Origin of the sequence: Brevibacillus choshinensis (assembly GCF_001420695.1) — a bacterium.
In the GTDB taxonomy this organism is placed as follows: domain Bacteria; phylum Bacillota; class Bacilli; order Brevibacillales; family Brevibacillaceae; genus Brevibacillus; species Brevibacillus choshinensis.
In genome coordinates this window covers 1,909,376-2,140,061 of record NZ_LJJB01000007.1, presented here as the reverse complement: position 1 = coordinate 2,140,061, position 230,686 = coordinate 1,909,376, and the positions used below count along the sequence as shown (strand labels likewise).

Genomic DNA, 230,686 nt, shown 5'->3' with positions numbered 1-230,686 from the left:
ATTAATATCATCAGACAGTAGCCTAAATTTTACACGAATGATGACACTCGTTGAAGAGAGTCTTTATTTTTGTAATCAAATGTGAGGATTACCTTCTGATCCAATATTGTCACCTAGTTTTTTAAAGGGGCGCTAATGAAGCGAGTGTTTGTGACCGAGGTTGTAGCAGAGAATGTTGAATTCCTGGGTGGCAAAAGGGACTAAAGCAGTGATGCTGATTTGGGCAGCTACGCTGGTCAAGGAAGCCCGAGTCGGCCCCATGATGCAATCGATGATCCATTCGGTGGTGCGGGTAAGCCAATCAATATCTCGGACGATGATCTACCATTCTGAGGAGTTTCTTAATGTGCATTCTATAACCACTTAAAAACTCCTTATTTTATAAGGGTTTTTTGTTTTTTTGGAGTGTGCAATCTACAACTTCTTTTTTCGGTTAGTAGTAGTGATTATTGCTACCGTTAAAAGGAAATGTGCAATCTATAGTCTAATCCTTGTTATATAGATAATTTCACATACTTAAGGATGTGAAATCTTTGAGTGGTCTGGAACTAGGGGAAGGAGAAGCCGTATAACAAGGAGGGGTTTCCTTGAAAATCAAAAGAACTTTAGCATCCTTTGTGTTGGTTGATTCCAACATGAGGATTATTCCAGAGGTTTTAGATTTCACGAATACCTTGCTTCAAAGAGGTCTTTCCATTAATACGGTTGCTAGTTATCTAAGGGATTTAAGAATTTTCTATGAGTGGTTAGAGTCTGTAGGAATAAACTTTTATGAAGTTAAACCTAGAGATTTAAAAAACTTCGTTCTCTTCATTGATAATAGGCATGTTGCAGGTAGGGCAGGCTCTTCAACTATAAACCGGTATTTAGCTACATTAAGCTCCTTTTATCGTCACCATGAATCATTAGGTGGATGGGTAACTGAGAATCCTGTAGTCAAGGTTAATGGAAATGTGAGTTCAGAAGCAAATAATGGTTACTTACGACATACAGTTAAGTCCATAAAAGCAGGGCTGGTTCACTACTTTAAGCGTAAGAAGAAAAAGAGCAGTATTGATAGGAAACGCTTATTTGAAGATCAAGCACTCACTTTTTACGATGTCGTTGGTGATCATTGGAGCCACAATGAAGATTTAAAGATGAGAAACCAGTTGGTTTTCAAAATCCTTTATGAAACAGGAATGCGAATTGGTGAACTTCTTCACTTACAAGTAGAGGATTTTGATTATCCTGACCCAACAAGAAAAACGGGTAACATCTACTTGATTAGCAGAGAGGAATCAGATGGAGACAGACAGCTAAAAACAGGAGAAAGAACCATCCCAGTTACAACAGATCTCCTTACAATGAATGGTTTGCATGTACGCAAAAAGGGAGAGGGCTTATCCGTATTAGACTTTGGAGGTAGCTATCTCATGTTGGAGGATAACGGGGTTGCTTCACTAAGCGGAGAACCCGATAGTCACTCGTTTTAACGTCAATAACTTTGGCGAGGCTATCTCAGAGTTAGAGCTGCGTGGAGTCTTTGTTGATGTCAAGAAATTTGATTGGGGAACGATTGGAGTTATTATTGACCCCGAAGGAAATCGGATTAATTGAAGGATTAGATTTAAAGTGACATAAAGTAGCATGTTGCACTAACGGGATCAATAGTTCAATGAGGCAGTCTTAATTTTTATTATTCAGTTTAGATCAGTGGATTGGTTCATTACGACGTAAAGTCTAAAACAAATTTTTAAATACCTGGTGATTTTGAAGACCGGGACTCCTTGTACCATAAGGGGTTCCGGTCTAAGACTCAATCCATGTAAGAAGCGACCCCACGCATATTGCGGATGATTGAGAAAACGGTAAATGACATCTTTACCAGGCAACGATGATCCCTGTTCGCTCTGTAACAAGCGAAACCAGTTCCGTTGCTGAAAAACAAGCAAAAAAATCGTTTGGAAGACAGCCAAGCAAGAGAATCCAAGACTTTTGGTAATGCCCGCTTGGCGCAAAAAAGTCCCGATTCGAAGGGCAGAAAATGCTTGAGACAATCTGGTTTGTGCTTTTTCAGACAGGGAGATGTGCTGTACCATGGGAGTACGCACCTTTCTGTTTGTAGTTGGGGAGTCGTTCGCTTCCACTCTACTAAACGGAAAGGTGTTTTTGCGTCAATTTAGCAATTATTTTGTCAGAGAACCCAGTAATGGCAACGCAAGCTTTTTCAAGCTGCGAAAGTTGAGTTAATCATTCAAGATTTATGGAGTTTTTCAAACTTTGTTGGATTCTTCAAACGATCTAATTTATAAGCCATTATTGCTAGCTGCAGCTTCATCTGATCGTCCGGTGATTTTAGGTCAAGGCTGGTAAGCTTTTCGATTTGCGTCAATCTGTATCTCAAGGTTTGACGATGGACAAAAATTTCATCTGCGGCGATCTGCATGTTCTTGTGATGCAGATAGACTTCCAACGTACGAAGTAGAGCGTCCCCTTGAAGACTGAATAACGGACCAAGAAGATTTTCATAGAAATCACGAAGGTCCATGCCTGCTTCTACCATCTGTATCAATATGTGATAATGCCCTAAATCGTCGTAGTGAACCATTGTTTTGGATTCAAGGAGCAAGTCCGAAAAATGAATGGAATATTCCGCCTCTCGGGCACTTTTGGGCAATTCCTGCAAATCGGAATAGACTCGGCCAATCCCAATCTTTATCACATCTTGAGGGAATAAACGTTCCCATTTATCATGTATCGCTTGGGCCAATTGTAAACTGTCCTGTTTGTTGGAATTGAATTTGTCATTCTTTACTTCTGCTAACACAATCAATGTATCTTGTTTTTTCTTTATTACAGTTTGCCTATTTTTTAGTTTCATCAATTGATCGAATAATTGGACAGCAATGGTTGCCCTCTGGATTGAAGCAAATTGAAAACGAATAACCGCATGTTTTAAAGTCAGGTCTAAACCGAGTGTTTTCCCCCGTTTAAACGCTTGCGATTGATTAATAAAGCTTTCGTTTAAGAGCTCTTCTAGATAATCCCCTTGCAGTCGGATTCGAGTTTCTTGTACCGCCTTTAGCTTTAAGATTTCAATTGCATAGACGGTAGCAGCATGCTCAATTGCAATGCTGTCAAGCTTTTCCCACTTTTCACTTTCTTTCATTGAAACGATAAATCCATAGTGATCCTGACTCGCGACAATCGGTTGGATGTGAATGACATAATCTTGTTTATGCGATACAAAACTCTCATTGGATCTAAGCGTGCACCTGCTCAAAAGCTCTTGCAAACGAATGACGTCTTCTCTGATTGTTATGCACTCCGCCCCTGATACGCTCAACGTGTGATGAATGAGGCAATGCTGCGCAATCTCGGATAAATCATTGATGACGATAACACTACCTTGGATCAATCTGGACAGAGTTTGCGTGATGGGGAGCAGCCCCTGACTACATAGGACGAGCCGGGTAAACTTTTCGTGGATGCTATGGGAATACTCGAGCAGTTTCATCTGACTGTTTACAATTTGCTCCAATATTTCTTTTGTGATCATCGAGAAATTAATCTCAGGAGAAATTTCTAAAAGTGGCATGTCATGTTTATTGGCGATTTCAATAAACGATTCAGGAACCTCTGGCAGACGGAACCCAGTATATAATGCGATGCCCGACAGTTTTTTCATCGATAATAACAAGTGAAAGACCTCGCGTTTCTCGTCCGATTCCATAACACCAAAGCCAGTCGTAATGAGTAATTCTCCTTCCTGGAGACGGTCGATGTCGTCCGGAACAAGAACTTCAACAATGGTTACCCATTTGATTGTATTTCGTATGCCTTCCTTTCCAGCCACGAGTTTTGCTTTTTTCATGATCGGCAACTGTAGCGCTTCCTGGATGGTGATCCCCATAAATTACCCCTCACTTATTGATTGGTTTTTATCCAAGATGAATAAAAACAATGGACTACTTTTATCAATCCCGACAATTGTTGTTGCTACTGTTCCTCCTCTATGATTAGGCTAACAAGGGCTGGGGCTAAGGAACATTTTTTCGTTAAAGCCTATTATAGTGCCAGTTTATCAAAGTCAACAACCGTAGGCGTGAAATGTAAACTTTGGAAAACCAATCTTAGAACGAAGGTAGGGGAAAGTTAATATGATTCGGGAAGTTATCAATGCTGAACGAGAATTTTCTATTCGAACCCCAAAGTCAATGGAGAAATACCAGGCTGCTCGACGAGTCATGCCTGGTGGTGACACACGCTCTACTGTTTATTTTAGTCCATATCCAATCACCGTAAGTAATGGGAGTGGACCGGAATTTCAGGACATCGACGGGAATCATTACTTGGATTTTTTGAATAATTACACGGCAACGATTCACGGACATGCACATTCGAAGGTTGTAGAGAAAGTGAATCAGGCTTTGAGCTCAGGGACTTCCTATGCCAGTGTCATTGAGGAACAGATCTCTCTCGCCGAAATATTGTGCGCAAGGGTACCAGGAATCGAGCAGATTCGTTTTTGTAACTCCGGTACTGAAGCGACGATGTTTGCAATACGCGTGGCCCGTGCTTTTACGAATCGGGCTGGGATCATCAAAATGGAGGGGGGCTATCACGGAACTCATGAAACCGCGCAAATAGAGCTATTCAATACGCAGCAGGCTCCCGTCTCGATGGGGATTCCCGTGCGAGTGGCACAGGATGTTTATGCCGTACCATTCAATGATCTCGAGGCGATGGAACAGCTTCTGATTCAACGGGCTAAAGAAATCGCGGCTATTCTGGTGGAACCTGTGATGGGGGCAGCCGGTGTAATTCCTCCACTATCAGGATATTTAGCAGGCCTACGGGAACTGGCTAATAGGTATGACGTCCTCCTGATATTTGACGAAGTGCAGACTTTGCGCTTGAGCACAGGTGGGGCTCAAAGCAAGTATCACGTTACTCCAGATTTGACCGCATTGGGGAAGATTATCGGTGGAGGCTTTCCCGTAGGGGCGTTTGGGGGAAGAGCAGACATTATGTCTCTATTTGATCCAGCGAATTTGAACCATCTTTCACACGGTGGCACATTCAACGGGAACAGGATTACGATGGCCGCAGGGATTACTTCGATGGAGCTACTGGATCAGCAAGCGATTGACCATTTGGAAACATTGGCGAAGAAATTGCAGATGCAGATGCAAGAGGCAATCCATCGACTTTTTGTCCCTGCGTCTGTTACACGCTCCGGCTCACTGCTAAATGTGCATTTTACAGAACAACCGCCAATCAACTACGCGTCTACTCATCGTTCGCGTAAAGACTTCACGCAGTTATTTCATATAGAGTTGCTGAATCGCGGTATCTATACTGCACCAAGAGGGATGTGGAATCTGTCAACAGTTATGACTGATTTCCATATCGACCAGGCTGTGAAGGCATTTTCCGACTCCATGCAAGTAATTGCAAAATGTATTGAATAAAATTCTCTTCAAATTCTTTATCCTACTCTTCGAAAAATGAGCAAGGTTAAGATTTTAGTTTATCTTCCGTATGGTAGTTCTTAAATAAGTGGCTCACTTGATACATGAACCATAGATAAGGGGAAATGAACGGTGAAGAAAATGGAAAAATCCGTAGGTATACTAGTGACTTTACTGCTTTCTACGTTACTTTTGGCGACAGGTTGTGGCCAACCCGGTTCCAATTCCAACGAAGGACCGCAGACAACAAACGGTAATGCAAGCGGACAAGATTCCGCTTCTAGCATTACAAAGGAGGAGGGCGTGCTTACATTCGCTTCTTCCGGTGAGTATCAACCGTTCAGTTATTTTAAAGATGGTCAATTGACTGGGTTTGATATCGAGATTGGAGAAGAGATAGCCAAACGGCTGGGACTGAAAGCAAATGCTGTAACCTCACCGTTCTCTGGCATCATCGCTGGGGTGCAACAAGGTCGGTATGATGCCGCTATCGCCAGCCACGTCATCACCGAAGATCGAAAACAAAAAATCGACTTCTCTGATTCCTACTATCTTTCAGGCGGACAACTGTTCATCCGTCCTGACAGCAATATTACGAAACTGGAAGAGCTAAAAGGGAAAGAGGTGGCGGTTGCTCTCGGAACCACACACGAAAAAATAGCACGTCAATACACCGAGAACATAAAAACCTACGACAGTGACGTTACTGCTCTACGCGCACTGGAGCAAGGGAAACATGACGTGGTCATCACTGACAACATTGTTGGGGAACTTGCCATTAGTCAAAGGGGCCTGAAAATTAGGAAGAGCGGTGCTGCTCTGACAGAGGAACAGCATGGTATTGCAGTTCGAAAGGGTAACACAGAACTATTGAACAAGATTAACGACGCTCTGAAAAGAATGCATGAAGATGGAACTTATGAGAAATTGAGCGAGAAATACTTCAAACGCGACATTAGCAAAAAAGAGTAGGTTATACAATTAGCCATCAGGTTGAATTCTGGAAATCGATACTATCTGCATTCTGATAAAGTTCCGATTCATTGAACAGGAGTGAAGGGTGTCGGATTAGAAAGCCCTATATGGAGCACGTTGAGTTTCGTCTATTTAATGAAAGAGCAACCAGTAATATGTATTGCGATCCTTGGCGTGAGCGAAGGTTTGCTTGGAGAAATGGAGAGTGAAATTTAATAAGTTTTAAACTTGCCAGTCAATGCGAATGCTTGTGTCATTACGTTCATTTGATCGTAAAGGAGAATATTGATGCAAAAAGAGTTCGTTACATCCCAGTTTTCTTTCCATGTAGAGAGCGTTGAATTGCATGGCAAATCCGCCGTTGATGTGGAAAGAGATTGCTGATTTTCTGGCATCTGTAGCAAACTAGGTTCAATTTGCAGCGAATAAAAACGCTTTGATGACGAACGTAAAGTAAATTTACAGACTACAGACGGAGGTAGAGTGAAACCGAATGAAAAACGTAGGATTTCGTATTCATAGACAAATTGAACGTGCCTACTGCTTCCCCGAATCGCTACTGGCCAAAAGTGGTGTGTCAGTGGACGAGTTTACAAGTATGCTGGTGCAGTTCAAGCAGTTGTTGTCACGTATCCATCAAACCAATGAGGAGGCAAAAGCATGACAACCATCCAAAACCGGCAAATCTTGCTGGCAAAGCGTCCGGCAGGAATGCCAACGGAAGAGAATTTTTCGTTCGTGGAAACGGCTGTGCCCAAGCTGCAAGCAGGTCAGCTTTTGGTCAACACGCTCTATCTGTCTGTCGATCCCTATATGCGTGGCCGAATGAACGACCGCAAAACGTACGTCCCTCCTTATGCGCTCAACGAGATGATTACGGGGGGCGTCGTAGGCCAGGTTGAAGAGTCGCTGGCAGAAGGTTTTGTACCAGGTGATATCGTGCTAGGCAACTTTGGCTGGGCACTCTACAATGTGGCAGCCGCTGCCTCCGTGAAAAAAGTAAATCCTGATCTGGCACCGATCAGTACGGCTCTCGGCGTATTGGGTATGCCAGGCTTGACCGCCTATTACGGATTGCTGGATATCGGCCAGCCCAAAGAAGGCGAAACGGTGGTTGTCTCTGGTGCGGCAGGGGCTGTCGGAATGCTTGTCGGTCAAATCGCCAAAATTAAAGGCGCCCGTGCCGTCGGTATCGCAGGCTCGGATGAGAAAATCAATTATCTGGTCGAAGAGCTTGGCTTTGATGCTGCGGTGAACTACAAAAAAGGGGATCTGCGGCAACAGTTGAAAGAGGCGTGCCCGAGTGGAGTGGATATCTATTTCGACAATGTCGGCGGAACGGTTTCCGATGCTGTGCTCAGCCTGATCAACAAAGGCACGCGCATCCCGCTTTGCGGTCGGATCTCCCTGTACAATCTGGAACAGGCTGACATCGGCCCGCGCATCCAAACCCAACTGCTTATCAACAGCGCTCTGATGCAAGGCTTCATCGTCAGCAACTATGCAGAGCAAGCAGAAGAAGGCTTAAACCAGATGGCACAGTGGCTAAAAGAAGGAAAAATCAACTACACCGAAACTATCACCGAGGGCTTTGACAACATCCCCAAAGCATTCCTCGGACTCTTCTGTGGCGAAAACACCGGAAAGCAACTGATCAAAATCGCAGATCCTGCCCGTTAACGGCGGGATTTGCGATTTTCAATTCATTCTCTATCTTTTAACTTTTAACTTTTATCTTTCATTCCCCTCCCCAGAATTAACAGAAAAAAATCAAATACTGATTATGTAATTACCAGGAACTATTTAGTAATTTTGCATCTCTATAGTAACAATAGTGAGGGAAGACTCAGTAAACAAAGGACGCTTATAAAAAAGAAATCGCGGGTTCCATATTTAACTACCTATCCATACTAGTAGGGCTACGCTCAATAGACCTGCCCACCCAGGATGCCTTCCCTTCGTACCGATTAAGACCAACACGGAGCCCTCGAGCATAGAGGCAGCAACCGTATTTTCAAGTACCGTGTATGTCCCACCGAGAGATGAATGTCGCGCAAGCCATAGCAGGAGGAAAGTCATTTCCCACCCAAACACAGTAAGTGCATGCCAGGTGGCCCACAGAATACGCACGTTAGATTCTCTTAAAATACTTCCACCATCAGTCGGTATGAAGCCGTTACGCCTCTACTTGCGGAATAGTAAGACCTCACCCAGTACAGTATGGATAAGCCCAACTACAAAGGCAATGATTGAAGCACTAAAGAAGTACCAGTTCTTCTTTAAGTCCCCGCATTAGCAAACAGATCGTGGGGTACACACCCGTCATCACGATTCAAACGCAGGGTGTCCAATCTCTTAAACTGAAGTATATCGATTTCCTCGTACCGGGCATCGTCGCCATGATGAAAATGAATAACAATTTGAACGGCGTTGCTGGCCAAATCGCATCTTGGCGTGAGCGGGGTATCCTTCGACGTCTTCAGAGTACGCCTCTCCACTCTAGGACCTTCATTGCAGCGCAAATCACGGCCACACTACTGTTAAACGGCGTGCAGGCGATTATCGCGCTTTTAATCGCCAGCTTGATTTTCGGAACGCAGGTGAACGGTTCGTGGACGCTTCTGTTAATGTTCGTCGTACTCGGAACACTGACGTTCATGTCGATCGGCTTTATCATTGCCGCGCTCACAAAAACACCGGAAAGCGCAGGCCCGATCGCAGGCTTCGTCTCCTTCCCAATGCTTTTTCTTGGCGGTGTCTTCTTTCCAATCAAGAACATGCCTGACTGGCTACAGCCCGTCGTCAATTTGCTACCGATTTCGCATTTGTCCACAGTACTGCGCCAAATCATGAATGTCGGAGACTCGCTTGCCGACGTTTGGCGTGAAGCTGCATTGCTCGGTGGCTGGATGCTTGTAGCCTTCCTTATCGCGAGCCTAACATTCAAATGGGAGTAACGAAAAATTTTGTTTTTCCCAAAATACTGTACGGAGTATTCGTGTAGTAGATCTGAATTAGACTAACGGGGATCGATAGCTTAGTAAAAACATCAGAGGCTGCCGGAGATGATCCGGCAGCCTCGCCTCGTTAAGCTATTCGGCAGGATAATTCAATAAGACATTGTTAGTTACTGGCACTATAAGTTGGAATTTTCTCTCGAAATAGGAGAGTTTTTTTGCTGTGCCTATTTCCGGATATTCATTTTCGTATAAATACTTAGTTAGTAAAATTTTTCAAGTCCAAGACATTATTTTCATTTAACACAAAGAGTAAAGTGCGTTTTAATTTTTCTTAATTTAAGAAAATTCGAAATTATCCTTGATAGGCGGAAATGCTTTATGATTTAATAGGCGTAAGCAAAAAACTAAAATGAAAATGTGTTTCCATCTAGTGAAAACAACTTTGGCTAATCGGACAAAACTGATCTAGCGATGGACAACGGTTCTGTGTTTCATCCAAAAACTTGAGGAAAGGGGGAAATGGAACAACATTACATAAAACCAGAAAGAATGAAGCGTTATTTCTGACAGAATTTGTAGGAAAGATCGAGAAGGGGGCTCTAATGAAAAAAACGGTAGGGTTTTACAAGAGGTTTTTTCTTTTAACAAGCGTCACTCTCATGCTTGTTATGGCAGGATGTGGACAGTCGACTCAACCTGTTGGCGACCAGTCCGGTACTCAAACCGGAACACAAACCAGTAATCAGACAGCATCTCAGGAGAATTCCCAACCAAAGCAAGGGGGGAGACTCATAGTCGGTACGGGCGCTGATTTGACAAAACTGGATTTACATACTTCCACAGTTTTGTCGGATCGCATTCCACTTTTGCATGTACAGGAAATGCTGGTGACGATTGATGAAAATATGAAAGTGATTCCGATGCTGGCCAAAGAGTGGAAAGAGGCTCAGGATGGAAAAACAGTAACCTTTAGCCTGCGTAGAGGTGTAATGTTCCACAACGGAAAAGAGCTGAAGGCGGGAGACGTGAAATATTCGCTTGAGAGGTTCATGAAAGAAGCTCCTCGTAAGGGTGAATTTTCCATGGTTCAATCGATTGAGACTCCCGACGATTATACGGTTGTGTTTCATCTAAACGGCTCATCCAATGTATTTATAGGATCGCTAGTGAATCCGTTTAACCCGGCTGTCATCATTCCAATAGGTTTGGCGGATGATCAAGGGGGCAAAATCACCAATCCGATCGGGACCGGTCCGTTTCAATTCGTCAAATGGGAGCAGGGAAAACAGTTGGTGTTAAAGCGCTTTGATGGATACAAGGCTGCGGAAGGAACCGCTTCCGGTTTTGGAGGCGAAAAGAAGGCTTATGTGGACGAAGTCGTCTTCAAAACTATCTCCGATCCGACCGTTCGCATGACGGCACTGGAAACAGGCGAAATTGATCTGGCTCTCGATGTTCTTCCGAAGGATGTGAAGTATCTAGAAGGCAAAAACAATCTTGTCGTTGCCAAAAAGCCTTCCTTGAGCTGGGGAATGCTGCAGTTCGGGATGAAAAAGCCTCCGTTTGATAATCCGAAAATACGTGAAGCGGTTGCATATGCGATCAACAAGCAGGAAATCGTCGATGTAGCGACCTGGGGGTTGGGTGAAGTGGCGCCGTCACCGGTATTCCCCAATACCGAGTGGTTTTCTGAGACGCACGCCAACGATTACAAGCAGGATATCGAAAAGGCCAAGATGCTTGTAAAGGAAGCGGGCTACAAGGGTGAACCAATCAAAATTGCGACAAGCAAAGCTTACGATCATCATGAAAAAACGGCGATGGTACTCCAAAAACAATTAAAAGAGATCGGATTGAATGTTGAAGTTGAATCATTTGAATGGGCATCGTTCATCTCCGGACCGTGGACCACAGGGGATTATCACTTGTTGAACGGGCATATTAGTCCACGCCCCGATCCAAATCAAATCTACTATTCCTATTTGCATAGCAGCTCGAGCTACAATGGTTACAAGAATCCTGAAATGGATCGATTGCTCGATCAGGGAATTTCGACCATAGATACACCAAAACGAAAAGAGGTATATAACCAAGTACAAGAACTTCTCCACAAAGATTTATCTTTCATGTCCCTCTACTATTATCCCGTCATCGAAGGGTATCAATCACGTGTCAAAGGGTACACAGCATGGAGTGCAGGGTACCCCAGACTATGGAATGTATGGCTAGAACGATAGAAAGGTTTGGGGGCATAGCTCCAGTAGTGCCACAGGTTATACACCATAGATGGAAGGAGGAGCTGACAGCTTTCTGTTAGCAAAAGCGTAATGGCCGCATATGTGTTGAGAAGATTGTTAGCGCTGATTCCTGTTTTATTCGTAGTTTCTGTAACTGTATTTATTCTGATTCATCTCATTCCAGGGGACCCTGCTGCAGTTATGCTGGGTTCCCAGGCAACTCCCGAGCAACTGTTGCAACTGCAGCAGAAGTTGGGCCTGAACGAACCGCTTCCCTCTCAGTTTTATCATTGGATCACCAATGTGCTACAGGGGAATATGGGACAGTCGCTTGTTTCCGACAAAGACGTAAACACACTGATTGCCGAAAGGATGCCAGCTACGTTGGCGTTGACGCTGTATTCACTGGTTGTTTCATTGCTGCTAGCAATTCCGCTGGGTATCATCGCCGCTGTGAAACACAGTAGTTCATGGGACTATTCAGCCATGATCATCGCACTGATCGGCATTTCCATTCCGAATTTTTGGGCGGCGCTAATCCTGATCATCGTTTTTGCCCTGCATCTCGGTTGGTTTCCAGCTACGGGGTACGTGGAGTTTACCGAAAATGTGTGGTTACATCTCAAACATCTGACACTGCCAGCGATTTCGCTTGGATTTATTCAGGCAGGGGTCGTAACGCGAATGACGCGTTCTAGCATGTTGGAGGTGCTCCGGCAGGATTATATCCGTACCATCCGGGCTAAAGGCGGTTCGGAACCTGTTATCATCCTTAAGCATGCTCTGAAAAATGCTATGATCCCGATCCTTACGATCGTCGGGCTAAATTTTGGATTGTTGCTTGGTGGGACAGTTGTGGTAGAGACGATATTCAGCATCCCCGGTATAGGCAGTCTTGTGGTTAATTCCGTGTTCAACCGGGACTATCCGGTGATCCAGGGAGTTATTCTCTACATCGCCTTCATCTATGTCATCATTAATTTGGCGGTTGATTTGTTGTATGCCTATTTCGACCCGAAAATTGATTACAGCAAAGGGTGAATCGAGTGAGTTTTCAGAAGTCAATACGAAAATTTTCGCGGCGAAAAACTGCTGCTGCCGGATTGGTCATTGTTTTTGCGGTTGTCCTCCTCTCGCTAGCGGCGCCGATTCTTGCTCCATATGACCCGATTAACGATACCGATTATTCAAGCAGAGTCGCCTCGCCAAGCAGCGATCACTTCTTCGGAACGGACGAATATGGCCGGGATATTTTCAGCCGAATCCTGTACGGCGCTAGAGTATCGATTGTGATCGCAACAGGGGCTATCCTGGTGTCGTCTGCCATCGGTACAATGCTGGGACTGATCGCTGGATTCTATGGAGGTATAACAGACGGTGTTCTGATGCGCATTGTTGACGGAATAATGTCGTTTCCGCCGATTCTCTTCGCGATTGGATTGATGTCCGCTTTGGGCTCTAACCCCACCAATATCATTATTGCGTTAGCTGTAATATATACGCCTCTGTTTGCTCGTTTGATCCGGGGCTGTGTTTTATCGATCAAGGAAAAAGATTATATCGATGCGGTGAAGGTAATGGGCGGTTCCGATTTGAGGCTGATGATCAAGCACATCCTTCCTAACTGCCTGTCACCGTTATTGATCCAATTTACGACCTACTTTGCCTACGCCATTTTGGCGGAAGCAGCGTTAAGTTTCATCGGGCTTGGAGTACCACAGCCTGAACCTAGTTTGGGCAATATTTTGTATGATGGCAGGCAATATATGAGAGAGGCTCCATGGATTTCAATTTTTCCTGGGATGGCCATAGCCTTTACCGTACTCGGGCTAAACCTGCTAGGAGACGGACTGAGAGATTATTTAGACCCACGCATGAAATAGCAGACGAAGAAAGGATGAGACGAAAATGATCGTAGAAAAATATCTCTTTGCCGAAATGACATGGCCGGAAGTAAAACAGGTTGTCAAGGAAAAACGGGTAGCGGTAGTCCCAGTCGCCATGATTGAAGAACATGGTTATCACCTGCCGGTTGATACGGATTTGGTTCTCGCCAATGAAGTGTGCGTAAGAGCGGGCGCCAAAATTCCTACGGAGATGGTGGTGATCCCACCAATCAATCATGGTTATGCTCCACATCAGATGGATTTCCCCGGAGTGATCTCCATTAGCAGCGAAACATTTATCAACTATGTAGTCGATGTGTGCAAAAGTCTCGCTCATCAGGGATTCGAACGTATTTTATTATTGAATGGACATGGCAGTAATGTATCGCTTCTGCAAGTCGCCGCCCGTCTGACCAACCTGGCCTATCCCAACGGGCTCTGTGCATCAGTATCCCATTGGGATTTTCAGCAGGTGATCGAATGTGCCGAACAGGTGAGGGAGTCGGAAAATCCCGGTGGTATGAATCACGCATGCGAACTAGAGACATCGATGTACCTGGCTATTCGTGAAGACTTGGTTCAGATGGATAAAGCGGTTCGGGACATGGATAAATATGATCACGCAAAATATTTCTGGCTCGATATAGTGGGACGGGGAGAAGGGCGGCCAGTTGTCACTATGCCATACTGGAGCTCCATTTCCGAGACAGGCACCCTAGGCGATCCGACTAAATCAACAAAGGATAAAGGGGAAGCGCTTTTTGACGCCGCAGTGGACGGTCTGGTTGAGTTCGTAAAAATTTTCAAACAACGTAAGGTCCATCCGAGAGTGAACCATCATCTGTAAAGGGAGACGGACAGATGTCAGAAAAACTGTTGCAGATAAACCAATTGCGGGTTTCGTTTGATACGGAAGAGGGTACCGTTGATGTCGTGAACGGAATCAATTTGACTGTTTATAAGGGGGAGACTTTGGGAATCGTTGGGGAGAGCGGCTGTGGAAAAAGCGTTACATCGCTTGCGATCATGGGGTTGATTCCATCTCCTCCCGGTCAAGTAACCGGCGGCGAGATTTGGTTCAATGGAAAAAACCTGGTGCAAGAGAAGCAACACAACCTGCGTGCCATCAGAGGGAAGGATATCTCGATGATATTTCAAGAACCGATGAGTTCATTGGACCCTGCATTTACAATAGGCAGTCAAATTGATGAAGTGATTACCTTTCATGAAAAGAAATCCCCTGCCGAAGTAAAGCGGTACTCGATAGAGCTTCTGAAGATGGTAGGCATTCCGAACCCAGAACAGCGGTATTACGAATATCCACATCAGTTATCGGGTGGGATGAGGCAACGGGTGGTGATAGCGATGGCGGTTGCCTGTAATCCACAGCTCTTGATTGCGGATGAACCGACGACTGCACTGGATGTAACGGTACAAGCCCAAATTCTCGATTTGATGAACGAATTACGAAAAAGGTTGAACACTTCCATTATCATGATAACTCACGATCTAGGTGTAGTTGCCGAAATGTGCGACCGTGTTGGGGTTATGTATGCGGGGGAAATTGTGGAAGAAGCAGTGACGGAGGCGATCTTTGATAAGCCGGCACATCCATATACAGAAGGATTGCTGAACTCCATTCCCAAACTGCTTGGCCCGAAAACAAGGCTACAATCCATCGAGGGCAATGTGCCTTCTCCTGGTGAGATGCCAAACGGTTGCCAGTTTCATCCCCGCTGTTCGTATGCAACCGAAAAGTGTCGTGAAATGAAGCCCATTTTGGAAGAGATCGTCCCGGGACATAAGGTGAGATGTTGGCATAGCCAAAACGTCTTTGAAAAGAAGAGAGGTGATGAACAGTGACTCAAAGCCCATTACTTGAAGTTCGAAGTATCAAAAAGCATTTTCCCATCAAAAAGGGGCTGTTGATGAAACAAGCGGGAAGCATCAAAGCAGTAGATGGGGTCGATCTCGACGTAATGCAGCAAGAAACGTTAGGGTTAGTCGGGGAGAGTGGCTGTGGAAAAAGCACCCTTGGCAAAATGATCGTTCAACTGCTTGCTCCCACTGAAGGAGAAATACGCTTTGAAGGAACCAATCTTGCAACGCTCTCCCATCAAACCACTGTAAGAAAAAACATTCAAATGATTTTTCAGGACCCCTATTCGTCGCTTAATCCGCGGCAGAAAATCGGAGATATCTTGACGGAGCCGTTTCGCATCCATCAGATGGATTCGCACGAAAGCAAGGAACGGATGCTTTATCTGCTGGATAAGGTAGGTCTGAATCCTGGGCACGCTAATCGTTATCCGCATGAGTTCAGTGGCGGACAGCGTCAGCGGATTGGTATCGCTCGAGCGCTAGCGTTGAAACCGAAGATGGTGGTGTGTGATGAACCGGTTGCAGCACTGGATGTGTCTATCCAATCTCAAATTGTCAATCTGCTGGAAGACCTTCAGGCGGAGTTCCAGATGTCTTATCTGTTCATTGCCCATGATCTGGCTGTCGTTAGACATATCAGCCACCGAATTGGGGTCATGTATCTAGGCAGTATCGTTGAATTGGCGGAAGCGGAAGAGCTTTTTTCCAATCCACAGCATCCTTATACCAAAGTTCTGCTATCCTCCATTCCCGTACAGCATCCCAGAATGAAACGAACACCGTTGATTTTAAAAGGGGACCTGCCTAATCCGACCAATCCACCGAGTGGGTGTAAGTTCCATACCCGCTGCCCTTATGCGGAAGCGAAATGCGGCAAAGAAACACCAGCGTTGAAAGGATCTGCGTTTCATCAAGTCGCATGCCATTTAGTCTCTTCTTGACTCATTTCACAAGGTGGATATGTCCTTTGCCTGTCTTTGAAAAGGAAGAGGCTGCCTCTTCTTTTTCTTGTAAATCAGTGCAATATCATTCATCATTATTAAGTAAGAAATCATTTTCAAACGATTGAAAACGGATAAGGGAGTCAGTTATGTATGGAAGAATCGCAGAAAGTTAGAGCAGTGGACAGGGCATTGGATATTATCGAAGTATTCACCTTTAAAGAACCCGAATTGTTGCTTGTCGAGATTGCAGAAAGGACGGGGTTGGCGTTGGCAACCGTCCATCGCTCCATTCAAACGATGATCAAACGCGGGTACATTGAGCAGGACCCCATTTCTGGTAAGTTTAGACTGGGGATGCAGTTCGTCAAAATCGGGGGTATTGTGATCCAACGAATTGATCTGACACGAATTGCAACTCCTTTTTTACAGGAACTGTCGAAGAGAACGGAACAGAACGTCAATATGAGTATTTACGACAAAGGTGAAGCCTTGTGCCTGGTGAATATCGAATCCTTTCACAATTTCCAGTATGGGATTAAAGTGGGCCAGAGGTTGCCCATCTATGCTGGTGCCTTGTCCAAATTAATCATGGCGAACCTGCCTCCGCAGGAACTGACGACGGTATTATCCAGAAAGCTAGAGCAGTTTACCCCGTATACCATCTCGCAGGAAGTAAAACTAAGAGCAGAGTTGGAGGAGATTCGGGCCAGAGGATATGCGAGATCTGAAGGAGAGCTGGCAATGGGGGCAGCAGCTTTGGCAGCACCTGTCTACAACTATGAAAATAGAATGGTTGCCGGTATCTCCATTTCAGGGCCAGAGCATTTTTACGGTAGGGAGAATGTAAACGAATATTTACGTGAATTGCTGAAGATGGCCGAAATTATCTCTATCGAACTTGGCTTTAATAAAGTGAATAATGCGTCTGAGCCGAACACTCCGTAAGTACTGTATGTACATTGCGGAGTACTTTTTTGTATTGAAAAGGGAAGGGAATATGAGAAAAGGCCTAACCTGAGAGAGGAGAGCTCCCAGGAAAGGCCGTTCCATCCGTTCTGCGTTTTGCGCTCGAACAACCAACAATCACATTACAACCAAAAGGAGTATCAATTTGGAGAGAATTGATCTCCTTACATTCAATATAATAGAGCTGCTTACAACCGCCAAATTAAAACAGAGTATGTTGGTATAAACCGGGAAAAAGGAATCGTCTTGTACGACATTGCGCGGAAAATGAAGCCAGGGAAAACTCCCTGGCTATTTATTTTTGAAAAACTGGATTTAGGTCATAAAACCACTCTCTCACCTAAGAGACAGCCCTCTCTGCTGCCGAGCAAGAGAAACTTTGAGAAATCAAGGGTTTTTTGTGTTTTCGGGACATGTAGCTGAGATAGAAGGTTTGAATAACCAATTGAAGACGCCAAAAGTTTGAGGCGGTGAGGTTTCTTTTGTACATAAAAAAAGCTGCCAGTGTTTTCCTTTTTGATGGAGATGCGTGAAAAGAAAACTAGTGGGAATTAAGGGAAATAGCCGTAGAGCGGTTCATATCTAAGACGTCACCGTGTTCATTGGTGATTGCCATGCTTTCAAAACAGGTATTCCAGACCTGTCTCAGACTAAAAAAATCTAATTTAGGAACAAGTAGCCATTCAATGATGGAAAACAATTTTCGTTAGTAAGAAGATGAAAAGTGTAATTGAAATATAATTCCGATTATTTCCTTTGTTTTATCGAAAAGGGTATGAAAATTCAAGGGATGCTCGAATGAATTAGGAATGTTCAGCAAAATAATATTCGAAATTTTTTTTGCTTTGATGAAAATTTTTCGCTATTTTTGAGAGAAAACCCTTGATATAAAGCGCTTTCACGGTTGGTATCATTGTTGCAATGGTAGGTATGCATAACTCGATAAAGGAGGAGAAACAAGTAACTCTGGATTTTCGAAACATTAAGGTAATCGAAGTCCATGCACATCCGTATCTGGCATAGGCAAACCAACATGTACAAGCAAATTACGGTACAGCGTCTCGCCAAGTATTTCTCCAGTGCTCCGATCATGGAAGAAGTGGTTGCCCATCGCAACAGTTTCGTGCAATACGCCAAACAGTATAAGTAGGGATTGTTCCACGATGCCAATGATGGTGATCAAGGTAGGATAAATCTGGCTGTCCCTGGCATGATCTTTATTTTCATCTGCATGAAGTGTATAAAGAAAAATCGGTATAGATGGATTTGGAGTAGGGTATCGATAAACGTTCGGGAGAATTTGACCAATCGTTTCCCAATTCGACAATCATTTAGATCAGAGACACGTTTTTTCTGTTAAATTGTTGGCGGAAATGCAACAAATACTGAATGGAAGGGAATTGATGGGATGGAACAAAAAGACTGGAAAGTGATAGTTGAAAATTGGGTCAATCGGAATCAACAGCATATCGTAGAACTTCTTCAGGAGATGATTCGCTATAAAAGCGTCAACCCACAGTTCATCGACAATCCGAGTGAGAGTGAGAGTCACAAGCTTCAAGATTTTCTGGAAGATTATCTGCTTTCAATGGGCTTGAATGTGGACAAATGGGATGTCTACGAAGGTCAGCCCAATGTAGTCGCGACTGTAAAAGGCAAATCGAGGGATAACACGCTAATCTTAAATGGTCATGTGGACGTTGTGCCGGCAGGTGGTTTGGACAGATGGTCTTTCAATCCGTGGGGTGGAGTGATACAGGACGGCAAGCTATACGGAAGAGGCTCTATGGATATGAAGGCTGGAGTTGCCAGCAATATAATAGTGGCCAAATTTATACGAGACTTCGGCATCGAATTGGATTCCGATCTCGATCTTCATATCGTAATTGATGAGGAAAGTGGCGGAACAGGTACACGTGCAGTACTCGAGCGTGGCTACAAAGGTTCGGGTGTTATTGTTACGGAACCAACGAATGGCATAATTAACCCCGTAGAGGGAGGGCTTCACTGGGCAAGGGTAACACTAAAAGGTAACTCAGCGCATTCCGCTTGGCGATATAGCCACATCAATCCCGGTTATGAGAGAACGGGTGTCAATGTAATTGAGAAAGCAATGAAAATCATTCATGCAACAGCAGAATTGGAAAAGGATTGGGGGCTAAACAGGCGCCATCCGCTATTGCCACCGGGAGCAAACGCGATCAATCCCGGTGTAATGCTTGCTGGTGCCGGAATGAAGAATGGGATTCCTGAAATCATTACGAATCCCGCAATCATCCCAGATCACTGTGTTATTGAATATGACATCAAGTACTTGCCTAATGAAAACTCAGAAGAGATAAAAAAAGAGTTTGAGGATGCCATCACCTCCTTGTCTCTTACCGATAGCTGGTTAAGGGAAAATCCGCCGCAGGTGGAGTGGGGGTTAAGAGGAGTCAATTTTCCGCCCGTCAACACCCCTCTTGATCACGAGATTGTCAGATCGATTGCGAAAAGCCAAGAAATATTTAGAATTTCACCGTCGTACCAAGGGTTTGTTGCTGTGTGTGATGTTGCCTGGTATGTAGGCTTGAATATTCCGGGCGTAATTTACGGACCGAAGGGAGCACAACTGCACGGACCGGACGAATATGTCGAACTTGATTCTCTGTTTGAAGTCATTAAAGTGCTGATTATGACAGTGCTGAGATGGAATGGGATTTTGGACGTGGACCAAGCTTGACAGGCGTTTCGTATAATCACATTGGGGAGCGATGCGAGACATGGATCGAAATGTAAGGAAATCTCACGATCTCGAGGACTTATCCAAAAAATATCGACAGCCCAAAAACGTGGAACAATACGGAATTGAGCAAGTTCCTGAAGCAGAGAGAACAGTGAAATGGTACGATATCTTTTTTATGGTAGTCAATTTTTTGATGAACCCAGGTATGATCTTAATCGGAGGAATGGCAGTTGCTTCCGGGTTATCGTTTTGGGCGGCCATTGCATCTGTAGTGTTGGGGATTGCAGTCGCTTTTGTCGCATACTTAATCATGGCGACTATTGGTGTCGATTATGGAGTCTCAGGTGCAGTGGCTACACGGATGGTTTACGGAGTGAGAGGTTCTAAATATACAGTATCGCTATTCCGGGCGATCACTGCCATTTACTGGTTTTCGATCCAAACCATTGTTGGTGCCGCTGCTATTGCTGTTGTGATTAACAAGCTGTTCCAAGCGGAGGTAAGCGTTGTTGCCGTCAGTCTGATTTTTGCGATATTCCAAATCGTCATTGCGACATTTGGGTACAATTGGTTGAAGTTCTTGTCTCGAATTGCCCTGCCGATCAAATTGATTGGGCTGATCTTTATCTGTTACATGTTCATGACACATGACGATCCAAATTACGCAATCCCGAAAGTATTCGGGTACGAAGGCACCGTTGGTTGGGGCTGGGGAGTCTTCATCGTCTCATTAAACTCTTTGACAGCCATTTGGCTCTCGATGACCACGGATGCTGCTGACTTTTGTCGATATTCACGCACGCGAGTCGATATGTGGATCGGAACGATGGCTGCCGCATGCATCGGAACCTTTACTTCCGCCTTTGTCGGTGCATACTCTGCTGCAGCAACACTGGGGCAGGTTCCCAATGGGCTGGAGGGAGCGGCCACAATTGCAAGCAGTGGCTTCGCACTCTTTATGATCTTGCTAGTTGTTGTTCTGGACAACTGGACAATAAATGTACTGAACATTTACACCGGTTCACTTTCAGTCGTGAACATGGTGCCTAAACTGGGGCGATTTTGGGCAACCTTGCTGGTTTCTGTAATTGGTGTAGGCCTGTCGATCTTTCCGGGTATGTTGAATAAATTGCAAGATACGATGACGGTATCCGGTATTTTTTATGCACCGTTGGCGGCCATACTCATCACGGATTATGTATTCGTGAAAAAAGGACTTCTGCTTGTAGATCAGTTGTTTAAAGAGAATGGGATATACCGTTATTCAAATGGTTGGAATATACCAGCCCTCATTTGGACGATCATCGGATTTGTGATCTACCAATTTACGCCGCCTGAGTACTTCCAATCGGTCGTGTGTCTTGTCCTGACTGGTTTCGGTTATTACTTCCATCAAAAACTTAATGGCCAGGTTCAAAAGCAGAGGGAAATGCTTGCGAAAATAAGTGCTTAATTCATTTTTCCATTCATGTGCGATTGGCGCAGCTTGGTATTTACCTCATGAAACAACAGCGGCAGTCTAAGACTTTATTTTTCAAGTCCTAGTCTGCCGCTGTTTGATTTTTTGTCCAGTCTAATACTTATTTTTAGAAGGGTGGCGATATTCAATCTCATAAACCGCGTTATATCAAGGACCCCAGTCTAAAACTTTATTTTCACTGGATAGCCCATTCAGCCCCCAAAAAAATCGAGAGATGTAAAGCCTCTTGAATAGAGTTCCGGAGATTTGAAAGGGAGCTAGATTGCACACGCAGTTTAGTTATTCGAGCAAAAGCCCAGTTAGAATGGTAGATGGGACTAAATTGCACACTTACAACCCGTCATAACTCCCTTTTTAATCAGACAACGATTTTGAGTAAGAATTAGTCTTTTCTAACCCTTGAGAGCGGGGTAACAGATCACTCCCCGCTCTCGAAGGGGAAGTGGAAAGGATGAATGTAATGGTACAGTTTTCAGCAAAGCAAAAATGCAATGCGTGCGGTTCAGAATTCTATTTGACGTATCATGTTTTCAAGGATGGCGACCGCAATCAAATGACTTCTTGTTGGGTGAAGTTAGAGAATAAAAAACCATGCACGTGTATAGGTTCATTTTCACCTTGTGAAGGTGTTCCGACTCTCGATCAATGGTTTGTTGAAACCGTAAAAGGCGTAAATCGTTTGCCTCATCATGTCGAAGGATTGAAATAATGACCGATTTCAGTGGATTTTCGGTAGATAAATATCTGTAAAAGGTTAGATTATCAAGAACTGAGCCGAGCACTGAGTATGGCGGGTCGGGGATATCCTCCATGGCATATGCGAATGTATTCGAGGAATTTTCGGCAGTGTGGATGACTTCTGCTGGAGTAATCGGCACACACTCCCTCTAATTACATCTGCTTTTTCAGCCATTTTCTTAAATGTACCATTATGCGCTAACTCAAATTTTAAGCACACGAAAGCGAATCAATGGGCCCTGCAGGCGGCAACATCGGAGGTGGCTTGCTCCCTGCTTAGTGACGCGATGGACAGGAAAGAGACTGGCAACAAACGTCGGAAGCAATTGCGTGATGGGTGACTCCAGAAGATGCAGATTTAGAGAGAACTGCAGTCTATATGTTTCATTCTACGATCACGGAGGGGGTGGAGAAACAACCGACTCTTTTCGGCTGGAAATGCCGCCCATCAAATGCCGCCATTTCTCGCACAAAGAATGTGCGCAGGAATCAGAGACGTGGCTAAGCTTTCCAGGAAATTGGTTATAGTGCTAAATGACGAGGCGGAGGACTCTCTGCTTGCCACCTACGCGGTCGAGCGAGTCAACCATGCTCGCGACTTCGTTCAGTTGGCAAAATGCGTTATGAAAAGAAGCTTATTGGAATGGGAAAAAGAGAGTTTTAGAGTCGGTCCCATAATTATTGGTGCCTCCGGGGGAGTTATGGGTTGTCCTAAATAGTTATGTAAGACAACATGGTGGAATTTTATTTATGCAATGTTCCACGGACGATAGACTGAACCGAATAGAAAAGTGGGTACAATCCAGAGAATACAGGATAAAATTTATCCATTTCCGTCCGAGCCGTATCCATAATCAATCGGAATCATGAGAAGATCTGGGCCATTTTCCTAGGTCTTTTGTATTCATCGAAACCCCGTTCGTATGCGTAATTCCCTCCAGTAGTCACTAAGTAGGAAGATGCAGGAAAAAGGTTGAACGAGGGCGTGCTTTCCGATTAATTGCCTAGGAATAAGGATACTGTACAAGATTGCCATGCTCTTATATAAGTAGTAATAGATTGGAAAAACATTTCCAATATCGCTAAGAATGGAGTGTGGAAAACATGAGAACAAGGGAAAAGAATCATTTCAGTTGCCGGCGGTTCTTGATCCGGATGGTTGCTTTCTCGTTGGCGGCATCGCTTTGTCTGATCGGACAAGCTTCCGCTGCCGATGATGAAATCCAACTGAAGTGGGAACAGCGTTATACCAAAGAGGAGACGCGGGAATTGGTCCAAAAGGTCGTCCCGACGAAAGATGGCGGCGGGCTGGTCTGGGCAAACGGGACGAACAGTGCTTATCGCATACTCCCCCCTTTGCTGGTGAAAGCAGATGGAACGGGACGGGAAGAATGGTCAAAGCGTATGCCGGAAGAGTTCTTTATCGCCGACGTGGAGCAGGCGAAAGAAGGCGGATATCTAGTGATGGGAGCACTGCGCTCGGAGCCGGACAAGCTGCAGCTGATCAAATTGAGTGAAACCGGAGATGAGGAGTGGACGAAAGCAATTGAGGTAGAGGGGGGGGCGATGATACCGGACAGATACCTCCTGCTGTACAGTGATTTCGCCGAAACATCCGACGGTGGTGTGGTCGCAGTTGGACGCAAGTACCTCGAAGCGAGCGGAAAGTACCTGTACAATATCGTGAAGATCACAGCATCAGGTGAAATCGAATGGGATAAGCCGTTGAGCAACTCGGCTCATCGCGTTTATGTTACCAAAAGCGGGGAAATGTTTGTCCAAGGCAGTGTGTTCTCCGGCGATGCTCACCTGTACGTGGCAAAGCTGTCCGAAGAAGCGGACAAGCTTTGGGAACATACCTACGAACAGAAGGGTTCGATCACAATCAAATCAGTCCTCCCTGCGACCGATGGCGGGCTTCTCGTCACCGGATACACCAACCGCTTCAACTCTGACCCGGCTTTCGATGACATCGTTGCGTGGCATATCGATTCGGAGGGGAAAGTTGTTTGGCAAAAGCTTTACGATACCGAAGTGGGAAGCGGAGAAGTGTCGGACGGAGAAAGAGGCTTATCGTTGTCCGAGACAGCGGATGATGGATATATGCTGATCGGGGTGATGGATTCGATAAACGGTGACCCTTCCAAATGGAATTTCAAGAAGTTGGATCAATCTGGCGACCCTTTGTGGGAGAAAACGATCTCGTTCCCGCAAATACGCGTTGCTAATGCGGTTCCCCAGGGAAATGACCAGTATTTGTTATTGGGGGAATATTGGGAAAAAAGCACAACCAGTGCGGACAAGCGAGACATCTATCTGATCAAATACGGCAAAACAAAAACCATCGTCTCCCTTGAGCCGCAAATGCAAATGCACAAACTGAAACTGGATAAAGGCGATACGGAAGAACTTAAGGTTACGGCCGTTTATGATGACGATACCAAAGAAGCTCTGACGAACGGGATTCGATGGACCTCTTCCAACGAAGAAGTGGCCGTGGTTGACGAGAATGGACGAGTTACGGCCAAAGAGAAGGGAAAAGTGCAAATCATCGCAACCTTTCAAGGAAAAAAAGCAGTATTCCCGGTCCAGGTGAAAGGGTAGATACTCAAATTGCGTCAATGGATAACGTACGTAACCTCCTGTCAAAGAGATAGGAGGTTCTTCTCGTTAACATCGTCGAAAGATGAAATAGAGTTGATCACACTTGAATAGGGTATTCACAAACGAATATACCAATAAAAAAGCAGACGCGGCATTTTGGAGTATTTGGGTATTCATTGGTGAATAGGTCGTTAAGCGGTCCCCATAACAAAAATAGCAAAATATTGTGAATCTTCGTTCGGCATGGAATTTGCCTAGTTATTGGCATACGAATCATAAGGAGGTTTCATCATGGCTTACTATCAACCGAGAGATTCATTTGAAGGAACACAATAATTCAGTTATAGTTGGTTTTTAATAAGGAAGACTGAAAGCGCTGAGTTAAGCTGACGGGCAGGTTAGTTTAGATAGACAAGATGAAGATTGGTGATGAATTAATTTGACACGCATACGGGGCATGTGGAGAGCGTGCATTCTTTCATTTTTTATGAAATGCTATGGATCAAACAATACTTGAGCTTTTTTCTGTACATATTGAATAAGATGCTGTATATTTCAACATGCTTGCTTAAATAAATAAGCAAGCAATAGTGAAGAACTAACCAACAACGCCAAGTAACACAACATCTAAATGGTAATGGAGTGAACATATGAGTAAAGCTAAGGGTAAAGGCGGAACAGGTAGAGGAACAGACAAAAAGGGATGGAACCGATGGCAAGCTAGTTCTAAGAAAGCAAAGAACGCCCCAAAACCATATGTAAGTAAAGGTGAAAAAAAAGCGGGTGGCGCAAAGACCACTAGCAGTAGTAAAGGTGATTGAAAACAGAAATGGATGAGATCGACTACGGCAATATATAATAGTCGTGGCTTCAATACCCCGTGAGCTTGGGAAGACGGGGGTAGTTATGCGAACCGACTGGTACTCTTCGAAAGGCACGAAGCCAACAGCTCGTGTCTTTTTCACGTTGAGGGAATTTAGCGTGCTTCACCGTACGAAGGAATCAGTGCTCAATAGAACATTTTTTTCGAATATTAAGGTCACTCGCGAATACTGTTTAAAGATTATAAATCATTCGTAAAATTTTAGTTACATTACTGTAAAGGAGTGCATATGGTTGTACACGGTATCCCTACAATCGGCAGGTCAGGAAGAAATCCTTCGAGTCGGTACAAAAGCATTCCATTTAGCTCAATTGGTTCAAGAAAACTTCCGAGTACCACAAGGATTTATCGTTACTTCCAATGCACTCGCTCGCTTCATGATAGAGAATCATTTAGAGGAAAAAGTATGGGAGGCGACTGTACCGTCAGAGATTGAGCGCGACATTGCAGCCGCCTATGAGAGACTGAAAGTGGAGACGAACGAATCCGATCTTTCTGTTGCTGTTCGTTCTTCTTCTGCAGCAGAGGATTTGCAGGGTGCTTCTTTTGCAGGCCAATATGAGAGCATTCTCAACGTGAAAGATTTCCCTCATCTCATGGAGAGCGTGAAAATGTGTTGGAGTTCCTTGTTTTCAGACAGGGTGAAGCAATATGCCCTGCAAAAAAAGATTGCTGCTGAGAAATTTCCGATGGCGGTCTTGATTCAACGGTGCATCGAAGCGGATGTCTCAGGTGTCGTTTTCAGTATGAATCCGGTAACCCAAAACAAGGAAGAGATCGTGATTAACGCGAGCTATGGCCTGGGAGAAGCAATTGTTTCCGGCATGGTTACGCCAGATAGCTTTCTTGTCAGCAAACAGCTTGCTTATATTCACAGAGATCTGGGCGGCAAAGAAATGAAAATGGTTTATGGGCAAAAGGGCATAAAAGAAGTAGAGACAACTAGTGAAGAGCAAGCGTGCTTTTGTCTCACAGATGAGCAACTATTGTCGCTGGTAAGAGAAACGAAAAAAATGGAAGCATTCTACCAGCATCCCGTCGATATCGAATTTGCGATTAAGGCTGACCACATCTACATCCTGCAAGTGAGACCTGTTACCACCCAAGGAGGCCAGGATTGATGACGCAACTGACGGAATTTCAAAGAGAGATCGTTCTGAATGATGAAGACAAACAGAACTATTTTTGGGTACAGGATGATGTTCATTTGGCGCATGCCGTAAGCCCTTTGTTTGCGTCGTTTCAAATTCCCGCGATGACAAAAGGAACGAAAACGGCCTTTGAAAATCTCAAAATGCCACTCCGTCAATTCATGATGAAATTGGCGGATGGTCGCCTTTATCAAGCAACACTTCCTCATGAGGGAGATATGCCCTCACGGATTCGAGAGCATCAAGAGCTGGTAGGTCCCTTGCTTCCGATTCAAAAGCAAAGGCTGATGGATTCCGTGGAGCATATATTCTCCCCTTTTTATCGTCAATTGGATGTATATCGAAGCCAAACGGCTACATTAGATGAAGCCAAACAAAGAGTTGAGGAACTATTTACGTTCTACGAGAAAGCATGGCAGCTTCATTTTGAAATTGTGATGCCAAGAGGCGGACATTCGATGGCGTTGGAGGAGCTGTACGCTCGACTAACCAACGAGTCGGATGCAACTGCCGTTTATGAATGTCTGTCAGGTGTGATGAACAAGACGCTGGAAACAGATCGGGAGCTATGGAAACTGGCTGTGCAGGTGAAACAGTCTGCGGTACTGGAAGGGATATTCACCGGATTTCCCACTGAAGAAATCGTATCACAGCTCGATCAACAGGAAGAAGGTAGAGCTTTTTTGACAGGCCTGCGGGCATTTCTCGAGGTATACGGGTACCGTTCCCCAAACTCCCATGAATTCCTTGATGAAACCTGGATCGAAAATCCCAATCAGGTTCTATACATGATCAGCACCTACTTGCAGAAAGAGTATGATTTTGAAAAGGAATATGCGCAAATCGTTCAAAAGCGCGAGGAGAAGGTACTTGAAACGTTAGCCAAAATGCCGGAGGGAGAAGGAAAGCAGGCGTTTATCCAATTGCATCAATGGGCGTTGGAGGCCTGGGGGCTGGATGAGGACCACCATTTCTATATTGATGCGATGCTCCCCGCGAAATCTCGTCTCTTCTTGTTACGTGTAGGGGAGATGCTTGTGGAAGCGAATGTGGTGGAAGCTCCTAATGATATCTTTTTTCTGTACTATGATGAGTTGCTCGACGTATTGTCAGAACCCACTTTGGTATCTCAAACAATAGAGCGTCGAAAACAGGAGCATGAGCAGAACAAACAAAAAAACGTGCCGCCGGTTTATGGAACACCACCAGAAGAAGTGCCTGACGATCCCATTTTGGAGCGCGTGTTTGGATTAAAGGCACCAGAAGTGAATGAGCAGGAGAAGCATTTTTCCGGATATGCGGCTTCACAGGGGCAGTATACGGGAGTTGTGAAGGTAGTGCGAGGACCTGAGGATTTTTCCAAAATCCAGACAGGCGATGTACTGGTTTGCAAAACAACGACCCCGCCATGGACGGTTCTGTTTTCAGTCGTGGGAGCCGTCGTGACCGATGCGGGCGGGATCTTATCTCACGCGGGAACCGTAGCCAGAGAGTACCGTGTGCCTTCTGTAGTTGGCACGAAAGTAGCGACGAGCGTTCTACGGGATGGAGATATCGTCACGGTAGATGGCACCAACGGAGTGGTTCACTTTGGAAAACAATAGTCACGGACTCGTGCTTCTCTCTATATTGACAGGGACTTTTTTGGTCCCTGTCAATTCAACCATGATTGCTGTTGGTTTGCCTAGCATTGTTGAATCTTTGCATAGCAACCTGACCCATGCCTCTTGGATCATTACCGTCTATTTGATCGTAATGACCGTGCTTCAGCCGATTGCTGGAAAACTGGGGGATATTTATGGCAATCGGGAGATGTTTCTTTTAGGCATGCTGCTTTTTCTACTTTCCTCTATCGCATGTCTGTTTACGATGAATTTGCTGTGGCTGATCATTTTTCGAGCCGTCCAAGCTGTCGGTGGCGCATTGGCTGCTCCGAATGCCAGCGCCATCATCAGGTATACGACACCCAAAGAGAAAATGGGCAAGACCTTTGGATTGTTTGGTTTCTCCATGGGCATTGGGGCTGCGCTTGGCCCATTAATGGGCTCGATCTTAATCAGCTTATGGGGCTGGACGTCCATCTTTTGGATCAATATCCCCTTTGCTTTGGTGTCGTTATGTGCATCGTTTTTTCTTTTACCTGTCATCAAAAAGGAAAAGGATGCATCGCTGGATATCTATGGATCGATCCTTCTAGGTGTTAGTCTCATAACGCTCATTTTGTTAGTGACGCATAACGAATATAGGACGATTTGGACATTGGGACTCCTGTGTATGCTAATCCTTCTGTTCATCCGGCAGGAAAAGAAATGTGAGGAACCGCTCATTCAATTTCAATTATTCAAAAACCGCATGTTTACAAGTGCCAATTTTTCTATTCTGTTTAGCAATGCCATCATGTATAGTACCATTCTGGTGATGCCCATTCTTTTGCAAAATGAATTCCACTTTTCCGTGGAAACGATTGGCGTTCTGCTCTTTGTATTTTCGCTGTCGATGTCTCTGTTTTCATGGCTTGGCGGGTACCTAACAGATCAAGTTGGAAAGAAAATGACGGTTCTGCTTTCCTTTCTTCTCTCAGCCGTAGCAGTGGGCATATATGTAGGATTCTATTCCAACCATTCACTCGTTGCGATCGCAATTGGCCTGGTCATCGGAGGACTAGGGGCCGGAATAGGTTCAGCATCTATGCAAACGGCTTCGCTGCAAGCTGTTTCAAAGGAGATGTCTGGGGTAGCCTCTGGTATCTTTTCCACATTCCGCTATGTGGGCGGCATGATCGCTTCCGTTTTAGTCAGTTTGCTAATGGATTACCATCTCCTGTTCTATACCCTGTTTTTTTTCGCATTAACGGGCATTCCCGTAGCATTGGGATTACATGAGCCATCCAGAAAAGAGAGCAGCGGATGATCTTGTTATAGATCTCCGTTGCTCTGTATCTTGTTTATCTGCGTGAGGCCGCCTCTGAGATTCCTACATTGAGTACCCTTACTGTCTGCAGTTATGACCGTAATGGTGAACCGTATCACAAGTAACGGAAAAGTTGTTGAACTAACGGGTTCGATAGTTGCATAGTTGAAGATAAACAGGCTTTGTGAATTCGGATTACTATCATGATAAAAGACTAGTGTGAGAATGATGCCTCTATTCCTAATAGATAGGGGCATCATTCTTGTGAAAAACGTGGTTAACGCAGCCGTTCAGGGTTCAAGTCAAGCAGAGCCTCGTGTACAAACAGACCATCTTTGCGAATCAATACGTCGTCGAACCAAATTTCGCCCCCGCCATATTCAGGGCGTTGAATGCTGACGATGTCCCAATGGATCGTACTACGATTGCCGTTATCGGCATTTTTGTATGCCTGGCCCAAAGCAAAGTGAAAGCTGCCGTCAATTTTTTCGTCAAAATAGATGTCATTCATCGGGTGCTGGATATATGGATTGACGCTGATCGCGAACTCTCCGATGTATCGCGCACCCGCGTCACTGTCTATAATTTCGTTAATCCGCTTCGTATCGTTGGATTGCGCTAAGACCACCTTCCCTTTCTCGAAAGTCAGCTGGATATCGCTGAACTTGGTGCCCTGGTAAGGAGTAGAGGCATTGAAAGTGATAGTACCGTTTACGGAATCGCGGACAGGGGAGGTGTAAATTTCTCCGTCTGGCACATTGATTTTTCCGGCGCAGATGATGCTGGATATCCCCTTGATAGAGAAGCTTAGGTCTGTGCCGGGTCCGGTGATCCGCACCTTGTCCGTCTCGTCCATCAACTGCTTGAGTGGAACAAATGCATCGTGCATCTGCTGGTAATTGAGCAGACAGACATGGAAGTAGTAGTCGAAAAACGTGTCGGTTGGCATATTGGCAGCCTGGGCCATGGCAGGTGTCGGATAGCTGATGACGGTCCATCTCGTATTGCTTACCATGTAATCGTAGGAGGGCTTGATGCCAGCCTGATGGATACGCCTCTTTTCTACGGGAACATCGGCCATTTCACTGTCGTTGATGTGACCGTTGATCGTGACCACCTTCTGGATATCCCGCCAAATCGGCTCCTGCCATTTGTTCAAAATCGCGCTACGTTCAGTGGTGGTACCTTTCAACAATTCGCGCTGGATGCCATGATCGACGTATTTGACAAACGGGCGCGCCCCCTTTGCGTAGGCGGCCTTGATCAATTCCTTCACCAGGGGATGTCCCTCGCCGCGCAGCTCGATCATCAGATTTTCGTTTTCCTGCAACTCGAGGGAGTAGGTAAGCAGATGCTCGGCTAGTTTGGTCAAGCGTTGATCCAGCATATACATTCTCTCCTTTATCCGGTGTATTCGCTACTTTGTAAGGGTTGTCCATTTCCAGTCCACTCTGCCTGTATCACTGACAAACAGACCGTTGACATACTGCTGCTTCACGTAGTTGTTGGTGTAGTAGTAGATAGGCGCGATCGGCAACTCGTTCATCAGGATTTGCTCAGCTTGGGCAAGCAGCTCTTTGCGCTTCGTCGGGTTGGTCTCCAACGTTGATTTGCTTAGAAGTTCCTTATATTGGGGATTTTCCCAGCCCGTATCATTGTTAGCTCCGCTTTTTTCCTTGAATAGCTCCAGGATGTTGACCGGATCGTTGTACTGCGCTGCCCAGCCCAGTCTGCCAACCTGATAGTTGCCTTGATGTATCGTCTCCAGATATACCTTCCATTCTTGGTTATTCAGCTGTACATCAACGCCTAGCGCTTTTCTCCATTGATCCTGGATTGCTTCGGCAATTTTTTTGTGTCCCTCCGACGTATTGAACGAAAGTGTAATAGCTGGTAACTTGGTCATTCCCATTTCCTTCATGCCCTCTGCCAGCAACTGCTTCGCCGTTTGAATGTCACCATCGTGGAAGAACGGTTCCTGCTTAAAAGTCATAGACGGAGGTAGGGCGCTTGTAGCAGGAAGCTGGTTTCCTTGTGTTACATTGTCAATAATTTGTTGGCGATTTATGGCGTACGTAAACGCTTTTCGAATCTTGACGTTGTTGAACGGTGGTTTTTCTGTATTGAATTTGTACCAGTATGTAGCAGCGTACGGCTGAATCTCCAATTTGCCGGATTCCTTCAGCGTCGGCATCGCATCAAACGGCAGTGCACCCAGCGGCGTACCTGCTAGATCAAGCTCGCCATTTTCAAACATGGACAGCTCGGTGTTGGGGTCCTCAATCATGGACAGCTCGATCTTGTCCAGCTTTACTGTATTGGCATCCCAATAGTTCTCATTTTTTGCCAATACCATTTTGCTCTTGTGATCCCAGGTTTCAAGCTTGAATGGTCCGTTACTGACATATTCGTTCGGATCAACCGCCCATTTCGTGTTGGATTCGACCAGTTTTTTATTGACGGGATAGTAGGTGGGGTAAGCAGTCAACTCCAGGAAAAAGGGAGCGGGACTTTCCAGGGTAACAACCAGTGTCTTGTCGTTCGTAGCTTTCACGCCAATCTCGTCTGGCTTCGCCTGGCCCATGTGAGCTTTTTTTCCGTTTTTCAAATAATAGAGCTTGTCGGGGGATTTGGAGCCGGTACTTGGATCTAGTACTCGTTTCCATGCGAATTCGAAATCATAGGCGGTAACCGGATCACCGTTACTCCATTTGGCATCGCGAATAGTAAATATGTAGGTAAGCCCATCTGGTGATACTTCAATTTTTTCGGCAGCTGCTTCATGCGGCTTGTTGTCCTGTCCAATCCGGGTAAGCCCGTCAAACAGTGCACGGGTGACGGTTTCAGATGCAATGTCATCCAGAATGCCGGGATCAGCTGTTGGCGGTTCGACAAACGTATTGGTCCGGAAGATATGCTCCCTTATTTTCTCCGTCCCGGTCGCAGGCGTGGGAGAGGTTTGCTGCTCAGATGTTGGCTGTGTAGAAGTTGTGCCTGTTGCATCTTGCCCACTGCATCCCGATATCGCGAATGTCAGCATCAAGGCTGAAATGACTTGCTTCTTCAATAACGTCCCCTCCAATGATCTTCAATTTTATGAATAATAATTGCAACTCACATGCCAGCGTGAAGAATAATGGAACCGCTTGCATAGAAGTATAGCGAAATTGTTATTCATTTCTAAAGTGTTTAAATATTTGTACATATAATCAAACGATAGTTTAAAATATTGGACATTGATTGGTTCACTAGGATTCACAATAAATCGGTTTGTCATTAGTCGAAGTATTCACGAAGGTATTTGATGAGAAGAGCTTACCTCCGCAAAATATGCATGAAAACAACCATGCTGGATTTGAGACGTGTTATGTACAAGAACGGGATAACCGCGACTATGACTACCCCGATTAGATCTGACCGAATGGTTACCCTTAAGCCTTTGGACGAAATGCCAATTCATTTTTTCTGTACATCTATTGTTCTTTACGATTCTTGACAAGAGGCAGCAGCAGGAGAGCAACCTGGAACTGAAGACGATTGCTTTGGATCTGCAGGTCCCTCCCTGTTTGTCTTTCAATCAACTGAACACGGTATCGTACTGTATTGTGGTGAACAAATAACTCTTTGGCCGTGTCCCGATAATTCCCTTCCTGATCGAGAAACACTTTGAGAGTATTAACAAGATTGGCCTGATTTGCACGGTCGTAATTTAGCAAGGGATCAAGAATTTCACGTACATAGTGAAGGGCTTCCTCCATAAGGGCGGGGTGAGTAAGCAAACGGTAGATCCCCATTTCTTGATAAAGCTGAACGCTCTTATACCCGGATACCCGAATGCCATGGTATAAGGCTTTTAACGACTCACGATATCCATCTGGAAGAGAGTACAAATCGGTTTTTTGACTTATGCCGATTGCCCAGTTCAATCGCGTGTTAAATGATTCCAAGCCGCGCAGAAGCGAGATGAATGTTTCCGCGGTATTATCGTGAAATCCCTTATCAAGCATGTCGGATGGATAAAGACAGACAATGTGATTCTCCTTGTCAATCCCGAGCAGGTAGTGATGAGCCGGTTCAAGGCGAAGAGAAAGTACATCATACATTTCTTGCACTTCCTTGAGAGAGAGGGATTCTAGCTTGATTGACAGAACGATGTATTTGGGGGACAATTCAATTCCCAATTCCCAACCTTTACGATTAACCTCTGGAAGTGTCTCAGAAGTAAGAGGATGATACAGCAGATGGGTGACAAACTCGTTCAGATATCGTCTTCGGCTCTCTTGTTCTGCGTGCAATTGCATGATTTTTAATGCTACAGCATTTTTAGCGTGAAGACACAGGTTGATCTCCTGCGGCGCTAACTGCATGTTATTCCGGAAAATGACAATGTGGCCAACCAATTCTACAGCGTTATGGACAGGCAAAAGAACAGCATCCCGATCTGCCAATCTAATGCTGTATACTTCATGAACGGGATCTATCAAGGTTTTGGAATGGGTGCTCAGGTTGAACATCTGCTGCAAATCCGTCTGGGGGAGGGGAAAGTGAGCTGGTATAACGATGGCTTTTTTCTCGTCTAACATGAAAATACCAATTGGATCACGAGCGTAGAAGTGAATTAGCTCGGCCAACTCTTCCATATCTGAATTGGCGAGTAGAATGCGGGTAAAGCTTTGATGGATTTCCTCGGAATGCAACAGGTGCTTCGCACGGTGATTAAGGATTTCGGTGAGAATCGGATTGATAAACTCAATCCATGCCTTTTCGCTGGGGAGGGAGATAATGGGGAATCCCATTTCATTTGCTGTTTGAAGCATGGTTTCGGGTATTTTTTTGATATAACGGTTTAGTTTGACGCCGAGCCCGGCAACATTACGATTTACCAGTTCCTCCACAAGGTGGTCAAGCTGTTCGGGAGACTGCAATAGAGGGTATGTTGAAGTAAGGGCAAGTTCATTTCCTTTCAGCCACTTAATCGCGTCCGGTGCATCCAGAACAGTGGTAGACTGAACGATGCGGTCAATGCCTAACGATCCTGCCAGCAAAGTAGCATGCTCCATCTCTTTCATGAGCAAGATTTCCCGTATGGCTAAACCCATTTTTCTCCTCCTCCATTTACGAATTGAATGACAGCATTTTTAAGTGTAAGTCACAGGCTTGTAAAGAGTGTACAATTCACTCTTCTTTTTTTTGGAAAAATGGTCAATAGTCGGTGAAGAAAGCGGTTGCTATGATGTAGCTAGTTAAGTAAGAAGGGGAGAACACGCATGGATGAAAAAGAAGATATTGTTGAATGGCTGGAGAAGCAGAATCCGGTATCCCTTCTCCAGGATGCAATCCGTTGCAACACTGTGAATCCACCCGGAAATGAACTTGCTCTCGCGTTAAAAATACAAAAAATTCTGAATGATTACGGGATTCCAAACGAGCTTTATCCCGCATCGCCTGGGAGAGCCAATCTAATTGCTCGGATCAACAGTGGCAAGCATGGCAAACGATTGGTATTCAGCGGCCATCTTGACACCGTGGCAATAGGAGAATCCGAGTGGGATTATCCCCCTTTCGCGGGCGAATGTGTAGAAGGCCGTATGTATGGTCGCGGAACCAGCGATATGAAAGGAGGGCTTTACAGCATGTTGCTTGCGTTTTCGTATCTTCATGAAAGAAGAGAAGAGTGGCAAGGTGAATGCCTGTTGGCCGTTACTTTTGGTGAAGAGACAGGTGGTGAAGGGGCCAAACGGATGATGTGTGATCAACAGTTGCCTACATACGATTCGATGATTATCGCGGAGCCGACAGCACACAAACTGGTCATTGCTCACAAAGGAGTCCTGTGGGTCAAAATCAAATGTTACGGCAAAAATGCCCATGCCTCCATGCCGCAGCAAGGCATGAATGCGATCTGTATGGCGCATGATTATTTTGGATGCTTGCAGCAATCTAAAATGCAAGAAACGTGCCATCCACTCCTATCCCAAACGACTTTTACCGTAACGAAAATCCAGGGGGGAGAAAAAATCAATGTAGTCCCAGATTATTGTGAAATGACTGTTGATATCAGAACCAATCCGTCGGTAAATCATTCTACTATTCTAGTACTCTTGCAAGAGACAGCAACAAGAATTGCAGGGAGTCACCCCTGTTCACGAATTGAGGTAGAAACACTGCTGGACTTGCCGGCTGTCATGACATCAGTGGAGTCTTCCATTGTTCGGACGGCGCAGAACGTTCTTTTGGAAAATGGATATTCGGACATTACCCCGATAGGAGCCAATTACTTTACGGATGGCTCTGTGTTCAGTCAGTATCAGTCAGGCGACATCCTTATAATGGGCCCCGGCATACCAGAACTGGCTCATCAGACGAATGAGTATATCGAAATAGCGGATTACAAGAAGGGAGTGAAATTTTTCTACCAAATAGCCGCAGCGTATTTAAGTGAAACGGATAACGAACGCTCATACGTGTAGGAAAGGGGAGAATGAAATGAAAAAAGCATTTGGGCTCCTATTAATGGTGTTGATATTGGTCGTCGCGGCTTGTACGCCGGCAACCAATGTGGATGAGCCAGCCAAAGGTCAAGTTGAGGCGAATGCAGGAAGCACAACGCCGGAGAAAGTCGTAATTGCGCTGGAATCGGATGCAGTTACGATGCTGGCCAATACGGACCTGAATTACGTGAACGATGTCCAACTCAGAAACATTTACGATCCGCTGGTAAGCCGTGATATAGAGGGGAAAATCATCCCAAATCTCGCCACCGAATGGAGCAATCCGGACAGTAACACATGGGAATTCAAACTGAAGGATCAAGTAGTATTCCATAATGGTAAACCCTTCAACGCGGAAGCGGTAAAATTCAACATTGACTTCATTCTCGACGAGACGAACAAATCGTTCTACCGTTCCCGCTGGCTCAATGTAAAGGAAGCACAAGTGGTCGATGATCGTACCATACGTATAATCACAACGAAGCCCTTCGCTAACTTTTTAGATCGTTTAGCCGATGACTTATTGATCATGGAGCCAAGTCACGTCAAAGAATTGGGATTGGAGAAGGCTGCAAGCAATCCGATTGGAACAGGTCCCTACAAATTCTCTGAATGGAAACGAGACCAATACTTGGAACTGGTGGCAAACGATCAGTATTGGGCTGGAAAACCTGCTATTCCAATAGTGAGGTTCCGCTATATTCCTGAATTTAGCGCAAGGCTCTCTGCACTCATGAGCGGGGAGGTGAACTTGATCAAGAACCTGCCGGTTGATTCTGTTGAGAAAATTAAGGCGCAAGGAAACGTCAAAGTGGCAGTCCGCGAATCTGCAAGGCTTAACTACGTGGCACTCAATACGTTTTACGACGGGCCTCTAAAAGATAAAAAAGTACGTCAAGCGATTCGTCACGCTATTAATGTAGATGAACTTCTTGCGTCCGTACTAAATGGATATGGAACGAAAATGACAGGTCCCTTACCTAAGGTGAACAGCGGATTTTCGGAGACGCCTGATTATGCGTATGACCAAGAGAAAGCGAAACAACTGCTGAAGGAGGCGGGGATCGAGCCTGCTCAATTGAAACTGCAACTGGATACCCCAAATGGTCGCTATCCCATGGATTCCCAGGTCGCACAGGCTATTCAAGCACAACTGGCGAGAATTGGCATCAATGTGGATGTTCAGGTGAATGAATGGGGGAACCACCTTTCCAAGATTCGAAAAAAAGAAATGAAAGATATGTATATTAACGGCTGGGGTCCGTCACTTGAACCGCAGACCACAGTCGAGGGTTTGTTTACTAAAAACGCTCCATACAGTGGGTTTTACGATTCATCCGTAGAGGAGCAAATTCAAGCGACCATTCCTGTGTTTGGAAAAGAAGAGCGGAAAAAAGGGTTTGATGCTATTCAGAATAAATTGGTAGAAGAGGCTGCCTTTCAACCGCTATGGCAACAAGCCGACATCTACGCCATGGATAAGAAACTGAAGTTTGAACCGCGGGTAGATGAACGGTTTCAAGTGCACGATATGAGTTGGTAGCGTTTTCAGATGGAATGGAGGTGAATTCATGCTGGGCTTTTTGTGCAAGCGGGTTCTTCAAATGTTCGTAGTTGTCTTTCTCGCATTGACGGCTGTCTTTTTTCTTGTGAGATTGTCCGGCGACCCAACCGCTTTGTTTCTGCCGCCGGACGCTCCACGTGAACAGCTTGAGTATTACCGGAGCCAATTGGGGTTTGACCGTCCGTTGTATGTCCAATACGGGGAGTTTATCGTGAATGCGATACAGGGCGATTTCGGGAAATCCCTTGTCGCTCGAGAAGATGCGCTTGGTCTGGTGTTGGAGCGACTTCCTGCCACGTTTCAGCTTGCTCTTTTCGCGATGGGTGTAGCGCTTCTGATATCAATCCCTATCGGAATCCTGTCTGCATACAGACGAAATTCACTATTTGACCAACTAGGTGTGACGTTAACAGTTATCGGGCAAGCGGTTCCTAACTTCTGGCTTGGCCTAATTCTGATTTACTTCTTTGGCGTAATCATGCAATGGCTGCCTACTGGTGGAGGAGGATCTGTCACCCACATGATTTTGCCCACTCTCACACTGGCTGGATACAGTATCGCGCGTTTTACCCGCTTTACCCGTTCCACCATGATTGACGTCTACAACGAAGATTATATCCGTACAGCCAAAGCGTCAGGAGCTTCAATGTTGAAAATCCTTTCCTGGTATGGTTTGAAAAATGCATCGATTCCGCTCATTACCCTAGTAGCTTTGGACCTTGGAGTGCTTCTGGGAGGGTCGGTCATCACCGAAGTGGTTTTCTCATGGCCGGGGATTGGGAAACTTTTGATGCAATCATTGTTGAGCCGAGACTTTCCTGTGGTAATGGCAACAATCTTCCTCATCTCGGTCATCTACTCGGTCGTTAATTTTCTTGCCGATCTGCTATATGCTCTCGTCAATCCGCAGATCCGGTATCGATAGGAGGGGAGGGAGATGGAAGATTTGCAGACGGCACAACCGGCTCATCCAATTGTCCGCCAGAGAGCGAAGTCTGAATTGAATGCGCTTTCGTTTTTTAAACAGCTGCGAAGAAGCTATTCCGGTATGACGGGGTTCATCATTGTTGTCATTATGCTGGTAATTGGCCTATTCGGGACATGGCTTACCCCATATGATCCCAATGTAACCGACTTTGCCCAAAAGTTGCTGCCGCCACTATCAAAAGGACATCTGTTGGGAACGGATCAGCTTGGTCGAGACCTGTTTTCCAGAATCATCGAAGGAACCAAGGTGTCGCTTTTGATCGGCGTTTGTACGGTACTGTTTGCCGGAGTGATCGGTACATTAGTTGGATTGATAGCCGGTTATTTTCGCGGTTGGGTGGATCAGCTGCTGATGCGGCTGGTAGATGTACAGCTCAGCTTCCCGTTCATTCTGCTGGTGCTCGTGATTAATGCGGTAATTGGCTCCGGGTTGAGAAACATCATTATTTCTCTGGTGATTGCAGGCTGGGTCATCTATGCTCGTGTAATTCGCGGAGAAGTTCTGGCTATTCGGGAGAAGGAGTTTATTCAGGCGTGTGTGGCAACAGGTGTTCCGGGGTGGGAAATCATTATCAAGCATATCCTGCCGAATCTGCTTACCCCGATCATCGTGCTCTCCTCCTTTCAAATTGCCACTTTTATCATTGCAGAGGCATCAGTTAGTTTTTTAGGATTTGGTGTGCAACCGCCCCAACCAGCCTGGGGAAATATGCTGAATGAAGGGAAAAACTATATTTTCAGTTCCTGGTGGTTGATTACTTTTCCCGGTGTCGCGATCGCCATCACTGCACTAGGGATTAATCTGTTGGGAGATTGGCTGCGCGATTATCTTGATCCGAAACTAAATGGGAGGTAAGGGGGCTAGCGTCTTGGCGAATTCCAATCCGATACTGGAAATCAGCAAGCTACGAATCGAATTTGATACGCCTAGAGGTGTGTTGCAGGTAGTGAACGCTATCGACTTGACTGTGCGCGAAGGAGAGACGCTGGGACTAGTAGGGGAGTCAGGTTGCGGGAAGAGCGTCACCTCCATGTCGATCATGGGACTGCTGCCTGAAGCGGTTGCTACCATATCGGGAGGCTCCATTCGTTTTCGCGGCAAAGAATTGACAACGTTGAGCGATAAAGAAATGCGCAAGGTAAGAGGTAACGAAATCTCTATTATTTTCCAGGAGCCAATGACATCGCTTAATCCTGTGTTTACCATTGCACAGCAATTGGTGGAACCCTTACGCCAGCACAAACGGCTGAGTAAGCGGGAGCGAAGGGAGCGCATTATCGAGATGCTGCGTAAGGTTGGCATTCCGCGCGCTGAGCAAATTGTGGATGAATACCCCCATCAGCTGTCGGGCGGAATGAGGCAACGCGTCATGATTGCATTGGCTATGCTTGGTGAACCTCAACTGTTGATCGCAGATGAGCCAACTACTGCGCTGGATGTCACGATACAGGCGCAAATACTTGAACTCATGAGAGCGATGAAACAGGAAAATGGGATGGCCGTCATGTTAATAACGCATGACCTTGGCGTAGTGGCGGAAATGTGCGACAGGGTGGCAGTCATGTATGCTGGTCAAGTGGTAGAAGTAGCAGAGGTGCGAGATCTGTTCGATCGGCCCAAGCATCCGTATACGAAGGGCTTGCTTAGTTCCTTACCGACGGAAAATGGACGTAAACAGCAACTGCAATCCATCAAGGGAAGTGTTCCTCGACCGAACGAATTGCCTCCAGGGTGTGCATTCGCTCCGCGCTGCCCTAATGTCAAACCGGTATGTGAGATCAAGCTTCCAGACATGTATGTCACGGAAAACCAATATTGTCGCTGTTGGATTTATGACACGAATGTAGGAGGCGGAGCATATGGAGAGGCTACCGTTGCTGGAGGTTAGGGGACTCAAAAAATATTACGAGAGCAATCAGGGATGGGCAAAGCCGAAAGGAATCGTCAAGGCGGTAGACGATATTTCATTCGCGTTGTATCGGGGAGAAACGCTTTCGCTGGTTGGAGAAAGCGGCTGCGGCAAATCGACAACGGGAAAAACCATCTTGCGCCTATATGGGCATACGGCAGGAAGTATTCATTTTGAAGGACAAGATATCGGTCAACTCGCGTATGAAGAGATGCGGCAGCTTCGGCGGGAAATGCAGATGGTTTTTCAGGATCCGTTTGCTTCATTGAATCCAAAGAAAACGGTGCGACAGATCTTATTGGAACCACTTCGAGTCCATGGCATCGGTCAGGCTTCTGAGCGATTGGGGATGGTGAAGCGCTTTCTAGAAATCGTGGGATTGGCGGAATATCATCTAGACAAGTATCCTCATGAATTTTCCGGTGGTCAGCGACAACGAATTGCAATTGCCCGTGCAGTCATATTGAAACCTAAACTAATTGTTGCCGACGAACCCGTTTCCGCACTGGATATCTCTGTTCAGTCCCAGGTAATAAATCTGTTGCTTCAATTGCAAAAAGAGCTCAATCTCGCCTATTTGTTTATCTCGCATGATCTGGGCGTGGTGAAACACATTTCGGACCGGATCGCAGTCATGTATCTGGGCAGAATTGTGGAGTTGGCGGAAGCGGAAGAACTGTTTGCAGCACCCAAACATCCTTACACCCAGTCGCTTATATCGGCTATTCCCAAGCGTCATCCGGACGAAAAGAATGATCGGATTATTCTGAAAGGGGATGTGCCCAGCCCCTCCAATCCACCCACCGGCTGCGCGTTTCATCCCCGTTGCCCAATGGTCATGGCGATTTGCGAGCACACATCGCCACCTGTCATGCAATTAGAGAATGGACATACTGTTCGGTGCCATCTATACGTGGATCATCCAAAAAATGTCTGAAATGAGGGAACTTCATGCAATTATCCATTTCCAAAGAAGAAATCAAGGAACGCCAAAGACGTTTTGCTGAGAAGTTGATAGAAAAACATATCGATGCGGCTATCCTGTTTGGTGGAGCGGATATATTTTATTTGACCGGTTTCAACTTTTTTCCAACGGAGCGACCGATCGTTTTTCTGATGGACACCAAACAGCAGAGTCATCTGTTTTTGCCTGAGATGGAGAAGGACCATGCAGAAAATTTCGCCTATGTGGATCATGTCCGTGATTATTATGAGTATCCCTCCATTTCTCATCCAATGGAGCATTTCCGTCAACTGTTGTTGGAATTGGGACTTGCCAATAAGGTAATCGGCATGGATGCACCTGGATATAGCTCGACTATGGGCTATCGCGGTCCAAAGATAGAAGAGGTGTTTAATCAAGCGAGCTATGTGTCCATAAAAAGTCTGGTAGAAACGATGAGAATGATCAAATCGTCAACGGAAATCGAATTGATCCGTGAATCTTGCCGCTGGGCCAATTTGGCTCATCAATATCTGCAGAAGTATACGAAGGAAGGTCTGAGAGAAATTGAAATCTCTAGTCGTGCCACGTTTGATGCCACACTGGCGATGAGTAAAACGCTCGGCTCAAGATATACGCCGCACGGCAACCCAGCACATGCTTTTTACCGTGGGCAAATCGGTGAAGACAGTGCTCTGCCTCACTCGGTTACCTCTAATGCGGTGATCAAACGAGGAGATGTGTTAATCAGCCAGGCTTCGGCAGACGTTTGGGGATATAAGTCTGAACTAGAACGTACCATGTTCATGACCGAAGTGAACGATAAACAAGAAGAGTACTTTTCCCTTATGAAGGGAGCGCAGGAAGTCGCATTTCAGGTAATGAAGGCGGGGATTTCCTGCTCAGAAGTGGAAAGGGCGGTTCAACGATACTACCAAGATAATGGAATCGAGCACCTCACCCTTTGTCACGTGGGGCATTCCATCGGGATTCTTGGGCATGAAGCCCCGTTTTTAGATATGGGCGATTCCACGATCATGCAGTCGGGGATGGTGTTTACTGTTGAACCAGGAATTTATGTGAAAGGACTGGGAGGCTTTCGCCATTCGGATACGGTACTCGTTACAGATAATGGCATTGAGATTCTTACCTATTATCCACGCAATCTGGAATCTCTCATTTGTAAGTAAATCGAATGAAAAGGAGTGTATGACTCATGCTGTTATCCATATCCAAATCGGAAATTATGCAAAGACAAGCTGTTTTTCAGACAAGATTGCAGCAGTCTAAGCTAGATGGCGCGGTATTATTTCGTGTGGCAGATATCTTCTATTTGACGGGATTCCATTTTCTCCCAACGGAACGTCCAATTGCGTTTCTAGTTGACCCTGGCCAACAAACCCATTTGTTTGTACCTGAATTGGAACGTGAACATGCGGAGAGCACTGCATATGTAGATCACGTCCACAGCTATCCCGAATATCCATCTCTTCGTCATCCGATGGAGTACTTGAAGGACTTGTTGCAGGAAACCCATTTTGAGGGAAAGCGGCTTGGATTGGATACGGACGGATATGGTTCATCGATGGGCTATTGTGGACCGGCGTTTTCTTCCCTGATCCACCTCCAGGAGAAAGGCTCTCTTGAAGGCTGGGTAGAGGAGATGCGATTCGTGAAATCTGTAGCAGAGATCGAATTAATTCGGGAATCTTGCCGTTGGGCAAACCTCGCGCATCAATTGCTGCAAGATTACTCTGCAGTCGGTATGAGGGAAATTGAGGTTTCCGCTCGGGCGACTATGGAGGCGACTTTGATTATGGCGGATGCACTAGGACCTTCTTACAAGCCGCACGGAACGCCAGCCAATGCCTTTTTTCGTGGCCAGGTAGGTCCCATGTCAGCGTACCCCCATTCCTTTACCCAAAACATCGTTATGAAGAAGGGGAACAACTTGGTAACAGCGGCATTGGCTGATGTCTGGGGCTACAAAAGCGAACTAGAGCGAACTATGTTTGTGGAAGAAGTGAGTCCTGAACAAGAACATTTTTTTCATCTGATGAAGCAAGCACAGGAGGTTGCTTTCGGTGCGATCAAGCCCCATATTCCGGCATCAAAAGTAGATGATGAAGTGCAGCGTTTCATCCAAGAGAACAATCTGCGTGAGTACTGCCCACATCATTCAGGTCATGCAATCGGTTTGTTAGGCCATGAAGCGCCATTCTTTGATTTGGGTGATCATACCATATTGAAGCCGGGAATGGTTTTTTCCGTCGAGCCGGGGATTTTTGTCAAGGGATTAGGTGGTTTCCGCCACTCTGATACGGTAGTTGTGACGGAGACCGGAATGGAATTCCTTACTTTTTATCCGAGGGATTTGGAATCGTTGATATGTAGTTAACGGATTCTAAACGAAGAGGAAAATGGACCCAGCCAAAGGGTTTTAAAAAAAAGGCAGTGCCTATGCTATATATCAAATTAGTCAACTTTAAAATTGCGTTCCTTCAACATAAGAAATGGGCTGGGCTGGTGCAACAACCAAAAAGGATTAATCTCCTATACGTGCTACCCATAAAGCAAAAATCGCGGCATTCTAGGACTTTATTTTCTCTTCCTAGTCTGCCGCTGTTTTCTTTGCTCGGATCAGTCAAAAGCTTTATTTTCGCATAACACCCGGGTTAGTTCTTTGTTCTCCTCGTTCAAATAGACTTCCTTGACCAATAACTCCAGACTGGCCAGCCCGCCGCGCGAGATGTTCTGCTGTGTCAGCATCGGATGCAGCTCCTAAGGGATAGCGATGATATCAGCGGGAAAGAGGTTTCTAAGACATAGGAGAAACACAAGTCAGGACGTAAGACGGGTGCTGGATGAGTCAGCAGGCAAAAAAATCGTAAAACACGTGCCTTTTCCTTTTTCACTCTTTACATTTATTTTACCGTTGACCCCCTCGATAATTCGATAACTAATCATGGTGCCGAGTCCTGTTCCTTTCTCCTTGGTGGAGTAAAACGGCATTCCTAGTCGGTTAAGTTCTGCTTGCGTCATGCCGACACCCGTGTCAATGATCTCGATTACCAAATAGTCATCCATTTTTCTGGCGTTTACTTGTAGCAGCCCGCCGATCTTCATTGCCTCAATCCCGTTCTTCATCATATTTATCAAGCATTGTTTTATTTTACATGGATTGCTTGTGAAGGATAGGGAAGGCTCAATGGTGCTGCGAATTTCCACGTTGTTAGACTGGGCGTACGGAGTGGTGATATGTATGCTTTGATCGATCAGTTGTCCTATGTCAAATTGACAAGTCTCTTCCATTTGCGGCTTTGCCCATGACAAATACTCGGTAATCACAGCTTGAACTTGATTGCATTCATGCAGCATGATCTGCAAATATTCGTTCCTTCGTTCTTCCGGAATCTCATCTTTTAAAAGCAACTGGATAAAACCGTGGACCGCAGTGAGCGGATTGCGGACTTCATGTGCTAATGCGGCGGCAAGCTGGTTCATAGCGCTCATCTTTTCCCCTCTTTGCACTTCAATCGCCATTTTATGCTTCTCAATCATTCCCTCAATCCAATAAATTGTCATCCACATGGTTATTACGTTGATCAAAATAATAGAGGCCCAAAACGAAATAGTCAATTCGCTAGATCCAACAATTATCATATCCCGATACAGCTTTATAGCCATAACAAAGAGGTACCAAATAAAGACAAGTGCCATTCCACTCATCATTTTCTGCTTTCTCGTACGTTTCTTGTAGGATAAAGCGATGTTAACGGTGATCGGAAGCATCAGGATAAATATGAAGGTTGACGAGTAAAATCCGACTCCTCCTAAATAAAAGCGGTAGGCCAGATAGACTGCGGAGACAACGAGGAAACTTCGATATCCGCCGTAGAAAAAACTGATAAGTAGTGGAATGATGCGCAGGTCGTAAATGTAGCCTGACTGTGAACGGAAGGGAAAAGTCAGGCAAAGGACAAGCGTCACTGAAGCAAGGAAGGAGATCAATAGGTGGTTGGTTGCAGGTGTTCTTCTTTTATCCAACCAAAAAAATTGATAGAAGAAGGTAGAAACTAGAATGATTAGCGTGTTTAATAACAGGATCTGAATCATCGCATTCTCCCTTTCTGTGTTGTAATTGCACTACGCTTTCGAGAGTCCTAGACAAATAAAATGCGGTATGTACAGAAAGAATATGTTATACCAACCACGAATTCAATGGGAAAATCGTTAGAAAGAAAATTAGAAAGAAAAATATTATTTCTTTGTATTTTTCAGTAGTTTCGAGTATTTCGCCCAAGCGATACAAACATTGGTATATTCTTTAGACCCTATCCGGCCTGATCAATCTCCCAAAGATTTGGTGCTTTAAGCAGCGTAGCCAAGTTTTCGCATTTGCCTTGTGCTGATCTGCCACTTGTTAACATACCCTAACGTTTTACTTCCCCGCCGTTAATTAACGAAGCGGGACTGTATTTGGTTGGGGGACGTTGACAAGTGGTTTCTTATTTATACAGCCCTAAGGTTTTGTATAAACGTCTTGATGAACCTTCATTTTTCCCAAGTACACAATGCGGGCTGTCCACTTATATCTATCGTATAATTAAACACCAATTACGGTCGTTGACCGATAATAGGTACTAAACGTAAGATATAAATAAAATATTCAGCTAATTCTAAAAATTATAAAATATCTTCAATTGAACTCAACTATTAACACATATTCCCTGTGCACCAAAGATCGCACAAAAGAAAGCAGGTGACATGAAACATGGAAATTAAAGTAGCCTTTATCGGCCCACATGATTTGGTCGAGGATGTCCTCCAAGTTGCCCGATCCTTTCCGAATTTATCTTTAATCCCGTTTGGTTACAAAAATGTAAAAGAAACAGCGGAGCTTGCCCGTAAAAGCAGTGAAGAAGCGGATGTCTTGTTATTTGCTGGCCCGATGCCGTATCAGATTGCTCGGGAGCATGTAGAAGCACAGAAACCGATGATCTTTCTCCCACACAACGGAACCAGCCTGTACCGCGCGTTTTTTCAGTGGTTGCGCGATAAAAAATGTGCAGATGAGCGGTTGCGGTTTAGCATCGACATTTTACGCAAAGAGGAGGTCATGGAGCGGTTGGATGAATTGGAAATCTGTTTCGAGAAGATGCATGTGATGGATTATCACACTGATCTGGAAACGGAAGAGATCATGCAGTTCCATTACGGGTTGTGGCAAAATGGCGAGATTGATGCCATTTTCACCTGCGTGAATGCCGTACATAAACAATTAATTGAAAGAGGATTGCCTTGCTATCGGATCGTTCCATCCAAAATGCTGATCCATGATTGCTTGTCTCAAGCACTTCTGGAAGGAAAAAGCGTTCAGCTCAAAGATACGCAATTGGCCATCGTGATCATCAGCCTGGATAGCTTATCGCACAACCGGAATACATCCGAATACGATAATCAGCGCAAAAAATTGGCAGTCCAACAAATCCTGATTGACTACGGTGAAGAAATTCAAGCGCTCATGAATTGGTCAGAGCGGGATGAGATCACCTTTGTTACCACTCGTGGCGTTATTGAAAGGACGACCCATAACTACAGCCATTACCCGTTATTGGACCAGGTGGTCAATCAGCTTAATTTGACGGCCAGCATCGGCATCGGTCTTGGCCGTACGGCAAACGAGGCGGAAAGCAAGGCACGGGAAGCGCTGGCAAAAGCGAAAGCGAGCGGGGGACGGAGCTGTTTTATCGTGATTCATGACGGTAACGTAGTGGGTCTGTCCGGAAAAGAAGTCCAGTTTGAATATTCGGTCCGCAGCGACGATCCCGAGCGATTGCACCTTGCCCGACAGACGGGCTTGAGCGTAGGCACCATCAACAAGTTGATCTCGTATTGCCATAACTACGGCAGCTCCAAGGTGACGGCGGCAGAGTTGGCAAACGCATTTGGCATCACGATCCGTAGCGCGAGGCGTATCCTCAGCAAATTGGAGCAATGTCAAATCGCGGTGGTCGTCGGTGAAGAGCAGCCTGTGAGCAGAGGAAGGCCACGGCAATTGTTTGATCTCTTGCTCAGTGCTGCGCATTAAGTGCTATCGCATGACGATTGTGTCATCAGCCGGGAAGAAGCAAAGCTGAAGTTTCGATCCTGATTTGGAAGTTAGGCAACATGAATGCGGAGCAGTTCATCAATTCACAAAATATTTGAAAAAGAGGGTGGAGGACATGTTTGACGTTCTCATTCGGAACGGAATGGTTTGCGATGGAACAGGAAACCCGTGGACCAAGCTGGATATTGGGATTCGGAACGGAAAAATTGCAGTAATGGCAGATTTGAGTCAGTCCACAGGACAAGTCGAAATCGACGCGACGGATCTGGTTGTTTCCCCGGGATTTATCGATCCGCACGTTCATTCCGATCTGTTGTGCATCAAGCCGGACGTCCATAAAATCAAGGTTTTGCAAGGCGTTACGACAGAGTTGTTTGGGCAGGACGGCATTTCCGTTGCGCCTGTTTCCGAGGAGACCAAGCCGCTGTGGCAGCAGCAATTAAAGGGGTTGAATGGCGATGTTGGCGAATGGTCGTGGAACTCGATTGACGAGTACCTGCAGTTTTTGGAAGGAAACCAACTGGCGGGGAATGCGACCTATTTGGTGCCGCATGGGAACGTACGAACGCTTGTCTTGGGGTTTGAAGGGCGCGAAGCAACGAGCGAAGAAATCGAAAGGATGGCAGGACTCGTTGAGCTGGGGATGCAACAGGGAGCGTTCGGTGTTTCTACTGGGATACAGTATCCACCATGTGTGTTTGCCAATAAAGCCGAGCTGGTAGCGATTTGCAAAGCTGCGGCTAAATACGATGGCTGCTTTGTAGTCCACATTCGAAATGAAAGCAATCTTTCCTTAGAAGCACTCGCTGAGGTGATTGACGTCGCTCGCCAGTCAGGTGTACGACTGAATGTCTCCCATTTCAAAGTATGCGGCAGCATTAATCGCGATAAGCTTGCACCCGCACTGGCGCTGTTGGATGCAGGTCGTGCGGAAGGGATAGAAATTACGTTTGACCAGTATCCGTACACAGCGGCGTCAACCGTGTTCTCGGCGATTTTGCCACCGTGGATGCATGACGGCGGAACGGCAGTAATGCTGGAACGCCTCAAGGATGCAGAATCACGCGAAAAAGTGAAGCATGAAATGCTCAACAACAGCGAATACGATAACACGGTCAGAAACAACGGCTGGAAAAACATTGTTATCGCCTCAGTTGCATCTGAACAAAACCGTGATCTGGAAGGAAAGAGTGTAGCGGAAATCGGCGAGATGAGGGGAATCGACCCGTCTGATGCAGCACTTGATCTGTTGCTGGAAGAGAATGCAGCGGTGACGATGGTGATTCATTGGGGCGTTGACGCTGATGTCATGCAGGTGATGAGGCATCCGTTGCAAATGGTCGGATCGGATGGGGTGTTTGGCGGAAAACCGCATCCCCGTTTATATGGATCGTTTCCACGCGTTTTGGGGCGTTACTCCCGTGAAAAAGAAGCGTTCCCGATTTGGGAGGCCGTTCGCAAAATGACCAGCGCGCCTGCCCAATTGCTCCGCTTGCAAAAACGCGGTTTACTCTGTGAGGGCTATTGGGCTGACATCGCTATATTTGATCCAAAGATGGTACTGGATCGGGCAACCTATGAGGAGCCTGCCCAACTGCCGTTAGGAATTCACCATGTTCTGGTCAACGGACAAATCGCGGTGAGGGACGGTCACTATACAGGCGTTACAGCCGGACAAGTGATTCGTCGGGCAAACAAGCAACACGTTTTATCACGGTAATGGGAACGGAGGTGGGAACATCGTGTTTCGCAACTATTTTGCCAAACGAATCTTCACGCTCTTGCCTGTACTCCTGGTCGTGGCGGTGGTTGATTTTCTCATCATCCACCTGACACCGGGTGATCCGGCCTCGGTTATGTTAGGGCCACAGGCAACCCTGGAGGAACTGAGCCAACTGCGTGAACATCTTGGGTTGAACCTTCCAATTTACCTGCAATTTTGGAACTGGTTGCTTGGAGTCTTGCACGGGGATTTGGGCACTTCCATCTTCATGAACATGCCGGTGACTGAGGCGATTTGGGAGCACGTGGGACCAACCGTGTCGCTGACGTTGCTCGCCGAGATCATTACCATCCTGATCGCGCTTCCGCTGGGGATTATGGCAGCCAAGTCTCGTGGATCTTGGAAGGACCAAACGTTTATGGTCATTGCCTTGCTCGGAATCTCAGTGCCAAGCTTCTGGATTGGCTTGAATCTGATCATGCTGCTGGCGATTAAACTCGACTGGCTTCCTTCGTCCGGATATCAGCCGCTTTCCAAAGGCTTGTTCACGCACCTCAAGTACATGATCATGCCGGCAATATCCCTGGGAGTCATGCAAGCCGCTTTGATCGCGCGAATGACCCGTTCGTCGATGCTTGAAGTACTGAACGAGAACTACATCCGAACGGCTGAGGCAAAAGGTCTCAAGCAGCGGGTTGTCATTATGAAACACGCCTTGCGAAATGCCTTTATCCCGATTTTGACAGTCATCGGCCTGTCGTTTGCCACACTGATCGGCGGTGCCGTCGTTACGGAAACGGTCTTTAATATCCCTGGCATCGGCAAGCTGATCGTCAACTCGGTGATGCGCCGGGACTATGAGGTGATTCAGGGAACGATTCTCATTGTAGCGGCCTGTTATGTGCTCATAAATCTTGCGGTCGATATGCTCTATGCGATTATCGATCCGCGTGTAAAGTATGACAAGCGATAGGGGGATGAGCATGAGTGTAAATCTAGACATCGAGCACGAGCAGAAGCGGATGACCCCTTTACCCAGATCTCACCAAACGACACCGCCAAACCGTAAAAGAATCATCCTGCGACGCATCGTCAATAATCGATTGGCGCTGATTGGCATCATTCTCGTGTCCCTGGTCATTCTGGTGGCGATATTAGCCCCTGTGCTCGCCCCTTTCGATCCTCTGGAAATGAAAGTCCAGGATCGCTTGAAAGCACCGAGCGCCGAGCATTGGTTTGGGACCGATGATTTTGGCCGGGACGTTCTCTCACGTGTCATTTATGGCAGTCAAACGTCGATGCTGATCGGGGCCACCGTCGTTGTCATTACTTCGATTCTGGGTCTGGTGTTAGGGCTGTATTCAGCCTACTACCGCCATTTGGACAACCTGCTGATGAGAATCAGCGATGGCTTGATGGCCTTTCCGGCAATCTTGCTGGCCATTGCAATCATGGCAGCGATGGGGCCGCGAATTGAAAGCGTTATTACGGCGTTAAGCATTGTCTATACACCTACCGTGGCGCGAACTGTGCGTTCGGCAGCGCTCGTGTTGCGAGAGCTGACGTACATTGAAGCGATCCGTTCACTCGGGGGAAAGCCGTGGCGCATCATTTGGCTGCATATCGCACCCAACTGTCTCTCGCCGCTCATTGTTCAGGCGACGTTCATTTTTGCTTATGCCGTCATTATCGAGGCTTCCTTGAGCTTTTTGGGAGCGGGCACACCACCTCCGGCACCGAGCTGGGGCAATATCATCAATGATGGAAAAACGCTGTTACGAGAAGCGTGGTGGATGTCGATGTTTCCCGGTATCGCCATTATGATCACGGTTCTCGGGCTGAATCTGCTTGGAGATGGCCTGCGCGATTTGCTTGACCCACACACAAGTAAAAGCAAGAAGTAGCATCAAGGAGGGATGGAAATGGAGAAGCGCCCTTTGCTGCAAGTCGAAAATTTGCAGACACATTTTTCAACCGAACAGGGAAAAGTAACGGCAGTTGTGGGGGTTAGTTTCCATGTGCATGCCGGGGAAACCGTTGGCTTGGTTGGTGAGTCGGGATGCGGCAAAAGCGTAACCTCGCTGTCGATTCTTCGCCTGTTTGGCAGAAATGGCAGTACGACGACCGAGGGGAGCGTTTTATTTGAAGGAAACGATTTGCTGTCCCTTTCCATGGACGAGCTTGAGAAAATCAGAGGAAATGACATTTCCATCATTTTTCAGGATCCGATGACCTCGCTTAATCCGGTATATTCCATTGGCGATCAAATTGCGGAAGCGGTCATGCTGCACCAAAAAGTAAACAAAAAAGCAGCGTTGGCAAAGGCAATTGAAATGCTGAAGCTGGTCGGCATTCCTTCACCGGAAAAACGCGTGAACGAATACCCGCATCAACTGTCGGGAGGCATGCGGCAGCGGGTGATGATCGCCATGGGCTTGTCATGTCAGCCCAAACTCTTGATTGCAGATGAGCCAACTACGGCGTTGGATGTGACGATTCAAGCGCAAATCCTGGATCTGATGCTGAAGCTGCAGCAAGAGCGAAACATGGGGATTATTCTAATTACCCACGATCTGGGGGTTGTTGCCGAAGTCTGTTCGAGGGTGCTGGTGATGTATCTCGGGCAAATCGTGGAGGAAGCATCGGTAAGCGAATTGTTCAAAAACCCCAAACATCCGTATACGGTCGGGTTGATGCGTTCGATTCCCAATCTGGAGAGTAACCGGGGCGAACAACTGTCGGTAATCGAAGGGACGGTTCCTTCCTTGCACAACGTGCCCACAGGGTGCCGATTTGCTCCGCGCTGTGCTTATACCGACGTCACATGCCTGGAACAAGCGCCTGACCTGACCGCGTTGTCCGCTGACCACAAGGTTCGTTGCTGGCATCATGAATCCGTTTCAATGGGGGGAGATCAGCTTGCTGTCTACTGAACTGGAACACACAGAGCCGCTTATCAGGATTGAGAAATTGGTGAAAGAATTTAAAGCCCAATCGCCTGGTCCCGATGGTCAGCCAGGGGTGGTGAAAGCGGTCAACCAGATTTCGCTGCAGATTCAAAAAGGCGAGACATATGGGCTTGTCGGCGAGTCAGGCTGCGGCAAAAGCACCACCGGGCGAATGATCCTGCGGCTGATTGAACCGACCAGAGGCGATATTTTCTATAAAGGGAACAAGCTCAATGATCTGAGAGAAGAGGACATGCGAAAGATGCGTCAAGAGATGCAGATTGTCTTTCAGGATCCGTACTCTTCCTTAAATCCGCGCAAAAGAATCGGCAACGCCATCCAGGAGCCGATGAGTATTTTTAACGTTGGCCATAAAAAGGAACGAAAGGAACGTGTGCTTGAGCTGTTGAGCAAGGTGGGCCTGCATCCTGAGCAGTACGATCGCTACCCTCATGAATTCTCGGGGGGACAGCGGCAGCGCATCGTCCTGGCCAGAGCACTCGCGGTCAATCCGCAGTTTATCGTCTGTGACGAGCCTGTATCCGCATTGGATGTCTCGATACAATCGCAAATAATCAATCTCTTTTTGCAACTGAAAAAGGATTATGCATTAACCTATCTCTTTATTGCTCACGATTTAAGCGTGGTTCGGCACATATCAGATAGGATCGGTGTGATGTATCTGGGGAACCTGGTGGAGGAAGCAGAAACCGATGCACTCTTTGCAAATCCGCTTCATCCTTACACGAAAGCATTGCTCTCTGCCGTACCAGTACCTAATCCAGAGGCAAAGCGGGAGAGGATCATCTTGACGGGAGAGACGCCATCACCGCTTAATCCGCCACAAGGCTGCGTGTTTCATACGAGGTGCCCGGCGGCAAAACCTACCTGTTCGCATGCTATCCCACAGGCAGTAAGGATTGCTCACAATCAATGGGTATCCTGTCATCTGTATTCATAATTCATTGCGGGGAAGAAGGGGGAAGACGTGGAGCATTTGATTCATCAGAGAGTAAAGGATATGCAAATAACAGGCATTCGCAGGTTTTCCGACGTAGTTGCCCAACATCAGGATGTGGTCTCGCTGACGATTGGTGAACCTGATTTTCCTACGCCGGATTATATCAAGCAAGCGGGAGAATTGGCGATTCGCCAAAACAAAACAGGCTATACCCATATAGCGGGGCTGCTGGAATTACGGGAAGCGGCGGGGCACTTTTTGCAGCAGCAGTACGGACTAACCTATGACCCGATAAGTGAAATCATCATTACAAACGGGGCCACGGAGGCGATAGCGGCCGCGATGCGGACGATTCTCGATGAGGGATCAGAGGTCATCCTGCCAGGACCTGTCTACCCTGGGTACGAACCGGTCATTTCCTTGTGTGGAGCTGTTCCCGTCTACATCGATACGAGGGATACGGATTTTCTCGTCACTGCGGAAATGATTCAAGCCAAAATTACGGACAAAACGCGATGTATTGTTCTCGCCTATCCGTCTAATCCGACCGGATCGGTGTTGGACGAGCAGTGTGTTCGGGAAATTGCCGAGCTTCTCAGCGACAAGGATATTTTTGTCCTGTCAGACGAGATATACAGCGAGCTTACGTACGAGAAAAACCATTTTTCTATCGGCTCGATTCCCTGTATGCGCAACAAGACGATCACCATCAACGGTTTGTCGAAGTCGCATGCCATGACAGGCTGGCGAATCGGCTTGCTCTGTGGCCCCGCATATTTGGCGAAAGAGATGCTGAAGGTGCACCAGTACAATGTCATTTGCCCGAGTGCAGTCAGTCAATTTGCCGCCTTGGCAGCGCTACAAACCGATCATGACTGTACGGAATCGATGAAAGCAGCGTATCGGGAGCGAAGAGATTATGTCTATGACAGGCTGATCGCGATGGGCATGGACGTCGCCAAGCCAGCGGGAACCTTCTACATGTTTCCCTCCATTCGCAAATTCCAGTTACCATCCCAAGAATTTGCGCTGCAATTGCTGGAACAGGCCAAAGTGGCTGTCGTTCCGGGAGATGCCTTTTCGGAAATGGGAGAGGGGTACATCCGTATTTCCTATTCGTATTCCATGGAAAAGCTGGAGGCCGCACTCAACCGGATGGAGACGTTTCTACAATTGCTAGCTGAAAGACTAAAGGAGAGTAGCTAGAAATGGATGCGTGGGCGTTCATGAACAAAGCGTGGCAGTAGAAAAAAAGAAAGAGAGGCAAGACAAATTTTATCTAAGTGGAGGGCTTCAGCGATGAAAAGAAATCGTATAGCGATTTTCCTTATAGTGGCAATGCTTTTATCCCTGATCGGATGTTCCTCTTCGACGTCATCACCGTCGGACACTCCGTCTGGCGATGGCAAGACGGAAGGCAAGAAGGAATTGCGGGTCGCAACCTCAACAGCACCGCCGACACTGGATTTGCTGAAGACGACAACGGTTGCCGCTGTGCAGATTTCATGGAATATCTTCGAATCGCTCGTAACAATGGATGAAAACTATCAAGTTGCTCCGATGATGGCAAAATCTATCGATGTCAGCCAGGACGGCAAAACCATTACATTCCCGCTGCGAGAAGGGCTGAAATTCCACAATGGCAAAGAGGTAACAGCCGAAGACGTTGTGGCTTCCCTCACTAGATGGAAAGAGCTTTCCAACAACGGGCGAGCAGCGTTAACCAAGGCGAAGGTCACCGCGAAGGATGCGCAAACCGTGGAAATCGCATTGGGGAATGACAGTCCATCAAGCGCTTTTATATTGTCTTCGTTGGCGTTCCCACAGCAAGGGGCGATGATCATGCCAAAAGAAGTAATTGAAGCAGCTGATGAGAAAGGCGTAAAAGAGTATATCGGTTCTGGCCCGTTCAAATTCGTGGAATGGAAGCAAGACCAATACATCCATTTGCAGAAATTTTCCGACTACAAACCATCAGAGCAGGCAACGAGCGGTCGCGCGGGTAAGAAAGAAGTATCGGTGGACGACCTTTACTTTATTCCCGTTACAGATGCAGCAACACGGGTTGCTGGTTTGCAATCGGGCGAATATGATTTCGCCGACGATATTCCGATCGATAACTATAATAAGTTGAAAGAAGACCCCAACATTGAGACGATGATCTCCAAACCGCGTCGTTGGAATGGGATCGTATTTAATACGAAAAGCGATGTTTTCTCCAACATCAAAGCACGTCAGGCAGTTAATGCCGGGCTGGATCTGGACGAAATCATGATGGCAGCAACAGGAAACCCGGATTTTTACCGAGTGGATCACGGCTTGATGTATCAAGAACAGTCGCTGTATGTGGATGCGGGCAAAGAGAACTACAACCAGAAAAACCTCGATAAGGCGAAAAAGCTGTTAGCGGAAGCAGGCTATCAGGGACAGACCGTCACGATCCTTGGCACGCGTGATTACGAGTTCTTATACAAGACAGCCGTTGTGGTGAAAGCCCAAATGGAGAAGATGGGCATTAACGTGAACCTGGAGATTTACGACTTCCCGACTCTTCAGCGCAAAACCAAAGAAGAAAAGGGCTGGGAGATGTACTTCACGTACTTTCCTATCTATATGAATCCGACACAACCTATTTTTCTCGACTCCCGTAACAAGTTCGTCGGTCAGTTTAACGATCCCAAAATGGATCAATTGCTGGACAAATACCGCCTGTCAAATGAGGCTTCCGAGCAAAAGGAGATTTTTAAGGAGATTCAGGCGTTGTTCTGGGAGGATGTGCCCGTGATCAAGCTGGGTGACATGTTTGGATTGCTGGCATATCGTAACAATGTCAAAGGGTATAAGTACTTTTACGATATCTCTTTCTGGAATGTATCGGTGGAGTAAGACGGACATAAAAAAATGGGGAAGCCGCTCTTTGTGTGAAGGACACCCTTAAAGTAGACAAATCCTATGGAAATGAAGTGCACTCCTTAAAATGGACATTGGAAAAACACCCTAGTGTTTATGAGTACACCCTCTAGGGAAATTCGATGTGCTTTTAAGGGGTGCATTTTCTTATGAAAGTCACATTGGCGGACATTTGGGTAGGAGATCGCGCAAAAATAGAGTATTCTTCCGAGAACAGCAGTCCAATTGGTAAGCATTCAAATGGGGTTGACGCTTATACAATGAAGGTAGTAGATGCTATTCATTTTGAGGAAGAGCTGTATGAGTTCCTATGCAATGAAAGTTTTGACCGACTTGGGCATGTTACAGGCCCTCTCCTGGTCTTAGATCCTTACGGTGATCCCCAAATGCTGGATGCAAAAACACAGTGGCTGTTTTCTTACGCACGAGCTGCGCCAAGAACAGCCTCTATTTTTCTTACGTTTATCTTACGCTTATCTGCCTGTGTCAATCTCCTTCCTCTTGCATCATTGAATCCAAATTTCAACAGATACAGGCCTGGTCCGTCGCCTACCAGACATTTCGTGTGCGATTGATGATTGCTCATCTCTTGAAAGGATCGGTAATCAATGGGTGGGTTCTCCGCATGGACTGCTAGGTATATACTAAGTAAGAGTAATGTCGGATATTATGCGAAACGTAGTAAGCATCGAAGATTAGGCCATGTACCTTACAGCATAATACACGGCCTCAAGACAGATGGATGAAAGTAGATGACCATGGAGTAGCTGTAGAAAAAAATAAGTAATTGGTTTTATTTAACTCATGGGTTTAACCAGGAAGATTTGCAGTATTTATTTATAGACTCTTGGATAGATTGTCAGAAATGGAGTGGTGTTTTATGCAATTATGGATACTATCAAAAGCTATAGTCGTAACAATGACTGGATTCTTAATGAATGGTGAGATATTAGAGTCAGCATCAGAAATAAACCATCCTCCTGAGTTACGAGAAGAGATGCCAGATCCAGAGACGATAGTTCCATGGGCTGAGTATGAAATAGATGTTAGGGATGTCTTTTCAGATGTTGATGGAGATGAATTAGTTTTTTCTGCATTGTCGCAAAGTCAGTCGGTAGCAAAAGTTGAAGTTGAAGGCAGTATAATTAAAGTAATGGCTCAAAAGACGGGGAAAGTTACGATAATAGTCACAGCAAGTGATCAAAGAGGAGGAACTGCTTCAACAGCGTATCGTTTTATCGTGAAATAAAATAATATCTATGTTGTTAAAAGAGCAGTGAAAACAACTCCGCGATATGTTCAGAAGGTATTTGAACCTGTTAGCAACTTAAACGGAACACTCATCAGAGAAGTGGTTCAGGATATATGATCAAAAGCGCGGCGAAACATTTCTAGCGTAACTCACTACAGATCCCTATAAACGGAACGCATAATCCCGTATCGGGACAAAATCCAGGGTTATCAGCACATAAAGCGTCAGTAAAATCAGGATTCTGTTGACTAAGATATTTAAAATAGCAGACAATTTCATGATTGCGAACGGCTAAGCTGTTCAGCTGGAATGATAATGGATACTTCGTATTTACATGTCGATAATATATTCCATTCTTTGTAAATGGAGGAAGATACACTTGATCCGGTAACGTAGGAATTATGTCATGGACATTGAAAATACGAATACTATTCTTTACGGTTTGGTTGAACCGGGAAGTAAAGACAGGGTCTGCAACACGTGGGCTGCCATAAGTGTAAACGAAAGGATTTTTAAACTTGGTGTTCATTGCAAAATCCAAAGCAGCTAATACGGCTATACCTCCTCCTAAACTGTGTCCAGCTACGAAAAGCCTTTTTGAAGAGGAAAGTTTTTTTAGTTCTCTGATCAAAGTGTTTCTCGTCGATTGATAAATGCATGTAAACCCGCGATGGGTTTTTCCTGAATTTTTGACAAAAGGATAGGGCACTTGATATAAATCTTGGTCTGACTCATTGTCGTTAAATGTTCGGGTTCCTCGAAAAGCTACAATGATATTATGCTGTGACTCTGCGATAAAACCAAATACCTCCGATTCCGGTTCCTCTACACCAGCAAGCGCGCGAATCGTAAATCGAAGGCTATATCCTTTTGGCAAGTCAAGCGAACCCGACTCAAAAAGCTGGTAGGACTGATAAAGCGTGGCCGAAAGCAATATCGCATCGTCAGGATTATAAATAGTAGCTATTCCTGCCTTATCCATCGATGTATCTCCTTTCTTATCTTCAAGGCTTCGGAGGCTTACATGTGTCTTGAAACGGAAAACACATTTCGGCATCGGGACAAAAACCAGGATTTTCATTGCATAATGATTGGGCAAAATCCGGATTAAGTGGACGGATGTTTTTAAAATAACAGGCGATCCCATCGTTACGAGAAGTATTATTCAGTTGAAAAGAGATAGGAAACTTTGTTTTTACATGTTGATAGGTTAAACCTTCCTCTGTAAATGGAGGCGGATACTTTTGAGCTGGGAAAGTAGGATAAGGGTCATGGATATTTACGATTCGTATACTATTTTTTACTACTTGGTTGAAGCGGATAGCAAAGCCGGGGTCTCCAATACGAGGACTACCATAAGTATATATGATGGGATTCTCGAACTTAGTGTTTACCGCAATATCGAGGGAAGCTAACACTGCCAGTGCTCCTCCATAGTTGTGGCCCGTAACAAACAGCTTTTTTGATGCGGAAAAATTATTCAATTTTCTGATTAATTTTTTCCTCGTTGATTGATAAAGACATGTAAACCCGCGAGAGGTTTTGCCCCCGTTTTCAACGAAAGGATAGGGTACTTGAATGATGTCATAGGCTGCTAAAAGGTCCGCAGGATAAGCAGCGTAACCCCTAAACGCTAATACGATTAGATCTTTTGACTCTGCTATAAAACCAATTACATTTTCCGTAGGATTCTCTACATCAGCAAAAGCACGGATGGTATATTGAAGTTTAAATCCTTGAGGCAAGATAAGACTTCCCTCGAAATATAATGGATATGTCTGATAGCTCATCGCAGCAAGTAATATGGCAGTTTTACTATTAAAAATATTATTTTTATCGGAGAAAGACATGGATACAATTCCTTTCCGAACAAGAATAAATAGAGAATAAGGAGGAAGTACAGTCAAAATAAGTTCTATCTTGGCGAAAATAGGCGGATACACCCATTATGAGCCTATGCTTAAACACTTGAGCGGGTGCTTGTATGAAGGAAATATTACTGCACCTGATCAACATTTTGGAAACAAAAAAATCCATTACAACCCACAAAAAATGAACCTTCTTCATCCAGAGAGCCAATACAAGGTGTATACAATTACAATTTCAGGGGGCCCTCAGATGAAAGAACAAGACTTGTACCGTTCAAGTTCGATACGACTGGATTGGAAGTGCGTACGGATGGAAAGGTAGATGGAGAACAGGTAGAAAACTCAACGTACGACATAGCGGGACAAACCGGAAGGCGTCATTGCCTTTGTAGACAGTGGAGAAAAATTGCCGAAGATAATCAAGCTGTAAATGATAAATGCCATTCGAATTGACACGATCAAAGGGAATTGGAAAGGGCCATTCACTATCGACCAAAGGTAAGCAACACAGGCGACAAAAATGGCGAAGTAAACACTAGTGATCGATTGTACAAAAACCACCTCGTAGGTGGTTTTCTTTTGGTGTAAACCAATGGCTATTAGGACTGCTGTTCGTTCCCTTACAATCTCCCGTTCCTAGTCTTCCGGGGTGCGATCGAGAAATAGCTTGGTTACGGATGTGTATTCGCCGGTTTCTATCTCTTCCGACCTTGCTTCTTCTTCGAGCGGATCATGACCATTCATGCTAGGGGCTACAGTTGGCTCATGCTGGGATTCCCGTTTTTTAACGTCCATTTCTATCCACCTCCTTGATAGGTAGGTTGTGGAAAGATAGGCCTTCTTATGCCCTGTAAAATCCCCTTGAATAGGGCCCTTTCATTCATTGTGAAAATGGTAAAAATTCCTAATATTTGCTACAATGTGAGCGACTGAAATCGCGATGAAATCTGGTATCCAAAGGAGTGAACACGATATGAAAATGGCAGCGCTTTATGATATTCACGGAAATTTGCCTGCGTTACATGCGGTTCTGAATGAGCTGGAGGAAGTTGCACCAGATTTGATCGTAATCGGAGGAGATATCATCTCTGGACCGATGCCCGTGGAGACACTTGAGCGGCTCTTTCAGGTAAAGACGCCCATCCGATTCATTCGTGGCAATTGCGATCGTGAAGTCGTCACTGCGTACGAAGGTAGTCCTCTTCGTCCTGAAATGTCTGAGAAAGGACGTGAAACGACGGAGTGGGTAGCGAAGCAATTACAATCCTCGCATCGTGATTTTCTAAGCCAATTACCTGCACATAGCACTCATTCGGTAGAAGGGTTAGGGGAAGTGCTCTTTTGTCATGCGACTCCGGATAGTGATGAGGAAATTTTCACCCCGCTTACCTTACAGAATAGACTCGATGAGATCTTTCGTGACGTAAAGCAAAATACCGTCATCTGTGGGCATACGCATATCCAATTTGAGCTGGAAGTGGGTCATGTCCGTATTCTGAATGCAGGAAGTGTGGGCATGCCCTACGCTGACGAGCCAGGAGCCTACTGGTTGTTGATTGGACCAAATGGACATGAGTTTCGCAGGACGTCTTATGACGTTAAGGCAGCCGCTGACGAGATCCAAAAGAGCTCGCTTCCAATTGCCCAAGAATTCGCAGAATAGAATGTACGTACCGTTCCAACAGCTGAGCAGGCCATGAAAGTATTTGAAAAATTGCAGAATAGATAGACAAGTGGAGTGAATTGTACGACAATGATTGGAACTCAAGTAGAGGATTCAACGGTCATGAAAGAAGGTGTCTGTGATGGTTAGATGTTGGGGAGCATTCGCTCAATCACCCCCTGTCGCGTCCTGAAACAGGACAACAGAAAAGGGCTACGTCCCTTAGGGGGAACAAACAATGGGAAAAAAGTACACGCTACACCCGGTAGTCATTCAGTACAGCGTATTCATGCTGGGCTTAGCTGTAATGGGTTTTGGAATCGGAACGATGATTGAGGCCAATTTAGGTGTAGCACCATGGGATACCTTGCATATCGGGCTACAGAAAACATTTGGATTGACCATCGGTACATGGTCACAGATCGTCGGATTAATGATTATTGTCTCTTCCTATGTCATCGGCAAAATCAAGCCAAGCGTAGGAATGTTTCTAAACATGTTTTTCTTCGGATTGTTTATTGATTTGTTCATGTGGCTTGGGTGGATTCCAGTCGGCAGCACAGTGGTGGAGCGAATGGTTTTATTCGCAGCTGGTCTTCTGATCTATACGTTTGGTACGGGGATGTACATCTCTCCGCGCTTAGGGGCAGGACCACGCGACAGTTTTATGCTGGCTTTGCACGAACGTACAGGATGGGATATTAGCAAAGTCAGGATCGGAATTGAGTGTACGGTTACATTGTTAGGCTTTTTGCTCGGTGGCCCTGTTTCTGTAGGGACTCTTGTCACGGCTTTCTCGATTGGACCGTTGATCAAACGTTTTATCCCGTTTTGGGAGCGTGTGATGAAGAAGCTGTATGGTGGTGGTGTAACAGCACCAGAAAGAGAACTTGCGAAATAGATATGGCAAACCACCACGGTTTTTTCGTGGTGGTTTTGGTTTTTTTTCATAATTGTTTCGAATCGTTGGAAAAAGTTCCTGCCACCACCGTGCCTTTATGCATGACCGCTTGGCGTTTGCTTCCTCTGGCAATGACTTCTGTGGAGCAGCTTGCATCGAACCTCTGTAGTGGCAAGGACGGAAAGCAGAGGGACGAAGGGATACTTCAAAGAGATGCAAGTCGTTGTATGGTTCATGGCCGTTACTTCTTTGATCATGACAAAATCGGTTGCCTGTGAAGCTCCCACCACTGACGCACAATTACGAGGGTGCCACTTTCGTTGGAAGTTACACTTGTGTTGGAAGTTACACTTGTGTTGGAAGTTACACTTGTGTTGGAATTTCCAGTAGCTTGTTGACCAGAGGAGCATCCTGCCAGAATGCGGCTCTACAAAAGATGAGTTCCATTGCTCTGCGTTACGGGAATCTATCAGCGGATTGACATTCCCGCTTAAACTTAATAGAATGTAGCATGCTTGAAGAAGAGTTTTATTGGCGGTGAAATCTTGAAAATGAATTTTAAAATGATCGTGATTTGCATCTATATCATGCTAATTTATTGGCTTTCCTTGCAATTTCCTTACCTAGATACGTTATTTTTCCCTACGGTTGGGGCATTCAGTTTTCTCTTTGTCTCGCGAGCCCTGCGGTTTTCGGAAATTAGTAAAATTACATTGGGTGCGTTTATTTCCTCGGCGATGGGCACCCTGTTCTTTTTCATTTATCCGAGTCCCATTTCGTTATTCGTCAATGTACTCATTACGATGTGGCTGGTCACTACCTGTAAGTGGAATGCGCCACCTATTGTGGCTGTCTCGCTTATACCGTTCTTCTCACATTCTAGCAATCATTGGTTTATTCCCTTGTCGGTGTGTGGTGTCTTGCTTGGTTTAATGCTGGTTTTATTTATTGCTGAACGTGTGGAAAGAAAATGGGCAGATTATTTTGCGTTTCCTCTGAGAAACAAGGTTATGCGGGATTCTGAAAAAATAGCAGGCTAACCAGAACAAAAGTGCGTCCTTCCTGTCTTTTTTTGTGAATCTACCTTATAATAACGTCGGAAGTAAGGTATAATATAGACTTGTGAAAGAGTGCAGAGAAGGTTTGCGCTTTTTAGTCTGTGATCGTGGAGTAGTGGCTAGGAATCATTACTAATCTTTTGCAATTGAAAGAGAGTGGGAAAATATGGGTCGTAAGTGGAATAATATTAAAGAAAAAAAGGCGTCAAAAGACGCAAGCACTAGCCGTGTATATGCAAAGTTCGGTAAAGAGATTTATGTGGCTGCGAAGCAAGGCGAGCCAGATCCAGAATCTAACCGTGCACTGAAAGTCGTTCTCGAGCGTGCAAAAACATACAGTGTTCCGAAAGCAATTATTGACCGGGCGATTGAAAAAGCAAAAGGCGGTTCGGATGAGATCTTTGATGAGCTGCGTTATGAAGGCTTCGGACCAAATGGCTCCATGATCATCGTAGATGCGCTGACGAACAACGTAAACCGGACTGCACCTGAAGTCCGCGCTGCATTCAACAAAAATGGCGGAAACATGGGCGTAACGGGATCTGTAGCCTACATGTTCGATGCCACGGCAGTTATCGGGCTGGAAGGAAAAACAGCTGATGAGGTTCTGGAGATCCTGATGGAAGCGGACGTAGATGTGCGAGATATTATCGAAGAAGATAATTCCGTTATCGTATACGCTGAGCCAGAACAATTCCATGCAGTACAAGAAGCATTCAAAAGAGTGGGCATTACCGAGTTCACGGTAGCAGAATTGTCCATGCTGGCTCAAAACGAGATCACGTTGCCAGAAGATGCAGTAGCCCAATTTGAAAAGCTTATCGATGCCTTGGAAGATTTGGATGACGTTCAGCAAGTGTATCACAACGTCGATTTAGGCGAGTAATTCCTGGGAGCAGACTTTTGTGAAAAAGCAAAAGTCTGTTTTTTTGTTCCTGAGAGTTTGATAGAAGGCAAAGGCACCCGTAGCTAAATGAAGCACGGGTTATTTTCTTTTACATCCGCGCATGCTCATCTGAATTTACTTGGTTGGGTATCGATGGCGCTGTTTGGGTTGGCGTATCAAGTCTTTCCGAGACTTTATGTTTCTATGAATAGCTCTACCAAGAGCGTGGCGATTACGCCGGACAAGGCTGGCTCGTATGCCATTACGTGCAAATTCCCTGTGGGACTGGTCACTCCTCCATGAAGTCTACGCTGGTAGTCGAATAAACACGAAAAAGCGCAGTCCTTGTGACTCGCGCTTTTTTCGTTTCTCTATTATTAGTTGATGAAGCTGAGCGCAACCCCAATCCCATAAGGAATGAGCCAAATCGTCCAGACAATCAGACTGAAGCGGTGAAATTGCTTGATTTGGTTCTCTTTCTTTTTCATCAAGACCACACAAGCCCAGGCCGTGTGTAAAAACATGAGAATGAGCGCAGACAGTCCGGTAATTCCGTGAAGATTGAGCCCGGGACTCGTGGCCAGCAGTTTCATAAAGGAAGTGCCTACCATATCAAAGACCAGCCCGAAAGTGAAATATGCCAGGTGCGTTGCTTTCAGTTCACCAGCCCGTTTTTCCATCCAGACCCCGATTGTATAAGAAACAAGCGCTAGGTTGATAAAGATCACAGCCATCGCTAACATCAGACACCATCTCCATTTCGTTTCATTTGCTTACACAACATAGTGTAGGGGAGGAATATGAATGTCTGATGAACGAAAGGTGACAAGATTGTGCCACAGAAAAGAACAAAAAGAAGGCCCCCTGTTTCCGGAAGCCTTCCTATCTCGATTGCTGCTTATTCATAAGGAAATGCGTACATTTAGTGCTCATGATGATCACGGTGCAAGTCTACGGAGCGGAGTTCGTCCTTTGCTTTTTCCACCAGCACCTGATAATCCCTGACGACCTCCGTCAATGCTGCAACGGACTCTTTATATTCGGATTCATTACATATCCCATCTATTGCCCGGTGGAGATGAAACATTTTATCTTCGGTTTTTCGGATAAATTCTACCCAATCCATTCCGTTCATAAATATTCCTCCTTTCCAATCATAGCCTTTACATGGTCTGAAGAAACTATGCAACATTCAAAGGGATAAGGAAGTAATTCGGAAGCATATGTACGTCTGTCACACTTGTTGGATCCTCTTATTCATGGTAACATACCTCACATCGGTGAACTTCCTATGTTCGGAAATAAGATGGCTGCTGGGGTGAACACACTATGGATAAACTAGCAAAGCTAAACAAGGCACTGGAAAAAATCATGCCCATCCTCACGCCGAGCAGTGTAGCGATCGGAGTTATGGCAGGGAGTCATCTACAGCCATTTGCCTTTCTCTCCCCTTGGATATTTGCCTTCATTACTTTCGCAGGTAGTCTTGGCTCTGGATTCGGTGAGTTCGCCAGGGTGCTTGCGAGACCTCTACCACTCCTCGTTAATTTGCTCATTTTACACGCTTTCATGCCTCTAGTTGCTTGGGGGGCGGCTTTGTTGTTTTACCCGGATGACATCCATGTCGTGACTGGACTCATTTTGGCTGCCGTCATCCCGACAGGCATATCGAGTTTTTTGTGGACATCTATTTACATGGGAAATGTCGCATTGACTCTTTCCATTATCTTAATTGACACCATGCTTTCACCATTTGTCGTACCTTTTGGGATGGCGTTGTTTCTCGGGGCAAAGGTTGAGATGGACGCGGCAGCCATGATGCAAGGGATGTTCTTCATGATTGTACTTCCATCGTTGTTTGGAATGGCGCTGAATCAGTATTCGCGTGGAAATGTAAAAAAGACGCTCGCACCAAAACTCGCTCCCTTTTCCAAAATAGGAATGGGAGTTGTGGTTGCCATCAATAGTTCGATCGTAGCGCCTTATTTAACAAACATGGACAGAAAAATAGTTGGCTTGGCTGTCTTGGTATTGTTTTTAGCCATTATTGGTTATGTATTCGGGTGGTTCGTCTCCAGACTTTTTGGTTGGAAGCGCGATGTCATTGTGGCGCTGACCTTCAATAGTGGTATGCGAAACATTAGTGCAGGTGCAGTTATGGCGATTTCATACTTTCCAGCACCGGTAGCTCTTCCTGTTGTTCTGGGAATGCTCTTTCAACAAATCTTGGCGTCTACGTTTGGGAAGTTTTTGTCTATCGTAGAAAAGGAGCCAACGAAACAAGGGCAGATCGTCCCTAGTGAAAAAGTAGGGTAAGGAAAAAAGACGGAATTCGCTACTTCTATGTATAAAAACCTAACGCGGATGTGAGCAATCCAATTAAATGTAAGATAATCTAACATAAGATTCGAAAAATTCATTGACACTAGCTTTGATTATGTTAGTATATATTACATAGCATGCATTCTCTCCACTTCCTATTTTCGACCCAGAATTCTGGGTCACTTTTTTTTGCCCGAAAAAGAGTGTAATCGATTCGTTTGTAGAAAATGAATGGAGAAGGTAAAAACGGTTAGGTAGGGGATCGGGATGTGCGGAAGGTTTACGTTGGTGATTGCTCCAGAAACAATGGTTAGGCGATTTCAGGTGGACATGCAAAATCTAGAGTATCGAATGCGCTATAATATTGCGCCAGGACAACAGGTGCTCGCGATTATAGCGGAAAAGGGCAAGCGTAGAATCGGGGAACTACGGTGGGGGCTGATTCCATCGTGGGCGAAGGATGAGAAATCAGCTTTTCAACTGATTAATGCGAGAGCAGAGAGCCTACAGGAAAAGCCATCTTTTCAGAAGTTACTGGTGCGAAAACGCTGCATGATCCCCGCAGACAGTTTTTTTGAATGGAAGATGACAGAGCAGGGGAAACAACCGATGCGAATCATGCGAAGAGATGAGCAGCCTTTTGCTTTTGCTGGATTATTTGATACGTGGCTTCAGCCAGATGGACAAAAAGTACATACCTGTACCATCATTACGACGAGTCCCAATGAACTCGTTGCACCGATTCATCAAAGAATGCCTGTGATTCTGCGTGAAGAGGACGAGTCTCTATGGCTTGATCGAGAGTTCCAAGACCTTGAGCGACTGCAGTCTTTGCTCGTACCGTACGAGGCTGAATGGATGCGTGCCTATCCAGTCACGAAGGCAGTAGGTAATGTGAAGAATGATGACTCGGAGTGCATTCGTGAAGTCATGCTAGGTTGATCGTGGAGTGGGTTCTTATTGAGGATATGGTTTGGCATCCCCTTGAAACAGCTTGCTGACCATTGCATAAAGCTTGCCGGGCATGTTGGGGAAGACAAACGAGTATTGGTTCGCACCGTTGGCGAGCAGGGCGACAGGGGTTTCGATTACATAGGGTATTTTCATTAAATCGAGCATTTTCTTGTATTCGTCCACCATGGTTTGGTCGACCGTATAATAAAATGATTTGGAAGATTTCATGTGCGCACGCTCCTTTCTATATATTGTAACATAGAGCGGGTACGGAAGGAACGCAACATAATAAATGTTATGTTAACTTATTGGATTGCCATCTTTACATTTTATGTTGGCGGATTGGGTAGAGAATTCCTGTAACACAAGAGTAATAATCAAAGTTAGATAGGATGCAGACCATGACAACGGGCAGGCCTTTTGAGGCATTTGCCCGTTTTTGATCGTTCCCAAATGTTTGCTGCTGTGCTACCCTTGTTTTATTCAATTTTTCCTAAAATTGGGGATGGGGTGAATGCAGTGGATTTTCCATTCGTAAAAACAGCAAGACTTCACCTTGTGAAAATAGAAGAAAAGCATGCGCCTTCCCTTTTCGAGATTTTATCAAAAGAGGAAGTCACGAAGTATTACGGAATGGACCCTCTTACTGACGTGAACCATGCGATGAAACTCGTGGAATCTTTTCAGAACATCTATGAGAGCGAGCGTGGCATCAGATGGGGGATCGAATGCAAAGAGACGGGTGCATTTGTGGGGACAGTGGGTCTGAACAATCTAAGTATGAGGAGTAAAAGGGCAGAGATCGGCTACGAGATCCATCCTCATTTTTGGAATCAAGGGATCACGTCTGAAGCTGTAAGAGAGGTTCTTCGCTATGCCTTCGAGGATTTAGATCTGCTGCGAATGGGAGCAATAACGTTTCTTCAAAATGAAGCCTCCATTCATTTATTAAAAAAGGCAGGCTTCTCTCTAGAAGGTACACTCAGAAGTTATCTTTACCAAAATCAGCAGTCGCATGATGCACTCATCTTTTCTTTGCTGAAAACAGAATGGCTAGTGAAACGGAAATAAACAGGGAACGAACCGATAAAAGTCGTTCCCCGCAATGGAATGCAAGCTCTACTGCACAATGGACGGTTTTATTCAAAAAGCTAGTGATCATTTCATTGACTTCGTCAGGACTATCGATGCTTGGGAAGTGCGCAGAGTTTTTGCAGAACAACTGCTGAGCGTCAGAGACTTTACTCACGATGGATTCAGCTGCTTGTAGAAAATCAGGATAATCGAGCTCTCCCGATATGACAAGAGTAGGAACAGAGACGTCCTCGAGGCGACTTCTCGGATCCGGTTCGAGCCCTTTGGGTGTAGTCATTGTACGTGATTGCTGGAAGATATCTCGATATATGTCTTTGAGCCACTGGCGATTGAGTTGGACTCGACCTCTTTCCTGATCGGGACCATCTAGGTAGTGGTGCAGATTGATTTCCAGGGCTTCGTCTAGATTGCCTTTGTCCATTTGCTCCTGAAATTTCTGAAAACCTAACAGACGATCTTGGGATGGGGGAGCGAAACCACCTGGGCAAATGAGAACTAGGCTTTCGACCATTTCAGGGTGAGCCAGGGCGAATTCGATTCCTACATAGCTTCCAAACGAAGCGCCAACGAAAGAGGCACGGCTGATCTGTAATTGTTTTAGCAAGGCGTGGATGTCATCATACAGCGTAAAGGGTGTACCGGGATCATGGGATTGTCCCATTCCCCTCATATCACATCGTACGACTTGGTAGTTACTCGACAAAGTCTTCATCTGTGACTCCCACATCCGACTATCCAAGGGAGCACCATGCAAAAAGACGATTGTTTCTCCTGCTCCAGCGATTTCGTAATACAGATTTGCGCCGTTACAATTGATAAATCCTGTTTGTCCCATTGTATACACTCTCCCACAACAGTAGTGGTAACGCTTTCGCCCAAATTTTACCATGCAATGAGCCTTGAAAATGTGAAGATTACATGGCAAAAGAGTGCGCTGAAATGGAAAGTGGAGATAGGAGGAGTGACGTGCTTCCAGAGTTGAAACAGCGGTATCATGACGAAATCATTGGAAACGTTCATTTCTTGAAGAGTGGGGAAAAGTAACAGGTGACTTTCGTAGCTTTTCTGGATAAGAATTCAGGCAATTACGTCATACAAAAAAGTGGTTACGAATATGTAAACAATATTCAATGGGAATCCGTGTGTAACATCCTAGTAGAAGCATCAGGAAAATGGGGTATTCCTGAAGGCTTCGAGAGAGGACTGAGCGACTTCAAGATATCGAATGAAGTGATTGTAACAGCGGGCGTGTATGTCATGGTGAATGGCCGATTCCCGTTTCAAATTGGACCCAATCGAGCGGGGACGGCTCTGGGGATTGTCCGACTCGGTGGACATCGCGAAGGGGAAGAGACGGGGTGGCAATGTGCCTTGAGAGAAGCATTCGAGGAGGCAACGCTCCAAATCACAGCGGTCAAGCCACCAGCTACATACTGGTATGAAACGGCATCCTCGGACACGCCATCAGTGTTCACAGAGGAATGGCCAGAAGACGAGATCAAACCTATCCTCGTGGGGAGACATTTGAATCGGAATCACATGACGCCGATTTATTTGGCTGTTTCTCGAGATACCCCCGTACCTGCAAATGAGACGAAAGGTCTGTTACTGCTGTCTCCGTCGGAAATATCTAGAGTCATTACAAAAGGAATGACTCTGAAGCAATATGTGCAGGCAGGCGGAAAAGCAATTATTCACGAAGAGCTTCCGATGAATGGAAGACTGGAACCTTTTCCACACCTCAAGCTTCTCCATTGGGTGTTAAAGCAGCACCCAGATCTCGTAAAATAAGAACGGCAGTCCAGAACATGAATTCACATGATCTGAGCTGCCGCTTTTTTGATCTGGATTTAAACGTTCGTTTAACTGCTGAAGAAGCTTCGGCTGGAACGCTTTTTCTTATAGTGAGAACTGCCATAATAGGATTGTCCATGTCCGGAACCATGTCCGTTGGGATTGCCGTATCCTTTGCGATACTTGTGGTCGCTGCTGCTAAATTTTCGATAGCTGTGTGATTTTGAGTGATTCCCCATTAGACTTTGTAACAGTTTTTTCAGCATTCCCAATCACTCCTCGTGTGTCGATATAAGTTTATACGAATATGCGTGGAAATCGTTTCATTTTTTCACAGCAGGAAAGCAGTTCTCATTTTTTTGTATATGCTGCAGAGATGCGATCAATACGGTTGGTCCAAATGCCTCCGGAAAAACCATCAGGAATTCGCTTGAGATCCTCAAGTGTGTCAAACCCGCTGGAAACGTCGCCGCTGCCTGCTACCAGAATCACACGAGTATCTTGCTTGTCCATCCGCTCCATAAAACGGTTTGGCCATCCCCAGAGGAACGGAGCAATTTTGTCCGGAATATGCAGCTGGGTTTGACTGCATGCTTGTGGGACGTAGCCCGACCAGCCGACAGCTAGATATGGAATCAGACAGCTTTTCAGTGTCGCTTTGGACATCACCCGCATATCAGGGAGACGGTCGTGCAAAGTAGCGATGGGCTCGTCCCCTCCGTAGACAGTGAGAGTAGCACGGCGTTCAGTAGGTAGCTTTGACAAGTATTCAGCCAGCATGATACCCTCTGCTGGGTCGTTGCTCTTTACGTGGATCAACAAGGATTGCTTAGGGAAGTGCTCGAGGACATCATCGAGCGAAGGCATCATCCCGATTCCTTTCCCGCGAAAGGGGAAGGTCGCCCCGTGATCAGCCGTATAGTTGTACCCGATATCGAGCTTTTGCAGCTCGTTCAAGGGAAAATCACGAGTAACTCCCTCGCCGTTTGTGCGACATCCTAATGTCCAATCGTGAAAGACGGCAAACGTTCCATCCTTCGTCGGCTGCACGTCCAATTCTATTACGTCTGCCCCTGCATCAAAGGCTGCTTGCATAGATGGAATCGTGTTTTCCAGATAGGGGTGCTCAGGGGGATAAATTCTTTCAGCCGTACAAGTCTCGTCAGTGATGCCCTCCATATGAAAGGTTTGAGCCATACCGCGATGGGCGAGGAGAAAGGGTTCGCGAACAGATTCTTTCGCAAAGAAAGAACTATTGGTTACATACACAAAGGTGACCAGCACCAGAATCATCCATAAAGATTTGCGCTTCCACAATGGCTTATGTGGTTTGCGTTTCCAATTAAACATTATGTAGTCCTCCAGCATGTAGGATAAGGTTCGTCCATTGTAGCAAATCAGCGATAGCAGGTTAAGGACTTGGCATCGAATAAAAAGACTGGCACAATAAAAGAAAGCCAAGCTAGGAGCTAGGAGGATCCATGAAAATCGCACTGCATCACATTGCTTACCAAATCGGATATCACCCAAACGAGATGGCCAGGCTGGTGTATGAAGGGGAAGTTACCGGAGAGGTCCCCGACAACAATCCACAGTCAAAGGATGCCTGGGTCGATCTGCATTCCTTGAGGAACTTCATTCAGTGGAGACGAGATCAAGGTAGAATAGATGGGATGTTTTACGATAAAGCGATTCGCCACATCGACAAACACCTGCGTCGTTAAGAGAACGTCTATCGAGGCCTGCTCAAGGATGAGCGACCGCGTATCAGCGGAAAGTTTTCATGCGCTCCAGAATATATAAGCGTCCGCGCTTAAATATTCTTATACGTTAGAAAAGCATACGAGAAATGGGGAAACGATCATGAATACGATTTATTGCTTAGTGCCAAAAGGATACTGGGAACAATGGGAAGGACGGGAGCATTATCTCCCGCGAGACTATGAGCAGGAAGGATTCATCCATGCGACAAAAGGGGATGATCTGCTTGGGAAAGTCGCAGATCGCGTATACGCTGAATACGAGGGTGAGTTGTTTGTGCTCGTCGTAGATGAAGACAAATCGGCGTCTCCAATCAAATATGAGCAAGCCAAGGATGGGTTGCTGTACCCGCACATCTATGGACCACTGAACCATGACGCGATTGTTGACGTGAAAAGCATGCTACGCACAAACGGAAATTGGGGGATTGGAGAAAGTATCCGATAAGGCTGCTACCAGTTAAACCATTGCAATAGGTTCAGGACTTCCTGCCGTTTTTCTTCCGGCAGCTTGTCGAGCCTGCGTAGGAGTAGTCCGATTCGTAGCCGTTGCTCATCTTCTGTTTCTCGTTGTTTGTGATCCGTCATTCGCTGGCGCTTGAGTCGGACAGGATCTGTCTCGGAGATGATTTTGAGTAGCTTGCGTTCGAGTAAATCGAGAGATGCCATCTGTGAAACCCTCTTTGCTTCATGTTTTTTCGTCTTTGCATTATAGCACGGCCTTCCTTTTACATAAATCATCCATGATTGGCGCACAATGGTATAGGTGTATTCACCACGATATCATGTTGCGAGGAGTGCTTGTAGATGGCAAAGCCGGATGATCGTTCAGACAATGTAGAAAAACTGCAGGAAATGCTGCAAAACACCGAGGAGAGCATTCGCGAGTCAAGGGATTACTTGGCGGCCCATGCAGGTGAGATTTCAGCAGAAGAAAAGGCGAACATTGAAGCGAAAAACCAGCGTCGTGAAGAAAGTATTGATGGTTTTCGTTCGGAAATCAAGGACGAAAGCTCCCAAAGCTAATACGACAAAGAATGCGCCTGTTGCCACGTTGCGACAGGCGTTTTTTCTTCGAAGTGTAACAACACATGATTTGTTTTGCGAAACGTGGTAATCTGTTAGAGGAACAAATTGAAAAAAGAGGAGAAAGACCATGAAACGACCAGAGGATACACGCGTCGTTGTCGGTATGTCCGGCGGAGTCGACTCCTCCGTGACGGCTTACCTGCTCAAGCAACAGGGATATGACGTCATCGGCATCTTCATGAAAAACTGGGATGATACCGATGAATTCGGCCACTGCACGGCGGAAGATGACTTCCAGGACGTTCGGCGCGTCTGTGAACAAATCGGCATTCCATACTACACAGTCAATTTTGAAAAAGAATACATGGATAAAGTATTCCAGTATTTTTTGGATGAATATAAACGAGGGCGTACTCCAAATCCGGATGTCATGTGCAATCGAGAAATCAAGTTTGGAGAATTGCTCTCTAAAGTCAAGGATTTGGGCGCGGATTATATCGCTACCGGACACTACGCGCAGGTGAAGGAAGTAGACGGCGAGTACAAGCTGATCCGTGGAGTAGACTCCAACAAGGATCAGACTTATTTCCTCAATGTGCTGGGTCAGGACCAGCTGTCTCGAACCATGTTCCCGATCGGCCATATGCCAAAAGCACAAGTGCGAGAAATTGCCGAACAAGCAGGACTCGCCACTGCGAAGAAAAAGGACAGTACCGGTATATGCTTTATCGGTGAACGAAACTTCCGTGAGTTTTTACAAAACTACCTACCTGCCAAGCCAGGTAATATCGAGACCGTAGAGGGGACCGTGATTGGTCAACACGACGGCTTGATGTACTATACGCTGGGTCAACGCCAGGGACTGGGTATCGGCGGAGGGCATGGAACCAGTGGACAACCTTGGTTCGTGGTCGACAAAGACCTGAAACGCAACGCATTGATCGTGGGGGAAGGCTCGGATCATCCACGTCTGTACTCTACCAGCTTGATCGCGACTGATGTGAGCTGGGTAAGTAATCAACAACCTGCATCAGTCTTTACCTGTACCGCCAAATTCCGCTACCGTCAACCAGATCAAGGAGTCACTGTTCATCTGCGGGAAGGCAACACGGTCGAGGTCGTGTTTGAAAAACCTCAAAAAGCAGTAACGCCTGGTCAAGCTGTCGTCTTCTATGACGGAGAATTCTGCTTGGGCGGAGGAACGATTGATCAAGTCACCTTGATGGACAAATAGAACACAAGATTGACGGGGGTAACGCGGTGGATCCAGCGAAGAAGTCAAAAATCATCATTGTTTCTTTTTTAGTAGGAGCTCTCCTCCTGGGGTTTTTAGCATACAAGGGCATGTCAACGACTGGACAAGAGCATATGGCTATTATCAAGAAAGTGATTCAGGATAAAGGCGGTGTGATCGTTGCGGGTGGCGTGACTGCTGTTCCTGTAGACGAGAGTCCATTTGAACGAGGCGGGAAAGGCAATACCATCTATAAAATTGATTTTACGAAAGATGGGAAACCGCTCACCGCGTGGTATCGTTCTGAAAACCATTCCTCCATTCTCAAAGAACCGGAAGAGTGGATTCTTCCCTAAACCAGTGAAACAAAATGGGAGAGTGAGGGTTGACGATGACCGAACAACTTGCCGGGCTTCGCGAGCTTGCCAGACTCATACAGCGTATTGAACCAAATCTGGCGGGAGCTTCTTTGAGCATTTTAGCTCATGACAACAAGGATGAAATAGCAAATCTACTGGTAGAAGGTTTTGGCGTCCGCATCCCTGTTCAACACAGTTCAGGAGAGTACGCCAACCATCTGGCTGTCCTTCGTGTGGGCAGCACGAAATACACCTTTGCTCAAGATTGGCGCGAAGTGTATATTAGCGAAATCAATTACTGTGCGTGCCGCATTCCAGCAGGGGCACATGGGCTACTGGTACATCATGTGGATTATCCAGGGGTTATTTATGATGTCTCACGGAAATTGGCAGATTATGAAATCAACATTTCCAAGCTGAATGTATCTCGTGAGCAAAAGGGGAAAAACGCTTTACTCGTTTCTGTAACGGATGAAGAAATTACACCTTCTGTCGTTACCGCGATCGAGGAATTACCGCAGATTACCAAAGTCGTGTCCCTTCAATAATCCGTTTGCCGTATTTGAATTGCGCACCGTCCGCAAGCTCGCGGGCGGTTTTCTCTTTTTGTCTGATTCTACAAGATTTGACAAGATTGCAAACTATTGGAGTAGCACATTTCCGTCACAACTAATAGGCAGAAACTCTCTTCTCTCTCTTGACTGCTACGACATATTGATGTAAAGTAATTTCTACCAACTACATATTGATGCGGATAGGTGTCTAGCTACGAAATATTGGCAGACTTAATAGGGAAGTCGGTGCGATTCCGACGCGGTCCCGCCACTGTAACAGGGGAGCTCCATTTGACCAAATTTGCCACTGATCGACGTGATCGGGAAGGCAGGATGAAGCGGTGATCCTAGAGCCAGGAGACCTGCCTAACCGATGACACGAGGGAACCTACGGGAGATAGGAGAAGTGTTCGAGCGCTCGATTCGCGGTTGCGAGTCGGTAGATCTTTGGACTCTTTGCGCATTCGACTTTCTCTTACAGTCGAATGCGCTTTTCTATTGCAGGATCAGGAATGAAAGGATGAGGGGACATATGCTCATCGCGTACGATTCCAAGACAGGAAACGTTCGGAGATTTGTTAACAAGCTCAATCTGCCCAGTGTGGAGATTGATGAACAGATGGTGATCGAGGAACCGTTTGTCTTAATTACCTATACGACTGGTTTTGGACAGGTTCCAGAAAAAGTGACGTCGTTTCTCCAACGAAACCACTTGTATATGAAAGGTGTCTCAGCAAGTGGCAATCGCAACTGGGGGACGAGCTTTGCTAAGAGCGCCGATACAATCGCCCATCAATACGGCGTTCCGGTGATCTCCAAATTTGAATTATCCGGTACCGGCCGGGATGTAGAACATTTTACGAGCGGGGTGGCCACCATTGCGGCATATTGAATTGAACAATGAACTCATGCAACGAGGCGAAGACGGGTTTTACCAATTGGAAAAAGACAAGGAAGCTGTTGCGGACTTTCTGAGAGAAGTGGAAGCCAAGACGATGTCCTTTGGTAGCGTCAAGGAAAGAATGGATTACTTGATCCAGAACGACTACTACGAAAATGTGTACGAGCGTTATACTGAGGCACAGGTGGATGAAGTATTCCGATTGGCAAAGGAAGCTTCATTCCAATTCGCTTCTTACATGGCCATCTCCAAGTTTTATAAGGATTACGCACTCAAAACAGACGATAAATCTACGTATCTCGAGCAATACCCGGACCGCGTCGCTATCGTCGCCCTGTCACTGGCTCAAGGGGATTTTGACACGGCCAAGCGCTTGACGGTGTCGATGATGGATCAACGGCTGCAGCCTGCTACCCCGACGTTTTTAAATGCTGGGAAAAGTCGCCGCGGTGAAATGGTTTCGTGTTTTTTGCTCGAGATGGACGATTCTCTCAACTCGATCAATTACATATTAGGAACGTGCATGCAATTGTCCAAGATTGGTGGAGGTGTCGCGGTTAATTTATCCAAGCTGCGTGGCCGTGGAGAACCGATCAAAGGAGTAGAAGGGGCAGCAAAAGGTATCATGCCAGTACTCAAGCTTCTCGAAGACGCTTTTTCGTACGCCGATCAGATGGGTCAGCGCAAAGGCTCGGGAGCTGCCTACTACAACATTTTTGGCTGGGACATCAACGAGTTTCTCGATTGTAAGAAGATCAACGCCGATGAAAAATCGCGGATCAAAACGCTGTCGATTGGCTTGATTGTGCCTCATGTTTTTTACAAGCTGGCAGAAGAAAATAAACCATTGACTATCTTTGCCCCCTACTCCGTCTACAAAGAATACGGTAAGCATCTGGATGATTTGGACATGGATGAGATGTACGAAGAGCTGCTCGCCAATGACCGAGTCAAGAAAAAGACGATCATGAGCGCACGGGAAATGCTGACGAAGATCGCTATGATCCAGCTCGAGTCTGGCTATCCTTACATCATGAATAAGTCCAATGCTAACAAGAACCACGCGCTCAAGGATATCGGATCGGTCAAGATGTCTAATCTGTGCACGGAGATCTTCCAGCTGCAGGATACATCGACCATCACTAACTACGGTGAGATGGATATCATTCGTCGAGACATCAGTTGCAATCTGGCATCGCTCAACATTGTAAACGTCATGGAACAAAAGATGATTCGAGAGTCTGTACACGAAGGCATCGAGGCCATCACAGCCGTAAGTGACATGACAGCCGTGGAAAATGCCCCGGGAGTCCAAAAGGCAAATCGCGAGCTCCACTCGGTTGGTCTCGGTGCCATGAACCTGCACGGCTTCCTGGCAAAAAACAAAATCGCCTATGAAAGTGAAGAGGCTAAAGATTTTGCCCGCACGTTCTTCATGATGATGAACTATTATTCACTCGAAAAGAGCATGGAGATTGCCAAAGAAAGAGAGACGACCTTCCTCGGATTTGAGCAATCGGAGTATGCCAAAGGAACGTATTTTGCGAAATACGTTACGACGGATTATCAGCCGCGGACGGAAAAAGCCAAGCAGCTCTTCTCGGGTATGCATATTCCGACAACAGAGGATTGGGCAGCTCTGCAGCAAAACGTTCAAAAGTACGGGGTGTATCACGCTTATCGACTCGCGATTGCGCCAACCCAGAGCATTTCTTACATCCAAAATGCAACTTCGAGCGTTATGCCAATTGTAGAGCACATCGAAACAAGAACCTACGCCAACTCGACGACGTACTACCCGATGCCATACTTGTCGCAAGAGAATTACTTTTATTACAAGTCGGCATACGTGATCGACCAGTTCAAGGTCATCGATCTAATTGCTGAGATTCAAGAGCACGTAGACCAAGGGATTTCAACGGTCCTCCACGTGAACAGCAATGTGTCCACGAGAGATCTGGCACGTTACTATATTTACGCGGCGAAAAAAGGTCTGAAATCACTCTACTATACACGCACCAAGCATTTGACCGTAGAAGAGTGCATTAGCTGCGCCGTGTAAACATGCAGGAATGACATAGAGGTAGGAACAAGCATATAGAGAAGAGGAACGCCCAATGAAAGCTGTCAATTGGAACAGGCCAGATGATGATTTTACGATGACGTTTTGGAATCAAAACATTATGCAGTTTTGGACGGACGACGAAATTCCGCTCTCAGACGATAAAATGTCCTGGATGGAGTTGACGGCTGCTGAGCGCGACACCTATAAAAAAGTGTTGGGTGGTCTCACTTTGCTGGATACGGTCCAAGGTGGAGTCGGGATGCCCAAAATCATGGAGCATGTGGACGGTCTGCAGCGCAAAGCCGTTCTCGCGTTCATGGGAATGATGGAGCAGATCCACGCCAAATCGTACAGCAGCATTTTTACCACGCTGGCAGCGACAGAGGAGATCGATGAGATTTTCAGCTGGGTGGAGCAAAACCCTCGTCTCCAATTGAAGGCAAAATTGATTTCCAGTCGTTATCAAGAAATCGAGACGCAGAAGGACCTGTACATGGCGATGGTCGCTTCCGTCTTTTTGGAGAGCTATCTGTTCTACAGTGGCTTCTTTTATCCGCTCTATTTGGCAGGACAAGGCAAGATGACGAGCAGCGGTGAAATTATCGACTTAATTGTCCGCGATGAGAGCATTCACGGCTTGTACGTTGGGGTGCTGGCGCAGGAAGTATACCAGCGTTTGAGCGTAAATGAACAGCAGGCATGCAAAGAAGAGTTGTACGAACTGTTGCAAGAGCTTCAGCGAAATGAAGAGGCGTATACGACTGAGCTGTACGCATCCATTGGTCTCGCAGAGGAAGTACAAGCCTATGTCCGATACAACGCGAATAAAGCCCTGATGAATCTGGGGCTGGATCCGATCTTCCCGGAAGAAGACGTCAACCCGATTGTCCTGAATGGCATTCGCACGCAAACGAAGCAACACGATTTCTTCTCCAAAAAAGGGAACGGCTACGTACGCACCATTCATGTAGAGCAGCTCTCGGATGACGATTTCAAATTTGATCTGGAATAGATGATACACACAAAGAACTCCATCCCGAAACGGATCGAGTTCTTTGTCGTTTTCCGCTAGTTTTTTCCCTTTCCTTGTTTCGCTAGCCAATCCTCAAAGCGAGTGAGACCAGGGTGTAACGCTCGCAGAGCAGGAAGGTCAACGACATGGCCGCCACTGTTTAACCACTCATAGATGTTCGCCTGGGTTTCACTTTCAGCTCGTATCGTTTCGATGGAGATCGGTGTATACACGATGGATTGACCTGTAGCACGGCTGTACGCTGCTGCAAGTTCAGGAGGAGTAAGCGAATCGCTGGCCATTTCCATCGTCTTTCCGATGAAGGTTTCTGGTTCCTGAAAAGCGATTTTGACGAATGCCCCGATGTCGTCGACGGCAATGAGGTTGACGGGGATGTCATGTGCAATGGCTTCGGCATACGTTCTATTTTGAATGGGGGAGTATGCGCTGATGTAATTTTCCATGAAAAAGGTGAAGCGCAGAGGCCTTTTGCACGGTTGGGCAATGACGAAGTAAGACCATTTGCCCCCGATAACCTGGATCGCTGCACAGATGGGCACATAGCAGGAATACTCTACGGGCTGAGTCATGAGACGACACCTCCTTACGATTGGTTAGCTGCTCTACATTTATGAAGCTTATTAAAAGAAAGTGCGTTCTTTTGGACAAGAGAGTATGGAGACAATCTTTTGCAGATGCGGCAATGGGGAGAGAAGTGGCAGGCGATGCCGTTGGTGGAAGAGAGTGAAACTTTATAATCATAGACTCAATAGGAGTAGAGTCCTCTTCAAATAAATGAAGAGGGCTTTTTGCCTATTTGATTACTGGTAAAATGCTCCTGAATCATAATGAGAAAGCTGATAATGGTATTTTATCTACAGGGGGGTAGATTGAGTTCACAAGATGAGGTATTGCAAGAACTACAAAAGAAAACGCGGACCCTATGGTTATCGAATACGATGTAATCGTCGAAGATCAGCAAATTCAAATCCTGCGACTCAGTTAAAAATGTTCAGAGAAAATAAAGTTTTAGACTCGCATGATCACTACGCTAACGAGGCAGTATAGTTGAAAAAGGAACTTTAAATTTAAATCTCGAATATCTCATGTAATCGGATAGCTAAAAATTTGATGACAGACAGGAGTTAAATACGATGATAAAAGGTTTCGGAGGAATATTTTGGAGAACTAAGAATCTTGAAGTTATAAAAAAATGGTACAGTGAAGTGTTGAAGATGGAAATAGAAAATTGGAATGGGACTGTGATAAAACCCGAATTAGGAAATGAGACTATCTTTTCTTTCTTTACCGAGAATGACAGTTATTTTCCAACAGAACAACAAGTGATGTTAAATTTCCAAGTACATAATCTAAACGAGACTATTAAGCATCTTGAACATATTGGTGTACCTCTTGCAAAGAAAAAAGAGATTAGTGAATTTGGAAAGTTTATTTGGATTGAAGATCCTGAAGGTCGACTGGTCGAGCTTTGGGAGAAATAACGAGTTGTAATTCATTTGCTATTGAGCTAACGGGCATCGATAGCTGAAAAGACACAAGGCAGCCGACCAGTATGATCGGCTGCCTTAACATATTAACGGGCTTCATTGCAATCGTCTCTCTGCACTTCAGCCTCGATTGTATCTTTCATAACCTCTGCTCCCCGATTTATACGTGCTTGAATTTCTGGTGTTAGTTGTTCGGGAAGGAAATCGGTTATCCAAACAAGCTTACTGCCATTTTTGTCATTGGGGAACACCTGGAAGGAAGCATGGTGATGCAGGAGTGGCATTCGTGCTTCTTTTACCGCGTATGCCATTCGACGCTCCCCTTCATCAATGGAAACGATAAGCTCGCTGGCGTTGGTACCAGCAGCCTTTTTTGCATTTGCATTGCTAACCGGCAGCATAGTGGAAAGGATACCTTCGCTGTTATTAACATGACACAAGTTGACATATTTAAGGTCTATAATTGGCGGTAGATCAACGAAAGGAGTAACCGATCATGAAACCTCTAAATGGAAAAGTGGCTTTGGTGGCAGGTGCAACACGCGGCGCTGGTAGAGGAATAGCTATCGAATTAGGGGCGGCTGGAGCTACTGTTTATGTGACAGGACGAACGACACAAACTCAACGCTCTGAGTACAATCGTCCTGAAACTATCGAAGAAACCGCTGAACTTGTAAGTAATGCGGGTGGCCGTGGAATAGCGATTCAAGTGGATCATCTACATCCTGATCAGGTTCAGGCTCTAATTGCTCGCATTGAGAATGAACAGGGAAGACTGGATATTTTGGTCAACGATGTGTGGGGGGCTGAATATTTGGCACAGTGGAACGTACCTGTGTGGGAGCACTCCCTTGAACGGGGGTTTCGCATGCTTCGGCTTGCGATTGATACTCATATTATTACAAGCCACTTTGCACTCTCCCTGTTAATTCGAAACAAGAATGGACTGGTCATTGAGATAACGGACGGCACGGCAGAATACAACGATAAAAACTACCGTTTATCACTGTTTTACGATCTAGCCAAGACGTCTGTCATTCGTATGGCTCAGTCTTTAGCCCATGAACTTTCACCATATAAATGCACAGCAGTAGCAGTGTCTCCGGGGTGGATGCGTTCTGAAATCATGCTTGATCATTACGATGTTAAGGAAGAAAACTGGCGTGACGCCACTGTGAGGGAACCTCATTTCATCATCTCGGAATCGCCACGTTTTGTAGGACGTGCCGTTGCCGCACTAGCTGGAGATCCGGAAGTTGCCCGATGGAACGGTCAATCTGTTTCAAGTGGTAAGCTGGCACAAGAGTATGGTTTTTATGATCTTGACGGCTCTCAGCCAGACTGCTGGCGGTATCTCGTAGAAGTGCAAGATGCAGGCAAACCAGCGAATGCTTCTGGTTACCGCTAATATTCAATAAAGACCGAAATCAAACGTTCAGAAGAAAGATAATAAGTTGTTTTAACGATGCATGTAAACGATTCAACGAACTGGTTCGTTATTTCAATAACAACAGCGGCAGTCTAAGACTTTATTTTCAGGTCTTAGGTCGCCGCTGTTTCATTTATTGGGTTCAGTCTAATCACCCATGATCTGATCGATCACAACCATTGATTAAAATGAATTCAGGCAGCCGTAAACTAAGGATACGTAGGTCTTAGGTCGAAAGTTTTTTGGTGGTTTTCCAACCCCGAAGTCTAATCTGAACCTATTGCACTTCGAGCACCGCCGAATGTTGCCAATGAGCACGTGTATAAAACTACACCGCTTAAAGTGCATGACCTACGTATACTTTAGTAAAGAAGGGACTTACCATGGATGCCATTTTGGAACGTTGTGCCGGATTGGACGTACATCAGGAAACCATTGTAGCTTGTGTGATGTATGGACCGTTGGATAAAAGGGCCAAAAAGGAAATTCGGACATTCGGTACTACAACAAAGGAACTTCTTCAACTGCAAGACTGGCTGACAGAATACAACTGCTCGGATGTCGCTATGGAAAGTACAGGAGTCTACTGGAAGCCGATATGGAATATCCTCGAGGGTTCTTTTCATCTTTGGCTTGCCAATCCTCAGCGCATCAAAAACGTTCCCGGTCGTAAGACAGACATGAAGGATGCCGTTTGGATTGCCCAGTTACTTCGTTGTGGATTAATAGAAGCTAGCTTCGTTCCACCAGAAGACATTCGGGATCTACGAGATCTTACTCGGTATCGACGTAAATTGTTGGGCGACGCCACCGCAGAGAAAAATCGGGTTCATCGCATCCTTCAGGATGCGAATATTAAGCTAACTACGTACGTTTCCGATGTTTTTGGTATATCTAGACGAGCCCTGCTCGACTCCCTCGTCAACGGAGAAGTACTTGATCCTCAGCAAGTTGAACAAATGGTTAAGACTAGTTTAAAAAAGAAAGTCCCCCAATTGATCGAAGCACTGAATGGTCGTATACGGCTCCATCATCGCAAGATGATACAAAAACATCTCAATCACCTCGCATACTTGGAGAAAGAAATCGAAGTATTAGAGTCAGATATCGCACAACTTCTTTCACCCTACCAAGAGGCTGTCGATCTATTAGTAACCATTCCCGGCATTCAAAAAGATGCAGCGGCGGGCATCCTTGCTGAAATCGGTTGCGATATGTCAATGTTTCCTTCGGAAGGGCATTTAGCTTCATGGGCAGGAGTAAGTCCTGGAAATAACGAAAGTGCGGGCAAAAAGAAAAGCACCCGCACACGAAGTGGTAACAAAGGACTGAAGTCCATTCTTTGCCAAGCAGCGTGGGCCGCAGCAAAAGCAAAAGGCTCACGACTCTCCTCCTTTTACCATCGCTTAGTCAAACGACGAGGCCCTAAGAAAGCCAACATGGCTGTATCCCATTTACTTTTAAGGATCATTTATCAAATGCTACTCCGTAACGAACCTTACAATGAGTTGGGTTGGGATTACCTTCCGCAGAAAGAAAAGAGTGTGGACTACTGGGTTCAACGCATCAAAAATTTAGGTTATAGCGTGAATCTTCAAATCGAAACTGCTTAAAAAATACCTAGCGATTCGATTTTTCTCTCGAAATAGGAGAGCTTTTTTGCTGTGCCTATTTCCGGATATTCATTTTCGTATAAAAACTTTATTTTAAAAGAACAAAAAAAGATCGCTTTCCCCACGGCTACTGTCCATGCCGGGAAGGCGATCTTTTCAGTTTGTAACTCAGTGTGAGGCTTGAAGGTGTATTTCGATCCTCGAAGGATCATGAACAATCAACTTCTTTTCTTTGGTCTGACAAGGAACGTTTGCAGCAGAAAACCGCTCGCGTATGAATTGGACCTCTTGCTCGTTTGGCAGCACAATTGAGTAATGAGCCAATCCTGCTGCATGAGGAGGAGCCAATGGAGTACCGACGCCTGCCCATGTATTCATTCCGATAGGATGATGGTAACCGCCAGCTGAGCTCAGCTGCCGCTCTGCGGGGAAGAACGATTGCATCAGGAACTTCGACCAGCCTGACCAACGGCTGTACACCAACGGCAGTCAAATCGGCATAGCTCTGTTGCTCCAGAAGGATCTGTAATCCGACGACATCTCGATAAAAGGCGAGTGACTTTGTAAGTGAGCTTACTTTTAAGGTAACTAAACCAATATGTCTCGCTGTGATCTATGTACCTAAGCGAAATAGTGGGTGCAACTGGCATCAAAATGAAGTGAAAACTACATTTTTGTAGATATATTGTAGCGAATTATTGCAAGAGATATAATATTCACAAAATACCGAAGATACCAGTCTTGCAAAGGAGAGCCGCAGATGGATGAGCAAGTAAAAGAACGAATCCGAAAACAGTACGGAAATCTCACGGCCAGTCAAAAAATCATTTCAAAGTTTGTTATTGAGAAGCCCAGTCTGATCGCGATCCATACTGCCAAAAAAATCGCTGATCTGACTAACATGAGTGAGGCGACGGTCATTCGTTTTTGCTACGCCTTGGGATACACAGGCTACACGGAGTTGCAGGATGAGATCAAAAAGTCCTTGCTGATAGCTGAACCACGCAAAGGCCCTATTCAAAAATATCGAGATACGGAAGAAATCCTTACGCGCGACAACTACGCCCAGCAGGTCATCGAGACGGACATCGCCTACTTGCAACAAGGGCTCCAGCAGCTTGATTACCGACTGTTCGAGCAAGCCATCCAGAGCATCATTTCGGCAAATCGGATCGTTGTCGTCGGCTTCCGTTGGTGCCATATTCCTGCCAAATGGCTTTTCTCGACCCTCAATGCAATCAAGGGAAACACCTATCTGTATACAGGCGCCGTGGACAATGCGGACTACTTTATCACCGAACGTGACCAGGAGTGGCTGGTCATCGCGCTTTCATTTCCTCGTCACCCGACTGAAACGGTAGCGCTTGTCCAATCTGCCAAAGCATTGGGTGCCAAAGTGCTGGCGATGACGGAGGGAGAGCTGTCACCCATCAGTCAAATGGCCGATTTGCTTTTGAAAGTCACGACTCCACAGCCCGCAGCGACTAGTGGAATGCCAGTTTTGTTTTCCTTGTTAAATGTGCTGATCAAAGGGGTGATGGTGTACGACGCTGAGAACGTCCAAAAGCGATTGCAGCACTACGACGAAATCAGTTCGCAGCTTTACTCGTTCATTGGCGACGAGGATGAATTTACGATCTGAGATGGGCTTGTAAAAATCAATGGAGCAGGAGGGACTTTAACATTGACTAGACCCGTTACATTTGCGGCTACAGGAGACAGCTTTATTACTCGTCAACTCTATAAGGACGAGGCATTCCATGAGATGGCGGCATTGCTCCATCGAGCAGATGTTCGTTTAGCCAATTTGGAAACAACCGTCCATGACAACAAGGGATATCCGAGCGCACAGAGCGGGGGAACGTGGGCGATGTCGCCTCCATCCGTGCTGCAGACCATGAAGGAGTATGGCTTCAACATGATCGGCTGGGCAAATAACCATACACTCGATTACTTGTACGGAGGACTTGAGGCGACAGAACAGCACTTAAACGAGTACGGATTCGTCCATGCAGGGGCAGGCAAAAATCTAGCGGAGGCTGGTGCACCACGGTATTTAGAATGCGAGTCTGCCCGAGTCGCATTGATAGCAGCTACGTCCACCTTTCATCCATGGTGGGCAGCGGGAGATCAGCGACCGGATAGTATCGGCAGGCCGGGAGTCAATCCGATGCGTTACATCATGGCGCACACTCTCACGGAGGAGAAGTTGAGTCATTTACAGGCGATAGCTGACTCCACTGACATCAACGCATTCAGCAAGATATTGATCGAGGAAGGCTTTATGAACGCACCTGGTCAGGACGTTTTTCTGTTCGGGACATCGCTCTTTCGACAGGGGGAACAGGATGAAACGAAAACAGAACCACACCCGCGCGATCTAAAACGAATCATCAAAACTATCGAGGAAGCCAAACGGAGGGCCGATTACGTCATCATCAGCATTCATGCCCATGAGATGAAAGGGGAGAAGAAGGAAGCGCCCGCAGAGTTTCTGGAGGTGTTTGCTCGTGCTTGCATTGATGCGGGGGCTCACGCAGTCGTTGGTCATGGCCCGCATCTGCTGCGAGGTATCGAAATATACAAAAACCGCCCCATCTTTTACAGCCTGGGAGATTTTATCTTTCAGACAGAGGCCGTCACGAGTCAGCCAGCCGATTTCTATGAGCATTACGGGCTTACCCACAACCACAATGTGGCGGACGCCCTGGAAGCGATGAGCGCGAAGTACACGCGAGGCTTGTGTGTTCATCAGGAAGTGTGGGAGGCTGTCGTCCCTATTTGGAAAATGCATGAAGGTGAACTGTTAGAAATCGAGCTGCACCCGATTGAATTGGGTTTTGATTTGCCGATACATCGGATGGGTTGGCCAACGCTGAGTGCTTCTTCTGCGATTTTAGAGAGACTACAGACACTGAGCGAGCCGTACGGGACCAAGATCGAAGTGGAAGGAAACGTAGGTAGAATACGCTTCAAACAAGTGGTTGGCAGTGATGTCACGTAAGGAGGTCCGCACTGATCTGGTCGAATATCTCCAGCTACAGGTAGAAGAAAAACGGATGGCTTGGCAGGTACCAGGGTGTGCAGTAGCCGTCATCTGTGATGGGGAAGTGGTATTTTCCAACGGGTTTGGCCACGCATACCGTGATGGTCGCCAGCCGATTACACCACAGACTTTATTCCCGATCGCCTCTGCCACCAAATCATTTACCTCGCTCAGCCTTGCGCTGCTGGTTGCTGAAGAGGTACTTGACTGGGACACTCCCTTGCGCTCGTATTGGTCTGACTTTCAGCTGTTCGATCCTGTGGCTACCGCTACCATCACGGCGAGAGATTTACTCTGTCATCGCTCGGGACTGCCTCGTCATGATCTCGTCTGGTATAACACGTCGGATTCACGCGAGGGATTGATGGAACGACTTCGCTATTTGGAGCCGACCAAGGCGTTTCGCTCTACGTATCAATACCAGAATCTGATGGTAACCGCAGCCGGTAGTCTGGTAGAGAGATTGAGCGGAAAAAAGTGGGAAGCATTTGTGAAAAAGCGAATTCTCGATCCGCTTCACATGGAAAACACCTATTTTACTGTGGGTGAAGCAGGACGAACGGGGCGTCTCGCCCGTCCCTACAGAAAAAAAGCAGCAGGTGTCGTAGAAGTGCCTTTTCTCAACAATGAAGCGATCGGTCCCGCAGGTTCAATGATCTCTACCATTCAAGACATGTCAAAATGGCTGCATCTTCACCTGCAAAAAGGGGTTGTTAACGGTTGCCCACTACTTTCTCCAGCATTATTAGAGGAACTGTATTGTCCGCAGATCGTCGCTGGTAAGCCTCATGAGCATATGCCGGAATTGACCACTTCGTATTCTGCATTGGGGTGGTTTGTGCAGAGCTATCGTGGGCACAGAATGATTTTTCATGCGGGCAACCTACAAGGATTTACGTCATTCGTTAGTTTCTTGCCTGACGCTCAGATGGGGATCGTGGTCTTGAGTCAGATCGACAATTCCCGACTACCCACGGTGCTTTCCTATGAGATTTACGATCACGTACTGGGAATGGAGCGATGTGATTGGAATGGAAGAATGAGGGAGGAAGCGAGAAAGGAAGAAGCGGCGCAGCAAGAGCAAGTTACTAAATGGGAGAGCTTGCGACTATTGCCTTCAGAAAAGGATGAAGCGGTAGGTGGTCCATCTGTACAGGCGTTCATCTCCGTAACGGGTGTATACGAGAATCAGGGTTATGGTACGATCACCATTTCCTATATAGATGGGCAGTTGTCGATGAGATACAACGGCATTGTCTTCTTGCTTGAACCGATGGCGGACTCTCGTTTTTTGGCCACTTTTAATGAATCGTACACGCTTCAGTTCCCGATTTCATTTCAAACGAATCACGAGGGGATGATCGTAAGTCTTTCCGCTCCGTTCGAGCCAGTTGAGGGAGCAAAAGCGTTGGTATTTACCCGAAAAGGAAATTTATTCTCTACCCAAATGGAGTGATGGGCACGATGGCTAGAGTGACATTAGTGTTGCTGTTTGTTTTGTATATGATCAACTACGCAGACAAAACGATCGCGGGGTATTCCGCTGTTCCGATCATGGAAGAGTTTGGCCTTTCCCAGAAAGAATGGGGATTAGTCGGCAGCAGCTTCTTCTGGTTTTTCTCTATCGCAGGGATTCTGGGAGCGGCGCTCTCAGATCGGATCGGGACGAAAAAAATGCTGGCGATTATGGCGATTTCCTGGACGGTAGTACAGTTTGGAGCCTATGCGATTGCAAGTCTGCCCATGCTCGTCTTGGCACGTGTACTGCTCGGGATTGGGGAAGGTCCGTTTTGGGCGACGGTTGTCAGTCATTTGAATAAATGGTATCCGGAAGAAAAACGTGGTCTCGTCTATTCCACCGTCAATTTTGGCGCATTTGTTGGTGCTGTTGCATCCGCGCCGTTGCTGGTCTCGATGATTGATCAGAACGGTTGGCGTTTTGCCTGGGCTTTTATGGGGGCACTCAGTCTGATCTGGTTCCTCGTCTGGATCTGGATTGGAAAAGAAAAACCAAAGCTCAACGTCACACCGATCTTGCCAGCTGTGAGCGAAGCACCAAAAGCGAAGTGGTCCGAAATCTCTGGTGTTATGCTATCATCCACCTATATCTTTTGCTTTCTCATCTATTTCGGGCAAATATGGGGTACGACCTTTGCAGCCGTGTGGGAGCCGGTGTACTTGGTGAAAGCGATCCATTTGACGAATCAGCAGATGGCTTATTCGATTGCAGGAACGGGTCTGGTAGCAGGTCTCATGACGATTCTTATTTCATCCATGGGTGACCGTCTGTACAAGAAGCATCGTTCCTATCGCAAATCGTACGTGCTGATCGGTGGGGTGTCGATTATTTTGGGTGGACTGTTCTTTTACTCCGTTACATGGGTACAATCGACTGCATGGGTATTGATCGCCCTGTGTCTGGGGAAAGGCTTCGCTTTTTCTGTAGGAACAGCAGCATCTGTGATCGTCAGCAGTCTGATGCCCACGCGTACAGGGCTGCTCGTCGGGGTCATGTCCAGTCTCGTCACATTAGCCGGCATTATTTCTCCTCTCGTTACGGGTTCGATTGTTGAGGCTGCGGGAGATATCAGCACAGGTTTCAGTCATGCAATGACCGTCAACGCCTTGATTTATCTCGTATTTGGGGTCCTGTTCTTGATCTTTGCCAAACGAAATGAAGGAAAAACGGAAATCTCTACACAAATCTCGCACATAACGGAAAAGTAATGCTTTCACCTGATTATTCGGAATGTTAAAATTTTTTAAAAGGAGGTAGATGCGTGATGTATCATTTGAACGAGAACCTGAAGAGAAGTGCCCACAACTTCCCTGATCGTCCTGCCTACGTTTTTCAAGGTGAAAGTACGACGTATGCGGAGTTGGATCAGCAGGTAGAGTTTTTGGCAGCTAGTCTAGCAAAACGAGGGATTGGAAAAGGGGATGCGGTGGCGCTTCTCGTGGACAACCGCCCGCATTTTGTGAGCGCTTACTATGCGATCCTGAGGGTTGGAGCTGCCGTTGTCCCGATGAATCCCATCTACACTCCTAGAGAGATCGGTTATATTTTGTCCAACAGTAAAGCCAAGGCCGTGATCGCTTTATCTGCACTGGAGCCTGTTTTGTCCGAGTTGAAGGATCAGCTGAGTGACCTCGAGCTGTTGATCTACACGGAAGTAGCTGGGGATGCGCTTACAGTCGACCAGCTCATCCAAGAGCAAGAAACCGAGTATGATGAGCCAGAACGGGACGAAAACGACCTGGCCGTCATCTTGTACACGTCTGGTACCACCGGGCAACCAAAAGGAGCTATGCTTTCGCATAAAAACATGGATTCCAACGCTGAGGCGATGGGGACATTGTTTGAGCTGGAGCCTGATGACCGGATGGTCGCGGTCTTGCCGATGTTTCATGTATTCTGCATGACTGTCTGCTTGAATGGTCCCATCCGCTCCGGTGCTACCATCTTGATCGTCCAGAGGTTCCATCCGGTTGAAGTCGTCAATGTCTTACGCGACCAGAAAGCTTCTTGCTTTGCTGGAGTTCCGACGATGTACAACTACATGCTACAGCTACCTACAGCTACACGAGCCGATTTTGCGACGATCCGTGTATGTTGTTCAGGGGGGGCATCGATGCCCGTTGAATTGCTGCACAAGTTTGAGGAGAAATATGGCGTGAAGATCATGGAGGGTTACGGTCTGTCAGAGGCTGCTCCCGCCACAGCATTTAACCCCATTCGGGGTACGAGAAAACCAGGTTCTGTAGGGATTGATTTGCCAGGAGTGATCAACAAGGTAATCGATCCTGAAGGAAATGAAGTGCCTCGCGGGGAAGTCGGGGAACTAGTCGTCTTTGGACCGAATGTGATGCTCGGTTATCTCGGCTTGCCAGAAGAGACAAATGCTGCTTTGCGAAATGGCTGGCTGCACACCGGTGATCTGGCAAGAATGGACGAGGAAGGCTACGTCTATATCGTCGACAGGAAGAAGGATATGATTCTCGTAGACGGATACAATGTCTATCCGCGTGAGGTCGAGGAAGTACTCTATCAACATCCAGCGATCATCGAAGCAGCTGTGATCGGCATCCCAGACGAAGTGCACGGGGAAGCAGTCAAAGCGTTTGTCGCCCTGAAGGAAATCGCAGTGTCCCAAGAAGACATCGTGGCGTTTTGCACCGACAAACTCGCCAAGTATAAGATTCCTCGTCAGGTAGAGTTTGTGGCCGAACTTCCGAAAAACAGCACAGGCAAAATCCTGCGTCGTTCCTTGAGAAACTGATCGTAAAAACAAAGGGGATCTCATGCCACAAAAAATGAACCAGCTGCAAACGAAAGTTTGAGCTGGTTTTGTTGTCTTTTAGTTTTTTTCCTGATCACGCTGACTTTGTAAGTTTATGTAGAAGGCTCGTTTTTCAAGAGTAAAGCTTCTTACAGCCTCGAGCTGCCGCATCTGTAAATCCAATTGCTCGAGATGATCATCCAATATTTCGATTCGTTTACTCAGCGTCTCGTCTATTTGTGTCTCCGGGTAATCATCTGCTATCAGACAGCCTTCTTGTACGAATGAAGCAATGTCATCCAGCTTCATTCCGGTCTGCTTTAAGCCGTGGATAAACCGGATGAAACGCAAATCTTGATCATTGTACCGGCGCACACCGTGTTTCCGACCTTCTTGACGTTCGGGATTAGGCAATACACCGATTTTTTCATAATATCGCAGGGTGTAGGGGGAAATCCCCGAGAGTCTCGCGATTTCACTAATGGAGTACATAGGATTCAATCTCTCCCTTACGCAATCACGAATGGATGAGGACAATTTTACCTGCTGCTTTAGAGGTCTCTAGGAGTTCATGAGCCCGTGCAACTTCGTGAAAAGGGATACGATGTGAGATGAAAGGCTGAAGCTCCCCATATAGCAGCAACGAAAACAAATGCTTCACATCCTCGAAAAACCACTCCGGTCGTTCCTGCTTTAATGTCGTGATACTGTAGACGTGGACGGGATTTCCCTGTTCCGTTGTCTTCGCTTCGGTCAACGCTTTCCAACGAGCTGCCCAATCATTTTCCTCACCTTGTTCAAAAACAGAAGTATACCCATAACCGATGAAAGTGCCCTGTTTGTTTAAAGTTCGCATCGAACGATCCCAGTTCCTGCCTCCGATGGGATCAAATACGGCGTCCATGCCCTCTGGTGCTAGTTCTGAAAGGACTTCTACAAAATCCTCCGAATGGTAGTCGATAGCAACGGCTCCATAGCTGTCGACGATCGGATGCTTGTGGGCAGAGGCTGTCCCGAACATCTTCAGCTTGGCCAGCTTCCCCAGCTCCAAGAGGGCAGTTCCTACACCACCACTTGCGCCGTGAATCAGGACGCGGTCCCCTTCAGAAACATGGGCAAATCGATGAAGCATTTGATAAGCAGTCACATAATTCAACAAAATGGTCAGCGCAGTAGCTGGTTCTAACGATTCGGGAACGGGGATGACTTCAGCGACCGGTGAATATATGTGGGACGCATAACCACCAACCCCGTTAAAAAAGACAGCGACTCGATCTCCCACAGCATATTGTGTGACATTTTCTCCTTTTTCTTCGATGATTCCAATTGCATCATATCCAGGTGTAAAGGGTGGTTGTGGAGAGAGGGGGTAGAGACCTTCCCTGCGCATGAGATCTGCGAGGGCCACCCCTGAGCACTCCACTTTTATCCGAGCTTCGTCTTTTCCAGGTGTGCGCAAAGGTTCTTCTGTGACCTTGAGAACCTCCGTTCCTCCATATCGGGTTACAATTACTCGAGTACTTACCATTATGCATTCCCCTTTTCCAATGTGGAAGTTGGTTGTATTGTATGAGTTAGAGTAAACTCGAAGTCAAGGGGGAAATGCGATGCAAGATATGAAGGTCGAGCAGTTTCACCAGCTGATGGAGCAAAAGCAATCATTCGCCCTGTTCGTATATACGCCGATGTGCGGAACTTGTAAATTGGCAGAAAGAATGCTGACAATTACCTATGAAGCTTTGCCGAATGTGGCTGCCTACGAAATCAATATCAATACGGCTCCAAATCTTGCTCAGCAGTGGGAGATCAGCAGTGTGCCCGCGCTGCTATTGTTTCGCGATGGAGTATTGAACGAACGACATTTTGCCATGCAGTCGGTCGGTTTTCTATATGAGCGGTTAAAAGATCTGAACTAGACATACACCCATTTCCTTCGTGCGGAATAAAAAGAAAGAGAGACATCATGCGAAGGAGGAGGCGGCGTATGCAGATTCATGTAGTGGAAAGAGGACAAACGCTGTCTGGCATCGCCGAAACATACGGAACGACACCGGCAGAAATCACGAGAGCAAATGAGCTTCCTGATCCAGCCAATCTCGTCATCGGACAGGCGCTCGTCATTCCAATCGAGGGAAGCTATTATTGGGTAAGACAGGGCGATACATTATACACGATCGGTCAGCGTTATCACATCAGTGCGGCTGAATTGGCACGGGTGAATGGCATTTCGCAGTATCGACCCTTGCAGATTGGACAAAGGCTGTACATCCCGCCGCGCCCCAGACGTGCGGCCGATTTCAATGCCTATGCAGAACCAAGACGACAAGTGTCTCAAGCGTTGGAAGCAGATGTGCGCACAGCAGCGCCTCATCTGACGTATTTGGCACCATTCAGTTTTCGGATCAAGCGGGATGGAACATTGGCCCGGCCGCCACTCGATGATTTCCAAGCGATTGCTCGAGACAACCAGGTCGTCATGATGTTGGTCGTGACGAATCTGGAAGGTGGCCAGTTCAGTACAGAGCTAGGCGGTCTGGTTTTAAATGATATGGACCTCCAGAACAAATTACTCGATACGATTATTACGACGGCTCAAGAGCTCGGGATGGGTGACATCCACTTCGATATGGAAGCACTGCCAGCAACGGATCGTGAAGCGTACATCCGTTTTCTGAGAAGGGCAAAGCAACGGACGCAGGCAGCAGGAATGATGATGTCCGTAGCACTTGCTCCTAAGACAAGTGCGGAGCAACGAGGCAGGTGGTACTCTGCACATGATTACGGGGCGATCGGAGCAATCGCTGATTTCGTCGTGATCATGACGTATGAGTGGGGATACAGTGGTGGTCCGCCCATGGCAGTCTCACCAATCGGGCCGGTTCGCCGAGTCTTGCAATACGCCATAACCGAGATGCCTGCTGAAAAAATCTTGATGGGACAAAATTTGTATGGATACGATTGGACACTTCCGTACGAACGGGGCACGACTGCGAGAGCCCTTAGTCCTCAGGCAGCGATTGCTTTGGCAGCGGAACATAACGTCAACATCCAATACGATTACCGTGCGCAGGCCCCCTTCTTTGAGTACACAGACGATCAAGAAAAGCGTCATCAAGTCTGGTTTGAGGACGCACGTTCCATCCAGGCCAAGTTTGACCTCGTCAAGCAGCTAGGACTGCGTGGAGTGAGCTATTGGAAGCTCGGTCTGCCGTTCCCGCAAAACTGGTTGCTAATCGAAGGGAACTTCCGCGTTCGAAAACGTAGATGAATGTCCGGCGTGCAATCCAAGAGGTTGTGCGCCTTTTTGCATGGTCATTAACGCGAGTTTTCTAATCTGTTAGAATCATGGTATGATGGCAAAAAGTACTCTCGAGCGTATCGCTCCGAGATGTAGGAGGGGGAAGAAGATGGGAGAGTGTAAACTGGACCACACTGTAGAGGACGTGCAAAAAAAGCTGGCTGAACAAGCGTCTTTTTTGCCGCAAAAACGGGTGGAACAGCTGCAGGCATTGCTTGAAACGGAGCTGTCTCAAGAAAGGCTGAACGAACTGTTCCACCTATTGAAAAAATACGATTTGGCGACACCTGAAAAACGGGCACAACGAGAAGAAAAAATGGCGCTTCTCTTGGGGTAATTCAGTCATTCATGAATCAAGCGAAGAAGTCTTTAGTCGAGTTGCTTGCGACCGCTAAATCCATCATGAAGTCCGTGGTAGTGAGTAATGGAGGACTCGCCCTCTCTCCAGCATAGGAGAACTTCTTCGCCATTGATCAACGCCGGGAAATCAAACAGTCCGATATCGATATCCTTGACCTGAATCCCTTTAGTGATCAATTGGGTGATGTGCATTTGGGCTTCCATCTCCATGAATTCCAGGCGGCATTCAACGGCAAACAGTTCTTTGTCGTGGACAGGCTGTTGTTTTTTTATCTGTTCACGCTGCTGGTATAGCTTATAAAAAGAGCGTTTCGCCTCTTGTAAAAAGGAAAGCTCTTCACGTACATACGGCAATAACTCATTTGCTTCTTCTCGTGTAAAATACTTTTTAGACAAGAGTACCACCTCCTAATCCTATTATACTAGTAACCCCATGCGGGAGAAAATGGCTGAAGCATATCCGATGTGGTTTTTGCTTCGTGCGGCAAGGAGTCGAAATGAAAGATCGATTGTATTATCAGGATGCGTATACGCAACAATTCTCAGCGGAAGTGACGAAGCGAGGGACGGAAGGGGACGGTACTCCCTTTGTCGTGTTGAGCCAGACCGCCTTTTATCCAACGGGTGGGGGCCAACCATCCGACCAAGGGCTTCTAGGCGAAGTCCGCGTAATCGACGTGGAAGAAGTGGACGGTGAGATTCACCAAGTAAAAGGCAGAATTGATTGGGAACGTCGATTTGATCATATGCAACAACACGCGGGACAGCACATTTTGTCCGCGTCGTTCTTGGAAGTAGCCGATGCAGAGACAGTTGCCTTTCATTTAGGAAAAGAACGGGTCACCATTGATGTGAGATTGGATGAGCTGACAGCGGAGGTTTGGGAAGCCGTCGAACAGCGCGCTAACCAGATCGTCCTCGAGAACCGTCCCATCTCCGCTCGGTTCGTGGATGACGAAGAGCTGGCCACATTGCCTTTAAAAAAGCAGCCAACCGTGACGGAAAATATCCGAGTGGTGATCATTCCTGAATTCGATTACAATCCATGCGGCGGTACTCATCCGGCACGTACAGGTGAAGTCGGGATGATCAAAATATTGGGCTGGGAGCGTCACAGAGGGAATATTCGTTTGGAATTCATTTGTGGCTGGCGAGCCATGCGTGATTACACAAAAAAACAATCCATGGTGCGCGAAATGTCCAAGCTTTTGATGACCAGTGATGCTGAATTGGTCTCTCAAACCGAGCGATTAGTAGCTGAACGTGATTCCCTCAAGCAAAGCCTGGTGGAGAAGGAGCGACTCCTCTTAGAAGGTGAGGTTCGCCAGCAGCTTACACTAGCTAGTCAGGTAGGAAATGCGCGTATCTTGCAACTAACCTTCACCGACCGGACCATTCAACAGCTTCAGCAGTTCGCCCATCAGGCGGTCGCACAAGCTCCTGATGTCGTCTGCCTGTTGGCAGCAACCGGAGATAAATTACAGCTTGTATTTGCACGTGGACCGGAAGTCGATGTAGCTGTCAATCTATTGATGAAGGACACACTCCCCTTGATCGAAGGCAAAGGCGGTGGAAATCCAGCAATGGCACAAGGCGGCGGACAACCGAGTATGCCTGCAGAAGAAGTGCTGGCTCATGCTCGCAAGCAGCTAGAAGCATCCTTATCATAAATAGAAAGGTAAGGAACAGTTGATCGATGAATGTAGGCAAAGCAAAAGGAGGAAATGAGTAAAGATGTGGAACCCAGGAGATATCGTACGCGTGACGCAAAAAACAGGAGAGTACATTACAGAAGTCTTGGAAAACCACGATACCAAGCTACTCGTCAAGGTATTGGCTGTCACCAAATTTCCTACCCAAGGAGACTTGCATACTTCCTTTGAAGTAGACGTACCGCTTTTTCACCAACGTCCTGCCTTGTCCTATCAGGAAAAATTCATGACCTTTAGCAATTCTGCTACCCGGTATAACGGGACCATTCCGGACTACAAGGAATCCGTGCGAGTAGCCATGGAACGCGAGATGGAAAAAATGAGAAAAATGTCACACTGGGCGCAACGCTGTCTCGTGGAACTGGAAGCCTTGCACAAGGAAGCCTTTACAAATACAAAATAGAGTGATAGTGTAGAACTCGAACAAACGACAATTGGATAAGATGACTACCAAGCGGGAGCCGAGCGTCGTCGGCTGAGATTGTAACGAGAGTGTTACTGACCGTTGAACCTGATCTGGGTCATGCCAGCGGAGGAAGAGGTATAACGAAACGTTATGAACCAAACCATCCACGGCGGATGGTTTTTTTAGACTATCTGCGTGATGAATTGGGAAACGGCTTCTTCTGTTTTGACTGGATGAATTCCAGCAGCGGGAGGAGTCGTTTTTTTGATGGATGGGAGGAATACGATGGTTGTTGTGCTTAACGGAAAAAAGGTAGAGCTGGCAGAAGAGATTCAGACGATTCGTAGCCTGCTTGCTTCGTATCAATTACAGGAGAAGATCGTCGTAGTCGAGCAAAACGGGGATATCATTGACCGTTCTCGTTATGAGGAAGCTCCGATTGCAGATGGAGATCGTATTGAAATCGTTCACTTTGTTGGAGGAGGATGATCATGATGGATACATGGAAAATTGGACCTTATGAATTTCGTTCCCGCTTGCTGCTCGGTACTGGTAAATTCGCAGATTTAGATACACAAGGCAAAGCAGTAGATGTTTCTGAGGCTGAAATTCTGACGTTCGCCATACGTCGATTGAATTTGGAAAATCCACAGGAGCCGAACTTTTTGGAACAGCTCGATTTGAAAAAATATACACTGCTGCCAAATACAGCAGGAGCCTACACAGCTGAGGAAGCCGTACGCATCGCACGTTTGGCTAAAGCATCTGGTCTGTGTGACATGATCAAGGTCGAAGTCATCGGCGATCCAAAAACACTTTTGCCAGATCCGATTGGTACGTTGGAAGCCTCCAAAATCTTGGTGGAAGAAGGTTTTATCGTGTTGACGTACACCAATGATGATCCAATTCTTGCCCGTCGTTTGCAAGAAGTAGGTGTACATGCGGTGATGCCAGGCGCTTCTCCTATCGGTTCTGGCCAAGGAATCGTAAACGAGAACAACCTGCGCTTTATTCTCGAAGAAGCCAAAGTACCAATCATTGTCGATGCGGGAATCGGGGCTCCAGCCGATTGTGCGAAAGCGATGGAATTGGGAGCGGATGGTGTGCTCTTGAATACAGCGGTTGCGTTGGCAGACAATCCCGTCCTCATGGCAGAAGCGATGAAATTAGGTGTAGAAGCAGGGCGCAAAGGCTTCCTTGCAGGACGTATCGCGAAAAAGCGCTACGCCTCCGCGAGTAGTCCTATTGAAGGGATGATTGAGTAACGTGAAAAGGCTCACGGCAGCAGTCGAGGCAATTGCCAACCGAAAAGACGAATTGTTTGACTTGCTGGGCAAACTGGTGTCACATCCTACGGTGAGTCCACCCGCTCGTAACAGTGAGCATGCACAGAGCTTGATTGCTCAGGAATTACTGGAAATGGGCTTTGATGTAGATCGCTGGCCCGTTTTTCCTGGCGACGATAATGTTGTCGGGACATTGCTTGGTACCGCTTCCGACAAGGCAAGCAGTTTACTTATCAACGGACATATCGACGTCGCAGAAGTCGGGGATGACGCGGGTTGGACGTATCCCCCCTTCTCTTTGACGAATGGGAAAGACGGTCGATTGTATGGACGCGGCGTAGCCGATATGAAAGGTGGATTGGCTGCCAGCTTATTTGCGATCAAGATGCTTCGTGAGCACGGCGTTGAGCTGAAAGGGGACCTCCTGTTCCAGTCGGTGATCGGTGAAGAAGCTGGAGAAGCGGGGACCCTAGTGGCCATCGAACGAGGTTATCGAGCAGACTACGCGGTTGTCGTCGATACGAGCGATTTGCACCTGCAAGGACAAGGAGGAGTCATCACAGGCTGGATAACGATCGAGAGCCCCACGACCTTGCACGATGGGATGCGGGCTAGAACTATTCACGCAGGTGGGCGAGTCCATGGTGCCTCCGCTATCGAAAAAATGATGAAGATCCTCGCAGCGCTGCAGGAACTGGAGCGTCACTGGGCGGTCATGAAATCGTATCCAGGTTTTCCTCCGGGGAGCAATACGATCAATCCAGCCGTTATCGAAGGCGGGCGACTTGCTGCATTTATCGCAGATCAATGCGCGCTTTGGATCACAGTTCACTTTTATCCGAATGAATCGTACGAGGACATCATTCGTGAGATCGAGGATCATGTCTCAAAAGCTGCGGCAGCTGATGTGTGGTTACGTGAGAATCCCCCGTCCTTTCGTTGGGGAGGCCGCTCCATGATTGAAGAGCGCGGTGAAATTTTTCCGTCTCTCGAACTGGACAGGCATCATCGAGGTCTTGCCTCATTGCAAACTGCCTATGGAGCTCAAATGAAACAAGCACCTGTTATTGATATGTCGCCTACCGTGACAGATGCAGGGTGGTTCGCACACGCTGGAATCCCTGCTGTCTTGTTTGGGCCAGGCGAGCTCGCGCATGCACACACGGTGGATGAATCGATCGATCCGGAGCAGCTGGTTCAATTTGCCCAAGTGATGGCACGGTTTATCGCAGACTGGTGCAATACAGAAAAGGAACCAAAGGAGTGAGTCATCATGTCTACGTTTACAGATCGTCTGTGGAAAAGCGTAGCCCCCATCTGGGAAAAAACGCATCAGCATCCATTTGTTATGGGGCTAGGTGATGGTAGCTTGCCCGTAGAATCGTTCAAATTTTATATGAAGCAGGACTACGTGTATCTGATTGATTACGCCAAGATTTTTGAAATTGCAAGTACCAAGGCGTATGACTTAGAGACGAGTGCCAAATTTGCAGGCTTGCAAGAATCGACTCTGAACGGAGAAATGGCCTTGCATCGCCAGTACGCAGAACAATTTGGCATTTCTCGAGCAGACTTGGAGGCAACTGAGCCTTCCTTTGTCATGATTGCTTATACCAGCTACATGCTGAAGGTCGCTCACCAGGGCTCCCTGGCAGAACTGGTCAGCGCCGTTCTTCCTTGCATGTGGGGCTACTGGGAAATCGGCAAACAGCTGGCTCAAGTCGAAGGGGCACTAGATCACGAGCTTTACGGGGAATGGGTAAGTACGTACAGCTCTGAAGAATTCGGTGAACTGGCAGCTTGGTTGATCGACGTGATGAACCAACTGGCAGATGGGAAAAACGAACAAGAGCTTGCGAGACTGGAAGAGCATTTCTTGACCACATCCAAGATGGAATACTTGTTCTGGGATATGGCCTACAGAAAGGAAATGTGGCCGTGCTAGACAAACTGGCCTTTGCTGGTGTCCGATTTTCCTATGGGGATCAGCCCATTCTCCACGATTTTGACCTCCGCGTAGGAAAAGGCGAGTTCATCAGTCTGATCGGCCCTAGCGGAATTGGCAAGAGCACACTGTTTCAGCTGGTGGCAGGTCTTTTACAGCCGCAGGCAGGAAGCATTACGATCAATGGAACGCTGATGGAGAATCGCTTGGGGATGGTAGGATATATGCCTCAGCGGGATGCCTTGCTCCCATGGCGTACTGTCGTGGAAAATGCGGCGCTTCCATTAGAAATCAAGGGTGTTTCTAAAAAAGAAGCACAGGAGAGAGTGCGAGGGGAGCTTCCCCGTTATGGTTTGTCTGAATGGGCAGACGCTTACCCTACAGAGCTCTCCGGCGGCATGCGGCAGCGCGTCTCCTTTTTGCGAGCTCTGCTCTCTGGAACAGACATCATGCTTCTGGATGAACCGTTCAGCTCTCTCGATGGAATCACGCGAATGGAGATGCAGGAATGGCTCATGGAAATGTGGCAAGAGACCGGAAGCACGATGCTGATGATTACGCATGACATCGATGAAGCTATCTTGCTCGCTGATCGCGTCATTGTCTTGACGGGTAAGCCGATTGAGAAGCCTGTCGAGCTACAGGTGAACATGGAGCGTCCACGTACGACTGGTTACCGAAATAGAGCGGAATTCCTCTCCTTACGCGAAGAAATCTGGGAGCTGTTGCGACAAAATGTAGGGAAGCAGTCGATCGGGAGGGAAGTATGATGGGTCAATGGCCAAGAAGTGTCTGGTTCGGCATCTCCATTGCGCTCTTCTTGATCGTGTGGGAAGCAGGCTGCCGGCTGCTGCACGTACCACCGTTTATCCTGCCGCCACCGAGTGCGGTCGTCGTGTCTCTATGGGATCTGCGCGCAACTCTGTTTGGACTCCATCTGTGGGTGACGCTAAAGGAAGTGTTGCTCGGACTTAGCGTTTCGATCTTGTTCGGGATTCTGCTTGCCTTTGCGATGAATATGAGCCGAGTTGTCGAGCGCTTGGTCTATCCGTATATCGTGATTTCCCAGACCATTCCGATCATCGCGCTGTCCCCTGTCTTTATCTTGTGGTTCGGGTACGACCTTTCCGGAAAAATTGCGATTACGATTCTTTTTACCTTTTTCCCGATCGTCGTAAATACCTACGATGGATTGCACTCAACCGATAAAGAAATGCTGCAGCTGCTCAAAACCATGGGTGCTAACCGTGTGCAGATCTTTACCAAGCTACAGTTGCCGTCCAGTTTGCCGCATTTTTTCAGCGGATTAAAAGTAGCTGCGACTTACAGTGTGGCGGGGGCGACAATCGGGGAGTGGCTCGGAGCGAGTGAGGGACTTGGCTATTTCGGTCGTCGTGCATCAGGGAATTTTCAGGCACCGGCTCTCTTTGCCTCGGTCTTTCTACTATCTGTACTAGGCATGCTCTTGTTCTGGTTGGTCGGGAGACTCGAGAAGCATTTCACCCCGCATAAAAGACCAAGAAGAAAAACATCGAAGTGAAAGTAGGGGGATCTTACCCATGAAACCAATGCAAAAATGGAGCAAAACCGTGGCGGCGCTACTATTGACAGCAGGACTTGCCGCTTGCGGGAACCAATCGGGAGCGGAACCGACAGCACCAGATACGAATCAAGCGAATGCACCTACAGAATTGACAGTGGCTCTGGACTGGTATCCAAACGCCGTTCACTCCTTTTTGTACGCTGCAGAGGAGCAAGGCTACTTTCAAGCGGAAAATCTGAAGGTTAACCTGCAAATGCCTTCGGACAGTAACGATCCGTTGAAAATGGTAGCAGCAGGAAAAGTAGACTTGGCGATCAGCTATCAAACGCAGGTCGTACAAGCTCGTTCCGAAGGGATTCCTGTTGTATCGGTAGGGGCTTTGGTTCGCCATCCGCTCAACGTCATCATGACCAGACAGGATAGTGGCATTGATACACCACAAAAGCTTGCAGGCAAAAACGTAGGATACCCATCTGTGCCGTTGGATGAGTCTATCGTTCGAAATGTAGTTAAACATGCGGGCGGAGATGACTCAGGCATTTCTTTTACCGACATCGGCTTTGACATCGTTCCTGCTCTGACAGGCAAAAAGGTCGATGCGGTCGTAGGTGGTTACAAAAACCACGAGCAGTTGATTCTTGAGAAAAACGGTATTCCTGTCAACGTATTTGCAGCTACTGATTTTGGAGTACCGGATTACTACGAGTTGGTCATGACGACAAGTGACGATACGTTGGGTAAAAAACAGCAGGCCATCGAAGCATTCATGCGCGCAGCTACGAAAGGTCAGCAATACGTGAAAGACAATAAAGATAAAGCGCTGGAGTTGCTGTTGAGCAAACAGGCGAACGAATTCCCGCTGGAAAAAGACATCGAGACAAAGAGTCTGGACATCTTGATTCCACTGATGGACGCAGGGGATAAACCGTTTGGCAGCCAAACGACTGAATCCTGGCAGACGCTGATCGATTGGATGAAAAAAGAAAAGCTGATCACGCAGGATGTCAAAGCGGATGAAGTCATGCGGGGTTTGGTGAAGTAACCAGTTAAATAATACGAAAAAAGCAACGGCAGTCTGGGACGTACCATCATGTCCTGGGCTGTCGTTTTTCTTTTCAAGAGTAGTCGCACATATCAACGTTCATACATGGTCATCATACCCAGTGGAGGGATGAGATGATGGATAACGATCTACAATTAATGAAGGAACTAACCGAGACAGCCGGGCCCCCTGGATTCGAGATGAGGGTGCAACAACTCATGAAGAACAAGCTTACCGAATTAACTTCTACTACGCTTGAAGACAATTTGGGTGGTATTGTTGGACAACATGGAGAGGCAGGTCCGCGAATCCTCTTGGCTGCTCACATGGACGAAGTATCGTTTATGGTAACCCACATTACAAAAGATGGATTCCTCCGGATGCAACCACTCGGTGGATGGTGGGGACATGTCATGTTGTCCCAACGAGTGAAGGTGCTTTCGAGAAAAGGCGATCATACGGGAGTCATCGGATCAAAGGCTCCCCATGTCTTATCGATCGAGGAGAGAAAAAACGTATTGGAAATTAGCAATATGTTTGTGGACATCGGGGCATCTAGCAAAGAAGAAGCAGAGAGCTTCGGTGTAGAGGTGGGTGACCCGATTGTTCCGATCTGCCCGTTTGAAGTAATGCCTAACCCCAAAATGCTCATGGCAAAAGCATGGGACAATCGCGCAGGATGCTACGTAACGTTAAAGGTATTGGAACAGATCCAAAAAGAAACGCATGCCAATACGGTTTACTGCGGCGCTACCGTACAAGAGGAAGTAGGGCTTCGGGGGGCGGTTACTTTATCGCACAAGATCTCACCAGATATTGCGTTTGCTTTGGATGTCGGAGTAGCTGGTGATACACCTGGAATGAGTCACCAAGAAGGGCATTCCAAACTGGGAGGTGGGCCTCTTCTCGGATTTTATGACAGCAGTATGATCCCTCATCTAAACCTGCGTGATTTTGTCATTGATACAGCGAAGGAACATAACATTCCGTATCAGACAGATATCATGCCACGAGGAGGAACAGACGCGGGTAAGTTTCATCTCGCTCACAACGGGGTTCCTTCCATGGTAGTGAGTGTTGCTGCACGGTACATTCATAGTCATGTCTCCATGGTAAGTCGGGATGATTTAGATCTGACCGTAAAGCTGCTTGTTGAGTTAATCAAGAAATTGGACGAGAATACGGTGAATCACATCAAAGGCATGAATAGAAGATGACAAGTAAGCAGGATCGCCCACATAAAGAGGAAGAAGAGTCCATTGCTTGATTACAAGCATAGGGCTCTTCTTCGATTTTGTGGTGCTTCACGAAGCTACATTTATTATAGTTGTAATAGTTATAACTACTAAAAGAGGCGTTGCTATGGAGTACTAAATCGATCAGTTTGAAGAAATCGGTTTTTCGAAGAATGTGGCAAAGGTCAAGGCGACGACTTGTTGTCCTATATCGTTCATGACGGGAAGAGATAAGAACCTAGACAAAAGGGGAGGCTTATGAGATGAAAACGACAGTGAATGGCAAGGAACATACGATTGAATTCAAATCCATTACGGAGCAAGACAAAAATGAGCTGGAAGAAGTAAAGAAGCTGTTTTTAGAGTATGCGCAATCGCTTGATATTGATCTGTCTTTTCAAGATTTTGACGCAGAATTCAAGGCTTTACCAGGAAAGTACGGGCCACCGGATGGCGTTTTACTAGTCGCCGTCGTGGATGGACAAGCTGCTGGATGTATTGCTCTTCGAAAGATTGGGGAGGGCATCTGCGAAATGAAAAGATTGTATGTTCGTGATGCATATAGAGGATTTCGCATTGGGAAAAGTCTTATCACGATGATTATTGAAAAAGCCTCAGAACTGAAATACGAGTATATGAGGCTCGATACCCTTTCAACGATGACAAAAGCACAAGAATTATATCGTTCTGAAGGTTTTTACGAAATTGAGCCATATGTGTTTAATCCGATTGAAGGGGCAAGGTTTATGGAGTTAAAGATTGAAAGGATATAATATTATTCTTGAATGAAGGAAGTTGAATTCACAAAAGCCATTTTTCTCGGTGTTATAAGTGAGGAATTTGGCTTTTTTGTTATCTACCGCCAAGAAAATAATTTATCAGCAATATATATTTTATTTTTATTTATTAAATATATATTGATTTATTGAGTGTATTTCTAGTAAATACAATTGTCATCAACATAAAAACATATTACAATAAACAAGTGATTTCAATGCAACTAAAAAAGAAAGAAAGATGAATAATCTTACTAACTATTAGGAATGCTTAACAAAGAAGCTCAGAATGCTGTGAGAGCTTTCCTGAAATTATCGCTACTAGTAGCAGAGAGGAAAAGGAACCGGAGTGGAAAACAAAGAATTGAAGAGGGGCCTGGAAGCCCGTCATATCCAAATGATTGCTTTGGGCGGTACGATTGGTGTTGGGCTTTTTATGGGTTCAGCAAGCACTATTAAATGGACAGGTCCATCTGTCATGCTCGCGTATGCAATTGTAGGAATTTTTATATTTTTAATCATGCGTGCCATGGGGGAAATGTTGTACTTAGAACCAAGTACAGGTTCATTTGCGACCTTTGGTCATAAGTATATCCATCCCTTAGCAGGTTATATGACGGCGTGGAGTAACTGGTTTCAGTGGGTTGTCGTAGGGATGTCAGAAATTATTGCCGTTGGGACCTATATGAAGTACTGGTTTCCAGATTTGCCTGCATGGATACCGGGTATCATTGCCATGGTGATTCTAGGATCGGCAAACTTAATCTCTGTTAAATCATTTGGTGAATTTGAATTTTGGTTTGCCATGATAAAAATTGTGACGATCGTATTAATGATTATTGCCGGGGTTGGCCTTATTTTCTTTGGAATTGGTAACGGAGGAAACGCAATTGGATTATCTAACCTATGGGAGCATGGGGGCTTCTTTACGGGTGGTTGGTCAGGCTTTTTCTTTGCTCTATCATTAGTGATTGGGGCATATCAAGGTGTCGAGCTTATTGGGATAACTGCAGGTGAGGCAAAAGACCCTCGAAAAACGCTAACGAGTGCGATTCAAAGCATTATTTGGCGCATTTTGATCTTCTATATTGGTGCGATTTTTGTCATCGTAACCGTCTACCCTTGGGATCAACTACATGCGATCGGTAGCCCGTTCGTTGCAACTTTTGCGAAAATTGGTATTACAGCAGCTGCGGGGGTCATCAACTTTGTGATCATTACCGCTGCCATGTCTGGTTGTAACAGTGGTATTTATAGCGCAGGGCGTATGCTTTATACATTAGGGGTAAATGGACAAGCTCCAAAAATCTTCACGAAGCTGTCCCAGAATGGTGTGCCTCTACTGGGGACGATTGGCGTCCTTGTGGGTTTAGGTGTTGGCGTTATCCTGAGCTACATTGCACCAGAGAATCTATTTGTCTACGTATACAGTGCAAGTGTACTTCCTGGAATGGTTCCGTGGTTTGTGATCCTGATTAGCCAAATCAAATTCAGAAAAGCAAAAGGAGCACAGATGGCCAACCATCCATTTAAAATGCCTTTTGCACCCGTGACAAATTACGTGACGATCGCCTTTTTACTGATGGTTTTGGTTGGTATGTGGATCAATGATGAGACACGGATCTCCCTGATTGCTGGGATAGTTTTCTTAGGAATTGTTGTGGTTAGCTTTTACGCATTGGGAGTGAGTAAAGCTGTTCCACTGGATGATCAATCCCGAGCAGAATGATTAGCGAGTAAGAAAACGGAATCGACCCCCTATTAACGGTGGACACGCGTTGCGTCTGGATATCCCTAAATACGGGGATGCAAAGATTCCAGAAGGACTGTTTCAAGACAAAGAGTAACGAGATGTGAAAAGGCGATCACTTCCCAGTCTTCTATTGGGGAGAGGTCGCCTCATTTTATTTGAGTGCTTTCAACGTTATAGAAAGATACGTAACTCAATGAGCAGTCAATAAAAAACAGAACACTAAGCGTTGGTCTGTGAGTGAAGAACATTGTCCCAATGTCTGATTGATTTTTGTATCTGATTAATTTCGTTGGTTATTGCTCTTTGCACAATTTGGGGGTAATCCTTTTTTCGCTCTTTAAATAGCTCGTCTAAATCATGGATATAACCGTCGAGTCTCTGCAATGCAACTTCTTTTCTAGTCATGAGAGCACATCCTTTTTTGATTTTAACAATCATAACCATTTTTCCAATAACATACCACTTAGTCCCTTAGACTGTTGGATGGCATTCAGCTAGAAACCTCGATTTACAGCAACATATTAGAGATTCCCCACAGCAGAACAAAGCTGATGAGGATCGTCGTATTCGATACCATACCGACAAACTTGTAGTCGTATTTAAACTCTACCGAGTACGCCAATACGGAGACGCCCATCGGCAAGATAAATCCGACGAGTAACGTGTATTTGAACATGTCCTCGAAGGGCAGGATCAGGAAACAAGCGATACCGATGACCAGTCCTACGATATAACGCAGACCGAGCACCTTCCAGAAGTGAATCTGATAGCGCTTGTCGAAGGAAAAATTCAAGTAAATGCCCAGCAGCAACAAGGATAAAGGCATATTCGCTTTGGAAATCGTTCCGGTTATCCCGAGGAACATGTCAGGAAGCGGAATGTGGGCAAGATTAATGACGAAAATAATAAGATAGGTAAGCAACGGAATCGACTTGGATACCTTTCCGACCACTTGCTTGAAATCCAGCTTCACATCCTCACCGGAGTAGTAGCTGCCGATCAAATAACTTACACCAAAAACGACCAGAGCGTTTCCGATATCGAACATTCCGAAGTAAGCGAGGCCTTTCTCCCCCCAGATTCCCTGGACGAGCGGGTAGGCAAACAACCCAACATTAAAGCCTGGAACCATCATCCCGAGCATTCCTTTTGTCTTCCGGTTTTCTTTACGGAAGGCGAAATAGGCCAGGATGGCGGCGAGTATGCCGTAGAGAAAACCACTTACAACCAGTAACAAGAGAGAAGCGTCCAGGGTTATGCTATGGAACGTATGGATGATCAAACAGGGAAGGGTAATGTTGAAAATGATCCGAGCCAACCCTTCGCCATCCCTCTCCTTGATGATCTTGCAGCGTTTGAGGAAATAGCCTAGTGCGATGATCAAGATGGAAGATAAAAATTGACTATTAAAGCTGTCCATTACCTAATTCTCCTAACTATCTTGCTGTCCAAATGGATGCTACAAATAATTATTGACTTTACCACTCTTCGAAAGAGATGAAAAGACAAGGACTGTAAAAAAATTCAACGATGTCGAGAGAAAAATAATTATGGAAAAAGAAACCAACCTTTGTTGACGGCAAAAGCGTACGAAAACAGTTTTATAAGTGAATTTGGTTTATGATTGCATTCTTGTTGTTGGGCTTGGTCTCCTAAATCGAGCAAATGCCGCTGCTCGTGCTTCACACATCGCTATTTCACCACGCATCCAGGCACGGCCAGGTTCAATCGCATTTCGAGGTCGACTGTCATTCGGATACGTCTTTTCGAAGTACATGCTCGGCACAGTCCGTAGCCCAATGGACCAGTGTTTTCTGATCATACTGGCTGAATGTAGGAAATTCAAGGTGAAGAGATGCGCAAATGTATAAGCGTGAAAAGAAACGAGATTGAGCCATTTTGCATGAAAAAACTCAGGAACTGACCACGAAAGGGTATCCGTTCCTGAGTTATTTCATTCCATGCACAAAATGCATAAGAGAAGTGGGAGCCACTGATGATCCTCACCGATTATGTACGAGCAGTAAACGTTATCGGATAGTTCTTGACCCCAAAGACAAACGGACTTGGAATAGGCGTCAGCGGAGCTTTCGCAAACTGCATATCGCTAAACCTAGAAAGCATGATTTCGAGAGCGATTTGAGCTTCCAGTCGAGCGAGAGGAGCACCGAGACAGAAGTGAATACCAAAGCCAAAACCCATATGCGGATTCGGTTTGCGGTCTGGAAGAAAGGTATCCGGATTCTCAAACTTTTCTGGGTCGCGATTGGCTGATCCTACCCACGAGACGACCTGCTGTCCTTCACGGATGAGCTGTCCGCCGATTTCTACATCCTGTGTAGCGATACGGCCAATGGCAACGATGGGTGGATAATAGCGTAGCGTCTCTTCGACCGTCGTTTTCACGTACTCCGGATGCTGTCTGACCTGATCTTGGATCGCCGGCTGTTCGGTCATAAGTCGGATCGCATTGGTGATGAGATTCGTAGTGGTTTCGTTGCCCGCGACAAGCAGCAGAATACAGAAGCGCAAGATCTCCTGCTCCTGAAGCTTCTCTCCATCGATTTCTGCGACCAGCAGGGCAGAAACCAGATCATCCTCCGGTTTGTTCCGTCGCTCATTGAGAATGGTGAGGAAGTACTCAGCGAGTTCTTTCTCAGCTTTGTCTCTCTCTGCAACCATCTGTGCAAACGCTTCTTCTGAGTTACCTTCCACACCTTTAACCATCGTATCCGACCAGTCCTTGAACAGCATGCGGTCTTTGGAAGGGACGCCTAGCAATTCAGCAATGACGATCACAGGAAGGGGTGTAGCCAGGTCATGAACGACGTCCATTTTTCCATTCTGGATGACCTGGTCGAGTAATTCGTTTGTAATGGAAGTAATCCGAGGTGCTAGGTCATTGATCGCCTTGGGAGTAAACGCTTTGTTGACCAGATTGCGCATGTGCGTGTGCTTGGGCTGATCCATCGTCAAAAGCGTTTCGCCTCTGACTTCCAGACCACGACGCGAAGAAAAAGTGGCAGGATCTTTTAAAATACGGTGAACATCCTCATAACGGAAGACGTCCCAGGATCCCCGATCTTCATCAAAGCGCACAGGAGTCTTTTCTCTCAGTTCGCGATAGATAGGGAAAGGGAACAATTGCTCATCAATACGAGCCAGCTCTCTCATGAAAATGATATTCGCATAGCGAGTAGCTTGTTTATCTGCATTCAAGGTCTGCGTGCCCCCTCATTAGTGGTCTGGCATACAAGCTAAGATTTCGCTTCCTGCAAAAAAATATACGTGTGACGTTCTCACTTTATCGTTTCCCTTTCGGCTTAATCTTTTTTATAATGAGGAAGTGAATGCTAGTGCGAGGAGTAGTTTCGTATGAACGATAACAGAGAAAGCAACAATAAATTGGTCATGTGGGGCTTTATCGGCACGATTTTGGTATGTGCCCTGTCGATGTTCATTTTCATTTACGTCATGAGAAGTTGATGGGAAATAGAAAAAAGAAACCGTTGATACAAAGACGGTTTCTTTTTTTGTGTTTGTGCCGTTTCATCAAGGAGAGATACTTTTGATTTTTCTCGCTAGCTGTTCGACGGTCAGTTGATTGAGATCTGAGAATCCAGCTCCTTCCAAGGCAATGGTTTGACCCTGATACAGCGGATAGACTCCTTGCCATAGCCCAGCGGCGCTGTACAGATCCGTTGCTGAAACAGGGTGGAGAAACAAGACGTAGTTTCCTTCTGCCAATGGACCGGGATAAGTACGATTGAGAGGGCTGCTTGCGTCAGGTAATGGCTCCACTCCTGTGCTGACCAATTTGAGCATTCGGTGCGATGAACCTTTCAAGACTTGTTTGACGTGTGCGGTCTGTACGTAATTTACTAATTTTCCCTCACGAAGGGATCGTCCAGTCGGAACAGACTGACTAGCGCTGTCAATCCATGCGAAGACGATTAGCTCACTTCGCTTCACGAGATCCTGCCACGATGCCACAGGTGTTGGATTTATGCGTACACTCCCAATGTCGGTCGCAGCAGATGCTGGCAACGCCATGAATCCAATCAGGAACAGAACGAGACAAAGTCGGTAGAGCACTCTCGATACCCCCGTTTATGATGTACTGTCCCTTAGTATGATCACGCATAGAACGGGTATCCAGATTTTAACTTTTAGTATTATGGTAATATTCCGAAAATAACCATTCCATGCTATCATGGGTGGGTACTGCTAGATTGACTCGAGAAGACAGAGACTAGGACGAGGAGGATCTTATGAATCATCTGTTTGTCAGACGAATGTTACCTTGGCTTCTCTTGCTTTTGCTCGTGCTCCAGGTGGCCGCAGTACCTGCTTTTGCCCAAGGAGAAACGACACCAGTAAGCTCGCTGTCTGCGAATGTAGAAAAATACCTGAGTGATCTGCAAAAGAATCAAGAGAGTATGGGCTTATATGCAGGTATCGCGGTGTATGATTTGACGGACAAAAAGTACGTCTACACTCATAACGAAAAGAGGAATTACATACCGGCCTCGAACATCAAGCTATTTACGACGATTTCCGCTCTCGATCGGCTCGGTCCAGGGTATCAATGGAAGACAGAAGTATACATAGACGGAAAAGTGAATCCGGGTGGAATCTTGCAAGGGAATTTGTTGCTAAAAGGATATGGGGATCCAAGTTTGTCACCAGAGGATTTGCAGGAGTTGGCTACAGCGATCAAGGCCCAGGGGATCAAGCAAGTGAATGGCGATCTGCTACTGGACGAAAGTTACTTCGATGATACTCGGTTGGGGACGAGCTGGATGTGGGACGACGAGCCCTACGGATATAGTGCCCAGTTGAGCGCCCTCGCTGTACATAAAAACTTCGCTACCGTCACGACGAAGCCTGGACTAAAGACTGGGGATACCGCCAAACTCAAAATTGAGCCAGCCAATACCACGCTTACACTGACCAATAAGGTAAAGACAGTTGACGGCAGTGATACTGTCATAACGGTAGAACGCCCACGGGGAAAAAACGAAATCATCCTGTCGGGGACCATCGGGGTCAAATCATCTGACTATCAAGAGGATGTGACCATGGAAGATCCGGCACTGTTCGTCGGAGACGTATGGAAACAGAAGGTAACCGAGGCAGGGATCGAGCTCAAACCGAAGACCGAGGTAAAGAAGACAATAGTAAAAACAGGCGTACCCTTGCATACTCATCTATCGAAACCTTTGAGTGAGGTCATGGTGGAGCTGAACAAGGAAAGTGACAATTTCTATGCCGAAATGCTTCTCAAAACGTTGGGTGCGACACAAAAAGGGCAAGGTAGCTTTGAAGCAGGGACAGAGGTAGTCGCCGATGTGCTGAAGCGAGCAGGAATTGAATCGGGCTATGCGCAGGTGGATGGGTCTGGTCTTTCCCGATTTGATCTCATAACCGCAGAGCAAATGGTAAAACTACTCGTTTTTCTGCAAGATCAAGACTATCGTGAAGTGCTGGAAGCCACCCTTCCCATCGCCGGTGTGGACGGTACGTTGAAAAGTCGGTTGAAAGGTACAGCTGCCGAAAAAAACGTCATCGCCAAAACAGGTTCAATGGGAGGCGTAAACAGCTTGTCTGGTTTCGTGACAGCAAAAAACGGTCACAAGCTCGCTTTTTCCATCATCGTCAACGGAATCTACAAATCCAAATACGCCAGAGAATTGCAGGACTTTATCGCCATCCAATTAGCTACCTATCCAGAGAATCTTTTTCCAGCTGGTTATACTCCGGAACAACTCCAAACATACCAGCTCTCTGGGCTGATCGATCCCATCCTCGACAAGCCTGAAGCCGATGGCCTGACGACTGGTATCATTGTTAAAACGCTCGGGGGAGAGGTGCTGTATGAGCACGACGCTGATTCCTTACTAACTCCAGCTTCCAATCTCAAGCTGTTGACGACGGCAGCTGCGTTTAATCAGCTGGGAACAGAATACACGTTCAAAACAGAACTGTATGGCGATACCCCGATCGCACAAAACGGTGTCCAAAATGGCAACATGTACGTAAAAGGGTATGGAGACCCAACGCTTCATACGGAAGATGCCTTGCAAGTACAAGACGGTGTCTCGATCGAGCAGATCGCAGCATGGTTGAAAGAGCAGGGACTCAAGCGAGTGAATGGCAATCTGGTTCTGGACGAGAGCTATTTCGACCAACAACGTCTGGGTCTGGGCTGGGCTTGGGATGATGAGAGCTATTACTATAATCCTACATTAGGTGCATTGGCGCTTAATCGCGGGACGGTCATGGTGGAGTATGAACCGGCGAAAAAAGCAGGAGATCGTGTCAAATGGAATCTGCTGCCGAAAACATCTTATGTACAAATAATAAATGAAGCGCAAACAGTCGAAGCGGGTCAAGAGAATACGTTTGCCATTCAGAGGAACCGCGGTACCAATACGATTCGACTGACGGGAAACCTTCCAGTCGATCAAGAAGGTGATTATGAGCGTGTTCCGGTAGAAGAACCGGCCAAGTACGCAGGTGCGGTATTAAAAGAAGCCCTCGTAAAAGAAGGAGTAAGCTTCGCGCCGAAAAGCTCCATTACGATTGGCAATGTTCCTGTGTCTGCGGTGAAATGGAACGAATTCACGTCCTTGCCGCTTCGGGATATCGTGAACTATCTGAATAAGCGCAGTGACAATTTTTACGCAGAAATGCTGTTGAAGACACTGGGAGGTGTGAAAAAAGGCGAAGGAAGTGCTTCAGCGGGTGCAGAGGTAGTACAGGATGATATCGCGTCGATGGGAGGCAACACGAATTTCGACATGATCGATGGATCAGGGCTGACTCGTTACAACCTGATTTCTGCTCGTCATATCGCCTCCGCACTAGAGGGGATGACAAAGTCAGGAGCTTTTGCCGCTTTTGATGAATCTCTGCCCATCGCAGGTGTCGATGGTACGCTGAAAAATCGATTGAAGGAAACGCCAGCTGAGAATAATCTGCATGGAAAAACAGGTTCTATGACGGGAGTAAACAGTTTGTCAGGTTATATCACTACGAAAAGTGGAGAAAAACTAGTATTCTCCATCATCGTAAACGGTTATGCCATTGATAGCGAGGTAATGACCGATTTGCAGGATGAGATTGCTACGATTCTCGCTTCCATGGAATAGTCGAAGAAAATAGAAAACTGGACGATCAGCTACGAGCTGGATGTCCAGTTTTCTTTGTGTTAAAAAATACGCGTAGCCGCTCCCCAATCATTTCATCGTCTTCGCTAAGCACCTGCGCAAATATCTGAATAGATACGTGTTGGGCCAATGCCTGTGTCGGTGCATAAAAAGCCATCATATCTATATCCAGATGGTTTCTGGCACGAACATCTGCATGAAGACGGGGAGGGTAGACAAAATATTGAATCCATTACGATATGATTGTATGCGGTTGGAGGAAGTAGCCACTGAATTGTTTACACGTGTCGGGGTATCAGAGCATCATGCTCGTACAGTTGCCCAATCGCTTATTCACGCAGATTTGCGAGGGATCGAATCACACGGATTATCACGATTGCCTATCTATATGAAACGGATCGAGGCAAAAGTCATCGAGCTAGATCAAGAACCAGAAATGGTAAAGCAAGAAGGAGCGACAGCACTAATCGATGGCAAAAATCATCTGGGTGCAGTGGTTGGCAAGGTTGCACTAGAACAAGCCATTTCACTTGCAAAACAAGCGGGCATTGGATTTGTAGGAGTACGTCATTCCAATCATTTTGGGACTTGCTCATTTTATGCCGAGCGTGCTATCGAACAAGATCAAATTTTACTGGTCTTGTCCAACGCTCCAGAGTCGATGGCTCCTACAGGAGGCATCCGCCCTTTTTTGGGAACAAATCCCATGGCTATTGGCATTCCAGCTGGTAAAGAGTTGCCTTTTTTGCTTGATATGGCGACTAGCGTGGTTGCCCGTGGGAAAATTGCGCTAGCGGCCAAAAAAGGGGAACCGATACCTGCAGATTGGGCCATTGATCAGGATGGCATCCCTACCACTGATCCAGAGCGTGCCTTGCTTGGTTCATTACTACCCATTGGAGGAGCAAAAGGCTACGGACTCGCCATGTTCATCGATGTTCTTTGCGGACTGTTGACTGGCGCCGCTTGTGGTCCCGGAGTTCAAAGCCTGTATGAGAACTGGACACACCCTCAAAATATTGGTCACGTTTTTCTCACGATCGATGTCCAACGATTCTGGCCGCTCCCTGTTTTTCAAAGCAGGATGGACGAGTATATTCGTGAGATCAAATCGGTTCCGAAAAAAGCCGGAATCGATGAAATCATGATCCCAGGTGAGATCGAGAATAGGAAAATGAGTGAACAGCGAGTCCATGGAGTATCATTATCTCCTGGAATTGCACAGGAGCTTGAGCAGGCGTGTATCACCTACGGGGTAGATTGGGGAAAAGCGCGAATCGGAAGCTGAACAGAAACGATTCCTTCCTGGTTTCACGGACAGCCGTTCCCACATAGACTGGTGTCATCGGTTTGGAAAGGAAGGTTTGCTCATGCAACGACATATGTGCAAAGGTAAAATTCATCGTGCGACGGTGACCCAGGCAGAACTTGACTATGTGGGCAGTATCACGATCGATGCCCTTTTATTAAAAGCAGCGGATATTATGCCGTATGAAATTGTGCAAGTAACCAGCTTGCGTAATGCTACCCGTTGGAAGACCTACGCATTACCTGCTCCAGAAGGGACTGGTAAGATCTGCTTGAACGGGCCGCCAGCTCATTTGTTTCAGCCGGGTGATTTGGTCATCATCCTCAGCATGGGGATGTATGATGAAGAAGAAACGAACAAACTGGTTCCGCGAGTTGTTTTTGTTGACGAACATAACAGCATCACCAAAATAGAAGAGCATCATCTTATTACGAATGGGGAGACAACAACATAAAACCGCCAAATGTTGGGAAATGGAGTAAACATCAGCACATGGTAAAGCACGAGTACTTGCGTGATTACTTGCCAGCCACCAGGCCGTTTACTCCTGAAAAGTTGTGGGAATACGTGGAGGATTACGAAAAAGTCATGCTGAAGCCTTCAGGTGGCGGAGGAGGGGCAGGCATCATTCAGCTCACAGATAAAGGGGAGGACCGTTATCTCGTTCATGCTGGTAGTACCAAGCGAATCGTGCATGGCCGAGCAAAGACCGTCGCGTACGTCAAGTCGCTATTCCGACCAAAACCATACCTACTGCAGCCACTCATTCCTCTGGGGAGGATCGATGGAAGACCGTTTGACGTTCGAGTCATGGTTCAGCGAGCGGGCAAAAAATCACCCTGGATCGTTACGGGTTGGGTAGCCAAATTAGCGGGGCCGGGTTTTGTCGTGACAAATGTAGAGCGAAGCAGAGGAAAAATCCTACCGTTACAAACTGCTATTCGTTTGTCAACCGTAACAGCTCCTAGTAATTTGCAAGAAGAGATCAGTCAAGTCGCATTGGCGGCGGCGAATGCTTTGGGCAAGGCGTATCCCACCTTGAGAGGGATTGGCTTGGATCTAGGCATTGATGTAGAAGGGAAACCGTGGATCATTGAGGCAAACTTTCGCCCCTCTCTTTCACTGTTTCGGCAATTGAAGGATCAGACCTTTTACCGCCGAATTATCGCCATGCAAAAACGTTAACGGACATTGACCACTTGCCGTACACTACTCGTACGTGAACAGGTGGTTTTTTTGATTGGAAAAAAGAGAAATGTATACGGAAAAATGCTTTCCTTTTTCTGTTAGATTAGATAGAATAAGAAAAAAGAAAAAGAGAACAATTGTTCTCATTCGGAGGTGTTTGCATGTTTTGTGATCTAGGTAACGCTTCGGTCTATTATGAGACATATGGAGAAGGCTTCCCAGTTGTCATGATTCATGGATTTACTCCTGACCATCGCTTGATGTCAGGTTGTATGGAGCCTGTATTTGAGAATCAACCTGGGTGGCGCCGGATCTACTTGGATTTGCCGGGAATGGGACAGACCAAAGGGGAAGAATGGATTCAAGGCTCTGATCAGATGCTGGATGTAGTGGAGCGGTTCATTGAAAAAATGATTCCAGTAGGACCTTATTTGGTAGCGGGAGAATCGTACGGGGGATATTTGGCTAGAGCAATTGCTTCTAGACATAAAGAGAGAGTGGCAGGGATGCTGTTTATCTGTTCACTTGTGGAAGCGGCTGTATCCAAACGTGTATTGCCACAACCTGCCGTGATTGCTCAGAACAAGGAATTTCTATCTACGCTGACGCCTGAACAACAAAGCAGGTTTACACCTTTATCGGTCGTGCAGGATCAATACAATTGGGAGCGGTTTGAAAAAGAAATCTTACCAGGGTTGAATGCAGCCGATTCTGTCTTTTTACGGAAAATAAGTGAACGGTACGCTTTCTCCTTTGAATGGGATAAGGAACCAGTGCCGTTTGAAAAGCCTGTGCTGTTCCTGACGGGTAGGCAGGATCATGTTACCGGGTATCAAGATGTGTGGTCATTGTTAGAGCACTATCCGCGTGCCAGCTTTGCTGTTCTCGATCGGGCTGGACACAATCTACAGACAGAACAAAGTGGCTTATTTACAGCGCTCGTGGATGAATGGTTGAATCGTGTAGTTGAAAATGAAAACATACAATGATTTTGCAATTGCGAATATGACTGTTTGACTAGAATCCGTCATGGAAAACTGATAGAATGCCTCTCATTATGATGGGAGGATGTATGATCGTTAATGATACAGCTAGCAAAGCGAGAAGTAATCTGGATTAGTTTTATGTTATTTTCCATGTTTTTTGGTGCGGGCAATCTCATCTTCCCTCCATTTTTAGGACAATCTGCAGGGATAAGTGTATGGGTCTCTCTGACCGGTTTTATATTGTCTGCTGTCGGGCTACCGATTTTAGGGGTAGTGGCTATTGCAAAGGCAGGAACATTTCACGATTTGGCGAGCCGGGTGCATCCACTCTTTGCCCTGATTTTCCCGTTTCTGATCTATGTTTCAATCGGTCCTGGGCTAGCCATTCCCCGGGCGGGCAGTCTGGCATTTGAGATGGGGATGGCACCGTTTTTGCCCGAATCGTGGGTGACTTCACCACTCAGTCTTTTTCTTTATACGGTCTTGTTTTTTAGTATCGTTTTTTGGCTCAGCTTATCACCCTCGAAGCTGGTAGATCGCTTTGGAAAATGGTTGACGCCTACCTTGCTAACCTTAATCGCCCTGATCTTTCTTAAAAGCTTGATCACGCCTATGGGACCACTTACGGAACCGGTCGAAAAGTATGCCACACATCCTATACTTCAAGGATTTTTGGATGGGTATTTAACGATGGATGCACTGGCAGCGCTTGTGTTTGGCATCGTGATCGCCAATACGCTGCGAAGTAAAGGGGTTAGTGACAACAAGTCATTATCGACATATATGATTAAAGCTGGCTTGGGTGCCGGTATCTTGTTAACAGTCATTTACGTAATTTTGGGTATGCTCGGTTCCAAGAGCGCTTTTCTAGGGGAAGCTGATAATGGGGCCCAAATCTTGACGAGTCTGATGTATCATTTATTCGGTGAAAGCGGCACAGTCATTCTTGGCATTGTTTTTACTGTTGCTTGCTTGTGTGTATCGATCGGGCTGGTAACCTCTTGCAGTCAATATTTTCAAGGATTGTTTGGAAGTCTATCCTACCGAGTGTGGGTAACGATTCTTTGTCTGTTGAGTATGGGGATCGCCAATCTGGGTCTGACGCAGATATTGAGCGTTTCTGTCCCGATTCTGGGTGCCATCTATCCGATTGCAATTGTGCTGATTGGCCTGGCGTTACTGGGAAGGCTACTTCCTGCAACTTCAAGCGTATATGCCACGACCGTTTCGATCGTCGCTCTCTTTGGCGTAGTGGATATGATCAACAGCACCTTCGTTGGACAAGCATGGAATTCTTGGCTCCATTTCTTGCCTTTTCAGGCGGAGGGAGCAGGATGGATCATGCCTGCCTTGTTAGCTGGTTGCGCAGGGATGTTACTTGACTTCGGGAGAAAGACTGCTTCGATTTACAAAAAAGGGAGTTCATCTTGAATACTTGTTTATCTTTATAACAGCCAGTGGCCACATGAGCGTGAAGTGTGTGCCACTGGCTGTTTTTGATTATCTGACGTTTTTATATAGCGTATACTTTTCCGTATCTCATCCGGTTCCAGATGGCCGAAACGTCTGATCAAAACGTTTTCCATTCCCTATGTAAAGTCCTCCAACTGGTTCCCCTGAATTCAAGTTGAACTGGTTCTTTATCCGTACCAGCATATTTTCTATGATTGTAGCATGATTTTCCAGTAAGTGAGCGCTTGCGTTCATATGGAGGGATGTTTGGTGTTGGAACGATTCAAAGGAATGGTTTACCTATTTTGCGCTTTTTCGTTCGCGGGTTCTTCTGTGATTGCAGCGCGTTTTTTTCAAAGCAGTCTCGGGACATTTACGATTTCCGCAGTGAGCTTATTATTGGCGCTCCTATGCTTGTTGCCATTGAGTGGCAAAAAACTCATGCGAACCATCCGTTTGTTATCCGCAAAAGAATGGATCGTACTGACCTATCAGGCGTTATTTGGTGTCTTTTTGTTTCGGATGTTTTTGCTTTACGGTCTTGATAAAACAAGCGCAGCGGAGGCAGGCATTTTAACAGGTGCTACACCAGCCGTGACCGTTCTGCTCGCTACAGTTTTGCTGAAAGAAACGATGGATCGAACAAAGCTCATGGGGATTGTCAGTACAGTAGCAGGCATTCTTCTGATCCAAGACGTATTTTTATTTGGTGACCGCTTTTCACTGAGTCATACTGTGGGGAATGTTCTTGTCCTCTTGGCTGCGGTGAGTGAATCCTTGTTTAATGTTTTCTCTCGTAGTGGAGCAGTAGCTTCTGTAATCGCAGAGAAAGAGTCTACTCATCCGGTTGTGCAAACTACACTGGTATCTGCGATTGCTTTGATACTTTGCTTGATCCCTGCGATTTTCGAACAACCCATTTACTCGCTCTCCATCATTGGGTGGAAAGAATGGCTCACCCTGATTTGGTATGGACCGTTTGTCACAGCGCTAGCTTTCATTTTTTGGTATGCTGGAATAAAAAGGTGTCACGTATCAACGGCTGCAGCTTTGTCAGGCATGATGCCGTTCAGTGCGCTCCTATTATCCGTCTGGTTGTTGGGTGAACACGCTGGATGGCAGCAATGGTCAGGGGGGCTTTTGGTGATCCTAGGAATGGTGTTGATCGGTCGTGAGCAACCTTCAATCACAAGAAGAGAGCTAGCAGACAGAGAACTGCTGATCCAAAAATAGGAGATGACTAAAATGGTACTCATTCGAAATGACGTCACAATCTATAATAAACAATCGGATAACCTGTCATGTCTTGCTTCAACTCGAATCGATTCGATATTTTCCTTGCCGATCAAGAATCGGTTATCGCCAGTATGTTAAACGGTTCTGATTCTCGCACAAGCATTCGAGTACAAGCCCGTGATACCCTATTTACGGTTTACGCGCCACCAGGAATTCAACACGATAGACATCTATTGAGATTGAGAAGGAGAATAGAATGACAACTGTGAATGCAGCTCCTGTTTCAGAGGGAGATCGAATTCATCAACTGGACGCGATTCGCGGCTTCGCTTTATTCGGGATCTTTTTGGTCAATATGCCAACGTTCTTGCAGCCGGCCTTATTTCTTCCCGAAAATGGATTACCTGTTGAGCATTCGCTCTTGGATGAATGGATACGTCTTGTTTTCAACATGCTTGTTCAGACGAAGTTTTACACGATTTTCTCGATTTTGTTTGGGGCGGGCTTCTATTTGTTTATGAGCCGAGCTGAACTAAAGGGAAGCTCCATTCGACCTTTGTACGTACGCAGACTGATCGCGCTCTTGTTTTTTGGGTGCGCTCATCTTTTCTTTTTGTGGTATGGCGATATCTTGCATACCTACGCATTGACAGGATTTTTCCTGCTTTTCTATTATCGGGCGAGTGATCAAGCCGTACTCAGGTGGGCTTGGACCTTGTTGATCAGTCTGCAAACTCTCTATGCTTTGACGCTACTTATTCCAGAAGATCCTACAAACTCTGTGACCCATGCTTCACCCGAGCTTGTCCATCGGGCGAATGAGGTCTACAACTTCGGTAATTGGACGGAATGGATGTTTTTTCGGCTAACGAACGAGCTTCCATTGCTGATCTCGAATGAATGGTTTGCCATCTGGTCAGTCTTGCCTCTCTTTTTGTTCGGACTCTATCTGGCGAGACGTGGAGTATTCCATCAGACACATCGATATGTAACTTTTGCAAAACGTCTGTGGTGGTTCATGCTTGTCGTCAGTAGTGTTCTCGTCGTGATGGTGCCACTCTTGCAGTACGGGATCGTGCGTTTTCCTGCTCCTGCATCGATAGCGGTACAAGTTTTTGTGGGATGGAGCGGTTTGGTTTTATGTGCCTTTTACATTTGTTCGCTGCTGCTCTTGTACGAAACCAGACGCGGGCGCAACACCCTCAAGCATCTCGAACCTGTTGGGAGGATGGCATTGACCAACTACTTAGGGCAGACGCTGATTTCAGTCACGATCGCGCGCGTGTTTCATCTATACGGTGAGGCAAGTATGGGAGTTGGTTTGTTGATTTGTCTGATCGTCTTTCCTTTGCAAATCGTGGCCAGCAAATGGTGGCTGTCTCGCTATCGCTATGGACCAGCAGAATGGGTGTGGCGCTGTTTCACTTACGCCTCCTTTATGCCAATGAAACGAATGGAACGCACTAGAACATAAGAAAAGGAAGAAGGAGTAAAACGTCCGGCTCATCGGGCGTTTTTTTGTGTCCAGCTGTATCCCTCTCTTGTTAGTGGATAAAAGTGGTACTCGTTGGGCAAAATTTCCGTATCTTGGATAGGCAAGAAAAAGGGGGGGAGGCGCATGGCTGGAAACGCTCGAAAATGGTGGAGATCAAACAAGAGCAAAGTGAATCAACAACAGCAAGCACCTTCGCAAACCTTACTCGATAAAAACCTGGCGCATACGGAGGAGCTGCTCCGCTCGTTATATACGAATTGCTCGGATATCGTCTTTCGGTCGTTTCTTATTTTTGGATCGACACCAGCCCTCCTGATTTACATTGATGGATTAGCGAACATCGAGGAGGTGGATGCGAGAGTTTTGGCCCCGCTCATGGTTGGTAGAGGCAACAACGAAATGAGCACGAACGATTTTTTGCAAAAGGCCATTCCTGTGTCGAAATGGCAAGAGATCAACACCTTGGAAGCTTGTGTGGAGTCAATCTCTTGCGGTTTCCCTGTTTTATTAATTGATCAACAGGAGTCAGCGATCTCAATCGGTCTACCCAAGTGGGAAAAAAGGGCTGTGGAAGAACCGGTGGCAGAGGGAGTCGTTCGTGGACCGCGGGAAGGCTTTACGGAATCCATCAGCGTGAATACTTCCTTGTTGCGTCGTTTGATCAAGTCACCAGCTCTAAAAATGGAGCGCAAGCAGATTGGGGGTTTTACAAAGACATACATCATTGTAGCCTACATCGAAGGACTGGCCGAACCATCCTTAGTCACAGAAGTAAATTCCCGATTGGACCGCATTGTGATCGACGGGATCTTGGAAAGTGGCTATATCGAAGAAATGATTGAGGACCAACCCTCTTCTCCGTTTCCACAAATCTTGAGTACAGAGCGCCCGGATGTCGTCTGTGGGAATTTGCTCGAAGGTCGTATTGCAATCATTGTAGATGGCACGCCTTTCGTCCTCATTGCGCCCACGACCTTATTTTCTCTGCTCCAATCGAGTGAGGATTATTACCAACGCTCGATTGCCAGTACCGCGATTCGCTGGCTTCGCTATTTTTTTACCGTGATCTCGTTTGTCCTTCCCTCTTTGTACGTTGCGCTCATCACGTACCATCATGAAATGGTGCCTACGTCTCTTTTGATCAGTATGGCTTCTTCTCGTGAAGCGGTACCTTTCCCGGCTCTCGTGGAAGCGATGATTATGGAAGTTACGTTTGAGGCTTTACGAGAAGCGGGTGTCCGTTTGCCGAAGCAAGTAGGGGCAGCCGTCAGTATCGTGGGAGCGTTAGTCATCGGACAGGCAGCCGTACAGGCAGGACTTGTATCAGCTCCCATGGTCATCGTAGTTGCAATCACAGGCATTGCCTCTTTTATGATTCCTCATTACATCGCGGGAATATCGATACGATTGCTGCGTTTTCCGATGATGTTGCTCGCAGGCACGCTGGGATTATTAGGAATCATGCTTGGCATTATTGTTGCGGTTGTTCATTTGTGTGCCTTGCGATCTCTGGGCGTCCCTTACTTAAGTCCAGTAGGACCATTAAAAGTGCAAGAGCTGAAAGATACTCTCGTACGAGCACCTTGGTGGATGATGGATACGCGCCCGAATTTGACAGGTGAGCCGAATAAATACAGACAAGCGCCTGGGATGAAACCGGGTCCTTCAAATGGAGGTGAGTCGTCATGAAGTGGGGAGTCATCGTAACCATGACAGTGTTGGCTGTCCTTTTGATTTTGTACGAGTGGCCCAGAGTGAAGAAACTACCGAAAAAGGACAAGGTGGTCTTTCTCACGCTTGTCTTTATGGCATGGGTCCTCTCAATGTTTGACTTACCCAACGTCCCCGGTCCTACAACGTTGGTACAAGCTCTCTTTAAACCTTTTGGGATCGTCTTAGAGTAATCAACAGGGGGGGTGAAAAGATGCTGGAGAAGGGGAAAATATCTGCCTCTCAACTGGGCATGCTGCTGTTCCTGGCTGTCGTGGCTTCAGGTGTGATGTGGATCCCAGGGATAACGGGAAAGTATGCCAAGAATGACCTTTGGCTCTCTCCCATCTGGGCATCCTTGATGGGGGTCATTACCGTCTTCATCGCGTTTCAATTGCACAAAATGTACCCCAAACAAACAGTCGTCCAATATAGCGAAGAAATATTAGGGCGCTTGTCTGGAAAGCTGGTCAGTCTCGTCATTATCTTATTCTATCTTCACATTACAGGGTTCATTGTTCGCAGCTATGCAGAGTTTATTGTCGTGAATTTTCTCCATAAGACGCCGATCAGCGCGGTTGTAGCCAGCATGATCATTGTTTGCGCCTTCGCTGTTATTGGAGGCGTCGAAGTTGTTGGTAGGACAGCGCAGGTGTTTTTTCCGTTTTTTTTAATCCCGGTCTTTTTCATGCCGCTCTTACTAAGTGATATGAAGCTAGACTATTTATTTCCCGTGCTAGAGCATGGCGTGGTGCCTTCTTTAAAAGGGGCGTTAGTACCTGGTGGGTGGTTTAGTGAAATGTTTGTGATGTCTTTCTTTTTGCCTTATGTCGCCAACCATGAAAAAGGGATGCGTTCGGGTCTTTGGAGCGTATTCGGGGTCATGATGCTACTGACAATTATCAACTTGTTCATTCTGTTTGTCCTAGGAAGACAGGTGGGTGATTTTCTTTTTCCCGTCATGGTTGCGTTTCGGTATATTAGCGTCGCGGAATTTTTTGAGAACATGGAGTCCTTGGTCATGGCGATCTGGATTTTGGGCATGTTTGTGAAAATCACGGTTTTTTATTACGTGACTGTCATCGGTGCTAGTCAGTGGTTACGCGTAAGTGAATATCGCTCGCTGGTTTTACCCTTTGGATTTTTGATCGGACTGTTCAGCTTTTGGTCGTACCCCGATTTTAATGCAGGGCTTTATTTTGATACGTATGCTTTTCCTTTTTACGGTCCGTGCATTCAGACAGTACTACCTTTGCTTCTCTTAATTGTAGGTGCTTTGCGTAAAAGAAAACAAAGCGTCAAGCTGGATCGTTGATGTACACGAGGAGGGAGAGACATGCTCGAGCAGGGGAAAATATCAGCTACCCAGGCATCGATGATTTTGTATCCGCTCATCATGTCTACCGCCATGGTAGCAGGGCCAAGCATCATGGGAAAGCGTGCATTGAACGATCTCTGGCTGTCTCCGATCTGGGCATCGATCATGGGGATTGTAGCTGTTCTGATTGCTTATCAACTGCACAATCGCTTTCCCAATCAAAGTATTATCCAGCAAAGTGTCGAGATCATAGGGAACCTGCCAGGAAAAGTGGTCGGCTTTTTGTATCTCTTCATCCTCCTTCAGATCAATGGGTTTATTGTCAGAGAGTACGCGGAATTTATTTCGTTATTTTTAAAAGATACGCCAATTAGTATCTTGAGTATGATCCTGCTCATGGTGTGTGCCTATACAGTCAGGGGGGGTATAGAAGTGATCGCACGAGCGGCTCAGGTTTTTTTTCCTCTCTTTGTCATCCCGTTTTTTCTGATGATCTTGTTAGTAGTAAAGGATATGGAACCACAAAATATTTTTCCGATCTTGGAAAATGGTTTGATGCCAACTTTGAAGGGGGCGATTATTCCTCAAGGTTGGTTCTGTGAAGCGTTTCTTCTTTCCTTCTTACTTCCATTCCTGAATGATTCTCAAAAGGCTAAAAAAGCTGGGCTGATTACAGTCTTCGCTTGCATGCTGACTATGGTCGTCGCCAATTTGTCGACTTGGTTTTTAATGGGTGAAGTGACGACGACGCTTATTTTTCCCGTTATGGATACGGCTAGGTATATCAGCATCGCTGACTTTTTTGAAAATCTGGAGTCAGGTGTCATGGCGATTTGGGTGATTGGTGTGTTCGTTAAAGTTACGATTTTTTTGTACGTGACTTCGCTGGGTACTGCACAATGGTTAAAGCTCGCCAGTTATCAGCAGGCTGTACTTCCTATTGGATGGTTGACAGTCCTATTCAGCTTTTGGGGGATACCTGATTTCACTACCGTAGGCGAATGGAATACCCAATCGATTCCTTTCTACTTGACCTCCTTTTTCGTGGTGATACCGGGCATGCTTTTGCTCATATCCGTCTTGGCGAGAAAACGAAGCAGCACCAAAGGGGTTGATTCCGGTTGAGGATCAAATGGCTCATGATCGGAATCTGTTCCGTACTACTGACTGGTTGCTGGGATCGCACGGAAATTAATGATTTAGCGATTGTCACTGCTGCTTCTGTGGACAAATCTAGCAAGAATAGTGTCTTGCTCGGGGTGCAGGTATTCATTCCACGTGCATTGGGTGGAGGCGGTGCCGGAGGAGGTAGTGTAGGTGGTGGCCAAGGAAAACTGACGATGATGCGTAGCAGCGAAGGCGTTAATATTGCAGATGCGATGTCCAAGCTCCAAGCCAAGATTCCAAGGCAAATCTTTTGGGGACATTGTAAAGTGTATTTATTCGGAGAAGAGGCGGCCAGGCATGGTCTGGCTGATCACATCGACTTTCTCGTTCGCCATCCGGAACCACGCAATCGCTCGTTTTTGTACGTCTCGAAAGGAAAAGCACTTGATATGCTCTCGATCACTCCTGTATTGGAGCGGTCCACTGCGGAATCACTCCGCGAATATGCCAATCTGCATATCACGATGGCTGTGACATTGGTCGATTACCGAAACATGCTGAGAGGGGAAGCGGAAGCAGTTGCCATTCCGATGATTGAGGACGGAAAAAAAATAGAAAAGCCGGAAGATAATCAGAATAAAGCAGTCATGGTGGGTACGGCTATTCTGAAACGCGACAAAATGATCGGATCGATTCCCACAACAGCGACACGCGGACTATTATGGCTACGCGATGAAATGCAAAAAGCCGCAATCACAGTCAAAATAAAAAACGAAAAAGGAATCATATCCGTCAGTCCGTCTCGGACGAAAACGAAGCTGATCCCATCCATCGAGAATGGCAAATGGTCGATGGTGGTGAAAGTGGATACAGAAGGAGATGTAGTGGAAAACGGAACGAAGCTAAATTTGATGAACCCGGAATACCTGGCTATGCTGCAAAAAGCCGTGAGGGATGACATTGATGAGAGGATGCAAATGGCCATGCATATTTTGCAGCACAAAATGAAAGCAGACGTGGTCAATTTCGCTGCCGCTTTTCATCGCAAGTATCCCAAAGAATGGGAACAAGCAAAAGATCATTGGGATGAAATCTTTCCGCAAATCGAGGTGAAATCAGATATCAACGTAAATGTTCGACGTCCGGGGTTGATATCTGCTCCAGCCGGAATTCCACAAGCTGAAGTGAAAAACCATTAACACACAGGAATGGGGTTCACATTTCCAAATTTGGGCAGTCTAAAAAGGAAGGTAGATCCAAGAACGGATGCAAAGGGGGAGTAACACATGAATGGAAAATGGCTTCCCTTCCTGATTGGCTCTTTCGTAGGAACCATTCTTGCGAGTTTGTGTATCGGAGTTGTGATGTTTTTCTTATTCCGTCCAGCAACGCAATGGCTGTTGAGTCGATTCATGAAGCGTTTGATGGATGATCGTTATCCAGAGAATGTGTTTGAAATGATATCTGCTATGAAAAAAATCAATCCGCAGATCGTGCTAGAAAACAGCCTGAGGGCAGCGTCGGGACAAGTGATTGAACGTCCATTTGGCAGCTCGCGAAAATTTCTTACCTTCGATGGGCTCATTTTTTCACCTGCCCAACTCGCAGTATTTCCGGCACCCGAAGATGCAGAAGTGGACCTGAGCATAACGATTGGTCCTATGGCGAAGAAACCTTTGACATTGGATATGCCGATCATGTCAGGAGCAATGGGATATGGGATCGGCGTCAGCGAGAAAGTAAAGATCGCGATTGCGAAAGGGACCGCCGCCGCAGGAACAGTCACCAACACGGGGGAAGGTCCTTTATTGCCAGAAGAGAGACAATATGCCAAGCATCTGATCATCCAGTATAGCTCCGGGAAGTGGGCGAAAGAACCTGAGACGTTGAGGCAAGCAGATGCAATCGAGATTCATTTTGGACAAGGAGCTTCTGCAGGGGCGGCCAGTTTTATTCCTGCTGAGTACATCAAAGGCCGAGCCAGTCAGATTATGGGGGTGGAGGGGCAAGAATTTGTTGTCATTCCTTCTATTCATCCAGACGTCCAGCGTGCAGAGGATCTTCCAAAGCTAGTAGATAAACTGCGTACGATCACAGATGGAGTGCCGATTGGAGTCAAAATATGTGCGTCTGCCGTTTTAGAGGCAGATATGGAGATTGCGATTCAGGCAGGGGTAGACTTCATCAGTATTGATGGAGGACAGGCTGGTACTAAGGGGAGTCCGCCCATTTTGGAAGACGACTTTGGCTTACCTACTATCTACGCTCTATCACGTGCCGTACGCTATTTAAAAGAGCGAGGGGTAAAGGATCGAATTACGCTCTTGTCTGGTGGCGGGTATGCGACACCTGGAGAGTGCTTAAAAGCTTTGGCTCTAGGTGCAGATGGCATTTTCATGGGAACAGCCATTGTGTGGGCTATGACACATGATCAGGTCACAAAGGCGATTCCTTGGGAGCCACCCACCCAGCTTACCTGGTACCCAGGCAGTATGAAAGATCAGTTCGATCCAGAATTGGCCGCAACGTATTTGGCGAACTTTTTTTTCTCCTTCGCAGAGGAATTTGAGATCGCTATTCTCGCCTTAGGTAAAACGTCTTTGAAAGAGGTAACGATAGATGATTTGATAGCACTCGACGAAATAACGAGTAAGGTTACGCATGTTCCTCTTGCTTTTCAGCCAAAGGGAACGGATTGAGGAGAGGCTTGAATAGACGGACGCATGAAGGAGGGATTCCTATCAATCCGATAATCCATTCAATCAAGAATCGTGCAAACCATAGAGGATGGATCATGACGCAGACGTGGGAGCATCTGTTGTTTGCTCATTGGGCGATACCACCTGCTGTGATTCGTTCCATGGTTCCGGATGCACTCGAGATAGATACGTACGAGGGAAGTGGGTGGATAACGATCATCCCTTTCATGATGTCGGGTGTACGCCTTCGCTGTCTGCCACCAGTTCCTTTCACTACTACGTTTCCCGAAATAAATGTGCGGACCTACGTCAAAGTCGGAGGGAGATCGGGGATCTACTTTTTGTCGCTAGATGCTTCGAATCCCTGGATCACAGCGATTGCGAGGAAATGGTACCGGTTACCCTATTTCGAGGCGTCGATGAACTTTCAGAAGTGTAAAGGCGGAATCGAAATAGATTCGAGAAGGGTGAAAAGCACCGATCAGACGGAACGATTTTCGGCTGCTTACCAGTCCTGTTCGGATGTCTTTTACGCACAGCAGGGGACTTTGGAATATTGGCTGACAGAGCGATATACGCTTTTTTGTGAATGCACAAAAACGAAGAGGATTTACGGGGCGAATGTGTATCACATGCCGTGGCAATTGCAAAACGCTACTGTTCAAATTCGAGAAAATACATTGACGGAAAAACAGTTTTCCCTGGAAGCTCCCCCTTCCCTTACCTTGTATTCTCGTGGAGTGCAAAGTATCGTATGGCCGATCCAAGAGGTCAGAGAGGAAGGATGTGTGGTGTGGTAAAGCGCTATTTTCTGTTGGTTGCCACGTGTAGTCTTGTACTCAGCGGTTGCTGGGACCGGGTAGAGGTAAACGATGTAGCCATTGTGACGGCTGCTGCGATCGACAAGGCGGAAAACAAGGATATTGAGCTCTCCATTCAAGTCTTCATACCTCGGGCGCTGAGCGGTGGTGGTGCGATGCAGGGTGGTGGGTTAAAAAGCATGACACTCGTGCGAACGGCGAAGGGAGAAAATATTGCTGACGCCATGTCCAAAATCCAAATGAAAATTCCTCGGATGATTTTCTGGGGCCATTGTAAGGCGTACATCTACGGCGAAGATTTGGCAAAGGAAGGAATCAAGGAACTGGTGGATTATTTGGCGCGACACCCTGAGCCAAGAAATCGTGCTTTCATGTATGTAAGCAAAGGAAAAGCAGTGGAATTGCTGAAAGTAACCCCTGATCTAGAGCGATACTCGGCGGTCGTCGTCCATGAATTATCCGGTCTTCACGTGGGGATGGAAGTGACTCTCGTTCAGTTGTTAAAAATGCTCATGAGCTCTTCCAAGGCAGCAATTCTTCCCATCATAGACTTATTGCCACCTGAGGACTCCAAATCACCGCTTGAGGGCATTCCTTATCTGTTTGGAAGTGCCGTGTTTAAAGAGGGGAAGATGATCGGACAACTTACGGAACGTGCGACGCGAGGCGTGATGTGGGTGCGCAATGAAATCGCCTCTACTACAGTGACCGTAAAGGCAAAAAATGTGAAGGGATTCGTATCGTTGCATCCAATCCGTGAGACTACCAAGCTTTTCCCAGTCATTGAAAACGGAAAATGGAAAATGCTTGTCAAGGTAGAAACGGAAGGTGATTTAATCCAAAATGGCACCAATCTAAATCTTGTGAACCCCGCATTGATGCACATCATGCAAGTCGCTTTGGGGAAGGACATCGAAGCTCGCATAAAAGGAACGCTACACCAGGCACAGCATGAGTTAAAGGCAGACATATTCGGCTTTGCCACTCAATTTCATCGCAAATACCCGAAGGAATTTGCGCAAGTGAAAGACCGATGGGAAGAAGTGTTTCCAACCATCGAAGTCGACATGGAAGTGTCAGCGTTTATTAAACGGCCTGGGTTAGCCACAATCCCAGCGGGTATACCTGAATCCGAGGTGAAGGAAAAATGAAGTGGGGAGGCATTCTTGGAATTTCCTTTATAGTGGCGATGATGACCTGGTATGAATGGTCGTCTCTACGTGTGAGTCACTGGAAGACAAAAGTTGCCTATACTGCACTACTGGTAACGGGATGGGTAATTGCCATCCTTCTCGTTCATGATCCATATTTGCCAGGTGCAACGCAAGTCTTCTTGAAAATGTTTGACCCTTTATCTACTTTTCTGAAAACCAAATGACAGAACAGCAGGGTGATCAGGAATGAAAGAAAAACCGTACATATCTGCGGCTCAGATGGGGATCATGGTGTTTCCAGTCATAGTGGCGACAGCAGATTTGCTCGTCCCTGCTATAACCTCCAGACAAGCAGATCGAGACATGTGGATTTCCCCGATGATTGCCTCTCTGACGGGCTTTCTCACGGTCTATCTCGTATTTCAGCTGCACAAGCTGTTCCTTGGCGAAAGCATCGTGCAGTACAGTACACGAATCGTTGGAACATTTTTTGGTAAAGTATGCGGGTTCCTCGTCCTCTTTAACTTGCTTTACACCAATGGAAATATCATTCGACAATATGGAGAATTTATCGTTGGTTCTTTTCTTTTTGATACGCCTTTAGTGGCCGTCATCGGAAGTATCGTTCTCCTATGTGCAATTACAGTAAAATCAGGGGTAGAAGTATTAGCTCGCACAGCACAAGTCTTCGTCCCGATCGTGGTAATCCTCTACGCTACGCTCTTGATCCTCATGATTCCCTCGATGAAATTCGATCATATGCTTCCCATGCTCGAGCATGGCGTCATTCCGATTATTAAAGGGGCTTTTACCCCACAAGGCTGGTTTAGCGAAGTGATCTTGTTTTCGTTTCTGTTACCCTTTAACGTCGACCAAGAACAGGGAATGCGTACGGGCTTGATCACGGTTGTTTCTGCGATGCTAGCTTTAACAATGATTAACTTGTCGACGTTACTCGTCTTGGGAGGGGAAGTATCTTTAATGACCTATTCGTTTTACACAGCTATACAGATGATTAGCTACGCAGATTTCTTTGAAAATATCGATTCAGTTGTGATAGCGACCTGGGTGACAGGGGCATTCATCAAGATCTCTGTGTTTTTTTACGCTCTTGCTCTTGGCACTGCACAGTTTCTGCGTTTGGATGACTATCGGCCTGTTGTCCTCCCGCTCGGTTTTTTGCTGGTCGTCTTCAGTTTTTGGACCGCTCCGAATCTTTCTCAGCTCTCTACTAACATTCAGTCCATTGTAGGTTATCAGAGCACTACCATTTTCACGTTTGTACCTCTTTTCTTGTGGTTGATCGCTCGATGGAGATTTGGCAAAAAGTCATATTCCTCCAAGGCAATGAACACGCCCACGCCAAAATAAATAGACCATTTGAAAGGAGCCGGTGCCTCTCGCGCATCGGTTTTTCTTTTGTGGTAGACTTGTCGAGTAGTATGATGGAAGGTAATATGAGAAGGACACTAAAATCAAATAAATTTGGAAAGGTTTGGAATCTTTGAAATGACCCGAAAAGAACGAATCACCGAACTAGATCTGATTCGCTCCTTTGCTTTTCTAGCCGTTGTCTATCAACACGTCATTGGCGTTTATATGAGAAAACCAGGAGTAGACGAGCAGACTGCAATCATTTACGGCATGCTGTTTCATTTACTGAAATTTGCAGTCCCTGCTTTTATCTTTATGACAGGGCTTGTATTGTTTTACAACTACTATGAGCGCATTCACTATCCTTCATTTATTCGAAAAAGAGTAATGGAGATTCTGGTTCCATACGGTATATGGTCTGCCGTCTACCTGGCCTTACAGCCCAAGCCGTGGCGAGCAGAAGGAGAAACCGTGTGGGTCATTTTCAAAAGTATCATGACAGGTACAGCATCTTACCATCTCTGGTTCGTCGTGATGATCTTTCAGTTTTATCTTCTGTATCCGCTATGGCAACGGGTTTTTCGGGCAGTACGTGATTTTGCCAGCAATCAGACCCGCGTAGTCATTTCAATCGGTTTTATTGGACTCCTGTATGGCTGTCTCGTCTGGTTTTCCGCTCGTTATATTCCGACACACGGCTTTCGCTTTGATGTGGCTTGGCTGGATACGTACTGGATCAAGTATCGCGATCGCAACGCCTTCTATTACTTCTTTTACTTTCTGATGGGCGGATTGGCTGCTGTCACTTTGGCACAGTTTCGTCAGACGGTCAAACGCCAGTGGCTGTGGATTAGTGCAGGCTTTGTCCTCTTGTATGGGTATATCGGTTACGAGCTTTTCCGAGACTCTGGCCATGGAATGATCAATCTAAATGTGGCTACTTCCTTGAAGCCTTCCATGTTTCTCTATACAGTAGCGCAATTGCTGTTGGTGTACTTTCTGGCTCTTTGGATCGGGAAGTGGAAGGGGAGCAAATGGTTTGCGCTGCTTGGTAAGTACTCGTATGGGGCGTATTTGATTCATGCTCTGGTGCTTACCTATTTGATGAAAGGGCTAACTGCCTTACAGATCTTCCACACGAGTCTGCTAGGCAGCTTCGTTGCCTTTCTATTGTGTTCACTCCTGTCATTTGCTATCTCGTATGGACTTGGGAGATTGCCATTTGGCGCATGGCTGGTAGGTGCTGCTGAGAAAAAAAGAAAAGCGGATCTAGGGCAACAAAAAGAATTGCCACATGCCGGTTGAGCAAAAATGATTCGTACTATAGAAAAAAGCGTTCTGGCGGTGAAGTGCACCCCTTATAGTGGACATTGGAAAAAACACGAGTGTTTTAAACCGATGATTCCTATAGGGGGTGTTTTTCGTTATGGCAAAAATGGGGCAAAAGTTTACGAATTATAGTCATGAAATCAAGATGGAAGCAATTCGCTTGTACATGGAGGAAGGATGGTCTAATCGAAAGATAATGGAACATCTAGGGATCCCAGACAGAGGCCGAGTCACTACATGGACAAAGAAGTTCAAGCAGTTGGGTGAATTCGGCTTATTGGATCAGAGAGGTCGACGTGACGAATACATGGATCAAAATCGATATGTCCAAAAATTAGAGAGGGAGAATTCGATGCTAAAAAAGTGTTTACAAATTTGGATGCGGGAGGTGTCCAAGAGAAGTACAATGCCATCGTGAAATTGACTGAGTGGTACCATGTAACAGAGTTATGTAAGCTATTCGGGGTCTCTAGAAGTGGATTCTATGCTTACAGAAAGCGGAGTTCACAAGACAAAGACCTTGTAATTAAGGAGTTCATTCAAAAGATCTATAGCAAATATGATGGGAAATACGGATATCGTCAAACGCAGCTCTTTCTACTTCAAGACTACAAGATATGGGTTAACCACAAAAAGGTCCTACGCCTCATGCAAGAGATGGGACTACGCTCCCGAGTACGCCGTAAACATCGATGCAACTATGCTTCTTCTATAGGGACACGTGTAGTTGAAAACTTATTGCAACGGAAATTTCATGCCAACTTACCGAATCAAAAGTGGGTTACTGACGTAACCCAATATCGTATCGGAGATACATGGTTGTACCTGTCTGCCGTCAAGGATTTGTTTAATAACGAAATCGTGGCCTACCATCTAGCGCAGCGCAATGACAATGATCTTGTTTTGCAGACTTTCAAGAAAGCCTTTCAAAATAAAGAGGACATGTCTGGACTGATCGTTCACAGCGATCAGGGATTCCAGTACACGTCCTATGCGTATCACGACATGCTGCCAAAGGTTGGAGCCCAAATCAGCATGTCACGCCGAGGCAATTGTTACGACAATGCCTCTATGGAGAGCTTCTTCTCGCATCTCAAAACGGAAGCGCTCTACCCTTATGATATCCGAACAGTAGACGAGGCACAAAGGAGAATTGAGGAATATATCCATTTTTACAACTCTACGAGGCCACAAAGAAAATTAAACAAGCTGACGCCGATTGAGTACCGGCGCCAGCTTGCTGCTTAGCTCTTTTTTTAGTGTCCACTAAATGGGGTCTTGACCANGAAGTAATAATAGGAACTCCGTGGTATTCCCGCCAATTGGAGTAGCGCTTTAATGGGGAATTCAGTCCTTAGTTCAAACACTACTTGCGCTTTGTCTTGGTTTGTAATTTTTCCTTGCTTTGAACTAAGGCATTCAACTTTTTTAAATAAGCATTCTCCATACGTAAACGCTCTACTTCTTGCTGTAATGCCTCGACTGATCCTTCAACAGGTGTTACATTCTTGTTTCCCTTTTTCATCGTTGGACGCCCCTTTTTCTTTGGAATAAGGGCGTCTATTCCGCATGAATGAAATTGAATCCTCCATTTTCGGATTAAAGCGGGAGAGGGAATTTGAAAAATGGCGGCAGTTGCATTCGGAGACGTCCCGTGGGTATTCATATAATTGAGTACGTCCAGTTTAAACGGAGCTGTGTAGCTTGTATAGGACTTTCTAAACGCTTCCGCGCCATTTTGCTCGTATTGCATCACCCAAACTCCAATCATAGCTTTGGTTGCACCAATAGACGCAGCAATGGAAGCATGAGTTTCTTTGCCGTCTCTCCAACGAAAAACCGCGGATAATTTATCTTCTGGAGAAAATTTGGCCATATAAAATGCACCTCCAATTGTTAGGTGTGTCTAACAATTGGGGTGCATTTCAGTCAGAAACGAGTGTAAGACTGGTTTTGATTATTATCAAGAAATCTGTTACAAGCTTTTTTACTTGGTTACTTTCTCCAAGTCCTTCACACCGCTGTGAATCAGGTCGAACAGCTCGTCGATCCCGCTTTCCTCGATGCAAGAGAAGGCAATGCGAAGATCGGTCTCACCGAGAGCGATTGTACCTACTCCGTACTGATCGAGCAGATGGTTGCGCAGCGTCTCCGCATCTACGGTTTTGAGCTTTAGGCACATGAAATATCCGGAGTTGAATGGGTAGTAGCCCCATGCATCGTCGAACTTGCCGCTGTCCAGTAGCTGTTTGACGCGATTCGCGCGGCCTTTCATGATATCGAATTTCTCCTGTTTTTGCGCATGGAATTCTGGTGATTGGAGCGCATGCAGGACAAATGTTTGGGAAGGATGAGCACCGCTAGAAATAGTGGCACGAATGATTCCCAACGTTTTTTGCTCCAAAGCGCTGAGCAGGTCGCTGGATGGATCAGCATAGGTGATGAATCCTACGCGGAAGCCCCAAACGTATTCTTCTTTTGTTGCCCCGTCTACTTTTACTGGGAGCACACGTGGGTGAAGGTTGCAAAGGTTGGCAAACAAGGATTCTTGCATCGAGTCTTCAAAGAACAATCCAAAGTAGGCATCATCGGTGACAGCCACGATGTTGATGCCAGCATCGGCACCTGCTTTGAGGGCAGCGAGGATTTCTTTGCCTTCCTCAGGACCTGGTGTATAGCCAGTCGGGTTGTTGGGGAAATTCAGGACGACGATGGCTTTTCCCTTATCTTTTTGTGCCAGAATAGCTTCACGGAGTCCGGCAGCGTTAAATTTCATTTCATTATTGTACAACGGATAATAAACCATTTCCGCACCGCGGCGAATGGAGAAGGTCAATTCATAGTTCTCCCAGTTTTTATCCGGGATGATGACGCTATCACCAATGTCGGCAAACAAATCGGCAACGATGCTCAGCCCGTGAGTCAATGCGTTGGTCACAATCGGGTTGCTAAACGATTGAGAAGCGAGCGAAGGTTGTTCCTCGATCATTTTTTTACGCCAAGCCGCACGCAGCTCAGGCTTACCTGCTGGTGGAGCGTACTCGTAGATGTCTTTTGGTTGGAAAGCAGACAGATGATCCTGAATCACCTTGAGATGCATAGGTTGACCGTTTTCCAAAGCAATACCGATGGTTGCGTTGTATTTTTTCGCTTTTGCTTTTGCCTCGGCAGATTGGCTGAGAATCCCTTCTTTAGGGAAATAGATCAGCTTTGCCAGATTGGACAACATTTCGTATACATGTGGATTTTCCCGCTGAATCGTGTCATTCAGCTGTGCTGCTATAGCGTGCATGGTAGCCTCCCTCTTCTGGTGGAACATCTGTATCGTTTACCAATAAAGATAGCGCATATACATGCATTTGTCACCCTTGCTGGGGAGGATTTTTCAGATATTTGCATGGAATTCCTTTGACAGATTAAAATGGCTTTGCTACGGTGAAATCGTTGGAGAATATGTGCGGGAGGGATTTGAAATGGCGGAACGGATCATCGTTCGATTGGGTGACCCCATATTGCGTGAACGGTCAAAGGTGGTGTCATCCGTGACTTCGAACACAGAAAAAGTCTTGAATGACATGGCTCAGACCATTTACGCTGATAAAGGACGTGCTGGGCTGTCAGCCATTCAAATAGGCATTGCCAAACAATTAATTGTGATGGATTGTGGTGATGGGCTGGTCGAATTAATCAATCCAGTTCTATTGGAGAAGTCCGGAGAGCAAGAAGGGCCGGAAGCCTGTCTTTCCATTCCGGGGGTAGTGGGACTGGTAAAACGGGCGGAGTATGTAAAGGTGCAGACACTCAATCGTGCTGGGGGAACCGTTATCTTGGAAGCAGAAGATTTTCTGGCACGTTGCATCCAGCATGAAATGGATCATTTGGAAGGGATATTATTCATCGATTACGTAAATGAGCTGTATTCCGCAAAGACAGGGAAAAAACTAAAACCACAAGACGCCAATCCGATTCTCATGCAGCAAAAAAGAATCATTCGGTAAAGCGTACTGCCAACAGGATGGATGATAGATGAAACGATGGAATGTAGTGATCACTGGATTTGGTTCAGTGGGGAAGCAGGTAGCAAAATTACTTGAACAACGACAGGCACATTATCGGGAGCAATACGGTGTTGAAGTAAAGCTGGTCGGAGTAGCTCGCTCTTCGCAAGGGGTGTATGACGCAGAAGGGTTGACTCAATCCGCTTTAGAGGCATTTGGCCATGAGAAACGGTCGACAGACACACCATTTACGGGCACGGATTTTATCACCTCCTGTAAGGCAGACATTCTCATTGAAACGGGACCTTCCCAATTGGAAACCGGTGGGCCTGGACTCAGTTACATACGTCAAGCTTTGGATCAAGGGATGCACGCGATAGCGGTATCCAAGGGAGCACTCGTCGTGGACTATGCGGGTCTGTCTGCATTGGCGAAACATCGTGGTGTCATGCTAAAAATTAGTGGAGCAACTGCCGCTGCACTACCGACCATTGATCTCCTTCAGTATAATTTGGCGGGATGTCAGATCCTTGCGGTAGAAGGGATTTTCACCGGAACTACCAACTTCGTCTTGTCGAGTATGATGGAAGAAGGCATTTCCTGTGAAGAAGCGATTGCAAGGGCACAACAGATGGGGATTGCCGAGCCGGATCCGTCCTTTGATATCGACGGGTGGGATACCGCTTGCAAAGTGACCATTCTGGCCAATGCTGCTTTCGGGGCTCAGCTGAAGCACACGGATCTATCCAGAACGAGTGTACGGGATGTGACCAAGGAGCAAATAGAGGAATGGAAAAGTGCCGGTAAGTCACCCAAGCTGGTGGGCAGAATCCGTCGAACCACGGAAGGGCTCCATGCTTCTGTGGAGCTACAAGCTGTAGATCAATCGCACCCATTTTCAACGGTAAAAGGAACGACGAAAGCCATTCGCGTGGAAACGGATGTAATGGGGGAGTTGCTTGTTATCGGTGGAAAATCAGATCCAGTTGCGGCAGCGGCTGCAGCTCTGAAAGATCTGGAGCATATTATCAGACAGCCATAAAAGTCTCCCATTTCACTGGTTACCGATCCCTCGTAATGAGGCGAATGAGCAATACAAAAGAGTAAATACTAAGTGAGTAAGTGAAATTTGCCTGGCGAGGGGGAGTATCCGTGTCTCAGCAAAACGATGTAAGTGCTGAAATGCAACAAGTATCTGCCTATCCTACCAAGCAAAAAATGCATCAAAAAGATGTAGCGTTGATGGAAGAACAGGATTGCTGCTGTGCAACGAAGCAAACAAATGCCTCAGAAGCACAACAGGAATAGTAAAATGCCAAGAAAGCCGGGCCCACTCAAATGAGGGACTCGGCTTTCACTACCATTTTTTCATTATCCAATAAATTCTTGTACCCAGTAACCATTCACATAACCAACACCGATTTTCGTGAAGGATGGGTTCATGATGTTTTCACGGTGTCCTTCACTGTTCATCCATTGGTTCATCACTTCATCAGCTGTGCGTTGACCCATCGCAATGTTTTCACCTGCGGTCATGAAAGAAACGCCAAACTGTTTCATCATGTCAAATGGAGAACCATACGTAGGGCTCGTATGATCGAAGTAGTTGTTGTTGGACATGTCAGCAGCTTTCGCCTGAGCTACTTTGTTCAGGGAAGCATCCAACGTTACTGGTTTCAGACCAGCTTTTGCACGCTCTTGATTTACCAGATCAGCTACTTGTTTCACAACAGCGGAAGCCTCCACTTGTTGATCCGCTTGCTTTGCAGGTTGTGGAGCAGCTACAGGTTGTTGTTGAACAGGCTGTTGCTTAACTGGCTGTGGAGCTGCGTAAGGTGCTTGCATTTGCGGTTGGACAGGTTGCATAGATGGCTGATATCCAAATTGAGGTGTGAACTGCTTCATTTGAGCCATATATGGGAACCATTGGGTTTGTTGTTGCATTTGGCTAGGCGCTGCTTTTAGTGGGCAATTATAGTTTGCCGCTGCAGAAGCTGTGTTCGAAAAGCCGGATAGAGCAAATCCCAATCCCAAAGTCGCGATTGCAATAGTACCTAGGCGTTTCATATTCACATCGTCTCCTTTTTTTAGCCTACGAGGTTAGTTGACGGACTCGGATTGAGGAAACAACCCTACGCACTTTGGCGATTCACCCCATGCAGATGTCTCATCTGCAAGAAAAGAAGATCCCCCGCACTTCCATTCAAGAGGAAGTTTCGGCTGTTTTGTTTGGCATGACCCAGAATAACAGAGATTCAAACAAGAATGATAGGAGTAATATTTGGTAGGTTTAATTGGAAATTACTATTTTCAGCGACCATTCTATGAAGGAACACGAGCAAACAAAAAGCCCTCTCCTTAAAGAGAGGGCAGTAGAAGGACATCTATTTGATTTTTTCATTTGTCTCGTTCCACGCAGTCAATCCACCTTCGAGAGCAAGTGCACGGTATCCTTTTTCTCGCAAAAGAGCCGCTGCTTTTTGCGCTTTGTTCCCTGTCGTGCATACCGTAATGATCGTGGCATCCTGTAAGGATCGAGAAATATCCTCATCAAAAGGTTGTTCTTGCTCCTTCATATGTACATAAGGTTCATTCCAGGTCACTATGTCTGAGACAGTTAGACTGCCCTGGAGAAACTTCTCTTCGTCACGTACATCCAAAATAAGCAAATGGGTATCTTCCTTGATCAATTGTTTGAAAGTTGAGCAGCTAATCGTTTCTTTTTTCATGAAAATCACTCCTTATATTGATTGTAGCAGAAGCATAAGAAAATGGTATAAACATAGTGAATTGTTGCTTTTACTGGACAGGCATGGTAGAATAAACTTGCTACTTGAAAATCCGATACGTAGTTTCCACCGGCGTTGTGGACCCTTACGTTTTTTGTTTTTTGAATGCCCGATTCACACTGGCGCGGTCATCGGAGCCGCAAGGATGGAAGAGAGGCAGGGCTTTCGTTGTTTTAGGTTTTCAAAAGAATTACCAGTTTTGAGTTCCGTAATACGATCTTCGTATATTCTTGGAGTAGGTATCGATTCACATATCATGAAGGCATATCACTCTCGTACGAATGGGTATTCCTTCATGATATGTGAGCTTTATTTGCTTCGGTAAATATGACTAGCATATTCAAAATTGACATTTTTGGAGGTTTTTTTAGATGCAAACGAACGGAACAGTAAAATGGTTTAATGCAGAAAAAGGTTTCGGATTCATTCAAGTAGAAGGCGGAGACGATGTTTTCGTACACTTCAGCGCTATCCAAGGTGAAGGTTTCAAAACTTTGGACGAAGGTCAACGCGTTCAATTCAACATCGTTCAAGGCAACCGTGGTCCACAAGCTGAGAACGTAGTAAAACTGTAAGTCTCCTTCTAAAAAAACTGTCCGTTCGCGGGCAGTTTTTTTGTTTTCATAGAGCTGCAAGATTTCGTTCTCTTCCCTTTTCTACCATTTTTCTCAGGTTACGGGTATAATCATAGGTTACATAGAGAAATCGAGGGAGGGGGAAGAGTATGGAAGGCTGGCTACAACATTTGATGGATACCTCTCCTGGTTTGCAGAAAGCAAACAAGATTGAGCGAATCTTCAAAGGTTTCTCACCAGAGCTAAAATATCGCGTGTTTCTGACAGACGGTACGGAACGATTGTTGCGCGTAAGTGAAAAGTCAGCGTGGAAGCAAAAGAAAGCAGAATACGTCACTCTGCAAACTTTGCAATCCATGGCTGTAAAAACGTCTCGTCCCATCGAATTGGGTGTGTTGGATGAATCTAGTCAGTGCTACATGATCCTGACTTATCTGGCGGGTGAGGACGCAAAAGACGCTCTGATCCAGCTAACAGAAGGGGAACAGTATGAAATCGGTAGAGAAGCCGGTAAAGAACTGGCGAACATGCATACCATTTCCGCGCATCCTTCTGTGCCAGATTGGTATGAGCGCTGTATTCAAAAACATAATCGCTATGTCGCGGCATACAAAGACTGCGGTTATCAAATCCCATACGCAGAACGCATCCTGACGTTTATCGAAAAGCATTTGTTATGGCTGAAAGATGCTCCTAACCGCTTTTTGCACGATGATTTCCATGTTAGCAATCTGATTGTACATGAGGCTTTTTTAGTCGGGAAATAAGCATCCCTTATAGTATCGGTCAACTCGATGGTTATTATGAGCGAACAGATGGTCCTTCTGAATCGTTTTGGATTCGTTATTGTGTCTATACGGCGATGGCTATGTTCTCATCCGTCGTATGGACCATACAAAATGTACCTGATCAGATCAAAGGCATGTTAGAGCGCATCGAGCGAATCGCCCTCGACCATCACTATTTTGAGAGGCTTACCCCCTTTTGGTATCAAGCGTTTTAAAAGATAAGAAAAAAGGAAGTATGGTATCGACCATATTTCCTTTTTGGATTTAGGACGTTTCAATTAGAAGCAGTTTTCAATGCTAACCGTTTGGAATTGACTATCGAGAACAGACAGACCAACCACTTGACCAGCACCGACAGCAGTGCGGGCGTAGGTATTGAGAAGAACATTGTCACTGTCAGCTTTGTTGTTGCCGCCGTTGTTGTTGTTTCTGTTTCTGTTTTCGGTGTTGACAGAAAGGCGTACTTCATAGTGGAAGGAAGCTGGGATGGTTGCACTAAAAGCAATGCGAGTGTTTCCAGCGAGGGTTTGTGTTACGTCGAGCAAAGTGCTGACAGGGTTGGTTTGAGTAACAGCAGTCCCCCAGTTCAGTACTTGCACACGGACCTCCACATCACTTGTGTTAAGGTTGACCAGTTCGAGGTGTGCTGCGACAGCAACACCAAGGTTGTTCTGCAAAATGCCAGTCGTGCGAACATTTTGAGACTTGTTGTTTGACATTCATAATCACTCCATTCTTATTATTTTGATTAGTGGGACATAATACTATATTTCACCTTGTCTTCATTTGTAACGGCGAACGTAATAGGACGAGTAACCATTTTACTAGGTAAAGGTGGAAGACAATGAGGAAAATGGACTTTTTTGCGCAGTCAGACTTCACAGCGAAATTTGAATGGGGGTATGAGGGGGTAGAACAAGTAGGAAAGGACTCTGATATCGTGGTAATCGTGGATGTTCTCTCGTTTACAACTTGTGTAGATGTGGTAGTCGGGCGAGGCGGAGTCGTATTTCCCTACAGAGTTAAAGATGACTCAGCTCAAACTTATGCCTATGAAAAAAATGCGATATTGGCAGGCAGACGTGGAGATCCGATTTCCCTTTCTCCAGTTTCTTTATCTTCCATTCCACAGGGTACTCGTATTGTTTTGCCCTCACCGAATGGTTCTACTTGCACCATGCTGGCTAAACATTGCGGAGGGCGCGTAATCGCTGCCTGTCTTCGGAATGCAGGTGCAGTCGCGCGATATATTCGTCAACAAGGAGGCACGGTAACTGTCATCGCAAGTGGGGAAAGATGGCCAAACGGGACTCTTCGTCCCGCCATCGAGGACATGATTGCCGCTGGCGCGATACTGGAACAACTATCGGATCACAGCCTGTCTCCGGAAGCACAAATAGCCGTCGGTGCCTATCGTACGGCAAAAGATACCTTGTTGCCTATGCTTTTACAATCCGGCTCTGGTCAAGAATTGACGAGCAAAGGTTACTCGGAAGATGTGAGAATCGCTGCTGCTTTAAACGTTAGTGAAAATGTACCTGTATTGAACGAGGAATTCGCGTATGAGGACATGAAATGAACGTCTATTTTGCATAAAGGATTCCTTCTGAGGAAAACATTTACATGAACGTGTATGTTTCACGGAGGAGGACAAAGATGGACGTCAATAATGGAAGCAACGTGAACGGCGGCGACGAAGAAAATACGCTAACCAACCGCCAGGGTCATCCAATTACAGATAATCAAAGTATGCGAACGGTGGGAAATCGCGGACCGACCGTGTTGGAAAACTACGATTTTCTGGAGAAGATCACGCATTTTGACCGTGAAAGAACACCAGAACGTGTCGTACATGCACGGGGTGCTGGCGCGCATGGTTATTTTGAAGCGTACGGATCTGTGGGAGGTGAACCCGTCTCCACATACACCCGAGCGAAGCTTTTTCAGGAAAAAGGGAAGAAAACGCCGGTGTTCGTCCGTTTTTCTTCCGTTATTCACGGTACCCATTCACCCGAGACTTTGCGTGACCCACGTGGATTCGCCGTAAAGTTTTACACGGAGGACGGCAACTGGGACTTGGTCGGAAATAATCTCAAGGTGTTTTTTATTCGGGATGCGATGAAATTTCCCGATCTCGTACATGCTTTCAAGCCGGATCCAGTCACGAACATTCAAGACGTTGAGCGCATCTTCGACTTTATTTCCAATACGCCGGAAGCTATGCACATGATCACATTTCTCTTTTCACCGTGGGGCGTTCCTGCCAACTACAGACAGATGCAAGGCTCAGGTGTGAATACATACAAATGGGTCAATTATGAAGGAAAAGCAGTGTTGGTGAAATATCATTGGGAGCCGTTGGCGCAAGGTATCAAAAACTTGACGCAACAACAAGCAGAAGAGATTCAAGGGAAAAACTTTAACCACGCGACGCAGGATCTGTATGAAGCAATCGAGCGCGGTGAGTATCCGGAATGGGAAATGTGTGTGCAGATTATGTCGGACGATGACCATCCTGAATTGGACTTCGATCCTCTCGATCCAACGAAACTTTGGCCGGAAGATCATTTTCCGTTTCTTCCCGTGGGAAAAATGGTGCTCAACAAAAATCCCGAGAATTATTTTGCGGAGGTCGAGCAAGCCGCCTTTGGTACAGGGGTTCTCGTGGATGGACTTGATTTTTCTAACGACAAGCTGTTGCAAGGAAGAACGTTTTCGTATTCGGATACGCAACGATACCGGGTAGGAGCAAACTATTTACAACTCCCGATCAACTCACCGAAGACTCACGTTGCGACGAATCAGGAAGGCGGCCAGATGCTTTATCGTGTAGACCGCAGTCAACCTCACATCAACTATGAGCCGTCGACGATTGGAGGGCTGCACGAGGCCAAGCAGGAGGGGAAGGACCATCAGCCCTATGTGGAAGGGAATATCGTACGTCAAAAAATCGATCGCACGAATGATTTCAAGCAGCCGGGTGATCGGTATCGCATCATGGAAGACTGGGAGAAAGACGATTTGATCGCCAATCTTACCGATGCTATGTTGAGCTGCGATCCGCGAATCCAGGAAAAAATGATTAATTTCTTCACCAAATGCGACCCTGAGTACGGGAACCGTATCAAGCAAGGGGTACAGGCAGGCAAGAGCAATGGAGAAGGAATAGGCGGTCCGATGGGAGCGACCAATCCTGGCAAGGCAGTCCGCAAGGCTGAAAGCGAAGGACATTCGGCTGAGCCTTATTAATGCGGCAACAAGGTCATACAGTTATCCATACAAAACGCACCTGCCATTTTTTCAGGCACGTGCGTTTTTGTTATGAACAAGTCACTTTTATCGTTTGGCAAGTGAGGTGCGAGCCCAATCCGTCACCAAATAAATAATGGGGATGACCTCAGACAGGATAAAAAGGCTAACCATTCCGTGTACGGTCAGATGAGCCAGTTCCATTTTCGATTTAGCCATGAACAAGGATAACCCCACCATCATGGCTGTCATGGACAAGGAAAAGGGCTTGTGGTCTTTTAGCCAAAGGTATGAGTCAGTACGATAACCTCAATATACGGCAATGAGTATCGGATCCAGATTCTCGAGAAAAGAGCCTGCACGGATAAATCGGATCAGCTCTAATTCAGGATAAATCAGATCACCCGTTAAATGAGTACCGAAAACATAGAGGTTGGAATGAGGCTCGATAGAATAATAAAAAGCGAACTAATAACTGACCACCCTAAAGACTTGAAGGTCTTATGTGGTTGTGAAAAATAGAAAGATGGATTGCACACCCGAACGCACAGCGTAAGCTATGCAAATGCTAAAAAGGGTCGTACGACCATGCCTTGCAAATAAACAAGAGAGCATCTCTGGGTAGATCCCGAAACGAACAGATGGTATACGACATCGAATCGGTCTGAGAGTTGTTGCTTGAGCCACTCGACTTGCTCGTCTAATGATGTTGTGACCTTCTTCGAGGACACGTTTTTTTTGAATCCTTTTCTGTTCCGAGCGAATCTCGTCATAAAAGCTCCCTGTTTTCGGATAGATTGCGTTTGTCGTATTTTTACACAATCTTCCTGACATTATTCTTTGAAACGAACTTTGACCCGGTCGCCTTAGCCTTCCCTCGTTTTACCTAAGAACAATCACCCTTGAAAAACGGATTCGAATCAAGCATAATAAGAACATCAGTTCGTATTCGTGGAGGGTTTATCATGAATGAAAAATTTTCGTATCTATCCGAAAGAAGCTGTGATGAATGGCAAGGATTACTAGTACAACGTCCAACCATCGCCGATGATGACTTTGGAGAAATGTGCTTTCGAATTTATGACAGTACACAATACAGCTATCCCATTCAAGTGAAGTGGTTTGTCAGGGAAAGCGGATCCTTTGGCACCGTGAAATCAGCTTGGGGACTCGTTCGAGAAATTGACGCCGAACAATATCTGGTTAAACTCGTCAACCAAGATGATTCCCGCTGGATAAAAGTGGAGGACATCGTGAGTGTAACAAAATGAAGGCGGACAACTAAAAATCCGCATTGCTTATCCTCACCTGCGTTTTTACCGGCGCATACGATGAAGGATAAGGTGGTGATGATACATGGGCTATTCACTGGCTGACTGGATGATTTACACGATTTGGGCGATTTTTGGACTCATGATCATTGATTTTTTGATCGTTCTATTCCGATCGTTTTGGCAAGGTTCCTTTCATCCATCCTTCGTCCTGGGGTATTTGAAGGATATTCTCTATTTCATCCTACCTTTGAACGTACTCGTATCCATGACATCGATTGACCCGACTGGCTATACCTTGTTGGTTTTCTACTTCATCGGAGGACTCGCTGTCATCATCAAGTACGTATTGGACATCAAAAGTAGATTTGAATCATGATGTGTATGTATTGGCCTTCCTGTCAGGAGGGCTGTTTTTTTGATCCCTAACCAAATGGAGTGCGCTCATATTTTTTCTTCCCAGACATGAAATGCTTGTCACCTCGTATATATTTGTAAGGAAACACGAGCCCTTTACCATCGCCTCTCATGGTTTTTACCCAGTGAGGGACGAGGCACCACGGAGTTTATCTCCTCATACAATATTCTAAATATTTCGCAAAAGGGAGTGGTGCCATGAGGAGATATCAGTGGATCAAGTGGCGTAAAATCCTCCTCTGGCTCGGAATCATTGCCACGGTCCTGATTGTCCTCACCGTGGGAGGACCGACTTACTGGGCAGTAGCCTGGGGGATTGTCACACTACTATTTCAGTTGCTCTTTGCCATCCTGTTTGTCATCATTCAGTTCGTTGCTCTCTTTTGGTTTTTGGCTCGTGGACGTACGTATTGGATTTTGCCTGGCGAAACAGGCTCCACTTGGGATGATTACCGGGGAAACCCAGAGATTGTGGAGAATGCCAAGCGGATTGTTACCCTGCTCAAAGGGGTTAAAGAATTCAAGGAAATGGGTGGAGAGGCGATCCGCGGTTTGCTCCTCTGTGGCCCACCAGGAACCGGTAAATCTTACCTAGCTCAGGTAATTGCCAACGAAGCGCAGGTTCCCTTTGCTTATGCGTCGGCACCGAGCTTTCAAAACATGTTTTTCGGAGTCGGGAATCTGAAAGTAATGGGGCTGTACCGAAAAGCGAGGAAGCGTGCCAGCGAATACGGCGCGTGTATTATTTTTATCGATGAGATCGATGCCATCGGGATGAAACGTCAAGGTGGCGGGATGGGTGGAGGCATGCTCGGCATGGGTGGAGCAGGGCTATTAAATGAGCTGCTGCTGCAAATGGATCCACCCAATATCGATAATACGAAAATTGCCAAGCTCTTGAGAACACTCGGCCTACGACGCAAAAAGGCGGAACGGCCACCAGTAATGACCATTGCCGCGACAAATCTGCCCGACATCCTCGATTCCGCTCTGCTACGGCCAGGACGGTTTGACCGTCAGCTATGGGTAGATTCCCCGGACTATGACGGACGGATAGACGTCTTCCAGTACTATCTCAAGAAGGTAAAGCATGATGAGACCTTAACGCCTGAAAAAGCTGCGCTCGATACGATTGGGTACAGTCCGGCGCAGATCAAGCATATCGTGAACGAGTCAGTCGTCATCGCCCACCAACGTGGTGCACTCGTGGCCAACTATGATGACTTCCGTGCTGCTATGGAAACCTATGAATGGGGGATCAAGCAACCCCTTCGTTCGATGAGCGAGGATGAAAAACGAAATGTAGCTTATCATGAAGCTGGCCATGCAGTGGCTCAGTTTTTTCTAAAGCCGCACGAACGTGTCTGGAAGGTCACCATAATTCGACGAGGTGGAGCTCTAGGACTCGCAGCTACCAAGCCGACGCACGAAAGGTACAACCGCAGCGACAGTGAGATTTTGGCTGCGATTCAGGTGTGCCTGGCTGCCCGTGCAGTAGAAGAAGAGTTTCTGGGGAAAAAGCTAAATGGAGTCACCTCCGATCTTCATCAAGCGACGGAGCTCGCAGGGGCATATCTGGGTATCGTCGGGATGGGAGATGAATTGTTCAGCTGGTTGGCGACTGGTTCGCGGGTAGATGGACTCAAGACACTGCGTCCCAAGATTAACGAGTTGTTGAATGAGCAGATGCTCCAGGTGAAGAAGCTGGTTTTGGACTATGCCGACTTCGTCCACGCCATTGCAGAAGAACTGTTAAAACGCGGGGATCTAACGGGCGAGGAAATCGAGGAGCTGCATGTGCAATTGTACGGGCAAGGACGTCCTGAGCCGTCAGAGGATGATGACGTTCAAAAGGATTCGTAAACGGTGTGAAAGCATGGAGGATTTCCAATAAATGAGAGAAAAGGGCGATCATATCCCAGTGAGTATCTGGGGGAGGTTGCCTTTTTGTCATTATTACCTTTTTATGGGGGCAATCGTATTTACTTAAGGCTCGTGTGTTTGGGGAGGCTATGGTCATAAAAGGAGATGAAGTTAAAGTGAATCAGGATGCAACTTCCACTTTTCAGTCTCCCAAGAATATGGGAGAGGTAAAGAGACTGCCCATATTGATCTCGCTCATGATCGGGGCATTTTTCTCTATCTTAAATGAAACGTTGCTCAATATCGCGTTTCCACAACTGATGATCGAACTAAATGTTTCGGCCTCGACCCTTCAATGGTTAGCAACCGGGTATATGCTCGTCGTAGGTGTACTCGTGCCAGCGTCTGGGCTATTGGTTCAACTGTTTACAACAAGGCAAATGTTCTTAGGAGCCATGATTTTATTTACTGCGGGTACGTTGGTTTGTGGAATTGCCCCTCATTTTTCGATTTTGTTGGTGGGTCGATTGTTGCAGGCTGCGGGAACGGGCCTGATGCTACCCGTTTTGATGAATACCATTCTGGTTTTATATCCTCCCGACAAGAGGGGGGCAGCGATGGGAAGCATCGGACTCGTCATCATGTTCGCCCCGGCGATTGGTCCGACTCTGTCTGGCCTGATTCTGGAATCCTTGCAATGGCGATGGCTGTTTTATCTGGTGCTGCCGTTCGCAGCCTTTTCCATTGTGTTTGCCGCGATCTACTTAAAGAATGTCTCGGAAACCAAAAAAATAAAAGTGGATGTGCTATCCCTTATCTTATCCACGATAGGGTTTGGTGCTGTGGTATATGGATTCAGCAGTTCTGGCGAGGGTCATGGTGGTTGGTCAAATCCACTTGTATACGGAACTGTGTCAATCGGTATTATCGCACTCGTGTTGTTCGTATTTCGGCAACTGCGAGTCCCTGAGCCTTTAATGGATCTTCGAGCATTTCAATACCCGATGTTCACGCTGACAACAATCCTGCTGATTATTATGATGATGACGTTGTTCTCAGCGATGTCCCTTTTGCCTTTCCTGTTCCAAGGTGCTCTTGGGCTCACCGTTTTCGCATCTGGTCTTTTGATGTTGCCGGGTAGTTTGTTAAACGGGCTGATTTCACCTCTTACAGGAAAGCTGTTTGATAAATTCGGTCCGCGTGCTCTCGTCATACCCGGTGCCGCTTTTCTCGTTGTGATTATGTGGTTTTTTACACAGGTGACGGTAGAAACGAGTCGGATGACCTTCCTCCTCTTGCACATTTGCTTAATGGTGGCGATCTCCATGATCATGATGCCCACTCAGACAAATGGATTGAACCAATTGCCACCACGATTTTACCCGCACGGTACGGCTATCTTGAACACCTTGCAACAGGTTGCCGGAGCCATTGGCGTCGCCTTGTTCATTGGAGTCATGTCGACGGGTCAACGGGCTTTTCTGGCGAAGTCACCCAACCCTACTGCACAGGATCAAATGGCTGGAGCAATGGTTGCAGGTGTGCATAACGCCTTTTTGATCGGATTTGGCTTTTCTGTTGTTGCCTTGCTACTTGCGTTTTTCATTAAAAGGACGCAGGTAGCGAAGCTATAGTAGGTTTTTCAAAGGAGTGCCCTTTCTGTAAGGAGAGGGCGCTTTTTCTTTTGTGTGAGAAGGAAAGGTTCTTAGGGTGACCACTTTGGGTGAGTTAGGTTGTTTTTAACGCCGCTAGAACCATTCAGCTGGCAAGAAACAAGTCCGAAAACTTGATATTACAAGAGTTTATCTAAGAAAGCGGATTGGTGGTATGAAATATGCAGATTGTTCTGTATGTGACTGAATCTAGGTAATAAGAAAGGATGATTCATGTGCAGCAGAAGGATTACAAAGGATATCGAGCCTATCAGTATCTAGAGCCAGGAGTTGATTTTAAAGAATTTAAACTATCCAAAGAAACGGGATTATTTCCCGCATACACCATCCCGTTGACGGAGTCACAAGAAGAGCGTGCGAAGCGACTCTTTGAAGAAAACGTCGTGATCTCCTTGCATGATCACATGTTTGTGGCTCCTGAGAATTTGAATGAATTCTTCGAGTTTCGCCGCTGGGGAAGAGATAGTATGGGCTATGAGGGATTGAGTCAATCAGGGCTGGACTGCGTATTTGACAATCTCATGAATGGAACCGCCATGATTACTTCTCGTGCGGGCTGGAAATGGGATGATGTTCTGTTTGATTTGGGAATGCGATTGTGTGATATTGCCCATCAGGATATGGTCGTTCTCGGATTGACGACAGATGACATCCGGCTGGCAAAGAAAAACAAGAAGATCGCTTTCGTTCCTTCCTTGGAGGCATCTACGATGATCGAGAACGAGCTGGATCGGCTGGACATTTTATACGGATTTGGCGTTCGTAACATGGGTATTGCCTACAGTGAGGGGAATTCGCTCGGCTGCGGCTTGAAGGAGAAAAGCGACGGCGGCTTGACGGAATTCGGAAGACAGGCGGTTCGCCGCATGAATAAGCTGGGCATTGCCATCGATATTTCTCACTCTGGGGACAAAACCTCGCTGGATACGATCGAGACGAGTGATAAACCTATTTTCATTACTCATGCAGGGGCAAGGGCACTTTGGGAATCCAATCGCTTGAAGCCGGATCACATTATTCAAGCATGCGCGGAGCGCGGTGGCGTCATTGGCATCGAGGCGGCACCACATACGACGATGACCAAAAATCAGCCTAGGCACAATCTTGATTCTTTCATGGAGCACTTTGAATATTGTGCGAATCTCGTAGGAATCGACCATGTAGCTTTTGGGCCGGATGTGTTATTTGGAGACCATGTTGGCATCCATCGAGTCTTCGCGAGTGCATTGTCGATTGCAGCTGCACACGGCAAGAATAACTTTGAGGAAGTCGATTATGTGGAAGGGATCGAAAATCCGACGGAGGCATTCCCGAACATCGTGCGTTGGCTGATTACACGAGGGTATTCCGATGGAGATATAGCCAAAGTGATAGGTGGCAATATCATGCGTGTTCTCGATGAAGTATGGTATGATCCGAAATCGATGACCGTGGGCAAGAAAGACGAAAAAGCTACTGTCTGATTTCATTCAACCAAGATAGTTCCCGCTTAGCAAAACTTCGCTAATAGGAGAGCTATCTTTTTTGTTCTGGATAATAGCTTGATTTTTTTCAAGAAAATTCCAGTGTAATCAAAACTTTTTTGCCTCTATTAACCAAAGGAGCTTCCATACTATGATGGTAGAGAATATCAGTATGGCTATCTGGGGAGGGATACTATGGATAAGCGAACGCTTCTGGTTGTGGCAAAAGATCAAAGAACACACTCTGTCTTTGCAAAACAAATCCATGATTTTTTCCAAAATCGCATTACGATTCTCCATGAGTCAAAAGCCTCCAATACCGATGAGGTTGACTTCGTTCTCGCATCGTCTCCTAAAGTCATTGAGGAATGGAAGATTCCAAGCGAAAAGCTGATTATCGCAAGGAGAGCCATTAACATCGCCAAAATGGATGAGTTGGTCACCCTCCCCCCGGACACTCGTTGCCTTGTCGTCAATAACATGCTGGAAACGTCACACGAAACCATTGAACTGTTGCGTAACCTGGGCTTTCAATTCGAAATGGTCCCGTATTATCCGGGATGTAAACAGCCGATCGACGGTATTACTACCGCGATTTATGCAGAAGGGGCCGAGCTGGTCCCGAGAGGCATGCAAAAGGTCGTCAATATCGGAATTCGACCGCTCGATGTCTCGACCATTATCGAGCTTGCTGTCCGCCTCAATGCCAACGTGGATCGCGCCAATCTGTATTCCGCTCGGTATATCCAGGAAATTATTGAGCAAAGCAGACGTTTTTACCGAACATTGAATCACATTAAAGAGTTAAACAAGCATTTGGACACCATTTTGAATACGGTGCATGAGGGCATCATTACGACAGATCCGAATAAAACGATCATCCAGATTAATCAGGCCGCGAAGAACATTTTAGGAATCGGTGATTCGAATAAGGACCTGGTCGGGAAAACGCTCGACGAGGTACTTCCATGGTTGTCGCTCCCCGAAGGAAAGGAGCAAGTCGAAGTCAACAAGGTTCAATCCGTGAATCATTTGAATCTAGTAGTAAACAATACCCCGATTACGTTGGAGGACGAAAAAATCGGTGTAGTGACAGCCTTTCAAGACGTGTCCAACATCCAAAAGGTGGAGCAGGAAGTACGGAAAGAACTACAAGGAAAAGGATTGTCCTCGAAATACACGATCAAGGACATCATCGGCAAAAGTGATCGGCTTACCACTACACTAGACGTACTGCAAAAAATTTCGACAACGGACAAGACGGTGTTAATACTTGGTGAAAATGGCACAGGGAAAGAATTGTTTGCCCATTCCATACACAGCTTGTCTAAACGAAAAAATGGTCCATTTTTGCCAGTTAACTTCGCAGGATTACCAGAGTCACTGGCAGAGAGCGAGCTGTTTGGCTACGAAGGTGGTTCTTTTACTGGTGCAAAAAAGAATGGGAAGCCAGGCTTATTTGAGCTGGCACATAATGGGACGCTCTTTCTGGATGAGATTGGAGACGCTTCTCCCTCCTTGCAAGCACTGCTGCTGCGCGTTCTGCAAGAAAAGCAGGTCATGCGCATTGGGGGGCAACAAATTATCCCAATCGATGTTCGGATCATCGCAGCGACCAACCGCAGTCTGAAGGATCTCGTAGAAGAGGGGAAGTTTCGCCAGGATTTATACTACCGGCTCTTTGTACTTCCATTGAGAGTTCCCTCTTTGCGAGAAAGAAGAGAAGATATCTCGTTACTCGTCGAGCATTTTGTGAAAGAAAATTCCTTGGTCACGGTGGATATTGAGCCGGCGGTCATGCAGCGTCTTCTTAACTACGATTGGCCGGGGAATGTCCGTGAGTTAAATAGCGTGGTGCAGTACATGACGAGTGTGATGGATGGCAATACGATTACGGAGCTCGATCTACCCGAGCAATTTCGCGAGACAGAGCAGAAGCTGCAAGAAACAAAAAAAGGAGACATGGAGGAGCTGGAGACAAAAGGGGAGCTTTTTAGTTTCTATGTCATATTGGAATGTCTAGAACAAGCAAAAAGTAGATTGGAATGTGTAGGCAGAGGAAAAATCGTAGACTTTGCCATGCGGAGGGGGATTCCTATCACCGATCAACAAGTTCGACATCGGATGGATAGCCTAAGAGACCTTGGATACATATTTTCTGGACGCAGAGGTCAAGGCAGCCGGATCACAGATAAAGGGCTGCACATGCTGTCCATGATGAAGCAAACGATGGAGTTACGTGTGTGAAGCAAATTCAAAATATTAGAAATATTACTTCTGTTTATAGATCATACTCTCAGTCATATTTTTTTAGAAAGGAATGAATAGTTGTGTCTATTTCCAAGCAAGGAGAAATGCTCCCTATCATGAACATGATCATCAATGTGCGTGGCTACCAATCGACGCCGATCCCTGAGCCATTGATCGAAGAAGTGTTCTATGCTTTCACGCTGGGACCGTCATTGGCAAACACACAGCCTTGGGAGCTGATGCTTGTCAAAGGGATTAAGGAGCGCGAAAAGGTAATAGCCGCTACACTCGATCCATTTTTGTCACCCCACAGCTATGGTGGACAGGCCTGGCTGATGAGTGCACCTGTGATCGCGGTCGTGATGATCGAAAAGCGCAGAGCTTTGGTGCGATTAGGTGAGCGTGGTGAAATTTTCGCAATCCAGGACACCTTTGCTGCCATCCAAAATGCACGTTTGACAGCAGCCGCCCATGGTTTGAGCACGTCCGTCATTCGAGAATTTGATGCACATCTCCTACAAAAGAACCTAAACCTCCCGTGGTATGTTGAGCCGATCGCTATTTTTACCGTTGGCTATAGTGATGAGGAAAAGGAAATTCCGCCGCGGTTATCTGTGGCAGAAATATTAAAGTGAAAGGAGGTAACCAGGGTGACGACTGAATCCAATTATCCCATCCCCGCTATTTTTCAACGTGTCAGCAAGCGAAAGTTTACCAAACAGCCTATTGCCTCCGAAATGGTGGAACAGCTCCTGCTGGCAGGAACGAGAGCACCTTCGAGCGGGAATATGCAGCCGTGGGAGTTTATTGTTATTGACGATCCCGCTAAGAAACAAGAGATCGTGAAATCGACCTTTAGCGGCTACTTTTCCAAAGGTATGAATTATCAATATTGGATTGCCGATGCGGCGGTAGTCATCGTGGCTTGCTCCAATGTGAAACGAACCGTTGCCCGCTATGGACCAGCAGGGCGCGAGTGGGCTTTGATCGACACTGCAGCGGCCGTCCAAAACATCTTGTTGACCGCGACAGCATTGGGATTGTCAGGCTGCTGGGTAGGTGGAATCAATGAACAAGATATCAAAGAAAGCCTCCATATTCCCGATGACGTGCGGATCATCGGTTTGGTACCGATTGGCTATTCAGAGGAAAAGGCTTTACCAAAAAGCAGGTTACCCTTGAAATGGGTGACTCATCGCAATGAATATAACGTTCCTTATTATGATTAGGTTATCGCAAACACCCTAAGACACCACAATACCCCTCCAAGGGCTAGAAATCAGGCGCATTTTCCTGCGATTTGATTGGCATAGACTTTGCAATTACTCTTCACCGAGGAGGGGTAACTCATGAATGATACCAATACGCAGAAACAGCAGCTATTCCAGGCGGTCGAGGAGATGAGGCCAGAGATCATTGGATTTCTCCAACGCCTCATTCAAATCCCAAGTGAAAATCCGCCAGGTAACTACAGCGAAATAAGTACGTTCCTTCAGGAAGAATTAACAGACCTTGGTTTTGAGGTCCAGGTCATTTCTGTCCCTGACGAAATGACGAGCGCGGCAGGTTTGCCAACACCACGCAAGAATGTCATTGCGACGTTGCGAGGGTCTGGAGAGGGAAGAAACCTTATCTTCAATTCTCATCTGGATACGGTACCTGCAGGAGATCCGGAACAGTGGGACTATCCGCCTTTTTCAGGGATGATCGCCAATGGGCGAATCTATGGGAGAGGAGCAACCGATTCCAAAGGAAGGTTAAGCGCTTACATCATGGCAGCAGTGGCGTTGGCGCGTACTTCTCTTACGCGAAATGGCGATGTAATTATTGCTGCCACGTGTGATGAAGAAACAGGGGGAATTCTGGGTGCAGGCTACATAAACCAAAATGGGCATGTACATGGAGATATGGTAATTGTGGAGGGCTACAGCAATCACATCGTTCGAGCGATGGCAGGCGTCCTGCAGCTGAAAATCACCACGGATGGCATTCCGGCGCATGCGGGTTATAAATGGAAAGGCTTGAACGCCGTGGAGAAGATGGCGAAAGTCGTGCAGGGTCTAGAAAACCTCCAAAAAGATCTGGAGCAAGAGCCTTCCTCCATTCCTGGTATGAAGTACACCACCGTTAATATCGGCACCATCCAAGGTGGGACGAAAGTCAATGTCGTTCCGGCTACGTGTGAGATTGAAGTGGACTTTCGCGTCATCCCCGAGCACAGCCTCGATCAGATTTACAATCGTGTCGTATCGCTGCTGGAGGTTCTCGAAAAAAACGATCCCGCATTCAAAGTCAAGCTGACTCGAATTACTGACTTTCAGACAGACCCTACGATTACGCAAGAAGACTCTCCCCTTATTTCCGAGCTGCAGCAGGCCGTACAGGAAGTCACGGGCCACACCCTACCGGTCGTCGGGGTTTTGGCGCAAGCGGATACGAGGTGGTTCATCCAAAATGGAATTCCTGGTATCAATTACGGTCCTGGTACGAGCGAGAACAACATCCATGGGTTTAACGAGTACATGGAGATCGAAGACTTGATCCAAACGACGAAAATCTTGACTGTTCTCGCGAAAAACATAGTCTGTTAAGGTAGCATGCTATATCCAAAATACGAATAGGAAAGAGGAGCATGACATGAACCATCGACAGACGCTCATTACTGAAGAACACCTGTTACAGCAGGTTTCCAAAAGTAAACTAATGGAGTATACAGAAACGATATCCAAAGAGGTGCGCATGTCTGGGTCCGAAGAAGAGCTGCGCGCTTTCCACTATGTGAAGCAAACGTTGGAAGAGATGGGCGTGGAGTCTGAGCTTCTTCTGCATAAGGCCTACATCAGTTTACCTGTGAAGTCGCTCGTTTCTATAGCAGAGCAGCCGATTCCCTCCATCACCCATTCGATGGGGCAATCGGTTAATCATCTGCAAGCGGAGCTGGTGTATGCAGGTTCTGGTACGGAACACGATTACCGAGACATGCAGGTCGTAGGTAAGATTGTGCTACTGGATGGTTTGGCCACTCCGATTGCCGTAAAAATAGCAGAGGAACAAGGGGCGATCGGTGCCGTATTCATCAATGCCACCCATACCCATGAAATGATTGTTTCTACCGTTTGGGGAACGCCGACCCTTGAGAACAAAGGGCTGCTGCCTAGCATTCCGGTCGTTTCTGTCACGATTGAAACGGGTGAAGTGATCAAGAACTACCTGGAGGAAGGACAGAATCAGTGCTCCATTTCAACCGAGGTGGAAACGGGGATCCGCGCCATCCCCACGTTGATTGCTGAAATCAAAGGTCAAGTAGAACCAGATAAATTCGTACTGTTTAGTGGCCACATCGATTCGTGGCACTACGGAGCGATGGACAACGGTACAGCTAATGCTGTCATGCTAGAGGTTGCTCGGATACTCACACAACAGCGCACTCATTTAAAACGATCCCTGCGTCTCGCCTTTTGGTCGGGTCATTCGCACGGTCGCTATGCGGGCTCCGCTTGGTATTGCGATACGCATTGGGAAGATTTACGGGAGAATTGCTTGCTCCATTTGAATGTAGATTCCGTAGGTGCGAAGGATTCGACCGTTCTTACAGAAGCCAACACGATGAAGGAAACGAGAGAGCTCGCAAACGATGTCATCAGCCAGATCATCGATCAAGAATTTACAGGTTCGCGCTTTGGACGTTCAGGAGATCAATCGTTTTGGGGTACGGGAACGCCATCCCTCTTCATGGGATTGTCCGAACAAGAGCCTTCTCAGGATCCTGCAGCAAAAGCCTTTAGCCAGCTCTTCGGGTCCGGTAAATCGGGAGGGTTTGGCTGGTGGTGGCATACGACAGAAGATACCATCGATAAAATCGATCCGGAGCTTTTGGTAAGGGATTGCAAGATCTATTTATCGATCGTGTTGCGTTCGTTGACGAGCCCGATTTACCCGATTGATCAGCTGGAAGCCATTCTCGATATTGAACAAAGTGTCCTTCATTGGCGAGAAAAAGCGGGGAATCGTTTTGATTTGTCGTCGACGCTTGAGCGAATCGATAATGTTAAAACAAGCTTGGTCCATCTGCAGGACGTAATGGGGAACGTTACAGAGGATGCAAAGCTAGCCTCCCTAAATCGATGCCTGCTGGAGCTGTCGAGTTACTTGGTACCGTTGAACTACGTAAAAGGCAGCAATTTTGAACATGATTTAGCCTTGAAGCAGCCAGCCGTTCCAAAGTTCTCTGACATTGATCTATTGGTCCAGACCACTCCAGAGCAGCAGGAGTATTATTTTTTGCTTACCTCTCTCCAGAGAAAACGAAATGAGGTCAATTATGCGTTGAAGCAGGCAGATCGTCTTGTGCAAGAAACGTTACGATTATTGACCCCATGAAAAGAGGAAAGAGAAGCTGTTCCATTCAGCAGAGTATCTGCTGGGGGCAGCTTTTTTCTTTTGCTATAGAGTTCAACCTTTCGCGCACTTAGGGTCACTTTGGGTCAACAAAGCAGTCCCATAGGAACCTAATGCTACGAGAATAAATAGGCATCCCCTGTTACAAGGGGGATTTGCGGGATTTTTCTGGCTTTTTTGCAATGGCATAGTCCTTGCTACTTATTCCTTGCATCAAGACGATGATGACGAGGGGGGAAATCATGTCTCGAGATAAACCAACCGTGCTGGAAGTCACTCAAGTAAAAACGCGTATCAAGATGGAGAAGAGAGAGTACGCCATCATCGAAGGAATCGATTTTCACGTCGATAGCGGTGAGACGGTAGGGATTGTCGGAGAGTCCGGTTGCGGAAAAAGTATGACGGCTTTGTCCATCATGGGTCTCTTACCGGAGAACGCCAATGTCTGCGAGGGAGAGATACGCCTGCGGGGAACCAATCTGCTCTCGATTAGTCGAGATGCGTATCGAAAAAAACGAGGAAAAGAGATGTCGATGATTTTCCAGGAACCGATGTCTTCCTTGAACCCTGTGTATACGATTGGTTTTCAATTAATCGAATTGCTGAGAGAGCATACGTCCATGAGCAAGGCAGAAGCGAGAAACAAAGCGATCGACATGCTCAAAACAGTGGGTATTCCAAGACCACAAGGGGTCATTGATGAATATCCGCACCAGCTGTCTGGTGGGATGCGGCAGCGGGTGATGATCGCCATGGGACTTGCCTGCAATCCGGATATTTTGATTGCAGATGAACCAACGACCGCTTTGGATGTCACGATTCAAGCGCAAATTCTGGAATTGATGAAAAAGCTGCAGCAACAGTTTGACATGGCGATTTTGCTCATTACGCATGATTTAGGTGTCGTCGCAGAGGTTTGTGATCGGGTCATCGTCATGTACGCTGGGCAGATCGTGGAAGAAGCACCTGTTCACATGCTTTTTGAAGCACCCAACCACCCTTACACAAAGGGCTTGATCGCATCTACTCCTAAAATGGGGGAAACAAAGGATCGCTTACATACCATCGAAGGAACAGTTCCCCAATTGTCCGAAATGCCAACGGGATGCAGATTTGCTTCACGCTGTTCGGAAGCGACAGAGCTCTGTGTGAGAGAATTGCCACCCCTAATTGAACTGTCTGAGCATGTCAGATGCCGCTGCTGGTTATATCCAAACACAAGTGGGGTGTCTGTATGAGCGAGATATTGCTAGAAGCAAAAGGGTTAAAAAAGTACTTCCCTATGAAAAAAGGATTGCTGCGCCGTACGACTGCACATGTGAAGGCCGTAGATGATTTATCGTTCCAAGTCTTCAAAGGGGAAACCTTGGGAATCGTCGGAGAATCAGGTTGTGGGAAATCCACAACTGGCAGACTTTTAATCCGGTTATTGGAAGCGACGGAAGGCGAAGTGATCTACAAGGGAAAAAACATCCTGCAAACACAAAAAGAAGAAATGCGAGAGCTACGAAAGGAATTGCAGATGGTTTTCCAAGATCCTTACTCCTCACTAAATCCACGACTGACAGTAGGACAGATCCTGGAGGAGCCTTTGGCAAACTACCGCTTGTCTACCAGGAAAGAATGGCGCGAAAAAGTTCTTGAGCTTTTGCAGGTAGTCGGTCTGGGAGAGCAAGTGATTCACCGATTTCCGCACGAATTTAGTGGAGGGCAGCGACAACGCATTGGCATTGCACGTGCTTTGATGCTCAATCCCGAGTTGATTATCGCTGACGAGCCCGTCTCTGCTTTGGATGTATCGATTCAATCACAGGTACTAAATCTGCTCAAAGACCTACAACAGAAGTTCGCCTTAACCTATATTTTCATCTCTCATGATTTAAGCGTGGTCAATCACTTTTGTGATCGCATCCTGGTGATGTACTTGGGGCGTGTCGTAGAAATCAGCTCGAAAAAGAACTTGTTTGCACGACCGCTTCATCCGTATTCCCAGGCTCTACTATCTGCGGTTCCTAGTCCAGATCCTAAGCAAAAGAAAGACCGAATCATTTTGACTGGTGATGTTCCCAGCCCATCAAATCCACCGACAGGATGTGCATTTCATCCACGCTGTTTGGCATGTATGGACATCTGTAAGCAAGTACGACCCGCCCTGACACAGACAGCAGAAGGGGGAATGATTGCCTGTCATTTATACAGCGAATAGCGAGCATACATGCTACTTGTCGACCAATTCAAAACGAGTACAGGGGGAAATGAATGTGAAGGCCACGCAAAGAAAGAATGTTATGCTCTTACTCCTGCTGTCTGCCAGTATGTTGGCGGCTTGCTCATCACAGCCAGCGAGCAATGGTACCCAAAACGCAGCCAATCCGTCAACTTCCAACACACCGCCAGCGACCACTTCTCAGCCGGCTCCGGCAAATGGTCAGCCAGCTGTAGGTGGAACTCTCGTCGTAGGAACACTATCTGGTCCAGATACCTTGAATCCACTCGTCTCCAATACGACGCCGGGTAGCTGGGTAGTAAACAATCTCTATCCACATTTGATGCAGATGAATCCGAGCGGCAAAAAGGAGCCGTATCTGGCTGAATCCGTCACGACGTCTGAGGATGGACTTACGGTCACCATTAAGCTTCGTGATGGAGTGAACTGGCAGGACGGTCAGCCGATTACATCAGAAGACGTCGCTTTTACCGGTCAATTGCTGCACGACAAAAAGCTGCAATGGACGGCAGAGATTTTCGATCAGGTAGCCAAGGTCGAAACACCTGACAAACTGACCGTTGTGTACACGTTAAAAGGTCCTTATCCTGCATTCTCAGGAGCGATTGGTTACTGGGTACGGATCGTTCCAAAGCACATCTGGGAAAAAGTGGACGACCCCAAATCGTTTGAGAATAAGGAACCAGTCGGTGCTGGACCATTCAAACTGGTGGCGTATGAAAAAGGACAGTACCTCGAGCTCGCTGCGATCGACAAATGGTTTGCTGCGCCAGGCGGACGGCCTTATTTGGATAAAGTGATCTTCAAAATTTACCCGGATGCGAATACGATGACGCTGGCATTGCAAAAAGGAGAAGTGGATGTGACTTCGTCCGATTTGCCGACATCCGCTGCCAAGCTTTTGGCAACCAATCCATCTATCAAAGTAGAGCAAACAGCAAGCCTTGGCTTTGCGTACTACAGCTTTAATACAGATGCTGCCAAAGGTGTGTCTCCAACGCAAGACGTGAACTTCCGTCAGGCGATGGCGACGGCGACAGACCGCAATACGATTCTCAATGTTGCGCTGGAAGGGGCAGGCATGCAGATTGACACGCCGATTTCCCCGCTGTATGCCGATTGGATCAATCCGGAAGCGAAAGCACCCGCTTACGATTCTGCGAAAGCAAAAGAGATTTTGACGAATGCTGGATACAGCGACACGGATGGCGATGGCATTTTGAATGCGCCAAGCAGCATTGGGGGCAAAAACGTAGAGCCAGAAGTCATTTACGACGGCGCGAATGTGTTTCATCAAAAGGTTGCGAAAATTCTGGAGAAAAACGCTTCTGATATTGGCGTGAAGCTGGTCCTGAAACCGGTAGAGTACAACACACTGGTGGCAAAGGTCTTTAACGAACGAGATTTCCAAATGCACATTGGAAAATGGGGCGTTCTTGACGAGCCGAGTGAGACATTCTCCAATCTGTATCATTCGAAGGCAAAGAACAACATGGCCACGTACACGAATGCGGAAATGGATCGTTTGGCAGATGGTGCGAAATACGCGAAAACCGAACAAATCGCCATGGATGAAGTAAAAGCAGCTCAGGCGCTATTTATCAAGGAGTTCCCAGTCGTGCCGATCTACGTACAAAAATTCAACTTGGCTTATAACGCAGATAAATTCGGCGGCTTTACTCTCTTCCCGGGTGATCTGCAGGGCTTGGTCGATCCCAATTCTCTCGTAGGCGTGTATAAAAAGTAATCGAGACATCTTCCCAAGTGATTATTTTGTAAATGGATCGCTTGGGAAGAGTGATCTTCGCAAGGGAGTGCCGCTCATGACGAATTTTCTGATTGCCCGTTTGCTGCGCGGCGTCGTTACCGTGTTGGTTGCCGTGACTGCCACTTTTTTAATCCTGCGCGTAATGCCTGGCGATCCGACGACCATGATGCTGGATAATCGCGTCCCCGAGGAAATCAGGCAGCAATTATTAAAGGACTTTGGTTTGGACAAAGATTTGTTTACGCAGTACATCATTTTTCTGAAGCAGCTCTTTTTTCAATTCGACCTGGGCACTTCTTTTGTGCAAAGGGTTCCTGTGATGGATGTGATTCTGTCACGTCTGCCTTGGACTTTGATATTGATGTCGGTGTCCATGCTCATTACGACATTGATCGGAATCCCATTGGGTGTCATCGCGGCCTATCGCAAAGGTTCATTTTTGGATCAAGCGATTAATGCATTGTCGATCTTAGGTATTGCCTTGTTTATTCCGTGGCTGGGGATTATCCTGCTCTACTTCCTCGGCTTGAAAATCCCATGGTTTCCGATTGGCGGGGCTGTAACCGTCGGAGTAGAAGGCTGGGACTACATCTGGGACGCAACTCATCATCTGGTACTGCCTGTCGTGTCATTGACCATCGTTCATTTGGCTAGCTACGTGCTTTATATGCGAGCAAGCACGATAGACGTGTTGAATGAGGAGTACATTCGGACGGCACGTGCAAAAGGTTTGAAAGAACGAGTCGTGTTGTGGCGTCATGCAGTACGCAATTCCTTGCTTTCTACCGTCACGATGATGGGACTGCAGCTGGGGGCAATCGTCGGTGGTGCCATTTTGACAGAAACGGTGTTCGCGTATCCAGGGCTAGGCAGGCTGATCTATGAAGCAGTCAAGGAGCATGATTATCCGATCCTCCAAGGTACCTTCTTAATTTTGGCTGTAACAGTCGTCGTGGTGAACATCCTGACCGATATTGTCTATTCGTACTTGGATCCCAAAATTACTTACAACTAGGGGGTGAAGCAATTGGAGAATACCACATTGGTCAAAGGGAATGTCCCCAGTCCAGCGCCGCTCTCCATGCAGCCACGAACATCACCTCTGCGGGAGTTCATCAAGCACTTTCGGCGAAATCGATTAGGGGTCATGGGCTTGTACGGGATTTTGGCCCTATTGCTACTGGCCGTGCTCGCACCTATCATCAGCGATCGCCCCAGCGGGTATGGAGATGTCACAAACATGCTGCAACCACCGAGCGCGGAGTATTGGTTCGGTACTGATTCTGTCGGATTGAGTATTTTTGATCAGGTCATCTGGGGGACGCGTGTTTCTTTGTACGTGGGTCTGACCTCTGCCGTGATCTCCATCCTGATCGGTGTGCCGATTGGTTTGATCTCCGGTTATTACGGAGGCAGAGTCTCGAATATCGGGATGGCAATTACTGATATTTTTCTTACATTGCCTGTATTGCCTCTGATGATCATCATGGCTGCAGTGCTGGGGACAGGAATTAGCAATATCGCGATCATCATCGGTTTGTTCAGTTGGCCGCAGATTGCACGGGTGACGCGAGCAGAGACACTGGCGATTCGAGAAAAGCAATATATCGAAGCCGCAAGAGCCATCGGGACAAAAGAGTCCAAAATCATCTATCGTCATGTTCTCTTAAATGCGTTTCCTCCGATCCTCGTAAACATGACTATTCTCATGGGAACGTCGGTGCTTTCCGAAGCGGGCTTGAGCTTTCTCGGTTTGGGTGATCCCATGAGCTGGAGCTGGGGGACGATTTTGCAAAATGCACATGCGACAGGCGTCATTATCCATGCGTGGTGGCTGGCTCTGTTCCCGAGTGTAGCCATTGTTGTATTAGTCTTATCCTTCAACTTCTTGGGGATTGGCATCAACGAAGCCTTAAATCCACGCTTGAGAAAAAGGTAACTTTCAGGAGGGACGAAGATGTTAACCAAGATTCCGAAAGAAGCGTACGCAGAGAGGATTGCCCGGATTCAGGAATATTTGCAGGAGAGGGCGATCAGCGGATTACTTGTGACCAACACGTACAACATTTTTTACACGACGGGATTGTTTCACTTTCCAAACGAGAGGCCGGTCGCCTTGTTCGTTCCTGCTACTGGTGAATCCATTCTGTTCGTTCCCGTTATGGAGCTGGCCGAGGCCAAGCACGCAACCATCTTCCAAGACGTTCGTGACTATTTTGAATACCCGGGAGTCGTGCATCCAATCGACTGGATGATCAATAGCATCAAACAGACCTACCCGACTCTATCACAGGTGAGCATCGACGGCGGAAGTGGCGAGTTGTTTATCCGAGTGCGAGAATTATTTGCCCCCACATCCTTGTCTGTCAATCACATCGTTCATGAGATGCGTCTGACCAAAGATGCTTATGAAGTCGATCTGTTGCGTGCAGCAGGATACTATTCCGACTATATCGTCAAAAGGGGGACAGAGGTTGCTGCTCCCGGCATGTCGGAGCTCGAAATGCTGCAAACGATCTCGGGAGATACCTTGAACAAAATGATAGAAGATTTGGGCGAAGTCGTGTACGTTCCTGGTGGACCAGCAGGTGGACTTGTTCCCAGCGGACTTCGTACAGCCATGCCGCATGCACTGCCGAGTGCGAAACGAATGGAAAAAGGAGAAACCTTGATTCTGAGCTGCGGCGCAAATGTCGGAGGGTATCGCGCGGAATGTGAACGCACGTGCTTTATCGGTGATGTAAGCGATGAGCAAGCAAAAGTGCTCGAGGTGATGGCGACTGCTCAACAGATGGCGATCGAAGCCATGCGTCCTGGTAACAAGTGCTCAGACATTGACGCTATCGCACTGGACTATATCCGAAAAGCTGGGTACGGCCAATATTTGCTCCATCGCACCGGACATGGAAAGGGCTTGGAGGAACACGAAGCACCGTGGATTGAGGTAGGGGATCATACTGTACTGCGACCAGGGATGGTTTTATCCAGCGAGCCAGGCATTTACATCGAGGGATTCTCGGGTTTCCGCCACTCGGATACGATCATCGTCACGGATGACGAGCCACTAGTCGTCACTCAATTCCCCAAGCAGTTGGATCAATTAATTATCAAAGTCTAGGAGTGAGGGTATGTACACGACTATAAATGATTGCCAGATTTACTATGAGGTGCACGGAAAAGAAGATGGGGATGCGATCTTTTTTATCCATGGAGCTCCCGGATTGGGCGACTGTCGAGCTGACCGTAAAGCGTTTGCTCCCCTGGAAGAGACGAATAAGCTCGTGTTTTTGGATATGCGTGGTTCTGGCCGATCTGAGGAGAAGCCTCCCTACACGCATGAACAATGGGCAGCGGATATTGATGAATTACGCAAGCAGCTGAATTTGGACAAGATCGTGATTCATGGCGGTTCGTATGGCGGTTATATGGCTTTGGAATACGTGACGCGCTATCCAGCCCACGTGTCGCATGTCATGTTGCGCGATACAAAGCCAGGATCCGACCGTCAAGATGGTGCAACCAAACGTGCACTGGAAGCCAATCTCCCAGGATTGACAGAGGATGAGCTGGTGCGTATGTTTGCGGGCGAGATGCGATCAAATGAAGAATTGAAATCGGTATTTTTCGCCTTACAGCCCTTGTACACGGTAGAGTACGATCCAGCCGTGGCCAAAGAGAAAATCGATGGCATCTACTATCACTATGAAACGCACAACTTTGCTTTCCGTGTAAATCAACCGACATTTAACTTGCGTGACAAATTACCATCCATTGATGTGCCTGTTCTGGTCTCTGTTGGCCGTCACGACTGGATTACGCCTGTGGATGCCTCAGAGGAAATCGCGAGCCTGATTCCTCGATCCGAGCTGGTGATCTATGAAAATAGCGGGCATTCGCCACATGTAGAGGAGAATGAGAAATACTTGGGCCGCGTTAGACAGTTTCTCACAAAATAGTAGGTCATTTTGATTCCGTTCCATTGAACAAAGGAGGGTACCCTTATGAATTTGCAAAAAGTTCTCTTACATCTAGAGAAAAACTTTGACGAAGATTTGGACCGCGTTCGCGAATTTCTCCGCATGCCGAGCATCAGTTACACGGGAGAGGGAATTGAAGAGACCGCCCATACATTAAAAGAGATAATCGAAGAGCTAGGCGGAACAGCAGAAGTCGTGCCGACGAAGGGACATCCTATCGTGTTCGGTGAGTTCGATGAAGGACAGGAGCACACACTCCTGGTCTATGGGATGTACGATGTGATGCCGACTGATGAAGAGGGATGGACCGTGGATCCTTGGGGTGCAGAGATCAAGGACCTGCCCAAGTTTGGACCGTGCATCGTCAACCGTGGGGCTGTCAATACAAAAGGCCCATTAGGCGCATTCTTCAATACCTTACGCGCTATAAAAGAAGTGGATGGCAAGCTTCCCGTCAATCTGATTTTTGCAGTAGAAGGGGAAGAAGAAATGGGGAGCCGCAACTTCCCGGCATTCCTCGAACAGTACAAAGAGAAATTGTCCAAAGCAGAGGCAGTCTTGTTCCCCTTCTTTGAACAGGATGAAGTAGGAACGCCTGGACTTGTGCTTGGCACGAAAGGCTTACTCTATTTCGAACTCGTGTGCCAAGGGGGAGATTGGGGAGGCCCTACCTCTCGCGGAATTCATGGCTCCTTTAACGCGTGGGTGAAAAATCCTGCTTGGCGTCTCGTTCAAGCTTTATCAACGATGGTAGATGTGGATGAAAATATTTTGGTAGAAGGACTCCTGGATGACGTCTCCGAGATCGCTCCGAAAGAAAAGGAAATCCTGAAACAGCAAATTGAGGAAGGCATCTATGACGAAAAAGTGTTCCTCGAAAACTATGATGTGAAACGTTTGAAGTACGACGGGACCGGAATGGACGTATGGGAGAAGCTGTACAGCCGACCTCAGCTGAACATCGACGGGATCTACTCGGGATATACGGGTCCAGGTACGAAAACATTATTGCCTCATATTGCGACGGCGAAGGTCGATGTCCGTATGGTCCCTCACATGGAGCCGGATGAAGTGGTGCGCCTCATTCGGGCGCACTTGGATAAGCATGGATTTGCAGATATCGAAATGAATGTTGCCAATAAATACTACTGGTCCAAGGTGTCTGTGGAAGAAGATGTCGTTCAGGCGATGATCGAAACATATCGTACGATGGGTAAGGAGCCGCAAATCCAGCCGCTGAATCCTGGCAGCGCTCCCTATTATGTATTTGAGCGGTATTTGCAGATTCCCTACGTCACAGGAGGTATGGGCCACGGTGCTAGACAGCATTCGAGCGACGAGTATTGCACGGTAGAAGGCGTACTCGATTTTGAGAAATCGATGGCGATCTTCTTTGACCACTATTGTCAGCGAGTGTCCGGCAAACAGGATCAGCAGGAAACGATTACCAGGTAACGAGTCTGAGTTTGCATCAAACGTTTCACCCATCCTAGTTGGAAAGGGGCCATGTCCGTGATATCCGAAATTGACCAACTAGAAAAGACAATCCTGCAAGACATCTCCACTGATGTGCCATTGGAGGTGCTGGAGCGATTTCTCACTTTGGTACGCGAATCAGGAAGTGAAGACGAAAGGACGGCCGCTCGTTTTTTGGCACAATACTTGGAGAAATGGAACATTCCCCACCGCATTCATTTCCCAAATATTTATTTGAGTGTACCCAAAAAGGCTGCGGTCATTGTAACCCATCCCGGATCACGTGAAATTAAAGCAAAAACACCTTCATGCTCTGTTTCGACTGGTGATCAATGGGTAAGTGGTGCTGTCGTGTACATTCCGGCAGACGAAGCCGATCTGAGCGACGCTTTTGACCCGCTTGCGATCAATAAATACGGCGATGTCCGAGGGAAAATCGTATTGACGGATGGCTATCCAGTGTCAGGAAAAATGAAGGAATTAGGCAATGACGGGGCACTAGGCGTCATCTTCATCAGTCCTGGTCGTTACATACACGAAGGAACCGTCGGTGTTGTTTGGGGCTCTCCGGACTTGGACACGTTGGGCGAGGAACCGCAAATTCCTGCGCTGATGATCGGTAAGCAGGATGGACTTGATTTGATCAACGAATGTCAATCCGATACCGTCACTTTGCAATTTCAGACGCATCTGGATGAAGGGTGGTTTGAATGCCCGCTGATTGATATCTGGATCGAAGGGACCGAAGAACCGGATAAATACGTCCTTTTGCACGGACATTTGGATTCTTGGCATCAAGGGATCGGGGACAACGGTACGGGGAATGCTGCCTTGCTGGAAATGGCTCGTATCTTTTACAAGCACCGCGACAAGCTCAAGCGCAGCATTCGAATCGCAATATGGCCCGGGCACTCGACAGGTAGATATGCAGGCTCTACCTGGTTCGCCGATCAGTTTGGCCTGGATCTCGATGAGAATTGCATCGCCCAAGTCAATTGTGATTCGCCAGGCTGCCGCTGGGCTACTTCCTATGAAGAGATGTCGTGGATGAGTGAAGCGCAGGAGCTTTGCCAGTCCGCGATACAGGATGCCGTCGGTCAACCATCCAAAGGCTTCCGACCGCATCGGGCAGGCGATTACTCCTTTAACAACATTGGAATAACGTCATTTTACATGCTTTCTTCCAGCATCCCAGCAGAAGAGTTGGCAGAAAGGGGGTATTATGCAGTCGGCGGATGTGGCTCCAATATTGAGTGGCACAGCGAGGAAGACTTGATGCATGTAGCGGATATGGATATTTTGGTACGAGATCTCAAGGTCTACATGACGACGATCCTGCGTGTCGTGAATGCACCGATTCACCCGTTTCTCTTTACGAAGACGGTGGAAGATCTGATCGAGACGATCGAGGAATATCAGGCGTATGCAACCGATCACTATTCGTTTGACATGGTACGTAGAGAGGCACAAGAGCTCTATCTAGCTTTGGAAGATTTCAATCAGCAGGTGAAGGAACTACAGACTCCATCTATTTTGGACACAAGGGTTAAAAAAGCCAATGAAATCATTCGCAGTTTGGGTCGAGAGCTCGTCACCATCAGCTTTTCGCGGGCAGGTAAATTCCGTCACGATCTGGCCATCGATATGCCGCGAATACCGGATTTAGCTGCCGCACACCTCTTGTCCAGCTTGGAAGCTGACTCACATCCTTACCGGGTTGCTCTTACTCATCTCACCCGCGGTCAAAATCGTGTGGCTTGGAGCATGCAGCGTGCACGGAAGCTGCTGAAAACCTTTGAGCACGATGGAGTGAAAACAGGGAGCAAATGAGAAGGGAGATTGGAACATGACAAGTTACGTGAAAGAGCAAGAGAAGCTGCTGTTAGATGAAATCAATATGGAGACTCCCAAGCGGATTTTGGAAACATTCAGTGGTTTGATTCGGGAGTCTGGTAGTGAGGACGAACGAACGGCTGCACACTTTCTCGCCCAGATCCTGGAAGAGTGGGGAATACCGCATACCGTTCACTATCCTTCCATTTACTTGAGCGTTCCGAAAAATGCATCCGTTCAAGCGATTGCTCCTGTAAGCAAGACTTTTCGGGCCAAGACCCCTTCCTTTTCCGTCTCGACCAACGGAGCGACTGTTCAAGGTGAATTGGTATACGTACCCTCGGCGCAGGCTACGGACCGCTACGACATGTTCGATGCGAAGGTAAACGAAGAAGTGAATGACCTGTGTGGGAAAATCGTTATCAGTGAAGGCTTGGCGATGCCCGAAAAAGTAGCTACCTTCCACGACAAAGGCGTGCTGGGTGCTATTTTCATCAATCCGGGCAAGAATATCCACGATGGGATCTGCACCACGATCTGGGGTGCGCCGGATCTGGACACGATTGACAAGGAGCCCAAGATTCCCGTTGTCGCCGTAAACAAATCGGATGGGGAAGAGTTAAAAGCGATGTGCCAGACAGGGAGAGCCGTGATTGAACTGTCAACGAGCCTGGAGAAGGGCTGGTTTGCGTGCCCGCTGATCGATATGTTCATCGAAGGGACAGAAGAACCGGAAAAGTACATCCTCCTACACGGACATTTGGATTCGTGGCATGTGGGTATCGGCGATAATACGACCGGAGATGCGGCTTTGATGGAGATGGCACGAATCTTCTACAAGCATCGCGACAAGTTGAAGCGGAGTCTGCGGATTGCCATCTGGCCAGGCCATTCAACGGGACGCTACGCAGGCTCCACTTGGTTTGCCGATCAATTTGCTCTGGATTTGGATGCCAATTGCATTGCGCAGGTAAACTGTGACTCTCCCGGTTGCCGCTGGGCTACTTCCTATGAAAAGATGGACTGGACGAATGAAGTAGGGGATCATTGCAAACAAGCCATCTACGATGCCGTCCGAGAAGATGCAAAGGGAAAACGTCCAAATCGCGCAGGTGACTATTCGTTTCACAATATCGGGATAACTTCCTTTTACAAGCTCTCGTCCACCATTCCGCAAGAGCAGTTGAAAGAAAAAGGGTATTATCCGGTCGGCGGTTGCGGTTCTAATATTGAGTGGCATACCGAAGACGACTTAATGGATGTGGCGGATTACGAGATTCTACAAAGAGATCTGAAAGTCTACATGACATCTATTTATCGCGTCTTGCAAGCGACCGTTCTCCCTTATGACTTCCGGAAGACTGCCGATGAGTTCATCGAAACCTTACAGCAATATCAAGAAGCTGCTGGTGAGCATTTCAGCTTTGAACTCGCCGCAAGTGAAGCGAAGATTCTTCGACTGGCTTTAGAAGATTTTTATCAGGACCTAGAGCTGTTACAAGCGACGGAGGTATCATCCCCGGAAGTAAAGGCAGCGAATGAAAAGCTCTTGCAGCTTGGCAGGACGCTCATTCCCATCAACTTTACTCGCCGTGGCAAGTTTCATCATGATCCAGCAGTCCAAATTCCTGCCTTGCCCGATATCGCTCCTGCATTGCAGTTGGCGGCATTAGAGCCAGGTTCACACCGGTATCACGTTACCCGTAATCATCTGTTACGTGGACAAAATCGTGTCGTCTGGACAATGAATGAGGCAAAAAAAATTATCGGTCGATCGTAGAAAGCGCGATGTATACGAATTGAAGGGCTGCGATGAGCAGTCCTTTTTTCATTGCTAACTGAAAAACGTAAACGGGAAGGAAAAATAGCTAAGAAGACAGCGAATTAACATAATTATAATTATGTAAACATAATTGGATTAATTAATGCCGACTCATATCTCCTGTCGCAAAGTTAGCGCGAGGCTTCAGAGCAATTATACCTGTGAGTAACAACCGGAATATAAAAAAACGAAATCAATTACGAAAAATATTATCCCCCCGTTCAAAACCTATTGCGGTAGGAATTACTTATTCACAGTCGAAAAGGGAAGTGATACCTTGAAGGTGACATAGCTTGCCAGAAAGATGATGATATTTGTAATGGCCTGTGGTAAAAAATCAGCGCACGATTGAACGAACGGGTTCGATTTGATTCATGTGTTGAATTAAAAAAATGGGTATGATAAAATACGATTAACTTAATGACTGGAGTTGAAATGATAATGTAATTTTTTCTTGCTCATAAAATAAAACAAAAATGCGTTTTTTCGCATGTTTTATTTTTTATATGCAAGAAAGTTACGATATCTTTTCACTCAAACAATATTCTTATCTGACTCCATTTTGGGTTGGATTTGCTGTATTAAAATTGAGCTACAAGAGAGTAACTTTCTTGTAGCTTTTCTATTTTTATACAGGAGGATCATTTCATGTCATTAATCAATGTTACAAACCTGACGTTTGCCTATGAAGGCAGTTTCGATCACATATTTGAAAACGTAAGCTTCCAAATAGATACCGATTGGAAATTAGGATTTACGGGAAGAAACGGTAGGGGGAAGACAACCTTTCTCAACTTGTTGCTGGGTAAATATGAATACAGTGGAAATATCTCTGCGAATGTCCACTTTGAATATTTCCCTTTCCATGTCGAGAACAAGGAACAACATACCCTAGACGTTATTAACGACATCATTCCGGACTATCTTCACTGGGAATTAATGCGTGAGCTTTCTTTGCTACAGGTTTCTGAGGATGTTCTGTATCGTCCCTTCGATTCCTTATCCAACGGAGAGCAAACGAAAGTGTTGCTGGCTGCTTTATTTCTAAAGGAAAACCGCTTTCTGTTAATTGATGAACCGACCAATCATCTTGACATGCATGCAAGAAAGCTTGTCAGTGATTACCTCAAGGCGAAAAGTGGATATATTTTGGTTTCTCACGACAGATCGTTTCTTGATAACTGCGTCGATCACATCCTTTCGATCAATAAGACCAACATAGAAATCCAAAAAGGGAACTTCTCTGATTGGTGGGAAAATAAACAGAGACAAGATAACTTTGAGCTTGCTGAGAACGAAAAGCTCAAAAAAGACATGAAACGATTATCGGAAGCAGCAAAGCGAACGAGCAGCTGGTCGCACGAAGTGGAAAAAACGAAAAATGGTACAAGAAATTCCGGTTCCAAGGTAGATAAAGGGTATATTGGTCACAAGGCTGCTAAAATGATGAAACGCTCAAAATCCATTGAGCAAAGGCAGCAATCGGCTATGGATGAAAGATCGAAGCTCCTTAAGAATATTGAAAACCATGACAGCCTGAAGATTTCACAGCTTGCTTTTCACAAAAACCAACTCGCTGAACTGGACAATATTTCGATTTATTACGGTGAGAAGAAGGTTTGCACCGATGTAAGTTTTACGATTGAACAAGGGGAGCGAATTGCTCTTTCCGGTAAAAACGGCTCGGGAAAATCAAGCATTATCAAACTGATTTGCGGTGAGGATGTAAATTATACAGGCACTTTCAGAAAGGGAAGCCAGCTTAAAATATCGTATGTGTCTCAGGACACCTCGCACTTACAGGGCAAGTTGACGGATTACGCCAGAAGCCACGGGATTGATGAAAGTCTGTTTAAATCGATTTTACGGAAACTGGATTTTTCCAGGGATCAATTTGAAAAGGATATTTCCGCTTATAGCGGCGGCCAAAAGAAGAAAGTATTGATTGCGAAAAGTCTTTGTGAGAAAGTTCATTTGCATATTTGGGATGAACCCCTAAACTTTATTGATGTTATCTCTCGTATGCAAATTGAAGAGTTACTGCTTGAATACGCCCCAACGATTCTTTTTGTGGAGCATGACAGGGAATTTTGTAATAACATCGCGACCAAGATCATTGAACTTTAATGGATGTGACTGGCACTACAGGTCACCGGCATGAAGAAAAGAGCCGAAGCACATGCTTGGCTCTTTTTGTTACGTAGTGCTCTAATTGATTCGCAGGGCAGGGTACACGAAGGTTTTTAAAGTCACTCCAGTAAATGAACATCCTGACGACTTTGGATGTCCACCTCCTCCGTAATGATGTGCGATCACAGAAAGATCCACGTCCTCTCGAACCGTTCGAAAACTGATTCTCCCTTTCCCAGGATCAAGCATCGCTACGAAATCAATCGTCTCATCGTTTTTGCATAAGTAGTTTCCTGTCGTGGAGTGATATTGTTCCAGGAATACCACGCCGACTTGATAGGCTTTTGGCTCATGTAAATCGATTTCTACCGTAACATGCTTCATTTGCTTCCGCTTTTTTTGTTCAAACTCGTCCATTCGCTTTTCTTCGGTATAGATGAGAATCGATTCTAATTCCTCGAATACGAACTGATCCGTATGGACGCCTTCACCACGCAATCGTCCGATCACACTTTGAGCAAACGTATCTCTATCGACCAGATAGAATAAAATGTTCAATTGATTCGCTTGTATATTTCCGGTCGCATCCCAGTCCCACGTATCAAAGGAACGGACTAACTCAACATAGTCAGAAAGAACGCCTGTGGGAGTTAGGTATCCTTGGTTTATTAGGTAGTCAAAATAGAGGCTAGTTGCCGAGGTCTTTTTCCCTGCTTCATCTACGATAACGTTTGCCCATTCATATTTTGAAGTTAATGGCAAAGCGGTGGGGTGATGATCGATCAAGACAAACGAATGCCCTTGATCAACTTTTTTCTGAATGTTAGCAGCTACTTCTTCGTTGACGCTAACATCTGTAATCACGACATACATCTCACGGGTGAGCTCTTCTCCCATAAACCTTTGGACTTCTTGATTGACGGTGTACGGTGACACTCCACGGGTATCAACTTCTTGACCTGAAAAAGCAAGACGACTAAGAATCGCACAGGATTCTCCATCCAAGTCTTTATCACTAAAATGAACGATTTTTTGATGATTCATCAGGCAACTCCTTACCGTGTTATGATTATGACCATACAGACCACATTCTATAAGGTTTACCATCAGCCTACAAATCCTTCACCATAAAAGCGTTCACTGAGAAAACTTCTAACGCGTTCTCTCCACGTAAGGAAAGATAGCGTCGCGTAGCTCAAACTCATACGTCATTCCATCCACAATCCCTACAACCTTATCGCTATCATACAAATCAAGCAAGAAGCCCGCCATTTCCTGTGCGGTATGGAACTTTGGCACCGTGCCGTGGTATTCAAATTCCTTGAGATCGAAAGCGCGTTTTGCGAATTCGGTTTCTGTTGCGGCAGGTGCCAACACTTTTGCTTGCATGTGTGCACCTTGACTTTTCAGTTCGTGTGAAAGTCCTTCCGTAAAGGCACTGACATAAAACTTCGTCGCGCAGTACGTAATGGCATTTCCCACAATCGTATAACCTCCGCCGGATGAAACGTTGATCAGTTGTGTTCCTTCCACATTTGAGTAATCACGAACGAAAAGGGAGGAGAGTACCGTCAACGCTTCTATATTTACATGCAGCATGGTTTCTATCTTGTTCAAATCTTGAGTGCCAACGGAAGCAAAGTTGCCAAATCCCGCATTGTTGATCCACGTTTCGAGTGGGAACTCTTGCAGGTTTTCGTATAGCTTATAAACATTTTCAGAAACCGATAAGTCAGCCGCCCGAATAACCACATCTACATCAGGATGGATGCGTGCGATCTCAGATTTTAGTTCATCCAATTGATCCTTTCTACGGGCAACGAGGACTACGTTTTTTCCGCGAGCTGCAAAAGCGAGAGCGGCTTCATAACCAATACCTGAGCTAGCGCCAGTAATCACAGTATATTTCATGTGATCTCCTCCTCATTTTATCGAAGCGAATGGACGATCAAGCAACTACGATTTGAGTATATAGGTTAGAGTTTACTCTAAGTCAAATCATTTTTTATAATGATGGAGGACATGTAAATGGCTATAAAATATGGAGGTCGGTATGTACACAATCAGCGAGGTAGCCAAGCTATTGGGGGTATCTGCACACACACTGCGATACTATGAAAAGGAAGAGATCATTGTTCCGAAGCGCAATGCGCATGGAGAAAGATTATATGATGAATCCCATGTTGCTTGGCTGAGATTTGTTATGAGGTTGAAACAAACCCAAATGCCGCTAACCCAAATCAGAGAATACGCTCGGTTATATAAAGAAGGAGAGCATACAACTATAGCCCGTTTGAACCTGCTGGAAGATCATCGTAACGCTGTTCAGAATCAAATCATGAATTTAGAAGCCACGGAGAAGATGTTGGCAGACAAAATTGCGACGTACAAAGCTTTGATCAGTGAACATAGGGATTGAAAGTACAGAATATACTAATTTTGGTGTAAAACCTGAGAATCAAATGTGTTGCGGCTGTCTACGACGTTCATTTCGCGTCGTGGTCGGCCGCTTTTTACATTTTATCGATGAGGCTTCCGAAACCACATCTTAGGTCATCTTGGGTTTTTGAACTTCACGCATTCCGACCCTAAATCAGATCTCAGGGAAGTGAATCTCTAAAAATCGACAGCTTCGTAGCCTTTCTTTCGAGCTCTTGCCATTGGCACAGGTCTTGCGTATATCAGCAGACGAGACAAGTGAACGACAAAAAAGGGGGGCGATGAGGTTTGGTTGGAGTCGAAAAGAGGCTGTTGGAAGACATCTGTATGGACACGCCCAAGGTGATTTTGGAGCGATTTGGCAGCCTGGTGAGAGAGTCGGGAAGTGAAGACGAAAGGCAGGCTGCTCAGTTTCTGACCAGTTTGCTTGACGAGTGGGGAGTTCCTTACCAAGTGCACCGCCCAAATCTTTACTTGAGCGTCCCAAGACCCGCAAAGCTAAAGCTGGTTCACCCGGTGGAAAAAGAGATTCGCGCAAAGAATCCAGCTTTCTCCGTGATCACTGGAGATGATTGGAGGGACGGGGAGCTCGTCTACATTCCCACTGGGTTTAAGAAGAAGTGGGATAACCAAAAAGATTCGTCGTTTGATCTGGCGAGCGGAAGTCTTACAGGGAAAATCGTGTTGACCGAAGGGTTTCCGAGACCGGCTAGGATCAGGGAACTAAACGAGCTGGGAATCATCGGCGCGATCTTCATCCACCCCGGTAAAAACATTCATGAGAGCATCTGTACCCCCATCTGGGGAGCGCCTGACCTAGATACGTATGAAAACGTACCGAAATTACCCGTCCTGATGATCAATCGTGGGGATGGACAGGAGCTGATCGATCAGATCGCGAGAGACAAAGTAGAGGTCCAATTCCAGACTCACTTGGATCAGGGGTGGTTCTCTTGTCCACTGATTGATATTTTCATCGAGGGCACCGAGGACAAAGACAAATACGTCCTTCTCCACGGTCACATGGATTCGTGGCATCAAGGCTTGGGGGACAACGCCACTGGCAATGCTGCCATGATCGAGATGGCACGCGTCTTCCACCAAAACCGTGACTTATTGAAACGAAGTCTGCGCATAGCGATCTGGCCGGGACACTCTACAGGTCGATATGCGGGATCGACGTGGTTTGCGGATACATTCGGTTTAGATCTGGATGAAAATTGCATCGCCCAAGTAAACTGTGATTCTCCGGGCTGTCGGTGGGCGACCTCTTACCATGAAATGAGCTGGATGAGTGAAGTAAATGAGTTTTGCCAAACCACGATCAAGGAAGCGATCGGCGAAGAGTCCATCGGGCATCGACCACCACGTGCTGGCGACTATTCGTTCCACAATATTGGATTGACAGCCTTTTACATGCTATCCTCTAGCATTCCGGAAGAAGTTCTACAGGAAAAAGGTTACTATCCCGTGGGTGGCTGCGGCTCAAACATCGAATGGCATACCGAAGAAGATCTCATTCACATCATTGATTACGAAATCCTCCAGCGAGATTTGCAAGTGTATACAGCCTCCCTTTATCGCATCGTGAATGCCACCTTGCATCCTTTCCAGTTCATAAACACCGTAGATGAGTTTATCAAAACGCTACAAACATACCAAAATGCCGCAGGAAAGCACTTCTCGTTCGAGCTGGCATTCCGGGAAGCCTATGATCTTCGTTCGAGCTTGGTCGATTTTTATGATCGCATTGCGTCATTGCAAGATCGTGGTGTCCTCGACCCTGCGGTGCAGCAGGCCAATGATGTGCTACGAGAATTGAGCAGAACCTTGGTTCCCATCAACTTTACCCGGCGAGGCAAGTTCTGGCATGATCCAGCCGTCGATATTCCGCCGCTTCCCGATATTGCACCTGCAACAACGCTGCCACAGCTTGATGAGGGGTCCCATCGATACCAGGTGACCTTGACCCATTTGACGAGGGGACAGAACCGCCTCGCCTGGACACTGCACAAAGCAAAGCGCATAGTCCGTGCGTAATCAACCTTTGATAGGGGGAAACCGAATGAAAAGAGCACACAAGTGGAAGTTCGGGCTGATGGCCACCACCGTTCTTTTAGGGACTGTACTATCAGCTTGCACGAGCGAGACACAAACACAGCCCAAAACCAATGACACTCCGAAGACAGAGCCAGCTGACGCCAAAAGCAGAGAAATTCGCACACTGCAAATCTTAACCAGACCGCAAGCATCCGCACCGGATGAATACGAGCGGGCCAATCTGATTGCAGGCGCCATGAAGGAGCTCGGCATCAACGCTGAGTTAAAGCCAATGCCGTATGAACAGCAATCCGACATCGTCTGGTACAAACGTGACGAGTGGGATATGACCGGCTGGCAAATGGCTGCGCGTCCAGAGAGGCTAGACCCGGATGAATTTATTTACAACCTGTTTCATTCCAGCACGGCCAAAGACGGCTACAACTTCATCGGGTACAACAATCCCGAATACGACAAAATCGCGGAGCAGCAACGGATCACGGTAGATCGTGAAGAACGGAAAAACCTGATTTTCAAAGCGCAGGATATCATCGCGAATGATGTCGCTTACCTTTTCAACGTACACCCCAAATTGAAATACGTTTACAACCATCAAGTCTTTGATAAAAATTCCATCGTTGAGATGGCAGGTATGGGCATCCGTAACATTTGGACGTATCTGAATGCGACACCGATCGGCCAGCAGAAGAACATGGTCTTGAACAGCAATGACTCGGTTCAAGCTCTCAACCCATTCTACATTAGTGGCTCCTTCGATTCCTGGGTGACAGAGCTGATCTGGGATCGTCTGATGCGAATTGACAAAGAAGGTCTGCCAAAGCCGTGGGCTGCTGAATCCGTGACGTGGAAAACGGACACACAGATTGAAATTAAATTACGCGCAGGCATGAAATGGCACGATGGAAAACCAGTCACCGCCGAAGACGTGAAATTCTCCTACGAGGCTCCACTGACAGGCGAAGTGCCCATGTATAAGCCGTTTGTTGAAATCATCGATAAGATCGATATCAAAGATCCGCTTACCTTGGAATTCACGCTAAAAAGACCATGGGCAGCATTCGAAACGGCAAGCTTATCCAAATTGAATCTTGTGCCCAAGCATATATGGGGTCCGATCATTGAGGATCTGAAGACCAAGCCGGAGAATGCCGAGAGCTATCAGGAGAAAACGCCGATTGGCTCTGGACCATTCAAATACGAAAACTGGAAATTCAAAGAAGAAGTCGTTCTGAGTGCAAACAAAGAGCACTTTTCCCCTCCGAAAATCGAGAAGTGGATCATGAAAGAGATTCCGAATACAGAAGCCTCTCTAGGAATGATCGAGAATGGTGAAATCAATTTCCTGGCGGTGTTCCCGGGTGATGGACAATTGCTCCAGCAAAAAGTAGAAGCGAGCCAGAATCTCACGATGATTACAACGACCGACCTTGGCTTCCAATTCTTTGCGGTGAATCACCGGAGGCCACCATTTAATGATGTGGCGTTCCGCAGGGCTTTGGCAGCTTCCATCGATCGTGACATGATGGCGCAGGTCGTCTACAAAGGCTTTGCAGAACCAGGCGATTCCGTTATTTCTCCCGCATTGTCGATCTGGAAAAACCCGAATCTAAAATATCCTTCCGGTGGGGTGGAAGAGGCGAAGAAGATCCTTCAGGAAGCTGGCTATGAGTGGGATGCGGCAGGCAAGCTGCTTTATCCAGCTGGCAAAAAAGAAGAGCTCAGCAAATAAGGGCTGACTCTACTTACAACCTATCGTTCGTGTGGGATGTTGGCAGCAGCTGATCGCCAACATTCCCACGCCTTTGAATCCATTCGAGAAAGGAGAGAACATATTGGGGAACCGATCAAAATTCGTTTTGAGTCGCTTGGCTCAGATGATCCTCACCCTTTGGATTATTGCTACGATCCTGTTTTTTATCTTTCGATTGATGCCGGGAAATCCGCTGGTGGCGTATATCGACCCTACTTTTACCAAAGAGCAGCAAGACATCTTGATGGCGCAGTTTGGCTTAGATAAACCACTATGGATGCAATATGTCATTTATTTGGCCAATCTAGTACAGGGAGAGCTAGGGGATTCCTTTAAATTCCGAGCTCCGGTCATGGACGTGATCTGGGGCGTTTTGCCCAATACGCTGTACCTCATGCTCTTTTCCTTTGTGATCGCCTACCTCGTGGGGATATTGGGTGGCGTATTACTCGCCTGGAAACGCAAGACAAAATTCGAAACATTCGGTATTATCATCACCCTGTTTACAAGATCAGCGCCGCAAATGTGGGTAGGCATGATCGTGCTGGTCATCTTTTCGTTTCAATTGCACTGGTTTCCTTCAGGCGGAGCCTCTGCGACAGGGGTCGTCTATGCGTCCGAATGGGAAAAACTTACCTCTCTCTCGTTTCTCAAGCATTTGTTCCTGCCCGCTCTGACAGCTGCTATATATTTGATGGGGCTTCCGCTGTTGTTGATGCGGTCAAATATGCTAGACGTGATGGGTGAATCCTATGTGGAAGTCGCCAGAATGAGAGGATTGAGCGAGCGCAGAATCATGCTCAAATATGCCGCGAGAAATGCTGCTTTGCCAGTGGTCACCGCGATGGCAGTGGGAATTGGCTATGCCCTTGGAGGGAACGTCGTCATTGAAATGGTATTTAGCTGGCCTGGCCTGGGACGTTTGCTCGTCAATGCGGTATCTGCAAGCGATTATGCGTTGGCCCAAGGGGCATTTATCTTAAGTGCTGCGGTTATGGTCATCATGAATTTTATCGCAGACATTCTATACAGCTTCTTAGATCCTCGGGTCACATTCGGCAAAGGGAGGTGAGAGGGATGATCCCTGAGGTAAAAATGGAGCAAAGCACTGTGAATGCAGCGTATCGGAAAACGAACCTGCTCACGATCCTTATGCAAAATCTGACGGGAGTCTATCGTTTTTTGAAAAACGATCCATTTAGCATGACTGGCGCCGTCATTTATCTGTTTTTCATTTTGATTGCTCTGTTTGCGCCATTACTCGCACCCTATGATCCGCATGAAATGATCAAGCACAACGGGAAGCTTGCCTTCAACCAACCGCCGTCTGCTGAGCACTGGCTAGGAACGACGAACATGGGAAGAGATATCTTTTCACAGCTCATCTATGGGGCAAAGCCAGCGATGATGGTCGGACTTACCGCGGCATTTTTCGTAGTGGTTGTCGGGACTCTAGTGGGTCTATTCGCTGGTTACTACAAAGGTCGGGTCGACGGTGTCCTAATGCGTGTGACCGACGTAGCATTTGGTATCCCATTTGAACCTTTCGTCATCGTGCTGGTCGCCTTTTTAGGGCCGAGCGTCTGGAATATCGTGTTGGCCATGGGCCTGTTGCTTTGGAGGGACACCGCCCGTGTCATCCGCTCTCAGGTGCTCACTGTTCGTGAGCGAAGCTTCGTGGAAGCAGCGAAAATTTCAGGTGCTTCCGATTTGCGAATTTTGTTCGTGCAGGTGGCTCCCAATATCCTTCCGCTTTCTTTTCTGTACGGTTCACTGGCGATGGGATGGGCGATCTTGACAGAAGCTGCTGTTAGCTTTCTTGGGTTTGGAGACCCTGCGATGATGAGCTGGGGCTTCATGCTCAATGATGCGTATGCGTCCCAAGCATTGAGTCGCGAGGCGTATTGGTGGATCATTCCTCCTGGTATTTTTATCATGCTGACGGTCATGGCTGGCTTCTATATCGGGAGAGGCTCGGAAGAAATTTTATATCCTCGGTTGAAAAATCAATAACCAGGGGGGGAAAAGCATTGTCACTGTTGGAAGTAAACGACTTGAAAATCTACTACAAAACGTCACGTGGAATCAGCAAGGCTGTCGATGGTGTATCCTTCACGGTCGATCATGGACGAAGCATCGGACTTGTGGGTGAAAGCGGCTGTGGCAAGAGCACCTTGGTGAAAGGCATCATTCGCGTACTCGCTGGAAATGGGATCATCGCGGGCGGTTCGGTCCGGTTTGAGGGAAATGATCTGACGCAAATGACAGAGTCCAACATCCGGAATGTTCGCTGGAAGGATCTATCCCTCATCCCGCAGGCAGCGATGGACTCACTCAATCCCGTCTATCCGGTCATCGATTCCTTTTTGGAAATTTTGATGCTCAAGGGCAAGCTGAACCGCGCGGAGGCGACGAACAGGGCACACGAGCTGTTTACTATGGTTGGTTTGGACACCAAGCGTCTGCGCCATTACCCGCACGAATTTTCGGGAGGAATGAAACAGCGAGCGATGATTGCCCTCGCACTCGCCCTTAATCCCAAGCTCATTATTGCGGATGAGCCAGTGACCGCATTGGACGTGATTGTGCAAAATCAAGTCCTACGGGTTCTGAAAAATTTGAAAAAAGAATTAGGCCTCACGCTCGTGATGATCACGCACGATATTTCAGTGGTAGCAGAGACGTGTGACGATGTCGCTGTGATGTATGCAGGAAAGATTATTGAGATCGGCCCGGTTTCGCGAGTGTTGAAGAACTCCACTCACCCGTACACGATGGGGCTGGCAAATGCCTTTCCCAATCTAAAGAAAACGGAAGGTACACTCATTTCCATAGAAGGCTCGCCACCCGATTTAGTAGATCCGCCAAAGGGATGCCGATTTTCAGCCCGCTGTCCCTTTAAAATCGAAGCTTGTACACACGAAGAGCCATTGCTCGTCCCAGTGGGCGAGAATCATTTTGTGGCATGTCATCGTTTGGATGAAATCGCTGTCCTGCAGGAAAAAGCCAAGGAGGTGGACACATGGCGCAAAATCCCATCATAGAGGTGCGCGGTCTCTCCAAGCATTTTGAAGCTAGGCAGCATTTGTTTCGCAAAAGCGGGGAAGGGTCGGGCGTCTTAAAGGCAGTGGATGATGTCCATTTTCGCATCCCAAAAGGACATTCGCTCGGTATTGCTGGTGAGAGCGGGTGTGGGAAAACAACGACCGCCAAAATGTTATTGAAGCTCTATGAGCCCACCTCTGGAACCTTCTTATTCAATGGCAAAGATATCACCCACATGAAAGGGAAAGAAGAGCTCAAACAGTTTCGAAAGCAAGCGCAATTGATGTTCCAGAATCCGTTTGAGGCATTAAATCCTCGCTTCACCATTTTTCGTTCCTTACTGGAGCCGCTCATTGTTCACGACATCGGGACGAAAGAAGAGCGAATGTTCCTTATTAAACAAGCACTGGAGCAAGTGAATTTGATTCCCGCCGAAAACTTCTTTGAGAAGTATCCCCATCAAATGAGCGGTGGACAGCTGCAACGGGTTGTATTAGCACGGGCTTTGATCGTCGATCCGATCTTTTTGGTGGCGGATGAACCCGTGTCCATGCTGGATGTATCTGTACGCGCTGGCGTTCTCAATTTGATGAAAACATTGACGGAACGGCTACAGCTGACGACGGTCTACATTTCTCACGATTTATCCCTCATCTCCTACATGTGTGAACAGACGGCGATTATGTACTTGGGGAAAGTCGTGGAGATCGGGGATACCTTCCGTGTGTTACATGAACCCAAGCACCCGTATACGCAAGCCTTGCTAGCAGCAGTACCCTCTCCAGATCCTGACGAGGAACCGGAAGAGGTTCGCATAAAAAATCATGTGCCGAGTCCGATCAACATGCCCAAAGGTTGTCATTTTCAAGATCGGTGCCCGTATACCGAAGCAATCTGTCGGGAACAAACCCCCGAGCTGCGACGAGCGGCTAGCGGCCAGATCGTTGCTTGCCACATGGTTACGCCTCATATCGAAAGAAAGGTAAAAAGAGAGGAGCATGTGATATGAAGATCATGTATGTCGTACCAGGCCCCATGGATCAGACGGAGGCTACACGCAGAGGAGAACTGCTCAAGCTTTGGGCTGCACCAGGTACGAACGTGGAGATCGTCACGGTCCAGGAAGGTCCTGCGTCTATCGAATCGATGTACGAAGAGTACCTGTCCATCCCACCTGTCGCGAAAATCATGTACCAGCTGGAACAGGAAGGCTATGATGCCGCCATACTCGGTTGTGCAGGTGATCCTGGGCTGGATGCGTTTCGGGAGATCACAAGCAACATGCTGGTCGTAGGTCCAGCCGCCAGCAGCTTTCACGCTGCAGCCATGCTCGGACACCAATTCACCTTGCTCACGGTAGCAGACAGTATGATTGGCTCCAGCCATGAGTTGGTTGCAAAATCAGGCTTGACCGACAAGCTAGCTTCTGTGCGAGCCGTCAACATCCCTGTATTAGAGCTCGCAGTGAATCGAGAAGCAACGTTGGAAAAGCTCGTTCGCATAGGACGTGACGCGATCGAAAAGGATCGCGCAGATGTACTGGTGCTAGGTTGCATGTCCATGGGATTTTTGAATGTGGCGGAAGAGATGCAGGAGGCGCTAGGCATCCCGGTAGTTAACCCGGCCAAAATCGCCTTGAAAATGACGGAAGCTCTGGTCTCGATCGAACTGGTTCACTCCAAAAAGGCATACGCTCTTCCGCCAAAGCTAGCCAGCGGGAAAGTGAAATCATTAAATGAACTCCTGATAAGTCGTTCGTAACGGGTATGGGGGTGGAGCGCGGGTGAGAGTAGCCTATGTGGGAGCAGCCCCAAAGTCAGCCGAAGAGGTGGAGCGCAGACGCATTCTGCTACAGCAGTGGGCAGCTCCCGGCACGACCGTTGAGATGGCGTATGCGAATGAAGGTCCTGCTTCTATTGAGTCCATGTATGAAGAGTATCTAGCCATTCCTCAATACGCTAAAAGTATGGATCGATTGGAACGCGAAGGCTATCATGCGGCGATTGTTGGTTGTGCAGCCGATCCTGGTATCGATGCCTATCGAGAGTTATGTACCAACATGCTTGTGATAGGACCTGGAATGAGCAGTTTTCACGTAGCCGCTATGCTTGGCCAGAGATTTACGCTGTTAACGGTAGCCCAGAGTATGATTGCGAGCAGTTATGAATTGATTCAGAAAGCAGGATTGACGAGTAAGATCGCATCCGTCCGCGCTGTTGAGATTCCCGTGCTCGAACTATCCCATAATCGGGCGCAAACCTTGGAAAAACTCGTTCAAGTTGGTAGGGAAGCAATCGAGCACGATCGTGCGGATGTGCTGGTACTCGGCTGCATGTCCATGGCCTTTTTGCAGGTCGCGGAAGAAATGCAGAGTCTACTCGGCATCCCAGTGATCAATCCGGCTAAAGCGGCGTTAAACATGGCAGAATCCATAGTCAGTAGCGGATTAAAGCATTCTTGAAAGATAACGATGATGGGAGAGAATTCAATTGACCACAGCCTATAAAAATACGGAAAAAACCTTGTTGGATGAAATCAATCTGGATGCTTCAAAAGTCATTCTGGAGCAGTTCAGCACACTTGTCAGAGAGTCATCGAGTGAAGACGAGCGCACGGCGTTTCGTCACCTTGTCACCTTTTTGGAAAAATGGGGCGTGCCTCACAAGGTGCATCATCCCGAACTATATTTGAGCGTGCCCGTTCACGCGGGTGTCAAAGTAACCAGCCCCGCAAGCAAGGAAATCCGGGCAAAAACCTCAGCCTTCGCCGTTTCCACAGGTGATCAATGGGTGAGCGGTGAACTTGTGTACGTCCCTTCTGGTCATGCTGCAGATATGCAAGAAGTATTTCATTCTCAGGTGACTGTGGACTCTAGTGATTTGAAAGGAAAAGTAGTCATTACGGAAGGTTTGGCCATGCCAGGCAAGGTCGCTTCCTTTGACAAGCTAGGTGTACTGGGCGCAATCTTCGTCAATCCGGGCAAAAACATCCACGATGGAATATGTACGACAATCTGGGGAGCACCTGATCTGGATACCATTGATCAAGAGCCCAAAATTCCCGCGTTGGCGGTCAACCGGGCGGATGGTGACGAACTGATTGAGCTATGCAAGCAAGGACAAGTACAAGTCGAGTTTCAGACCGTTCATAAAAAAGGATGGTTTGCTTGCCCACTGATCGACATTTTCATCGAAGGAACTGAGGAACCGGAGAAATACGTACTGCTCCATGGTCACTTGGACTCGTGGCACGTGGGGATCGGTGATAATACGACTGGCGATGCAGCCATGCTGGAGATGGCACGTGTCTTTTACAAGCATCGAGACAAGCTGAAACGCAGTCTGCGGATCGCTATCTGGCCAGGTCATTCGACGGGACGTTATGCTGGATCTACTTGGTTTGCGGATACCTTTGGTCTGGATCTGGATGCGAACTGCGTGGCGCAAGTGAACTGCGACTCGCCTGGCTGCCGATGGGCGACATCCTACGACTACAGTGAATGGATGAGTGAGGTTGACGAGCTGTGCAAGGGCGCCATTCAGGATACGGTGAATCAAGGCTCTAAAGGCAGCAGACCTTCTCGAGCCGGCGACTATTCGTTCAACAACATCGGGATTACCTCCTTCTTTATGCTTTCCTCGAGCATGCCGGAAGAACTATTGCAGGAAAAAGGATACTATCCTGTAGGCGGATGCGGAGCAAACATTGAATGGCATACGGAAGATGACTTGCTGTATGTGGCCGATTTGGACATTTTGTTAAAGGACATCAAGATTTATACGGCTTCGATCTTACGTGTGGTAAATGCTTCTTTGCTGCCGTACAACTTTCGAAATACAGTGGATGAGTTCATGGAAACCATTCAAACCTATCAGGAAGCAGCAGGAAGTCATTTTAGCTTTGAAACTGCACTGACCGAGGCCAAGAATCTACGGGCGGAGCTGGAATCATATTATCAGGCGATTGAAAGCTTGCAAAATGGTGAAGTGAGCGATCCAGAAGTCAAGAAAGTGAATGAACAATTGCTGGAGCTGGGACGCACTTTGATTACCATCAACTTCTCGCGCCGTGGAAAATTCCGTCATGATCCGGCACTGGATGTTCCAAAACTCCCTGATATCGCACCTGCTACCACTTTGAAAAATCTCGTACCGGATTCTCATCTGTATAACGTCACCCTCAACCACTTGACGCGTGGACAAAATCGTGTGGCATGGGCTTTAAAAGAAGCAACGCGAATCATCGGCTAGTAATGAGGCCAAAAAATCAAAGAAGCCAACCCATTCGGTTGGCTCTTTCTTATACGTATGTCATGTACATACATCTGGGTCGGAGGCTATGTCTTTTCGGGCTGGGACTCAACGTCAAATCTTTTTAGGAAGAAATGATAGAGCAGCTCGACTACACCTACTACTACGGCCGTAAACAGCAGCTTCCCCCAAGTGAACGACCAATGCATGAAGGCTGAAACCACTCCAAGATAGAACACTGCCAAAATCAAATCGGCAACTGTCGCGACGAGGTTGTTGGAAGCCCGCAGGATCAGGAGGTCACCTATGAGGTAGGCGATGACTGAGAACACAATAGAAGTTACAATGATCGACAACACGGTTGCGTTGGTGTACCAATAGAGAAAGGGAACCAGAATGATACCATTCATAACCACTTTGATCAAAAAGCGAAGCAAAGGAACAACCCCCCATCAAAAGTAGCGTTCCCAGATAGTATGAATAAACAACGTGTCCTTCATTCGATTCTGAATGGCTAATTTGACGGATGAGAAAGAAGTCCACTGCCATTTTCTCGACTTGCATAGTTGAGAACTCCTCGATTCAAACTAGGACGTACTAAGAGCGAAAGAAAACGGAGGGACGGTATGGACATCCAAGAAGAGATTCATGAAGTTGAGAAAGAGCAGAATAAACAAGTCGTAACAGAAGACGGACGCAATCCCGAAAAACAGATTGAGAGCTGGGGATGGACGAATAACGTCGATGCGCCTGGTAAAGACGATCGCGAATAAATGAGGGATCAGACAGAAAAACCGCCCAATGGGACGGTTTTTTCTATGTCCGTAAAAATTGACCCAAGCTACACGTCCATAATGATGGGGAGAATCATAGGTCTGCGCTTTGTTTTTGTATATAAGAACTGCCCGATCGATTCCTTTACCCCATGTTTTAATCGGCCCCATTGGTTCACATTTTCTAGTTGTAGCTTTGTTAATGCCTCTAAGCCGATGCGACTCGCTTCCTCCATGAGTCCCTCTGCTTCGGGAGCAAAGACGAAAGCGCGAGAAATTAGTTCTGGCCCAGACAATATCTTTCCATCTGTTTTACTACGAGTAACGACAACGACGAGAATACCATCCTCTGAAAGGTGTTTCCGGTCGCGAAGAATGACCGTTCCCACATCGCCAATGCCAAAGCCATCTACGAGCGTATTGCCTGCAGGTATTTTCCGTTCTTGAATAGGTACCCCATCCTTAAAATCGATAACATCCCCTATATTCACAATAAAGACATCATCCCTATCAATGCCTACTGACTCGGCTAAGAGGCGATGTTGGTGGAGCATCCGGTACTCTCCGTGGATAGGTATAAAATACGTTGGTTTCATAAGCGTCAGCATCAACTTGAGCTCTTCCTGACTTCCGTGTCCGGACACATGCATGCCCGTTACAGAACCAGAGCCGTAAATAACATTTGCACCTAACATAAATAAATTGTCTACAATTCTCGAGACGTTTTTTTCGTTTCCGGGTATCGGAGTCGCGGATAGAATCACCGTGTCTCCGGCCTCCACCTTTACATGCCGATAAGTGGAAGTGGATAAACGAGACAATGCCGCGTTGGGCTCACCTTGGCTTCCTGTACATAAGATAGCGAGTTGATGACGGTTAAACTGATCTGCTTCTTCCGGTTCTACCAGCATTCCTTCAGGGACATGCAAATAGCCCAGCTCGGAAGCAATTCTTACGACATTCACCATGCTTCTTCCCAGCAACATGAGCTTCCGATTTGTCAAAAGTGCGGCATCAATGACTTGTTGCAGGCGGTACACATTGGAGGCAAAGGTGGACACGAATATTTTCTGCTTGGCTTTGCTGAAAGCTTCCCGTAAATGATCGCCTACGAGCTTCTCCGATGGGGTGAATCCGGGGCGTTCTGCATTTGTACTTTCTGACAATAAAACGAGAACCCCTTTTTTCCCGATTTCAGCCATTCTATGAATATCTGGCGTTTGATTGTGAACGGGAGTCAAATCGAATTTAAAATCACCGGTATGGACGACTGTACCTTTCGGCGTATCAAAGACAACACCTAAACAATCGGGAATGCTGTGGTTGGTTTGAAAGAAGCTAATCGTGAAAGAGCCCAAGTGGATGGTTGATTGAGAATTGATGGAAGTGCGTGAAGTGGCCTGAAGTAGACCATGCTCCTTTAACTTCTCTTCAATCAACCCTAATGTAAGTCGTGTCCCATAAATAGGAACGTTGAATTGTCTCAATAAATAGGGAATACCACCAATGTGATCTTCATGGCCGTGCGTCACAATCAATCCTCTGACTTTATCGGGGTTTTCCAGCAAATAGGTAATATCAGGTATAATCAGGTCAATCCCAAGAAGACTTTCATCCGGGAACTTCGAACCGCAATCGATTAATACGATATCATCCTCGTATTGAATGCCATACATGTTCTTACCGATTTCATATACTCCGCCTAAGGAAAAGACCGAAAGTGTGCTCATTGACATTTACCCCCATACTCTTAAAACTCTTACTAGCATGAGCAGGCAGGTATGCGGTTATTCTTTTGAAATACATCAGCGGAAGCTTTTTCGGATAGCTCGAATGTGACTACAGGATAGTTGTTCTTCATACTAGAAACTGCATTGACTAGAAGTGGAGAAATCATGGTGATTGCGGCTTTTGCGAAACCAGCGGAAATAGATTTGATGCAAGTGATGGTAAAAGAACTGAATGTCACCTCGACCTTAGCTTATCGCCACATCTTTCTGTAAGTCATCGGTCTGATGGGCGCTGGCCGACTGGATGTCAAAAAAGTGATCACGAAAAAATCGATCTGGCAGATATCGTACAAGATGGATTGGAGCTCTTGGTCAAAGATAAAAGCCAAGCGAAAATATTGGTGAACACGCAAGAATAATCATTGATTCGTCATTAAAAAGCAGGCCCTCGCCTGCTTTTTTGTGTAGGTCCTACATACATCTGGAAACAAAAACCGGGGGAAGAATCTCGTTTTCTTTTGGACAAACTAACCAAAGCAAAAACATGCCAGAAAGGAACATGTGTGTGCGAAAACTGGTAATTTGTTTTTCCTTGTTCTTGTTGCTCGGAATTAGTGGCTGTAGTCAGTCTGGTCAGCCACGCCAAGAAGCGGCTCCGCAAAATCGGGCATCGAACATGAATTCAAAAAGCCACGACAATCGGAGTCGGATCGTTTTAGGATGGAATGCCTTCGGAACCACGGATATTTATATTCAACAAAACAGTGTTTCAACAGAAATGAACGTAGTATCCCCCCGCTGGTTCAGTCTGGATGAAGAAAGACTCGTGTCGGGGGAAGCTGATCCAAGATACATAAACTGGGCACATGAGTCAGGTAAAAAGGTGTGGGCGTTTTTCGGGAACCAGTTTAATGCAGAGTTGACTGATTCGGTGATAGGCAATCGGGATAACCATAAAAAGATTGCGAAGCTCCTCGAAGAGAAAATGGTTCCATCCAAGATCGATGGAATTAACGTAGACTTTGAAAATATTAATCCCAAAAACAAAGACGACTTTGTCGAATTTGTCAAACAACTGAAGAAAACCTTCTCTCCCCATGGGATTGTTGTGTCCGTGGATGTGACGAGGGATAATCCAGACCCGTTTTGGTCAGGGAGCTACGATCGAAAAGAGCTCGGGAGAACGGCTGATTACATTGTCATGATGGGGTATGATCAAGATTTGGGTGGCGGGGAAAAAGTAGGTTCCGTAGCCTCTCTGCAATGGGTAGAAGAAGGACTGCAGCTCTTGCTAAAGGACGTTCCTCCTGAAAAAATTCTGCTTGCCTTGCCCTTTTATACAAGGGAATGGGTTACGAATCTCCAGACAAACCAATCTATTCGATTTGACCGGAATATGCAAGAAACAGAGCAATTGCTGGCGGAGAAAAAGTTAACGAAGAAGTGGGATGACAAGACAAAGCAAAATTACGTTGAGTTCATCGAGAATGGAGAAAAGCATCAGATCTGGATCGAGGATGAAATGTCAATGAAACATAGACTGGATCTCGTAAACAAGTACAAATTGAAAGGCTCTGCTGTCTGGTATGTTGGGCAGGAGACACCTAGTATATGGCCGGTTTTTAAGTGATGTGAACAACGAGTAAAAGAAGCATCGGGGGAATTCTAGACACCTCGATGCTTCTTGACGTCGTTCATTTGTTTGCCAATCACAGATAGTTCCGGGCGAGGAATGTAACAGGTTTGTAACACGTTTTGTTGGATAATGCAGGTAAATGTAGAATGTTGTCGAAATAGTTACACATAAAGCTTGTCTTATTGGAACCAACCTCCTTGGTAAGGCTCCTTATTCATCGAAAATGAAACCTGAAAAGGAGAGATGGCAATGATTCCTTCTGATTGTAATGAACGTGATTCCAATCATACGAGCTCGGTAGGTCGAATCGTATTGGATGATCATCCGGAAGTGCTATCCCAGATGCAAATGATTAATTTGACATCCAATGATTTAGAGCTGATCGCCAATTTTCGACCTGTGATTGTCTCGCAAATTGAGAGAATTACGGCTTCTTTTTATGAGTCCATTCTTCATGTGGATTCTCTCAATCAAATCATAACGAAATTCACGACCGTAGACAGGTTACGTCAAACGTTGTCTAATCATTTGATCGAAATGTTTGAAGGGCACATTGACTCCGCCTTTATCAAAAAGCGTTTGAAGATCGCGATGGTTCATCAGAAAATCGGGCTCCCGCCAAAATGGTACATGGGCTCGTTTCAGAATTTGCTGAATACACTTCTACAGATGATTCACGAGATGGCGGATTCGCATACGGAAATAGAGGGTCTACGGGAAGCGATCACGAAGCTGCTCAGCTTTGAACAGCAGATCGTATTGGAAGCCTATGAAAATCAGAATCGACTAGAAGAACAGCAGGCAAAAGCCATCATTGAGTATCAGGCGATGCACGACGAGCTGACCGGATTGCCCAATCGTCGTATGTTCCAGCAAGCCTTGACTCAAGCGATTGAGCACTACCGTGAGCATGCAACGCCATTTGCTGTTTTTGTGATGGACATCGATCGATTTAAAATGATCAATGACTCACTGGGTCATACGTACGGAGATCGCTTTCTACAGGAAGTCAGCAATCGGATTCGTACCCGTTCAGAAGGATACGCCGTGACGATCGCTCGATTGGGTGGGGATGAGTTCACGCTGATCTTGGAAAATTGTACAGATCCCGCTCTGGCAGAAGAGCTGGCGGATAACTTGGTGAAAGCTATCGAAGTACCGTATCAATTACAAAATAACGATTATTATGTCTCCGCGAGTATTGGTATCGCGATCTATCCGCTGCATGGCGAAAATGAAGAGCAACTGCTCAAAAATGCCGATACAGCGATGTATGAAGTTAAAAAGAATGGGAAAAACGGTCATCAGTTTTTCTCCAAAGTATTGGACGAGCACTTACTGCTGCGAATTGAACTGGAAAGTGACTTGCGCAAGGCGGTTAAGCGTAATGAGTTGGAGCTATACTACCAGCCACAAATACAAACAGGCAGTTACAGCATGATTGGTGTGGAGGCGTTGGTTCGTTGGCGTCATCCGAATAAAGGCCTGCTATCTCCCGGCGTATTTATTCCCATTGCCGAAGAAACAGGTCTCATTTATGACATTGGTACGTGGACCTTGCAAGAGGCTTGTCGACAAATGAAGGAGTGGCACCGGGCAGGAGGTCCGTTGATCCCAGTCTCTGTGAACCTTTCTTCTCGTCAATTTCATCAATCCAATCTGGTCGAGTACATCCGTGAGATTCTTGAGCAGACAGGGCTTGAGCCGCACTATTTGGAGCTCGAAATAACCGAGAGCATGATGATGGACGCAGCGGTTTCTACGGAGATTCTTAGAGAGCTGCACGAGTTTGGTGTGAAGATCAGTCTGGATGACTTCGGAACAGGCTATAGCTCGCTCAGCTATTTGAAACAGTTTCCCATTCACAAGCTCAAAATCGATCGCTCGTTTATTTCCGATATCACAAAGAACGCAAGTGATCAGGCGATTGTGGCGACGATTATTTCCATGGCACGCCATCTCAACATGGAAGTGATTGCAGAAGGGATCGAGACGAAAGGGCAGCTCGATTTTCTCATGGAGAACTCTTGTCAGGAAATCCAGGGCTATTATTTCAGTCGTCCTCTACCCGCAGAGGAAGTGGAGGCTGCCTTTTTCGCTCCCTATCGTGATGCGGAAAAATCTCTGTCGGTAGGGTTCACGAAAGAGTAGTTTCGACATTCAAAAGTTTTACGTTATAATGGTAATCGTGTAAATAAACAAAAGGGAGCACACTACATGGATTTTCACGCATTAAAAGATATCATTCACGGAAGACGCAGCGTACGTAAATTTACCGAACAGGATGTTTCGATCGAAGACATCAACGACATTCTGGATTGTGCCCGTTACGCACCTAGCGACACGAATTCACAAACATGGGAATTCATCGTCATCACGAACAAAGAAAAGATCAAGGAAATCGAGCAACTCACATGGGATGCTTTGCATGAAAAAGCAGCAGTGGCTACGGAAAAAGGTCTTGAGAAGGAAGCAAAACTGCTGACTCGCTCATTTGGACCATACGCTACGGCTTTCTCGAATGCGCCTGCCCTCATTATTTGCTTGGCTACTCCTTACCAATCGAAATTCCGCGAAAAAATCTTTGAACCGATTCAATTGGTTCCTGAAACCGTTTGGGAAGAAGAAGGAATCAAGAGTAGTTGCCTGGCTACCCAGAATCTGATGCTGGCTGCTTACGCCAAAGGATTGGGTACATGCCCGATGACCGGACCCGTTTTGTTGGCATCGGATAAAATCAGAAGCTTCCTGAACATCTCTGATGAAAAACAAATGAACATGGTGATCGCTCTGGGACACCCTCAAGATGTTCCGAAAAAGCTCCCTCGTAAAGAGGTAAGCGAGATCACCACGTACATTCAATAAGCAAGACAACCTCATCTGACAAGGTGAGGTTTATTTATTACCTGCAAATTCACAAGCTGAATGGAAACAGCAGGTATTTCCTGATAAAATGATGAGAAGTCCCGGTTCGACGGGGCTATTTTTTTGAGGAGGAATGGCAATGAAAGACATCAAGTCGGTCAAACGCAGTTTTGAAAAGCAAATCGGGGGTGAGATTTATTATGAACCATAGAATCTTGAACGCTACCCGGGAGCAGTTGATTCAGCAATTAGTCTTTTTTGATGAACAATATTCACTCTTTTTTGATCATTATGTGCGCGATTACGGAAAAGAAAAACAGATTGTTGACGCACTCGTTAGGCGTTACAGAGAGACGTTAGAAGAGATTTTGGCAAAGGACGATGGGGCTTTGTCTGAAAGCCTGGAGAACGTGACGTTACTGGGCAGCAGTGTAAAAGTGCGTTTTGAAGAGGACGGCTACGAGGAGTTATTTACTGTGGTTTTTCCCACAGATATTGATCCCGATCACAATCGAATATCATTCTTATCTCCCATTGGAAGGCAATTATTGTTGACGGCCCCCCATGAGACACTTGTATTGGAAAGCCCGGTTGGCAGGCAGCCTGTCCAGATCGGAGAGGTAAGATTCGCATATAGAGGAGAGGTTTTCCCGGTCAATAAGGAAGACCTCTGATTCGAAACAGATGAAAGGCACCGACAAATGGTCGGTGTCTTTTGTTTTTTTATAGCAATTCATGCTACCAGCGAATTATATTTGACGTTATTCATCGTCCCATGTTTTATCGTACTCTGCTCGTGCCTGTTCGACTTGTGCGTAATGATCATTCATCCACCGATTCAATTCATGCATGGGCAAAATGAGGGATTGACCAAGTGGGGTCAGTGAGTATTCCACAATTATGACGAGCGCGGACCATTTGTTCGAGATAATTTCAAGGACTCTGCTATATGAACATACCGTCAACCAACGAAAGCAAATTGGAGCAGCTCGCTTGGCAGCCCTCTGAACGGATTGCTTGCCGAGTATGTCGTCTTGCTAGAGGAAGGATTGGTTCGGGTATCAGCCCATTTGACAAATGTAGAAGCTGCGACGCTCCCGTGCGCTGGGGTAACAGCATGGCATGCTATTGTCGAAGAAGGAAAAGTGATGCCGGGGGATACGGTTGTCGTGCAAGGAACGGGAGGTGTCTCTTTGTTTGCCCTGCAGTTCGCCAAGCTTGCAGGTGCGACGGTCATCGTCACGTCAAGTAGGGATGAAAAGCTGGAACGAGCGAAAGCAATGGGAGCCGACCACGGGATCAACTACAAGGAGACTCCGGAGTGGGTGCAGGTCGTTATGGACCTTACCAATGGTGAAGGAGCCGATCATATCGTAGATCTCGGCAGAGCGTCGACGTTAAACCGGTCTCTTTCAGCGCTACGAGTAGGGGGGCAGATCAGCATCATTGGGGGGCTGTCAGGTTTTCAAATCGAAGGTCTTGCGCTCATTCCGGCGATCATAAGAAAAGCACGCCTCCAAGCGATCAATGTCGGTAGTCGAGAAATGTTTGAGTCGATGAACGCGGCTATTGCCAAACACGGGCTACGGCCAGCTGTAGATAAGGTATTCACGTTTGAGCAATCCATTGAAGCCTTTCAGCACTTTGCGAGCGCCTCTTATTTCGGGAAGATATGCATCGAGTTTTGAAAATGTTCCTAAGACATCGGTTTCGCGATGTCTATTCTTTTTTCCTAAAAAACGCCAACAAAAAAACACCCTCGCAAAGGAAGGCGTTTTCTTATCCATTCTATTTGCCTACTTCGCAACTCGCGTAGTTGAATTGCCACTCCATCCCGAATTTATCTACCACGCTGCCGTACAATTTACTCCAGAAGGTTTCTTGTAGCTCCATGCGTACGGTTCCATCAGCTTTCAATTTTTCAAAGTAAAACTTCATTTCATCCGAATTGTCGTAGACAATGGCAAGACTGATGTTGTTTCCCGTTTGAAAAGGCATTCCAGGAAATACATCAGAGAACATGATGTTGGTTCCACAAACGGTGATGTTTGTATGCATGACGAGCGGTTTCGCTTCTTCAGGAAGTGGATATTCCGGATTAGGAGGCGCATCTCCAAAAGTCATGACTTGCGGTTTTTCTGTTCCAAACACGTCGGCGTAATATTCTACTACTTCTCGACAGTTACCATTGAAAGTCAGATAAGGATTAACAGGCATTTGCTTCACTCCTTTGTTGTGGACGTTCGTCATGTCCTATTCTATATTATACCAGTCATGTGTCAAATAAACTGCATAATGCAGTCGGATCAATCAATAGGACAAGCAGAGCTAACGGAGAGGAAAAATTCACTGCTATTGTCGTACGTTTTTGAACGCAGGATTCACGAAAGTAGAAAGTCGTGGAAAATTGAAGGTCGTGATGAGGTATTATCTGTAAAAAGCATGAGGGATGGGTCTAGGGCTAAACGGAGGATCACGAACAGTTTTAATTAAAACGAAGTTAATGTTCGTATATTTTTCGGTTCCAATCCTCGTTGTTAAAAAAATCTCGGGGGTTATACTTTGACTACTGAGTGTCTCTTTGTCTAAAACCGAATGTTTCAATTCTAGTTGCGAATCCGACTCAAGCAACCTCTCAAAGGACAAACGTAAGCAACGGCCGACTCCACAGGGGAGTGGCCGTTTCATTTTTTCTAGAGTTTCGTTCAATTCTTTTTAGGCATGAGTAGGGATTCTACTGAGTAAGCGTTTCGTTCGACAATACCATTTCGATGAACTTCTTGTGTGCTTTTGATAACCATTTGTTTTTGTGATAGGAGATTTGTGCATAAAACATGAGATCTCTGTCGGAAAACTCAATGACTTTCATTTTTTGCTCTTGCAACAATGCCTCTACACTGATGTACGGCATCAAGCTAATTCCCAGCCCACTTGCCACGCACTGCTTCATGGCTTCCATACTGGTAAACTCCAGGTGGTTACTCGTATTCATTCCTTTCTCTATCAATAATTCTTCAAAAAAGCGCCGTAATGAACAATTTTTCTCACTAAAAATGATGCATTCACCATTTGTCTCCACTAGGGTTCTTTTAGAATGATTGAATCCCTCGACAAAGACTAGCGGCTCTTCTGAGCAGACTTCTACGGTTAATTGTTGATCATTTACCTTTGGTTCCAATGTTATCGCAATGTCTAGCTCCCCAGAATGGAGTCTCTCTCGCAGAGGAAGACAATTATCATTGATGAGGGAAACCGTAACATCAGGATATTTCCGTTTATACATGGATAACACAGAAGCAAGCTTATACACAGTCATCGTTTCTGAGGCCCCAATGCGGAGCTCACCTTTTAACGCTAGGTCATCGGAAGAAAGATGTTTGATTTTCGAGTACGATGTCAAAAGTTCTACCACATACTGGTACATCTTATGCCCAACCGCGGTGAGTTGAATTTTCTTTCCCAATCGGTCGAACAAGGGCATTCCAATTTCATCTTCGAGCTGCTGGATATGAGAAGTAATCGTTGCCTGAGAATACTGAAGAGCCTGTGCGGCCTTCGTAAAGCTATTCATGTCGACAACAGTTTTAAACGATTGAAACTGACGAATTTCGATACGTTATCACTCCAATCGATCCTCTTTGTTATCAGAAATCCTAAACATATTATTTAGATGTTTCAATTTTACTAATGATTTATTCTAGCATATGATCCATACATGGAGGTGCTTGACATGAAAAAAGTATGTTTGCTATTACCGAATGGCTTTGAAGCAGTTGAGGCAAGTGTATTTACAGATGTGATCGGTTGGAACGGGGAAGAGGGCGATGGCTCAACAGAACTGGTGACAGTCGGTACGCGAAAAGAACTGACGTGCACTTGGAATTTTACGGTGATTCCAGAGAAGGTGCTATCTGAAGTAACGGTTGAGGAGTTTGATGCATTAGCCTTACCGGGCGGGTTTGAAACTGCTGGATTTTACGAAGATGCGTTTCGCTCAGATGTGCTTGCGTTCATTCGGGAGTTTGACAGACAAGGAAAGATCATTGCATCGATCTGTGTAGGGGCTTTAGTGATTGGCAAGAGTGGCGTTTTGGAGGGAAGGAATGCTACCACCTACAATCTAAATGGGCGTAAGAGACAAATGCAACTGGCAGCTATGGGAGCCAACGTGCAGCCGGATCAACCGATTGTAATCGATAAAAACATCATCACGTCATACAATCCCGCAACTGCATTTGATGTAGCCTTTACACTCCTTGAATCGCTTACTTCCAAAAAAAATACAGATAACGTAAAAAGACTGATGGGATTTCTCTCATAAATTTAATTACATACGTGGCTAGGAGGATTCATGTGAATATCCCCAAAAATGCGGCATTACTGCTGATTGATGTGCAAAATCATTTTGACGATCCTGCTTTAGGTAAAAGAAATAATCCAAACGCAGAAGAGAACATGTCCGAATTATTACACATATGGCGAAAAACAAGAAGACCAGTCATCCACATTCAACACATCAGCAACCCTGCGTTACCTCATCATCCAGGAAGAGATATTAAAGAAATAGTTGCCCCTCTTCCAGACGAGCCAGTCATGATGAAAAGTGTAAACAGTGCCTTTATCGGTACGAATTTGGAAAAATACTTACAGGAATCTGGAATTGAAACACTTGTCATTGTAGGCTTAACAACGGACCATTGTGTTTCCACTACAACAAGAATGGCTCGAAATCTCGGCTTCTATCCATTTATTGTCTCTGATGGTACAGCTACATTTGAACGAATCAGTTTTGATGGAAAGCTACACCTAGCGGAGGAAATCCATACGATGGCACTAGTTAGTTTACATGATGAATTTGCACAAGTGGTTAATACAAGCAAGATTTTAGAATTGCTAGAAGGGTAATCAAATGGAGCTGTTCATAAAGTATTTCGTCTTTGGTATAACGCTAGCCATTTCCATCGGGCCGGTTAATATCGAATTGATCAAACGAGGATTGACTAGAGGGTTCCTTCCTTCTTGGTTGGTTGGAATTGGGGGGATGACAGCAGATTTCATGATATTGTCTATCATCTATGCGGGATTTGGATCCTACTTTACTTCGCCTCTTGTTCAGCTGATCTTTGGGTGTTTAGGTTCTATGATGCTGACTTATATGGGTGTTCAAAACACGAGAAAAGGCATGCTTGTTAAAAATGTGAGCCTGGAATGGAGGAAGTCTGCCAATGAAAAAAAGAAAAGATCCTTCCCAACAGGTTTTCTCCTTGCGATCGTCAATCCTTTAAACCTTATTTTTTGGGCAGGGATTTATAGTTCGTTGCTAACAGTGACCATGGAGAATGGAATTGCTCCCTTATCGTTGCTAGCCTCTATCTTTATAGGGATTGCGGTTTCAAACCTCATGTTCGCCCTTCTGTCTTCCATGGCAAAATCGTATGTAAAACCTTCAAGTCTTCAGATCGTTTCTATGGTTTCAGGAATTGTTTTAATCGGTTATGGGGTTTGGATGGGATATACGACAGTATCCATACAGTTTCACAGTGCTTGAAATCAAGCGTAGTCGTATCGATTGTTCATCAATTACAAGTAGCGGGTCTCAGGAAAATTCACTGAGGCTTTTTACTTTATTTGAGGCATACACCTATGTCATGTCTCACGTCCCGAGGTGGATCTACTTTCCGAAAGAAGTAAAATGGGGAATTGGCACTAGCCGTAAAAGAAAAACAGATGCAGACGGATCAGATGACCGCCTACATCTGTGAGAATTTTACTTATCAGGCTCCGACAACGGATTTGCAGCACTTTCTCAGGCATTACAGAAAACAGCTCTGTAAAGAACGGCGTTGACCTTAAAAGCGCTGACGCCCGAAACGATTACGTGGAAAGGCAATCCGGCACAACGTCGTTAAACCGAGATAGCCAAATAACGGATAAAGAAACATCAGGAGCTGAGAATAGCCGATCAAACAAAGGGCGAATGCGGCCAGAAACAAGAACAGGTATAGGCGTGTCTCAGGCACATCAAAAATTTCGCGGAGCTGTTGGCCGATCCCGAAGACGTTGGAAATGAGTGTCGTGAAAATCTCGGAATAGAGCACAAACACAAAGAATAGCTGCAACCACTCATTCCATTGGTCTGTGACGAAGAGGATGGGGATGTCCATAAACCGAACGTCATCCCAGTTTGCCAGCATCGCAGTATGAACCACGAGCAGCATGAAGCCGAGGACGACTCCACCGATGACTGCGGCACGGAATAGGATGACACGTTCCCGAATGGCATATCCGATAGGGATAAGAACGGATTGGGCCATCGCGAGGTTAAAGGAGACGTACAGGACGGTTTTCCATAGAAAAATGTAATTGCTGGGTGCTGCAATAGGAAGTGGGGAATCTACATTTCCTTTGAGCAGAATGAGGATAGCAAACAACAGCATGGAAGGAACGACGATCGCATTGACTACGAGCAAGCGCTCGAGTCCTTGTCGCAATATGAGAAGGGCGAGAAAAAGCGTAGCGATGGTACCTGCTATATAGGGAATGTGGAACTGTTCTTCCAGTACAGAGCCAGCACCTGCCAGCATGACGGTCGTGACCCCAAACAAAGTCAGGAAGACGAGCACATTCATCGTGCGCCCAATGAGCGGCCCGAACAGCTGTTGATTAAAGGATTCATAGGACGGTGTGCGCATCTGGTGTGCGAGTAGCATCATTTTGTACCCGAGCCAAACAAACAATGCGGTGGCAGCCAAAATACCGATGGTACCTGCATGGCCGTATGATGTAAAAAAAGCGAGAATTTCCTGACCGCTGGCGAACCCGGCTCCAACCACTGTTCCGATGTAAGTGGCAGCGACCTGTATACTTTTTCCCCACAGCTTCATACCGGTCTGTTCCTTTCCAAATGGGATGCTAGTACAAGTGTATGATCGTCCGTCGAAAACAGAAGAAAAAAAGGCGACTGGCTTTGGGCCAACCGCCTTTTTTCTTTTTTTTTTCCACTCACAGGAGAAACATGGCGACAATCGTCGTAACGAGCAATCCGATGGCAACTGGATACAAGTTTCGCCGAGCGAGCTCAAACGGATCGACTCCGCAAATGGCTGCCGCCGGAATCAATGCCCACGGTATGATGGTTCCGCCACCAACCCAGATGGCTGCGATTTGCCCAAGTGCCGTCAAGGTAGCGACACCAGAACCCAGTGCCGTCGCGAACAGCTGCGCCAAAGACCCTGCCAATGTAATACCCGAGAAACCAGAGCCATCTAATCCCGTAATGACACCGACAGCGGTCAAAGTAAGTGCCGCAATTTCTTTACTGATCGGGATGGTCTGAGCCAGAGCGACACCCAAGTCATTGACGATGCCGTGGGAGCCACTCGGGAGCACTTCTCCGAATACTTTGACGAAGCCACTGTCGCCCATATAGAAGAAGGCGGCAATCGGGATGACGGGACCGAATACTTTGAATCCAAACTGGAAGCCCTGGATCAGATGGGTAGTGACCTCTTCCAGTCCTTTTTGATTATGAGCAAGCATCGTGGCGATGATCAAGATCAGCAAGGCTGTTCCGCCCACGAGTGCAGTGGCATCGCCTCCACGCAAATCAAAGGCGAACATCGCGATTACGTCTAGCAAAAAGAGTATCGGAACTGCGGCAGCCAACGTATTGCGTACACCGGTTGCAAGTGGGACTTTGACCGATGTAAAAACGGAATCCGGTACGGCTGTTTCGCTCGCCGGTGCTGGTATATTCCCGATTTTCATATCTTTTCGTAAATACCAGAACGCAACGACGGTAGTGACTACCCCCATGACAATGACGAGAGGAATGCTCGCTGAAATGACATCGCCCACTGGTATGCCTGCCGCTTTTGCTGTTAAAGTAGGAGCCCCCTGAATGACATAGTCACCCGATAGAGCAATCCCGTGTCCAAACAAGTTCATCGCGATTGCCACACCAATGGCTGGCAGTCCAGCACGCAAGGCGACAGGCAACATGACGGCACCGATCAGTGCGACCCCCGGAGAGGGCCAGAAAAACCACGAAATGACCATCATGACGATACCAATCACCCAGTATGCGAGTGTAGGGTTGCGGATCAAGTGTGTCATCGGTCGGATCATGGTTTCATTCACACCCGTGTCTGTCAGGACGTGACTCATGGCGACGATAATACAGATGACCAATATCGTGGGCAACAATTCAGTGATGGCGTAAATAAAGCTCCCGAATATGCCACCAATGGCCGTCGTGATGGAGCCAGTAGCGACCAACCCGAGAATCGCAATACCGACAATGCTGATCAGGCTGGTGTCACGCCGTAGAACCATCAATAGAATAATGCCTAGAACAAACAGTACGTAGACGCCGTGCAGCCAAGCTAGTTCGATACCCATTGCGAATCCTCCTTTTTATTTTCTCCGTTTGCAATTCCTTTTGTCACACCATATGCGGAAGGGCAAGTATGGGTGAGAGCGGAGAAGGAGGGAGGTTACTTGGAAAACTGGCATTTTTGACCACGTTATGCGACTATAAATGAAGTCAGTGCCATTTTATCCATACTTGGGATCTTAGCAAGAGGGGGGACAGGTGCTGCCTCACCTCCATCTATTGGGGCGAGCACGAAATGCCATGCATACAACAACACCCATTCAACGAAAAATGGACCAAGCAATCGAGCTTTTGGAGCGTCGCTTTTTAGAACGAAGTGAATTGATTCGACTCTTGATGCTCGGAATGATCAGCGGGGAAAATGCGCTCTTGATTGGTCCGCCGGGAACAGCTAAATCGCAGCTTGCGAGAGCCGTCTCCCATCTATTTGGGTCCGAGCATTGGTTTGAATATTTACTGACGCGATTCACGACACCAGACGAAATTTTTGGGCCCGTTTCCTTGCAACAGCTCAAACTGGATCAATACGTACGCAAAACAGATGGTTATTTGCCTGCAGCCCAGTTCGCCTTTCTAGACGAAATCTTTAAGGCAAACAGTGCCATTTTGAATGCCCTGCTGTCTATTTTAAATGAGCGGATTTACTTTAACGGACGTGAAAAAGAAGCCGTACCTCTGCAGTTTCTGATGGCAGCATCCAATGAATTGCCCGACGATGACGAACAACTCGCTGCTTTGTACGACCGCTTTCTGTTTCGGTATGAGGTCGGTTATTTGCAGCATGCTTCTAGTTACGAAAAGATGTTTTCATTACCGAAAGCTTCGCTACCCGTCGTGTTTTCCTTGTACGACGTAACCGATGTCCAAGCCGCTGTGGCTAACGTGACTATTCCTGAATCCATCATCTACTTCCTCTATAAAGTGAAGCAAGACATGGAGGCCAAAGAATATCGGTTGTCGGATCGTAGATGGAGCAAAATCGCCCATGTCTGGAAAACCTCTGCTGCCTTGCACGGCCGTGAACAAGTCACGATCTGGGATACGATCTTTACCCCGCACATGATGTGGGATGTACCAGAAGACTTGTCGGTGATGCGCGAGCTGTTTGAAAACCAGTTTACAGAAATGCTAAAGGCAGAGCTGGAAAACGACCTTCCGTTGCGCAAATTCAATCAGATCGCCGAGAAATGGAAAGGGAAAGAATCTGACCTGCACGCCTTTCAATTCAAGAGAGAAGTCGGTGCCAAAATGGGCAAGGAAGCCCTGGAGCGCAATCGACAGCTCTTGGAGGAGAGTCGAGCTGAATTGGAGGAGACTGCTAGAGACCTCCGAAATCGTTTGCTGCAATGGCAAAAGTGGGAGCAGGACTTGTCTGCATACGTATTTGAAAAGAACAGACTGATCCACAATCCGGAAAAATACACCGTCAAATACGCGTACTTACGCATAGAAGGTGAACGCATCCTGCAGCAGCTCCAGAAAACGTACCGGACGGTGTTTGATCACGAGATCGCCGGCACGGAGTACGACTATACGCTCTAGGAGGTGGGGAAATTGATCATTCGTGCCAGTCGCGTGGACCGGTATCTGTTTGATACATATCTCGCCTCGTCGCGTACGGCTCAGGAATGGGTACAGGAAGCGAAGACGCATGCACCCTGGTTCGATTTGGAGCTATTTGCCGATTTCTTTCTCGTCTTTTATCTGGAGAAACCAGAGGTCGATTTGACGGAGGGAGCAACCCCGTTTCACCATTGGATGATTCGCACGCTCATGAAACAGTATTTTACTCGTATGATCCATCCGCGGACGGTAGGACAGGAAAGCGCTGCTTTCAAGACGGCGATTAAAGCCTTGCTCTGGTTGACAGAGACATTCGCAGAAGAAGTGCAGCAACGTGAAAAAGATCAAAAAATAACGCCGCTGGTAGCAGGACTTCAAGAGAAACAGGGGCAGGAGGGAACCCAGGAAGCGCGTCTCTCCGAGCTCTTGACGGAAAAGCAGGTCGCAAAGCTACAGCTGGTTGGGTATACTCTTCAGCAAGGCAAGCGCATGGTTGAGGACAAGCAGGATGCGTTGGACACCAAACCACTGGTACGGGCCGAGATCCAATCCTTGCAGGAAAGCATTGCACAAATGCGGGATGAAATGACCGTTCAATTTACGAAGCGCACTAAGCTGTTGCAAAAGGTCAAAAAACTGGAAGAAGATCTGGCTCAGAGAGAAAAGCAGCTCGATCGGCTCCACAAACAGGAAAAAGAGGCCATTGCCGCTTTTGAAAGCGAGTTAGGGCAGTGGCTGGAAAAATCGCTAAAACAATCCCTTTCCCAAGAAGAGCTCGATACATTATTCGTCGAAGAATTGTTTGCGGCTAGCCAACGGTTTGCCAATCGCAGCTGGGGGCATGACTTGGGCAAGCTACGCCGTCAGAGCTTTGAGCAGTACCTGAAATGGGTGGAAAAGCTGAAACGCCATCCGGATCTCGTTACTTTCCTAGAGGAAATCGGACGAAATGTCCACCATTTCCGAGTCAAGCGCAAAGAAATCCGTATGAAGCAATTACCTGAGGAGTACTATGATTTGCGCCAATCCGGAGATATTGCTCACATGTTGCCGGGAGAAGCGGTGTTACTGGCAGATCCCGATTACGAGACCTATTTCATGCTCAAATGGGTGGAGCAAAAGCTGATGACCTACGACACGTCCGGCTGGGTGGAGGAACCGCCAAAGGGACCCGTCATTTGCATGCTCGATACGTCACACTCGATGAGAGGACCCAAGCTTCGCCTAGCACAGATATTTGTCATGACTTTTGCCGCTCTCGCCATGCTGGAAAAACGTAATTTTGTCCTCCTACTCTTTGGTGCGAAAGGGGAATTACGTGAACAAGCGCTTGCTCACAAGAAACCGGATTGGGCAGCTTTTTATGGTTTGGCACAAATGGCTTTTGGTGGAGGGACACACTTTGATTCCCCGATGAAGCGGGGGATTGAGCTAGTTAATGAGGATAAGGCACTTCGTGGAGCAGATTTCGTCATGGTAACGGATGGGGTAGGGGGAATATCTCCCTATGTTCAAGACCAGCTGGCAGATCTGGGAAAACGAAAGCAGGTACGCTTGCACAGCCTCATTATTGGTTCCGCACGGCAGCATTTGGTGCAGAGCTATGATATCTTAGGCGTTTCTCACCGTGTCCGCTTTGCTACTACATGGGAGACTGATCAGGAGCAGACATCGGGAATGTTGCTAGATGTGTTTCACTCATAAATGAAAAATCTTGTTCGGGCTTGAGTCAAATCCATACAAAAGAGCGGCAACTCGGAACGAATCAATCGGTCCGTACTGCCGCTCTTTCCTATAGAAACAAGATGGAAGCGATTACCTGAACGGATTTTTTATGCCCTGACTCAACTGCTCGATCGTTTTGGAAATTCGCCCCATTCGTGTCTTCGCTCGTTTTGCGAACCATCTTACGGTGCCATCTTCCTCAGCTGGTACCAACTGGTGGTGATACTCTTTTGGAGCATGTACCTCTGTATCAGCCGACTCTGCTTACCATGGTACGGCCAAATTCAAGTTCTTCAAACTTCTCATGGACAACGGCACGATCATATTCCCAAGACGCTTCTTCAAATGAAAATTCGATTGGTACGTCACGAATGATCGTTGCGAGTTTTTGGCTCAAGTACACCTGATCACGGTGTTCTTCGAGCTTCCCGCGCATTTTTGGTGTGCAATGATGGAGGTTCGTATATAAACGATCGAGATCACCATGCTCGGTAATCAGCTTTGTTGCCGTTTTTTCTCCGATTCCTGGGCAGCCAGGTATGCAATCCGAAGTATCACCCATCAAAGCTTTTACATCTACCACTTGCTCAGGAGCGATGCCACGGAGGGTGAGTAAGCTTGCCGGGTTGTAGTGCTCGTGTTTCCCACCATTTTTCAAGATCTTCACGCTAACCAGATCAGAAACCAATTGCAGGCTATCGTAATCACCTGAGGCAATGACGACTTGATGTCCATCTGCGGAAAGGTTTGTGCTTAGTGTGCCCAATACATCGTCACCTTCATAGCCTGGACACCCCAGATTGGGAATGGAAAAAGCAGCCGTAACTTCTTTGACGAGATCAAATTGAGGAATCAACTCTTCGGGAGCAGCTTGACGATTTGATTTGTATCCATCGTACCATTGACTGCGCACGAGAGATTCACGGGAGGCAACATCCCAACCCACGATGAGGTGGGTAGGCTTGACCAAGTCTGCATAGTCCAACATCATTTTTGTGAAACCGTAGACGGCGTTGGTATAGACTCCTGTTGACGTTTGTCGGTAGCCACCTGCCCATGCAGAACCATAAAACGCACGAAATAAAAAGCTCATTCCATCAATGAGCAGTACTTTTCCGGATTGACTCACTGTTGTAGCTCCTCTCATAACCAACTATACGCAACATTATAGCATACGAGCCAAACTGGTCTTTGTCAGATTTTACAATTCGAAAACAGCGTATGCTTGCGAGCCGTGGTGGGATGATAGTATCACGAGAGGTGAACCAAACGCCTCTCGCACCAAATATCATCTTCCGGTCTCGACCGGCGAGAAGCAAATGCGCTGACGGTTCAACCCCGTCCCGGAAGACAAAAAACGCGTTGGGAGGAATCAATCATGGCTAACAACCAAGGTGGAACCAACAATCTGGTAGTTCCTCAAGCGAACCAAGCTCTGGATCAACTGAAGTATGAGATTGCATCCGAATTCGGTGTAAATCTCGGACCAGACACAACTTCTCGTCAAAACGGTTCTGTTGGTGGAGAAATCACCAAGCGTCTGGTGAGCTTCGCAGAATCGCAAATGGCAGGTCGCTAACGCCACGTGCTTCATCACAAGTAAATAGCTGGATGAAGAAAGGTCCCCTCGAGGGGCCTTTCTCTATTTTGGTTGAAAATAGGGATCTTTAAAACGCCCTTTCTTTGTGACATAGTGCAAACGCACAAGCACATCCGCGGACTAGTCATATGGTGTAACGAACGAATAACTAGGTACGTTTGTACATCTGAGAGGAGAGTCCGCGGATGAAACGAAAAGAAGTGAAACGTCTTTTGAAGGAGCATCCTGAGTTTGAATCCTGGCTGAGGGAAGACGACACCCGGGTCAAATCGGTTCGAAGTAATCCCAGTACGGCTGAAGATTTGTTTAAAAAGTGGAACGATCGCAAGAAAGGCAGACTTGATTTTGATAGCATTTCCCAAAAGACGAAGCGTGCCAGTGAAATGTTGAATGGCGTGCAATCCATTATGGACAGAGTGGCTGAATATACGAAAAAGATGTAAGAGGATGGAGAAGGCTTGCATTCTAGCCTTCTTTTTCTTTTTCCTTTCGCTTAGTCTTTTGTTATACTGGAAAATGGGAGGGAACGGCTATGTTACAATCAATGGTCGGTTTCATGCTGATGGCTGCCCTGACACTCGTGTCTGGGACAAGCACGTACGGCAAAGAAATCATCGAGGAAGTACAAGTTCAGTATCAAAAACAGCAGCCGCCATTGACCGTGATGCCAAGCACCACGTATCCAGGCGACGTTATTTTTGTGCGCAGTAATCGGGCACAGTCGGTTACGCTCTTCTCACAAACCTATCGCTTGCAGCCTTCCCAAGGAGAGTATGCCCGCTTTATTCCTATTCCCTTTCAAGCCAAACCAGGCACCTATCAGGTCCAGACAACGGACAAAAAGCTGGCCATTCCTTTGAAGATCAACGCCAAAAAATTTTCTGTAGATGTACTGACGGTCAGCAAACAGATGAACGATATGCGTCAGGACAACAATCGGATCAATGCAGATCAAAAGAAAATAAACGCCGCTCGTTCGCGATCGGCTCAAGTGCCGTACTTTACTGGACCGTTTACACAACCAGCTACAGGAACATTGACGACCCCTTTTGGCTATCAACGAGTGGTGAACGGCGTTCCGGCAAACCGACACTCTGCTATCGATATCGCCAACAAAACAGGAACCCCAATCTGGGCCAGCAACAATGGGAAAGTCGTTCTTGCCGATTCCTTGTACTTAACAGGCAATACCATTATCATCGATCACGGATTACAAGTTTTTTCCATTTACGCGCATATGTCCAAGCTTGAAGTCAAAACCGGTCAGGAAGTCAAGCAAGGACAAGTGATCGGACGTATGGGTACCACCGGATTTTCCACGGGACCCCATTTGCATTATGGAATGTTGATCGGGAACACCTATGTGAACCCGCAGCCTTTTTTTGAGGCATCACCTTTCCAATGGAAGTAATGAGAGGTGTAGAAACTATGAGAATCTCATCCGTGCCGAGTAAAGTACTAAATAATATGGTTCATTTCTTGGCACCTTATGAGCAAGCAGTAGATGAATTGAAGCTAAAAATTAAAGGAATCAAATACGGCTTTCAAAAGAGCGGTCGGTACTCGCCCATCGAATTCGTAGTGGGGCGCGTCAAAAAAGTGGATAGCCTGATGAAAAAGGCGAAGGAAAAAGGCATTGATTTTCAAGACGAAAACTGGCAGGAAGCAATCGCTCGGGAAGTATCTGATATTGCAGGCCTGCGAGTGGTTTGTCGCTATGTAGACGACGTGCGTGAGGTGCAACAGCTTCTCCAAGAGCGAGAAGATATCGTCATTCATGATATCAAGGACTATATCGCATCACCGAAAGATTCCGGTTACCGTAGCATCCATATGATCGCGTCTTACACGGTTTATCACGGAAGCGAAAAAATCAACCTGTTTTGCGAAATTCAGATTCGCACATTAGGCATGAACTTCTGGGCGACAAATGAGCATGAACTACGTTATAAATACTCGGGAAATATACCGGAAAACGTATTGGAACAACTGCAGGAAGCTTCCGTCATTACGCATCAGTTGGACATTTTGATGAACAACTTGCGCCAGGAAATTTTGACTCCCGCAGAGGTAGATCCGACGCTTGAGGATAAACTAGAAGAGATTTTCTCGTTGTACGTGAAACAAGATTTAGAAGCGGCATCCGCCTTGTATCGTGAGCATGTCAGAGGGTTTGAAGAGGCTTTCGCGGACAATCCGAAGTTCAAAATGATTTACGATCTGTTAGGAAAACGTCTCGGGTAGGGAAAGATAGGAGCAAGAACCACATGTAAATAGCGCGACAATGTATGGAAAGGATATAGACTAACATGCGTTTTCTTCTTACGTACCTTCTCGTTGTGGTCATGGCTCTCTGGAGCCCTGGCATACCTTTGGCTTTTGCAGAAGATGCGTCAAAGCTTTCATCTGACGCACTGAGCGGAGAGTCAGCGATATTGATTGATGCTACAACTGGACAAGTCCTGTTTGAAAAGAACCCCCATGAAAAGCTGTATCCAGCTAGTATCACGAAGATTGCAACTGGTATTTACGCCATCGAAAAAGGGAATCCTGACGATATTGTCACGGTATCCAAAAAAGCAAGGTATGAAGAGGGAACTCGCGTATACCTAGGAGAAGGCGAGCAGATTCCGTTGCGCAAACTGGAATACGGACTCTTGATGCATTCAGGAAACGACGCTGCGACGGCCATTGCCGAGCACATGAGTCAGACCACGGAACGCTTCGCAGACGAGCTGAATGCCTATTTGCTGGAAAAGGTCGGAGTGACCGAGACTCATTTCGCGAACGCGCATGGTTTGCATGATCCCAATCATTACACAACCGCCTCTGATATGGCAAAAATCGCTCGATATGCCATGACCAATCCTATCTTTCGAGAAATCGTGGGTACAAATCGGTTGCCTTGGGATGGGATGGAATGGAAGTCCGAGCTGATTAACCACAATAAGTTATTACGTGACTACGAAGGTGCGACCGGGATCAAAAACGGCTTCACGGATCAAGCCATGCATACGCTCGTAGGTTCTGCCAAACGAGGCAATACGGAGTTCATTGCCGTTACGATGAAGGCAGGGGCGAGTGCGTACGCTTACAAGGATGTTACAAAAATGCTCGACTACGGCTTTGCTCATTTCGATACAAAGCAGGTCGCGCCGAATGGGAAAGCGTACACACATGCTGCGGTGCCTGGCAATGATGCCCAGATTACCTACTCGACGATGGACAATCTTTATGCGACGGTTCCCAAGGGCACGGAGCCGCTTGTCGAACTCACGGATGATGGACATCTGCTGGTCCAAGCAGGTGATCTACAAATCACTTATCCACTGATGCGACATGATCCTCCGCAAGCCCCCGTAAACGAGAAAGCCATGACGTCGTCGCAAACGTTGAAAAAGCATCCAGTCGTAGAATACGGGCTGTTGTTTGTGTGGCTGGGATTAAATCTATTTATGATCAGCTATACCGTGCTTCGTACACGCAGATTCAGGCGAGTCCGGAGGCGTGATTTGCAACGGCGCGCGTATTAAGGAATTTGTTGGGATGTACAAGATAAAAACACAGGATTGAGGGAGCACACCCTCTTGTCCTGTGTTTTTTTGTGCAGAGATAGCCGTGTCCACTACGATAAATCTTGCGTATTGTAAGAATAGAAAGCCTTTTCCGTCGAGGGGGAATCGAGATGGACAACTTGCTAGACGATCGCCCCGAGGTGTCCGTCGTCATCCCAGTTAGCGACGATGCCAAAACGCTTCGGCAAATGCTCGAAAATGTGAATCGGATGGCCTTTTCCGCAGAGGTCATCGTGGTCTGTCCCACTTGGACTCGGATATCTGTTCCGCAAGCCTATTCCTCTAGGGTGCATGTCATTCCTTCAGACTCTTTTCACACGTATGATCAGGGCAGATCCCTGGGTTCTTACCATGCGAGAGGAGAAGTCGTCCTTTTTTTGGATGAAAGAGTCATTGTAGCACCTGCACTCCTGAAAAAGTATGTTACTGCTATAAAAAACGGTGCGGATATCGCCGTGACTGAATCGGCTCCGTTCCGTCCGGATAATAAGCTGGCAGCACCCCGTCAAGCGTATCGATTACTCAATCATTTGCTCGGACTTGTGGATTTTGGTGATAGTACGATGTCTAAAGTACCCTACGCCTGTAATCAAAGAGCACTTGAAATCATGGGGTATGAAGGACTTTGTACGCCTCCGGTTGGTTGGGTAAAAGCGGTCAAGGAAAAACTCGCGATTGTGAAAATCTCCCCGGAGCCAGCCATTCAATGGTGGAATGCTTCGAGGGACACAATGAAAAAAAGCAAGAGCCAAGTATTGCACGATCATACAAAAGCGATCAGAACCATTTTGGACGATATCGGGAGACGTGGCGGTTTGCCAGATGGAGAGCGTTATCGAAGCTTGTTAAAGGTGCCCGGACGACTTCATTTGCGTTCGGTCTTTTACCAGCAACCCAATGAAAGCAAAAGGGGGAAATGGGGTGGCAAACGAAAAAAGAAACAGACCAATGTCCGTAAAAAAAGGTAAAGGGATATCCTTTCGTCATCAGATCGAGAACCAGGATCGATTGAGTGTCATCATCTCCGTCCAGCAAGACGAAAAAACGATCCGGAAATTGATCAAGCAAGTAGAGAGATTGGTGCCCAAAGAAATATTGATCATTATTGATGGTAGTCAAGACCTGTCTGTGGATCTTATCTTGAACTCCTCGTCTTACGCACGTACCTGCTATATTTACTCTTTCCCACTAGGGGAGGAGCTATGGCGTTCAATCGGTGCAAAAGAAGCGACGGGCGATGTCTGGTTGTTTCTCGATGGGGATACTGTCATATCGGCAGAGGAATTGATGTCTTTTGTCGGCGCCTGCTATCGGGGAATTGATATTGCTTTGCGAAAAGAATCACCCCTTACACAGGCAGGAACCATTTCGTTAGCAAAAGCCTTTATGAACAGCTTAATCGATCAAGAACAACTTGGTGTCTCTTCCATGAGCGATCTTCCCCTGGCCATGACCCAAAAGGCTGCTTTGCGCATCGGTCTCGATCATTTGGTCACTCCACCACTTGCTCACGTCATTGCGATCGAAAAAGGATTGCGCGTAGAGGCAGTGCATCAAACAAAGGAAGAGGGGCTTGCAAAACAAAGAATCTCGAATAGTCATAACTGGATAAAAGAATCGACTTGTTTAGGAGATCATCTCGAGGCCGTAGCATATTGGAGCGATGTGAATAAAACGGACAGCGAAATGGAAAATAGGTAAAGATTCGTAGGAGGAGACGGACACCAGCATGAGCACAGTTTCCTCCGTTTGTTTTCTGCGAAAAAGACTACCTCCGTCGGCTAGGAATTGGTGCAACGTGCTAGAAGTAACAAGCATACTATCGCTCATCAGGCTCCCTCCCTTTGCAATGTTCGTCTTTTGTAGTACCATAACATGGTAGGTAATTTTTTGAAAGTAAAGGAGCAATTATTACATGAGTATTCATATTGGAGCAAAGTCAGGCGCTATTGCTGAAACCATCCTCTTGCCAGGTGATCCACTGCGGGCCAAATACATCTCTGAAACGTTCCTCGAAGGCGCAGAATGCTATAATAACGTGCGTGGCATGCTGGGCTATACCGGTACATATAAAGGCAAACGCGTTTCTGTACAAGGGACAGGCATGGGCGTGCCTTCCATCTCCATCTACGTTAATGAGCTGATGCAGTCCTACGATGTACAAAACTTGATTCGTGTAGGGACATGCGGTGCGATCCAGGAAGATATCAAAGTTCGTGACGTCATCATCGCGATGAGCGCGTCCTCTGATTCCCAAACCAATCGACTGCTGTTCAATCAGATTGATTTTGCGCCTACAGCAAGCTTTGAGTTGCTCCACAAAGCCTATCAAGTGGCAACAGAGCGCAAACTGTCCGTGAAAGTAGGGAATATCTTTACAAGCGACAGTTTCTATCGCGAAAGCATGGATCTCTACAAGAAATTGGCTGCCTATCAGGTTCTGGCTGTAGAAATGGAATCCTCGGCGCTCTATACGTTGGCTGCCAAGTACAAACGAAATGCTTTGTCCATTCTTACTGTGAGTGATCACATCTTGACAGGCGAAGAAACTTCTTCCGAAGAACGTCAAACTACGTTCAATGAAATGATCGAAGTGGCGCTGGATTCGGCTCTGCTGAAGTAATCTCGGAAGGAAAAAGGATTTTTTTGACAGTTTCTTTTCGGTGGCGATATAGTAAGTCTTAAGTTAATCGTGCTGTGGAGATTTGGAGACCAGCTAATATTTGCAAACAGGAGGCTTCGGCTTTCGGTTTGCGCGTATTAGCTTTTTTGTTTTCTTACAGGAAAAAGAGAGTAGGACACTGAATAGACTCCCATAGCTATTGAGAGGTAAAGTAATATCGGTAACACCGTTTTCAGATACAAGCAGGGATTTGCCTTGCCCAGGCATAAATAAAAGGAATCCTATTCGGTGACTTGAGGAGGAGCGGTACACATGGATCTAAAATACATGCTCTCGCTAGATCAGGGAACGACCAGTTCTCGTGCCATTCTATTTGATAAATCAGGAGCGATCATCGGGGTAGCCCAGAAGGAATTTACTCAGATTTATCCGAAGCCAGGCTGGGTCGAGCATAATGCCGAAGAAATATGGGAATCGCAGTTGGAAGTGTTGAAAGCGGTTTTACTGGATAATCATGTGAAACCAGAGCAGATCGCAGGGATTGGGATTACGAATCAGCGCGAAACGACTGTCGTATGGGACAAAAATACAGGCAAACCAGTTTACAATGCGATCGTGTGGCAAAGCCGGCAAACGATTGACATCTGCAATCAGCTAAAGGAGCAAGGCTATGAGCCAGTGGTGCGCGAAAAGACAGGCCTCTTGATTGACGCGTATTTCTCAGGCACCAAAGTGACGTGGATTCTCGATCACGTCGTAGGCGCTCGTGAAAAAGCGGAGAGAGGAGAGTTGTTGTTCGGGACGATCGATACATGGTTGATTTGGAAGCTGACCAATGGAAAAGTACACGTAACCGATTACTCTAACGCTTCTCGTACACTCATGTATAACATTCATACCCTTGAGTGGGATCAGGATCTACTGAAAATGCTGCGTGTACCTGCACAGATGCTGCCAGAGGCTCGCCCGTCCAGTGAACTATACGGTTACACGGATGAAAGGATATTCAGCTCCCCCATTCCGATTGCAGGAATTGCAGGAGACCAGCAGGCCGCACTCTTCGGTCAGGCTTGCTTTTCCGAAGGCGCCGCGAAAAATACGTATGGCACCGGCTGCTTTATGCTCATGAACACGGGAGACAAAGCGGTCACCTCCAAGAACGGGCTTTTGACCACGATTGCCTGGGGGGTAGACGGTAAGATAGAATATGCGCTGGAAGGCAGTATTTTTGTAGCGGGTGCCGCGATCCAATGGCTGCGAGACGGGCTCAAGCTGATTCGCAAAGCGGCGGATTCAGAAAAACACGCAACAGCTGTGGAAAGTACGGATGGGGTCTATCTGGTCCCTGCATTCGTTGGACTGGGAGCGCCTTATTGGGATATGGAGGCTCGTGGTGCCATCTTTGGACTTACACGCGGAACGACAGAGGATCATCTGATACGCGCTGCCCTGGAATCTCTCGCTTATCAGACACGAGATGTTCTGGAGGCGATGGAAGCAGATTCAGGGATCAAGCTGCAGAAGCTGGCTGTCGATGGTGGGGCTGTGGCCAATAACTTCTTGATGCAATTCCAGTCCGACGTTTTAGGAACCGTTGTCGAGCGTCCACGAGTCAACGAGACGACTGCCTTAGGTGCAGCATACCTTGCTGGTCTGGTTGTTAAATATTGGAATAGCAAAGAGGACATCATCACAAACAAGGTAGTCGAGCGATCTTTTGAGCCAGAGATGTCAGAAGAAACTCGGCAAAGTCTTTACGCCGGTTGGAAGCAAGCTGTGCAAGCGACGATGGGCTACAAGATTAGTCATTGATTTTTACAGAAATCAGGAATAGAGTAAAGATAAGTATATGAAGCGGTGGAGACATTGGAGACAGCCGGTATCGAAAGAGCAAATGCAGATGCGTTGCTTCTTTTGAATATGGCTGTCTTTGTTTTTGAATAGAAAGGATGAGATGTATCATGCATATCGATACGACATTGTCAGCCCTCCAGAGAACCACTTTTCTTAATCAACTGACGACAGACCGTCTTGACCTTCTGATTATCGGTGGAGGCGTGACTGGTGCAGGAATAGCGCTCGATGCAGCTTCCCGTGGACTTACGGTTGGGCTGATTGAAAAGCAGGATTTTGCCGCAGGTACGAGCAGTCGTTCGACTAAGCTGGTGCACGGCGGATTACGATATTTGAAACAAGGTGACGTCAAGCTGGTTCGAGAGGTAGGCAGGGAGCGAACGATCCTGTATCGTAATGCGCCGCATATTGTCGTACCGGAGAAAATGATCCTGCCAATCGTCGAGAAAGGAACATACGGGAAGATGGCGACATCGATTGGGCTCTACGTTTACGATCTCTTGGCTGGAGTGAAACGAAAAGAACGGCGCACCATGCTTTCCAAGAAGCAAACCACTGTAGCCGAGCCGCTTTTACGCACGGATATTCTCAAAGGGAGCGGAATGTACTACGAGTATCGGACGGACGATGCACGTCTGACCATTGAAGTCATAAAAACTGCTCGTACATTCGGAGCCAGCTGCGTAAATTATACAGAAGCGACGGATTTTATCTATGAAAATGGAAAAGTAATCGGCGTTAAAGGGAAGGACTTGATCACTGGAAAGGAGCTTGTCATTTTGGCCAAAAAGATCGTCAATGCGGCTGGTCCATGGGTAGATCGTCTCCGCGAGAAAGATCAATCGCTGTTTGACAAACGTCTTCATCTCACCAAAGGGGTTCATCTCGTCGTTCCGCATGCCCGATTACCTCTCAAGCAAGCCGTTTACTTTGACGTGGCAGACAAACGGATGATTTTTGCCATTCCACGAAACAAGTCTACTTACATTGGTACGACAGATACGGACTATCAAGGGGAGCTGGAAAGTCCACGTGTCACACAGCAAGACGTCGCGTACTTACTCCGCGCTACAAATGACATGTTCCCAAGCGTAAAGCTGACAGAGCAAGACATCACATCTAGTTGGGCAGGGCTACGTCCATTAATCCATGAAGACGGCAAATCACCATCCGAGCTCTCGCGTAAAGACGAAGTTTTTCACTCAGCAAGCGGACTCATTACGATTGCAGGTGGAAAATTGACAGGCTTCCGGAAGATGGCGGAGCGGGTCGTAGACATCGTGACAAAGGAATTGATCAAGGAAGAGGGCCGTGCATTCAAGTCATGCCATACGCATCAAATTGTGTTAGCTGGCGGCTCCTTTCCCTCAGCAGCTGCGATTCCTGATTTTATCCGTGTACAGGCAAAACGAGTACGTTCCTTTGGCATTCCGGAAGCATCGATTGCAGAATTAGTGGGGAAATATGGCAGAAATACAGATAAAATAGTAAAGCTAGCCCTAGAGTTGCAAAAGCAACGACATCCAGCAGAGGACGCAATGGCACTTGCCGAGCTACAATACGGAATCCGCGAAGAAATGGTTATGACTTTGCGCGATTTTCTGATCAGACGCTCAGGAAAGCTGTTCTTTGATCGTAAATCCATCGGTCGTGTCTATTTGAAAATAGCGGATGAAATGGCACGGACTCTGAAGTGGTCCGCAATCGAAAAAGAACGGGAAATAAAAGCATTTGAGGAGGAGTACCAACAGGTAAAATCATTTCAATTGGAGTGAGCTTTCGTTGGCAAAACAAATCGATCAATGCATTCTGCCGACTGTCCGCAATCTGAAAGAATTTGATGAACTAATGGATTAAAGTCAGATGAATATGCGATCGATTATTTGGCCCAGGAAGTCAAACCAGAAGGAATCATTGCTACGAGAAACAGTATCATATTGGCTGCTGCGAAGAAAAAAGGATTCGTATGTATATAGCATCTGTACCTCATCTGATCGAGGAAATCACGATACGAACTCAAATTCCTGTCATTGCAGGCGGATTAATACGTACGGCACAGTGGTCTACAAAGAAGAAGGAAAGGTACGTAAACCATGCAAACACTTGAACAAAGAGGTATTTATCTCATTACCGGTATTATGGCTTCGGGAAAGTCTACAGTCGCTCAGCTTCTAGCAGAAAAATTCGAAAAAAGTGTTCATTTACGAGGGGATGTATTCAGGAGGATGATTGTAAGCTGGAGGGAGGAAACGCTTCCAGACGCGACAGACGAGGCGATTAGACAGTTGCGCTTGCGATATAAACTAGCCGCAGCTGCTGCAGATACATACTTTAATGCCGGATTCACTGTCGTGCTACAGGATGTTATGCTTGGAGCTATGCTACAGGAAACAGTAGACCTAATTCAAAATACTCCGTTGCATGTCATCGTTCTTTGTCCATCTCAGGAGGCAGTGGAAACGCGGGAAGCAGCTCGAGCGAAAAAAGGGTACGGTTTATGGGACGTTTCAGAGCTAGACAGGCAATTACGTGAGGAAACACCAAGGATCGGCATGTGGATCGACACGACTGAATTATCAGCAGAAGAAACAGTAGAGCAGATATGGTTGAGAGCACGGGGAGAAGCGAGGGTGAAAGAGTAATCTTGGTATGGTAAATTGGGAAAGTAATGAACTACCCCATACACGACGAAGCAGAGTGCCGCCCTTTGGCACTCTTTTCGTTTTATTTTTTCTTTTTACGCTCGAGGTAGTGGGCCAGGTTGTTCAATGTATCTTCATAGGATCGTTTCTTTTGAGTCGTAGTGGTATTATTTGGTTTGGATTTCACTTTTGTCATGGTGGGCCTCCAGTAATTTTCGTTATAGTTATCTTAATTATAATATAATTGAAAATACAAATAATGTAAATAGTATTTTTATAAATATTTTACTTTTTTTATTTATACTAAATTATTGACGTCTTGGCGGTGTTTTAACTGATGAGTGGCAGACAGCTTTGGACATTTCTATTTTCTATAAGAAAATGGCGCATACATAACGTGATGGATAAGGATTTAGCTGAAATAACTGTTTTAGACCGGATTTTGTTTGCGTTTAGTAACCAGGATTCATTGTGCCTATGATTAATTGAATCCTACGGGTCGTTCATACTTAGTTTGTGTGTAGGATTTGAGTTTGAGCTGAATTGTAAAACGATAGATGCAAATAATAGATGACGTAGATTTATAGAAAATGAACCAGGATTGTTATGTGCAAGTAAATTTGAGTGCAGGTTCCTGATTGGGTATTATGGGTTCCATTTGTATGTCAGTCACGGTTAGAGGAGTTACTCCCTACAGAAATGCTTCTGTTATATTTGAGTCCGATAATATATATTATGTAAACTAATTAAAAAGGCAAGCGTGCCAATAACTGAATGGTCTTGGTTCCGATGATGTAGATTATCAGGAACTTTATTGCTAAAAGTTCCTGATAATCACCAAGTGCGTCCGGATAAGTTTCGGACCCGTTCCAATAAGCTCCATGGACGGTCTATACATGTCGGTTGCGTCCTTATAATCGATTTTTCAGGAGGACGATCCATTTTGCAGGTCAGAAAAGCGATTGATGAATTTTTGAGTTACATGCAGGTTGAGCGGAATGTTTCCGTCAATACGATACGCAGTTACGCGTACGATTTGCATGTATTTGAGTCATTCTTACAGAAAGTTCACGGAAACAACCGAGCTGCAGCACGTGTATAATTCGACGATTCGGCGTTTCGTGCAAGACCAGGTAATTGAGCATCAGACGCGGCCAAGAACGCTGCAAAGACGTATTTCATGCTTAAAGTCGTTTTGTCGGTTTTGTTCAAAGGAACATTGGATCACCAATGAGTTCATGGTGGGCATTCAAGCGCCGAAAACAGATAAAAAACTGCCAGTCTATACGAAATTAGTCGAACTGCAACAGCTTTTTCGGTTTCTGGAAGCTGACCAGCGAAAGTTCGCGCTGCGTAATCACGTGATGTTCAAGCTGTTGGCGACAACCGGCATGCGCCGGCAAGAATTAGTTGATTTGACATGGGAACAAATTGATTTGGAATGGAGTGCTGTACGGATCTATGTGAAGGGTAACAAAGAGCGAATCCTCCCTCTTCACCCGATGGTACTGCCATTGATCCTGAAGTATCGTGGGCAGGTGGAACCTTATCGGTTGCACCCAAAAGATCCGGTATTCACGAATTATCTTGGCGAATCATTAGATCCGCGGGGCTTGCATCGTATCTTTAAAGAAACCCTTGCGCTTGCAGGTTTACCTCCGCATCGCTTTACTCTGCATCATCTAAGGCATACGTTTGCGACGCTGTTGTTACGCTCCCAAAATGCGACTTCCAAAGTGGATATCCGTTCGTTGCAGGAACTTCTTGGCCATGAAAGCTTAGCGACTACGTCTATCTACACACATGTGGACCTGGAACAAAAGAAGCAAGCGATTGAATCTCTGCGATTTGACGTGTAAAGGAATAAACCTCCTCTCTATAAGTGGTATCTCGATAGAGAGGAGGTTTTTCATCTTTGCTTTCAGTTCATGAAATAGCAATTTTATGAACTGATATTTAATTAAATTAAATTTGATGTGTTGATATTTAATTTTTGTTCTTCATTATGTGGTTTGTTGTTCATCCAAAAATTTAATTCAACTTTTCTGTATTCACATACTTTTTCGTTTGCCTTCTCTCTACGCATATACAATTTGAACTAATTTTCATCTACACACCTCCACTCTCTGCTGCATTACAGATTAAGGTCTTTCTCCATTCACTGCTGTTCAAGTAACCATAAAATTACTATATCTACTTCTTTGCTGCTTGATTGTCTTTTTGCTCGTTGAGCTAGAATCTTAGTGTATGAAAACTCTACCCTCTTCTCTTTCCGATTACATATGAGCTAATCCTCTTTGAATCATAATAACAGCAAGTTCTAGATCTGCTTCGAGTAACTTCAACAATATTTCCTTTGGAAGCAGAAGGCTCTTCCCATCTGTTTTTTTCTCCTCTGGTTCCCCTGATGAATGTGATTCTTGCGCACCTGGAATATCGAGAGATTCTTGGGACAACTCCTCCTCAATTCTTGTCAATTCCCTGTGGAGCAACCGGATATGACGTCCATAACGTCGTATATAGAATTGTAAATTATCTTGATCTGAGTGCCCTAACAGAAATTTAATGGCTGTCAGACCTACTCCCCGCTCACTTAGCATCGTACTAATAGTGGCTCTATAACCATGAGGAGTCACCCGTTGATCATTTGTCCAACCTAAATCGAAGGAGATGCTGTTCGTAAGACGATTAAGAGCTTTGGCTCCAAGTGGTTGACCTGCTAAGCCAAATAGGAGTTTGACTTCTGGAGATTCAACTAAACAGAGCTACCGCAAGTTTCTAGACGAATTTACCCGGTACCTTTCCAATCTAACTAACACTAAGGTGGAAGATCTCCATTATGAGAGAATGTATCGAATCCATAGTCGGTCAGGGGCATTTGTCTGTTACAAACCTATTGATGCTTATTTGCTAGATAAGTACCTTACTGATCACATAGATATAGGATACAGCTGGCTTCGAGAATCAAAAAACGCAATCAGCAGCTTTACAAAATATCTTCACAGAAGGTACGATTTTCCTGATCTGATTAAAGAAATGACTTTCGATCCAAAAGCGTAGCGCACTCAGAAAAGGCCTCAACGAATCCTTAGTAGGCGTGAAATCCTTCTATTACTTCAAAGCCTGATCAAGCACAGCAAAGAATTAAAAAGGTATGTACTTCTCTTCTCGCTCTTACTTTCAACGGGCATGAGAATTTCCGAGATGTTAAATTTAAAGGTTAGTGAAGTTAACTATACGGATGATTCAGTATTTCTAACAAAGACAAAAACCAAGTCACAGCGAATCGTCATGCTACGAGATACTTTTAGTTTAGCAATTAATGAACTTCCAGCTGCTCGTACGGATCCACTTTTCCACCAGGAATGCTCCACGTACCTTTCTCTGGATTTCTGTTTCGTAGTACCAGCAAAATCTCATTACGACTGTTTAGGATCACTGCACCGACTCCCAGTCTGGGTATGTTTATGGTTGATGTCATGATTCTCACCCTTTTCCTTCTTCATCCAAGTTGGCAGATTGATTTGTCCAGAATCGAACAAATGTTCCCTTTTCCTTTCCTATCCTACACCAACATTATCCATATTGGCAAAGCTGTTAGATCCTTGTACGGAGCTTTATTACGGAATCCAGTCGATGAAGAACAATAGAATTGGACTAAATCTTGACTACGCTTGGTGAAAATGGTAACCTTCTTAACCGAAACGCTAGCAGGATTCAAGGCAGAGGAGGTTGTCGCATGATCATCAGAGAAATCGAGGAAAAAGATAACAAACAAGTGGAGGCCGTTATTCGAACTTGTTTGATAGAATTCGGGGCGAATAAGCCAGGAACGGCCTGGTCTGATCCGAACTTGGGACATTTCTATCATTTGTATCAATCTGAGGGTTCTAAATATTGGGTGGTTGAAGACAACGATAAAATTGTAGCTGGATGCGGTATTGGGCCGATCCATGGCTGGCCAGCTATCTGTGAATTGCAAAAGATGTACGCCTTAAAAGAAACGCGGGGCACTGGAGTTGCCAACGATCTACTGACAGTTGCCCTGGATTTTGCCGCAAATCATTATGAGAAATGCTACCTCGAGACGCTCAGTAATATGGTCGCAGCGAATAAATTCTACAAAAAGCACGGATTCGTGCAATTAGAACATCCATTGAACGCAACCGAGCACTATGCTTGCGATGCCTGGTACATGAAAACGCTATAACACAGACCCGCAAAAGGCACGATGCTACGTGTCCATCTTGCGGGTCTTGTTTTACTGATTGATCAAACGTTATGCTTTTCAGTCGACATCGCTGGATGCATAAAGCGACTCCATCCACTCCTTTGATGGCAGATAAGGCTCCGAAACAAGCGGAACGTTGGTGATTTTGCTTGTCCATTCATCAAGGGCGACTAGATCCTCCATCCCCACTTGGTGAAGTGAAGTTTTTCCCAGGGCAAGGATCGCAACCTTCATTTCTTCCACAAACGATGTTAAAAAATTTTCTAAATACTGTGCAGCTTCCTGTTCATGAAATTCCTCGGTCAAACTGCCGGGATAAAAGAGGAGCTGCGTGGGTGGTTCCCAAGGGATCGCTTTCGTTACTTGATCATGTGTCATGGCCCACAGAAGCGACGTCCCCATATAAATGCCATCTGCGCCCAATGCCAGTGCTTTCAGACAATCCGATGGTGTGGAATAGCCGCCGCCGCTGAGCAGGGTGATCTTGTCTTTCACCTTTCGCTTTTTCAGGTAGCGTGCTGCTCGTGACAGGGCATGGATGGTCGGCAGCCCAAAATCGTCTTCCAAAATGGGAGGACTGCCCTTGGATCCTCCTTGCCCTCCATCGATACTGATAAAATCGACACCGGCCCAAATGGCCACTTCCAAATCAGCCTCCATTTTGGCATTCGCACAGATCTTTACACCAATGGGGACACCATCTGTGAGGACTCGAAGCTTCTCGACCAATTTGCGAAGGTCCTGCGGCTTCTGGATTTCCTCATGCCGCGACGGGACCACGGCAAACTCTTGGTTTTGCACCTGCATGACGGCGGCAGCTCTGCCCTCGAGATAATCCATAGGCGTAAAGGTGGCTGCACCTGCTGTAGCTCCTTGCCCGAAACGAATCTCGATGGCGTCCGCTTGCCTAAGAATTTGGGGCTCTTTTGACCAGGAGCCGGAGTGGTATTGGATCATTAAATATTTCGCGTGTTGCCTTTCCTCGGGTAAAAATCCCCCTTCACCCGTGTTCGTCAACGTTCCAACGCCTGCCGTCCCTTTCGCTATCGCGATCTTTGTCTTTTCAGACACACCTATTCCGTATCCCATTCCTGCTGCCATAATCGGTATCTCGATCTTCAACGGTTTTTTTGCCCGTGGTCCAATGGTCACGCGCATATCGACCTCGGACTCTTCAGGAGCAGCCAGTGTTGCCAGTTGGGCAGGGGAAAAGACTAATCCTTCAAAATGAAGGAATTTGCGCGGGCTGCGAAACGGCCTTTCAATGACTCCCGCTTCTGAGGCACGCAAGCTATTTTCAATGACCGTTTGTGGAGAAATACGTGTCAGGGCAGATACGATCTCCCAAATATTTTCCGGATAGCGGTCATTCATGAGCCTTTTAGTGAATCGACCGATGATCCATTTCACCAACGGCCTCGAGAACACTAGCGCCAGAATACCTGAAAAGACGATTGCAATCATAGCGCCGGCAAAGGATCCAAGCAAAAACGTCATCCAATGACTTCCCATCCTTCTCTCCCCTTCAAGACCGAAACAATATATCCAAAGATGTGATTATCTTGCTCGGAAAGAACTGGAATTATGAGTCCTCCACTTGCAGGGCAGCTTCAAGTGATTGAAATGGTGAAAGGTCATTCCTTTGCAGCACCGACCATGAACCACTCGAGGGCTTTAGAGAATTCATGAGGGAGCTCTGGGACCTGAAGATAGGTAGACATCTCCTTTGCAATCCGGTCTCTGTCCTGGCCGTATTTCTCTGTGAATTGAGCAAGCTGTTCCCAATCTCCCAGCTCCTTTTGGAAGCCTGCACGATCCATCGGACGTCCGTGGGATTCCACAAACAGCTGGGCATTGTACGCATACGCTTGCCTCAATAAACGAAGAAAACTGGAAGCTGTATAACTTCGCGGACCCCCATAGACGGAGGGACCCAACGCATCACCCAAGAACAGCGTTTGATCTTCTTTTACGTACACATAACACGAATCTATGGCATGGTCTCCTCCGACATGGTTCACCTCGCAGGTCACTCCGCCGAGATCTATTGTGATTGACTCCTGAAACAGGATATCTGGTTCAACGATCCGGATCATGTTTCGGTTCCCGCCGTACTCTTTTTTGATGTTGGCCATCGTACTTTCATTGATGATCTGCTGCTCGAAAAGCTGTTCCATAGCTGCATCCGACCAATCTTGACTAATCAGTTTGCGTAATGCATGTGCGGTTTCTGCTTGCGCAATGGATGGAAGATTCCATTCTGACATTGCGAATGTATGATCCCAGTGCCAATGCGTCAATACCAGGATCTCTGGTTGACGAACGCCATGCCTTTGCAGCTCCTGGCGAAACAGTGCAGCATGTGTCGGCGAATTTCCTGCATCGATCAAAAGGGTTCTTTTTGCCCCGCTGATTGCTGCCAGGATGGGACGATCTGTGTCGTGACATGCATGCATGATCCAGATATGTTCGGAAATCTGCTCGATCGTGGACATTTCTTTCTCCCTCTCCCAAATACGTCATCGATATTTGAATGTACTGAAACGTAGCAATATTTCTATATGTTATCACACTAAACACAAACAAAAAAACGCCGAGATGAAAGGCGTTTTAGGACGGTTTACCCGCCGTTTGTTGTCTCTTGTTCAATTGGAGCACGGCGAACATACAGAGGATCACGCATGCCAGATAGCCAACAAGGAGGGAAAAGCCCGTCTCGATGCCATAGTTGTTGGCGACAAACCCAATTACACTATTCCCTATCAATGCACCAACGCCCGAAGCAGTAGGTGAAGGGTGTTAGGATATTTTTCATCATTTCCTAAACCAAATACTCGGATCTTCTCGCTGGTTTAGTAAACAATCTAATATGAAATTTATTACAGTTCCCCCTCAAGAAACTTAAGAAGATACATTTCAGGCTGCGCTATAAACTCTGAAAAACTACACAAATCCGCATAATCCTGATGCTCTACGTCATAGCAACCTATCAGTCCCTGTTTCTTTGGATTCCACATTAGATGAAGATCAGAATAATTATCTATAGCTGGTTTGAATGTCGTCATTTCGATTTTGGAGTCCGACCCAACCACTGCAGCGATCTTGGCTAGCTGATCTGGAGTAAATAGACTCCCTCCAACTTGGATCGCGGGGGTGACGGCAATCTCGTTTTTTCTCCCATGATCATACTCCTCTCGTGGCTTAGTCTTCCTATTTATTTATGCGGCACTCTGACACGCTGCAGCCGAAGTGCATTGAGAACCACGGATACTGAACTCAAAGCCATCGCCGCTCCTGCTACCCACGGTGCCAATAATCCAATGGCTGCAATTGGAATACCGAGCGTATTGTATCCGAGTGCCCAGAACAAATTCTGTTTGATGTTGCTCATGGTTTTCCGGCTCATAAAGATCGCATCTGGAATGCTCGAAAGGTCCCCACGCATAAGCGTCACATCTGCCGCTTCCATTGCCACGTCCGTCCCCGTGCCGATCGCCATCCCGATATCTGCCGTTGCCAGGGCTGGCGCATCATTTATGCCATCCCCTACCATCGCTACTTTCTTTCCTTGCGCTTGCAGTTTCTTTACTTCTTCCGCTTTGCCTTCTGGAAGGACCTCTGCGAGTACATGGTCGATTCCGACTTGGGCAGCGATCGCATTTGCCGTCCGTTTGTTGTCCCCGGTGATCATGATGACCTGGATTCCCATTTCTTTCAATCGATTGACAGCGGCTTTGGATGTTTCTTTAATCGTATCCGCTACAGCTACCATTCCAGCGTACCGATTATCAATTGCGACAAGCATGGCCGTTTTTCCATCTTCCTCCAGGCGGGACATCGTTTCGTACGCTTGCTTGGCATCCACCCCAAATTTCTCCATCAAACGACGGGTGCCGACCAGTAGCTCTTTCCCTTCAACCACTGCCTTGATTCCGAAGCCTGGGATCGCTTCAAACGCTTCTGTTCCAGGCATCGAGATACCTTTCTCCTGAATCCCCGCCACAATCGCTTCCGCAAGTGGATGCTCCGAATTTTTCTCGGCTGCTCCTACCAGCTTCAAAAAGTCCTCTACGTTGCCCGCAGCAAGAACATCCGTCAATTCTGGTTTCCCTTTGGTGACCGTCCCTGTTTTGTCTAAAATAATGGCATCAATCTTATGTGTTTGCTCCAAATGCTCTCCTCCTTTGAAGAGGATTCCGAGCTCGGCCGCGCGTCCGGAACCCGCCATGATGGAGGTCGGGGTTGCCAATCCCAGTGCGCAAGGGCAAGCAATGACCAGGATCGCGATGGCTTTTTCCAATGCCTCCGCAAAATCGCCTGGTGTCACGAAGAAGTACCATACCAGGAAAGCGACAACCGCGATGCCGACTACAATCGGAACAAAGATTCCGGAAATGACATCTGCAACCCGTTGAATTGGTGCTTTTGAACCTTGTGCTTCTTCCACGACTTTGATGATCTGTGCTAGTGCTGTTTCTTTACCGACTTTAGTTGCTTTGATTTTGAGCATGCCGTTTTTATTGATGGTGGCACCGATGACTGAATCGCCGGATCTCTTTTCTACAGGAATGCTTTCACCGGTGATCATGGATTCATCTACGGACGAAGTGCCTTCCATGACTTCTCCATCTACCGGTACCTTATCTCCAGGACGGACTAGGACGATATCCCCGGCAATCACTTCGTCAACCGGAATGGACAATTCTTGCCCATTGCGCATGACCAAAGCAGTCTTCGCTTGAAGCCCCATCAAAGATTTAATTGCTTCTGACGACCTTCCTTTTGCGAGGGACTCGAACAACTTGCCCATGATCACCAGTGTTATGAGAACAGCACTCGTCTCGTAATAGAGGGATGGGCCATGATGAACTGCGCCACCGTCTATAAACCACACGATCGTCAGATACAGGCTGTAGAAGTAAGCCGCTGAAGTCCCAAGCGAAACCAAAACATCCATGTTTGCACTTCCGTTGCGAAGCGCTTTATAAGCTCCCACATAAAACTGTTTGCCGACATAAAACTGAACGGGTGTGGCTAACAGTAGTTGCACCCATGGATTCATGAAAATTTCTGGCATGTAGATCCATGAAGTGAACGAAAAATGGCCGACCATGCTCCACAAAAGCGGAAACGAGAGAATTGCGGAAAGGAGCAATTTCCTTTTTTGATTCTGTACCTCTTTCTCTCGGTGATCAACAGCTTCTGCGTTATCTGTTTTTAAAATGGCTTTATAGCCAAGTTGCTGCACTTTTTTTTGCATATCACTAACGGAAACCTCGCTCGGGGAGTACTCTACATGCGCCGTTTCCATGGCAAAGTTTACCGTTGCATTCGTGACGCCGGGTAGCTTATTCAAGCCCTTTTCAATCCGGTTTGCACATGCTGCACATGTCATCCCTTCCAGTTGAAAATCGACGACTTCCTTCGCCGTTCCGTAACCCAATTTATTAATGTTTTCTTCAAGGCTGGTCACGCTGACTTTCGCGGGATCGTAAACGACGCTCGCTTTTTCCATGGCGAAGTTCACATTTGCCGCTGACACCCCATCCAGTTTGTTCAAGCCCTTTTCGATTCGAATCGCACATGCGGCACAAGTCATCCCTGTTATTTGCAAGTTGACCTGCTTGCTTCCTTTTGTTGCGGTTGCTTCCATCCCCATTCGCCTCCTTATCTATTTTTACAAATGCTTACACGACATCGTAGCCTCGCTCTTCAATAGCCTCTTTGACTGCATCGATCGAGATTTTTTCCTCGTCATACGTTACATCTACGGTGTTGCTCGTGAGATCAACTTTTCCTTCTGCCCCGATTTCTTTAAGTGCACCTTCAATGGAAACGACACAATGCTGGCAGCTCATGCCTTCGACTTGCAATGTAAGTTTTTTCATCGTAAACTCTCTCCTTATTTCATCAAAATGGTTAGTGTTCGGAGCATTTCATCAGTAATTGCTTCATCGTTTTGTTGAACGCGGCTCTTTACTTGTGTTTTCAAGTGATTTTCTAGAAGCAGTTTGCCTACTGCGTTAAGCGCGGAGTGGATGGCAGACATTTGATTCAACACGTGATCACAATATTCATTTCGTTCCACCTGTCTTTGTACACCACGAATTTGTCCTTCGATGCGATTCAGTCTGATTAGGATTGCCGTTTTTTCTTTCACATTCAATTGACTGCTTCGCTTGTGAGTTGGTTCACTGGGATTCATTTCCATCAACCTCTCGATTGTAGTATACCCCTCTACTGTATTTAATGTCAACAACATTTATACTATACCCATGTATCCTATATTATTCTCTGGAAAATTGGCAGCGCGTACGCTGCCTGTTGTGGACTTTATTTCATCAGTTTGTTCATTGTAATGATAAGCTCCGTCAACACTTCCGTATCGCCTTCCTGGATCCGCTCAATGACGCAACTTTTCAAGTGATGTTCAAGAAGAAGTTTTCCGACTCCATTCAGAGTCGATTGAACCGAAGCGATTTGATTTAGAACATCGTCACAATATACATCCTTCTCAATCATGCCTTTAATACCGCGAACCTGACCTTCAATCCGATTCAATCGGCTGACTAAACTGTTTTTTACTTGATCCGAATGATGGCTCTTGCGACCTTCTTCACTGGGAGAGCAGCAAGATGAATCTTTATATGAAGGTAAATCCAATTGTTCCCTTTCCATACTCATTCCAATCATCTCCTTTCTCCTTTGATTAAACAATACTCACATACCCTATTTTGTACAACGATGTGAAGAAGGCTCCAGCCAAAACACATTTGGCTGGAGGGCAATTCTTTACAAAGCAGTTGGGCCGTTCTTGTCACTTTTTTTAGGTGATTGGATAAAAACGAGGGCCAGGAGTGCCCCTACGAACGCTACTATTCCGGACCAAAAGAAGGCTTGATGAAATCCTTCATTAAGCGCGGCAGTTTGTTCCGTACCTGTAAGTGATCCCGTAGTGGCCGCAGCAATCGCAACCATAGCTGCGAGTCCAATAGCCGAACCGATCTGATAACTCGTATTCGCAATACCGGAAGCAAGTCCCGCTTCCTCCGGTTTCGCACCTGACATAGCGGACATGGTTGCCGGGATATAAGCAAGTGACATGCCTAGAGCCCCTAGTAAAGAAGCGGGTAAGATATTTGCTACGAAGTTTCCATCTACTGGAGTGTTTTCAGCGAAGAGGAGCAAAGATCCCCCAAGGGCCATCAAACCTATAACCAAGTTTACCTTTACTCCAAATTTTCCGATCATTTTCCCGGTGATGAGCACCATGAAAACCATAATCAGGATTGTCATTGGGAGCAGTCCAAGTCCGCCTGCAAAAGCATTGAATTGCAAGACTTGCTGCAAGTATAGATTCAAAAAGAACCAAAGCGGGATCCATGCGGCCGAGAGCATGATCAACGCAATATTGCCTGCTGTCAGATTCGGTGCGGAGAAAATTCGCAACGGGACTAACGGTTCTTTTTTGAGCGCCTGAACAATAAGGAACAGAACGAATAAAACAGCTGCAGAGATGAGAGTCCAGATCGTCGTGTTTGAACTCCAACCGTTATGTTCAGCAGTCACAATCCCATAAACGGCAAGGACAAGGGCCGCAGTGACGGATAGCGCTCCCAGAAGATCAACACTCCCCTTTCTGCTCATTCCTTTCGAAAGGAGGGCTGGCGAAGCGAAAAGGACAAGAAGTCCAACCGGAATATTAATGAGAAATGTCCACTGCCAGCTTAGCCACTCGGTGATGACACCTCCCAGAAATACCCCGGCAGTTCCTCCCGCAGCAGCTGATGCTCCCCAAAAACCGAATGCTTTTCCGAGCTCTTTCGGATTGTTACCAAACAGCATCATGACGATCGTTAAGGCTGCTGGAGCGATGAATGCAGAACCGATACCTTGCAACGCCCGGCCGGCGTTAAGCGACTCTTCGTTCCAAGCAACACCTGCTAATAAAGATGCTAAAGTAAGGATCGAAAATCCCCACATGAACATACGCCGTTGCCCAAAGAGGTCGGATAACCGACCGCCCAATAAGAGCAACCCGCCAAAGAAAATGACATAAGCATTAAATACCCACTGTAAATTTGCCTGCGTGTAACCAAGTGCTTCTTTTATCGCCGGTAATGCAACACCGATAATCGATGTGTCCATAATAACCATAAAGTTGGCCAAACATAACAAGGCTAGTGCTTTCCAACGTCTTGGATCCGGTTGAATAGCGGCCTGTGCGTGATTCCCCATGAAAATACCCTCCTTTACTCACGAATCGTCCGGTTGATCCCTGAATAGTAAATGGCGCTCGTGACGGCCGTCTTAAAACGAATCCATTAACATCCAAAATTTTCCGGCGTTCGATGTTTAAATAGTATAGTCCCCTACCCTATAATGTCAACAAATATTTTTATCATCATGTCCAAACGCTGTCTCCGGAATCAAAGTGCCATCCATAAACTTCGAATGAGAACATGCCTTGCTGACCCTTTAAAACCTATACTGGAACGAACACTATTCAATATTGAAACTGTTAATGAATATATGCTAAGTCTATGGACAAAACCCGCTCAACGGCTATGTTCGACGTCAGCGGGTTTTTATCTAGACGCTTATTTCACTCTAGAGACTGTAGGCTGGTCAGGTCTGATCACATCAAAACGATAGCCTTTACCCTTCAGGTACTGAATCACTTCCGTTAGAGCTTGTGCAGTCGCTATTTTGGTACTGGTATCGTGCATCTGCATGATGATTGCATTTTTGTAACGATTTGAAATTAGGTCTAACGAACAGGGAGAGAAAGTAGTGATTCTCCGATTTCCAACGCTTACCTGCTAGCAAAAAAGGACTGGCGCCCCTACAATGGCTCTATTTTGATTAGTAATTGAATATTTTAATTTAACAACTTATCCAATCTATGGTTTCGTATCAGCACTAGTTGACGTTTAAGGAGGGTGTTCCCGTGCCATGGACAGAGGGATTGACCGGGCGTGTGATCGTGGAGGGAGAAACCGGGTATGAGGAAGCAAGACGCGATTTTAACACCCGTATTTCCAAATTTCCAAAAGTAATTGTCTATTGCATGAATGAGCACGATGTTGCCAACGCGGTTATATGGGCACGGAAAAAAAAGATGCCTTTCCGTGTGCGTGGCGGCGGGCACAGTTATGAAGCGTTTTCTCTTGTTGACGGTGGCCTTGTCATCGATGTCAGTGAGTTACAGCATCTAATAATTGACAAGGTTGGCGGCACTGCACGAGTCGGTGCGGGGTTTCGGATACTGCCTTTATATGAAGCCTTGTGGAAACAAGGACTCACCATTCCAAGCGGGACCTGCGCG

The 230,686-nt window shown here is 46.5% G+C and carries 215 protein-coding genes, 8 pseudogenes and 3 riboswitches (1 of these 226 only partly in view); of the genes and pseudogenes, 170 read left to right on the top strand and 53 right to left on the bottom strand.

What is annotated here, in order from left to right; genetic code table 11:
* Positions 1-172: 172 nt before the first annotated feature.
* Both AN963_RS10080 and AN963_RS10075 read left to right on the top strand, forming a co-directional pair.
* The gene (locus tag AN963_RS10080; RefSeq protein WP_055744335.1) at positions 173-367 is read left to right on the top strand and encodes a hypothetical protein; all 195 of its coding nucleotides are present in this window, start codon (positions 173-175) and stop codon (positions 365-367) included.
* Positions 368-587: 220 nt separating this feature from the next.
* Positions 588-1,475: a tyrosine-type recombinase/integrase gene (locus tag AN963_RS10075; RefSeq protein ID WP_055744334.1), complete on the top strand. Its 888-nt coding sequence runs from the start codon at positions 588-590 to the stop codon at positions 1,473-1,475.
* A 315-nt stretch (positions 1,476-1,790) separates the two neighbouring features.
* On the opposite strand, the pseudogene AN963_RS32660 reads toward AN963_RS10075, so the two are convergent.
* Both AN963_RS32660 and AN963_RS10065 read right to left on the bottom strand, forming a co-directional pair.
* Positions 1,791-2,081 (bottom strand): annotated as a pseudogene (locus AN963_RS32660) (IS4 family transposase); the annotation flags it as partial.
* A 155-nt stretch (positions 2,082-2,236) separates the two neighbouring features.
* On the bottom strand, positions 2,237-3,895 hold the full coding sequence (locus AN963_RS10065) for a PucR family transcriptional regulator (protein ID WP_055744332.1): 1,659 nt from the start codon (positions 3,893-3,895) through the stop codon (positions 2,237-2,239).
* 247 nt (positions 3,896-4,142) lie between these two features.
* On the opposite strand from AN963_RS10065, the gene AN963_RS10060 reads away from it, so the two are divergent.
* The 22 genes and pseudogenes from AN963_RS10060 (at position 4,143) to AN963_RS09965 (ending at position 29,796) form a co-directional block, all read left to right on the top strand.
* Entirely contained in the window at positions 4,143-5,456 is a 1,314-nt protein-coding gene (locus AN963_RS10060) for an aspartate aminotransferase family protein (RefSeq protein ID WP_055744331.1), read from the top strand.
* A 141-nt stretch (positions 5,457-5,597) separates the two neighbouring features.
* Positions 5,598-6,428, top strand: coding sequence for a transporter substrate-binding domain-containing protein (locus tag AN963_RS10055; protein WP_055744533.1), 831 nt, complete (start codon positions 5,598-5,600; stop codon positions 6,426-6,428).
* Between the two features lie 663 nt (positions 6,429-7,091).
* Positions 7,092-8,111 (top strand): NADP-dependent oxidoreductase, encoded by a 1,020-nt coding sequence (locus tag AN963_RS10050; RefSeq protein ID WP_055744330.1) that lies wholly within the window; start codon positions 7,092-7,094, stop codon positions 8,109-8,111.
* A 611-nt stretch (positions 8,112-8,722) separates the two neighbouring features.
* Positions 8,723-9,388: pseudogene (locus tag AN963_RS10040) on the top strand (ABC transporter permease); the annotation flags it as partial.
* Between the two features lie 605 nt (positions 9,389-9,993).
* Entirely contained in the window at positions 9,994-11,628 is a 1,635-nt protein-coding gene (locus AN963_RS10035) for an ABC transporter substrate-binding protein (protein WP_055744329.1), read from the top strand.
* Between the two features lie 90 nt (positions 11,629-11,718).
* Positions 11,719-12,669: an ABC transporter permease gene (locus tag AN963_RS10030; protein WP_055744328.1), complete on the top strand. Its 951-nt coding sequence runs from the start codon at positions 11,719-11,721 to the stop codon at positions 12,667-12,669.
* A 5-nt stretch (positions 12,670-12,674) separates the two neighbouring features.
* Entirely contained in the window at positions 12,675-13,511 is an 837-nt protein-coding gene (locus AN963_RS10025; RefSeq protein WP_152985627.1) for an ABC transporter permease, read from the top strand.
* Between the two features lie 25 nt (positions 13,512-13,536).
* Entirely contained in the window at positions 13,537-14,361 is an 825-nt protein-coding gene (locus AN963_RS10020; protein WP_055744326.1) for a creatininase family protein, read from the top strand.
* A 14-nt stretch (positions 14,362-14,375) separates the two neighbouring features.
* Positions 14,376-15,377, top strand: coding sequence for an ABC transporter ATP-binding protein (locus AN963_RS10015; protein WP_055744325.1), 1,002 nt, complete (start codon positions 14,376-14,378; stop codon positions 15,375-15,377).
* Positions 15,374-16,336, top strand: a complete 963-nt coding sequence (locus tag AN963_RS10010) for an ABC transporter ATP-binding protein (protein ID WP_055744324.1) — start codon at positions 15,374-15,376, stop codon at positions 16,334-16,336. The genes AN963_RS10015 and AN963_RS10010 overlap by 4 nt, the downstream gene beginning before the upstream one ends.
* 153 nt (positions 16,337-16,489) lie before the next feature.
* The gene (locus tag AN963_RS10005; RefSeq protein WP_055744323.1) at positions 16,490-17,284 is read left to right on the top strand and encodes an IclR family transcriptional regulator; all 795 of its coding nucleotides are present in this window, start codon (positions 16,490-16,492) and stop codon (positions 17,282-17,284) included.
* Positions 17,285-18,305: 1,021 nt separating this feature from the next.
* The gene (locus AN963_RS31145) at positions 18,306-18,455 is read left to right on the top strand and encodes a hypothetical protein (protein WP_161827265.1); all 150 of its coding nucleotides are present in this window, start codon (positions 18,306-18,308) and stop codon (positions 18,453-18,455) included.
* Between the two features lie 258 nt (positions 18,456-18,713).
* Positions 18,714-20,027: an ArgE/DapE family deacylase gene (locus AN963_RS10000; protein ID WP_055744322.1), complete on the top strand. Its 1,314-nt coding sequence runs from the start codon at positions 18,714-18,716 to the stop codon at positions 20,025-20,027.
* Positions 20,028-20,067: 40 nt separating this feature from the next.
* Complete coding sequence (locus AN963_RS09995; RefSeq protein WP_055744321.1) at positions 20,068-21,483, top strand: purine-cytosine permease family protein; 1,416 nt, start codon at positions 20,068-20,070, stop codon at positions 21,481-21,483.
* Positions 21,484-21,961: 478 nt separating this feature from the next.
* Entirely contained in the window at positions 21,962-22,219 is a 258-nt protein-coding gene (locus tag AN963_RS09990) for a hypothetical protein (protein ID WP_055744320.1), read from the top strand.
* Between the two features lie 83 nt (positions 22,220-22,302).
* Positions 22,303-22,401: pseudogene (locus tag AN963_RS32530) on the top strand (hypothetical protein); the annotation flags it as partial.
* Between the two features lie 215 nt (positions 22,402-22,616).
* Complete coding sequence (locus tag AN963_RS32525; RefSeq protein WP_083496858.1) at positions 22,617-22,967, top strand: FAD-dependent monooxygenase; 351 nt, start codon at positions 22,617-22,619, stop codon at positions 22,965-22,967.
* 385 nt (positions 22,968-23,352) lie between these two features.
* Positions 23,353-24,852: an Ig-like domain-containing protein gene (locus AN963_RS09980; protein ID WP_055744318.1), complete on the top strand. Its 1,500-nt coding sequence runs from the start codon at positions 23,353-23,355 to the stop codon at positions 24,850-24,852.
* Between the two features lie 650 nt (positions 24,853-25,502).
* A complete protein-coding gene (locus AN963_RS30235) occupies positions 25,503-25,673 on the top strand; it encodes a DUF3934 family protein (protein ID WP_083496857.1) in 171 nt (56 codons plus the stop codon).
* Between the two features lie 295 nt (positions 25,674-25,968).
* A complete protein-coding gene (locus AN963_RS09975; RefSeq protein WP_055744317.1) occupies positions 25,969-26,856 on the top strand; it encodes a PEP/pyruvate-binding domain-containing protein in 888 nt (295 codons plus the stop codon).
* On the top strand, positions 26,856-28,490 hold the full coding sequence (locus AN963_RS32355; protein ID WP_055744316.1) for a PEP-utilizing enzyme: 1,635 nt from the start codon (positions 26,856-26,858) through the stop codon (positions 28,488-28,490). Before AN963_RS09975 ends, AN963_RS32355 begins: the two co-directional genes overlap by 1 nt.
* Complete coding sequence (locus tag AN963_RS09965) at positions 28,477-29,796, top strand: MFS transporter (protein WP_236707917.1); 1,320 nt, start codon at positions 28,477-28,479, stop codon at positions 29,794-29,796. Before AN963_RS32355 ends, AN963_RS09965 begins: the two co-directional genes overlap by 14 nt.
* Before the next feature lie 277 nt (positions 29,797-30,073).
* Here the strand turns inward: AN963_RS09965 and AN963_RS09960 are convergent, their stop codons facing one another.
* From AN963_RS09960 to AN963_RS09950, 3 genes are all read right to left on the bottom strand, one after another.
* Positions 30,074-31,183: an aminopeptidase gene (locus tag AN963_RS09960; protein WP_055744314.1), complete on the bottom strand. Its 1,110-nt coding sequence runs from the start codon at positions 31,181-31,183 to the stop codon at positions 30,074-30,076.
* Positions 31,184-31,213: 30 nt separating this feature from the next.
* Positions 31,214-32,863, bottom strand: coding sequence for a peptide ABC transporter substrate-binding protein (locus AN963_RS09955; RefSeq protein ID WP_055744313.1), 1,650 nt, complete (start codon positions 32,861-32,863; stop codon positions 31,214-31,216).
* A gap of 406 nt (positions 32,864-33,269) precedes the next feature.
* Positions 33,270-34,895, bottom strand: a complete 1,626-nt coding sequence (locus AN963_RS09950) for a PucR family transcriptional regulator (RefSeq protein ID WP_055744312.1) — start codon at positions 34,893-34,895, stop codon at positions 33,270-33,272.
* Between the two features lie 168 nt (positions 34,896-35,063).
* Here AN963_RS09950 and AN963_RS09945 point away from each other — a divergent pair, with 168 nt between their 5' ends.
* The 8 genes from AN963_RS09945 to AN963_RS09910 are packed head-to-tail and all read left to right on the top strand — an operon-like array spanning position 35,064 to position 44,089.
* Positions 35,064-36,266 (top strand): M20 family metallopeptidase, encoded by a 1,203-nt coding sequence (locus tag AN963_RS09945; RefSeq protein ID WP_055744311.1) that lies wholly within the window; start codon positions 35,064-35,066, stop codon positions 36,264-36,266.
* Between the two features lie 16 nt (positions 36,267-36,282).
* The gene (locus tag AN963_RS09940) at positions 36,283-37,830 is read left to right on the top strand and encodes an ABC transporter substrate-binding protein (RefSeq protein ID WP_055744310.1); all 1,548 of its coding nucleotides are present in this window, start codon (positions 36,283-36,285) and stop codon (positions 37,828-37,830) included.
* A gap of 28 nt (positions 37,831-37,858) precedes the next feature.
* Positions 37,859-38,776: an ABC transporter permease gene (locus tag AN963_RS09935; protein ID WP_055744309.1), complete on the top strand. Its 918-nt coding sequence runs from the start codon at positions 37,859-37,861 to the stop codon at positions 38,774-38,776.
* A gap of 12 nt (positions 38,777-38,788) precedes the next feature.
* Positions 38,789-39,694, top strand: a complete 906-nt coding sequence (locus tag AN963_RS09930; protein WP_055744308.1) for an ABC transporter permease — start codon at positions 38,789-38,791, stop codon at positions 39,692-39,694.
* Positions 39,695-39,707: 13 nt separating this feature from the next.
* Complete coding sequence (locus tag AN963_RS09925; protein WP_407922533.1) at positions 39,708-40,727, top strand: ABC transporter ATP-binding protein; 1,020 nt, start codon at positions 39,708-39,710, stop codon at positions 40,725-40,727.
* Complete coding sequence (locus AN963_RS09920; protein WP_055744306.1) at positions 40,699-41,685, top strand: ABC transporter ATP-binding protein; 987 nt, start codon at positions 40,699-40,701, stop codon at positions 41,683-41,685. The genes AN963_RS09925 and AN963_RS09920 overlap by 29 nt, the downstream gene beginning before the upstream one ends.
* 14 nt (positions 41,686-41,699) lie before the next feature.
* On the top strand, positions 41,700-42,881 hold the full coding sequence (locus AN963_RS09915; RefSeq protein WP_055744305.1) for a M24 family metallopeptidase: 1,182 nt from the start codon (positions 41,700-41,702) through the stop codon (positions 42,879-42,881).
* Between the two features lie 26 nt (positions 42,882-42,907).
* The gene (locus AN963_RS09910; RefSeq protein WP_055744304.1) at positions 42,908-44,089 is read left to right on the top strand and encodes a M24 family metallopeptidase; all 1,182 of its coding nucleotides are present in this window, start codon (positions 42,908-42,910) and stop codon (positions 44,087-44,089) included.
* 242 nt (positions 44,090-44,331) lie between these two features.
* On the opposite strand, the gene AN963_RS32255 is transcribed toward AN963_RS09910, so the two are convergent.
* Together AN963_RS32255 and AN963_RS09905 are read right to left on the bottom strand one after the other, a co-directional pair.
* A complete protein-coding gene (locus tag AN963_RS32255; RefSeq protein ID WP_269084386.1) occupies positions 44,332-44,460 on the bottom strand; it encodes a hypothetical protein in 129 nt (42 codons plus the stop codon).
* A 72-nt stretch (positions 44,461-44,532) separates the two neighbouring features.
* Positions 44,533-45,807 (bottom strand): ATP-binding protein, encoded by a 1,275-nt coding sequence (locus tag AN963_RS09905; protein WP_055744303.1) that lies wholly within the window; start codon positions 45,805-45,807, stop codon positions 44,533-44,535.
* Positions 45,808-46,465: 658 nt separating this feature from the next.
* On the opposite strand from AN963_RS09905, the gene AN963_RS09900 reads away from it, so the two are divergent.
* The 10 genes from AN963_RS09900 to AN963_RS09855 all read left to right on the top strand — a co-directional run bounded on the left by AN963_RS09900 (position 46,466) and on the right by AN963_RS09855 (position 57,594).
* Positions 46,466-47,782 carry a helix-turn-helix domain-containing protein gene (locus AN963_RS09900; protein ID WP_055744302.1) on the top strand — a complete coding sequence of 439 codons (1,317 nt, stop codon included), beginning with the start codon at positions 46,466-46,468 and terminating at the stop codon, positions 47,780-47,782.
* A gap of 136 nt (positions 47,783-47,918) precedes the next feature.
* A complete protein-coding gene (locus AN963_RS09895; protein ID WP_055744301.1) occupies positions 47,919-49,523 on the top strand; it encodes an N-acyl-D-amino-acid deacylase family protein in 1,605 nt (534 codons plus the stop codon).
* Positions 49,524-49,545: 22 nt separating this feature from the next.
* Positions 49,546-50,499 carry an ABC transporter permease gene (locus AN963_RS09890; protein WP_055744300.1) on the top strand — a complete coding sequence of 318 codons (954 nt, stop codon included), beginning with the start codon at positions 49,546-49,548 and terminating at the stop codon, positions 50,497-50,499.
* 10 nt (positions 50,500-50,509) lie between these two features.
* The gene (locus AN963_RS09885; RefSeq protein ID WP_083496855.1) at positions 50,510-51,430 is read left to right on the top strand and encodes an ABC transporter permease; all 921 of its coding nucleotides are present in this window, start codon (positions 50,510-50,512) and stop codon (positions 51,428-51,430) included.
* 18 nt (positions 51,431-51,448) lie between these two features.
* Positions 51,449-52,459, top strand: a complete 1,011-nt coding sequence (locus AN963_RS09880) for an ABC transporter ATP-binding protein (RefSeq protein WP_055744299.1) — start codon at positions 51,449-51,451, stop codon at positions 52,457-52,459.
* Positions 52,446-53,435, top strand: a complete 990-nt coding sequence (locus tag AN963_RS09875; protein ID WP_269084385.1) for an ABC transporter ATP-binding protein — start codon at positions 52,446-52,448, stop codon at positions 53,433-53,435. The genes AN963_RS09880 and AN963_RS09875 overlap by 14 nt, the downstream gene beginning before the upstream one ends.
* Positions 53,436-53,462: 27 nt before the next feature.
* Entirely contained in the window at positions 53,463-54,641 is a 1,179-nt protein-coding gene (locus tag AN963_RS09870; protein WP_055744297.1) for an aminotransferase A, read from the top strand.
* A 93-nt stretch (positions 54,642-54,734) separates the two neighbouring features.
* Positions 54,735-56,321 carry an ABC transporter substrate-binding protein gene (locus tag AN963_RS09865; protein ID WP_055744296.1) on the top strand — a complete coding sequence of 529 codons (1,587 nt, stop codon included), beginning with the start codon at positions 54,735-54,737 and terminating at the stop codon, positions 56,319-56,321.
* A gap of 173 nt (positions 56,322-56,494) precedes the next feature.
* Positions 56,495-56,920 carry a hypothetical protein gene (locus AN963_RS09860; RefSeq protein ID WP_055744295.1) on the top strand — a complete coding sequence of 142 codons (426 nt, stop codon included), beginning with the start codon at positions 56,495-56,497 and terminating at the stop codon, positions 56,918-56,920.
* A 305-nt stretch (positions 56,921-57,225) separates the two neighbouring features.
* Positions 57,226-57,594: an Ig-like domain-containing protein gene (locus AN963_RS09855; protein ID WP_055744294.1), complete on the top strand. Its 369-nt coding sequence runs from the start codon at positions 57,226-57,228 to the stop codon at positions 57,592-57,594.
* A 142-nt stretch (positions 57,595-57,736) separates the two neighbouring features.
* On the opposite strand, the gene AN963_RS09850 is transcribed toward AN963_RS09855, so the two are convergent.
* From AN963_RS09850 to AN963_RS31465, 3 genes are all read right to left on the bottom strand, one after another.
* Positions 57,737-58,579, bottom strand: a complete 843-nt coding sequence (locus AN963_RS09850) for a lipase family protein (protein ID WP_055744293.1) — start codon at positions 58,577-58,579, stop codon at positions 57,737-57,739.
* 22 nt (positions 58,580-58,601) lie between these two features.
* Positions 58,602-59,447 (bottom strand): lipase family protein, encoded by an 846-nt coding sequence (locus tag AN963_RS09845; RefSeq protein ID WP_055744292.1) that lies wholly within the window; start codon positions 59,445-59,447, stop codon positions 58,602-58,604.
* A 654-nt stretch (positions 59,448-60,101) separates the two neighbouring features.
* Positions 60,102-60,260, bottom strand: coding sequence for a hypothetical protein (locus AN963_RS31465; protein WP_169791914.1), 159 nt, complete (start codon positions 60,258-60,260; stop codon positions 60,102-60,104).
* A gap of 178 nt (positions 60,261-60,438) precedes the next feature.
* Here AN963_RS31465 and AN963_RS09835 point away from each other — a divergent pair, with 178 nt between their 5' ends.
* From AN963_RS09835 to AN963_RS31855, 5 genes are all read left to right on the top strand, one after another.
* A complete protein-coding gene (locus AN963_RS09835) occupies positions 60,439-61,128 on the top strand; it encodes a metallophosphoesterase family protein (protein WP_055744290.1) in 690 nt (229 codons plus the stop codon).
* Between the two features lie 238 nt (positions 61,129-61,366).
* Complete coding sequence (locus AN963_RS09830) at positions 61,367-62,029, top strand: YczE/YyaS/YitT family protein (protein ID WP_055744289.1); 663 nt, start codon at positions 61,367-61,369, stop codon at positions 62,027-62,029.
* 545 nt (positions 62,030-62,574) lie between these two features.
* Complete coding sequence (locus AN963_RS09820) at positions 62,575-63,069, top strand: aromatic acid exporter family protein (RefSeq protein WP_152985626.1); 495 nt, start codon at positions 62,575-62,577, stop codon at positions 63,067-63,069.
* A 184-nt stretch (positions 63,070-63,253) separates the two neighbouring features.
* Positions 63,254-63,973, top strand: coding sequence for a YebC/PmpR family DNA-binding transcriptional regulator (locus tag AN963_RS09815; RefSeq protein ID WP_055744286.1), 720 nt, complete (start codon positions 63,254-63,256; stop codon positions 63,971-63,973).
* Positions 63,974-64,126: 153 nt separating this feature from the next.
* Complete coding sequence (locus tag AN963_RS31855) at positions 64,127-64,276, top strand: hypothetical protein (RefSeq protein ID WP_236707916.1); 150 nt, start codon at positions 64,127-64,129, stop codon at positions 64,274-64,276.
* A gap of 74 nt (positions 64,277-64,350) precedes the next feature.
* Here the strand turns inward: AN963_RS31855 and AN963_RS09810 are convergent, their stop codons facing one another.
* A complete protein-coding gene (locus AN963_RS09810) occupies positions 64,351-64,716 on the bottom strand; it encodes an HsmA family protein (RefSeq protein WP_055744285.1) in 366 nt (121 codons plus the stop codon).
* A gap of 179 nt (positions 64,717-64,895) precedes the next feature.
* Positions 64,896-65,108, bottom strand: a complete 213-nt coding sequence (locus tag AN963_RS09805) for a hypothetical protein (RefSeq protein WP_055744284.1) — start codon at positions 65,106-65,108, stop codon at positions 64,896-64,898.
* A 194-nt stretch (positions 65,109-65,302) separates the two neighbouring features.
* On the opposite strand from AN963_RS09805, the gene AN963_RS09800 reads away from it, so the two are divergent.
* Both AN963_RS09800 and AN963_RS09795 read left to right on the top strand, forming a co-directional pair.
* Entirely contained in the window at positions 65,303-66,289 is a 987-nt protein-coding gene (locus AN963_RS09800) for a bile acid:sodium symporter family protein (protein ID WP_055744283.1), read from the top strand.
* Between the two features lie 273 nt (positions 66,290-66,562).
* The gene (locus AN963_RS09795; protein WP_055744282.1) at positions 66,563-67,237 is read left to right on the top strand and encodes an SOS response-associated peptidase; all 675 of its coding nucleotides are present in this window, start codon (positions 66,563-66,565) and stop codon (positions 67,235-67,237) included.
* A gap of 15 nt (positions 67,238-67,252) precedes the next feature.
* On the opposite strand, the gene AN963_RS09790 is transcribed toward AN963_RS09795, so the two are convergent.
* A complete protein-coding gene (locus AN963_RS09790; protein WP_055744281.1) occupies positions 67,253-67,477 on the bottom strand; it encodes a hypothetical protein in 225 nt (74 codons plus the stop codon).
* Between the two features lie 291 nt (positions 67,478-67,768).
* Here AN963_RS09790 and AN963_RS09785 point away from each other — a divergent pair, with 291 nt between their 5' ends.
* Positions 67,769-68,320, top strand: coding sequence for a GNAT family N-acetyltransferase (locus AN963_RS09785; protein ID WP_055744531.1), 552 nt, complete (start codon positions 67,769-67,771; stop codon positions 68,318-68,320).
* Here AN963_RS09785 and AN963_RS09780 read toward each other — a convergent pair.
* Positions 68,274-69,179 carry an alpha/beta fold hydrolase gene (locus AN963_RS09780; protein WP_055744280.1) on the bottom strand — a complete coding sequence of 302 codons (906 nt, stop codon included), beginning with the start codon at positions 69,177-69,179 and terminating at the stop codon, positions 68,274-68,276. The two genes, AN963_RS09785 and AN963_RS09780, sit on opposite strands and share 47 nt — an antisense overlap.
* A gap of 212 nt (positions 69,180-69,391) precedes the next feature.
* Between AN963_RS09780 and AN963_RS09775 the strand changes: the two genes are divergently transcribed.
* Entirely contained in the window at positions 69,392-70,135 is a 744-nt protein-coding gene (locus tag AN963_RS09775) for an NUDIX hydrolase (protein ID WP_055744279.1), read from the top strand.
* Between the two features lie 71 nt (positions 70,136-70,206).
* On the opposite strand, the gene AN963_RS09770 is transcribed toward AN963_RS09775, so the two are convergent.
* Positions 70,207-70,404, bottom strand: a complete 198-nt coding sequence (locus tag AN963_RS09770; protein ID WP_055744278.1) for a hypothetical protein — start codon at positions 70,402-70,404, stop codon at positions 70,207-70,209.
* A gap of 85 nt (positions 70,405-70,489) precedes the next feature.
* A complete protein-coding gene (locus tag AN963_RS09765; RefSeq protein ID WP_055744277.1) occupies positions 70,490-71,488 on the bottom strand; it encodes a glycerophosphodiester phosphodiesterase family protein in 999 nt (332 codons plus the stop codon).
* A gap of 131 nt (positions 71,489-71,619) precedes the next feature.
* Between AN963_RS09765 and AN963_RS09760 the strand changes: the two genes are divergently transcribed.
* Both AN963_RS09760 and AN963_RS09755 read left to right on the top strand, forming a co-directional pair.
* Positions 71,620-71,862, top strand: coding sequence for a hypothetical protein (locus AN963_RS09760; RefSeq protein WP_055744276.1), 243 nt, complete (start codon positions 71,620-71,622; stop codon positions 71,860-71,862).
* A gap of 139 nt (positions 71,863-72,001) precedes the next feature.
* On the top strand, positions 72,002-72,346 hold the full coding sequence (locus tag AN963_RS09755) for a DUF952 domain-containing protein (RefSeq protein WP_055744275.1): 345 nt from the start codon (positions 72,002-72,004) through the stop codon (positions 72,344-72,346).
* A 5-nt stretch (positions 72,347-72,351) separates the two neighbouring features.
* On the opposite strand, the gene AN963_RS09750 is transcribed toward AN963_RS09755, so the two are convergent.
* Entirely contained in the window at positions 72,352-72,567 is a 216-nt protein-coding gene (locus AN963_RS09750; RefSeq protein ID WP_055744274.1) for a hypothetical protein, read from the bottom strand.
* Positions 72,568-72,705: 138 nt separating this feature from the next.
* Here AN963_RS09750 and tlp point away from each other — a divergent pair, with 138 nt between their 5' ends.
* From tlp to nrdF, 7 genes are all read left to right on the top strand, one after another.
* Positions 72,706-72,924: a small acid-soluble spore protein Tlp gene (gene tlp / locus AN963_RS09745; protein ID WP_055744273.1), complete on the top strand. Its 219-nt coding sequence runs from the start codon at positions 72,706-72,708 to the stop codon at positions 72,922-72,924.
* 130 nt (positions 72,925-73,054) lie between these two features.
* A complete protein-coding gene (mnmA, locus tag AN963_RS09740; RefSeq protein ID WP_055744272.1) occupies positions 73,055-74,161 on the top strand; it encodes a tRNA 2-thiouridine(34) synthase MnmA in 1,107 nt (368 codons plus the stop codon).
* Between the two features lie 26 nt (positions 74,162-74,187).
* On the top strand, positions 74,188-74,517 hold the full coding sequence (locus AN963_RS09735; protein ID WP_055744271.1) for a hypothetical protein: 330 nt from the start codon (positions 74,188-74,190) through the stop codon (positions 74,515-74,517).
* A 35-nt stretch (positions 74,518-74,552) separates the two neighbouring features.
* A complete protein-coding gene (locus AN963_RS09730) occupies positions 74,553-75,068 on the top strand; it encodes an ACT domain-containing protein (protein ID WP_055744530.1) in 516 nt (171 codons plus the stop codon).
* Positions 75,069-75,259: 191 nt separating this feature from the next.
* Positions 75,260-75,458: riboswitch (cobalamin riboswitch) on the top strand.
* A 148-nt stretch (positions 75,459-75,606) separates the two neighbouring features.
* Complete coding sequence (gene nrdI / locus AN963_RS09725) at positions 75,607-75,966, top strand: class Ib ribonucleoside-diphosphate reductase assembly flavoprotein NrdI (protein ID WP_055744270.1); 360 nt, start codon at positions 75,607-75,609, stop codon at positions 75,964-75,966.
* Positions 75,953-78,037, top strand: a complete 2,085-nt coding sequence (gene nrdE / locus AN963_RS09720; RefSeq protein WP_055744269.1) for a class 1b ribonucleoside-diphosphate reductase subunit alpha — start codon at positions 75,953-75,955, stop codon at positions 78,035-78,037. Before nrdI ends, nrdE begins: the two co-directional genes overlap by 14 nt.
* Before the next feature lie 55 nt (positions 78,038-78,092).
* Positions 78,093-79,052, top strand: a complete 960-nt coding sequence (nrdF, locus tag AN963_RS09715) for a class 1b ribonucleoside-diphosphate reductase subunit beta (RefSeq protein WP_055744268.1) — start codon at positions 78,093-78,095, stop codon at positions 79,050-79,052.
* 56 nt (positions 79,053-79,108) lie between these two features.
* On the opposite strand, the gene AN963_RS09710 is transcribed toward nrdF, so the two are convergent.
* Positions 79,109-79,642, bottom strand: a complete 534-nt coding sequence (locus AN963_RS09710) for an NmrA family NAD(P)-binding protein (RefSeq protein WP_055744267.1) — start codon at positions 79,640-79,642, stop codon at positions 79,109-79,111.
* 564 nt (positions 79,643-80,206) lie between these two features.
* Between AN963_RS09710 and AN963_RS09705 the strand changes: the two genes are divergently transcribed.
* Positions 80,207-80,554: a VOC family protein gene (locus tag AN963_RS09705; RefSeq protein WP_055744266.1), complete on the top strand. Its 348-nt coding sequence runs from the start codon at positions 80,207-80,209 to the stop codon at positions 80,552-80,554.
* A gap of 92 nt (positions 80,555-80,646) precedes the next feature.
* On the opposite strand, the gene AN963_RS09700 is transcribed toward AN963_RS09705, so the two are convergent.
* Positions 80,647-80,961, bottom strand: a complete 315-nt coding sequence (locus AN963_RS09700; protein ID WP_055744265.1) for an SRPBCC family protein — start codon at positions 80,959-80,961, stop codon at positions 80,647-80,649.
* 95 nt (positions 80,962-81,056) lie between these two features.
* Between AN963_RS09700 and AN963_RS09695 the strand changes: the two genes are divergently transcribed.
* Both AN963_RS09695 and AN963_RS09690 read left to right on the top strand, forming a co-directional pair.
* On the top strand, positions 81,057-81,968 hold the full coding sequence (locus AN963_RS09695) for an SDR family oxidoreductase (protein WP_055744264.1): 912 nt from the start codon (positions 81,057-81,059) through the stop codon (positions 81,966-81,968).
* Positions 81,969-82,372: 404 nt separating this feature from the next.
* Positions 82,373-83,602, top strand: coding sequence for an IS110 family RNA-guided transposase (locus AN963_RS09690; RefSeq protein ID WP_055744263.1), 1,230 nt, complete (start codon positions 82,373-82,375; stop codon positions 83,600-83,602).
* Positions 83,603-83,770: 168 nt separating this feature from the next.
* Here the strand turns inward: AN963_RS09690 and AN963_RS30805 are convergent, their stop codons facing one another.
* A complete protein-coding gene (locus AN963_RS30805) occupies positions 83,771-84,046 on the bottom strand; it encodes a VOC family protein (protein WP_152985625.1) in 276 nt (91 codons plus the stop codon).
* 316 nt (positions 84,047-84,362) lie between these two features.
* Between AN963_RS30805 and AN963_RS09680 the strand changes: the two genes are divergently transcribed.
* The 5 genes from AN963_RS09680 to AN963_RS09660 are packed head-to-tail and all read left to right on the top strand — an operon-like array spanning position 84,363 to position 90,928.
* Positions 84,363-85,244 carry a MurR/RpiR family transcriptional regulator gene (locus AN963_RS09680; RefSeq protein WP_055744261.1) on the top strand — a complete coding sequence of 294 codons (882 nt, stop codon included), beginning with the start codon at positions 84,363-84,365 and terminating at the stop codon, positions 85,242-85,244.
* 42 nt (positions 85,245-85,286) lie between these two features.
* Positions 85,287-86,606: a CapA family protein gene (locus AN963_RS09675; protein WP_055744260.1), complete on the top strand. Its 1,320-nt coding sequence runs from the start codon at positions 85,287-85,289 to the stop codon at positions 86,604-86,606.
* Positions 86,596-88,104: a serine hydrolase gene (locus AN963_RS09670; protein WP_055744259.1), complete on the top strand. Its 1,509-nt coding sequence runs from the start codon at positions 86,596-86,598 to the stop codon at positions 88,102-88,104. Before AN963_RS09675 ends, AN963_RS09670 begins: the two co-directional genes overlap by 11 nt.
* A gap of 8 nt (positions 88,105-88,112) precedes the next feature.
* On the top strand, positions 88,113-89,375 hold the full coding sequence (locus tag AN963_RS09665; RefSeq protein WP_055744258.1) for an MFS transporter: 1,263 nt from the start codon (positions 88,113-88,115) through the stop codon (positions 89,373-89,375).
* A gap of 56 nt (positions 89,376-89,431) precedes the next feature.
* Positions 89,432-90,928 carry a long-chain-fatty-acid--CoA ligase gene (locus tag AN963_RS09660; protein ID WP_055744257.1) on the top strand — a complete coding sequence of 499 codons (1,497 nt, stop codon included), beginning with the start codon at positions 89,432-89,434 and terminating at the stop codon, positions 90,926-90,928.
* 78 nt (positions 90,929-91,006) lie between these two features.
* Here AN963_RS09660 and AN963_RS09655 read toward each other — a convergent pair whose 3' ends face one another.
* Both AN963_RS09655 and AN963_RS09650 read right to left on the bottom strand, forming a co-directional pair.
* Positions 91,007-91,420 (bottom strand): MerR family transcriptional regulator, encoded by a 414-nt coding sequence (locus AN963_RS09655; protein WP_055744256.1) that lies wholly within the window; start codon positions 91,418-91,420, stop codon positions 91,007-91,009.
* 25 nt (positions 91,421-91,445) lie between these two features.
* On the bottom strand, positions 91,446-92,456 hold the full coding sequence (locus AN963_RS09650; protein WP_055744255.1) for a medium chain dehydrogenase/reductase family protein: 1,011 nt from the start codon (positions 92,454-92,456) through the stop codon (positions 91,446-91,448).
* A gap of 79 nt (positions 92,457-92,535) precedes the next feature.
* On the opposite strand from AN963_RS09650, the gene AN963_RS09645 reads away from it, so the two are divergent.
* The 3 genes from AN963_RS09645 (at position 92,536) to AN963_RS09635 (ending at position 94,563) form a co-directional block, all read left to right on the top strand.
* On the top strand, positions 92,536-92,844 hold the full coding sequence (locus tag AN963_RS09645; protein ID WP_055744254.1) for a thioredoxin family protein: 309 nt from the start codon (positions 92,536-92,538) through the stop codon (positions 92,842-92,844).
* Between the two features lie 68 nt (positions 92,845-92,912).
* Positions 92,913-94,196, top strand: a complete 1,284-nt coding sequence (locus AN963_RS09640) for a LysM peptidoglycan-binding domain-containing protein (protein WP_055744253.1) — start codon at positions 92,913-92,915, stop codon at positions 94,194-94,196.
* 139 nt (positions 94,197-94,335) lie between these two features.
* A complete protein-coding gene (locus AN963_RS09635; RefSeq protein WP_055744252.1) occupies positions 94,336-94,563 on the top strand; it encodes a hypothetical protein in 228 nt (75 codons plus the stop codon).
* Between the two features lie 32 nt (positions 94,564-94,595).
* Here the strand turns inward: AN963_RS09635 and AN963_RS09630 are convergent, their stop codons facing one another.
* Positions 94,596-94,991, bottom strand: a complete 396-nt coding sequence (locus AN963_RS09630; RefSeq protein WP_330218824.1) for a DUF2203 domain-containing protein — start codon at positions 94,989-94,991, stop codon at positions 94,596-94,598.
* A 92-nt stretch (positions 94,992-95,083) separates the two neighbouring features.
* Between AN963_RS09630 and AN963_RS09625 the strand changes: the two genes are divergently transcribed.
* The 12 genes from AN963_RS09625 to AN963_RS09570 all read left to right on the top strand — a co-directional run bounded on the left by AN963_RS09625 (position 95,084) and on the right by AN963_RS09570 (position 106,260).
* Positions 95,084-96,256 (top strand): alanyl-tRNA editing protein, encoded by a 1,173-nt coding sequence (locus AN963_RS09625; RefSeq protein ID WP_055744250.1) that lies wholly within the window; start codon positions 95,084-95,086, stop codon positions 96,254-96,256.
* A gap of 64 nt (positions 96,257-96,320) precedes the next feature.
* A complete protein-coding gene (kapB, locus tag AN963_RS09620; RefSeq protein WP_055744249.1) occupies positions 96,321-96,701 on the top strand; it encodes a sporulation phosphorelay system protein KapB in 381 nt (126 codons plus the stop codon).
* 41 nt (positions 96,702-96,742) lie between these two features.
* A riboswitch (TPP riboswitch) is annotated at positions 96,743-96,853 on the top strand.
* A gap of 136 nt (positions 96,854-96,989) precedes the next feature.
* A complete protein-coding gene (gene thiS, locus AN963_RS09615; RefSeq protein ID WP_055744529.1) occupies positions 96,990-97,193 on the top strand; it encodes a sulfur carrier protein ThiS in 204 nt (67 codons plus the stop codon).
* Between the two features lie 2 nt (positions 97,194-97,195).
* Entirely contained in the window at positions 97,196-97,969 is a 774-nt protein-coding gene (locus AN963_RS09610) for a thiazole synthase (RefSeq protein ID WP_055744248.1), read from the top strand.
* On the top strand, positions 97,962-99,257 hold the full coding sequence (locus AN963_RS09605) for an acetylornithine deacetylase (RefSeq protein WP_055744247.1): 1,296 nt from the start codon (positions 97,962-97,964) through the stop codon (positions 99,255-99,257). Before AN963_RS09610 ends, AN963_RS09605 begins: the two co-directional genes overlap by 8 nt.
* 6 nt (positions 99,258-99,263) lie before the next feature.
* Positions 99,264-99,935, top strand: coding sequence for a thiaminase II (gene tenA, locus AN963_RS09600; protein WP_055744246.1), 672 nt, complete (start codon positions 99,264-99,266; stop codon positions 99,933-99,935).
* Complete coding sequence (locus AN963_RS09595; protein WP_055744245.1) at positions 99,929-100,705, top strand: ABC transporter ATP-binding protein; 777 nt, start codon at positions 99,929-99,931, stop codon at positions 100,703-100,705. The genes tenA and AN963_RS09595 overlap by 7 nt, the downstream gene beginning before the upstream one ends.
* Positions 100,702-101,475 carry an ABC transporter permease gene (locus AN963_RS09590; protein WP_407922532.1) on the top strand — a complete coding sequence of 258 codons (774 nt, stop codon included), beginning with the start codon at positions 100,702-100,704 and terminating at the stop codon, positions 101,473-101,475. Before AN963_RS09595 ends, AN963_RS09590 begins: the two co-directional genes overlap by 4 nt.
* Positions 101,476-101,494: 19 nt before the next feature.
* On the top strand, positions 101,495-102,520 hold the full coding sequence (locus AN963_RS09585) for an ABC transporter substrate-binding protein (RefSeq protein ID WP_055744243.1): 1,026 nt from the start codon (positions 101,495-101,497) through the stop codon (positions 102,518-102,520).
* Between the two features lie 137 nt (positions 102,521-102,657).
* Positions 102,658-103,737 carry a M42 family metallopeptidase gene (locus AN963_RS09580; protein WP_055744528.1) on the top strand — a complete coding sequence of 360 codons (1,080 nt, stop codon included), beginning with the start codon at positions 102,658-102,660 and terminating at the stop codon, positions 103,735-103,737.
* A 281-nt stretch (positions 103,738-104,018) separates the two neighbouring features.
* Positions 104,019-104,528, top strand: coding sequence for a GNAT family N-acetyltransferase (locus AN963_RS09575; protein ID WP_055744242.1), 510 nt, complete (start codon positions 104,019-104,021; stop codon positions 104,526-104,528).
* Positions 104,529-104,880: 352 nt separating this feature from the next.
* Positions 104,881-106,260 carry an amino acid permease gene (locus tag AN963_RS09570; protein ID WP_055744241.1) on the top strand — a complete coding sequence of 460 codons (1,380 nt, stop codon included), beginning with the start codon at positions 104,881-104,883 and terminating at the stop codon, positions 106,258-106,260.
* Between the two features lie 532 nt (positions 106,261-106,792).
* Here AN963_RS09570 and AN963_RS09560 read toward each other — a convergent pair.
* From AN963_RS09560 to AN963_RS09550, 4 genes are all read right to left on the bottom strand, one after another.
* Entirely contained in the window at positions 106,793-107,704 is a 912-nt protein-coding gene (locus AN963_RS09560) for an AEC family transporter (protein WP_055744239.1), read from the bottom strand.
* A 198-nt stretch (positions 107,705-107,902) separates the two neighbouring features.
* Positions 107,903-108,061 (bottom strand): putative immunity protein, encoded by a 159-nt coding sequence (locus AN963_RS32520; protein ID WP_407922531.1) that lies wholly within the window; start codon positions 108,059-108,061, stop codon positions 107,903-107,905.
* A 233-nt stretch (positions 108,062-108,294) separates the two neighbouring features.
* Positions 108,295-109,458 carry a cytochrome P450 gene (locus AN963_RS09555; protein WP_055744527.1) on the bottom strand — a complete coding sequence of 388 codons (1,164 nt, stop codon included), beginning with the start codon at positions 109,456-109,458 and terminating at the stop codon, positions 108,295-108,297.
* Between the two features lie 378 nt (positions 109,459-109,836).
* A complete protein-coding gene (locus AN963_RS09550; RefSeq protein ID WP_055744238.1) occupies positions 109,837-110,379 on the bottom strand; it encodes a hypothetical protein in 543 nt (180 codons plus the stop codon).
* A 176-nt stretch (positions 110,380-110,555) separates the two neighbouring features.
* On the opposite strand from AN963_RS09550, the gene dacB reads away from it, so the two are divergent.
* The 21 genes from dacB (at position 110,556) to AN963_RS09445 (ending at position 133,882) form a co-directional block, all read left to right on the top strand.
* A complete protein-coding gene (gene dacB, locus AN963_RS09545; protein ID WP_055744237.1) occupies positions 110,556-113,438 on the top strand; it encodes a D-alanyl-D-alanine carboxypeptidase/D-alanyl-D-alanine endopeptidase in 2,883 nt (960 codons plus the stop codon).
* A gap of 241 nt (positions 113,439-113,679) precedes the next feature.
* Positions 113,680-114,744, top strand: coding sequence for an Ldh family oxidoreductase (locus tag AN963_RS09540; protein WP_055744236.1), 1,065 nt, complete (start codon positions 113,680-113,682; stop codon positions 114,742-114,744).
* Positions 114,745-114,826: 82 nt separating this feature from the next.
* The gene (gene panD / locus AN963_RS09535) at positions 114,827-115,219 is read left to right on the top strand and encodes an aspartate 1-decarboxylase (RefSeq protein ID WP_055744235.1); all 393 of its coding nucleotides are present in this window, start codon (positions 114,827-114,829) and stop codon (positions 115,217-115,219) included.
* Complete coding sequence (locus tag AN963_RS09530; RefSeq protein WP_269084391.1) at positions 115,216-115,950, top strand: YheC/YheD family protein; 735 nt, start codon at positions 115,216-115,218, stop codon at positions 115,948-115,950. Before panD ends, AN963_RS09530 begins: the two co-directional genes overlap by 4 nt.
* A 164-nt stretch (positions 115,951-116,114) precedes the next feature.
* Positions 116,115-116,942 (top strand): alpha/beta fold hydrolase, encoded by an 828-nt coding sequence (locus AN963_RS09525; RefSeq protein ID WP_055744233.1) that lies wholly within the window; start codon positions 116,115-116,117, stop codon positions 116,940-116,942.
* Between the two features lie 93 nt (positions 116,943-117,035).
* Positions 117,036-118,370 (top strand): branched-chain amino acid transport system II carrier protein, encoded by a 1,335-nt coding sequence (gene brnQ / locus AN963_RS09520; protein ID WP_055744232.1) that lies wholly within the window; start codon positions 117,036-117,038, stop codon positions 118,368-118,370.
* 291 nt (positions 118,371-118,661) lie between these two features.
* On the top strand, positions 118,662-119,624 hold the full coding sequence (locus AN963_RS09515) for a DMT family transporter (RefSeq protein ID WP_236707914.1): 963 nt from the start codon (positions 118,662-118,664) through the stop codon (positions 119,622-119,624).
* Between the two features lie 259 nt (positions 119,625-119,883).
* Positions 119,884-121,101 carry a DUF418 domain-containing protein gene (locus tag AN963_RS09510; RefSeq protein WP_055744231.1) on the top strand — a complete coding sequence of 406 codons (1,218 nt, stop codon included), beginning with the start codon at positions 119,884-119,886 and terminating at the stop codon, positions 121,099-121,101.
* A 144-nt stretch (positions 121,102-121,245) separates the two neighbouring features.
* Positions 121,246-122,811, top strand: coding sequence for a spore germination protein (locus AN963_RS09505; protein WP_055744230.1), 1,566 nt, complete (start codon positions 121,246-121,248; stop codon positions 122,809-122,811).
* A complete protein-coding gene (locus AN963_RS09500) occupies positions 122,808-123,026 on the top strand; it encodes a hypothetical protein (RefSeq protein WP_055744229.1) in 219 nt (72 codons plus the stop codon). The genes AN963_RS09505 and AN963_RS09500 overlap by 4 nt, the downstream gene beginning before the upstream one ends.
* A gap of 20 nt (positions 123,027-123,046) precedes the next feature.
* The gene (locus AN963_RS09495; RefSeq protein WP_055744228.1) at positions 123,047-124,147 is read left to right on the top strand and encodes a GerAB/ArcD/ProY family transporter; all 1,101 of its coding nucleotides are present in this window, start codon (positions 123,047-123,049) and stop codon (positions 124,145-124,147) included.
* Between the two features lie 21 nt (positions 124,148-124,168).
* Entirely contained in the window at positions 124,169-125,275 is a 1,107-nt protein-coding gene (locus tag AN963_RS09490) for a GerAB/ArcD/ProY family transporter (RefSeq protein ID WP_055744227.1), read from the top strand.
* Complete coding sequence (locus AN963_RS09485; protein ID WP_236707913.1) at positions 125,272-126,456, top strand: Ger(x)C family spore germination protein; 1,185 nt, start codon at positions 125,272-125,274, stop codon at positions 126,454-126,456. The genes AN963_RS09490 and AN963_RS09485 overlap by 4 nt, the downstream gene beginning before the upstream one ends.
* Positions 126,457-126,543: 87 nt before the next feature.
* Entirely contained in the window at positions 126,544-127,956 is a 1,413-nt protein-coding gene (locus tag AN963_RS09480; RefSeq protein WP_055744226.1) for an FMN-binding glutamate synthase family protein, read from the top strand.
* 95 nt (positions 127,957-128,051) lie between these two features.
* Positions 128,052-128,756, top strand: a complete 705-nt coding sequence (locus tag AN963_RS09475) for a YqjF family protein (RefSeq protein ID WP_083496852.1) — start codon at positions 128,052-128,054, stop codon at positions 128,754-128,756.
* Positions 128,750-129,928 (top strand): Ger(x)C family spore germination protein, encoded by a 1,179-nt coding sequence (locus AN963_RS09470; protein ID WP_236707912.1) that lies wholly within the window; start codon positions 128,750-128,752, stop codon positions 129,926-129,928. The genes AN963_RS09475 and AN963_RS09470 overlap by 7 nt, the downstream gene beginning before the upstream one ends.
* Complete coding sequence (locus AN963_RS09465; protein WP_055744223.1) at positions 129,925-130,155, top strand: hypothetical protein; 231 nt, start codon at positions 129,925-129,927, stop codon at positions 130,153-130,155. The genes AN963_RS09470 and AN963_RS09465 overlap by 4 nt, the downstream gene beginning before the upstream one ends.
* A gap of 22 nt (positions 130,156-130,177) precedes the next feature.
* Positions 130,178-131,302, top strand: a complete 1,125-nt coding sequence (locus AN963_RS09460; RefSeq protein WP_055744222.1) for a GerAB/ArcD/ProY family transporter — start codon at positions 130,178-130,180, stop codon at positions 131,300-131,302.
* Positions 131,303-131,440: 138 nt separating this feature from the next.
* A complete protein-coding gene (locus AN963_RS09455) occupies positions 131,441-132,610 on the top strand; it encodes an acyltransferase (RefSeq protein ID WP_055744221.1) in 1,170 nt (389 codons plus the stop codon).
* A gap of 121 nt (positions 132,611-132,731) precedes the next feature.
* Positions 132,732-133,052: a helix-turn-helix domain-containing protein gene (locus AN963_RS09450; protein ID WP_055742789.1), complete on the top strand. Its 321-nt coding sequence runs from the start codon at positions 132,732-132,734 to the stop codon at positions 133,050-133,052.
* Positions 132,998-133,882 (top strand): IS3 family transposase, encoded by an 885-nt coding sequence (locus AN963_RS09445; RefSeq protein WP_330218809.1) that lies wholly within the window; start codon positions 132,998-133,000, stop codon positions 133,880-133,882. The genes AN963_RS09450 and AN963_RS09445 overlap by 55 nt, the downstream gene beginning before the upstream one ends.
* A gap of 38 nt (positions 133,883-133,920) precedes the next feature.
* Here the strand turns inward: AN963_RS09445 and AN963_RS09440 are convergent.
* Together AN963_RS09440 and AN963_RS09435 are read right to left on the bottom strand one after the other, a co-directional pair.
* Positions 133,921-134,510 (bottom strand): annotated as a pseudogene (locus AN963_RS09440) (helix-turn-helix domain-containing protein); the annotation flags it as partial.
* Positions 134,511-134,621: 111 nt separating this feature from the next.
* Positions 134,622-135,926, bottom strand: a complete 1,305-nt coding sequence (locus tag AN963_RS09435; RefSeq protein WP_055744220.1) for an aminotransferase class I/II-fold pyridoxal phosphate-dependent enzyme — start codon at positions 135,924-135,926, stop codon at positions 134,622-134,624.
* A 181-nt stretch (positions 135,927-136,107) separates the two neighbouring features.
* Between AN963_RS09435 and def the strand changes: the two genes are divergently transcribed.
* From def to AN963_RS31460, 3 genes are all read left to right on the top strand, one after another.
* The gene (def, locus tag AN963_RS09430; RefSeq protein WP_055744219.1) at positions 136,108-136,632 is read left to right on the top strand and encodes a peptide deformylase; all 525 of its coding nucleotides are present in this window, start codon (positions 136,108-136,110) and stop codon (positions 136,630-136,632) included.
* A 28-nt stretch (positions 136,633-136,660) separates the two neighbouring features.
* Positions 136,661-137,674: a homoserine dehydrogenase gene (locus AN963_RS09425; RefSeq protein ID WP_055744218.1), complete on the top strand. Its 1,014-nt coding sequence runs from the start codon at positions 136,661-136,663 to the stop codon at positions 137,672-137,674.
* A gap of 110 nt (positions 137,675-137,784) precedes the next feature.
* Positions 137,785-137,940, top strand: coding sequence for a hypothetical protein (locus AN963_RS31460; protein WP_169791913.1), 156 nt, complete (start codon positions 137,785-137,787; stop codon positions 137,938-137,940).
* 63 nt (positions 137,941-138,003) lie between these two features.
* Here the strand turns inward: AN963_RS31460 and AN963_RS09420 are convergent, their stop codons facing one another.
* Complete coding sequence (locus AN963_RS09420) at positions 138,004-138,699, bottom strand: CAP domain-containing protein (RefSeq protein ID WP_055744217.1); 696 nt, start codon at positions 138,697-138,699, stop codon at positions 138,004-138,006.
* A gap of 7 nt (positions 138,700-138,706) precedes the next feature.
* A riboswitch (cyclic di-AMP (ydaO/yuaA leader) is annotated at positions 138,707-138,864 on the bottom strand.
* 152 nt (positions 138,865-139,016) lie between these two features.
* Positions 139,017-139,361, bottom strand: coding sequence for a rhodanese-like domain-containing protein (locus tag AN963_RS09415; RefSeq protein ID WP_055744216.1), 345 nt, complete (start codon positions 139,359-139,361; stop codon positions 139,017-139,019).
* 431 nt (positions 139,362-139,792) lie between these two features.
* On the opposite strand from AN963_RS09415, the gene AN963_RS09410 reads away from it, so the two are divergent.
* On the top strand, positions 139,793-139,996 hold the full coding sequence (locus tag AN963_RS09410; protein WP_055744215.1) for a cold-shock protein: 204 nt from the start codon (positions 139,793-139,795) through the stop codon (positions 139,994-139,996).
* Between the two features lie 149 nt (positions 139,997-140,145).
* Positions 140,146-140,763 carry a phosphotransferase family protein gene (locus AN963_RS09405; protein WP_083496851.1) on the top strand — a complete coding sequence of 206 codons (618 nt, stop codon included), beginning with the start codon at positions 140,146-140,148 and terminating at the stop codon, positions 140,761-140,763.
* Positions 140,764-141,062: 299 nt separating this feature from the next.
* On the opposite strand, the gene AN963_RS09400 is transcribed toward AN963_RS09405, so the two are convergent.
* The gene (locus AN963_RS09400) at positions 141,063-141,503 is read right to left on the bottom strand and encodes a hypothetical protein (RefSeq protein WP_055744214.1); all 441 of its coding nucleotides are present in this window, start codon (positions 141,501-141,503) and stop codon (positions 141,063-141,065) included.
* Positions 141,504-141,628: 125 nt separating this feature from the next.
* Here AN963_RS09400 and AN963_RS09395 point away from each other — a divergent pair, with 125 nt between their 5' ends.
* The gene (locus AN963_RS09395) at positions 141,629-142,363 is read left to right on the top strand and encodes a 2-phosphosulfolactate phosphatase (RefSeq protein ID WP_055744213.1); all 735 of its coding nucleotides are present in this window, start codon (positions 141,629-141,631) and stop codon (positions 142,361-142,363) included.
* 77 nt (positions 142,364-142,440) lie between these two features.
* Positions 142,441-144,033 (top strand): catalase, encoded by a 1,593-nt coding sequence (locus AN963_RS09390; protein WP_055744212.1) that lies wholly within the window; start codon positions 142,441-142,443, stop codon positions 144,031-144,033.
* Between the two features lie 87 nt (positions 144,034-144,120).
* Here the strand turns inward: AN963_RS09390 and AN963_RS32250 are convergent, their stop codons facing one another.
* The gene (locus tag AN963_RS32250) at positions 144,121-144,252 is read right to left on the bottom strand and encodes a hypothetical protein (protein WP_269084384.1); all 132 of its coding nucleotides are present in this window, start codon (positions 144,250-144,252) and stop codon (positions 144,121-144,123) included.
* Positions 144,253-144,998: 746 nt separating this feature from the next.
* Here AN963_RS32250 and AN963_RS09385 point away from each other — a divergent pair.
* From AN963_RS09385 to AN963_RS09285, 21 genes are all read left to right on the top strand, one after another.
* Positions 144,999-145,304, top strand: a complete 306-nt coding sequence (locus AN963_RS09385; RefSeq protein ID WP_055744211.1) for a YolD-like family protein — start codon at positions 144,999-145,001, stop codon at positions 145,302-145,304.
* Between the two features lie 85 nt (positions 145,305-145,389).
* Entirely contained in the window at positions 145,390-145,683 is a 294-nt protein-coding gene (locus AN963_RS09380; RefSeq protein WP_055744210.1) for a hypothetical protein, read from the top strand.
* A gap of 236 nt (positions 145,684-145,919) precedes the next feature.
* A complete protein-coding gene (locus AN963_RS09375) occupies positions 145,920-147,584 on the top strand; it encodes an AAA family ATPase (RefSeq protein ID WP_083496850.1) in 1,665 nt (554 codons plus the stop codon).
* 218 nt (positions 147,585-147,802) lie between these two features.
* Complete coding sequence (locus tag AN963_RS09370) at positions 147,803-149,218, top strand: MDR family MFS transporter (RefSeq protein ID WP_055744524.1); 1,416 nt, start codon at positions 147,803-147,805, stop codon at positions 149,216-149,218.
* A gap of 245 nt (positions 149,219-149,463) precedes the next feature.
* Positions 149,464-150,720 carry a dipeptidase gene (locus tag AN963_RS09365; protein ID WP_055744209.1) on the top strand — a complete coding sequence of 419 codons (1,257 nt, stop codon included), beginning with the start codon at positions 149,464-149,466 and terminating at the stop codon, positions 150,718-150,720.
* A 195-nt stretch (positions 150,721-150,915) separates the two neighbouring features.
* Entirely contained in the window at positions 150,916-152,967 is a 2,052-nt protein-coding gene (locus tag AN963_RS09360; RefSeq protein ID WP_055744208.1) for a sigma-54 interaction domain-containing protein, read from the top strand.
* 119 nt (positions 152,968-153,086) lie between these two features.
* Complete coding sequence (locus tag AN963_RS09355; protein ID WP_161827264.1) at positions 153,087-153,605, top strand: nitroreductase family protein; 519 nt, start codon at positions 153,087-153,089, stop codon at positions 153,603-153,605.
* Positions 153,606-153,620: 15 nt separating this feature from the next.
* Positions 153,621-154,199 (top strand): nitroreductase family protein, encoded by a 579-nt coding sequence (locus tag AN963_RS09350; protein ID WP_055744206.1) that lies wholly within the window; start codon positions 153,621-153,623, stop codon positions 154,197-154,199.
* Between the two features lie 120 nt (positions 154,200-154,319).
* Positions 154,320-155,561: a M20 family metallopeptidase gene (locus AN963_RS09345; RefSeq protein ID WP_055744205.1), complete on the top strand. Its 1,242-nt coding sequence runs from the start codon at positions 154,320-154,322 to the stop codon at positions 155,559-155,561.
* Positions 155,562-155,607: 46 nt separating this feature from the next.
* The gene (locus tag AN963_RS09340; RefSeq protein ID WP_055744204.1) at positions 155,608-157,350 is read left to right on the top strand and encodes a M28 family metallopeptidase; all 1,743 of its coding nucleotides are present in this window, start codon (positions 155,608-155,610) and stop codon (positions 157,348-157,350) included.
* A gap of 260 nt (positions 157,351-157,610) precedes the next feature.
* Complete coding sequence (locus tag AN963_RS09335) at positions 157,611-158,606, top strand: ABC transporter ATP-binding protein (RefSeq protein WP_055744203.1); 996 nt, start codon at positions 157,611-157,613, stop codon at positions 158,604-158,606.
* Positions 158,603-159,574 carry an ABC transporter ATP-binding protein gene (locus AN963_RS09330; protein WP_055744202.1) on the top strand — a complete coding sequence of 324 codons (972 nt, stop codon included), beginning with the start codon at positions 158,603-158,605 and terminating at the stop codon, positions 159,572-159,574. Before AN963_RS09335 ends, AN963_RS09330 begins: the two co-directional genes overlap by 4 nt.
* A gap of 55 nt (positions 159,575-159,629) precedes the next feature.
* A complete protein-coding gene (locus AN963_RS09325) occupies positions 159,630-161,342 on the top strand; it encodes an ABC transporter substrate-binding protein (protein WP_161827263.1) in 1,713 nt (570 codons plus the stop codon).
* Between the two features lie 76 nt (positions 161,343-161,418).
* Positions 161,419-162,378: an ABC transporter permease gene (locus tag AN963_RS09320; RefSeq protein WP_055744200.1), complete on the top strand. Its 960-nt coding sequence runs from the start codon at positions 161,419-161,421 to the stop codon at positions 162,376-162,378.
* A 12-nt stretch (positions 162,379-162,390) separates the two neighbouring features.
* Positions 162,391-163,302: an ABC transporter permease gene (locus AN963_RS09315; protein ID WP_055744199.1), complete on the top strand. Its 912-nt coding sequence runs from the start codon at positions 162,391-162,393 to the stop codon at positions 163,300-163,302.
* Positions 163,303-163,320: 18 nt separating this feature from the next.
* A complete protein-coding gene (locus tag AN963_RS09310; RefSeq protein WP_055744198.1) occupies positions 163,321-164,481 on the top strand; it encodes a M24 family metallopeptidase in 1,161 nt (386 codons plus the stop codon).
* 10 nt (positions 164,482-164,491) lie between these two features.
* The gene (locus AN963_RS09305) at positions 164,492-165,319 is read left to right on the top strand and encodes an alpha/beta fold hydrolase (protein ID WP_055744197.1); all 828 of its coding nucleotides are present in this window, start codon (positions 164,492-164,494) and stop codon (positions 165,317-165,319) included.
* A gap of 45 nt (positions 165,320-165,364) precedes the next feature.
* Positions 165,365-166,795 (top strand): M20/M25/M40 family metallo-hydrolase, encoded by a 1,431-nt coding sequence (locus AN963_RS09300; protein ID WP_055744196.1) that lies wholly within the window; start codon positions 165,365-165,367, stop codon positions 166,793-166,795.
* Positions 166,796-166,852: 57 nt separating this feature from the next.
* Positions 166,853-168,646: a M28 family peptidase gene (locus AN963_RS09295; RefSeq protein WP_055744195.1), complete on the top strand. Its 1,794-nt coding sequence runs from the start codon at positions 166,853-166,855 to the stop codon at positions 168,644-168,646.
* Between the two features lie 16 nt (positions 168,647-168,662).
* On the top strand, positions 168,663-170,429 hold the full coding sequence (locus AN963_RS09290; RefSeq protein ID WP_055744194.1) for a M28 family peptidase: 1,767 nt from the start codon (positions 168,663-168,665) through the stop codon (positions 170,427-170,429).
* A gap of 690 nt (positions 170,430-171,119) precedes the next feature.
* Positions 171,120-172,598 carry an Lsa family ABC-F type ribosomal protection protein gene (locus tag AN963_RS09285; protein WP_055744193.1) on the top strand — a complete coding sequence of 493 codons (1,479 nt, stop codon included), beginning with the start codon at positions 171,120-171,122 and terminating at the stop codon, positions 172,596-172,598.
* Positions 172,599-172,679: 81 nt separating this feature from the next.
* Here the strand turns inward: AN963_RS09285 and AN963_RS09280 are convergent, their stop codons facing one another.
* Both AN963_RS09280 and AN963_RS09275 read right to left on the bottom strand, forming a co-directional pair.
* Positions 172,680-173,645, bottom strand: coding sequence for a DHH family phosphoesterase (locus AN963_RS09280; RefSeq protein WP_055744192.1), 966 nt, complete (start codon positions 173,643-173,645; stop codon positions 172,680-172,682).
* Between the two features lie 108 nt (positions 173,646-173,753).
* Entirely contained in the window at positions 173,754-174,512 is a 759-nt protein-coding gene (locus AN963_RS09275) for an SDR family NAD(P)-dependent oxidoreductase (RefSeq protein WP_055744191.1), read from the bottom strand.
* A gap of 142 nt (positions 174,513-174,654) precedes the next feature.
* Between AN963_RS09275 and AN963_RS09270 the strand changes: the two genes are divergently transcribed.
* The 10 genes from AN963_RS09270 (at position 174,655) to AN963_RS09225 (ending at position 186,146) form a co-directional block, all read left to right on the top strand.
* On the top strand, positions 174,655-175,020 hold the full coding sequence (locus tag AN963_RS09270; protein ID WP_055744190.1) for a MerR family transcriptional regulator: 366 nt from the start codon (positions 174,655-174,657) through the stop codon (positions 175,018-175,020).
* Between the two features lie 308 nt (positions 175,021-175,328).
* On the top strand, positions 175,329-177,080 hold the full coding sequence (locus tag AN963_RS09265) for a M28 family metallopeptidase (RefSeq protein ID WP_055744189.1): 1,752 nt from the start codon (positions 175,329-175,331) through the stop codon (positions 177,078-177,080).
* A gap of 25 nt (positions 177,081-177,105) precedes the next feature.
* Complete coding sequence (locus tag AN963_RS09260; protein WP_055744188.1) at positions 177,106-178,830, top strand: ABC transporter substrate-binding protein; 1,725 nt, start codon at positions 177,106-177,108, stop codon at positions 178,828-178,830.
* A gap of 103 nt (positions 178,831-178,933) precedes the next feature.
* Positions 178,934-179,923 (top strand): ABC transporter permease, encoded by a 990-nt coding sequence (locus tag AN963_RS09255; RefSeq protein ID WP_236707911.1) that lies wholly within the window; start codon positions 178,934-178,936, stop codon positions 179,921-179,923.
* Between the two features lie 5 nt (positions 179,924-179,928).
* Positions 179,929-180,864, top strand: a complete 936-nt coding sequence (locus tag AN963_RS09250; protein WP_236707910.1) for an ABC transporter permease — start codon at positions 179,929-179,931, stop codon at positions 180,862-180,864.
* A gap of 17 nt (positions 180,865-180,881) precedes the next feature.
* On the top strand, positions 180,882-181,895 hold the full coding sequence (locus AN963_RS09245) for an ABC transporter ATP-binding protein (RefSeq protein ID WP_055744187.1): 1,014 nt from the start codon (positions 180,882-180,884) through the stop codon (positions 181,893-181,895).
* Positions 181,874-182,905 carry an ABC transporter ATP-binding protein gene (locus AN963_RS09240; protein ID WP_055744186.1) on the top strand — a complete coding sequence of 344 codons (1,032 nt, stop codon included), beginning with the start codon at positions 181,874-181,876 and terminating at the stop codon, positions 182,903-182,905. Before AN963_RS09245 ends, AN963_RS09240 begins: the two co-directional genes overlap by 22 nt.
* A complete protein-coding gene (locus tag AN963_RS09235) occupies positions 182,902-183,657 on the top strand; it encodes an aspartate/glutamate racemase family protein (RefSeq protein ID WP_055744185.1) in 756 nt (251 codons plus the stop codon). Before AN963_RS09240 ends, AN963_RS09235 begins: the two co-directional genes overlap by 4 nt.
* 22 nt (positions 183,658-183,679) lie before the next feature.
* Positions 183,680-184,357 (top strand): aspartate/glutamate racemase family protein, encoded by a 678-nt coding sequence (locus AN963_RS09230; protein WP_055744184.1) that lies wholly within the window; start codon positions 183,680-183,682, stop codon positions 184,355-184,357.
* Between the two features lie 28 nt (positions 184,358-184,385).
* Positions 184,386-186,146: a M28 family peptidase gene (locus AN963_RS09225; protein ID WP_083496849.1), complete on the top strand. Its 1,761-nt coding sequence runs from the start codon at positions 184,386-184,388 to the stop codon at positions 186,144-186,146.
* A gap of 86 nt (positions 186,147-186,232) precedes the next feature.
* Here the strand turns inward: AN963_RS09225 and AN963_RS09220 are convergent, their stop codons facing one another.
* On the bottom strand, positions 186,233-186,583 hold the full coding sequence (locus tag AN963_RS09220; RefSeq protein ID WP_236707909.1) for a DUF2512 family protein: 351 nt from the start codon (positions 186,581-186,583) through the stop codon (positions 186,233-186,235).
* Between the two features lie 189 nt (positions 186,584-186,772).
* Between AN963_RS09220 and AN963_RS31140 the strand changes: the two genes are divergently transcribed.
* A complete protein-coding gene (locus tag AN963_RS31140) occupies positions 186,773-186,919 on the top strand; it encodes a hypothetical protein (protein ID WP_161827262.1) in 147 nt (48 codons plus the stop codon).
* A gap of 68 nt (positions 186,920-186,987) precedes the next feature.
* Here AN963_RS31140 and AN963_RS09215 read toward each other — a convergent pair whose 3' ends face one another.
* On the bottom strand, positions 186,988-188,649 hold the full coding sequence (locus AN963_RS09215) for a ribonuclease J (protein ID WP_169791912.1): 1,662 nt from the start codon (positions 188,647-188,649) through the stop codon (positions 186,988-186,990).
* Positions 188,650-189,214: 565 nt separating this feature from the next.
* Between AN963_RS09215 and AN963_RS09210 the strand changes: the two genes are divergently transcribed.
* The 5 genes from AN963_RS09210 to AN963_RS09190 all read left to right on the top strand — a co-directional run bounded on the left by AN963_RS09210 (position 189,215) and on the right by AN963_RS09190 (position 194,838).
* The gene (locus AN963_RS09210; protein ID WP_055744181.1) at positions 189,215-190,279 is read left to right on the top strand and encodes a glycosyl hydrolase family 18 protein; all 1,065 of its coding nucleotides are present in this window, start codon (positions 189,215-189,217) and stop codon (positions 190,277-190,279) included.
* Between the two features lie 354 nt (positions 190,280-190,633).
* Positions 190,634-192,436, top strand: coding sequence for an EAL domain-containing protein (locus AN963_RS09205; RefSeq protein ID WP_055744520.1), 1,803 nt, complete (start codon positions 190,634-190,636; stop codon positions 192,434-192,436).
* 66 nt (positions 192,437-192,502) lie between these two features.
* Positions 192,503-193,150 (top strand): nitroreductase family protein, encoded by a 648-nt coding sequence (locus AN963_RS09200; protein ID WP_055744180.1) that lies wholly within the window; start codon positions 192,503-192,505, stop codon positions 193,148-193,150.
* 200 nt (positions 193,151-193,350) lie between these two features.
* Positions 193,351-193,824 carry a GreA/GreB family elongation factor gene (locus tag AN963_RS09195; RefSeq protein WP_055744179.1) on the top strand — a complete coding sequence of 158 codons (474 nt, stop codon included), beginning with the start codon at positions 193,351-193,353 and terminating at the stop codon, positions 193,822-193,824.
* A gap of 339 nt (positions 193,825-194,163) precedes the next feature.
* A complete protein-coding gene (locus AN963_RS09190) occupies positions 194,164-194,838 on the top strand; it encodes a zinc-dependent alcohol dehydrogenase family protein (RefSeq protein WP_236707907.1) in 675 nt (224 codons plus the stop codon).
* 100 nt (positions 194,839-194,938) lie between these two features.
* Here the strand turns inward: AN963_RS09190 and AN963_RS09185 are convergent, their stop codons facing one another.
* Positions 194,939-195,367, bottom strand: a complete 429-nt coding sequence (locus AN963_RS09185) for a VOC family protein (protein WP_055744178.1) — start codon at positions 195,365-195,367, stop codon at positions 194,939-194,941.
* 517 nt (positions 195,368-195,884) lie between these two features.
* Entirely contained in the window at positions 195,885-196,757 is an 873-nt protein-coding gene (locus tag AN963_RS09180; protein WP_269084390.1) for a LysR family transcriptional regulator, read from the bottom strand.
* Between the two features lie 123 nt (positions 196,758-196,880).
* Between AN963_RS09180 and AN963_RS09175 the strand changes: the two genes are divergently transcribed.
* The 3 genes from AN963_RS09175 to AN963_RS09165 are packed head-to-tail and all read left to right on the top strand — an operon-like array spanning position 196,881 to position 198,698.
* Positions 196,881-197,471, top strand: a complete 591-nt coding sequence (locus AN963_RS09175; protein WP_055744176.1) for a DJ-1/PfpI family protein — start codon at positions 196,881-196,883, stop codon at positions 197,469-197,471.
* A gap of 38 nt (positions 197,472-197,509) precedes the next feature.
* The gene (locus AN963_RS09170) at positions 197,510-198,055 is read left to right on the top strand and encodes a cysteine hydrolase family protein (RefSeq protein WP_201783747.1); all 546 of its coding nucleotides are present in this window, start codon (positions 197,510-197,512) and stop codon (positions 198,053-198,055) included.
* 4 nt (positions 198,056-198,059) lie between these two features.
* On the top strand, positions 198,060-198,698 hold the full coding sequence (locus AN963_RS09165) for a LysE family translocator (RefSeq protein WP_055744174.1): 639 nt from the start codon (positions 198,060-198,062) through the stop codon (positions 198,696-198,698).
* Positions 198,699-198,999: 301 nt separating this feature from the next.
* On the opposite strand, the gene AN963_RS09160 is transcribed toward AN963_RS09165, so the two are convergent.
* Both AN963_RS09160 and AN963_RS09155 read right to left on the bottom strand, forming a co-directional pair.
* On the bottom strand, positions 199,000-200,034 hold the full coding sequence (locus AN963_RS09160) for a YkvI family membrane protein (RefSeq protein ID WP_055744173.1): 1,035 nt from the start codon (positions 200,032-200,034) through the stop codon (positions 199,000-199,002).
* A 118-nt stretch (positions 200,035-200,152) separates the two neighbouring features.
* Positions 200,153-201,550 carry a hypothetical protein gene (locus AN963_RS09155; protein WP_055744172.1) on the bottom strand — a complete coding sequence of 466 codons (1,398 nt, stop codon included), beginning with the start codon at positions 201,548-201,550 and terminating at the stop codon, positions 200,153-200,155.
* 235 nt (positions 201,551-201,785) lie between these two features.
* On the opposite strand from AN963_RS09155, the gene AN963_RS09150 reads away from it, so the two are divergent.
* Positions 201,786-203,087 (top strand): AAA family ATPase, encoded by a 1,302-nt coding sequence (locus AN963_RS09150; protein WP_055744519.1) that lies wholly within the window; start codon positions 201,786-201,788, stop codon positions 203,085-203,087.
* A gap of 12 nt (positions 203,088-203,099) precedes the next feature.
* Positions 203,100-204,812 (top strand): hypothetical protein, encoded by a 1,713-nt coding sequence (locus AN963_RS09145; RefSeq protein WP_055744171.1) that lies wholly within the window; start codon positions 203,100-203,102, stop codon positions 204,810-204,812.
* Between the two features lie 271 nt (positions 204,813-205,083).
* On the opposite strand, the gene AN963_RS09140 is transcribed toward AN963_RS09145, so the two are convergent.
* Complete coding sequence (locus tag AN963_RS09140) at positions 205,084-205,962, bottom strand: 5'-3' exonuclease (RefSeq protein WP_055744170.1); 879 nt, start codon at positions 205,960-205,962, stop codon at positions 205,084-205,086.
* 249 nt (positions 205,963-206,211) lie between these two features.
* Here AN963_RS09140 and AN963_RS09135 point away from each other — a divergent pair, with 249 nt between their 5' ends.
* The 14 genes from AN963_RS09135 (at position 206,212) to AN963_RS09080 (ending at position 218,986) form a co-directional block, all read left to right on the top strand.
* The gene (locus AN963_RS09135; protein ID WP_055744169.1) at positions 206,212-206,412 is read left to right on the top strand and encodes an alpha/beta-type small acid-soluble spore protein; all 201 of its coding nucleotides are present in this window, start codon (positions 206,212-206,214) and stop codon (positions 206,410-206,412) included.
* A 206-nt stretch (positions 206,413-206,618) separates the two neighbouring features.
* Entirely contained in the window at positions 206,619-206,876 is a 258-nt protein-coding gene (locus tag AN963_RS09130; protein ID WP_055744168.1) for a hypothetical protein, read from the top strand.
* Between the two features lie 89 nt (positions 206,877-206,965).
* Entirely contained in the window at positions 206,966-207,844 is an 879-nt protein-coding gene (locus AN963_RS09125; RefSeq protein WP_055744167.1) for a M23 family metallopeptidase, read from the top strand.
* A gap of 17 nt (positions 207,845-207,861) precedes the next feature.
* Positions 207,862-208,677 carry a GTP pyrophosphokinase gene (locus AN963_RS09120; protein WP_055744166.1) on the top strand — a complete coding sequence of 272 codons (816 nt, stop codon included), beginning with the start codon at positions 207,862-207,864 and terminating at the stop codon, positions 208,675-208,677.
* Between the two features lie 65 nt (positions 208,678-208,742).
* Positions 208,743-209,966: a D-alanyl-D-alanine carboxypeptidase family protein gene (locus tag AN963_RS09115; protein WP_055744165.1), complete on the top strand. Its 1,224-nt coding sequence runs from the start codon at positions 208,743-208,745 to the stop codon at positions 209,964-209,966.
* A gap of 152 nt (positions 209,967-210,118) precedes the next feature.
* Positions 210,119-210,976 (top strand): glycosyltransferase family 2 protein, encoded by an 858-nt coding sequence (locus tag AN963_RS09110; RefSeq protein ID WP_055744164.1) that lies wholly within the window; start codon positions 210,119-210,121, stop codon positions 210,974-210,976.
* On the top strand, positions 210,930-211,709 hold the full coding sequence (locus AN963_RS09105) for a glycosyltransferase family 2 protein (RefSeq protein ID WP_083496844.1): 780 nt from the start codon (positions 210,930-210,932) through the stop codon (positions 211,707-211,709). The genes AN963_RS09110 and AN963_RS09105 overlap by 47 nt, the downstream gene beginning before the upstream one ends.
* Before the next feature lie 214 nt (positions 211,710-211,923).
* Positions 211,924-212,631, top strand: a complete 708-nt coding sequence (gene deoD / locus AN963_RS09100) for a purine-nucleoside phosphorylase (protein WP_055744162.1) — start codon at positions 211,924-211,926, stop codon at positions 212,629-212,631.
* Positions 212,632-212,943: 312 nt separating this feature from the next.
* Complete coding sequence (gene glpK / locus AN963_RS09095; RefSeq protein ID WP_055744161.1) at positions 212,944-214,443, top strand: glycerol kinase GlpK; 1,500 nt, start codon at positions 212,944-212,946, stop codon at positions 214,441-214,443.
* A 149-nt stretch (positions 214,444-214,592) separates the two neighbouring features.
* Entirely contained in the window at positions 214,593-216,260 is a 1,668-nt protein-coding gene (locus AN963_RS09090; RefSeq protein WP_055744160.1) for a glycerol-3-phosphate dehydrogenase/oxidase, read from the top strand.
* Positions 216,261-216,368: 108 nt separating this feature from the next.
* Positions 216,369-216,461 carry a hypothetical protein gene (locus tag AN963_RS31850; RefSeq protein WP_236707905.1) on the top strand — a complete coding sequence of 31 codons (93 nt, stop codon included), beginning with the start codon at positions 216,369-216,371 and terminating at the stop codon, positions 216,459-216,461.
* Positions 216,462-216,578: 117 nt separating this feature from the next.
* On the top strand, positions 216,579-217,127 hold the full coding sequence (locus tag AN963_RS09085; protein WP_055744159.1) for an AAA family ATPase: 549 nt from the start codon (positions 216,579-216,581) through the stop codon (positions 217,125-217,127).
* Positions 217,128-218,070: 943 nt separating this feature from the next.
* Complete coding sequence (locus tag AN963_RS31845; protein ID WP_161827261.1) at positions 218,071-218,229, top strand: site-specific integrase; 159 nt, start codon at positions 218,071-218,073, stop codon at positions 218,227-218,229.
* A gap of 136 nt (positions 218,230-218,365) precedes the next feature.
* Positions 218,366-218,986, top strand: a complete 621-nt coding sequence (locus AN963_RS09080; RefSeq protein WP_330218823.1) for a tyrosine-type recombinase/integrase — start codon at positions 218,366-218,368, stop codon at positions 218,984-218,986.
* 417 nt (positions 218,987-219,403) lie between these two features.
* On the opposite strand, the gene AN963_RS31840 is transcribed toward AN963_RS09080, so the two are convergent.
* Both AN963_RS31840 and AN963_RS32515 read right to left on the bottom strand, forming a co-directional pair.
* Positions 219,404-219,583, bottom strand: coding sequence for a hypothetical protein (locus AN963_RS31840; protein ID WP_236707904.1), 180 nt, complete (start codon positions 219,581-219,583; stop codon positions 219,404-219,406).
* Between the two features lie 66 nt (positions 219,584-219,649).
* Positions 219,650-219,850, bottom strand: a pseudogene (locus tag AN963_RS32515) (tyrosine-type recombinase/integrase); the annotation flags it as partial.
* 361 nt (positions 219,851-220,211) lie between these two features.
* Here AN963_RS32515 and AN963_RS32510 point away from each other — a divergent pair.
* Positions 220,212-220,409 (top strand): annotated as a pseudogene (locus AN963_RS32510) (tyrosine-type recombinase/integrase); the annotation flags it as partial.
* 46 nt (positions 220,410-220,455) lie between these two features.
* Here AN963_RS32510 and AN963_RS09070 read toward each other — a convergent pair.
* A pseudogene (locus AN963_RS09070) lies at positions 220,456-220,608 on the bottom strand (NUDIX domain-containing protein); the annotation flags it as partial.
* A gap of 258 nt (positions 220,609-220,866) precedes the next feature.
* Between AN963_RS09070 and AN963_RS09065 the strand changes: the two are divergent.
* On the top strand, positions 220,867-221,337 hold the full coding sequence (locus AN963_RS09065; protein ID WP_055744157.1) for a GNAT family N-acetyltransferase: 471 nt from the start codon (positions 220,867-220,869) through the stop codon (positions 221,335-221,337).
* A gap of 78 nt (positions 221,338-221,415) precedes the next feature.
* On the opposite strand, the gene AN963_RS09060 is transcribed toward AN963_RS09065, so the two are convergent.
* The 8 genes and pseudogenes from AN963_RS09060 to AN963_RS09030 form a co-directional block, all read right to left on the bottom strand.
* Positions 221,416-222,870: an FMN-binding glutamate synthase family protein gene (locus AN963_RS09060; RefSeq protein ID WP_055744156.1), complete on the bottom strand. Its 1,455-nt coding sequence runs from the start codon at positions 222,868-222,870 to the stop codon at positions 221,416-221,418.
* A 122-nt stretch (positions 222,871-222,992) separates the two neighbouring features.
* Entirely contained in the window at positions 222,993-223,853 is an 861-nt protein-coding gene (locus AN963_RS09055) for an MBL fold metallo-hydrolase (RefSeq protein WP_055744155.1), read from the bottom strand.
* A gap of 384 nt (positions 223,854-224,237) precedes the next feature.
* Positions 224,238-224,402: pseudogene (locus AN963_RS32655) on the bottom strand (ankyrin repeat domain-containing protein); the annotation flags it as partial.
* Between the two features lie 170 nt (positions 224,403-224,572).
* Positions 224,573-227,011: a heavy metal translocating P-type ATPase gene (locus tag AN963_RS09050; RefSeq protein WP_055744154.1), complete on the bottom strand. Its 2,439-nt coding sequence runs from the start codon at positions 227,009-227,011 to the stop codon at positions 224,573-224,575.
* Between the two features lie 34 nt (positions 227,012-227,045).
* The gene (locus AN963_RS09045) at positions 227,046-227,246 is read right to left on the bottom strand and encodes a copper ion binding protein (RefSeq protein WP_055744153.1); all 201 of its coding nucleotides are present in this window, start codon (positions 227,244-227,246) and stop codon (positions 227,046-227,048) included.
* A 14-nt stretch (positions 227,247-227,260) separates the two neighbouring features.
* Positions 227,261-227,563: a metal-sensitive transcriptional regulator gene (locus AN963_RS09040; protein WP_236707903.1), complete on the bottom strand. Its 303-nt coding sequence runs from the start codon at positions 227,561-227,563 to the stop codon at positions 227,261-227,263.
* A gap of 128 nt (positions 227,564-227,691) precedes the next feature.
* Entirely contained in the window at positions 227,692-228,042 is a 351-nt protein-coding gene (locus AN963_RS09035; RefSeq protein ID WP_083496895.1) for a metal-sensitive transcriptional regulator, read from the bottom strand.
* A gap of 108 nt (positions 228,043-228,150) precedes the next feature.
* Positions 228,151-229,596: an MFS transporter gene (locus AN963_RS09030; protein WP_055744151.1), complete on the bottom strand. Its 1,446-nt coding sequence runs from the start codon at positions 229,594-229,596 to the stop codon at positions 228,151-228,153.
* 712 nt (positions 229,597-230,308) lie between these two features.
* Between AN963_RS09030 and AN963_RS09025 the strand changes: the two genes are divergently transcribed.
* Positions 230,309-230,686, top strand: partial view of an FAD-binding oxidoreductase gene (locus AN963_RS09025; protein WP_055744150.1) — the beginning only. 948 nt of this gene lie beyond the right edge of the window; 378 of the gene's 1,326 nt are visible here — the first part of the coding sequence; its start codon is at positions 230,309-230,311; its stop codon lies beyond the right edge, outside the window.

Bases quoted from the DNA above. Each gene is read 5' to 3' on its own strand.
- AN963_RS10080 (WP_055744335.1), top strand. From the start codon at position 173: ATGTTGAATTCCTGGGTGGCAAAAGGGACTAAAGCAGTGATGCTGATT.
- AN963_RS10065 (WP_055744332.1), bottom strand. From the start codon at position 3,895: ATGGGGATCACCATCCAGGAAGCGCTACAGTTGCCGATCATGAAAAAA.
- AN963_RS10060 (WP_055744331.1), top strand. From the start codon at position 4,143: ATGATTCGGGAAGTTATCAATGCTGAACGAGAATTTTCTATTCGAACC.
- AN963_RS10055 (WP_055744533.1), top strand. From the start codon at position 5,598: ATGGAAAAATCCGTAGGTATACTAGTGACTTTACTGCTTTCTACGTTA.
- AN963_RS10050 (WP_055744330.1), top strand. From the start codon at position 7,092: ATGACAACCATCCAAAACCGGCAAATCTTGCTGGCAAAGCGTCCGGCA.
- AN963_RS10035 (WP_055744329.1), top strand. From the start codon at position 9,994: ATGAAAAAAACGGTAGGGTTTTACAAGAGGTTTTTTCTTTTAACAAGC.
- AN963_RS10030 (WP_055744328.1), top strand. From the start codon at position 11,719: ATGGCCGCATATGTGTTGAGAAGATTGTTAGCGCTGATTCCTGTTTTA.
- AN963_RS10020 (WP_055744326.1), top strand. From the start codon at position 13,537: ATGATCGTAGAAAAATATCTCTTTGCCGAAATGACATGGCCGGAAGTA.
- AN963_RS10015 (WP_055744325.1), top strand. From the start codon at position 14,376: ATGTCAGAAAAACTGTTGCAGATAAACCAATTGCGGGTTTCGTTTGAT.
- AN963_RS10005 (WP_055744323.1), top strand. From the start codon at position 16,490: ATGGAAGAATCGCAGAAAGTTAGAGCAGTGGACAGGGCATTGGATATT.
- AN963_RS31145 (WP_161827265.1), top strand. From the start codon at position 18,306: ATGCACATCCGTATCTGGCATAGGCAAACCAACATGTACAAGCAAATT.
- AN963_RS10000 (WP_055744322.1), top strand. From the start codon at position 18,714: ATGGAACAAAAAGACTGGAAAGTGATAGTTGAAAATTGGGTCAATCGG.
- AN963_RS09995 (WP_055744321.1), top strand. From the start codon at position 20,068: ATGGATCGAAATGTAAGGAAATCTCACGATCTCGAGGACTTATCCAAA.
- AN963_RS09990 (WP_055744320.1), top strand. From the start codon at position 21,962: ATGAATGTAATGGTACAGTTTTCAGCAAAGCAAAAATGCAATGCGTGC.
- AN963_RS09980 (WP_055744318.1), top strand. From the start codon at position 23,353: ATGAGAACAAGGGAAAAGAATCATTTCAGTTGCCGGCGGTTCTTGATC.
- AN963_RS30235 (WP_083496857.1), top strand. From the start codon at position 25,503: ATGAGTAAAGCTAAGGGTAAAGGCGGAACAGGTAGAGGAACAGACAAA.
- AN963_RS32355 (WP_055744316.1), top strand. From the start codon at position 26,856: ATGACGCAACTGACGGAATTTCAAAGAGAGATCGTTCTGAATGATGAA.
- AN963_RS09960 (WP_055744314.1), bottom strand. From the start codon at position 31,183: ATGCTGGATCAACGCTTGACCAAACTAGCCGAGCATCTGCTTACCTAC.
- AN963_RS09950 (WP_055744312.1), bottom strand. From the start codon at position 34,895: ATGGGTTTAGCCATACGGGAAATCTTGCTCATGAAAGAGATGGAGCAT.
- AN963_RS09945 (WP_055744311.1), top strand. From the start codon at position 35,064: ATGGATGAAAAAGAAGATATTGTTGAATGGCTGGAGAAGCAGAATCCG.
- AN963_RS09940 (WP_055744310.1), top strand. From the start codon at position 36,283: ATGAAAAAAGCATTTGGGCTCCTATTAATGGTGTTGATATTGGTCGTC.
- AN963_RS09935 (WP_055744309.1), top strand. From the start codon at position 37,859: ATGCTGGGCTTTTTGTGCAAGCGGGTTCTTCAAATGTTCGTAGTTGTC.
- AN963_RS09930 (WP_055744308.1), top strand. From the start codon at position 38,789: ATGGAAGATTTGCAGACGGCACAACCGGCTCATCCAATTGTCCGCCAG.
- AN963_RS09920 (WP_055744306.1), top strand. From the start codon at position 40,699: ATGGAGAGGCTACCGTTGCTGGAGGTTAGGGGACTCAAAAAATATTAC.
- AN963_RS09915 (WP_055744305.1), top strand. From the start codon at position 41,700: ATGCAATTATCCATTTCCAAAGAAGAAATCAAGGAACGCCAAAGACGT.
- AN963_RS09910 (WP_055744304.1), top strand. From the start codon at position 42,908: ATGCTGTTATCCATATCCAAATCGGAAATTATGCAAAGACAAGCTGTT.
- AN963_RS32255 (WP_269084386.1), bottom strand. From the start codon at position 44,460: ATGCTGACACAGCAGAACATCTCGCGCGGCGGGCTGGCCAGTCTGGAG.
- AN963_RS09905 (WP_055744303.1), bottom strand. From the start codon at position 45,807: ATGATTCAGATCCTGTTATTAAACACGCTAATCATTCTAGTTTCTACC.
- AN963_RS09900 (WP_055744302.1), top strand. From the start codon at position 46,466: ATGGAAATTAAAGTAGCCTTTATCGGCCCACATGATTTGGTCGAGGAT.
- AN963_RS09895 (WP_055744301.1), top strand. From the start codon at position 47,919: ATGTTTGACGTTCTCATTCGGAACGGAATGGTTTGCGATGGAACAGGA.
- AN963_RS09885 (WP_083496855.1), top strand. From the start codon at position 50,510: ATGAGTGTAAATCTAGACATCGAGCACGAGCAGAAGCGGATGACCCCT.
- AN963_RS09880 (WP_055744299.1), top strand. From the start codon at position 51,449: ATGGAGAAGCGCCCTTTGCTGCAAGTCGAAAATTTGCAGACACATTTT.
- AN963_RS09865 (WP_055744296.1), top strand. From the start codon at position 54,735: ATGAAAAGAAATCGTATAGCGATTTTCCTTATAGTGGCAATGCTTTTA.
- AN963_RS09860 (WP_055744295.1), top strand. From the start codon at position 56,495: ATGAAAGTCACATTGGCGGACATTTGGGTAGGAGATCGCGCAAAAATA.
- AN963_RS09855 (WP_055744294.1), top strand. From the start codon at position 57,226: ATGCAATTATGGATACTATCAAAAGCTATAGTCGTAACAATGACTGGA.
- AN963_RS09850 (WP_055744293.1), bottom strand. From the start codon at position 58,579: ATGGATAAGGCAGGAATAGCTACTATTTATAATCCTGACGATGCGATA.
- AN963_RS09845 (WP_055744292.1), bottom strand. From the start codon at position 59,447: ATGTCTTTCTCCGATAAAAATAATATTTTTAATAGTAAAACTGCCATA.
- AN963_RS31465 (WP_169791914.1), bottom strand. From the start codon at position 60,260: ATGGACGTTAAAAAACGGGAATCCCAGCATGAGCCAACTGTAGCCCCT.
- AN963_RS09835 (WP_055744290.1), top strand. From the start codon at position 60,439: ATGAAAATGGCAGCGCTTTATGATATTCACGGAAATTTGCCTGCGTTA.
- AN963_RS09830 (WP_055744289.1), top strand. From the start codon at position 61,367: ATGGGAAAAAAGTACACGCTACACCCGGTAGTCATTCAGTACAGCGTA.
- AN963_RS09815 (WP_055744286.1), top strand. From the start codon at position 63,254: ATGGGTCGTAAGTGGAATAATATTAAAGAAAAAAAGGCGTCAAAAGAC.
- AN963_RS31855 (WP_236707916.1), top strand. From the start codon at position 64,127: ATGGCGCTGTTTGGGTTGGCGTATCAAGTCTTTCCGAGACTTTATGTT.
- AN963_RS09810 (WP_055744285.1), bottom strand. From the start codon at position 64,716: ATGTTAGCGATGGCTGTGATCTTTATCAACCTAGCGCTTGTTTCTTAT.
- AN963_RS09805 (WP_055744284.1), bottom strand. From the start codon at position 65,108: ATGAACGGAATGGATTGGGTAGAATTTATCCGAAAAACCGAAGATAAA.
- AN963_RS09800 (WP_055744283.1), top strand. From the start codon at position 65,303: ATGGATAAACTAGCAAAGCTAAACAAGGCACTGGAAAAAATCATGCCC.
- AN963_RS09795 (WP_055744282.1), top strand. From the start codon at position 66,563: ATGTGCGGAAGGTTTACGTTGGTGATTGCTCCAGAAACAATGGTTAGG.
- AN963_RS09790 (WP_055744281.1), bottom strand. From the start codon at position 67,477: ATGAAATCTTCCAAATCATTTTATTATACGGTCGACCAAACCATGGTG.
- AN963_RS09780 (WP_055744280.1), bottom strand. From the start codon at position 69,179: ATGGGACAAACAGGATTTATCAATTGTAACGGCGCAAATCTGTATTAC.
- AN963_RS09770 (WP_055744278.1), bottom strand. From the start codon at position 70,404: ATGCTGAAAAAACTGTTACAAAGTCTAATGGGGAATCACTCAAAATCA.
- AN963_RS09765 (WP_055744277.1), bottom strand. From the start codon at position 71,488: ATGTTTAATTGGAAACGCAAACCACATAAGCCATTGTGGAAGCGCAAA.
- AN963_RS09760 (WP_055744276.1), top strand. From the start codon at position 71,620: ATGAAAATCGCACTGCATCACATTGCTTACCAAATCGGATATCACCCA.
- AN963_RS09755 (WP_055744275.1), top strand. From the start codon at position 72,002: ATGAATACGATTTATTGCTTAGTGCCAAAAGGATACTGGGAACAATGG.
- AN963_RS09750 (WP_055744274.1), bottom strand. From the start codon at position 72,567: ATGGCATCTCTCGATTTACTCGAACGCAAGCTACTCAAAATCATCTCC.
- tlp (WP_055744273.1), top strand. From the start codon at position 72,706: ATGGCAAAGCCGGATGATCGTTCAGACAATGTAGAAAAACTGCAGGAA.
- mnmA (WP_055744272.1), top strand. From the start codon at position 73,055: ATGAAACGACCAGAGGATACACGCGTCGTTGTCGGTATGTCCGGCGGA.
- AN963_RS09730 (WP_055744530.1), top strand. From the start codon at position 74,553: ATGACCGAACAACTTGCCGGGCTTCGCGAGCTTGCCAGACTCATACAG.
- nrdI (WP_055744270.1), top strand. From the start codon at position 75,607: ATGCTCATCGCGTACGATTCCAAGACAGGAAACGTTCGGAGATTTGTT.
- nrdF (WP_055744268.1), top strand. From the start codon at position 78,093: ATGAAAGCTGTCAATTGGAACAGGCCAGATGATGATTTTACGATGACG.
- AN963_RS09710 (WP_055744267.1), bottom strand. From the start codon at position 79,642: ATGACTCAGCCCGTAGAGTATTCCTGCTATGTGCCCATCTGTGCAGCG.
- AN963_RS09705 (WP_055744266.1), top strand. From the start codon at position 80,207: ATGATAAAAGGTTTCGGAGGAATATTTTGGAGAACTAAGAATCTTGAA.
- AN963_RS09700 (WP_055744265.1), bottom strand. From the start codon at position 80,961: ATGCTGCCGGTTAGCAATGCAAATGCAAAAAAGGCTGCTGGTACCAAC.
- AN963_RS09695 (WP_055744264.1), top strand. From the start codon at position 81,057: ATGAAACCTCTAAATGGAAAAGTGGCTTTGGTGGCAGGTGCAACACGC.
- AN963_RS09690 (WP_055744263.1), top strand. From the start codon at position 82,373: ATGGATGCCATTTTGGAACGTTGTGCCGGATTGGACGTACATCAGGAA.
- AN963_RS30805 (WP_152985625.1), bottom strand. From the start codon at position 84,046: ATGCAATCGTTCTTCCCCGCAGAGCGGCAGCTGAGCTCAGCTGGCGGT.
- AN963_RS09680 (WP_055744261.1), top strand. From the start codon at position 84,363: ATGGATGAGCAAGTAAAAGAACGAATCCGAAAACAGTACGGAAATCTC.
- AN963_RS09670 (WP_055744259.1), top strand. From the start codon at position 86,596: ATGTCACGTAAGGAGGTCCGCACTGATCTGGTCGAATATCTCCAGCTA.
- AN963_RS09665 (WP_055744258.1), top strand. From the start codon at position 88,113: ATGGCTAGAGTGACATTAGTGTTGCTGTTTGTTTTGTATATGATCAAC.
- AN963_RS09660 (WP_055744257.1), top strand. From the start codon at position 89,432: ATGTATCATTTGAACGAGAACCTGAAGAGAAGTGCCCACAACTTCCCT.
- AN963_RS09655 (WP_055744256.1), bottom strand. From the start codon at position 91,420: ATGTACTCCATTAGTGAAATCGCGAGACTCTCGGGGATTTCCCCCTAC.
- AN963_RS09650 (WP_055744255.1), bottom strand. From the start codon at position 92,456: ATGGTAAGTACTCGAGTAATTGTAACCCGATATGGAGGAACGGAGGTT.
- AN963_RS09645 (WP_055744254.1), top strand. From the start codon at position 92,536: ATGCAAGATATGAAGGTCGAGCAGTTTCACCAGCTGATGGAGCAAAAG.
- AN963_RS09640 (WP_055744253.1), top strand. From the start codon at position 92,913: ATGCAGATTCATGTAGTGGAAAGAGGACAAACGCTGTCTGGCATCGCC.
- AN963_RS09635 (WP_055744252.1), top strand. From the start codon at position 94,336: ATGGGAGAGTGTAAACTGGACCACACTGTAGAGGACGTGCAAAAAAAG.
- AN963_RS09625 (WP_055744250.1), top strand. From the start codon at position 95,084: ATGAAAGATCGATTGTATTATCAGGATGCGTATACGCAACAATTCTCA.
- kapB (WP_055744249.1), top strand. From the start codon at position 96,321: ATGTGGAACCCAGGAGATATCGTACGCGTGACGCAAAAAACAGGAGAG.
- thiS (WP_055744529.1), top strand. From the start codon at position 96,990: ATGGTTGTTGTGCTTAACGGAAAAAAGGTAGAGCTGGCAGAAGAGATT.
- AN963_RS09610 (WP_055744248.1), top strand. From the start codon at position 97,196: ATGATGGATACATGGAAAATTGGACCTTATGAATTTCGTTCCCGCTTG.
- tenA (WP_055744246.1), top strand. From the start codon at position 99,264: ATGTCTACGTTTACAGATCGTCTGTGGAAAAGCGTAGCCCCCATCTGG.
- AN963_RS09590 (WP_407922532.1), top strand. From the start codon at position 100,702: ATGATGGGTCAATGGCCAAGAAGTGTCTGGTTCGGCATCTCCATTGCG.
- AN963_RS09585 (WP_055744243.1), top strand. From the start codon at position 101,495: ATGAAACCAATGCAAAAATGGAGCAAAACCGTGGCGGCGCTACTATTG.
- AN963_RS09580 (WP_055744528.1), top strand. From the start codon at position 102,658: ATGGATAACGATCTACAATTAATGAAGGAACTAACCGAGACAGCCGGG.
- AN963_RS09575 (WP_055744242.1), top strand. From the start codon at position 104,019: ATGAAAACGACAGTGAATGGCAAGGAACATACGATTGAATTCAAATCC.
- AN963_RS09560 (WP_055744239.1), bottom strand. From the start codon at position 107,704: ATGGACAGCTTTAATAGTCAATTTTTATCTTCCATCTTGATCATCGCA.
- AN963_RS32520 (WP_407922531.1), bottom strand. From the start codon at position 108,061: ATGTACTTCGAAAAGACGTATCCGAATGACAGTCGACCTCGAAATGCG.
- AN963_RS09555 (WP_055744527.1), bottom strand. From the start codon at position 109,458: ATGAGAGAGCTGGCTCGTATTGATGAGCAATTGTTCCCTTTCCCTATC.
- dacB (WP_055744237.1), top strand. From the start codon at position 110,556: ATGAATCATCTGTTTGTCAGACGAATGTTACCTTGGCTTCTCTTGCTT.
- panD (WP_055744235.1), top strand. From the start codon at position 114,827: ATGCAACGACATATGTGCAAAGGTAAAATTCATCGTGCGACGGTGACC.
- AN963_RS09525 (WP_055744233.1), top strand. From the start codon at position 116,115: ATGTTTTGTGATCTAGGTAACGCTTCGGTCTATTATGAGACATATGGA.
- brnQ (WP_055744232.1), top strand. From the start codon at position 117,036: ATGATACAGCTAGCAAAGCGAGAAGTAATCTGGATTAGTTTTATGTTA.
- AN963_RS09510 (WP_055744231.1), top strand. From the start codon at position 119,884: ATGACAACTGTGAATGCAGCTCCTGTTTCAGAGGGAGATCGAATTCAT.
- AN963_RS09505 (WP_055744230.1), top strand. From the start codon at position 121,246: ATGGCTGGAAACGCTCGAAAATGGTGGAGATCAAACAAGAGCAAAGTG.
- AN963_RS09500 (WP_055744229.1), top strand. From the start codon at position 122,808: ATGAAGTGGGGAGTCATCGTAACCATGACAGTGTTGGCTGTCCTTTTG.
- AN963_RS09495 (WP_055744228.1), top strand. From the start codon at position 123,047: ATGCTGGAGAAGGGGAAAATATCTGCCTCTCAACTGGGCATGCTGCTG.
- AN963_RS09490 (WP_055744227.1), top strand. From the start codon at position 124,169: ATGCTCGAGCAGGGGAAAATATCAGCTACCCAGGCATCGATGATTTTG.
- AN963_RS09480 (WP_055744226.1), top strand. From the start codon at position 126,544: ATGAATGGAAAATGGCTTCCCTTCCTGATTGGCTCTTTCGTAGGAACC.
- AN963_RS09475 (WP_083496852.1), top strand. From the start codon at position 128,052: ATGACGCAGACGTGGGAGCATCTGTTGTTTGCTCATTGGGCGATACCA.
- AN963_RS09465 (WP_055744223.1), top strand. From the start codon at position 129,925: ATGAAGTGGGGAGGCATTCTTGGAATTTCCTTTATAGTGGCGATGATG.
- AN963_RS09460 (WP_055744222.1), top strand. From the start codon at position 130,178: ATGAAAGAAAAACCGTACATATCTGCGGCTCAGATGGGGATCATGGTG.
- AN963_RS09455 (WP_055744221.1), top strand. From the start codon at position 131,441: ATGACCCGAAAAGAACGAATCACCGAACTAGATCTGATTCGCTCCTTT.
- AN963_RS09450 (WP_055742789.1), top strand. From the start codon at position 132,732: ATGGCAAAAATGGGGCAAAAGTTTACGAATTATAGTCATGAAATCAAG.
- AN963_RS09435 (WP_055744220.1), bottom strand. From the start codon at position 135,926: ATGCACGCTATAGCAGCACAGCTGAATGACACGATTCAGCGGGAAAAT.
- def (WP_055744219.1), top strand. From the start codon at position 136,108: ATGGCGGAACGGATCATCGTTCGATTGGGTGACCCCATATTGCGTGAA.
- AN963_RS09425 (WP_055744218.1), top strand. From the start codon at position 136,661: ATGAAACGATGGAATGTAGTGATCACTGGATTTGGTTCAGTGGGGAAG.
- AN963_RS09420 (WP_055744217.1), bottom strand. From the start codon at position 138,699: ATGAAACGCCTAGGTACTATTGCAATCGCGACTTTGGGATTGGGATTT.
- AN963_RS09415 (WP_055744216.1), bottom strand. From the start codon at position 139,361: ATGAAAAAAGAAACGATTAGCTGCTCAACTTTCAAACAATTGATCAAG.
- AN963_RS09410 (WP_055744215.1), top strand. From the start codon at position 139,793: ATGCAAACGAACGGAACAGTAAAATGGTTTAATGCAGAAAAAGGTTTC.
- AN963_RS09405 (WP_083496851.1), top strand. From the start codon at position 140,146: ATGGAAGGCTGGCTACAACATTTGATGGATACCTCTCCTGGTTTGCAG.
- AN963_RS09400 (WP_055744214.1), bottom strand. From the start codon at position 141,503: ATGTCAAACAACAAGTCTCAAAATGTTCGCACGACTGGCATTTTGCAG.
- AN963_RS09395 (WP_055744213.1), top strand. From the start codon at position 141,629: ATGAGGAAAATGGACTTTTTTGCGCAGTCAGACTTCACAGCGAAATTT.
- AN963_RS09390 (WP_055744212.1), top strand. From the start codon at position 142,441: ATGGACGTCAATAATGGAAGCAACGTGAACGGCGGCGACGAAGAAAAT.
- AN963_RS32250 (WP_269084384.1), bottom strand. From the start codon at position 144,252: ATGGCTAAATCGAAAATGGAACTGGCTCATCTGACCGTACACGGAATG.
- AN963_RS09385 (WP_055744211.1), top strand. From the start codon at position 144,999: ATGAATGAAAAATTTTCGTATCTATCCGAAAGAAGCTGTGATGAATGG.
- AN963_RS09380 (WP_055744210.1), top strand. From the start codon at position 145,390: ATGGGCTATTCACTGGCTGACTGGATGATTTACACGATTTGGGCGATT.
- AN963_RS09375 (WP_083496850.1), top strand. From the start codon at position 145,920: ATGAGGAGATATCAGTGGATCAAGTGGCGTAAAATCCTCCTCTGGCTC.
- AN963_RS09370 (WP_055744524.1), top strand. From the start codon at position 147,803: ATGGGAGAGGTAAAGAGACTGCCCATATTGATCTCGCTCATGATCGGG.
- AN963_RS09365 (WP_055744209.1), top strand. From the start codon at position 149,464: ATGATTCATGTGCAGCAGAAGGATTACAAAGGATATCGAGCCTATCAG.
- AN963_RS09360 (WP_055744208.1), top strand. From the start codon at position 150,916: ATGGATAAGCGAACGCTTCTGGTTGTGGCAAAAGATCAAAGAACACAC.
- AN963_RS09355 (WP_161827264.1), top strand. From the start codon at position 153,087: ATGAACATGATCATCAATGTGCGTGGCTACCAATCGACGCCGATCCCT.
- AN963_RS09345 (WP_055744205.1), top strand. From the start codon at position 154,320: ATGAATGATACCAATACGCAGAAACAGCAGCTATTCCAGGCGGTCGAG.
- AN963_RS09340 (WP_055744204.1), top strand. From the start codon at position 155,608: ATGAACCATCGACAGACGCTCATTACTGAAGAACACCTGTTACAGCAG.
- AN963_RS09335 (WP_055744203.1), top strand. From the start codon at position 157,611: ATGTCTCGAGATAAACCAACCGTGCTGGAAGTCACTCAAGTAAAAACG.
- AN963_RS09330 (WP_055744202.1), top strand. From the start codon at position 158,603: ATGAGCGAGATATTGCTAGAAGCAAAAGGGTTAAAAAAGTACTTCCCT.
- AN963_RS09320 (WP_055744200.1), top strand. From the start codon at position 161,419: ATGACGAATTTTCTGATTGCCCGTTTGCTGCGCGGCGTCGTTACCGTG.
- AN963_RS09310 (WP_055744198.1), top strand. From the start codon at position 163,321: ATGTTAACCAAGATTCCGAAAGAAGCGTACGCAGAGAGGATTGCCCGG.
- AN963_RS09305 (WP_055744197.1), top strand. From the start codon at position 164,492: ATGTACACGACTATAAATGATTGCCAGATTTACTATGAGGTGCACGGA.
- AN963_RS09300 (WP_055744196.1), top strand. From the start codon at position 165,365: ATGAATTTGCAAAAAGTTCTCTTACATCTAGAGAAAAACTTTGACGAA.
- AN963_RS09290 (WP_055744194.1), top strand. From the start codon at position 168,663: ATGACAAGTTACGTGAAAGAGCAAGAGAAGCTGCTGTTAGATGAAATC.
- AN963_RS09285 (WP_055744193.1), top strand. From the start codon at position 171,120: ATGTCATTAATCAATGTTACAAACCTGACGTTTGCCTATGAAGGCAGT.
- AN963_RS09280 (WP_055744192.1), bottom strand. From the start codon at position 173,645: ATGAATCATCAAAAAATCGTTCATTTTAGTGATAAAGACTTGGATGGA.
- AN963_RS09275 (WP_055744191.1), bottom strand. From the start codon at position 174,512: ATGAAATATACTGTGATTACTGGCGCTAGCTCAGGTATTGGTTATGAA.
- AN963_RS09270 (WP_055744190.1), top strand. From the start codon at position 174,655: ATGTACACAATCAGCGAGGTAGCCAAGCTATTGGGGGTATCTGCACAC.
- AN963_RS09260 (WP_055744188.1), top strand. From the start codon at position 177,106: ATGAAAAGAGCACACAAGTGGAAGTTCGGGCTGATGGCCACCACCGTT.
- AN963_RS09250 (WP_236707910.1), top strand. From the start codon at position 179,929: ATGATCCCTGAGGTAAAAATGGAGCAAAGCACTGTGAATGCAGCGTAT.
- AN963_RS09240 (WP_055744186.1), top strand. From the start codon at position 181,874: ATGGCGCAAAATCCCATCATAGAGGTGCGCGGTCTCTCCAAGCATTTT.
- AN963_RS09235 (WP_055744185.1), top strand. From the start codon at position 182,902: ATGAAGATCATGTATGTCGTACCAGGCCCCATGGATCAGACGGAGGCT.
- AN963_RS31140 (WP_161827262.1), top strand. From the start codon at position 186,773: ATGGACATCCAAGAAGAGATTCATGAAGTTGAGAAAGAGCAGAATAAA.
- AN963_RS09215 (WP_169791912.1), bottom strand. From the start codon at position 188,649: ATGAGCACACTTTCGGTCTTTTCCTTAGGCGGAGTATATGAAATCGGT.
- AN963_RS09205 (WP_055744520.1), top strand. From the start codon at position 190,634: ATGATTAATTTGACATCCAATGATTTAGAGCTGATCGCCAATTTTCGA.
- AN963_RS09200 (WP_055744180.1), top strand. From the start codon at position 192,503: ATGGATTTTCACGCATTAAAAGATATCATTCACGGAAGACGCAGCGTA.
- AN963_RS09195 (WP_055744179.1), top strand. From the start codon at position 193,351: ATGAACCATAGAATCTTGAACGCTACCCGGGAGCAGTTGATTCAGCAA.
- AN963_RS09185 (WP_055744178.1), bottom strand. From the start codon at position 195,367: ATGCCTGTTAATCCTTATCTGACTTTCAATGGTAACTGTCGAGAAGTA.
- AN963_RS09175 (WP_055744176.1), top strand. From the start codon at position 196,881: ATGAAAAAAGTATGTTTGCTATTACCGAATGGCTTTGAAGCAGTTGAG.
- AN963_RS09165 (WP_055744174.1), top strand. From the start codon at position 198,060: ATGGAGCTGTTCATAAAGTATTTCGTCTTTGGTATAACGCTAGCCATT.
- AN963_RS09160 (WP_055744173.1), bottom strand. From the start codon at position 200,034: ATGAAGCTGTGGGGAAAAAGTATACAGGTCGCTGCCACTTACATCGGA.
- AN963_RS09155 (WP_055744172.1), bottom strand. From the start codon at position 201,550: ATGGGTATCGAACTAGCTTGGCTGCACGGCGTCTACGTACTGTTTGTT.
- AN963_RS09150 (WP_055744519.1), top strand. From the start codon at position 201,786: ATGCATACAACAACACCCATTCAACGAAAAATGGACCAAGCAATCGAG.
- AN963_RS09135 (WP_055744169.1), top strand. From the start codon at position 206,212: ATGGCTAACAACCAAGGTGGAACCAACAATCTGGTAGTTCCTCAAGCG.
- AN963_RS09130 (WP_055744168.1), top strand. From the start codon at position 206,619: ATGAAACGAAAAGAAGTGAAACGTCTTTTGAAGGAGCATCCTGAGTTT.
- AN963_RS09125 (WP_055744167.1), top strand. From the start codon at position 206,966: ATGTTACAATCAATGGTCGGTTTCATGCTGATGGCTGCCCTGACACTC.
- AN963_RS09120 (WP_055744166.1), top strand. From the start codon at position 207,862: ATGAGAATCTCATCCGTGCCGAGTAAAGTACTAAATAATATGGTTCAT.
- AN963_RS09115 (WP_055744165.1), top strand. From the start codon at position 208,743: ATGCGTTTTCTTCTTACGTACCTTCTCGTTGTGGTCATGGCTCTCTGG.
- AN963_RS09110 (WP_055744164.1), top strand. From the start codon at position 210,119: ATGGACAACTTGCTAGACGATCGCCCCGAGGTGTCCGTCGTCATCCCA.
- deoD (WP_055744162.1), top strand. From the start codon at position 211,924: ATGAGTATTCATATTGGAGCAAAGTCAGGCGCTATTGCTGAAACCATC.
- glpK (WP_055744161.1), top strand. From the start codon at position 212,944: ATGGATCTAAAATACATGCTCTCGCTAGATCAGGGAACGACCAGTTCT.
- AN963_RS09090 (WP_055744160.1), top strand. From the start codon at position 214,593: ATGCATATCGATACGACATTGTCAGCCCTCCAGAGAACCACTTTTCTT.
- AN963_RS09085 (WP_055744159.1), top strand. From the start codon at position 216,579: ATGCAAACACTTGAACAAAGAGGTATTTATCTCATTACCGGTATTATG.
- AN963_RS09080 (WP_330218823.1), top strand. From the start codon at position 218,366: ATGGTGGGCATTCAAGCGCCGAAAACAGATAAAAAACTGCCAGTCTAT.
- AN963_RS09065 (WP_055744157.1), top strand. From the start codon at position 220,867: ATGATCATCAGAGAAATCGAGGAAAAAGATAACAAACAAGTGGAGGCC.
- AN963_RS09060 (WP_055744156.1), bottom strand. From the start codon at position 222,870: ATGGGAAGTCATTGGATGACGTTTTTGCTTGGATCCTTTGCCGGCGCT.
- AN963_RS09055 (WP_055744155.1), bottom strand. From the start codon at position 223,853: ATGTCCACGATCGAGCAGATTTCCGAACATATCTGGATCATGCATGCA.
- AN963_RS09050 (WP_055744154.1), bottom strand. From the start codon at position 227,011: ATGGAAGCAACCGCAACAAAAGGAAGCAAGCAGGTCAACTTGCAAATA.
- AN963_RS09045 (WP_055744153.1), bottom strand. From the start codon at position 227,246: ATGAAAAAACTTACATTGCAAGTCGAAGGCATGAGCTGCCAGCATTGT.
- AN963_RS09040 (WP_236707903.1), bottom strand. From the start codon at position 227,563: ATGAATCCCAGTGAACCAACTCACAAGCGAAGCAGTCAATTGAATGTG.
- AN963_RS09035 (WP_083496895.1), bottom strand. From the start codon at position 228,042: ATGAGTATGGAAAGGGAACAATTGGATTTACCTTCATATAAAGATTCA.
- AN963_RS09030 (WP_055744151.1), bottom strand. From the start codon at position 229,596: ATGGGGAATCACGCACAGGCCGCTATTCAACCGGATCCAAGACGTTGG.